Here is a 230,686-nt window from a genome sequence, read left to right on the forward strand (position 1 = left end):
GACACCACGAGGCCGCCGGTCAGCGACTCGGCCACCGCGACCGTCTCCCCGCGGGCGGTGAGTGTCCGGACGACCCGCTCTGCGAGTACCTCGACGGAGGACGACCGGACCGGGTCGGGGCCGGTGGGCGTCACGCTGCGCTGCGGTTGTGCTTCCATGCCTGCCACAGGTAGTCCGCGCCGCTGAGCACCGTCGCCAGGAGCGCCGCGGTCATCAGGATGCCGTTCACCCAGTGCGCCAGGTCACCGACGACGTTCCACCACGGGAAGAGCGCGAGCGTGATCGCGACGGCCTGCAGCACGGTCTTGATCTTGCCGCCGCGGCTCGCCGGGATCACCCGGTCGGACAGCACGGCGAAGCGGAACACCGTGATGCCGATCTCCCGCGCCATGATCAACACGGTGACGATCCACGGCAGCTCGCCCAGGATCGACAGCGCGACGAGGGCACCGCCGATCAGGACCTTGTCGGCGATCGGGTCGACGAGCTTGCCGAAGTCGGTGACCAGGTTCTGCCGCCGGGCGATGATCCCGTCGGCGCTGTCCGTCACGATCGCGACGACGAACACGACCGCTGCCCAGACGCGCAGCGAGGTGTCCTGGCCGCCGTCGGCGAGCAGCATCACGAAGAACAGCGGCGCCATGAGGATGCGCACCACGGTGATGACGTTCGCGACGTTGGCGGTCGATGCCGGGCCCTCGCCCTTGCGCAGCAGCCGTCCGCGCCACGGGAACCGTGCCCCGTGTGTGGTCTCCGAGCTGGTCATGTCGCTCACTCCCTGCCCGTCAGTCCCCACGCGTCCTCGTCCGGTCCGTCGTCCTCGACCTCAGGGTACCCGCGGGTCATGTCCGCCACCGGGTCGGCACCGTACCGGTCGTCGTCCTGGCCGCCGGTGCCGGGCGCCGTGGGCACGGCAGGAGCACCGGACCCGACCGCGGTCGGAGCTGAGCCGGTCCCGTCGACGGGAGCAGTGCCTCCTGGCCGGGGCGGGGACACGGCGTCCGTCGGCGGTTCCTCGCCACGGAGCTTCGCGAGCACCCCGGGGAGCTGGTCGGGCGTGACCAGCACGTCGCGCGCCTTGGAGCCCTCGGACGGACCGACGATGTCCCGCGACTCCATGAGGTCCATCAGGCGACCCGCCTTGGCGAACCCGACGCGGAGCTTGCGCTGCAGCATCGACGTCGAGCCGAACTGCGTCGAGACGACCTGTTCGACGGCGGCGAGCAGCAGCTCGAGGTCGTCGCCGATGTCGGCGTCGATCTCCTTGCGCTCGACCACCGCCTGGACGTCCTGGCGGTACTCGGGGCGGGCCTGCCGGGTGACGTGCGCGACGACCTCGGCGACCTCGCTCTCCTGCACCCACGCGCCCTGCACCCGGACGGCCTTCGACGATCCCATCGGCAGGAAGAGCCCGTCACCCTGGCCGATGAGCTTGTCCGCGCCCGGCTGGTCGAGGATGACCCGCGAGTCCGTGACGCTCGTCACCGCGAAGGCGACGCGCGACGGGACGTTGGCCTTGATGAGCCCGGTGATGACGTCGACCGAAGGACGCTGCGTGGCGAGCACGAGGTGGATGCCGGCGGCACGGGCGAGCTGGGTGATGCGGACGATCGACTCCTCGACGTCGCGCGGGGCGACGAGCATCAGGTCCGCGAGCTCGTCGACGACGACGAGCAGGTACGGGTACGGCTTGAGCTTCCGCTCGCTGCCGGCGGGCAGGACGATCTCGTCGTTCTGGACCGCCTTGTTGAAGTCGTCGACGTGCCGGAAGCCGAACGACGCCAGGTCGTCGTACCGCATGTCCATCTCCTTCACGACCCACTGCAGCGCTTCGGCGGCCTTCTTGGGGTTCGTGATGATGGGCGTGATGAGGTGCGGGACCCCGGCGTAGATCGACAGCTCGACGCGCTTGGGGTCGACGAGGACCATGCGGACCTCGGACGGCTTCGCGCGCATGAGCAGCGAGGTGATCATCGAGTTGATGAACACCGACTTGCCGGAGCCCGTGGAGCCCGCGACGAGCAGGTGCGGCATCTTCGCCAGGTTGGCGACGACGAAGCCGCCCTCGACGTCCTTGCCGACACCGATGGTCATCGGGTGCTTCGACTTGGTGGCCGCACCGGAGCGCAGGACGTCGCCGAGGGAGACGATCTCGCGGTCCGTGTTCGGGATCTCGACGCCGATCGCGCTCTTGCCGGGGATCGGCGACAGGATGCGGACCTCGTTCGACGCGACGGCGTACGACAGGTTCTTCGACAACGCCGTGACGCGCTCGACCTTGACGCCCGGGCCGAGCTCGATCTCGTACCGCGTCACGGTCGGTCCGCGGGAGAAGCCGGTGACCTTCGCGTCCACCTTGAACTCGGTGAGCACGCCGGTGATGGCCGCGACGATGTCGTCGTTCGCCTGGCTGCGGGCGACCGACGGCGTGCCGGCGCTGAGGGTGGTCGCCGCGGGCAGCCGGTAGGGGGCCGAGGGGTCCTCGTCCGCGGCGGTGGCGGCGGGCAGGCCGTCACCGGCGGACCCGGACGCGGCCTCGGGCTCGGGCTCGGGCGCCGTCGGCGAGACGACCGGCGACACCCCGGCGTCGGGACGAGCGACGGCCGCGGGCTGCTCCGGCACCGGAGCGCCGAAGTCGCGGAGTGCCTGCTCGGCCACTGCGAGGTCCTGCTCGACCTGCTGCTCGCCGTGCACGTCCTCGTGCTCGACGGAGTCGTTGAGGTTGACCGAGGCCGGTACGGCGGGTGTGTGGTCCACGAGCCCGGCGGCTGCACCGGCGTTCGGGCTCGCCGCGGGAGCGCCCGGGGCCGCCTGGGTCGCCGACGCAGGCAGCACCGGGCTGTCGTACGCCGGATCTTCTTCCCGTCCGGACTTGTTCCGCCGCCACCACGGGACGGTGCTCGCGGCCGCGTCGCCGTCGTCCGCGCGCTGCTCGTCCTCGAAGCCGAGGTCCTCGAAGAGCGGGAAGTCGGTCTGGTCCTTCGTGCGACGCTTCGACGTGCGCGCCCGCGGTGCGGCCGGCGCGGCGGCGGCCTCGGTGGCGACGTCGTCCTCGGCCGCCGGGGCCGGTGCTCCGAACAGGTACGCGTAGAGCTCGTGCAGGCGACGACCGGTCCTGTTCGGCGGGGTCTTCGTGATGATGAAGAGCGACAGCACGAGCAGCACCACCGCGACCGGTACCGCGACCCACACCGTGGCGACCGCGACCAGCCAGCTGATCACGACCCAGCCGAGGACACCGCCCGCGGCGGCCAGGGCGACCATGCCGTCGGACGCGCTCGGCTGTCCGCCGAACACGTGGCAGAGCGATGCGATGGACACGAGCATCAGGCCGAGGCCGATGCCGATCCGGGTGTTGTCGTGCACCGACGCGGGGTGTCGGAAGAGCCAGCCGGCGAACACGATCATGATGACGGGCAGCGCGACCGCCAGCCGCCCGAACAGGCCGCCGAACGTGTAGGCGTCGAGCGTGACCGACAGCGGGTTCGTGGGGTTGAGCCACTCGACGACCCCGCCCGCGAGCGCGAGGACGAAGAGCAGGAACGGGAAGCCGTCGCGGCGTTCGTCCTTGGCGAGGGTCTCCTTGCCGAGCAGGCGGAACAGCGCGCCGACACCGTGCGCCATCGCGAGCCAGGTGGTCACGACCGGGTTCTGCTCGCGGAACACCGGCGTGGGCGCGGCCTGCGGCAGCTTCTTCGTCGTGGCCTGCGTGCGCGACGTGCCGCGCGACCCGCTCCCGCGGGACGACGTGGACGCGCGCGAGCGCGTGGTCGACTTGGTGCCTCCGGCCATGCGACGGAGCCTAATCCCCGCTCGGGACATTCCGTGGATGCCCCGCCGCGCTCCGTCGGCCGACCGGCGCCGACCGGCCCCGGACGTGACGACGGCCGGGAGGCACGGCGAGCGTTCCCGGGGAACGCTCGCCGTGCCTCCCGGCCGGTTGCCGTGCTGGTGCCTACGCCTCGATGACCACCGGGACGATCATCGGACGACGACGGTGCTTGGTGTTGACCCAACGGCCGACGGTCCGGCGGACGACCTGGCTGAAGGCGTGCGCGTCGCGCGTGCCGTTCGCCGCGGCCTCGGCGATCGCCTTGGCGATCTGCGGGCGCACGTCGTCGAAGACGGAGTCGTCCTCGGCGAAACCGCGCGACTGGATCTCCGGCCCGACGACGCACTGACCGGTCGTGAAGTCGACGGCGCAGAAGATCGAGATGAAGCCCTCCTCCGCCAGGACGCGGCGGTCCTTGAGGTCGGCGTCGGTGATCTCACCGACGGTCGAGCCGTCGACGTAGACGTACCCGATGTCGAGCTGTCCGGCGACGCTCGCGACGCCGTCCTTGAGGTCGACGACGATGCCGTCCTGCCCGAGGATGACGTTGCGCGGCGGGACACCCGTCTGGATCGCCAGGTCGGCGTTCGCGTACAGGTGACGGTGCTCGCCGTGCACGGGCAGCACGTTCCGCGGACGCAGGATGTTGTAGCAGTACAGGAGCTCGCCGGCGGACGCGTGCCCGGAGACGTGCACCTTCGCGTTGCCCTTGTGCACGACCTTGGCGCCGAGCTTCGTCAGGCCGTCGATCACGCGGTAGACGGCGTTCTCGTTGCCCGGGATCAGGCTCGAGGCGAGGATGACGGTGTCACCCTCGCCGATCTCGATCTGGTGCTCGAGGTTCGCCATGCGCGCCAGGACGGCCATCGGCTCGCCCTGCGAGCCGGTCGACATGTAGACGATCTGGTCGTCGGGGACGTTCTTCGCCTTCTTGGTGTCGATGAGCACGTCGTCCGGCACCCGCAGGTAGCCGAGCTCGGCGGCGATGTTCATGTTGCGGATCATCGACCGGCCCATGAACGCGACCTTGCGGTTCGTCGCAGCGGCGGCGTCGAGGACCTGCTGCACACGGTGCACGTGCGAGGAGAAGCTCGCGACGACGACCTTCTTGCGGGCACGCGAGATGACGTTCTCGAGCACCGGTCCGATGTCGCGCTCGGGGGCGGTGAAGCCCGGCACGTCGGCGTTCGTCGAGTCCGGCAGGAACAGGTCGACGCCCTGCTCGCCCAGGCGGGCGAAGGCACGGAGGTCGGTGATCCGGTCGTCCAGCGGCAGCTGGTCCATCTTGAAGTCACCCGTGTGCAGCACGCGGCCGGCCGGGGTCGTGATCGCGACGGCGAGGGCGTCCGGGATCGAGTGGTTCACGGCCACGAACTCGAGGTGGAACGGGCCGAGCTGCTCGGTCTGGTCCTCCTGCACGACGAGCGTGTAGGGCTTGATCCGGTGCTCCTTGAGCTTCGCCTCGACGAGCGCGAGGGTCAGCGTGGAGCCGATCAGGGGGATGTCGGCCTTGAGCTTGAGCAGGTACGGCACGGCACCGATGTGGTCCTCGTGGCCGTGGGTGAGCACGACGCCGAGGACGTCGTCGAGGCGGTCCCGGATCGGCCCGAAGTCGGGGAGGATGAGGTCGACGCCCGGCTGGTGCTCCTCGGGGAAGAGCACGCCGGCGTCGACGATGAGCAGCTTGCCGTCGAACTCGTAGACGGTCATGTTGCGACCGATCTCGCCGAGGCCCCCGACGGGGATGACGCGGAGGGTGCCGGGTTCGAGCGGCTGCGGTGTGGAGATCTGGGTGGGCATTCGGTCCTGACTGTCGTGCGACGCGCTCCGGCGCCGCGGTCTTCCTAACGTGTGGTGCCTGGCACCTTCGGCAGTGCGCCGCCGGCCGCCGCGTTGCGGTCCGGGCGGAAGTTCGAGAAGTCGGCGCCGGGGATGTCCCGGACCGCTTCGAGGGAGGTCTCGATGGCGTAGGCCTCGGTGTCCTCGGGGCCGACGAGCGGCAGCCGGACGCGCGGGCTGCCGATGCGGCCGAGCCCGTGCAGCACGTACTTCGCGGCGACCGTGCCGGGAACGTGGGTCATGATCGCACGGACGAGCGGCTCGACGCGCTTGTGCTCGGCGGTGGCGGCCGCCAGGTCGCCGCGGTTCACGGCGTCGACGATCGTGCGGTACGGCGTGCTCGTGATGTTCGCGGTGACGCCGATCAGGCCCGTCGCGCCGATCGACAGGTGCGGGAGCACGTTCGTGTCGTCGCCCGAGAAGTACATGAGGTCGGTGTTGTTGAGCACCCGGGAGACCTCGGCGAAGTCGCCCTTGGCGTCCTTCACCGCGAGGATGTTCGGGTGGTGCGACGCCCGCACGATGGTCTCGTACGTGATCGGGATGCCCGTGCGGCCCGGGATGTCGTACAGGATCACCGGCAGGTCGGTGGCGTCGGCGATCATCCGGAAGTGCGTGAGCACACCCGCCTGGGTCGGCTTGTTGTAGTACGGCGTGACGATCATCACACCGTCGGCGCCGGCCTTCTCGCTCTGCTTGTAGAGGTGGATCGCGTGCGCGGTCTCGTTCGAGCCGCCGCCCGTGATGATCTTCGCGCGACCGGCGGCGACGGACTTGCCGACCTCGACCAGGCGGAGCTTCTCAGGGTCGGTCAGGGTGCTCGTCTCGCCGGTGGTGCCGGTGACGACGATGCCGTCGGCGCCGGCGGTGATGCAGTCGTCGATGTGCTGCTCGACGCCGGGCCAGTCGACCTCGCCGTCGGCCGTGAACGGCGTCACGAGGGCGACGAGGACCTGACCGAAGGGATTCTCACGCGGGGACACGCGCACCAGCGTACCGGGGATGCGCGCGAGGACCGCCGTCCGCTCGGACGGTGCGCGGCTCGCGGACGGCGCGCGGCTGTCCGCGCTGCTCCGGCCGGGAGGCACGGCGCACCCCCGTCACGCCGGTCCCGCCCGGCGACGCCTCCGCACGGGAACCAGGTTCCGGACACAGCACCGCGAAGAAGCGCGGTGTCGTGTCCGGAACCTGGTTCCAGCGGGACGGAAGGACGCTCGGCAGGCGGCGCGGGTGCCGCGGGCGCGCTACGCGCGACGGCGCCACTCCAGGAAGCGGTAGCGGGTGCCGTCGACGCGGGACTCCTGCCACGGGCCCTCGTCGGCGAGCTCCCACGCCTCGTCGAGCGCCGGCGCACGGGTGTCGCCCGGCACCTCGAGGTCGACGATCGTCTCCGAGACCCGGTCCGCGAAGGGCAGCGCGTCGGCGTAGACCGCTCCCCCGCCGATCACCCACACGGATTCGTCGGTGTCGAGGGCGGTCGCCAGGTCGTGCACCACCTCGGCACCCTCGGCCGACCACGAGGCGTCCCGCGTCAGCACGACGTTCCGCCGTCCGGGCAGCGGCCGGAACCGCGGCGGCAGCGAGTCCCAGGTGCGCCGGCCCATCACGACGACGCCGTCGCCGGTGACCTGTCGGAAGTGCGCGAGGTCCTCCGGCACGTGCCACGGGATGCCCCCGTCGGCGCCGATGACCCCGGCCGCCGTGCGGGCCCAGACCATGCCGACGCCACGGACGGGCTCGGTCCAGCCCATCAGACGGCGACCGCGGCCTTGATGGCGGGGTGGTGCTCGTACCCGACGACGGCGAGGTCCTCGTACACGTAGTCGTCGATCGAGTCGCGCGGGGCGATCTCCAGCGTCGGGTACGGGTACGCCGTGCGGGACAGCTGCTCGCGGACCTGCTCGACGTGGTTGTCGTAGACGTGGCAGTCGCCGCCGGTCCACACGAAGTCGCCGACCTCGAGTCCGGTCTGCGCGGCGATCATGTGGGTGAGCAGCGCGTACGAGGCGATGTTGAACGGCACGCCGAGGAACATGTCCGCGCTCCGCTGGTACAGCTGGCACGACAGCTTGCCGTCGACGACGTAGAACTGGAAGAACGCGTGGCACGGGGCGAGCGCCATCTCCGGCACGTCGGCGACGTTCCACGCCGAGACGATCAGACGACGCGAGTCCGGGTTCGTGCGGATCTGCTCGATGACCTGCGCGATCTGGTCGACGTGCTCGCCGGACGGGGTCGGCCACGAGCGCCACTGCACGCCGTACACCGGGCCGAGGTCGCCGTCCTCGTCCGCCCACTCGTTCCAGATGCGGACGCCGTGCTCCTGCAGCCAGCGGGCGTTGCCGTCGCCGCGGAGGAACCAGAGCAGCTCGTACGCCACCGACTTGAAGTGCACGCGCTTGGTCGTGACGAGCGGGAAGCCCTGCGACAGGTCGTAGCGGAGCTGCGCGCCGAAGATGCTGCGCGTACCGGTGCCGGTGCGGTCGCTCTTCGGCGTGCCCTCCTCGAGCACCCGGCGCAGCAGGTCCTCGTAGGGAGTGGGCACTGCCGGGGTGGGGACGGTGGGGTCGGGCTGCACGGTCTCGCTCACACGGAGAGCCTACGTCCGCGGAGCGACCCCGCCACGCGGCGGAGCCCGAAGCTCGCTGAGTACCGTGGCCCCCATGTCGACCCAGCCGCTCTCGATCCTCGTCGCCGGTGCGTCCGGCTTCATCGGGACCCCCCTCGTCCGTGCCCTGCGCGAGGCCGGGCACCACGTCACCACCCTCACCCGCAGTGAACCCCGCACCGCGAGCGCGTTCCGCTGGTCCCCCGGCACCCGCCCGCTCGACCCGGCGGTGCTCGACGGTGCCGACGTCGTGGTCAACCTCGCCGGGGCGAACATCGGCAAGCTGCCGTGGACCGAGTCGTACAAGCAGCAGATCCTCGACTCGCGGGTCCAGGCGACGGACACCCTCGTCGAGGCGATGCACCGCGCCGCGAAGCCGCCGGCACTCTTCCTGTCCGGGTCGGCCTCGGGCGTGTACGGCGACCGCCCCGTGGACGTCCTCGACGACGACGCCGACGCCGGTCGTGGCTTCCTCGCCGACGTCTGCACGAAGTGGGAGGCCGCCGCGACCGCCGCCCCCGAGGGCGTCCGCGTCGTCCTGCTCCGCACCGGCATCGTCGTCGGCCAGGGCGGCGGCGCGCTCGCGCCCCTCGTGCCGCTCACGAAGGCGGGCCTCGGTGGCAAGCTCGGCACCGGCGGGCAGTTCTGGCCGTGGATCGCGCTCGAGGACGAGGTGGGCGCGATCGTGCACCTCGCCACCAGCCCGGACGCGGCCGACGTGCGCGGTCCGGTGAACCTGGCCGGCCCGGAGGCCGCGGTGTCGAACCGCGTCACCCGCCGCGTCGCCGAGGACCTGCACCGCCCCTACCTGTTCAGCGTCCCGGCGTTCGCCCTGCGCACGCTGCTCCGCGAGGCCGCCGACGAGATGCTGCTCTCCAGCCAGCGCATGGTGCCTCGGAAGCTCACCGGGTCCGGCTACCGGTTCCGGTACACGACCGCCGAGGACGCGGTCGACGCCGCCTTCTGACCCGGCGGCCAGAGCCGACGACCTGAGCCGGCGACCTGACCCGAGGACCCGACCCGACCACTCGACGGACGGGAGGCCCGTGGCGACACCTCCACGGGCCTCCCGTCCGTCAGCGGGTCGCCGCAGCCTTCGCCAGCGCGGTCCGCATCGCCGCTCGCGCCCGCTTGCGGTCGCCGGCGGCGTCGTAGACGACGCCGAGCCGGTACCAGCCGCGCCAGTCCTCCGGGTCGGCCTCGACGGCGTCCCGGTACCGCGGGAACAGCTCGTCGGCCGCCTCGCGGGTCGGTCGACCAGACGGGCGGACCGGGACGACCTCGTCGGGGGTCGCGCCCTCCTGTTCGAGCCGCGCACCGAGCCGGGTGATGCGCACGCCGAAGCGGACCTCGAGCACGAGCAGCAGCGCACCGATCGCGGCGACGACGAACAGCGCGATCCCGATCCCGATGCCGATCGGCTGACCGGTCTGCACGAACGCGACCGCACGCTGCCCGACCAGGCCGATGTAGAGCGCGAGCAGCAGGGTCATCAGTGCCGCGCCCCAGAACGGGGAGCGGAGGGAGCGCCAGGTCGAGGTCACGGCTGGCCGATGCCGAGGACGCTGCCGAGGCCGACGGTCAGGCCGCGGGCGTCGACCGCGGCGGACAGCGCGGCCCGGATGCCGGCGACGTAGGCCACGTCGTCGTTCGTGTCGTGCCGGATCGTGACGGTCTCGCCGGGACCGCTGAGCAGCACGTCCTGCACGGCCTTGACGCCCGGCAGCCGGAGCGAGTGGATCGGCACGCTCGCGACCTGCTGCCCACGGGCGCGCTGGTCGACGTGCGGGGCGTCCACGGGGCCGACCTCGCGCCGGGCGTCGGCGATGAGCTCGGCGGTCCGGACGGCCGTGCCCGACGGGCTGTCGATCTTGCCCGCGTGGTGGGTCTCGACGATCTCGACGGACGGGAACCACGGCGCGGCGATCGTGGCGAGGTGCGTCGCGAGCACCGAGCCGACGGAGAAGTTCGGGACGACGAGGGCGCCCTGGTCCGGTCGTGCCTCGAGTCCGGCGCGGAGCGTCGCGAGACGGTCGAGCGACCAGCCCGAGGTCCCCACCAGGACGTTCGCGCCGCTGGCCAGGGCGTGCTCGACGATCGCGGGGCTGAGAGCGGGGACGGTGACGTCGACCACGACGGCCGCTCCCCCGAACACCGACGGCGGTGCCTCGTGCACGGCGTCCCGCGAGGACAGCGACGCGACGAGCTCGAAGCCGTCGAGCGACTCCACGACGGAGGCCACGAGGCCCCCGAGACGACCGGTGGCGCCGACGACGGCGACGGGAGTGACCATGGGTCCATCCTAGGATCGACGCATGCCGCTCCAGGTCAGGTCCGTGCCCGCCGATGCGCCCGAGGTCGACGCCCTGCTCGACGCCTACCTCGACGAGCGCGAGGCGACGTTCCCGAGCGCGCAGGGCTCCTACTCGCGGAAGCGCACCCCGGCCGTCCAGTTCACGGGGCCGGACGGCGTCTTCGTCGTGGCGTACGAGACGGACGGCGACGCAGCCGTCCCGGTCGGGTGCGGCGGGCTGCGGCGGGTCCGAGCCGCGCAGGCCGACGGCGACGACGACGTGTGGTTCGAGGTGAAGCACGTCTACGTCTCCCCCGACGGCCGCGGACGGGGCGTGGCGACCGCGGTCATGGACGCGCTCGAACGGGCCGCGCAGGACCTCGGTGCGACGAGCGTCGTCCTCGACACGAACGACTCGCTCGTCGCGGCGGGGGCGATGTACCGGAGCCGCGGCTACCAGCGCGTCGCGGCGTTCAACGACAACCCGAACGCGACCGCCTGGTACCGCCTGCCGGTCCGCTGACCGAGGTCGCGCCTCCCGGTCGTCACCGTCCCGGGACCGTCGGCCGGTCGCTAGACGGGCTGGTCGACCGGCAGCCCAGTGCGGAGCTCCACCGGCAGGTGGGCCAGGTCGTTGAGGGTGACCACCTCGGCCGGCTTGGCCGACCGGATGCGGATGATCGTCAGTGCGGTGTGCGCCACGTTCGTGCCCATCCAGCGCCACTCCGGGGCCTGGAAGGCCTCGCGCACGAACCAGCCGATCACGGCGTTGTGCGTGATGAGCAGGTCGTGGCGGTCCTCGCGCGCGGGCGTGAACCACTCGGCGACGGCGTCGCCCATCTGGGCCTGACCCGCGACGATCTCCTCCTCGGTCACACCGCCGTACCAGCCCTGGTAGGCGTGCGGCATGTCCGGCGTCGGCCCGGACGGGATGCAGTCGAAGAGCAGCGTCGAGGGTTCCGGCTGGATCGACGGCAGGCGCTGCGCGAGGTACGCGGCGGTCTCGCTCGCGGCGTCGAGCGGCGAGTGGTACACGCCGTCGAAGGGCACCCCGCCGAGACGGTCGGCGACGAGCACCGCCTGGCGCTTGCCGCGCTCGGACAGCTTGCCGTCGCGGAGGCCGTGCTCGGCGTCCTGGTGCTCACCGTGCCGGACGAGGTACAGGTAGTGCGACACGTCCGTCACCCCTCGACGCCGAGGGCCGCTGCGAGCTCGTCCTGCTGCACGGCACCGACCACCGAGGTGATGGTGGGACGGGTGAGCAGGTCGCGCGCCAGGTCGAGCACGTCGCCGGCGGTGACCCGGTCGACCCGCTGCAACGCGGTACCGAGGTCGGTGAACTCCCCGGTGCCGAGCTCGGAGCGGCCGAGGCGGGTCATCCGGGCGTCGGAGTCCTCGAGCGAGAGCGTCAGGGCACCCTCGATCTGCCCCTTGGCGCGGCGGAGCTCGTCCTCCGTGATGCCGTCGTCGACCATGCGCGCGAACTCGGCGTCGATGATCTCGACGACGCCCGCGACGTTGTCCGGGGCGCAGCCCGCGTAGACGCCGAACGCGCCGTTGTCGAGGTACGCCGGCGCGAAGGACGACACGGCGTAGGCGAGGCCGCGGCGCTCGCGGACCTCCTGGAAGAGGCGGGAGCTCATGCCGCCGCCCAGGACGGCGTTCAGCACGCTGAGGACGGGACGGCGGTCGTCGCGCAGGTCGAGACCCTGCGAGCCGCGGAGCATGCTGACCTGCTCGGTCGGACGGTGCGCGACCGCCAGGCGCGGGACGGCCGGGTCCGCCACCGTCTGCGGCGTGCGTCGGGCGAGCGGCGAGGCCTTCGGCGCGTCGCGGAAGACCCACTCGACGAGCTCGCGGAAGCGGTCGTGGTCCACCGCACCCGCGGCGGTGACGACGATGCCGTTCGGTGCGTAGTGCTCGCGGTAGTGGTCGAGGACCTGGTCGCGCCCGACCGCGCGGATGCTCTCCGGGGTGCCCCCGATCGGACGGCCGAGGGGGTGCCCGTCGAAGGCGGCGGCGAAGAAGGCCTCGCCCGCGACGTCCGCAGGGTCGTCGGCGGCCATGGCGAGTTCCTCGAGGATCACGCCGCGCTCGACGGCGAAGGCGTCCTCGTCGAGCACCGAGCCGGTGACCATGTCTCCGATCACCTCGACCGCCATCGGGACGTCGGTGTCCCGGACACGGGCGTAGTAGCAGGTGTACTCCTTGGCGGTCGCGGCGTTGTGCTCACCGCCCACGGAGTCGAACGCGATGGCGATGTCGAGCGCACTGCGCCGTGCGGTGCCCTTGAACAAGAGGTGCTCGAGGAAGTGCGTGGACCCGAACTGTCCCTCGCGCTCGTCGCGGGAGCCGACACCGACCCAGAAGCCGAGGCTCGTCGAGCTCGCCCCCGGGACCGACTCGGTCAGGACGCGGACACCGGACGGCAGCACGGATCGACGGACGAAGGCGCCACCGGACGTCAGGAACGACGTGTCCTGGGCCTCGAGCGGCAACGGCACTGGCTGGTTCATCGCAGCAGAGCCTACTGACCCGTCGGGGCCGCTCATCCAGTTTCCACAGGCTCGCGGCGCGTGCCCCGAAGTGGGGTACGGCAGAGGAGGATAGAAAGACTCGTCTGTCTGTCCTCCCTGTGGTACAGTCGTCACATCGGGTCGGAAGCCCCCCTAGATTCCGACCCGGTGGCTCGGGACATCAGTCCTGCGCGGCGGAGTCCCCCCACTCCCCCGTGGAGCCGATGAGTCCGAGGAGCAGCGCTGTGACGGTCGATTCCCCCCAACCGACCGTCCAGCGTCTCCCCGGCCCGAGCACGAACCTCGCGTCGCCGGACGGGTCGAGCGTCCCCCCGACTCCCCGCTCCGGCGGCGCGAAGGTCCGCATCCTCGAGACCGCGTCGAGGCTCTTCTACGAGGAGGGCATCCGCGGCGTGGGGGTCGACCGCCTGATCTCCGAGGCGAGCGTCACGAAGGCGACGTTCTACAAGCACTACGGGTCGAAGGACAACCTGATCCTGGCGTACATCCGCGCGCAGGACGAGCGGGTGCAGCAGGCCTTCGGGCGCATCGTGTCCGAGGCCCCCACGCCGACCGACGCCGTCCGCGCCTGGGTCGCCGCCGTCTCCGACGACGTCGGACGACCGGACTTCCGCGGCTGCGCCTTCCTGAACGCGGCAGCCGAGTACCACGACCCCCGTGACCCGGTCCGCCAGGTCGTCGCGGCGCACCGTGACTGGTACACCGAGCAGCTCTTCGCGCTGCTGCAGCGTGCCGGACACCCGATGCCGGGCGACGGCGCCGACGAACTGATGCTCGCACGCGACGGCGTCATGGCCGGTGCGTACGCCGGCGACGCGATCGCGGCGACCGCAGCGCTCGGGCGGGTCGTCGAGCGCGTCATCACGCGCTGACCGCGACGGACGGGAGGCACGTGGCGGCGCCGCCACGTGCCTCCCGTCCGTCGCACCCGCACACCAGGGCGCGGGTGTTGGCTGGTCGCATGGCCAACGACCCCAACTGGAACCTCCCCGAGGTCCCCACGTTCACCCTGACGAGCCCCGACTTCACCGACGGCGACCGTCTGCCCGACTGGGCACGCGGCTCCGACGTGGGTGGCGAGGACCGCTCCCCCGCACTCGAGTGGTCCGGAGCACCCGAGGGCACGCAGAGCTACGTCCTCACCGTGTACGACCCCGACGCCCCGACCGGCTCGGGCTTCTGGCACTGGAGCCTGACCGACGTCCCGGCCTCGACCACCTCGCTGCCGCAGGGTGCCGGCACCGACGACGCACTGCTGCCCGCCGAGGCACTGCGCCGCCGCAACGAGTACGGCACGGACACGTTCCTCGGTGCCGCACCGCCTGCCGGTCACGGCCCGCACCGCTACGTCTTCACCGTCAGCGCCCTCGACGTGCCGGTGCTCGAGGCGCCCGCCGACGCGACGCCGGCCGTCGTCGGCTTCCTGCTCCGCGAGCACCTGCTCGGCCGCGCGCAGCTGACCGGCACGCAGGAGACTCCCGCCTCCTGAGGCGCTGGCGACGCGCCGCCGAGACTCGGCGTCAGCGACGGTTCTCGTCCTGTTCTGCACGAGGTCCGTCGCACAGACCGAGTCTCGCGGACCGCGGCCGCCGTGCCACGCGAACGGCAACGGCCGCCGCTCCGACTGGAGCGGCGGCCGTTGCGGTGACAGCAGCGCGAGGCGCCGGGGATCAACCCTCGGCGTTGTCCTCAGTGTGCTTCTCGTGACCCTCGCGGCCCTCGGTGTCGACCTCGTCCGCGACGACCGGCGCGAGCGAGAGCTTGCCGCGGTCGTCCACCTTGGTGACCTCGACCAGGATCTTCTGGCCGACGCCCAGGACGTCCTCGACGTTCTCGACGCGCTTGCCACCGGCGAGCTTGCGGACCTCGGAGACGTGGAGCAGACCGTCGCGGCCCGGGAGCAGCGACACGAAGGCACCGAACGTCGCGATCTTGACGACCGTGCCGAGGAACTGGTCCCCGATCTCCGGGTTCGTCGGGTTCGCGATCGCGTTGACCTGGGCGCGGGCGGCCTCGGCCGACGGGCCGTCGACGGCGCCGATGTAGACCGTGCCGTCGTCCTCGATCGAGATGTCGGCGCCGGTCTCGTCCTGGATGCCGTTGATCGTCTTGCCCTTCGGGCCGATCAGCTCGCCGATCTTGTCGACGGGGATCTGCACCGAGATGACGCGCGGAGCGGTGTCCGCCATCTCGTCGGGGGCGTCGATCGCCTCGGTCAGCACGCCCAGGATGGCCGAGCGGGCCTCCTTGGCCTGCTTCAGCGCGGCGTCGAGGACCGACGACGGGATGCCGTCGAGCTTGGTGTCGAGCTGGATCGCGGTGACGAACTCCGAGGTACCGGCGACCTTGAAGTCCATGTCGCCGAGGGCGTCCTCGGCACCGAGGATGTCGGTCAGCGCCGCGTAGCGGGTCTGCCCGTCGACGGTGTCGGAGACGAGGCCCATCGCGATGCCCGCGACCGGGGCGCGCAGCGGCACACCGGCGTTGAGGAGCGACAGGGTCGAGGCGCAGACGGAGCCCATAGACGTCGAGCCGTTGGAGCCGAGGGCCTCGGACACCTGACGGATCGCGTAGGGGAACTCCTCGCGCGACGGCAGCACCGGCACGAGGGCACGCTCGGCGAGGAAGCCGTGGCCGATCTCGCGACGCTTCGGCGAACCGACGCGGCCGGTCTCACCCGTCGAGTACGGCGGGAAGTTGTAGTGGTGCAGGTAGCGCTTCTTCGTGACGGGCGACAGCGAGTCGATCTGCTGCTCCATCTTGAGCATGTTCAGCGTGGTGACGCCGAGGATCTGCGTCTCGCCGCGCTGGAAGATCGCCGAACCGTGGACGCGCGGGATCACGGCGACCTCGGCGTCGAGCGGACGGATGTCGGCGAGGCCGCGACCGTCCATGCGGACCTGCTCGGTCAGGATGCGGCCGCGGACGACCTTCTTCGTGACCGACTTGTAGGCCGCGCTGACCTGGCCGTTGGCGGACTCGGGGAGCTCCCCGGCCTCGACCTTGGCGGCGACGGCCTCCTTCACGCGGGCCTTGAGGGCGTCGTCCTTGTCCTGACGCTCGAGCTTGCCGGCGATCTGGTAGACGTCCTTGAGCTCGTCGAGGGCGATCGCCTCGACGGCCGAGTAGACCTCGGGCGCGTAGGGCGGGAAGACCGGGTAGTCCTGGATCTCCTTGGCCGACTGCGCGGCCATCTTCGCCTGCGCCTCGACGAGGACCTTGAGGAACGGCTTCGCCGCCTCGAGGCCCTGCGCGACGATCGCCTCGTCGGGCTTGGTCGCGCCGCCCTGGATGAGGCCCCAGGCGTGCTCGGTCGCCTCGGCCTCGACCATCATGATCGCGACGTCCTCGTTGCCCTGGTCGTCGGTGACGACGCGGCCGGCGACGGTGAGGTCGAAGACCGCTTCCTCGAGCTGCGAGGCCTTCGGGAACGCGACCCACTGGTCACCGATCAGCGCGAGACGCACACCGGCGATCGGGCCGGAGAACGGCAGACCGGAGATCTGCGTCGACGCGGACGCCGCGTTGATCGCGAGCGCGTCGTAGAACTCGTCCGGCGCGATGCTCAGGACGGTGATGACGATCTGGACCTCGTTGCGCAGGCCGTCGACGAACGACGGACGCAGCGGCCGGTCGATGAGGCGGCAGACGAGGATCGCCTCGGTGCTCGGACGGCCCTCACGACGGAAGAACGAGCCGGGGATCTTGCCGGCGGCGTACGAGCGCTCCTCGACGTCGACCGTCAGCGGGAAGAAGTCGAAGCCCTCGCGCGGGTGCTTGCCGGCGCTGGTGGCCGAGAGGAGCATGGTCTCCTCGTCGAGGTACGCGGCGACCGCGCCCTGGGCCTGCTGGGCGAGGCGGCCGGTCTCGAACCGGACGACGCGCTTGCCGAACTTGCCGTTGTCGATGACGGCTTCGGCGAACTTGATCTCGGGACCCTCCAAAAGGGTGCCTCCTTGACGTGTTCGGCAGACCTGGGCGACGGCACCCGTGGTGCGTGCACGCCGAGGGGTCGGGGCGCATGTCTGGCCAGCAGTAGAAGCACTCGGGACTCCGAACGGCCCGCGAGCCACCACCGATGACCAGCTCCGTGCCCGGTCTGCGCAGTGTTGTGTGCCAGCCCCGCGAGTCTGACAGCGGGGCGTGACGCCCGGAGAACGGTCCCCGGACGATGAGGACTTTACCAGTCCTCAGGCACCCGGCGGGTGTTGCTCCTGGCGAACGGGCGTGTCCCCGGTAGCCTGCCGCCATGCGCACCAGCCCTTCCCGGCACGTGCTCGTCGCGGCCGCCGTGGTCGTGGGCGCGCTCGTCGCACCGGTCACCACCGCCCTGCCCGCGAGCGCTGCGACCACGCAGTACCCGACGTGGCAGGACGTGCAGCAGGCGAAGGGCAACGAGCAGGCCGCCGCCGCCGAGGTGACGAAGGTGCAGGCGGCGCTGCAGTCGGTGCAGGCCGACGCCGCCGCGAAGTCGCAACGCGCACTCGACGCCTCCGCAGCAGCCGACCGGGCCGAGGCGGACCTCGCTGCGGCGACGCAGACCGCATCGACCCTCCGCACCCAGGCGGACGACGCCGAACGCACCGCCGCCCAGGCGCAGGACCGGGCCGGGCAGCTCGCCGCGACCCTGTACCGCGACGGCAGCCGAAACGCCATGACGACGCGGATCGCCACGGCGGACGACCCGGACCAACTGCTCTACCAGCTCGGCGCGGTCGACCAGCTCTCGAGCACGTGGGAGGGCGTGCTCGAGGACGCCTCGGTCGCCGGCCGGACCGCGGAGTCGCTGCACGACCAGGCCGAACGCGCGGAGTTCGAGCGGAGCACCCTCGCCGACGCCGCCGAGGACCGCTCCGCGTCGGCGCGCACCGCGTCCGACGCCGCCGCACGGGCGGTCGCGGACACGCAGCAGCACAGCGACGAGCTCTACGCACAGCTGGCGGCGCTGAAGGACACCACCGCCACGACCGAGCAGCAGTACGAGCTCGGCGTGCAGGTCGCCGCGCAGCAGGCCGCCCAGCAGCGGGCGCGCGAGCGAGCGGCAGCAGCGCAGCAGCAGGCGGCGGCCGCCGCCACACCGTCGTCTCCGGCGCCGGCAGCGACGAGCGGCGGCTCCGGGACGTCCTACCCGAGCACGGGCGGTGTGACCGTCGACCCGGCCGGCGCGAAGGCGTACGCCCGAAGCGCCATCGGCGCCTACGGCTGGGGCGGCGACCAGTTCTCGTGCCTGGTGTCCCTCTGGACCCAGGAGTCCGGCTGGCGGGCGAACGCCCTCAACGCCTCGAGCGGCGCGTACGGCATCCCGCAGTCACTGCCCGCGGACAAGATGGCGGTCGCCGGCGCGGACTGGCGGACGAACGCGGCGACGCAGATCGACTGGGGGCTCGCCTACATCCACGACGCCTACGGCTCCCCCTGCGCGGCGTGGAACCACGAGATGAGCGTCAACCCGCACTGGTACTGAGCGCCGCCCGGGCGCCCTGGTCAGTGGCCGAGGCCGCCGAGCAGGGACGCGAAGTCGGTCGGCGCGGCGAGCGTCTCCTGCTGCGGGGTCCGCCGGGAGGCGCGGATCGCCCAGGCCAGGTCGACCCCGGCCCGTCGGATGCGGGCGTCGAGCGCGGCGGCGTCCGCCTCGCTCCCCCAGTCGTCGGTCGCGGCGAACACGCCGGTCGGCACCACCGCTGCGCGGAGGTAGGCGAACACCGGGCGCAGTGCGTGGTCGATCGCCAGTGAGTGCCGGGCGGTCCCCCCGGTCGCGGCGAGGAGCACCGGGACGTCGGTCATCGCGTCCTTGTCGAGGACGTCGAGGAACGACTTCGCGAGGCCGCTGACCCCCGCGGTGAACACCGGCGTGACGAAGACGAGCGCGTCCGCCTCGAGCACGGTGCGCTGCGCGGCGGCGAGGCCGGATGCGGCGAACCCGGTGAGCATCGCGTCGATGATCTCGTGCGCGATCGGACGCAGCTCGACGTGGCGGACGTCCACCGTGCCTCCCGGCTGGTCGGCCGAGACGGCGGCGACCGCGGAGGCGGCGAGCCGGTCTGCGAGCAGGCGGGTGGAGCTGGGCTCGGAGAGCCCGGCGGTGACGACGGCGATGGTGGTCATGGTGGTTCCCGACTTTCGATGCGTTTGCATGAACACCCTACCGAACCGTGCCGTCTGCGCAACCATTCCCGGTCCCCGTCCTCCGCGGTCCGGAACGAGGAACGCCCCGGTCCTCACGAGGAGGACCGGGGCGTTCGGTCACGCAGTGTCTGCGAGTCGACTGGCGCCGCGCTACCTATCGACGCAGGCCGAGGCGCTCGATGAGCGCACGGTAGCGGTTGATGTCGACGTCGGAGAGGTACCCGAGGAGACGGCGACGCTGACCGACCATGAGCAGCAGACCACGACGCGAGTGGTGGTCGTGCTTGTGCTCCTTGAGGTGCTCGTTCAGGTCGTTGATGCGACGCGTCAGAACGGCGACCTGGACCTCGGGGGATCCGGTGTCGCCCGGGTGGGTCGCGTACTCTTCGATGATCTCCTGCTTGACCTTCGCGTCAAGTGCCATGGATGATCCCCTTCCTGTCCGTTGCGCGGTGCCCGTACCTGATGCACGAGCGCTCTTGATCCGCGGCCGTTCGACGGCAACCGGACGAGACTACCAGAGATCAGACGGCGCGGGCACGCAGGCGCTGCCGTCGCGGCACCGGGAGCAGGCTCCGGACGAGCCCGACGAGCGTGGCGCCGAGCAGTCCGCCGAGGCCGTTCGACAGCACGTCCCGAGGGTCGGCGACGCGGTAGGGCAGGAAGCGGGCCTGCGCGAGCTCGATCCCGACCGACAGCACGACCGCGACCACCGCTCCCGCCAGCCACCAGCGGCGTGGCAACCAGAGCGCCGCGATCATCCCGACGGGCACGAACATCCCGATGTTCGCGAGGAACTCGACCCGGTCGTAGGTGAACCAGGCACCGCGCGGGAGCTGCTGCAGCCAGGCGATGGCGTGCAGCACGAGCTCGTCCTGCGCGTGCGTGAAGACCCGCGGCGTCAACGTCATCCGCCAGATCACCCAGGCGTAGCCGGCGGTGAGGGCGAGCAGCAGGAGCTTCCGGAACATCCGGTCAGTATCGCTGCCGGGTCCTGGCAGGCGGCCGCACCCCCCCTGGGCGGACGCCGGGCCACCCTGGCGGGACGCCGTGCACTGCTGCCAGCATGGACGCATGCCGGAGCAGGGGACGCGCGGCCGCACCAGGGGCAGCGGACGACGACAGTGGGCGGTGCTCGCCGTGGGTGGCGTCGTCGCGGTGGCGGTGGTCGCGCTGGTGCTCGCCACGGTGGCCGGACCCGACGGCCCTCCGGACGGCGGCGGGCGTGGTGGTGCGGGTACGGACCGACCGCTCGCTGCTCGCGAGTCGGCCGCGTCGGCGTTCCCGGGCGGCCTCGCCCACCAGCCCGAGCAGGACGACCAGGCGGCGCGCCGCGCAGCGGACGCCAGGGCGGACGGCGACCGCACCACCGCCGAACGGCTCGACGTGATCGCGGACCAGCCGGTGGCGACCTGGCTGGCTGACCCCTCCGAGTCCGCCACCCGCCAGGTCGTCCGGCGGGTCGTCCGGAGCGCCGAGCAGCAGCACCGCACGCCGGTGTTCGTCCTGTACGCGATCCCGGACCGCGACTGCGGCAGCTACTCCGCGGGCGGTACCGCCGAGGACGCCTACCTGCCGTGGGTCCGGTCGGCCGTGCGCGCGATGGCGGGCTCGCACGCGGTCGTGCTCGTCGAACCGGACTCGATCGCGCAGATCCACGTGTGCGAACGCCTCGGGCAGGACCGGCTGCGACTGCTCGACCGCGCGGTGGACGAGCTCTCCGGGCACGGACTGACGGTGTACCTCGACGGCGGCAACGAGGACCGGGTCCCCGTCGCCACGATGGCGCGCTGGCTGCGGCAGGCCGGGGTGGACCGGACGCAGGGCTTCGCGACGAACGTCTCGAACTTCTACCGGGTCGACTCCGAGCGTGCCTACGCGGATCGGCTGGCGGACGCCATCGGCGGCGACCCGCACTTCGTGATCGACGTCTCGCGGAACGGGCAGGGCTGGCGCGGGACCTGGTGCAACCCCGAGGGTGCGGGACTCGGACAGGCGCCGCACGTCACCGCGGGGTCCTCCCGGCTCGACGCCCTGCTCTGGGTGAAGACCCCCGGGCTCAGCGACGGCACGTGCAACGGCGGCCCTGCGGCCGGTCAGTGGTGGGAGTCGTACGCGCTGGCGCTCGTGGAGCACCGCCGGCAGGACTGACCCCGAGGCGGCCCGTCGTCGGTCGTCGGTGGTTCCATGGCGCCATGACCGCCACCCGTCGCCACTCCGTCGTCCCGCCGTACCTGCTGCGCGCCGTCGCCGCCGCGTCCGAGCACCCCCGAGCGGCCTCGGCGGCACGCACCGCCCTCGCCGAGATGGAGGTCGTCGCCGCTCCGAAGCACGAGCACCGCGTCCGGCCGCAGGGCATCAGCGGCACGGTCGACCGGTCGCCGCAGCGCACGATCTCGGACGCGCGCGGCACGACGACCCTGCCCGGTACGGTGGTCCGGCGGGAGGGCGACGCGGACTCGGGCGACGCCGCGGTGGACGAGGCGTACGCCGGTCTCGGCGCGACGCACGCGTTCTGGCTCGACGTGTTCGGTCGGGTGTCCATCGACGGTGCCGGGCTCCCCCTCGACGCCACGGTGCACTACGGCCAGGACTACGACAACGCGTACTGGGACGGCCAGCGGATGGTGTTCGGCGACGGGGACGACGAGGTGTTCCGGCGCTTCACGATCGCGCTCGACGTGATCGGCCACGAGCTCGCGCACGGCGTCACGCAGTACACGGCCGACCTGACCTACCAGGGGCAGTCGGGTGCGCTGAACGAGTCCGTGAGCGACGTGTTCGGCTCGCTCGTCGCGCAGTACGCCGCCGGGCAGACCGCCGACCAGGCGACGTGGCTCATCGGCGAGGGACTCTTCACCGACGCCGTGCACGGTGTGGCGCTCCGGTCGATGCGGGCGCCGGGGACCGCGTACGACGACCCGGTGCTCGGGAAGGACCCGCAGCCGGCGACCATGGCCGACTACGTCGAGACCACCGAGGACTCCGGCGGCGTGCACCTGAACTCGGGCATCCCGAACCACGCCTTCTTCCTCGCTGCGACGGCGATCGGCGGGTCCGCGTGGCAGGGAGCCGGAGCCGTCTGGTGGGACGCCCTGACCTCGCCGGAGACGTCCGCGGACATCGACTTCGCCGGTTTCGCGCGCGTCACCGTCGACGCCGCCGCGGCGCGCTTCGGGCAGGGCTCGACGGAGCACACCGCGGTCGCCGACGCCTGGCGGACCGTCGGCGTGCTCACCGGACCGTGACGGCGTACAACCGGAGCATGCACATCGTCGTCCGCCGCAGTGGTGGGTTCGCCGGTTTCGCACGCGGCTGGCGGATCGACACCGACTCGTGCGACGACCCGGGCGCCTGGGACGACCTGGTCGGCGCGCTCCCGCGCGAGGCGCCCGTCCGACACCGGCAGACCGTGCCGGACGACTTCACCTGGACCGTGACGGTCGCTCGCACCACCGTCGAGATCCCCGGCAGTCAGCTCGACGGCCCGTGGGCCGCGCTCGTCCGGCGGGTGCGCGACGAGGGCGATCCGGTCACCTGAGCGCGGTGCACCGGACTGCGGATCCGCCGGCCGGGAGGCGCGGGACGGGGCCGCCACGCGCCTCCCGGCCGCCACGCGCCTCCCGGCCGCTCCGTGCCTCCCCGCGGACGCGAGCCGCGTCCGTCAGCCGGCGACGTCGACGACGACGAGCCGCCGCGTCGGGCGGGTCATCGCGACGTACACGGCGGCCGCGGCCCGCGCCGCGTCGGCACCGACCCGGTCCGGGTCGACGAGCAGCACACCATCGAACTCGAGCCCCTTCGCGTCCGCCCCCGTCAGGACCGTCACCGACCCCGGCCGCGGCGAGCCGAGCCCACGGACGTCGGCGTCGGTCCGCGCCAGGCGCTCGCGCACCGCGGCGACGTCGGCCTCCGGCACGATGACCCCGATGGTGCCGGAGCCGATCCGCCCGCGTTCGGCCTCGACGCGCTCGGCGACCGTGTCGAGGAGCGCCGCGCGGGGTACCGCCACGCGGTCGACGGGGTCGCCGTCCCGGACGGCTTCGGTCCGGGTGACCGCCAGTCCGGCGGCGTCGGCGAACGCACCAGCGGCCTGCACGATGGACCGCGGGGTGCGGTAGTTGACCGTCAGCTCCTCGATCCGGTGGTCGAGCGGCACCACGGGCGCACGTCCGCGACGACGGCGTGCGAGCGCACCGACCACGTCGTCCCACGTGCGGGCGGCGGCCGGCGAGGAGCCCTGCGCCATGTCCCCGACGATCGTGAACGACCGCAGCGGGTTCCGGCGGGCCAGGACCCGCCACTGCATCGGCGAGAGCTCCTGGGCCTCGTCGACGACGATGTGCCCGTAGGTCCACTCGCGGTCCTCGGCGGCACGCTCTGCGGTGGTGCGGGGATCGCCGCCCTCGGCGAAGGACCCGGCGACCTGCTCCGCGGTGACGATGCCCTCGACGCCCATGTTCTCGATCGCCTGGCGGGCGTTCTCGATGTCGCGGTTCCGGCTGGCCTTGGCGGCGCGCTTGGCGGCACCGCCGGTCGGGTCGAACGGACCGAGGAGCTCGGCGGCCTCGTCCAGGAGCGGGACGTCCTCGATCGTGAAGCCAGCGCCGCGCGGACGCTGCAGGAGTGCCCGGCGAGCCGGGGTCCAGTCGGGGGTCAGCGAGGCCAGCCAGTTCGGCCGGGCGTACAGGTCCTCGAGGAACTTCTCCGGCGGGAGCGGCAGCCAGGCGGTGTTGAGCAGGACCCGGGCGTCGTACGAGCTGCGGATGTCCTCGCGCAGGACCTTCTCGTCGGCCTCGTCCACCGTGGTCCCGCGGGCCCGGAGCTGGTCGGCGAGCAGCCGCGTCATCGCGTCGAGGGCGATCTTGTTGAAGGTCACCCGGGCGACGTTGTGGGGCTTCCCGCGGTCCTGCGCCCGCTTGAGGGCGTCGGCGACGAGCTGCGGCGGCACCGTGAGCCGCTCCCCCTCGACGTCGAGCACGACCGACTCGGTGGGGACGACCTGGCGGGACCGGACGGCGCGGCGCAGCAGCGGTGCCATCTGCGCCGAGCCCTTCACCGCGGCGACGTCCCCGTGGTCGTGCGTCGTCGCGTGCACGCCCGGGTAGAGCGACCCGAGCGAGGCCATCACCACGCCGGTCTCGCCGAGCGACGGCAGCACCTGCTCGATGTACGTCAGGAACGCCGGCGACGGACCGACCATGAGCACCCCGGAGCCCCGGAGCCGGTCGCGGTGGGTGTAGAGCAGGTACGCGGCACGGTGCAGGGCCACGGCGGTCTTGCCCGTGCCGGGGCCGCCCTGCACGATGAGGACGCCCTCGAGCGGTGAGCGGATGATGCGGTCCTGCTCGCCCTGGATCGTCGCGACGATGTCCGTCATCCGACCGGTGCGCTCGGCGGTGACGGCCGCGAGCAGCGCACCCTCGCCCTGCAGGTGCGTGCGCTCGTCGTCGTACAGCGTCGCGTCGAAGACCTCGTCCTCGACGTTCACGACCGTGCGGCCCTCGAGCGTCAGGTGCCGACGGGCGCGCATCCCCATCGGGTGCGCCGCGGTCGCCTGGTAGAAGGCGCTCGCACCCGGGACGCGCCAGTCGAGCAGGAGCGGACGGTGCTCGTCGTCCCGCAGGCCGACGCGCCCGATGTAGCGGAACGTGTCGTCCGGTGCGTCGGGCTCGGCGACCTCGAGCCGGCCGAAGACCAGGCGGTCACCGACGCGGTCGAGCGTGGCGATCGTGTCCTCGTAGAGCCGCGCGTAGGCGTCGCGCTCGCTGCGGCTCTGGTGGTTGCCGCCGACCGTCTGGCGGCGGGTCTCGGCCAGACGCTGCTCGGCCTCGGCCGTCAGTTCGTCGAGACGGGTGAAGAGACCGTCGACGTAGCTACGTTCGCGGTCGGTCTCGGTCGGTTCGGACACACGCCACCCTTCGGGAAACAGGGGTGTCCAGTGTAGTCCTGCCGGGCGACCACGAGGGGCGTCGTGACGCCGGACGGACGGGAGGCGCGTGGCGGGCCCGCCACGCGCCTCCCGTCGGTCCTACATCTCCTCGTGCGTGTCCGGGTCGCCGTCCCAGAGGCGACCGCGCTCGAGCCCGGAGATCGCGCGGACCTCGTCGTCGGACAGTTCGAAGCCGAACACGTCGAGGTTCTCGCGCTGCCGCTGCGGGTCGCCGGACTTCGGCACCGGTACGGCACCGAGCTGGACGTGCCAGCGGAGCACGACCTGGCCAGGCGTCACGCCGTGTGCGGCCGCCGCGTCGAGCACGGGCTGCTCGGTGAGCAGCTCGGACTGCTTCGCGAGCGGGCTCCAGCTCTCGGTGACGATGCCGTACTCGGCGTGCACCTTGCGGAGCTCGGCCTGCGGGAAGTACGGGTGCAGCTCCACCTGGTTCACGGCCGGGGCGACACCGGTGGCGTCGATGATGGCCTTCAAGTGCTCCGGCGTGAAGTTCGAGACGCCGATCGAGCGGACCTTGCCGCTGTCGCGGAGGTCGACGAACGCCTTCCAGGTGTCGACGAACTTCCCGACCGACGGGTTCGGCCAGTGGATGAGGTACAGGTCGACGCGGTCCAGCCCGAGGTTGCCGAGCGTCTCGTCGATCGAGCGGTGCGCCTCGTCGTAGCCGTGGTGCCGGCCGGGGAGCTTCGAGGTGACGACGAGGTCCTCGCGGTCCACCTCGGCCTCGCGGACGGCACGGCCGACGGCGTCCTCGTTGCCGTAGTTCAGCGCCGTGTCGAGCAGCCGGTAGCCGCTCGAGATCGCCGCGCCGACCGCCGCGGTGCCCTCGTCGCCGTTCAGCCCGTACGTGCCGAGGCCGAGCTCCGGGAAGCGGTGGCCGTCGTTCAGCTCGATGGTGGGCGCGCCGACCTGCATCAGCGGACCCCGAGCAGGTCGATGATGAAGATCAGGGTCTTGCCGGACAGGAAGTGGCCGCCGCCGGCCGGGCCGTAGGCGAGCTCCGGCGGGACGGTCAGCTTGCGGCGACCGCCGACCTTCATGCCGGGGATGCCCTCCTGCCAGCCGCGGACGAGCGCCGCGAGCGGGAAGTCGATCGGCTCGCCGCGGTTCCACGAGCTGTCGAACTCCTCGCCGGACTCGTACTCGACGCCGGCGTAGTGCACCTTGACGGTCGAGCCGGGCTGTGCGACGTCGCCGTCACCCTCGACGATGTCGGTGATCACGAGCTCGGTGGGGGCCGGGCCCTCGGGAGCGTCGAACTCGGGCTTGCTGTTGAGGTCAGTCATGCTCGTCAGTCAACCAGGTGGGGTGCAGGGGCATCCCCGGCGGCGCGGACGTCTCGCTCCCCGCGAACGGGACCGGTCCGTCACGCGCGCTGCGCCGAACGGGCGAGATCGGTCACGCGGGCTGCGCCGAACGGGCGAGATCGGTCACGCTCGGCGGAGGAACGCGACAGGTTCCGCCCGCTCGCGACTCCGGAGCCCGCAGATCCCGCCCGCTCGCGACTCGGCAGCGCGCAGATCCCGCCCGCTCGCGACTCCGGAACCTGCAGATCCCGCCCGCTCGTGCTCGGCAACCCGCAGAATGGTTCCACCGTGACACGACCTGACACCGCCCCCCGCCGCCGCCTGCTCGCCGACCTCACCCCGCTCCGCCGCTCCCCCGCGTTCGCACGCCTCTGGGCCGGCACGGCGATCGCCGGCATCGGCACGCAGATGACCACCGTCGCGGTCGGCCTCGAGGTGTACGAGATCACCCGCTCGACCTTCGCGGTCGCGCTCGTGGGTGTCATCGCCCTCGTCCCGATGATCGTCGCGGGGCTCTACGGCGGGATGCTCGCCGACGCGTTCGACCGGCGGCTCGTGGCCCTCGTCTCGGCGATGGTCGCCTGGGTCGCGGTCGCGCTCATCGCCACGCACGCCTGGCTCGGACTGCAGAGCGTGGCGCTCCTCTACGTCCTGGCGACGGTCAACGCCGTGGCCGCGACCGTGAGCAACGCCTCGCGATCGGCGATCGTCCCCCGCCTCGTCGGGACCGACCTGCTCCCCGCGGCGAGCGCCCTCGGCGGCATCGCGTCCGGGTTCCAGGTGACCGTGGGCCCGGCGATCGCCGGTGTCCTGATCGCGAGCGTCGGGTTCGCGCCGACCTACACGATCGACGTCGTGCTCTTCACCTTCGCGTTCCTCGGCGTCTTCACCCTGCCCCGGATGGCGGCGGACCGCGACGCCCTGCGCCCCGGACTGAGCTCGCTGATCGAGGGCGCGCGCTTCCTGAAGCGGTCCCGCAACATCACGATGACGTTCGTGCTCGACATCGTCGCGATGACGTTCGGGCAGCCCCGGGTGCTCTTCCCCGCGATCGGCGCGCTCGTCATCGGCGGCGGTTCGATCACGGTCGGCACCCTGACCGCCGCCTACGCCATCGGTGCCCTGCTCTCGAGCGTGTTCTCCGGTCCGCTCGGGCACGTGCGCCGCCAGGGCGAGGCCGTCGGCTGGGCGATCGCCGCGTACGGCGGGGCGATCGCGGCGTTCGGTGTCGTCATCGCGGTCGCGCACCTGCTCGGCGGTCGGTCCGGCGAGGCGTTCGGCGTCGAGATCCTGCCGGCGCTCGGGCTCGCCGCGCTGTTCCTGGCCGCGGCGGGCGGTGCGGACAACGTCAGCTCGGTGTTCCGGAACACGATCCTGCAGGCGGCCTCGCCGGACGGCATGCGCGGTCGACTCCAGGGCATCTTCATCGTGGTCGTGACCGGCGGCCCGCGCCTCGGGGACCTGTACGCCGGTCTCGTCGTCGCGGCCGGCATCGCGTACCCGCCGATCATCGGCGGCGTGCTCATCATCGGGCTGGTGGCGCTGCTGCTCCGGCTGGTGCCGTCGTTCCGCCGCTACGACGCGCTCGACCCGCACGCGAACTGAGGCCCGTGCGCCGGGCCTGTGGCCGGGCCATCGAACCCGAGACTCGCGCCACGCGACGTTCCTCGCCGGCAACCCACCGAGAACGGTCGCGGACGCCGAGTCTCGCGCCAGGTGGGACGCGACCGGTGGCGGACGGGAGGCGCGTGGCGGCGGCACACCGCGCCTCCAGGCCGTCACGGGGTCGGGTACCGTACATCGCATGCCCGACAGCGCCTCGCGCGACCTGCAGCGGACCGGCGTCCGCGCGGTCGTCCGGCGCACGTACCACTCGGTGATCCGCCACCGCGTCGTCGACGCCGCGGCCTCGCTGACGTTCTTCGCCCTGCTGACGGTGTTCCCCGCGGCGCTCGCGGTGGTGTCGGCCCTGTCCGTCGTCGACCGGCAGGGCGACAGCCTGACCGACATCATCCAGGTGCTCGGCTTCATCGTCCGGCCGGAGACCGCACAGCACCTCGAGGGGCCGCTCCGACAGCTGCTGACGCTCGACAACCCGTGGGTCGGGTTCACGATCGGGCTCGTCCTGACGCTGTGGTCGCTCTCCGGCTACGCGACCGCGTTCGGTCGTGCGATGAACACCGCGTACGAGGTCGAGGAGGGTCGCCGGATCTGGAAGTTCCGCAGCATGATGCTCCTCGTCACGCTGCTCGTGATGGTGGGCGGGGCGATCGCGATCGTCATCCTGCTCGGCACACCGACGATCTCGGCGGCGATCGTCCGGCAGCTGGGGTGGGCGCTGTGGATCGACGACCTGTGGAACGTGGCGAAGTGGCCCGTGCTCGCCGTCGTCCTCGTGGTGATGGTCGCGGTGCTGTACTACGCGACCCCCAACGTGAAGACCCCGCAGCTGCGGTGGGTGTCCGCCGGTGCCGCGTTCGCCATCGTGACCTGGGCGCTGGCGACGGTGGGGTTCTCGGTCTACGTCGAGACGGTCGGCAGCGGCGGGAACCGGGCGTACGGCTGGCTCGGCGGCGCGATCCTGCTGCTCGTGTACCTGTACATCTCGAACTTCGTGCTCGTGGTCGGCGGGGAGCTCGACTCCGAGGTGATCCGGATGCGGCAGCTGCTCGCGGGCATCGAGGCGGACGAGTCGATCCGGCTGCCGCTCCGCGACGTCACGCGGAACTTCACGCTCGCGCGGTGGCGTGACCAGGACATCGCGGCGGCGCACCGGGTGCGGATCGCCGCCCAGCAGCGCGCCGAGGACGAGGAGTCCTCGCCGACGGAGGAGCACCTGCGGGCGATGTCCCGCCAGGTGCGGGTCGGCGAGCCCCCGCTGCCGTAGCGCGCTCGGCGTCGCACCACGGTTCCGACGTCGAACCAGGCGTCGGCCCTGGTTCGATGTCGGACTCCTGGTTCCATCCGCCGCCGAACCCGCTCCGCCCCGGCGTCGCGTCAGCGCTCGCGCCCGACCCGCTCGGCCTCGGCGTCGAGCATGGCCTCGGTGACGACCGGGATCGCCCCCGTCGCGAGCTCGATGCCCGACAGACGCGCCGGCGACAGCACACGCTGCACCTGGTCCTCGTCCATCAGCCCGGCAGCGGTGACGAGCGTCGCGATCGGCGTCGAGGTCGTCAAGGCCGTGTGCGCGATCGACGCAGCGGCCGCGTACCCGATGTACGGCGTCAAGGCGGTCACGACGCCGACGTTGGTGTCGACCTGCGCGGCGAGCTTCGCCTCGTTCGCCTCGATCCCCGTCACGCAGTTCACCCGGAGCGTGGCGCACCCGCTCGCCATCCACTGCAGCGACTGCAGGATCGAGTGCGTGATGATCGGCTCGAACGCGTTGAGCTGCAGCTGCCCGCCCTCGGCCGCCATCGTCACCGTCGTGTCGGCGCCCGCGACGGCGAACGCGATCTGGTTGACGACCTCGGGGATCACCGGGTTGACCTTGCCGGGCATGATCGACGAGCCGGCCTGGCGTGCGGGCAGCGTGATCTCGCCGAGTCCCGCCTGCGGCCCCGAGGCGAGGAGGCGCAGGTCGTTGCAGATCTTCGAGAGCTTCGCGGCGCTGCGCTTCACCGTGCCGGACAGCGTCATGAAGGCGCCGGCGTCGCTCGTCGCCTCGATCAGGTCGGGCGCGGTGACGATGTCGAGCCCGCTCGCGACCTGGAGCTGCCGACGCACCTCGTCGCGGTACTGCGGGTCGGCCGTGATGCCCGTGCCGATCGCCGTGGCGCCGAGGTTCGTCTCCGCGAGCAGCGGCGAGACGGTGCGGAGGAGCAGGACGTCCTCCTGGATGGTGTGCGCGAACCCGGTGAACTCCTGCCCGAGGGTCATCGGCACGGCGTCCTGCAGCTGCGTGCGGCCGATCTTCAGCACGTCCTGGAACGCACGGCCCCGCTCGGCGAAGGCGTCCGACAGCCGCTCGAGCTCACCGGTGAGCCGCCGGACGCCCAGGATCATCGCCAGCTTGATGCTCGTCGGGTAGGTGTCGTTCGTCGACTGGCTGCGGTTCACGTGGTCGATCGGGTGGAGGAACGCGTAGTCACCCTTCTCGCGCCCGAGGAGCTCGAGGGCCCGGTTCGCGAGCACCTCGTTCGTGTTCATGTTCGTCGAGGTCCCCGCCCCGCCCTGCACGATGTCGACGACGAACTGGTCACGCAGGGCCCCGTCGCGGACCTCCTGCGCCGCCTGGTCGATGGCGTCCGCACGTTCGGCATCGAGCACCCCGATGGCCTTGTTCGCCCGGGCGGCGGCCTGCTTCACGGTCGCGAGCGCCTCGATGAGGTCCGGGTACACCGCGATCGGCACCGACGTGATCGGGAAGTTCTCGAGCGCCCGCAGGGTGTTGATGCCCCAGTAGGCGTCGATCGGGACCTCGCGGGATCCCAGGGAGTCGGTCTCGGTGCGCGTTCGTGGTGCTTCGTTGCCGGTCACCCGTCCGAGGCTAGCCCGTCCGGTCGGTCGGGTCCGGCAACCGGGCGCGCGTGGTGGCCTGCTCTCCCGCGCGTCGGAGACCCTTCCGCGCGTAGGAGACCGTTCCGCGCGTAGGAGACCGTTCCTTCCGACCTGCCTCGCGCGGATCAGCATCCCAGGTCGGATGCGATGGGTCGGAACGTGCGGGGTGACGGACGGGAGGCACGGTGCCAGCTGACACCGTGCCTCCCGTCCGTCGTGTGGTCGGCGACCGTCAGTGGAACTGCGGGACGATCAGGTAGATGCCGTAGAGCACGGCCAGGCCGGAGACGGCGAAGCAGGCGACGGCCAGCGCGCGGAACGCGCGGACCCCGGGCTGCACCGTGCCGGGCTGGGGGAAGCCGGCCGTGGCGGGGCCGACGGTGCCGTCGTCCTTCACGGTGTACTTGCCGGCGCGGGTGTCGGCGGCGCTCCAGAGGCGCAGACCGACCGAGTAGACGAGGACCACGAAGCACGCGGAGACGACCGCGACGATCGCGACCGTCAGGAATGCGAACCAGTCGATGCCCATCAGCGGCGTCCTCCGTTCCGTCCGGCCATGCGGCGCAGGGTGCGCTCGCGGCTCAGCTCCGCGCGGCGCTCGGCCACCTGCGCGGCACGCTTCTTGCGCTGCAGGTCACGGAGCTCCTTGCGGGTGTAGACCGCGTTGGCGGCCACGTCGACCTCGATGGCCGCGGCCTGCTCGTGCGGCTTGCGGAGCGACCACAGGTAGAGCCCGAGGATCACGGCCGCGCCGACGACCGCGTCGACGACGAGTCCGCCGACGCCGAGCCGGGCGATGCCGGAGGCGATCGCGCCCACGGCCGCCGCGGCCGGCAGGGTGATGAACCAGGCGATGACGATCTTGCCCGCGGTCGACCACTGGATCTTCGAGCCGCGTCGGCCGAGACCAGCACCGATGATCGAGCCCGACGACACCTGCGTGGTCGAGAGCGCGAAGCCGAGGTGGCTCGACGCCAGGATGGTCGCGGCGGTGGAGGCCTCGGCCGCGAAGCCCTGCGTCGCGCGGATCTCGGTGATGCCCGAGCCCAGCGTCCGGATGATGCGCCAGCCGCCGGTGTACGTGCCGAGGGCGATCGCGAGCGCACAGGCGACGACGACCCAGAACTGCACGCCCTGGTCGGCGGACTGCGCGCCCGACGCGATGAGCGTCAGCGTGATCACGCCCATCGTCTTCTGCGCGTCGTTCGTGCCGTGCGCGAGCGACACCATCGAGCTCGTGAACACCTGGCCGATCCGGAAGCCGCCGCGCTCGTTCGGGAACACCGGACGGCGGGTGACGCGGTACGCGATCCGGGTCGCCAGGAGCGACACCAGCGCGGCGATCACCGGCGACAGGAACGCCGGGATGATCACGACGGTCAGCAGCGCCGCGTAGTTCACGGACCCGAACCCGGCACCGACGATCGCGGCGCCGATGAGCCCGCCGAACAGCGCGTGCGAGGACGACGACGGCAGGCCGCGGAGCCACGTGATCATGTTCCACACGACCGCGCCGATGAGGCCCGCGAAGATCATCTCCGGGGTGATCGCCACGCCGCCGGGGCCCTCGTTGATCAGCCCGTGCGAGATCGACGTCGCCACGGCGGTGCTGAGGAACGCACCGACGAGGTTGAGCACCGCGGCGACCGTGACGGCCACCTTCGGCTTCATGGCACCCGTGGCGATCGGGGTCGCCATCGCGTTGGCGGTGTCATGGAATCCGTTTGTGAAGTCGAAGAAGAGGGCCAACGCGATGACCAGGACGACTATGAGTGTGATGTCCACCGCGGGCAAGTGTCCCAGGCCCGACCGCTGAGCACAAACCCTGTCGTTCACCCGCCGTTCACCACGCCTGCGCAGTCGTTCAGGTTCGGAACCATCCGGATGGGAGGATTGCTCCCATGGACACCGCGGAACTCCTCATCCTGTTGATCGGTTCACTCGCGGTGACCGGGTTCGCACGGGCGAAGGGACTCCCCGCTCCGCTGCTCGTGACCGCAGTGGCCCTCGCGGCGTCGTTCCTGCCCGGTCTGCCGGAGATGGAGATCGACTCCGAGGTGATCCTCACGGTGATCCTCCCGCCGCTGCTGTACTCGGCGGCGCTCGACGTGTCGTGGCAGAGCTTCCGGCAGTCCATCAAGCAGATCCGACGACTCGGCATCTTCCTCGTCATCGTGACCGCCCTCGCGGTGGCGGTCGCGGCCTACGTGCTCATCCCGGACATGGACTGGCCGGCGGCCATCCTGCTCGGCGCCGTCGTCGCGCCGCCGGACGCCGTGTCGGCCGCGGCGATCGGCCGGAAGCTCGGACTCCCCCGCCGGGTGATGACGGTGCTGTCCGGCGAGAGCCTCATCAACGATGCGGCGTCGCTGACCCTCGTGCGGGTCTTCACGCTCATCGCAGCGGGCACCTCGCTGACGATCTGGCAGGACCTCGGCATCTTCGGGCTCGCGATCGGTGTCGGCCTGGCGGTCGGCATCGTGCTCGGCGTCGCGGTGCACTGGATCCGGATGCGCATCAACGACCCGGTCGTCGAGACGATCATGAGCATCCTGTTGCCGTTCGTCGCCTACATCGTCGCCGAGGACCTCTCCGGCTCCGGGGTCATCGCGGTGGTCACTGCCGGCCTGTACATCGGCTACAACTCGCCGAAGGAGGGCTACGCGACGCGGCTGCAGGAGCGTCCGCTGTGGACGAGCATCGACGTGATCCTCGAGGGGTTCGTCTTCGCCCTGATCGGCCTGCAGCTGAAGACAGTCGTGCAGGACCTGGTGGAGAGCGACCGCAGCCTGACGCAGACGCTCACCGCGGCGGCCGTCGTGCTGGTCGTCGTGATCCTGGTCCGGCCGCTCTTCGTGTTCGAGTCCTACGTGCGGAACCGCATCAACGGCCGGTGGCTGCGGCCGCTGCGCGTGCGGCTGTCCCGTGGGCACCCGTCCCTGCGCTGGCTGCGCGGCTCCGCCGAGCCGAAGCTCAACTGGCGGGAACTCACCGTCATCTCCTGGACCGGCATGCGCGGGGTGGTGACCCTCGCCGCGGCGGTGTCGGTCGTCGGCAACTCGGTCCAGATCAAGGCGCAGGACACCATCTTCGTGATCGCCTTCGTGGTGACGGTCGGCACGCTCCTGCTGCAGGGCCTGACCCTGCCCTTCGTGATCCGTGCGCTCAGGGTGCAGGACCCGGCCGAGGGCGAGGAGGACGTCCGCAGCGAGATGCGCCTCAACCAGCGGACCATCGAGGCCGCGATCGCGCTGCTCGAGCGGCGGCGGCCGGCGTGGGCCGAGCAGTACGGCGCGGAGGCATCGGACAGCGTCGTGAACCGGCTGAAGGCTCGACTCGAGCGGCAGGCCGAGACCTTCCGCCGCGACGCCGAGGAGGAAGAGGTCGAGGACCGGAACGCTCCCCTCCGGCTCCGCGGGGCGCAGATCCAGGACATCCGGCGCGAACTGCTCGACCGGCGGCGCGAGATCGTGCTCGAGGAACGCGAGAAGGGCAACCTCGACGAGGAGGTCATGCGCCGCGTGCTCGTGACGCTCGACGCCGAGGAGCTCGCGATGGACTCGGCCCAGGCGTCCCGCAGCCGGAGCTGAGCTGCCGGCGTCCGCAGCCGTCGTCCGGAGCCGTCGTCCGGAGGAGGCGTCGCGCTGCCCCCGCCCGCAGCGGGAGCTCCGCTGCTCTCGGCGCGCGGTGAGCGCGCGCGGCGTACCGTGATGCTCCGACCAGCAGAAGGAGCAGAGCGCCGAGTGAGCGAGCCGCGGAACGACGTCCCCAGGAACAGCGACCTCCCCGATCGCGACGGAGCGCCGCGGTCGTCTATGCCGAAGCCCCGCCAGACGCGACCCTCGACGCGCGGCGGCTCGCGACCCCGTCGTGGTGCTCCCGTGGCCGGCAGCCGCGGCGGCGGGCACCGGGCGGCACGCGTCCGCCAGGCACCCGTGCCGGAACCGCAGAAGATCAGCCGCTACCGCCGCTGGTACGGCACGCTCCACCCGTCCCTGCAGCTCATCGGCCTGCAGCTCTGGATGCCGCTGTTCTTCATCGTCGGCTTCTGCCTCTGCTACGTCTTCGCGTTCCACGCCCCGCACCCGCACGACGTCCCCGTCGCCCTGGTCGGCAGCGACCCGACGCTCGTCGCCGCCGTCGACAAGGCCCTGCCCGGCGAGTACGTCTTCCACACCTACGACTCGCTCGCCCGCGCGAAGCAGGACGTGCTCGCCGGCACGATGGCCGTCGCGTACGACCCGTCCGCCGACGAGGTCTTCAAGGCCAGCGCCCACCAGTTCCAGGTCGCGTCGCTCGTCCCCGCCACGCTGAGCTCCGTGCTCACCGGGATCGGCGTCGCCGCCCCGACCGTCACCGAGCTCGCACCGCTGCCCGCGTACGACGAGTACGGCACCGTCGCGATGTACGTCATGCTCGCGTGGTGCATCGGCGGCTACATGGTCGCGATGTTCATCGGCATCATGGGCGGCCCGCTGCGGCACCGGACCCGCATGACCGTGATCGTGGTCGGCGGCCTCGTGATCTCCCTCATCACGAACACACTGGCCGGCCCCGTCGTCGGTGCGATCCGGGGGCACTGGATCGAACTCGTCCTCATCGCGTGGGGGTGGATCGTCGCGATCGGTCTCGCGGTCAACGGGCTGAGCTACTTCGTCGGCCGCTTCATCGCCGCTCCCGCCATGATCTGCTTCGTCTTCCTGTCGATGCCGTCCTCCGGCGGGGCGTACCCGAAGTGGTTCATGCCGGAGCCCTTCGCGTGGCTCAACCACGTCGTGGTCGGCTCGAGCATGGTCGACATGATCAAGCACGAGGTCTACGGCATCGGCCCCGGGTTCGGCCGCGGCCTGATCACCATGGGCTGCTACGCCGCGGCCGGGCTCGTGCTCATGTTCTTCGGCAAGCAGTGGTGGGAACGCCGTCGGATCTCCGCGATCGTGAACAACCGCACGACGATGTTCCAGGACGCCCAGAACGCGAACCGCGAGTTCCTGGGCAGGCAGCGGGACGCCGAGCTCGAGCGCCACGGCCTGACCTCGACCGAGACCGGCACGCTGAGCGTGCTGCGCGACGACGACTGGGAGGACGACCGCGTCTCCGGCGACGTCTTCACCGGCGGCCGCGACGGCCTCGAGCAGGAGACCACCCCGACCGGACGCATCCCCGTGGTGCGGCAGGCGGACCGGTCCGGTCCGGGTCGACCGGGAGGCCCGTCCAACGGTCCGCGCACCCGTCCCGTCCCACGCGTGGACGCATCGGGTCGACGCCCGGCCCCGGCGGGATCGCGCACGACGCGCCCCGGTGCGCCCGAGGGGCGCGAGCGCGAGCACGGCCGGCACGCCGAGCGTTGACGCGCGCGTATCCTGTTCCGCATGCAACCGCGCACCGCCTGGCACCGCGTCCTCGTCACCGCCGTCGTCGCGTTCCTCGTGCTCGCGGCCGCGCTCTACGCCGCGAGCGTGTTCCTCGCGCCCGCCGACGGCCGGAACACCGCCGGCCTGTTCGTCGGCTGGGCGATGTTCGCCGTGCTCGGCGCCATCGCCGCGGGCATCGTCGACTTCTTCGTCCGCCCGCTCGGTGGTCGCAGCGGTGACGCGGACGTCCTGGCCGCGGCCGAGGAGGCACGCACCGGCAGCACCCGGGTGCAGCAGGGCCGCGCCGGCGCCCGCTAGACGCCCGCGCCGCTGAACCCCGAGACGGTCGCGTTGTCCTCCGCGAACGTGAAGCGAGCGTGGACGCTCCCGCCGGCCAGCACGCCCGGCAACCAGTAGCGAGCGTCGTCCCACATGGCGTCGTACGGAACCGTGTCGACCGGGATCCAGCGCGGCTCCAGCTCGTCGCTGCCGGACGGTTCGCCCTGCCACCGGCGGCAGACGAAGACGTCCGAGACCTGGGACCAGGACGGGCGGAACGGGAACCGGTAGTCCAACGTGCCGCGTGCCTCCAGGTCGTCCGTGTCGAGACGCAGGCCGACCTCCTCCGCCACCTCGCGCACCGCTGCCGCCACCGGCGGCTCCCCCGGCTCCCGCTTGCCGCCCGGACCGACCACCCGACCGGCACCGAGCCCGCGACGCTTCTCGCCGAGCAGCACCTCGGGGCCGTCGACGCCGTCCCGGAGCAGGTAGACGACCACGACCGGGGCGTGCTGGGACTTCGTCTCGTCGCGTGCGGTCACGGTCCCCAGTCTGGCGGACGTGTCCGGTGGACGCTCCACGCTGGCGTACGATCGCAGGCATGGCAGGCGTGCTGCGGGGGCACCATGGCTGAGCCCCGCAGGACCGGGCGCAGCCTCGAAGTGCTGCGCGCCGAGGCCGCCGAGGAGATCTCGATGATCGTCGAGCACCGGAGCCGCGCGGGCGAGGACCCGTGGGAGTTCATGCCGACGCTGCCGACCGTCGACGAGCAGGTCGTGCTCATCCTGCGCGCGGACGCCGTGGAGCTCGACGCGGCGATCGGGCAGCGGAGCGCGCACTGGGCCGGGCACCCGGCGTCCGGGCAGCGCACCGAGCTCGGCGAGGAGTACCACCGGCTCCGTCGCATCGCCCTGCAGCACCCCGAGCTGACGCCCGCGGTGTGGAAGCTCATGGGGTCGCTCCCCGGCCGCGACTGACGTCCGCCCGACCGGCGCTGGGGTTGGATGGACGCATGACCGACACCGTCCTCGCCGTCCTCAACCAGCCCTCGCGCGACGCAGCCCCGCACGACCCGGAGGCCGACGCCTTCACGTGGGCGACGCCGCTCGAGGAGCACCTGCAGGTGCAGGACCTCGGCGCGATCCGCGGCGACGGGGTGTTCGAGACCATCACGGTCGTCGACGGTCGGCCGCAGGCACTCGAGCCGCACCTGGCGCGGTTCGTCCGGTCGGCGGCGATGCTCGACCTCCCGGCGCCGGACCTCGACGCGTGGCGGCAGGCGATCGAGGCCGCGTGCGCCCGGCTCGACCCGGTGCACGAGGCCTTCGCGAAGACCGTCATGACCCGCGGCGTCGAGGGGTCGCATCGCCCGACCGGCTGGGTGTACGCCGCGCCGTCCGGCGACCAGACCCCCGCGCGCACCGAGGGCATCGCCGTCGTGACGCTCGACCGCGGCTACCGGCACGACGTCGAGCGGACCTCGCCGTGGCTGCTGCAGGGCGCGAAGACGCTGTCGTACGCGGTGAACATGGCGGCGCTCCGCGAGGCCGAGCGTCGCGGCGCCGACGACGCGCTCTTCGTCTCCTCGGACGGGTACGTGCTCGAGGGCACGCGCGCGAACCTCGTGGCGTCCGTGGACGGGCGCTTCGTGACGCCTCGGACCGACATCGGGATCCTGGCCGGGACGACGCAGGCCGACGTGTTCCGGTTCGCCGAGGGCGAGGGCGTCGCGACGTCGTACGAGCTGCTCACCCTGGCCGACCTCGAGGCCGCGGACGCCCTCTGGCTGCTGTCGAGCGTCCGACAGGCCGCGCCCATCCGCTCGGTGAACGGCGTCGCGCGGTCGATGGACCTGCCGATGACGGAGCGCATCAACGACTTCCTGCTCTCCCGCGACCAGTAGCCGGCCGGGAGGCCCGTGGCGGGGCCGCCACGGGCCTGCCGGCCGTCACCGGGTCACCAGCGCGGGGTGGTGACGCCCGTCCCGTCGACCCACTCGTAGACGGACGCGCCCTCGATCCAGACGCGCGTCGCGCGACTGGTCGCGGCGAGCGGGTCGCCGTCCCACAGGACCAGGTCGGCGTCGAACCCCGGCGCGATGCGACCGACCCGGTCGCCGAAGCCGAGGAAGTCCGCCGGGTTGGTCGTGAGGGCCTCGATCGCGGTCTGCCAGGGCAGGCCCTCCTTGACCGCGGCGGTGGCCTGGTCGACGAGCATCGCGATCGGCACGACCGGCGCGTCCGTCGTGATCGCCACGCGGACCCCGGCTGCGGCGAGCGCCACGACGTTCGGGATGCCACGGTCGCGGAGCTCCACCTTCGAACGGCTGGTGAAGAGCGGGCCGTAGATGACCGGCACGTCACGTTCGGCGAGCAGGTCCGCGAGCTTGTGCGCCTCGGTGCCGTGGTTCACGACGAGCCGGTAGCCGAACTCGTCCGCCAGGCGGAGTGCGGTCGCGAGGTCGTCGTGCCGGTGCACGTGCTGGTCCCAGGCGAGCTCGCCGTCGAGCACCCGGACGAGCGTCTCCTTCGTCAGGTCGCGGGTGAAGGGCTCCCCCTTCGCCGCCGCAGCGTCACGGGCGGCGCGGTGGTCCTGCGCGGCGACGAAGGCCTCGCGGATGACCTTCGCGACGCCGAGCCGCGTCGACGGCGTCCTCCCCTTCTCGCCGTACACCCGCTTCGGGTTCTCGCCGAGGGCACTCTTCACGCTCACGGCGTCGGAGATGAGCTGCTCGTCGATCGTCCGACCACCCCAGGTCTTGATCGCGACGGTCTGCCCACCGATCGGGTTGCCCGAGCCGGGCTTCACGACGATGCTCGTGATGCCGCCGGACAGTGCGTCGCGGAACCCCTCGTCGTCGATGTCCACGGCGTCGATCGCCCGGACCGCCGCCTGGTTCGGATCGGTCATCTCGTTCGTGTCGTTGCCGGCCCAGCCGTTCGCCTCCTCGTGGATGCCGACGTGGCCGTGCGACTCGACGAAGCCCGGGACGAGCCAGGCGCCGGCGGCGTCGACCACGGGCAGGTCCGGCGGCGGCGTGACGTCGGGGCCGACCGCGGTGATGCGGCCGTCCTCGACGACGACGGCACCGCCGTCGAAGGGTGCAGCGGTGACGGGGACGACGTGCGCCCCGGTGACGACGAAGGAGTTGCGCATGCCACCACGGTACGGCGGCCCGGTCACGCCGCTCGCGAGATACGGATTCCTGGCGTCGGCTCGCCGGATCGTCCTACCGTCTCGGCACCGACGACCCACGCAGGAGGCTCCGTGTCCCGACCCCGACCCCACTGGCCCGCACACGGCACGATCGTCCGCCCCTGGCGCAGCGCCGTCCGCGGTGACCGGAGCGTCCGCCGGACCACCACCGTCACGGCCTCGGTCCCGCCGCGGATCGCCGACGCGCACTGGGAGCCCGACCGGACGACCGCCGCCCTGCTCGACCGCAGCCTCGATGCGCTCACGGCCCTCGACGACGGCGACGGCGGTGCAGCTCCCCTGCACCGGCTGCTCACCCGGTCCGAGGCGGTCGCGACCTCGCGCATCGAGCACGAGGACGCCACCGCCGAGGACGTCGCACGCGCCCTGGTGGGCGTGCGGGCGAACACGAGCGCCACGGCGATGGTGCAGGCCGGCGACGCCCTCGACCGCCTGGTGCGCGCGGCCGGAGCCGGACGCCTCGACGAGACCGCGTTGCTCGACGCCCACCGTGGTCTGCTCCGGGGTGATCCGGTGGACGGTCCGTACGCCGGCCGCTACCGCACGGTGCAGAACTGGATCGGCGGCGGGAGCACACCGCGCGACGCCGACCACGTCCCGCCGCCGCCCGGACTCGTGCCCGCCCTGATGGCGGACCTCTTCGCCTTCCTCGAGCGCGACGACCTGCACCCGGTGGCCCAGGCAGCGATCGCACACGCGCAGTTCGAGTCGATCCACCCGTTCACGGACGGCAACGGCCGGACGGGGCGGGCGCTCGTCGCCGCGGTGCTGCGCGCTCGGGGCGCGTCGCGGCGTGCGAGCCCGCCGGTCTCGACCGTCCTGGTCGCCGAGCGAGCGCGGTACTTCACCCACCTGGCTCGGTACCGCGACGGCTTCGTCGACGAGTGGGTCCGCGACGTGGCGATCGCCGTGGGCACCGGCTCGGACGAGGCGCTCGTGACGGGCCTGCTGCTCGACGAGGTCGCACAGGACCGCGCGGCGACGGTCTGCGCCTCCGGTCCGCACGCGGTGCTCGGACGGGCACTCGAGCAGGACGCCGTCCTGACCGAGGAGCACGCCGAGGACCTCCTCCGCCGCGCGGTCTCGCAGGGCGTCCTCGGGGGCCCGGTCGAGCCGCTGCTCGAGACCACGATCGCCGACCTCTGCCGCGCCGGGGTCCTCCGGCCCGTGACCAGCCGTCGACGGCGTCGCGCGTGGATCGCCCCCGCGGTCGTGACCGAGCTCGACGCGTTCACCGAGCGCGTGCGGGCGGGCGTCGAGGCCCGGGCGCATAGGGTGGCGTGGTGAGCAGTGAGCACGCCCAGGCCACCCCGCCGACCGCCGCGAAGCGGCCCGTCACGCGGACCCACCACGGCATCGAGTTCGTCGACGACTACGAGTGGCTGCGGGACAAGGAGTCACCGGAGACCCTCGCCCACCTCGAGGCCGAGAACGCGTGGACCGAGGCGCGGACGGCGCACCTCGCCGGACTCCGCGACCGCATCTTCGCCGAGGTGAAGAACCGCGTGCAGGAGACCGACCTCTCCGTACCGGTGCGGATGGGCGACTGGTGGTACTTCACGCGCACGGCCGAGGGCAGCCAGTACGGCGTGCACTGCCGCGCGCCGATCAGCGGCCCGGACGACTGGACGCCGCCCGCGGTCGACGAGGGCGCTGCGGCACTGCCCGGGGAGCAGGTCGTCCTCGACGGCAACGCCCTGGCCGAGGGACACGACTTCTTCTCGCTCGGCAGCTACGACATCAGCGACGACGGCACGCGCCTGCTGTACGGCGTCGACGTCGAGGGCGACGAGCGCTACACCCTGCACGTGCGGGACCTCACGACCGGCACGGACCTCGGTGACGAGATCCCGGACACCGGCTCCGGCGCCACCTTCGACCCGTCCGGGCAGTACGTGTTCTACCCGACGGTGGACGAGTCCTGGCGTCCGGACCGCATCTGGCGGCACGCCGTCGGCAGCGCCACGGGCGACGACGTCGTCGTGTTCGAGGAGCCCGACGACCGCTACTGGGTCGGCGTCGGGGTGACGCGCTCGTCGCAGTACATCGTCATCGAGCTCGGGTCGAAGATCACGTCCGAGGCGCTGGTGCTCGACGCGGCCGACCCGACCGGCGAGTTCCGTGTCGTGTGGCCGCGGCGCGACGGTGTCGAGTACGAGATCGAGCACGCGATCGTCGGCGGGAGCGACCGCTTCCTCGTGCTGCACAACGACGGCGCCGAGAACTTCGAACTCGTCGACGTGCCCGCCGACGACCCCACCTCGGAGCACGACCGACGTGTCGTCGTCGCGCACCACCCCGAGCGTCGCATCGAGTCCGTGGACGCCTTCGCCGGGCACCTCGCGCTCGAGTACCGGGCCGAGGCACTCCCCCGCGTCGCGGTCATCCCGATCGAGGGCGACGGGTACGGCGACGCGCACGAGGTCCCCTTCGACGAAGCCCTCTTCGCAGCTGGGCTCGGCGGCAACCCCGAGTGGGAGCAGCCGACCCTGCGCATCGGGTACACGTCGTTCGTCACCCCGTCCGAGGTGAGCGACCTCGACCTGGCGACCGGCGAGGTCACGGTGCTCAAGCGCCAACCGGTCCTCGGCGGCTACGACCCGGCCGACTACGTGCAGGAACGCGACTGGGCGACGGCCCCGGACGGCACGAAGGTGCCGATCTCGCTCGTCTGGCGTCGCGACGCGGTCGACGCCGACGTCCCGGCGCCGCTGCACCTGTACGGCTACGGGTCGTACGAGCACTCGATCGACCCGGGCTTCAGCGTCATGCGCCTGTCGATGCTCGACCGCGGGGTCGTCTTCGCGGTCGCCCACGTGCGGGGCGGTGGCGAGATGGGCCGCCACTGGTACGAGGACGGCAAGACGCTGACGAAGAAGAACACCTTCACCGATTTCGTCGCGGTCGCGGAGCACCTGATCGCGAGCGGCCGGACGAGCGCCGACCGCCTGGTGGCCGAGGGCGGCAGCGCCGGTGGTCTGCTCATGGGCGCCGTCGCCAACCTGGCGCCCGAGCGGTTCGCCGGCATCCTGGCCGCCGTCCCGTTCGTCGATGCGCTGACCAGCATCCTCGACCCCGACCTGCCCCTCACGGTGATCGAGTGGGACGAGTGGGGCGACCCGCTGCACGACGCCGAGGTCTACCGGTACATGAGCGAGTACTCGCCGTACGAGAACGTGCGCGACGACGTGCAGTACCCGCAGATCCTCGCCGTGACGTCGATCAACGACACGCGCGTGCTCTACGTCGAGCCGGCGAAGTGGACCGCGAAGCTGCGGGAGGTCCGCGCTCCGGTGCTGCTGAAGACCGAGATGGCCGCGGGACACGGCGGTGTGAGCGGCCGGTACGACTCCTGGCGTGAGCGTGCCTTCGAGCTCGCGTGGCTGCTCGACGTGCTCGGGCTGGCCGACGTGAACCCGGCGGCCGCCACGGCGGAGCCGATCGCCGCCGGCTGAGCGAGGAGCGGCCAGCGGGCTGCTCGCTGCCGCGCCGGCCGCTACCGCGCCGGCCGCTGCCGATCGTCCCGCGGGAGCGACAGGACTCCGCCGAGGTTCGGTGGAGTCCTGTCGCTCCCGCGGAACACTTGCGCGCAGCTGGGCCACGCGCCCGCGGGGCTCACACGCGGTTGAGCGCGTGTACCGCCTGGTCGTACGAGTCCTCGGCGAGTCGCACCCGGTCCCCCGCGAGCACGCCGTACCCGAACGTCCCCTCGCCACCTCGTTCGGCGATGCCGGAGTGCACCCGCAGCACGTCGAGGGCGTGCAGGGAGCGCACCCGCTCGGTGAGCACGTCCGCGGCGTCGCCGATGCGCTTCCACAACGCGTGCGGGAAGGCGTCGTCGCCCAGCACGTCCATCGCGGCACGGGCACGGGTCGCCGCACGCCAGGCCTCCTCGGTCGCGGCGCGGTCGGCGGCCTCGCGGTCGACGAGCCCGACGCTCTCGTCGTCGTCCCCGACGGCGTTGCGGACGAGCTCGCGGACGCGCGGCTTCTCGACGGCCGAGACGTCCTGCGCCACGTGCTTCGGGGAGCGCAGCACCCACGCCGTCGGAGCCGGCCGTTCGACGGCGTCGTCGAGGGCGTCGAGGAGCTCGAGGTACGGCTCGGAGTCCAGGAATGCCGTGACCTCGCCGACCGCGACGGCGCGGCGCTCGCGGGTCGCGGCGAGGACACGCTCGCGGGTCATGGCGTCGACGAGCAGGTCCTGCGCCGGCGTCGACGCGTACGGCAGCCGTTCCACCAGGTAGTCGGCCAGTGCGGCACGTGCCGTGACGGCGGCCAGGGCGTCCGCGGCCTCGGCGGCGCGGTCGGCTGCCGGTGTGGCGGGGAAGGCCGGACGGTAGGAGCCCAGCACCGCTGCGATGTCGAGGGCGGTCCGCGCGGTGGCCCGGAGGTCGACGTCGCCGCCGGTCCGCAGCTCGGCGTCCGCCGCCAGGAGCGCGGCCCGGAGCTTGCGCAGGCGCTTGGTCAGCGCGCGTGCCGCGGTGTGCTTCTCGGGCTTCTCGGCCGTCCGGAGCCGCGCGGCGGGGGCGCCCTCGAGTCCCCGGGCGAGCTTCGAGGTGACCGCCGCGGGGTGGGCGCCGATGTCGGCGAACCGACCGTCGAGCGCGGCGAAGAGCTCGTGCGCCACCTGCTCGTCGACACCTTCGACCGTCTCGACCTCGACCTCGCGCCAGGTGCGCGGGGTCGCGGGCGCCTGGTCGTCGAGCCGCCGGGCGACCACGCGGTCGTCGGCGAGTTCGGCGACCTGGTCGTCGTCCTCGTCGAGCAGCCGGGTGACCGCCCGCGTGGTGGTGATGCGGACGACCGGGCGCAGGCCGCGGCCCCGGCGCTCGGTGAAGAGCGCGCCGAGGACCTCGTCGGGCACGGTGTCGGCGTCGTCGGTCAGGGGGAAGTGCTGCTCGTGCCGGACGGTGTCCGAGGCGGCGCGCTTGATGTGCCACCCGGCGTCCGGCCCGCCCGTGCGCCGTCGGACGGTCACCCGCGACGCGACGAGGTCGTACCGCTCGGTGTCCCAGTAGGTGGCGTCGAGCTCGAACTGCTCCTGGTGCTCCGTCCGGGCGATGCTGCCGACCCCGATGAGGTCCGGCAGGGCGTCGCCCTCGGGCATGTCGTACGTACGCTCGATCTCGAGGTGGGTGTCCGTCACGCGCTCCTGTCTACCAGGGGTCACCGGGGTTCCCCGAACCGACGGGGTTAGCCTGGTGCCCATGAGCGAGACAGTCACCCGCGACGCGTTCGTGCCCGAGGCCGGCGGCGTCACGATGTTCACGACGACCTGGTGCGGCTACTGCGCCCGGCTGAAGAACCAGATGACGAAGGCCGGCGTGCCCTTCCGCGAGGTCGACATCGAACGGACCCCGGGCACGGCCGAGCTCGTCGCCGAGGTCAACGGCGGCAACCAGACCGTGCCGACGCTCGTCTTCCCGGACGGCAGCACCGCGACGAACCCGTCCCTGGCCGAGGTGCAGTCACGCATCTGACGCCCGCGCTCGGCGCTCAGCCCCCGAGCGCCTCCGTCAGCAGCGCCACCATCGCGTCGAGCTGGATGTCGCCCGAGTCGTCGATCTCCTCGTCGGAGCCGTCGAGCGCGCGGGCGGCCAGGGACGCCTTCGAGTCGATGAGCTCGGCGATCTTGGTGTCGATCGTCTGCGCGGCGATGATGCGCCACGCGGTGACGGGTTCTTCCTGCCCGATCCGGTGCACGCGGTCGATCGCCTGCGTCTGCTCGGCCGAGGTCCACGACAGCTCGGCGAGCACGACGTTCGAGGCCACCTGCAGGTTCAGGCCGACGCCCGCAGCGGTGAGCGAGCAGACGATCACGGCCACGTCGGGGTCGTTCACGAACGCGTCGATCTCGGCGGTGCGCTGCGCGGGCGTCTGGTCGCCGCGGACGGTCGCGGTCTTCAGGTGCCGACGCGCGAAGACCTCCTCCGCCTGGTCCATCACGTCGAGGTGCTTCGCGAAGAACACGACCTTGCCGACGTTGGAGGCGAGCTGCGCCGCGTAGTCCGCTGCCAGCTGTGCCTTGGCCCGACCGATGCGCCGCACCATCGAGAACACGTTCTCGCCGGTCGACGAGGCGTCCTGGTCCTCGAGCTCCCACCGCGCGACCTGGCGGACGAGCCTGTGGTCGATGCCGACGACCGGGTCCTGCCCGGTGCGGGCGTCGAGTGCCTGGTGGTACCGCCGGACGAGCTTCGCGGTGAGCTCGCGCTCGGCGTCGCGGATGGAGCGGCCCTCTTCCCCGTCGAGCTCGACCGGGATGTCGGCGATGCGTCGGGCGGGGATGTCCGCGGCGACGTCGACCTTGCGGCGTCGCACGATGCCCTGGTCGATGACGGCCTTGCGCGCCTCGACGAAGAAGCCGGGGTCGGCGGGGGTGAGCCCGATGTCCTCGAGCTCGTTCATGAGCTTCGCGCGGGGCTTCTTGTCGTCGATCCAGCCGAGGAACTCCCAGATGGTGCGGAAGTCCTCGACCGAGTTGATCAGCGGGGTACCGGTCAGCGCCATGAACAGCGGCGAGGACACCCTCGAGCGGATCTGCTCGGCGAGCTGCAGCACGAACCGGGAGCGCTGCGACTCCTTGTTCTTGATGAAGTGCGCCTCGTCGACGACCATGCCCTTGAACCCGAACGACCCGAGCCACCCGGCGTGCCGGTCGAGGATCTCGTAGTTCACGATGACGATGTCGGCGAAGCCGTCCAGGTCGTCCCCGTCGCCGTGGATGACGGTGGCGGTCCGGTTCGGCACCCAGCGCTCGGCCTCGCGCGCCCAGTTCGTCTTGACGACGTTCGGCACGACGACCAGCAGCGGGAAGGCGTTCGCGGCGTCGGCGGCGAGCAGCGACTGCGCGGTCTTGCCCAGGCCGGGCTCGTCGGCGAGCAGGAAGGTGCGGTGCCCGTGCGACGCGGCGGCGACGAGCTCCGCCTGGTGCTTCATCAGCGTGGTGCCGGACCGCGAGTGCAGCGACGTCGGATCGGGCAGCGGCATCGACGCCGCTCCCCCGCCCGCGCCGTACTCGAACGACTTGAACAGCGGACCGAAGAGCTCCCAGTTCGCCAGACGGCGCGGGTGCGCGACGGGCTGGTCGGCGAGGGCGAAGTCCGGCGGCAGGAACGGGTTCGCGAGCTGCCGCTGCACGACCGCCTGCGGGACGACCGCGCGCACGGGTGACTCGACCACCGGCGAGGGCTCCGCCGCGATGACGAGTTCCTCGGGCTGCAGTTCCATGCCGCCGGCGATCATCATGTCGCGCTTGACCGTCCGCGTCGCCTCGCTCACCGAGGCCTCCTCGGTCAGCAGCTGGATCACGCTGGTGTCCCGCGCCGCGGTCTTCGCCAGGATGGTGGCGACGCCGTCGAGACGCTTCAGCTGCTCGGCCCGCTGCGCGTCGGTGAGCTCCGGGTCGGCCTTGACCCGCGCACGCTCCTCGCGCATCAGCAGGGCCACCGCCTGGAACTTCGACCGGTTGGAGGCCTTGAGTGGTCCGCGCTGCGCCGCCGCCTCGACCTCGCGCACCGCGCGGGCGAGCACCGGGATGACGCCGTCGTTGTCCAGCGGACGGGTGCGGCGCGACGCGGTCCGCGTCCCGCCGGCTGCTCGCCGGGTGCCTGATCGAGCCAACGCTCCTCCTTCTTGCGCCCGTTCCGCACGGGCGGGCCGCCGTCGTGGCGGGAAGTCCTCGACCGGCGTCTGGCGCGACCCCGGTCCACGGGCCACCCTGGCCCGCTCGTGCGCCGGTCCCGTCGAGGGACGTCCGGTGGACTCCCGCGGCCCGTGCGGCCGGCACACTCGGGTGCTCGGCACGACGATCCGCGCCGGGACCCGGCGCCGTCGCACGCACGTGGTGCCCGTCGGACGCCCACGGATCCGGTCCCCACGTCGGTTCGGTGACCGACAGCCGCGTCCGGAAACGACGCGGCACGCGACGACACGGTGCGTGCTGCTCACAGTTTACTCCCGCACCCCCGACGGAGGCGACTCGACGGGACCCGCGCGCGTCGTGCCTCCCGTCCGGTCGGCGGATGGCCGGGACGGACGTCGGCCGGGAGGCGCGGCTCCCCTCCACCCGCTCGTCCACGCCCGGCGGACGGCCGGGTCAGACCTGCGGTGCGGACCGCGGACGGAGCACGCCGTCCGAGGGCACGGTCGGCGTCGGCTCGGCGAGCGCGGCGCGCGTCGCCGCCAGCAGCTGCCGGGCGGTCCGGATCCCGTTCTCCGAGCCGGTCGTGGCCTGTCCGCCCGCGTGGGCGAGGAGCTGCGCACCGATGGCCGGACCGATGCGGTCGGCCTCACCGGGGTTCCGCGCGACCCAGTCGCGGGCGACGGCGTCGGCGAGCCGCTCGGCAGCGGCCCCGCGCTCGGCGTCCCCGCGCGACCGGTGCCACAGCCCGGTGACGACCAGGTGGGCGACGACCGCACCGACGTCGCGGACCGGGAACCCCCAGCCGGCGGTGTCGATGTCGAGCAGGCCGGAGATGCGCCACGGCTCGTCCTCGTCGACGAAGACCTGCTCGAGGTGCAGGTCACCGTGCACCACCTGCTTCGTGGCGGCGCCCCACCCGACGGACCGTCGGCCGATGGCGTCGTAGAGCTCGTCGACCTCGGCGGCGTCCTGCGGCAGCGCGGCCACGAGCGTGCGGCGGTGCCAGTCCGCGTGGTCCATCGCGTCGGCCCGTGCCTGCTGCGTCATCGGGACCGTCGCGATGCGACCGGTCAGGGCGGCGAGCGACGCGACGAAGCGCGGGTCGTCGGCGATCTCGGTGATCCGGCTGCCCGCGGGCACGCCCCGGATGCGCTCGAGGACGAGCAGTCCGTCGCCCCGGCTCGACAGCACCCGCGGGACCGGCAGTCCGGCGGCCACGAACTGCTCGTGGGTCTCGACGATCGGCGCGACGCGGTGCGGGCGGACGATCTTCAGGAAGAGCACGCGCTCCGGGGCGTCGACGCGGACGACCGCCCGTTTGCCCGGGCGGTAGGCGGCGACCGAGAGCACCGGGTCGGTGACCGGCATGCCGACGCCCGCGAGGAGTTCGGCGACGGCGTCGCGGTACGTCACCTGCGGCAGCACCGGCAGCCCGGGGTCGTTCGGGTACGCCCAGACCGAGACCGGCTCACCGGTGGCCGGGTCGGTGACGATCGCACTGTTCTGGTCGTGGGCGCCACCGGTGTCGACGTAGGTCAGGACGGTGGCGCGCTGTCCGGTCCGGTCGACGGTGTCGACCTCGTACCCGTACAGGTAGCCGTTGCCCGACGGCTCGACCGAGTGGGCGCGTGCGGCCACGACGGACGTCCCGGAGCCGGCGAAGGCCTGCGGGATGACGCGCTCGTGGTTGGGCCACACGGGACCAGTCAACCGTGCCGCGGCGGATTCGTCGCCATCGTGCACGGCTCGGCGTGCGGCTGGTGGCTACCGTGGTCGTCGTGAACCCGGTCGCACGTCTCCGCAGTTCCAGCCGTACGCCGTTCCTGCAGGTCGTGAAGACGGCGGTGGCGGTGGTCGCCGCGGTGCTGCTCTGCCGGGTCCTCATCGACGGACCGTTCCCGACCTTCGCCGCGATCGCCGCGCTCCTCGTCGTGCAGCCGAGCATCAACCAGTCGTTCGTGAAGGGCCTCGAGCGCAGCGCCGGCGTGGTGCTCGGCGTCGTGCTCGCGACCGCGTTCCACCTGCTGCTCGGCGACTCGGTGTGGGTCGTGCTCGTCGTCATCGTCCTGGCGATCCTGCTGAGCTGGGCGCTCCGGCTGACCCCGACGTCCGCCACCCAGGTCGGTATCAGCGGCATGCTCGTGCTCACCGCCGGGGTCGTCACGCCGAACTACTCGGCCGACCGGATCCTCGAGACGGTGGTCGGCGCGGTCGTGGCGCTGGCGGTGAACGCCGTGATCGTCCCGCCGGTCCTGCTCGAGCCGGCACACCTCGCGGTCGCCCGACTGGCCCGCGACACCGCGGCAGCGTTCGAGCGGATCGCGATCGGCCTCACCGAGGGCTGGGACGCCGGCCGGTGGGACGAGGCCCTGCGGCAGGCGCGGGCACTCCGGCAGCAGCACGCCCGCGCCGAGGCCTCGCTCACCGCTGCGGGCGAGTCGCTCACGATGAACCCCCGCGGTGGCCGGCACCGGACGATCCTGCAGCGCGACACGGCGATCGCCGAGCACCTGCGCGTGCTGGTCACCCGTGTCACGGGGATGACCCGGGCGATCCGGGACAACACCGCGCCGGACCTCCGGTCGGACCCGGTGGTGGGGAGCATCGCGACCGAGGTCGCCCGGATCGGTGCGGACGTCCGGGCGCTGAGCGCGCGGGTCGAGGCGACGCGGCTGCACCACGTGGAGCGGGACGGCTTCACCGGCACCGGCGGCGAGGACACGGCGGCCACGGACCACGCGTTGACGGCACCGCTCGAGGTCGTCCGGCCGAACTCGCGGCACTGGGTGCTGATCGGCGCCCTGCTCGAGGACATCCGCCGCGTGCGCGAGGAGTTGCTCGGCGAGGACGACTGATCGCGGGGTCGCGGCGCGGGGCGCGGCGCGGGTCGCGGCTCTGGCCCTGGCGACGCTCACGGCGCCGGGCGCGGCTCAGGCCCTGGCGTCGCTCACGGCGCCGACGGGTACTGCAGTCGCCCCGCGACGTGCGGACGCCGGGTCGCGCTCCGTCGGCTCGGCCGCTGCAGCCGCCTCGAACGCGGTGAGCACGAGCCGGTCCCACAGCGCCGGCGCCGACTCGTGGTCGACGGCCCGGCGCTCCTCGAAGCGCCGGATGGTGGCCACCGCCCGGTCTGCGCCTGCCTCGTACGCCGCACGGCTCGCGACGTCCGGCACGGCGCTGAGCAGCTCCGCGACGACCCGCTCGCGCCGGTCGGCCTCGAGCTCGCCGAGCACGCCGATGCCGTCCCGTGCCGCGTCGAGCTCCGCCTGCAACCGGACGATCGCCGGGTGGTCGCTGTCGTCCGGACGGTACGGACGGTTCTCCTGATCCTGCATGGTGCCCCCTCGGGACACTGCGTCGGGTACGCCGTGTCCGGTGCGGAGCCTAGCAACGCGGCGCTCTCCGGGCCGATACCCCCCTCTGCGGGACAGGACGTTCTGCCCTCGTCCGGGTGACGGACCCGTCGCACCGCACGCACGGCGGTCGAGCCGGGGTCACTGTGACGAGATTCAGCGACTTCCCACCGGGAATGGCCCACCGATGCCCGTTCCCTGCCACGATGGGGGCCGAGGAGGTCGATCATGCGCCTGTTGGTGGTCGAGGACGACGACGAGATGCGCGCGCTCATGGAGCGTGGTCTCGCGGCAGAGGGGTACCGCGTCACGGCGGTCGAGAACGGTGTCGAGGCGCTCATCGCCCTCGGCGAGCAGGCCTTCGACCTGGCGGTCGTCGACGTCATGATGCCGGGCATGTCCGGCTTCGAGCTCGCCCGCCGGATCCGCGAGCGCGAGGACCCCGTCCGCATCCTGCTCGTCACCGCACGCGACGCCGTCGACGACCGGGTCTTCGGGCTCGACGCCGGTGCGGACGACTACCTCACGAAGCCCTTCGCCTTCGCCGAGCTGACCGCACGCCTCCGTGCGCTCGGTCGCCGCGAGTCGGCTGCCGGCCAGCGGGTCATCGAGGTCGGCGACGTCGCCATCGACTCCGAGGCCCGACGCGTCGCGATCAAGGGCCAGCGCGTCGCCGTCAGCCCGACCGAGTTCGCCCTGCTCCGGCTGCTCGCCCGTTCCGTGGGCACGGTCGTCGACCGTCCGAAGATCCTCGAGGAGGTCTGGGACGGCTCGCAGCACGTCGACCCGAACGTCGTCGAGCAGTACATCTCCTACCTGCGCAAGAAGCTGACCTCGCACGAGGCGACGGTCGCCATCGCGACGGTCCGGGGCCGCGGCTACCGGCTCGACCTGCTCGGGGCGTGACCGGGACGGCACCCACGACCGGGACGGTCCGCGGCGGACGCGGCCTGCCCCGGCCCCTCCGGGTGCTCTCGCTCCGCGCGCGCATCACCATCGGCTCGACGGCCATCGCCGCGGTCGTGATCCTGCTGCTCGTGCTCGTCATGCGCTTCCAGGTCGTCAGCGTGGTCGCGAGCGCCACCAGGACCCTGCTCGACGCCGACGTCGACCCGTACGTCGCGACGCTCGAGGTCGACAGCGACCCCGACCTGTCCGCGCCGGGGAACGCGCAGCTCGTCGCCGTCGTCGCACCCTCCGGCCAGATCCGGCTGTCCACCATGCCACCGCGTGTCGAACGGGCGCTCGGCAGCCTGGCGTCCACCGAGGCGGGCACGTCGCTCATCACCGTCTCCGGGTCGGAGTACCGCGTCGTCATCGAGCACCCGGTCAACGCCGCCGGACGCTGGACCGTCGTCGCGGCGCGCAACTCGCAGGCGGAGACGATCGTCGTCGACGACCTGACCACGACCCTGTCGCTCACCGGTCTCGCGATCCTCATCGCGTTCGGCATCGCGTCCTGGGCCCTCGCGACGGCCGCCCTCCGCCCGGTGAACCGGATGCGTCGCGAGGCCGAACGGCTCTCGGTCGCTCCCGAGCGCGCCGAGCTGCCGGTCGGCCCGGCACAGGACGAGTTGGCCTCGCTCGCCACCACGTTGAACGCGTTCCTCGCCCGCACCCGCCAAGTGACCGAGCGCGAGCGCCAGATGGTCTCCGACGCCAGCCACGAACTCCGCACCCCCCTCGCGATCCTCACCACCCAGCTCGACCTGGCGTCCCTCGACGGTGACGACGCGGCGGCGCTCGCGGCGCACATCGACCGCGCCAAGCGGAGCGTCGCCCGGCTCTCGCGGCTCGCGAACGACCTGCTCACGCTGTCCCGCATCGAGGACGCCGAGGAGCGCGAGCAGGACGGCACGCACCCGACCACCACCTGGAGCGACCTGGGCGACGAGGTCATGGCCGCCGTCGACCGTGTGCGGCTCATCGCGTCGGCGAAGGACATCACGGTGGACTTCGACCTCGAGCGGAGCACGGACGCGTCCGAGGCGTCGGAGCCGCGCTTCCGCCTCGACACCGGCGGCATGGCACAGCTCGTCACGAACACCGCGAGCAACGCGGTCGCGGCACTCCCCCGCGGCGGCGGCGTCTTCGTGTCGTGGCGGGTCGAGGGCGACGAGGGCGTCCTGCAGGTCACGGACGACGGCCCCGGTGTCCCCGAGTCGTTCATCCCCGTCGCGTTCGACCGCTTCACCCGCCCGGACGAGGCCCGGACCTCACGCCGCGACCCGGACCCGGCGACGGGCGGGGTCCCGGTGCCGGGCGGCTCCGGCCTCGGGCTCGCGATCGTGCGCGCGATCGCGGAACGGTCGGGAGGCACGGCTGCCCTCCGCAACGTCCGCTCGGGTGGTCTCGAGGTCACCGTGCGCATCCCCGCGGTGCGCGAGCAGACCGGGACGTGACCCGTCCTGACCCGTCCCTGCCGGGCACGGCCGGTCGCGGCCGGTCCCGGCCCGTCACGCTCGGTCACTGGAAGTCCCGCGACCGGGTCCGTACCGCCAACGGCAGGTGCTCGATGCGGTCCGCCACCAGGTTCACCACGCCGTCCGGCGACCGCTCCAGGATCCCCCGCACCACCACGGCCGGCGACTCCCGCGCCACCCGTCGGTACCGGCCCCACACGCCCACGCTGCAGATGACGTTCACGAGCCCGGTCTCGTCCTCGACGTTCAGGAACGTGATGCCCGACGCCGTCGCCGGTCGCTGCCGGTGCGTCACGACGCCGCCCACCTCGACCCGCCGTCCGGTCTCCGCCGTCGCGGTGTCCTGCACGCTGAGCACCCCGCGGGCCCGCAGTCGCGGTCGGACGTGGTGCACCGGGTGGTCGTCCGTCGACATGCCCGTCGACCACATGTCCGCGATCAGGACGTCGCCGCTCGTCATCTGCCCGAACAGCGGCGGCTGCACCGTGACCTGCGTGTCGGGCAGCTGGTCGGGGCGTTCCGCCGCGGCCTGTGCCGCCGACCACATGCCGCTGCGCCGGTCGATGCCGAGCCCGGCGAAGGCGTCCGCCGCGGCCAGGGCCTCGAGCTGCGCCGTCGTCAGCCGGACCCGGCGGGCCAGGTCGGACATGTCGGTGAAGGGTCCGTTCGCCTCGCGCTCCGCGACGATCGCCTCGGCGCTCCGCCGACCGAGCGAGGCGACCTCGACCAGCCCCAGGCGGACGGCGAAGGCACCGTCGCGGCGGTGGTCAGCGGTGTCGTCGGGCGACGAGCCGTCGAACGGCAACACGGGGGGCTGTTCCTCGGCCAGGCAGGCGTCGGCTCCCGTCGGACCGGTCTCGCCGTCGGACAGCGGCTCCAGCGTCGCGTCGACCGCCGACCGCAGGACGTCCGGACGCAGCACCCGCACCCCGTGCCGTCGGGCGTCGGCGACCAGGGTCTGCGGCGAGTAGAACCCCATCGGCTGCGCCCGGAGCAGGGCTGCCAGGAACGCCCCCGGGTAGTGCAGCCGCATCCAGGCGCTCGCGTAGACGATGAGCGCGAAGCTGATCGAGTGGCTCTCCGCGAACCCGAAGTTCGCGAACGCCTGGATCTTGGCGTAGATCGCGTCGGCGTCCGCGCCGTGGATGTCGTTCGCCGCCATCCCCGCGTAGAGCTTCTCGCGCAGCCGCTCGATCTTCTCGAGGCCGCGCTTGGAGCCCATCGCCCGCCGGAGCAGGTCCGCGTCGTCCCCGGAGCACCCGCCGACGGCGATCGCCATCTGCATGAGCTGCTCCTGGAACAGCGGCACCCCGAGCGTCCGTTCGAGCACGGGTTCGAGCGACGGGTGGATGTACGTGATCGGTTCCTCGCCCGTCCGACGTCGGATGTACGGGTGCACGGCACCGCCCTGGATCGGGCCCGGGCGGACGAGCGCGACCTCGATCACCAGGTCGTAGAACCGCCGGGGCAACAGCCGCGGGAGCGTGCCCATCTGTGCGCGGGACTCAACCTGGAACACCCCGATCGTGTCCGCGCGGCAGAGCTGGTCGTAGACGCCCTGTTCCTCCTTCGGGATCGAGTGCATGTCCCAACGCTCCCCGCAGTGCTCGTCGGCCAGGTCGAACGAGTACTGCAGCGCCGCGAGCATCCCGAGCCCGAGCATGTCGAACTTCACGAGCCCCATGAAGGCGCAGTCGTCCTTGTCCCACTGCAGCACGGTCCGGCCGTCCATGCGGGCGTGCTCGATGGGCACGACCTCGCCCACGGGCCGGTCGGTGAGCACCATGCCCCCGGAGTGGATGCCGAGGTGCCGCGGGAAGCCGAGCACCTGCTGCGCCATGTCGACCACGGTGTCCGGGATGTCGTGGTCCTGGCTCTCGGTGACCGACCCCCACCGCTCGACCTGCTTCGACCAGGCGTCCTGCTGCCCGGGGCTGTGCCCGAGGGCCTTCGCCATGTCCCGCACGGCCCCCTTCGGCCGGTAGGTGATGACGTTCGCCACCTGCGCCGCGTTGAACCGTCCGTACTTCTCGTAGACGTACTGGATCACCTCTTCGCGACGGTCCGAGTCGAAGTCGACGTCGATGTCGGGTTCCTCGTCGCGCATCGCCGACAGGAACCGCTCGAAGGGCAGCCCGTACCGGATCGAGTCGACCGCTGTGATCTCGAGCAGGTAGCAGACCGCCGAGTTCGCCGCCGAGCCGCGCCCCTGGCACAGGATGCCCCGCTGCCGGGCGTACTGCACCATGTCCCGCACGATCAGGAAGTACCCCGGGAAGTCCTTGTCCGCGATGACGGAGAGCTCCCGCTCGATCCGCTCGCGCTTCTGCGGGTCGACCCCGTCGGCGCTGCCCGGGTAGAACCGCCGGGCGCCCCGCCAGGTGAGCTCCCGCAGCCACGACATCGTCGTGTGCCCCTCGGGGACCTCGACGTCGGGCAGCCCGGGCTTGGCGGTCCGGAGGCGGAAGCCGAGCTCGTCCGCCAGCGCCACGCTCGTCTCGACCGCCCCCGGCCACCGCACGAAGCGCCTGGCCATCTCGGCGCCCGACCGCAGGTGGGCGGTCGGGGCCGCCGGCAGCCAGCCGTCGATCTCGTCGAGGCTGCGCCGGGCCCGCACGGCCGCCAGCGCGGTCGCGACGGGGAAGCGGTCCGGGGTCGCGTAGTGCACGTTCCCGGTCGCCACGACGGGCAGGGCGTGCCGTGCCGCGAGCATCGCGAGGACGTCGTTCCTGGCGGTGTCGAGCGGTTCGCCGTGGTCGGTCAGCTCGACGACCACACCGGCCGTGCCGAACCGGTCGAGCAGCGCCCGCAGGGCCTCGTCCGCCGCCGACTCCCCGCCGCGCTCGAGGGCCTGGCGCACGGTGCCCTTCCGGCAGCCGGTGAGGACCCGCCAGTGCCCGTCGGCCTGCGCCGCGAGCTCGTCGAGGTCGTACTGCGGCCGCCCCTTCTCGGCGCCCGAGGCCAGGTTCGCCCGCGTGACGGCGGCCGCGAGCCGGTGGTAGCCGTCCTGCCCGTCGGCGAGGAGCAGCAGGTGCGTGCCCTCCGGGTCGGGGACGCCGTTCTGCGGCTCGGTCAGCCCGAGGGACAGCTCGGTGCCGTACACGGTCGTCACGGTCGGGTACGCCTCGGCCACCTCGGCCATCCGGGCAGCGCCGTAGAACCCGTCGTGGTCGGTCAGCGCCAGGCCGTGCAGGTGCAGCCGTGCGGCCTCCTCGACCAGGTGCTCCGGACCGCTGGCGCCGTCGAGGAAGCTGAAGGTCGAGTGCGCGTGCAGCTCGGCGTAGGGCACGACGGGGACGTCGTCGTCGGCCGCGGGCGTCGGTGGGACGTACCGGGACCGCTTGCGCGACCAGGCCGGGCTGTCCCCGCCGTCGCCGGCGTGCGCGCTGTCCGGTCGTTTGTCCGACAGGGCGCGCTCGAACTGCGACCACGGGATCGGCGGGTTGCTGTAGCCCATCAGGTCTCCTTCACGTCGCGACCGCCTCGGCCCACCACCGGTGGTCGGCGAGCACCAGGTACCAGGCGCGGCCGTCGTCGTCGACGAGCTGCAGTCGGTGCAGGCGTCGTCCGCCGGCCTCCCACCAGCGCACCACGAGCGGCCACGGCCCCGCCCACGCGGTCACGGGCGCGAACCGGCCGCCCCGCTCGCCCTCGGCGCGGAACCGCTCCGGCACCCCGGTCAGGGCACCGCGCTCGTCGACGTCGACGGTGTCGCCGCCCACCGACACGACGTCCACCGGACGGGGCCGCTCGAGCACGGTCGCCGGCGGCGGACCCGGCAGCCTGCCCGGCCACGGTCGGTCGCGCACGGTCGCCAGCGCCCGCTCGCCACCGGCGGGGGTGTCGCCCCACGGCACGAGCACGACCCGCTCTGCCAGCGTCCGACCGCCACCGATCCGCGGGGTGACCACGCCCTCGTGCCCCACGAGCCCCTGCACCCGGGCGAGGGCGTGGTGCACCCGCTCGTCGGGCCCGGTCCCCCAGAGCCCGCGCTCGTGGTTCGACGCGTCGTCGACCGCGACGGGCTCGAGCACCACCTGGACCACGGGTGCCTCGAGCCCGGAGGGGTCGACGCCGCCGGCGAGCTGCCAGCGCACGCGGTCGACCACGTCGGCCGCGTCGAACCAGCGCGGGTGCACCCAGGTCCGCTCGAGCAGCAGGTCGCGCTCGTCGACGATGCCCACCCGGATCGTGGTCGCGACGAGCCCGGCGGCGCGCAGTCGGGCGGCGAAGTCGTCGGCCGACCGGCGGAAGGCGAACGCGACCTGGTCGGCACGGTCGAGCGGCGGCTCGAAGGACGCCTCGACCCGGAGCTCCGGCGGGACCGCCCGCGCGGCGACCTCGCGCGGGTCGCGGCCGCCCGCCAGCCGGTGCAGGAACGCACCGGCGACCCCGAACCGGTCGCGCACCTGTTCGTCGCCGAGCGCGGCGAAGTCGCCGAGCGTGGCGATGCCGAGCCGCCCGAGCACCATCGCCAGGTCGGGGTCGCCGAGCACCCCGAGCGGCAGGTCCGCCAGGAACGCGGCCGATCCGCCGACCGGCACGATGCGCACCCGCTCCCCCGGCCGCACCGGGCGCGCCCGCGCTGCCTGCTCCGCCGCGAACGGGGTGTCCGCCACCCCGGCACGGACGCCGGGGGCACCGTGGTCGGCGGCGATGCCGGCCAGCGTCGCGGCCGCCGCCCGCTCGCCGCCGTAGTACCGCGCCGGCCCACGGGAGCGCAGGGCGATCGTGCCGGGACGCAGGACCTCGACCCCGGGGACCGCGCCCTCGATCGCACGGATGACCGGCTCGAACGCCCGGTGGTCGAGCGCGTCGTCGTAGGGCTCGACCACGAGCTCCGGGCAGCGGGCCTGGGCCTCGCGCACGCGGAGGCCACGGACCACACCCTGCTGCCGGGCACTGGCCGAGCTGGCGAACACCAGCCCCTTGGCCACCAGTGCGAAGGGGTGCTCGGGCGGTGACCCCGCTGCCCGGGCAGCCGCGATCACCGGCCAGTCCGGGCACCAGAGCACGATCGTGCGGGTGGGCGGCGGTTCCGGCAGGGCACCACCGCGCGCCAGCGCATCGGCACGGACGACTCCGGCACCCGGCACCCCCGCCCCGGCGGTGCCCCGGATCGCGCCGCGCGGCGAGGCGGCACGTGCTCGTCCCCGCGGGCTCACGACGCCACCGCGACCGGACGCAGCACGCGGGACGTCCCGGCGTCGTCCGCCGGTGCGACACCGGGGACGACCGGGGTGGTACCGGGTGCACCGGTGACGCCCGTGTCGGTCCCGCCCGCACGGGTGACGAGGGGCGCAGCGGGTCGCACCGCACCGTCCGCCGCCGGCAGCAGCAGGTCCGCGCTGACGCCCCGCCCCGCCCCCGCACGGCCGGACGCCGTCACCGTGGCCCGGCGCTCCGCCAGGTACCCGTGCCCCTCGCCGATGCCGGTCCACACCGAGCCGCTCACCCGCAGCGTCACGTCGGCGCCCGGCCACGACCCGAGTGCGACGAGTGCTCCACCACGCTGCCGCAACCGCGCGGACAGCCGGGAGACGTCACCGGGCACGACCCGACCGAGCGGCCGCGTCAGGACGATCTGCGCCACGTCGGCGAGGGCTGCGGTCACGGTGAGCCACTGGTCGCCCGGGTCGGGCACGAGCACGAGCCGCTCGAGGTCGATGCCCATCGCCGCAGCCGCCTCGACCCCGAAGGACGGCACCCCGACCACGGCGCACCACGCACCCTCGGCCGAGGCCGCCTGCAGCATGGTCATGGCGAGCAGCACGGACTCCTGCACGGCGTAGGACCCGCCGGCCCGGATCGCACCGCCGGGCAGCAGCGGCTGCAGGGCGTCGGCGGTGGGGAGCCCCTGGACGTCGACGCGGGGCGCTTCCATCTCGGACACCCGGGAGCGCAGCGCCGTGATGCGTTCGAGCGCCGCCCGGGCATCCCCCAGGTGGTCGACGCGCCGGGTCGGACGGGTCGCCCCCGACCGACCGCCGGAGCGGCCAAACTCGTCGGTACGAGCAGGCCCGTCGGGACGAGCAGGCCCGTCGAGCCGAGCAGGCCCGTCGGGCCCGGTCGCCCCCTCGGGCCCGGGCGACAGGAGTGCCGCCGCCGTCTGCATGCCCTCATATTCGAACATGTGTTCGATGATGTCAACCGGGTCCGACATCGGTGGACAACCGGATCGAACACGCGTTCGACACGCCCGGCGGCTCACACGACGACCGGGAACCCGCCCCGTCCCGGTCACCAGCCGGCGGTGACCCCCAGCGCCCCGAACACCGACCGCGTCTTCGTCTCGACCTCGTCCGCCTCGTCCGACGCGACCGAGGACCACGTCACCGCGCCACCGGCCCCGAACGTCCGCGAGCGTTCCACCCCTCGGTCGTCGAGCACCGTCACCAGTGTGCGGATGGCCACCGACAGGTCGACCGAACCGTCCGCCGAGAAGTACCCGACGACCCCCGAGTACACGCCACGGGGCGCCCCCTCGAGCCGGTCGGCGATCGCCATCGCGCTGATCTTCGGCGCCCCGGTCATCGACCCCGGCGGGAACGCTGCGCGCACGACCGCCGCTCGGGACGCCCCGGCCGGCAGCACGGCGGACACCGTCGACACGAGTTGGTGCACGGTCGCGTAGGTCTCGACGTCGCAGAGCCGCTCGACGTGCACCGACCCGGGCACCGCCGTGCGCAGCAGGTCGTTCCGCAGCAGGTCGACGATCATGACGTTCTCCGCGCGGTCCTTCGTGCTCGCCGCGAGCGCCGACCGGGCGACGGCGTCCCGTGCCGGGTCCGCGTCGCGCGGCCGCGTGCCCTTGATCGGCTCCGCGACCACCGTGCCGTCGGCGTCCACCCGCAGGAACCGCTCCGGCGACCGACTGGCGATCCGCAGCGGGCCGAGCCGCAGCCAGGCGCCGAACGGGACGGGGTCCGCACGGCGCAGGCGCAGGTACTCGACCAGGTGCGGATCGGTGGCGGGCGCGAGCAGGGCCTCCCGTCCGGACGCGCCGACCGCGAAGGCGGTCGTGAGGCACACCTGGAACGCGTTCCCGTCTCGGATCTCGGCGCGGCACGCCTCGACCGCGCCCTCGTACGCGGCGCGGGACACGCGACCGACGGCGACGGCCGGGAGGCCCGTGGCACCGTCCGGCACGTCGACCGGCGGCCCTCCCGTGTGCGGCCCGTCGAGCCACGCGCGGTTCGCGGCACTGGCCGCCGGTTCGTCGTCGGTCACCAGGGTGAGCGCCCAGGCGCGGCCGTCGGCGTGCACCAGGACCGCGCGGTCCGCGAAGCGCAGGTCCGCGTCCGCGTGCGCAGCGGTACGGTCCGGACCGCCGGACTCCCGGCCGAGCTCGTGGCCGAGGAACCCGACCCAGCCGAGCGCGAACCCGCAGCCCGGCACCGGGGTGTCGAGCGCCGGTGTCCGCGAGAGCAGGTCGTCGAGCACGGCGAACGCCGGGCGGTCCTCGGAGCGCGACGTCCCGAACCACCGCCGGGCCGCGGGCGGGACCTCGAGCTCCGCGCGTCGGTCCTCGTGCCGGAACCGGGTCGCGAACGGTCCGTCCGTGTGCGCGAGGAGCGACCACCGGGCGCGTCCGCGAGCAGCCTCCGGCGCGCCCTCGGGCAGCCCGGAGTCGAGCCAGACGACGTCGGACCCGGTGGCTGCCGCCAGCGCGCCGAGGTCGGGCGTGACGTCGAGCCGTCGCGTGAGGACCCGCGCTCGGGTCAGACCGCGGCGATCGTCCACGAGGCGGCGTGCGCGGCACCGGGGGCGAGCACGACGAGGCCGACCTCCTCGCCCGCGTTGAAGGCGTCCGGTGCACAGGTCATCGGCTCGACCGCGAGGCCGACACGGTGGTACTCCGGCACGACGTGGTCGGCGGTGTGCACCTGCGCCCAGCCGCACTCCGGCCCGAAGGACACCCGCACGCCGTGCCCGTCCGCCGCGGTGAGCTCGATCGTGGCCAGTCCCTCGGCGTCGCGGTCGAACCCGGTGAACGCGTGGTCGATGAACCGGTCGCCGATCGGGGTCGCCGTTCGGAGGTCGAACTCGTCGTGCACGGGGGCCAGGCCGGTCGGCACGAGGCGGTCCTCGGTGACCTCGAGCACCTCGGCTGCGGGCAGGGTCAGCGTCCAGTCGTCGACACGGCCCTCGCCGGCGACGAGGTACGGGTGCGGACCGGTCCCCCACGGTGCGGCATCCGCACCCGTGTTCGTCCCGGTGACGGTCGTGTGCAGACCGTCGGCGTCCACGCGGTACTCGACGAGCACCTCGACGCGGTACGGGTACCCCTCCTGCGCGGGCACCGTCGTGGCGAGCACCGCACGGTCGGGCTCGTGGGCGACGACCCGGAAGTCCGTCCAGGCGACGAGACCGTGCAGTGCGTGGTGCCGCTTCGGCTCGGTCAGCGCGAGCTCGTGGTCCTGCCCGCCGAACGCGTACCGGCCGTCGACGACCCGGTTCGGCCAGGGCGCCAGCACGGCCCCGCGGAAGGCCGGACGGACCTCGTCGGCGGAGAACGGGACGACCAGGTCGCGTCCCCCGGCGCGGAGGGTCCGGAGCGATGCCCCGACCGAGGCGACCTCGGCGGTGTACCCGCCTGCGGTGATCGTCAGGGCGGATCCGGACAGCGGGGCTCCGGCCAGGGGCGCGTCGTTGCTCATGCGCAACAGCGTAGTGGGACGGGGAAGCCCGGACGGCCCCGGTTCCGGATGGGTCGCGCCGCCTGGCAGGGTCGGACCCGTCGGGGCCGGACCTGTCCGGCCCGGACCTGCGGAACGACGAAGCACCTGCGGAACGACGAAGCCCCGCCGGATGTCCGGCGGGGCTTCGTCTATTGGGTGGATCTGAGGGGACTCGAACCCCTGACCCCCTGCATGCCATGCAGGTGCGCTACCAGCTGCGCCACAGACCCATGTTCACTTCTTCGGTGTGTTCTCCGTTCCCGGAGGCACCATGGAAGCGTACACCACGCGGACGCCCGGTGACGAAATCGACTCCGTCACCCGGGCGAGTCGCGTCTACGCCGTGTGGTCGACGGGGAGCTCGAGCGGGATCGTCGGGCAGTCCGACCAGAGGCGCTCGAGCGAGTAGTACTGGCGGTCTTCCTCGTGGAAGACGTGCACGACGATGTCACCGAAGTCGATGAGGACCCAGCGGCCCTCCGTCCGGCCCTCGCGCCGGAGCGGCTTGGCCCCGGCTGCGATCAGGCGTTCCTCGACCTCGTCCGCGATGGCGAGCACGTTGCGCTCGTTCCGACCGGTCGCGAGCAGGAACACGTCGGTGAGCTGCAGCGGCCCGGTCACGTCGAGGGCGACGAGGTCTTCGGCCTGCTTCGCGTCGGCCGCCTGGGCGGCGATCTGTACGAGTTCCACTGCGCGTGAGGAGGCGGTCACGGAGTCCTTCCGGTCGTCGGCACCGCACGCTGCGGGTCCGTGTGATGGGTCTTGATCATAGGCCACCCCGCCGACAGCGGCCAGGCCGGTGGGCCGGGACGGACGACGGGGCGGTCGGGTGCGAGGAGTCCGGCGGGCGCTCAGCCGCCGAAGTGGGTGGTGAGCAGGGCGACGATGATGACCCCTGCGGCGGCCAGGCCGACGGCCCCGACGGTGACGCCGAGGATCACCGGCGTCCGGGACTCCTTCGGCTTCGCGGCGGCGAGCACGACCTGACGCGTGGACGTGTGGCTCGAGATCGCACGGCTCGCACGGACGGGGCTGGCGTCGGTCTCCGGCTGCTCGTCGTGCTGCTCGAGCAGCCGGTCGACCTCGGCCCCGTCGATCGGTCGGTGCGACCCGGTGGACGACAGCGAGGCCGGCAGGTCGATCGAGCCGGTGAGGATCACCTCGCCGGTGGCGTTCAGGGCGCCGGTCGGGTCGGCCAGCGCGGAGTTCGGCAGCACGATCGAGTTGGTGTCCTGCACGGCGACGCGGCGGGTGCCCGTCACGTCGTGCACCTCGGCGTCGTCGGCGTCACGCGCCTGCTGGGTCCAGTGGCCCGCCGGGGGCTCGAAGGCCGTCGTGACGGGCTTCGGCTCGGGACTCCGACGGAAGGCCGCCGGGACGCGCGGTGCACCGGCATCCGCGTCGTCGCCCCGACCGGCACCGTCGTCGGACCGACGAGCGGTCGCGGGCGTCGGGAGCTGGATCGGGACCTCGTTCGTGTCGTCGTCGAGCGACAACGGGAACACGACGGGGGTCGACGCCGTCGGCGCCGGGGCGGATGCCCGGGCAGCGTCCTCGGACTCGTTCGTCTCGGTGTCGTCGGTCTCCGGCGGGGCCCAGGTCGTCCGGTGGCGCCGGGGCTCCTCGGCGTGCGCGGCGGCCTCGCTCAGGGGCTCGACCGCGTCCGGGGAGCCGTCCGCCTCGGTCGCCTGCGCCACGGCCGCCGGGTCGAGCAGTTCGGTCTCGGCGGACGGCTCGTCGGCCGGTGCCTCGCGCTCCGGGGCCTGCCCTGCCGCACCGGTCCGGTCGTCGCGGTCGCCCGACGCCTCGGACGCGTCGACGACCGGGGTCGGAGCGAGCGGGAACTGCGCGGAACGAACCGGGTCCTGCGCCGACGTCGGACGCTCGGCCGAGGCCGGGACCGGACGGTCGCCGGCCGGGCGCGGCTGTACCGGTCGTCCCTGGGCCGAACGTCCCTGGGCCGGACGCGCCTGGTCCGGCGACCACGCGGCGGTCGGTGCCGAACGCGGACGCTCGGCGTCCTGGTCGAGGTGGTCGACCGAGCCGATGACGTCCTGCACGGTGCGGTCCGACGACTGCGGGGTCGGCGCCTGCAGCGGAACGGGCTGCACGGCCTGTCCCTCGGCCTCGCGCATCAGGCGGAGCTGGCGGCGGGTGAGGCCACCGGTCCCCGGCACGATCTCGGTCGCCGAGGCCGGAGCCGGTGCGAGGGGGAAGACCGGCCCGGGCTGCTGCTCCGGCTCGGAGCCGCCGGAGGTCGGACGGACGGCCGACCGCGCGGGGCCGCTCGGCGAAGGCGCAACGTGCGAGCCCGGCCGACGACGGGGCTCGGACTGGTCGGAGGGTGCGGCGACGGTCGGCGGCGGGGTGACGGGCTGCCCGCCGGCTGCGGCGGCACGCTCCCGCTCGCGCGCCTCACGCCGCGAGAGTGGCGGCTGCGCGTCGGACGAACTCATGCAACGCTCCGATACAGGTGGTGCTTGGAGATGTACTGGACGACCCCGTCCGGCACGAGGTACCACACGGGGTGACCGCGCCTGACCCGGTCGCGGCAATCGGTCGAGGATATCGCCAGTGCGGGGACTTCGAGCAAGCTCACGTCTCGCTCGGGGAGTCCGGTGATGCTCAGGTCGTGGCCCGGACGGGTGACCGCGACGAAGTGCGCCAGGTCCCAGAGGCCATCGTGATCCTTCCAGTCGAGGATCTGCTGAACGGCGTCCGCGCCCGAGATGAAGACGAGCTGCGCATCCGGTCGCTGGTCGCGCAGGTCGCGCAACGTGTCCACCGTGTAGGTGGGCCCGGGACGGTCGATGTCCACCCGACTGACCGTGAACATCGGGTTCGACGCGGTGGCGACCACCGTCATCAGGTACCGGTGTTCGGCGTCGGTGACGTCCGACTTCATGTACGGCTGACCGGTGGGGACGAAGACGACCTCGTCCAGGTCGAACGCACGGGCGACCTCCGACGCCGCCACGAGGTGCCCGTGGTGGATCGGGTCGAACGTGCCGCCCATCACGCCGATGCGTGGGCGCCCCGTGCTCTCGAGCATCGAGCGGCGGGTCAGAGCTTGGTGTGACCGAACTCGTCGACACCCGTCTCGTGGTGGCGGGTGGCCTCGAACTTGTGCGAGTGACGGTACGCGACGTCGCGGAAGCTCCACGTCACGAACCCGAGGAAGGTGAAGAACAGCGCGCCGCACATCGGGAAGACGAACGCGGGCACACCCGAGGCGTGCTCAGCGGCTTCAGCGAGGAAGGTCATCGGTCCGGTGCTCCGTTCGATCGGGTGGGAAGTCGCCGCCCAGTCTAGCCGCGGATCTGTCCGTGCCCGCGCACGATCCACTTGGTACTGGTCAGTTCGGGGAGCCCCATCGGCCCACGCGCGTGCAGTTTCTGCGTCGAGATGCCGACCTCGGCCCCGAAGCCGAACTCGCCGCCGTCGGTGAACCGGGTCGACGCGTTCGCCATGACGACCGCCGAGTCGACCTCCGCCAGGAACCGCTCGGCCGTGTCGACGTCGTCCGTCACGATGGACTCGGTGTGGTGCGTCGACCACCGCGCGATGTGCGCCATCGCCGCGTCGACGTCCGGGACCACCCGGATCGACAGGTCGAGGTCCATCGACTCCGTCGCCCAGTCCGCCTCGGTCGCGCGGAGCACGCCGGGCACGATCGTCCGCGTGGCGTCGTCCCCGCGCAGGGTAACCCCGGCCGCGCGGAGGCGGTCGGCCAGGACCGGCAGCAGCCGCTCGGCCGCCCGTTCGTGCACGAGCAGGGTCTCGAGGGCGTTGCAGACGCTCGGCCGCTGCACCTTGCTGTTCAGCACGATGTCGACCGAGCGTTCCAGGGGCGCCGACGCGTCGAGGAACACGTGCACGACGCCCGCGCCCGTCTCGATCACGGGTACCTGCGACTCCGTCACGACGGTCTGGATCAACGACGCGCTGCCCCGCGGCACGAGCACGTCGACGAGTCCACGCGCGCGCATCAGGTCGGTCGCGCCCTGGCGACCGAACTCGTCGATCGTCTGCACGAGGTCCGCAGGCAGCCCCACCGAGGCCACCGCCCCGCGGATCCGCTCGACGAGCTCGGCGTTCGTGCGCTGCGCCGCCGAACCGCCGCGGAGCACGACGGCGTTCCCGCTCTTCAACGCGAGCGCGGCGATGTCGACGGTGACGTTCGGGCGTGCCTCGTAGATGGCACCGACCACTCCGAACGGCACGCGGACCTGGGTGAGCTGGAGTCCGTTGGGCAGCCGCGACCCACGAACGAGGTCGCCGACCGGGTCCGGCAGGCCGACGACGTGCTCGACCGCGGCCGCGAGGGCGTCGATCCGTGCGGCGTCGAGTCGCAGACGGTCGAGCAGACCCGAGGACAGTCCACCGTCCTCGCCCGCGACGAGGTCTTCGTGGTTCGCCGCGACGATCGTGTCCGTCCCCGCGCGCAGGGCGGCCGCGACCGCTCGGAGCGCCTGGTCCTTGACCGCGGTCGTGGCCGTGGCGAGCGCGGTGGAGGCAGCACGCGACGCGACCAGCTTGTCGGTGAGCGAGGGGGCGGTGACCGTCGACGACATGGTCCGATACTAGGTCGGCTGCCCGGCGCATGACGCTGACCGCGTCACACCTGTGGACGCGGTCTGGGAGGTGCGCTCGTGTGCAGGAGTCCGCACACGTCCGCCCGGTGTCCGACTCCGGTCCGGGCGGAGGGGATGTGTCCTGCGCATCCTGATGAGCCGCCGTGGGACGCCACCGTCGGCTCGAGACGCCCCGGTTCCACCGAGACGGGCCCGGTTGCGGCGCCGGCGTCTCGACCGCACGCTCGCGTCTCGAGCGCACGCCGGCGTCTCCGAAACACGCCGGCGTCTCGACCGCACGCCGGCGTCTCGAGCGCACGCGGCAGGCCCGACCGCCCACGTCCGCAAGCCGGCGCCAGGGGCCGGCACCGTGCCTGCCGGACGGTGTCCGCGTCGACCGCTGGCCGGCCTGCCGGACCGACGCCGCGCCTCCAGGCCGACAGCAGGCCCGTCGGCAAGCCCGTCAACCCCGGGGCGCCGCCTGGAACCAGGTACCGACGTGCTCGCCGGCCAGCGCCCGGTCGACGAGTGCGGTACCGGTCACGAGGACCGACGTCCCCGCCTCGGCCGCGAGCCGGGCAGCGGCGACCTTCGTCCCCGCTCCCCCGGTACCGACACCGGCCGAGCCGACCGTCCCGAAGGTGACACCGGCGAGCTCGTCGCCGAACGGGACCTCGTCGATCGGTTCCGCGTCCGGGTGCTCCGGCGGCCGCGTGTAGAGCGACTCGACGTCGGACAGCAGCACGAGCGCATCGGCGCCGAGGAGCCGTGCGACGAGCGCCGCGAGCCGGTCGTTGTCGCCGAAGCGGATCTCGTGGGTCGCGACCGTGTCGTTCTCGTTCACGATGGGGAGCACGCGCAGCGCGAGCAGCCGGTCGACGGCGCGCTGGGCGTTCACCCGGTGCGTCGGGTTCTGCATGTCGCCCGCGGTGAGCAGGACCTGGGCCGCGACGATGCCGTGCCGGTCGAGCTCCTTCTGGTACCGGAACATGAGGACGTTCTGCCCGGTCGCCGCGGCTGCCTGCTGGGTCGCCAGGTCCTCGGGGCGTCCCTCGAGCCCGAGGAACGGGAAGCCGGTCGCGATGGCGCCGGAGGACACCAGGACGACCTCGGTCCCACGCGCGTGCGCGGCGGCCAGGGCGTCGACGAGCGCGGCGATCTGTCCGGTGTTCTCACCGCTGACCGACGACGACCCGACCTTCACGACGAGCCGACGCGCACGCGGCACGTCCTGCCGCCGCCTTACGGGGCCGAGGTCGGTGCGCGGGTGCGTGTCGGTCATGCGTCGATCAGTCCTCGTCGTCGCGGTCGTCGTCGGCCCACAGACCGGACACGCGCTCCTGTTCGAGCTCGGCGCGCGCGGCGGCCTTGGCGTCCATGCGCTCGAAGTACTCCTCGCGACGCTCGTTGCGGGTGGGGCGCGACGATCCACCGACACGGGCGTCCGTGCCGCGGGCGCTCGTGATGAGCTCGGCGGTCGAGGTCAGCGTGGGCTCCCAGTCGAAGACCATGCCGCCGTCGCCACCGATGACCACGGTGGACCCGGCCACGGCTCCGGCCTTGAACAGACCGTCCTCGACGCCGAGCTTCGCCAGCCGGTCGGCCAGGTAGCCGATGGCTTCCTCGTTGGTGAAGTCGGTCTGCACGACCCAGCGCTCCGGCTTCGCGCCGCGGACCCGGTAGAAGCGGTGCTCCTCGCCGCCCTCGGCGCGCACGGTGAAGGGCTTCTCGTCGACGGCCTTCGGGCGGAGCACGATGCGCTCCTGCTCGGGTGCGGCCGGACGGTCTGCCCGGGCCTGCTCGACGACCTCGGCCAGGGCGAACGTCAGCTCCCGGAGACCCTTGCGCGACGCGGTCGAGATCGGGAAGACGCGGTAGCCGCGATCCTCGAGCTCGGCGGTGACGAACTCGGCGAGCTCGGCGGCCTCGGGCACGTCGACCTTGTTCAGCGCGACGAGCTGCGGGCGCTCGAGCAGCGGGGTCTGCCCCTCCGGCACCGGGTAGCGCTCGAGCTCGCCGAGGATGACGTCGAGGTCGCTGATCGGGTCACGGCCGGGGTCGAGCGTGGCGCAGTCGATGACGTGCAGGAGCGCCTCGCAGCGCTCGACGTGACGGAGGAACTCGAGGCCGAGGCCCTTTCCCTCCGACGCGCCCTCGATCAGACCGGGCACGTCGGCGACGGTGAAGCGGACCTCGCCCGACTCGACGACGCCGAGGTTCGGCGTCAGGGTGGTGAACGGGTAGTCCGCGATCTTCGGCTTCGCGGCGGAGATCGCGGCGATGAGCGAGGACTTGCCGGCGCTCGGGAACCCGACCAGGGCGACGTCGGCGATCGTCTTCAGCTCGAGGCTGACGTCGCCGGCCCAGCCCGGGGTGCCGAGGAGCGCGAAGCCGGGGGCCTTGCGCTTCGTGGTCGCGAGGGCCGCGTTGCCGAGACCGCCCTGGCCACCTGGCGCGACGACGACCCGCATGCCGGGCTCGGTCATGTCCGCCAGGACCTCGCCGTCCTCGTCGTGCACCACGGTGCCGATCGGGACGGGCAGTTCGAGCGTCTCGCCGCTCACACCGCTGCGCATGTCGCCCATGCCGGGCTGGCCGTTGCGCGACGAGCGGTGGGGCGATCGGTGGTACCCGAGCAGGGTCGTCACCTGCGGGTCGGCGACCAGGACGATGTCGCCCCCGTCGCCACCGTTGCCGCCGTCGGGACCGGCGAGGGGCTTGAACTTCTCACGGCGGACCGACACGCAGCCGTTGCCGCCGTTCCCCGCGGTGAGGTGCAGGGTCACGCGGTCGACGAAGGTCGCCATGGTTCCACTCCTGGTTCTGACTCGGGCGCACGGACGGTACCGCGGCGCACGAGGTCGTGCACGAAAGAACGGGAGGGGCGGGCACGTGGCCCGCCCCTCCCGCAGAGTCTGTCGTCGCTGGTGTTACGCGTTGACGATGTTGACGACCTTGCGGCCGCCCTTGGTGCCGAACTCGACCGAACCGGCCGAGAGGGCGAACAGCGTGTCGTCGCCACCGCGGCCGACGTTGGCGCCCGGGTGGAAGTGGGTGCCACGCTGGCGGAGGATGATCTCGCCGGCGTTGACGACCTCGCCACCGAAGCGCTTCACGCCGAGGCGCTGTGCGTTCGAGTCACGACCGTTGCGAGTGGAGCTCGCACCCTTCTTGTGTGCCATCTTCTACTCCCGCCTTACGCGATCGAGGTGATCTTGACGCGGGTGAGCTCAGCGCGGAAGCCCTGGCGCTTCTTGTACCCGGTCTTGTTCTTGAACTTCTGGATGACGACCTTGGGGCCGCGGAGGTCCTCGAGCACCTGGGCGGTGACGGTCACGTTCGCGAGCTCGGAAGCCGCAGAGGTGATCGTGTCACCGTCCACGAGGAGCACCGGGGCGAGGTCGATGTTGCCCTTGTCGTCGGCCTTGGCACGGTCGATCGTGAGGATCGTGCCGACCTCGACCTTCTCCTGACGGCCGCCGGCGCGCACTACTGCGTAAACCACGTGGAATTCCTTACGTACTCTGCTTGAGGGAAGTCTCGGGTGCCCACTTCTGCACGAGCGGCTCCCGGAGGCCGGGCCCGATCGGCGACGCAGGCAGAACGGCCCGCTGACACCAGGGATCGAGAATACTCGATGCCCCCGGGTCCGGTCAAACGGCGACACACGTACGATGTCTCGCGTGACCGTGTTGATCGACCCGCCGACGTGGCCCGCCCACGACACCGTCTGGTCGCACCTCGTCAGTGATGCATCCTACGACGAGCTCCACGCGTTCGCCGAACGGGCCGGCATCCCCCGCCGCGCGTTCGACCACGACCACTACGACGTGCCACGCTCCCGCTACGACGACCTCATCGCTGCGGGCGCGACGGCGGTCACCGGCCGCGAGCTGGTGCTCCGGCTCATCGCCAGCGGCCTGCGGGTGCCGCAGCGCGACAAGCGGGGGACGGGTCGGCGCGCGCACTGACGCTCGCTCGGGTCGCGGGTCGCGCGGCCGGGGTGCCCGCACCGCGTGCGCTGCGGCGCTCACCGTGGGCGGCTGGCAGACCGCGTGCGCGTGACCGTCGACGGCCGTCCGGGAGGCGCGACCCACCGCCGTCACGCCCCGCACCTCCGGTGCGTTGCCTGCCGGGAGGCACACCCCGCCGCTGCCCCGGCGGGTCGCGCCGGCACACGGCCGACCGGACCAGCCGGGTCCGTCGCGCGTGCTCGGCACGCTCAGCGCGTTCCGCCCGGCGGGCTGCGCAGCTGCCGCGCCGCGCACCTGCCGGGCCGCCCGGCAGGCGGGCTGGCGGGCCGCCCGGTCGGCGGGCAGGAGCGCCCGGGCGCCGTCCGCGGGACGGCGAGCACGCCGCGCCACGGAGATCCGTGGTGCGACGTGCTCGCCGCTGTACCGCGGCCGCTCGGACCACGCGGCCGCCGCTCACTGGTCGGCGGTCGCTGGTCGGCGGTCACTGGTCGACCGGACGGGAGGGATCGGGACGGCGCACCGGCCACCGCGACGTCAGCGCGTCGGCGGCGCCCACCGGTCGTCGGGGCGCTGCGCGGGCTGCTCGCCGGCCACCGGACGCGCGCCGAACGGCTGGCCGTACGGCTGCTGCTGGCCGTACGGCTGCTGCTGCTGCGCACCGTACTGCTGCGGAGCGGGCTGCACCGTCGACGGCGGGACCGCATCAGCGGGACGGACCGTCCCAGGCCGTCCGGCGCTTCCCTGCGCCGCGCGCCCGCCACGCGGACGCCCGAGCCACAGCCACGCAGCCGTCGAGGTCGCGAGGAGCATGAGGGTGAACGGGATCCCGTTCTGCAGGGGCCCGGTGAGCACGTCGATCACGAGTCGCGCCCCCGATCCGGTGCTGACCGCCGCGTAGGACCCCGTGAAGACCCCGACGAGCGCCAGGGCGACCGTTCCCGCGGCACCGGCGAGTACGGCACGCAGGAGCACTGTCGGCAGGGGGCTGCGTCGCGCGATCGGCGTGAGGAACGCCAGGGCCAGGAACGCCCCCGCGTAGAACGGGAACGGCGCGGCGAACACGCCGGACACGAAGCTGCCGAGCAGGCTCGCACCCGTTCCGTACGTCGCGAAGGGGTGCACCACGAGGGACGTCCCGAGCAGCCCGAGGACGCCGGAGACCACCTCGACGAGCACGATCGACACGACGGCGATCAGGGCACCGGTGGTGTTGGCCACGGACGTTCCCGGCGCGAACGCCCGACGCGGGTCCGGCGTTCGTGAGGCACGTGCGCGGAGCCGCCCCTGGTCGCCGGAGGGCCGCTGCGGCTGGCCGTACGGCTGCTGCGGCTGGCCGTACGGCTGCTGCTGCTGGCCGTACGGCTGCTGCCCGAACTGCGGCTGCTGGCCGGACCACGCCTGCCCACCGGGCTGCCCGGCCGCGGGCGGTGCGGGCTGCGACCAGCCCGCACCGTAGTACCCGCGGTCCTGCTGCCGACCGTGCGGGTCGCCCCCGTCGGTCACGTCAGTTCCCCACGATCACGGAGCCGTCGTCCTGCCCGTCGCCGTCCGACGACGCCGGTGCACTGATGCTCGGCGACGACACCCGGCGCGATCGCGAGCGGCCCTGCCCCGGCTGCTTCGGCTCCGGCAGCGCCTGCAGCACGGAGTCGAGCAGCGACTCGGCGTCGTCGCGGGACGGTCGCGGCTCGCGCTTGGTCACGGCCACCGGGATGTCCAGGATCGCGACGGTGTTCTCGGTCGGGGTGACGGGAGCGCTCGAGCTCACGCGGCGACGGGTCGGCGCGGTCTTCGCGGGAGCCGGGTCCTGCGCGGGCGCCTCGGGAGCGGTCCCCTGCGACGGAGCCGCCCCGGATGCGGAGGCCACGCCACGACCGTCGCGGTCCGGCACGGCGCCGTCGGAAGCGCGCTCGACGGCACGCTCCTCGGTTCCGCGCTCGGCCCCGCGCTCGTCGGGCCCACGCTCGTCGGCCCCGCGCTGCTCGGGTGCGGCGCTGCCGGCACCACGACCACCACGGCGGCGACGGCGCTTGGAGCCGGACGGCTGTTCGCCGTCACGGTCTCCGCCGCCGGTGGCACTCTCCGACCCGCGCTCGGGCGCGGAGACCGGGGAGGCGCTCGACGCGGGTCCGTCGGCAGCCGAGGACACCCCGGCCTCGGCCTCGGGCGTCGCGGCACCGCCGCGCGGCGACGCCACACCGGTCACCGGCGCGCCGGACAACGCCTCGTCGTGCGGCAGCGTCGAGGCCGCGATGCGGGACAGCGCGTTCTTGACGTCCTCGGTGATCTGGTGGGCCTGCGACGACTGACCGGCCGATCCGTTGCCGGAGCCGCCGTTGCCGGCGTGCCCGGTGCCTCCCTGGCCGTTGCCGTTGCCGCCGGTGGAGCCGCTGCCACCGCGGCCCTTGCGCCGCGACTTCGAGGGGCCGGGGTCCGCGTTGTTGTCGTTGACCTTGGCGTTGACCTCGTCGAGCGACTCGCGCAGGCCGACCCCGATCTTCTTGCGGGTCATCTGCACGAGCCCGAGCGAGGTCACCTCGGCCACCTGGTGCTTCGTGCGGTCGCGGCTCAGGCACTCGACGAGTCGACGGAGCACCAGGTCGCGGTTCGACTCGAGCACCATGTCGATGAAGTCGATCACGATGATGCCGCCGATGTCGCGCAGGCGGAGCTGCCGGACGATCTCCTCGGCCGCCTCGAGGTTGTTCTTGGTGACGGTCTCCTCGAGGTTGCCGCCGGAGCCGACGAACTTGCCCGTGTTGACGTCGACGACCGTCATGGCCTCGGTGCGGTCGATCACGAGCGACCCACCCGAGGGCAGCCAGACCTTGCGGTCCAGAGCCTTCTCGATCTGCTCGTTGAGGCGGTACTCCTCGAACGAGTCCGGGCCGTCGTAGATCTCGACGCGGTCCTTGAGGTCGGGCGCGACGGCGTCGAGGTAGTCCTCGATCGTCCCGCGGGCCGCGTCGCCGTCGATGATGAGCTTCGTGAAGTCCTCGTTGAAGACGTCACGGACGATCTTGACGAGCAGGTCCGGCTCCGAGTGCAGCATCACCGGGGCGTGCCCGTTCTGCACCTTCTTCTGGATCGCCTCCCACTGGCTGGTGAGGCGCTGCACGTCGCGGGTGAGCTGCTCCTCGGTCGCACCCTCCGCCGCGGTGCGGACGATGACGCCCGCGTGTTCCGGCAGGACCTCCTTGAGGATCTTCTTCAGGCGCGCGCGCTCGGTGTCGGGCAGCTTGCGCGAGATGCCGTTCATCGAGCCGTTCGGCACGTAGACGAGGTAGCGGCCCGGCAGGGAGACCTGCGAGGTCAGGCGCGCACCCTTGTGCCCGACCGGGTCCTTCGTGACCTGCACGAGGACCTTGTCGCCGGGCTTGAGCGCGGCCTCGATGCGACGGCCGTGGTTGCCGGTGTCGACCGAGTTCCAGTCGACCTCGCCGGCGTACAGCACGGCGTTGCGGCCGCGACCGATGTCGACGAACGCCGCCTCCATCGAGGGCAGCACGTTCTGCACCTTGCCGAGGTAGACGTTCCCGATGAGCGAGACGTTGTGCGACTTGGTGACGTAGTGCTCGGCGAGGACGTTGTCCTCGAGCACGCCGATCTCGATCTTCGACGAGCTCGACCGCACGATCATCTGGCGGTCGACGCTCTCGCGGCGGGCGAGGAACTCGTCCTCGGTGATCACCGTGCGACGGCGACCGGCGTCACGGCCGTCGCGACGACGCTGCTTCTTCGCCTCGAGTCGGGTCGACCCCTTGATGCGCTGCGGCTCGGTGATGAGCTCCGGCTCACGGCGACGCGGCTCCTGGTGGTCGCGGGGCTCGCGGACGCCGCGCTCCTGGCGGTCCGCGCTGCTCCCCCGGCGGCGCGAGCGACGGCGGCTGCCGCCCTGCTCGTCGTCCTCGTCGTCGTCCTCGTCGCGCGCGGCGCGCACCGGCAGGTCCGGCAGGACCGGCGCGTGGAAGATCAGGCTGAGGGTGCTGGTCGCCTTCGGCACGAAGGGCTCGTCCGCCTCGGGCGCGGAAACGGGCTCCGGCCGGGAGGCACCGCTCGCGTCGTCCGCGTCCGTCACCACCGCGGCAGCGGGCTCGGACACGGTGGTCACCTCGTCCGCGTCGGCCGACGCGGACGCGCCGGCTGCCTCGGCAGCGACGTCGTCCGTCGGTGTCGTGACGCCCGCCTCCTCGACGACGGGCAGGCTGCCCGTGACCGTCGACACGTCCTGGGGCTCCGCAGCGGCGGCCGGGACCTGCTCGACCGCGACCTCGACGGCGCCGTCCGCCGGCGCGGTCTCCTGCTCGACGGTCTCGTCAGCCGCGGTCTCGCCAGCCGCAGCGCTCTCCGCGTCCGGTGCGTCACCGGTCAGCGCGACCGTCTCGACACCCGAGGTGTCGGTGTCGACGTCACCACGGGCCTCCTGGCCGGTGGACCGGGCGCGACGGCTGCCGAACAGGCGGCCTCGGCGCTTCGGTGCGACTTCTTCGTTGTTCGGGTTGTCGGTGTTCTGCTCCACCATGGATCTGGTGCACTCCTCGGCCCCACTCGCGTCCTGTCGGACGGCGGGAATTCTGTGGTTGTCACGGGTGGCGTCCACGCCCCCGCGTTCGTTCTCGTGACCGTGTGACCCTGCGTGCGGTCCGGTGTCGTTCCGCGTCGGGCACCCGGCCCGACCGGCTCGGCACCGGAGGTGACGCGAGTCCCGGTCACGGCACGCTCTCACCGCGCCTGATCGTCCGGGCTGCGCCCGGAAAGCTCTCTCGCCGCACGGATCGGCCGCGCGACTGCTGTCATTGTCGCACGAGGTGCCAGGAAAGGTCCGGAACGGTCGTGCGATGATGACGCCGTGAGCACGAGCGCAACCACGCCCCGCCGCCCGGTCGCGATGGCGGTCTTCCTCATCGTCACCGGAGCAGTCGGCCTCTTCGCCGCGTTCAACCTGGTGCTGGACGAGTTCGCGAAGTACGAGAACCCCTCGAAGGCGCTCAGCTGCGACGTCAGCCCGTTCGTGAACTGCTCGCAGGTGATGACGAGCTGGCAGGGCTCCCTGTTCGGCTTCCCGAACCCGCTGCTCGGCGTGATGGGCTTCGTCGCCCCGATCGCCGTCGGTGTGATGCTCCTCGCGGGCATGCGCAACGGGCACCGATGGTTCTGGGTGCTGTTCAACGCCGGGGTGTTCCTGGCGTGGGTGTTCGTCACCTGGCTGTTCACGCAGACGGTCTGGGTGATCGGCTACCTCTGCCCGTGGTGCCTGCTGGTGTGGAGCGTGACGATCCCGATGTTCTGGATCTTCACGACGTGGAACGCGGCGCAGGGACGCTTCGGTGCCGGACTCCAGCGGCTCGGGCGCACGCTGCTGCCCTACTCGTGGGCGTTCGTGCTGGCGAACTACGCCGTGATCGTGGTCTGCATCCTCATCGTGTTCCCGCGGGTCCTCTCGACGCTGCCGTTCTGACGCTCCCCCTCCCCCGGCCGTCCTGACGTCGGCGGGCCGCTGCTGGGCGCACGCCCCGGTCGTCCTGACGCCACCGGGCCTCTGTGATGCATCTGTCCTGATCCCGCGAGCGGGCCAGATCTGTCACGCTCGACGTTCTCCCGCGACGGATCGTGCCCTGGCCCGGACCGCCGACGGCGTGTCCTGCCCACCCGGGAGGGCCCGCCGGATCGGTCCCGATCGGCACAGCACGCTCGGCGCGTCTCGACGGGCGGGTCCGAGGGCTGCGGCGCTCGGCGTGCGGCATGCAGGCGTTTCGTCCCATAACAGCTGCGATCGGATGACGATCCGCTCGTAGGAGGACGGAACGAACGACCTCCAACGCGCGGAACGACCTCCAACGCGCGGAACGACCTCCAACGCGCGGAACGACCTCCAACGCGCGGAACGGTCTCCCACGCGCGGAACGGTCTCCCACGCTCGACGGCCGCGCCCGCCGCACCCCCGGACAGCACGCAGCCCCGCGCTCCCGGGGAGGGAACGCGGGGCCGAGTGCCGCGGGGCCGACTACTTCGCGGCCGCCTCGATGGTCGGGACGACGTCGGTGAGGGTGCTCACACGCTGCCCGTTGACCAGGATCGTCGGCGTGCCGAAGCCCTGGGGACCGGCGACCGCGGGGTCCGAGGTCACCTGGTTCGTGATCTTCGTCACCCAGCCCTTGTAGGTCTCGTTCGACAGGCACTCGGACACGTCGGAGCCGGTCGCTCCCCCGGCCTTCACCAGGTCGGCGATCTCGGCGTTGGTCAGGCCCTTCGTGCCCTCTTCCGGCTGCTTCTCGAAGAACTGCGTCTGCACGTCGAGGAACTTGTCCGGCGCGTAGTTCGCGACGCACATCGCGGCGTTGGCGGCACGGCTGGCGTAGCGCGAGCCGAGGTAGCTGCGGTCGAGGATCGACACCGGGTGGATCTCGAGCGTCGCCTGCCCGTTCTTCACGAAGTCGGTGATCTGGTCGGCGTAGGCGCCCTCGAACTGCTTGCAGACCGGGCAGGCCCAGTCGACGTACTCGACGACCTTGACCTTGCCGTCGCTGTCCGCCGTGGCGACCGGCGACGGGGTGCCGTCCGCCGAGACCGCTCCGGTCGTGACGGGCGTGATCTTCCCGTCGCCGCCGGTGAACTGGATGCCCCCGGTCACCATGTTCTTCGGGCCGGCGGCCGAGGTGGTACCGCCGCTGTTCACGTTCACCACGACGATCGCGATGATCGCCGCGACGGCCACGATGCCCAGGCCGATGCCGCCCTGCAGGAACCACTTGTTGCGGCGCTTGCGGCGCTTCTCGGCGTCGGCCCGCTGGCGGGCGACCTCACGGGCGTGCTGGCGACGCTCGTTCTTGGAGGGACGGTCGTTGTTCGTCATCGCGTCTGTGCTCCGCTTCCGTCGATCAGGCGAACCAGAGCGCGAGCTCGCGGGCGGCCGACTCCGGCGAGTCCGAGCCGTGCACGAGGTTCTGCTGCACCTTCAGGCCCCAGTCGCGGCCGAGGTCACCGCGGATGGTGCCGGGCGCTGCCGAGGTCGGGTCGGTGGTGCCGGCGAGCGAGCGGAAGCCCGCGATGACACCGTTGCCGGCGACGCGCACGGCGACGACCGGGCCGGACTGCATGAACTCGACGAGGGGCTCGAAGAAGGGCTTGCCCTGGTGCTCCTCGTAGTGCTGGTCGAGCAGCTCGCGCGACGCCGTCACCATCTTCAGGTCGACGATCTCGTAGCCCTTGGTCTCGATGCGACGGAGGACCTCTCCGGTGAGCTGGCGGGCGACGCCGTCGGGCTTGACGAGGACGAGGGTCTCTTCGAGGTCGGACACGCAGTTCTCCTGTGGTTCGGTGGTGGTCAGTCCTCGGCCTGGGCGGCCCGGAACGCGGCGTTCTGCCGGTCGAGCTGACCGCCCTTGACGAAGCAGAACACCCACAGCGCCAGGAACACCGCGCCGACCGCGAACATGAACGGTTCAATGAACCCGGTGGCGAGGATGGCCGCCTGCAGCAGCCACCCGAACCATACACCGGCCGGCTTGCCCGTCAGGCGTGAGGCAGCTGCGAGGACGATGATCGCCAGGATGCCCCCGCCGAACGCCGCGAGGGGCGGCAGCGTGCCCTTCCCGTAGACGACGAGCATCGGGAAGAAGAACATCACGGCCTCGAGCCCGAGGGTGATCGAGAGCAGGCTCTCGCGGGCTCCGCGCTGCGGGCGCGGCTTCCGCACGCGCGGCTGTCGGCCCGGCCGGGAGGCCCGTGGTGCGTCCGTCACGCTGCCCCGCCTTCCGCGTGGACCAGGTCCATGACCTTCCCCACCATCACGATGGACCCGGCGACGAGCACGAGGGCGTCCTCGGCGTCCGCCTCGTCCGCCAGGTCGCGGGCCTCCTGCAGTGCCTGCTCGAGCGCGGGCTCGACGACGACGCGGTCCTCGCCGACCTCGGCGACGACGATCCGAGCGAACGCGTCGGCGTCGAGCGCCCGGTCCCCCGGGGGCTGCGTGACGACGAAGGTCTGCACGGTGTCCTTCAGCGCCCGGACGAACCCGCGGGCGTCCTTGTCGCCGAGGATCCCGACCACGCCGACGACGTGCTCGGACGGGAACGCGACCGGCAGCGCCTCGGCCAGGGCCCGTGCCCCGTGCGGGTTGTGCGCCGCGTCGACCACGACGGTCGGCTCCTGCGCGATCGGCTGCAGTCGCCCGGGGCTGGTCGCGCTGGCGAGCCCCTCGGACAGGACGTCCTCGTCGAGGGCCTGGGACCCGCGCCCGAGGAACGACTCGACCGCGGCGATCGCGACGGCGGCGTTGTGTGCCTGGTGCTGCCCGAAGAGCGGCACGAACAGGTCGTCGTAGCGTCCGGCGATCCCCTGCACGGAGACGAGCTGCCCGCCGACCGCGGGGGTGTCGGACACGACGGAGAATCCCTGCGAGCTCGGCCTGCCCGCCGCTTCGCGACGGTCGGGCACCGGCTCGGAGGGGCCCACGGTGCCCTCGACCGCGAGCGTCGACTCGGTGAGCTCCGCGGCGCGCTCGAGCTCGGCGAGCGCCTCGGGCGTCTGCGCGCTCGACACGACCGCCGAGGACGGCTTGATGATGCCCGACTTCGTGCGGGCGATCTCGGCCACCGTGCTGCCGAGTTGCTTGGCGTGGTCGATCGCGATCGGGGTGAACACCGCGACCTGGCTCTGCACGACGTTGGTGGAGTCCCACTCGCCGCCCATGCCGACCTCGATGACGGCGACGTCCACCGGCGCCTCGGCGAAGCACGCCAGCGCGAGGACGGTGAGCGCCTCGAAGAAGGTCAGCGGCTGCTCGCCCCTCGCGGTGAGCTCCTGGTCCGTCATCTCGAGGATCGGGCTGACGTCGTCCCAGTTCTCCACGAAGCGGTCCGCCGCGATCGGCTCACCGTCGATCACGATGCGCTCCCGGATGGACACCAGGTGCGGGCTCGTCATCAGGCCGGTCCGGAGCCCGTGGGCGCGGACGATGCTCTCCGTCATGCGCGCCGTCGAGGTCTTGCCGTTCGTCCCGGTGACGTGGATGACCGGGTAGGCCAGGTGCGGGTCGCCGAGGAGCTCGACCGCGCGGCGCGTGGCGGTCAGCCGGCGCTCGGGTGCCTGCTCGCCGATGCGTGCGTACAGTGCCGCCTCGACCCGGCGGACCTCGTCGTCGTCCCCGCCGTAGGGCAGGGCCTCGGTCGGGGCCTGGTCGCCGGACGGTCCGACCGGGATGCGGACCCCGGCCGTGTCGTCGAGCGGACCGAGGTCCTCGATGCCGTCGTGGTCGTCGTACTGCTCGCTGTCGCTCATGCGCGTGCCACCTCCACGGACACCTTCGCACCGTCGCCGACGTCCGAGCCCTCGCCGGGAGCGAACGTCGTCGTGGTCACCTCGACGCTCGTCGCCAGGGTCTCCCCCGCGATGAGCTGCTCGTGCGTGCGGACGGCCGCCTCGGCGCCGTCCGACACCCGGAGCGTCAGCGCGATGCGGTCGCTGACGTCGAGGTCGGCGTCACGACGGGCCTGCTGCACGGCTCGGACGACGTCGCGCGCCAGACCCTCGGCCTCGAGCTCGGGGGTCGTCACGGTGTCGAGCACCGCGAAGCCGCCGCCGTCGAGGAACGCCACCGCGACGGACTCGTCGGCCACGGTGAGGTCGAGCGTGTACTCGCCCTCGACGAGGTCCACGCCGCCGACGGTCACACCGGACTCGGTCGCGACCCAGTCGCCCTTCTTGGCGGCGGGGATCACCTGCTGCACCTGCTTGCCGATGCGGGGACCGGCCGCGCGGGCGTTGACCGTGAGCTTCCGCTCGATGCCGTAGCGGCCGAGCGAGGACTCCTCCTGCTGCTCGAGCACGACCCGCTTGACGTTCAGTTCGTCGCGGAGGATGTCCGCGAACGGCTCGATCGCCGACGGGTCGGGCACGACGAGGGTCAGCGTGGCGAGCGGCAGGCGGACACGACGGCCGGTGGCCTTGCGGAGCGCGAGCCCCTTCGACGCGACGTCCCGCACGCGGTCCATCGCGGCGACCAGGGCGTCGTCCTCGGGGAACTCGGCGGCGTCCGGGAAGTCCTCGAGGTGCACGCTGCGCCCGCCGGTCAAGCCCTTCCAGACCTCCTCGGTGACGAGCGGCGCGAGCGGTGCGGCGACGCGGGTGAGCGTCTCGAGCACGGTGTACAGCGTGTCGAACGCTGCGCGGGCCTCCGGCGAGGACTCCGCGCCGAGCCAGAACTTGTCGCGCGACCGACGGACGTACCAGTTCGTCAGCACGTCGGCGAAGTCGCGGACGGCCTGCGCCGCGAGCGGGGTGTCGAGGGCGTCGAGGTGCTGCTGCACGTCCGCCACGAGCACGCGGGTCTTCGCGAGCAGGTAGCGGTCGAGCACGTCGGTGCTCGCCGTGCTGCGGGACGCCTGGTAGCCGGTGTCGCCAGATGCGTTCGCGTAGAGGGTGAAGAAGTAGTACGTCGACCAGAGCGGCAGCAGGAACTCGCGCACGCCCTGGCGGATCCCCTCCTCGGTGACGACGAGGTTGCCGCCGCGGATCACCGACGACGACATGAGGAACCAGCGCATCGCGTCGGCGCCGTCGCGGTCGAACACCTCGGAGACGTCCGGGTAGTTGCGGAGCGACTTCGACATCTTCTGGCCGTCGGAGCCGAGCACGATGCCGTGGCTGATGACGTTCCGGAAGGCCGGGCGGTCGAACAGCGCGGTGGAGAGCGCGTGCATGACGTAGAACCAGCCGCGGGTCTGCCCGATGTACTCGACGATGAAGTCGGCCGGGCTGTGCTCCTCGAACCACTCGCGGTTCTCGAACGGGTAGTGCACCTGGGCGTAGGGCATCGACCCGGAGTCGAACCAGACGTCGAACACGTCCGAGATGCGGCGCATGGTCGACTGCCCCGTGGGGTCGTCCGGGTTCGGCCGGGTCAGCTCGTCGATGAACGGGCGGTGCAGGTCGACCTCGCCGTCGGCGTTCACCGGCAGGCGGCCGAAGTCACGCTCGAGCTCCTCGAGCGAGCCGTAGACGTCCTGGCGCGGGTAGGCCGGGTCGTCGGACACCCACACCGGGATCGGCGTGCCGAAGTAGCGGTTGCGGGACACCGACCAGTCGATGGCGTTCCCGACCCACTTGCCGAACTGGCCGTCCTTGACGTTGTCCGGCACCCAGTTGATGTCCTGGTTGAGCTCACCCATCCGGTCGCGGAACTCGGTGACGCGGACGAACCACGACGAGACCGCCTTGTAGATGAGCGGCTTGCGGCAGCGCCAGCAGTGCGGGTAGCTGTGCTCGTACGACGCCTGGCGGAGCAGTCGGCCCTGCTCGCGCACGGCCCTGGTGAGCGGCTTGTTCGCATCCGACCAGAGCATGCCGGCGACCTCGCCGAACTGCGGGGTGAACACGCCGCCCTCGTCGAGGGAGAGCACGACGGGGATGCCCGCGGCCGCGCAGACCTCCTGGTCGTCGGCACCGTAGGCCGGGGCCTGGTGCACGATGCCGGTGCCCTCACCCGTCTCGACGTACTCCGCCACGAGGATCCGCCACGCGTGCTCGTAGCCCTCGACCTCCGCCAGGAAGTCGAACAGCCGCTCGTACTCGACGCCGTCGAGCTCGGCGCCGACGACCGTGCGGAGCACGGCGGCGGTGGCGTCGTCCGCGCTCTCGTAGCCGAGGTCCTTCGCGTGGGCGGCCACGGTGTCGGACGCGAGCAGGTAGGTGGCGGAACCGGCGGCGCCACCGTCAGCCGCGCCTCCCGGCCCGGCCGGCACGACCGCGTAGGCGATCTCGGGACCGACCGCGAGCGCGGCGTTCGTCGGCAGGGTCCAGGGGGTCGTCGTCCAGGCGAGCGCGCGGACACCCGTCAGGTCGAGCGACGCAGCGCGCGATCCCTGCAGCGGGAAGGCGACCGTGACCGACTGGTCCTGACGCGTCTTGTAGACGTCGTCGTCCATGCGGAGCTCGTGGTTCGACAGCGGCGTCTGGTCGTTCCAGCAGTACGGCAGGACCCGGAAGCCCTCGTACGCCAGACCCTTGTCCCAGAGCTGCTTCCACGCCCACAGGACGCTCTCCATGAAGGTGACGTCGAGCGTCTTGTAGTCGTCCTCGAAGTCGACCCAGCGCGCCTGGCGGGTGACGTAGGCCTGCCACTCGTCGGTGTACTGCAGCACGCTCTTCTTGGCGGCGGCGTTGAAGACGTCGACGCCCATGTCGTCGATCTCGTGCTTCTCGGTGATGCCGAGCTGACGCATGGCCTCGAGCTCGGCGGGCAGGCCGTGCGTGTCCCAGCCGAACCGGCGGTGCACCTGCTTGCCCCGCATGGTCTGGTAGCGCGGGAAGACGTCCTTGGCGTACCCGGTCAGCAGGTGACCGTAGTGCGGCAGACCGTTGGCGAAGGGCGGGCCGTCGTAGAAGGTCCACTCGGGGCAGCCCTCGCGCTGGTCGATCGACGCCTGGAAGGTGTCGTCGCCCTTCCAGAAGGCGAGAATCCCCTGCTCGACGGCGGGGAAGGACGGGGACGGCGTAACGCCGTCGGCATCGGAGTTGAGCGGGTAGCGCACCTGGGGGCTCCTGTGGGTCGGTTCGTCTCCACGAGGACGGAGCGTGCTCCGCGGTACCACCTCGCTTGCCGATCGCTGCTCGCGCTGCGACCGACCGCTCGTTCGCCGGATGAGGGTGCGGTCCGGTCCGCCCGGGTCTACTGACGGCGGTGGGGCTGCCGCGTTCTTCCGGAGGCTCGCCGGTGATGGCCGGGTCGACGCCTGATGGGACGAGTCTACAAGAGTCGGAGCATGCTGGAGCGATGCCCTCGTCCGAGAAGCAGGACCGTCCGGAGTCCCTGCTCACCGTCGTCATCGCGTTCGCCGCCAACCTGCTCGTCGCCGTCGCCAAGACCGTCGCGTCCCTGATCTCGGGGTCGGCGTCGATGACCGCGGAGGCCGCACACTCGTGGGCCGACACGGGCAACGAGATCTTCCTGCTCGTCGCCGAACGCCGCGGTGCGAAGCAGCGGGACCGGAAGCACCCGCTGGGCTACGGCCGCGAGACCTACATCTGGTCGATGTTCGCCGCGTTCGGGCTCTTCACCGCGGGCGCCGTCGTGTCGATCTGGCACGGCATCACCGAGCTCGGCGAGACCGGTCCCGCCGAGGACGTCGTGCTCAACTACGTCGTGCTCGGCATCGCGTTCGTGCTCGAGGGCACGAGCTTCCTGCAGGCCTACCGCCAGGCGCACGGAGCCGCCACGAAGCGCCGCGTCCCGGTGCTCCGGCACGTGCTGCAGTCGTCGAACCCCACACTCCGGGCGGTCTTCGCCGAGGACGCCGCCGCGCTGATCGGGCTCGTGATCGCGTTCCTCGGCGTGCTCCTGCACCAGCTGACCGGCCTCGCCGTGTTCGACGCGATCGGGTCCATCGCGGTCGGCCTCCTGCTCGGGATCGTCGCGATCGTGCTCATCGAGCGCAACCGCCGGTTCCTGGTCGGCGAGGCGACGTCGCCCGAGCTCGAGGACGCCGTGCTGACCGAGCTGCTCCGTCGCGACGAGGTCGACCGCGTGACCTACCTGCACCTCGAGTTCGTCGGGCCGTCGCGGGTGTTCCTCGTGGCCGCCGTCGACCTCATCGGCAACGAGCTCGAGGACCACGTCGCGGTGCGACTCCGCCGGGTCGAGGCCTCGCTCGAGGAGAGCCAGTACATCGAGGAGGCCGTCCTCACGCTGAGCATCCCGGGCGACGCGTCGCTCGTCGCCCGTGGTGACGGCGAGGTGCCGGCGACCGTCCGAGACGGCACGGTCGAGGACGTCGCGGCCGGCGGTGCGGGCACCCTCCGGACGGAGTAGCGGCAGCGCGGACCCCGCTCAGCGCGCGTCGAGGCCTGCGGCCACGGGTGTCAGCGCCGCGCCGACGTACTCGACCAACGAGCGCCGGGCGACACCGTCGGCGACCCAGACGCCGAACGCCGCCGCCGCCGCACCGAGCATCGCCCCGGACACGGTCTGCGGCCAGAGCGACGTCGGGTGCTCCCCGGTCCGCGACCCCACGAACGCCGAGACCGCGCCGTGCTGCGCCATCACCCGGGCCGCCACACTGGCGACGAGCTCGGTGCCGATGTCCATCACCTCGGCCTGCGCGATCGCCCACGGCACCCGCTCCGGGTCGTGCGCCCGAGCGGCAGCGACCAGGGCCTCCTCGACGGCGCGGACCGGCGAGGACTCCGTCGACGCGGCGAGGAACGCCGGCAGGTCGGCGACCGCGGCGTCGAGCTCCAGCCAGAGCACGTCGGACTTCGCCCCGAAGTAGTTGAAGAACGTCGCCCGGCTGACCCCGGCCCGTGCGGCGATCTGGTCGACGGTCGTGCGCGCGTAGCCCTGCTCGAGGAACAGCTCGGCGGCGGCGTCGGCGAGGACCTCGGCGCTCGATCGACGGGGGCGGCCTCCGCGGCGCATCGTCTCGTCCATCCGCTCAGTAAACCGCTAGACTCGTTCAGCCATGATCTTGGACCGAGTACAGAAAACAGGCGCCCGCGCCCTCCTCACCGCCGCGGGTGCCACCGCGGTCCTGCTGGCCCTGACCGCCTGCACCGGCGGCGGCACCGCCACGGACGCGCGCACGCCCGTCAACGGCGGCACGCTCACCTACGCCTCCGGCGACGCCGAGCCGACCTGCCTCGACCCGCACGTCGGCGGCAACTACCCGCAGGCCCTGCTGTCGACGCAGTACATCGAGATGCTCACCGGCCTCGACCGGAACGGGCAACCGAGACCGGCGCTCGCCACGAAGTGGACGACGAGCGACGACGGCACGACGCTGACGCTCGACCTGCGCACGGACGTGCGGTTCTCCGACGGCACCCCGTTCGACGCGGACGCCGTGGTGGCGAACATCGAGCACGTGCAGGACCCGACGACGGCGTCGAGCACGGGGTACCTCGCCCTGCAGTCGATCACGAAGGCCACGGCGACCGACGACCACACGGTCACGCTGACGCTGAGCCGTCCGGACAGCGCACTGCTCGAGTCGTTCTCGCAGCCCTGGGTCGGCATGGAGTCGCCGAAGGCCCTGCAGCGCCCGCAGGCGACGAACTGCGCCTCGCCCGTCGGTACCGGCCCGTTCACCGTCACCGAGTGGCAGCGGGGCGACCGCATCACGCTGGCGAAGAACGAGTCGTACACGCCGCTCTCCGGCTCGACGGGACCCCGCCTCGACGGCATCACGTGGCGCTTCCTGCCCGACTCCACCTCGCGCTACGCGGCGTTGCAGGCCGGTCAGGTCGACGTCATCGACAACGCCCAGCCCGACCAGCTGAAGAGCGCGTCGTCGAACGGCGCGATCCGCGACCTCGACGCCCCGCGGCCGGGTGCCTCGAACCGCCTCGAGCTGAACTCCGGGCACGGGGTCTTCCGCGACGAGGCCGTCCGCAAGGCGTTCATCGCCGGCGCCGAGATCGACCCGGGGCTGCAGAGCCTGTTCCTCGGCACCGCGAAGCGCTCGTACTCGGTGCTCTCGAGCATCGAGCCGGACGGGTACTCCGACCCCGCGCTCTTCGAGTACTCCCCGTCGACGGCGAAGCGGCTGCTCGACGAGGCCGGCTGGAAGGTCGGCAGCGACGGGGTCCGCGAGAAGGACGGCCAGCGGCTCACGGTCACCTTCCCGGTGTCGACGAACCAGTCGGTGCCCGCGGAGCGCAGCCTGTTCCAGCAGGTCCAGGCCTCCGAGAAGGCCGTCGGGTTCGACGTCCGGCTCGAGGAGCTCGACCTGTCGAGCTGGTACGCCGCGCTCGCCGCGAACGAGTACGACGTCGTGAGCGCGCCGTACACGAAGGTCGGCCCGGACGTCCTCCGCATCCTCTACGACAGCGCGAGCATCGAGCCCGCCCCCTCCGGCTACTTCGCGAACCTCGCGCAGCTGGACGACCCGACGGTCGACGAGTTGGTCGAGCGCGCGGCGCGCACGTCCGACGCCGACGAGCGCCGTGACCTGTACCGGCAGGCGCAGCAGCGGATCCTGGCCAGCGGCACCGTCCTGCCGCTGTACGACCAGCAGAACCACTTCCTGTACCGCTCGTCGGTCCACGGCATCGAGACCACGTCGGTCTCCACCCCGTGGTTCGGCACCGCGTGGGTCGCGCGCTGACGGGCGACCCGGCCGGGAGGCCCGCTCCACCCCCGCCACGGATCGGCACCCGTCGCGGGTGGTCGGGCTGGGCCCTGTGGGGACTCCGGCGGCTCGCCGGCGGCGTCGGGGTGCTGTGGGCGGTCGCCACGATCGTCTTCGTCGCGATCCGGCTGATCCCCGGGGACCCGGCGCTGGCGATCCTCGGCGGCCCCGGGTCGCAGGCCTCGGCCGAGGCCGTCGAGTCGGTCCGTCGCGAGTACGGGCTCGACCAGCCGGTGCTCGCGCAGTACGCGGTGTTCCTCGGCCGCCTGTCGACCGGGCACCTCGGCGACTCGTACGCGTTCCGCACGCCGGTGTCCGAGCTCCTCGCGCAGCAGGTCCCGGTGACGCTGACGCTCGCCGTCGCCGGGCTCGTCGTCGCCTGGGTCCTGGCGATCGGCGCCGCGTGGTGGTCGACGCAGCGGGGTCGGATCGCCGCGGCGCTCACGGGAGCGATCACCGTCACCGCGAGCGTCGTGCCGCACTTCTGGCTCGGCAGCGTGCTCATCGTGGTCTTCGCGAGTGCGCTCGGGTGGGTGCCGGCGGTGTCGGACGGCAGCCTGGGCGGCTGGGTCCTGCCCGTGCTCACGGTCGCCGTGCCGGTCGCCGGGTACCTCGCCGAGACGGTCCGCGACGGCGTGGTCGACGCCCAGCGCTCCGCGTTCGCCCTGGCGGCGCGCGGTCGTGGCGAGTCCCGGGTCGGGCTGTTCGGGCGGCACCTGCTCCGGCACGCCGCGCTCCCCGGCATCGCCCTGTCCGCCTGGGCCTTCGGGTCGCTGGTGTCCGGCGCCGTGGTCGTCGAGTCGGTCTTCGCGCTGCCCGGGATCGGCCGCGCCCTGGTCACCGCGGTCACCCAGCGGGACATGCCGCTCGTGGCCGGGATCGCGCTGGTGTCCGCCGCCGCCTACGTCGTCGTGCTCGCGGTCGCGGACCTCGTCGAGCAGGCGGTGGACCCGCGCACCCGCGACCGACGTCGGAGCGGACGTGTGCGGACCGGACCGGCGCAGCGGGGGCGCGCGCACGTGCGGACGCAGCACGGGGCGGACGCGCGGTGAGCGGGGTGCTGGACCCGGTCCTCCAGGCCGGTGCGCCCGAGGGACGGACCCGACGGTCCGAGCGGTTCCGTGGGGGGACGCTCGGCCCGGCGGGCACGGCCGCGGCGGTCGTCGTCGCGGTGGCGGTCGTGGCTGCGGTGTGGCCGGCGCTGCTCGGCGGCGGCGACCCCCTCGCGGTGCACCCGACCGACGCGCTGACGCCGCCCGGAGCGGCGCACCCGTTCGGGACCGACGAGTCTGGGCGCGACGTGCTCGCGCGCGTGGTCGCAGGGACGCGGGCCTCGCTGCTGGTCGGGGTGGCAGCGACGCTCGTCGGCGGGGCCACCGGGGTCCTGCTCGGCACGCTCGCCGGGCTCGGCGGACGGCTCGTGGACGCAGTCGTCGGTCGGGTGACCGAGGTGGCCTTCGCGCTGCCGCTGCTGCTCGTCGCACTCGTCGTCATCGCGGTCACCGGCCCCGGACCGGTGCCGGCGACGCTGGCGGTGGGGTTCGCGACCGCGCCCGGGTACGCCCGGATCGTCCGCGGCCTGGTCCGGAGCGCGCGGTCGTCGCAGGTCGTCGAGACCGCCGTGCTGCAGGGCCGCTCCCCCGGTCGGATCCTGGTCCGCCACGTGCTGCCCGCGGCACTCTGGCCCGTCGTCGCGGTCGCCACGCTCGGGGTCGGTCAGGCGATCGTGTGGGCGTCCGCGCTCAGCTACCTGGGCGTCGGGACCCCGCCGCCCGCACCGGAGTGGGGCGCGATGCTCGCGGACGGCCGGACCTACCTGCTGACCGCGCCGTGGATGAGCACCTTCCCCGGTCTCGCGATCGTCGTGCTGGCGACCGCCGTGACGGTGCTCGGCCGCGCCCTGCGTCGGACGGGGGCCGCACGGTGACGCGCGCGGACGGGGCGTCCGGCGACGTCCCGACGCCGCCCGGGCCCGTGCTCGCCACGGGGACCCGCGTGCTCGACGTCCGGGGGCTCTCGGTGTCGATCGACGGCACGTCGGTGGTGCACGACGTGGACCTGCACGTCGACGCCGGCGAGTGCGTCGCCCTCGTCGGGGCGTCCGGCTCCGGCAAGACCGTGACCGCCCGGGCGGTGCTCGGGCTCTCCGCTGCCGGGGCAGACGTCGCCGCCGACCGGCTCGACCTCGTCGGAGCGGACGTGCGCGGCCTTCCCGAGCGTCGCTGGCGTCGACTCCGCGGACGGTCCGTCGGCTACGTCGGCCAGGAGGCCCTCGGCGCCCTCGACCCGTTGCGCCCGGTCGGCCGCGAGGTCGCCGATGCCCTGCGCCTGCACACCGACCTGCGAGCAGCCGAACGGGTCGACGCCGTCCGCGCGGCCCTGTCCGGCGTGGGACTCGACCCGGCGATGGCGACCGACGGCCGACGGTCCGGCACGCTCTCCGGCGGGATGCGGCAGCGGGCGCTCATCGCGGCGGCGACCGTGGCCTCGCCCGCCCTCGTGGTCGCGGACGAGCCGACCACCGCGCTCGACGCGGCCGTGGCCGTCACCGTGATGGAGCAGCTCCGGGCGGTGCAGGAGCGCGGTGCCGGGCTCCTCGTCATCACGCACGACCTCGGGCTCGTGACCGGCTGGGCCGACCGCGTGCTGGTCGTCGACGCCGGCACGGTCGTCGAGCACGGACCGGTCGCCGACGTCCTCGGCGCGCCCGAGCACCCCGTCACGCAGGCGCTCGTGCGCGCGGCTCGAGCGGGCGACGTGCGGCCCGTCGCTCCCGCTGCGCTGCCGACCACGGCAGACCGGGAGCCGGTGCTGCACGGGGTCGGGCTGTCCCGGTCGTTCGACGGCACACCCGCGGTGGACGACGTCTCGATCGCCGTCCACCCCGGCCGGGTCGTCGGCGTGATCGGCGCCTCCGGGTCCGGCAAGACCACGGTGGCGCGCATGTTGCTCGGGCTCGAGGCGCCCGACGACGGGACCGTCACGCTCGACGGGCAGCCGTGGGTCCCGTCGCCCGAACGCGAGCGCCGGGGCAGACGGCACCGGGTGGCGGCCGTCGTGCAGGACCCCGCCGCGACGTTCGACGAACGGTGGACGGTCGACCGCGTGCTCGCCGACGCCCTGACCGACGGCCGGGAACGTCGGGCGCAGGGTGGGCTGGCCGACGCGGTCCACGCCGCACTCCGGCAGGTCGGACTCGACCCCGCGCTGCGGTCACGCGCGCCCCGCACGCTCTCCGGCGGGCAGCGGCAGCGGCTGGCGATCGCACGGGCGCTGGCCACCTCGCCCGAGGTGGTCGTGCTCGACGAGCCCGTGACGGCACTCGACGCGACCGTGCAGGACGCGGTGCTCACGCTGCTCGAACGGCTGCGCGACGAGACCGGCGTGGCGATGGTGTTCGTCTCGCACGACCTGCGCGCCGTCCGGCGGATGGCCGACGACGTGCTCGTCGTCGACCGGGGCCGTGTGGTCGAGCAGGGCCCGGCGGAGCAGGTGCTCGGCGCGCCGGAGCACCCCGCGACCGCGCGCCTGGTCGGCGCTGCCGCCCGGCTCGCCCGCGGCGCCTGACCGCGGGTTGCGCGCTCCGCTCCGGGCTCCGGGTTGTTCCGCGAAAGCGACAGTGTTCGGCCGAACGACGGCGGAACACTGTCGCTCTCGCGGAACAGACGAGAGGCACGGTGCGCGTCCGTGACGGACGTGCACCGTGCCTCCCCGCCGGCCGTGGTGGCTACGAGCCGGCGGGCTCCCTGTCGGAACCAGGCGTCGGGGCGTCGCCCGAGACGATCGGGATCTCGCTCGTCGAGAAGTCCTTCGCCCAGTCGGACTGGGCGAGCTCCGAGGTCGGGTCGTTGTAGTCCTCGATGACGCCGGCGACCTCGTCCTCGTGGGCGACCGTCGGGCCCGAGCCCATCAGCGGGGTCGCAGCGGTCTCCTTGGTGAAGAACACGGCGACGAGGCCGATCACGGCGGCGAGCATCAGGTAGAAGGCGGGGATGTCCTCGGCCCACGACAGGCCGGCGTCCTTCGCACCGGCGATGAGCGCCTGCGTCGCGAGCGGGGTGGTGCCACCGAACAGCGAGACCGACACGTTGAACGCGATCGCCAGGGCGCCGTAGCGGATGATCGTCGGGAACAGCGCCGGGAGGGTCGACGGCATGGTCGAGGTGAACGTCACGAGCACGAGGCCGAGGATCAGCAGGCCGAAGAAGACGCCCGCGCCGCTGCCGGTCTGGACGAGCTTGAGCGCCGGCCAGGACAGCACGATGAACCCGATGCAGCCCGCGGCGAGGACCGGTCGACGGCCGAACTTGTCGGACAGGCGACCGCCGAAGGTGATGACGACCATCATGAGGATCATCACGATGACGATGAGGATCAGGCCGAACGTGGCGTTCTGCCCGAGGTTCGTCTCGAGGTAGGTCGGCATGTACGACAGCAGCATGTAGTCGGTCACGTTGAACACGAGGACCAGGCCGATGCAGATGAGGAGCGAGCGCCAGTTCTCGGCGAACAGCTTGAGGAACGGGGTCTTCTGCGACTCGCGCTCGGCGGCCTGCTCCTGCTGCTTCTGGAACGCCGGGGTCTCCTCGAGCTTCAGGCGGAGGTAGAGCCCGATGAGGCCGAGCGGACCGGCGATCATGAACGGGATGCGCCAGCCCCAGCTGAGCAGGGTGTCCTCGGGCATCGCGTACTGCAGGATCGTGACGATCGAGGCACCGAGCACGTAGCCGGCGAGCGTGCCGAACTCGAGCCACGAGCCCATGAACCCGCGGCGCTTGTCCGGCGAGTACTCGGCGATGAAGGTCGCGGCGCCGCCGTACTCACCACCGGTCGAGAAGCCCTGCACGAAGCGGGCGACGAGGAGCAGCACCGGCGCCCAGAAGCCGATCGTCGCGTACGACGGGATCAGGCCGATCATGAGCGTGCCGGCGGCCATCAGGATCATCGTCAGCGCGAGGACCTTCTGTCGGCCGATCTTGTCGCCGATCGGACCGAAGACGGCGCCGCCGATCGGACGGACGATGAACGCGGCCGCGAAGAACCCGAAGGTCGCGACGAGGTTCGAGGTCGGGTCGCCCGCCGGCAGGAACACCTTCGAGATGGTGACCGTCAGGTAGGCGAAGATGCCGAAGTCGAACCACTCCATCGCGTTGCCGAGGGCCGCCGCGGCGACGGCACGCTTGAGCAGCGACTCCTCGACGACGGTGACGTCGTCCTCGGTCAGCTTGCGGCGCGCGCGCTTGGCCTGGGCCTTGGTGCGCAACGGCCGATCGCCGTGCTGGTGTGCTTCGTTCGGTGCCACGTTCGTTCCTCCGGTAGTGCTGTGTCTTGCCTTCGGGCATCCGGCGGAGAGCGACTGTGCAGTCCCTGCGAACACCGCGTCCGCCGGACAAACTCCGACAGCCTACCAGATGGAGCGCTCCCACGCGGTGGGCCGCTACGATGAGCCCACCGCGTACAGTACGCGCGACACTCAGGCACCTCACCACGGACTCGGTGCCGCACACATCGATCGAAAGGCCCCGCCATGACGAAGCCCATGCCCGACAAGCCCACGGTGGACGGCCTCGAGGACGTCTGGGGTCCGGTCTGGGAGCAGGACGGCACGTACCGCTTCGACCGCGACAGCGCCACGAAGGACGCGGTGTACTCGATCGACACCCCGCCGCCGACCGCCTCCGGCTCGCTGCACATCGGCCACGTGTTCTCGTACACGCACACCGATCTCAAGGCCCGGTACGAGCGCATGCGCGGCAAGCACGTCTTCTACCCGATGGGCTGGGACGACAACGGCCTGCCGACCGAGCGCCGTGTGCAGAACTACTACGGGGTCCGCTGCGACCCGCAGCTCCCCTACGACCCGGCCTTCGTCCCGCCGTTCGAGGGCGGCGACGGCAAGTCGAGCAAGGCCGGCGACCAGCTGCCGATCTCGCGCCGCAACTTCATCGAGCTGTGCGAGCGCCTCACCGTGCAGGACGAGCAGCAGTTCGAGCACCTCTTCCGCACGCTCGGCCTGTCGGTGGACTGGACGCAGTCGTACCGCACCATCGACGACACCTCGCGGGCGAGCGCGCAGCGTGCGTTCCTCCGCAACCTCGAGCGCGGTGAGGCGTACCAGGCCGACGCCCCGACGCTGTGGGACGTCACCTTCCGCACCGCCGTGGCCCAGGCCGAGCTCGAGGACAAGGAGATGCCGGGCGCGTACCACGGGCTGGCGTTCCACCGCACCGACGGCGGTGACGACGTCGTGATCCAGACCACCCGCCCCGAGCTGCTGCCGGCCTGCGTCGCCCTCGTCGCCCACCCGGACGACGAGCGCTTCCAGGACCTGTTCGGGAAGACCGTCCGCTCCCCCCTGTTCGACGTCGAGGTCCCGGTGCTCGCGCACCACCTGGCGCAGCAGGACAAGGGCGCCGGCATCGCCATGGTCTGCACCTTCGGCGACACCACCGACGTGGTCTGGTGGCGCGAGCTGCAGCTGCCGAACCGCGCGATCATCGGCTTCGACGGGCGCGTGCGCTCGGACGAGCCCGCGTGGATCGAGTCGGCCCGCGGCAGGGAGCTCTACGCCGAGATGGCCGGCAAGACCGTGTTCTCGGCGAAGAAGGTCCTCGTGGACGCCCTCAGCGAGTCCGGCGAGCTGGTCGGCGACGTGAAGACGATCAACCACCCGGTGAAGTTCTTCGAGAAGGGCGACAAGCCGCTCGAGATCGTCTCGACCCGCCAGTGGTACATCGTCAACGGTGCACGCGACGAGCGGCTCAAGGAGACCCTGCGGCAGCGCGGCGAGGAGATCGCCTTCCACCCGGACTTCATGCGCGTCCGCTACGACAACTGGGTCGGCGGGCTCTCCGGCGACTGGCTCATCTCGCGCCAGCGCTTCTTCGGTGTGCCGATCCCGGTCTGGTACCCGCTCGACGCCGACGGCAACCCGGTCTTCGACCAGCCGATCGTCCCGACCGAGGCCCAGCTGCCCGTCGACCCGGCGTCCGAGCCGGCCCCCGGCTACACGGAGGACCAGCGCGGCGTCGCCGGCGGTTTCCAGGGCGAGCTCGACGTGATGGACACGTGGGCGACCTCGTCGCTCACGCCGCAGCTCGCCGGCAAGTGGGAGACCGACCCGGCGCTGTACGACCTGGTGTTCCCGTACGACGTCCGGCCGCAGGCGCAGGACATCATCCGCACGTGGCTCTTCACGACGGCGCTGCGCAGCCAGCTCGAGGCCGACGTCGCGCCGTGGAAGCACGCGAGCATCTCGGGCTTCATCGTCGACCCCGACCGCAAGAAGATGTCGAAGTCGAAGGGCAACGTCGTCACCCCGCTGTCGATCCTCGAGCAGCACGGCGCCGACGCGGTCCGCTACTGGGCGGCCTCGTCGAAGCTCGGCACCGACGCGGCCTTCGACCCGCAGAACCCGAAGCAGATCAAGGTCGGCCGTCGTCTGGCGATCAAGGTGCTCAACGCGGCGAAGTTCGTCTACGGCTTCGAGCTGCCGAGCGGCGCGACGAGCGTCACCGAGCCCCTCGACGTCGACGTGCTGGCCGAGCTCGGCTCCGTGATCGAGCAGGCGACCGCGGCCTTCGACGGCTTCGACCACGCCCGTGCACTCGAGGTCACCGAGCGCTTCTTCTGGACCTTCTGCGACGACTACCTCGAGCTCGTCAAGGAGCGCGCGTACGGCACCGCTCCGGACGCGACGCACGAGACCCAGGCGAGCGCGGTCCTGGCGCTGCGTGCCGCGATCGACGCGCTGCTCCGTCTGCTGGCACCGTTCCTCCCGTTCGCGACCGAGGAGGTCTGGGCCTGGACCCACGACACCAGCGTGCACACGGCGGCGTGGCCGACGGTCGCGGAACTGCCGACGCAGGCCGAGCCGACCGGGCTGCTCGCGGCCGTCGGCCAGGCGCTGATCGGGATCCGCGGCGCGAAGACCGCCGCCAAGGCGTCACAGAAGACGCCGGTCACGCGGGCCGTCGTCGCGGCCCCGGCCGACCAGCGCGCGCTCATCGAGCGCGCGGCGGTCGACCTGGCCGCCGTCGGCCGCGTCGAGAACCTGTCGTTCACGGACGGCGAGGAACTCGCGGTGACCGAGATCGAGCTCGCCGAGCAGCAGGCGTAGCGTCGGTTCCTGCGGGCCGGTCGCGTCGCCGACGCGGCTGGCCCGCACACGGACTGGAGGCATGGATGCAGTTGGGCACACGCTGGAACGTGGGTGGGCAGCCGCCCGAGCGACTCCCCGACGCGGTGGTCGTCGCCGTCCGCGGCGTCGAGGAGGAGCTGGCGACCGAGTCGGTCGACGCGTCGACCTGGCGCTGGACGCTGACGTACCTCGAGGGCAAGCCGATCGTCGAGCTCGACGACGGCACGTCAGTCCACCTCGACCCCGCCGGCCGAGCGCAGGTGACGAACCCGGACGACGCGCCGGAAGAGGACTGACGAGTCCCTGCGCGACCGGGCCCCGGCCCACGGAACGGCGTGGACCGGGGCCCGGTCGCGCGCGGCAGGCCTCCCGAGGCACTGCCGCATCGCCGGGGGATCAGGGCCCGGCGAGCACGAGCCGGTGAGAACGACCGTTCTCTCCGACTGCGGCCTAGACTAGAGAACGTTGGTTCCCGCCGCAAGCCGGAGCCGGCGGACACACAGCGGACAAGGGGACGCATGGCCACCACGAACAGCACCGTGGACCCGGAGGTCCGGTCGCGGATCGTCGACGCCGCGGACGCACTGTTCTACGCCCGCGGGTTCCAGTCGGTGGGCATGGACGAGATCCGGACGACCGCCGGCGTCTCGCTGAAGAAGCTGTACGCGGTGTTCCCCGGCAAGGAGCAGCTCGTCGCGGCGGTGCTCGGCGGCCGGCACGCGTACTGGGAGCGCGGCATCGAGCAGGCCGTCGCCGCCGCCGATTCGCCTCGCGATCGGTTGCTCGCGATGTACGACTTCCTGGAGCAGTGGTTCGGCGACGACACCTTCCGCGGGTGCGGCTTCATCAACGCGTTCGGTGAGCTCGGTGCCACGTCACCCGCGGTGGCCGAGATCGCGCGCGAGCACAAGGACTCGTTCCAGCGCTACGTCGCCGACCTCGCCGGCGCAGCGGTGCCGGACACGGACACGGCCGAGGAGCTCGCCGCACAGCTCGCCCTGCTCGCAGAGGGAGCGCAGACGACCGCGGCGATCGCCGGAGACGTTGCGCCGGCCCGCCACGCGCGGCGCGCGGCGGAGACGCTCATCGACGCGGCGATGCGCGAGGCCACCCGTCGGGAGCGCTGACCGGACCACCCGGCGGACGGGAGGCTCGTGGCCGTACCCGCCACGAGCCTCCCGTTCGGTGTCCGGCCCGGTCCGTAGGGTGGGGCCATGGACACCCCGTTCGACCAGCCGAGCACCCTCCCCTACGCCCTGCCGCCGTTCGACGACGTCCGGCTCGAGCACTTCCGCCCCGCCTTCGATGCCGGCATCGCCGAGCAGCGCGCCGAGGTCGAGGCCATCGCCACCGATCCCGGCGCACCGTCCTTCGAGAACACCCTGGTGGCGCTCGAACGCTCCGGGCAGCTGCTGACCCGGGTCTCGCACGTCTTCTTCACGCTGTCCTCGGCCGACTCGACGCCGGAGCTGCACGACCTCGAGGCCGAGGTGTCGCCGCTCCTCGCCGCCCACCGTGACGCGATCACCCTCGATGCGCGCCTGTACGCGCGGGTGGACGCGGTCCGTTCCTCGCTCGGTGAGCGGACGGACCTGACCGACGAGGACCGGCGGCTCGTCGAGCGCGTCCACACCGAGATGACCCTCGCAGGAGCCGGCCTCGACGACACCGGCAAGGAGCGCCTGACCGCGATCAACCAGGAGCTGTCGACGCGCACCACGACCTTCGAGCGGAACCTGCTCGAGGACACGAACGACCTCGCCGTGCACGTCACCGACGAGGCTGAGCTCGCCGGCCTCGACGACGGCGCGAAGTCCGCCGCCGCGGCAGCTGCGCAGGACCGTGGGCTCGACGGCTGGCTCGTGACGCTGCCGCTCTACACCGGCCATCCGTGGCTGGCCGCACTGCACGACCGCGGGCTCCGCGAGCGGATCATGCGCGCGTCACTGTCGCGCGGTCGCCGCGGCAACGCGCACGACAACCGCGAGGTGCTCCTGCGCATCGTGCGCCTGCGGGCCGAGCGGGCGGAACTGCTCGGGTTCCCGAGCCACGCCGCGGTGGTCACCGCCGACGAGACCGCCGGGACACCGGAGGCGGTCGACGGGCTGCTCTCGTCGCTCGTCCCCGCCGCCGCAGCGAACGCCGAGGACGAGCGTGCCGTGCGCTCCCGCACCGTCGGCTTCGACGTCGAGGCCTGGGACTGGGCCTACGCCACCGAGGTCCTCCGCGGCGAACAGTTCGCCGCCGACAGCTCGGCACTGCGCCCCTACTTCGAGGCCGACCGTGTGCTGCACGACGGGGTGTTCCACGCCGCCGGCGCCCTGTACGGGCTGACCTTCACCGAGCGCCCGGACCTGCACGGCTACAACGCCGAGGTCCGCGTCTTCGAGGTGCGCGACGAGGACGGCGCCGAGGTCGGGCTGTACCTCCTCGACCTGTACACGCGGGACGGCAAGCGCGGCGGCGCGTGGATGAACCCCGTCGTCGAGCAGTCGCACCTGCTCGGCACGCTGCCCGTCGTCGTGAACAACCTCAACGTGGCCAAGCCCGCCGCCGGCTCGCCCACGCTGCTGATCCAGGACGAGGTCGAGACGCTCTTCCACGAGTTCGGGCACGCGCTGCACGGGCTCATCGCGCGGACGACGTACCCGCGGTTCTCGGGCACGAACGTCGAGCGTGACTTCGTCGAGTTCCCGTCGCAGGTGAACGAGATGTGGGTGACCTGGCCGTCGGTGCTCGCGAACTACGCGAAGCACCACGAGACCGGCGAGCCGCTGCCGCCGGAACTCGTGCTCGGGCTGAGTGACTCCGCCGGCTTCAACGAGGGCTTCTCGACGACGGAGTACCTCGCAGCGGCGCTGCTCGACCAGGCCTGGCACCGACTGTCGGCCGCCGAGGCCGCCGCGGTGACCGACGTCGAGGCGTTCGAGCGGGATGCCCTCGCAGCCGCCGGTGTGGACGTCGCAGCGGTCCCGCCGCGGTACTCGTCCACGTACTTCGCGCACACGTTCTCGGGCGGGTACGACGCGGGGTACTACGGGTACATCTGGTCCGAGGTGCTCGATGCCGACACGGTCGAGTGGTTCCGCGAGCACGGCGGGCTCTCCCGCGACGCCGGCCGTCGATTCGCGTCGCGCGTGCTCGGCGTGGGCGGCGCGCAGGACCCCCTCGAGGCCTACCGGGCGTTCCGCGGCCGCGATGCCGAGGTCGGGCCGCTGCTGCGGCGCCGCGGGCTCGAGTAGCGCGGCGGCGCGGCGCGGCGCCACGCAGCGCGACGCGGCGCGACGCGGCGCGATCGAACCAGGTTCCCGACATCGAACCAGCGGCTGAGGCTGGTTCGACGTCGGATTCGTGGTTCGATCACCCGCCCGCACGCCCGCACGCCCGCCCACTCCCCGCACACGAGGACGGCCCGACCCCCACGCGGGGACCGGGCCGTCGGCCGGCGAGCGTCGGACGCTACGCCGACTTCTCCACGCGCTTCGCGCTGGGCCGCGGGACGATCGTCGGCGCCGCGTTCTCGAGCACGGACTCACGGGTGATCACGACGCGCGCGACGTCGTCGTCCGAGGGGACGTCGAACATGACCGGGCCGAGGACCTCCTCGAGGATGGCCCGGAGCCCGCGGGCACCGGTCTGCCGCAGCACGGCGAGGTCGGCGATCGCCTCGAGCGCACCCCGGTCGAACTCGAGCTCGACACCGTCGATCGCGAACATCCGCTGGTACTGCTTCACGAGCGCGTTCTTCGGCTCGGTGAGGATCTGCATGAGCGCTGCCTGGTCGAGCTGCGACACGGTCGTCACGACCGGCAGGCGCCCGATGAACTCGGGGATGAGTCCGAACTTGTGCAGGTCCTCGGGCAGGACGTCGGCGAACAGGTCCTGCTGGTCGAGCGGGCTGTGCAGCGGAGCGCCGAACCCGATCCCGCGCTTGCCGACGCGCGACGACACGATGTCCTCGAGCCCGGCGAACGCACCGGCCACGATGAACAGCACGTTCGTCGTGTCGATCTGGATGAACTCCTGGTGCGGGTGCTTCCGACCGCCCTGCGGTGGGACCGAGGCCGTCGTGCCCTCGAGGATCTTGAGCAGTGCCTGCTGCACGCCCTCGCCCGAGACGTCGCGGGTGATCGACGGGTTCTCCGCCTTGCGCGCGATCTTGTCGACCTCGTCGATGTAGATGATGCCGGTCTCGGCACGCTTGACGTCGTAGTCGGCGGCCTGGATCAGCTTGAGCAGGATGTTCTCGACGTCCTCGCCCACGTAGCCGGCCTCGGTCAGTGCGGTGGCGTCGGCGACGGCGAACGGTACGTTGAGCCGCTTGGCCAGGGTCTGCGCCAGGTAGGTCTTGCCGCACCCGGTCGGCCCGATGAGCAGGATGTTCGACTTCGCGATCTCGACGTCGTCGCGGTCCTCGGCAGCGGTGATCTGCCCCTGCGCGCGGATGCGCTTGTAGTGGTTGTAGACGGCCACGGCCAGGGCACGCTTCGCCGGGTCCTGCCCGATCACGTACTCCTGCAGGAAGTCGAAGATCTCGCGGGGCTTGGGCAGTTCGAAGTCGCCGCTCGTGGTGTCCTCGCCCGCTTCGGCGAGGCGCTCCTCGATGATCTCGTTGCACAGCTCGACGCACTCGTCGCAGATGTACACCCCCGGTCCGGCAATGAGCTGCTGGACCTGCTTCTGGCTCTTGCCGCAGAAGGAGCACTTCAGCAGGTCAGCGCTCTCCCCGATGCGTGCCATGTCGGTGCCCTCCTTGGATGACCGGTCCGGTCGGCCGATGCAGGCTGGTGACCCGCCCGATGTGATCGACTCTAACCGCATCCGGTGACAGCCACCGCGACGCCGCCCGGCCTGTCCCCGCCCGTTCGCCCAGGGCGTGCACACCTGGTACCGTTGCCCCGTTCCTCTACAAGTTGTAGAGAACCGGAAGGACCCCATGACGAAGCGCCTCGCCCTCCTCGGCACCGGAACCCTCGGCGTCACCGCCGCGATCGTCCTCGGCACCGCGGCGGCCGCCAGCGCGCACGTCGAGGCCGACGCGACCTCGACTGCGGCGAACTCGTACACCACGGCGACCTTCTCGGTCCCGCACGGCTGCGACGGCTCCCCCACGACCAAGCTCGTCTTCCAGGTGCCCGAGTCCGTCATCGAGGTCACGCCGACCGTGAACCCGAACTGGACGATCACGAAGGCCACCGAGCCGTACACGGCCCCGTCGAGCAGCGCCGCGAGCGACGAGGAGTCCGAGGCCGGCGCCGAGCGCGTCACGAGCGTCACCTACACCGCGAAGACCCCGCTCCCCGCCGACGAGCGCGACACCTTCTCGCTGTCGTTCTCGCTGCCCGACGGCAAGCCCGGCGACCGCGTCTCCTTCCCGGTCGTGCAGACCTGCGAGCAGGGCTCGACCGACTGGGACCAGGTCCAGGAGAGCGGGAAGGCCGAGCCCGAGCACCCCGCGCCGTCGATCGTCCTGACCGCCGCCACCTCGGCGAGCGGTGACGACGACGACGCCACCACCGCGACCGCGAGCGACACCACGACCACCGCGGCGCAGCCCGACCTCGTCGGTCGGTTCCTCGGCCTCGGCGGCCTGGTGGTCGGAGCGGTCGGCCTGGTCGTCGCCGTCGCCGCCACCCGCCGCCGGGACGCAACGAAGTGACCCGGCACGCACGTCCCACGGGCAGCCGTCGGCCCGACGAGGCCCGCCGCTCGGCCTGGAGGCCCGTGGCTGCGACCGCCGCGACCCTCGCCGTCGCGGGCGGTGCGGTCCTCGGGCTCGCCGCCCCCGCCAGCGCGCACAACTACCTGGTGTCCTCGACCCCGGCGGTCGGTGGGACCCTGACCGAGCTGCCGGACCGCTTCGACATCACCACGAACGACCGGCTGCTGGCGATCGGCGGGTCGGACTCGGGGTTCGCCTTCCGGGTGATCGGCCCCGACGGGCGGTACCACGAGGACGGCTGCGTCTCCGTCGACGGTCCCTCGATGACCACGAAGGCGGCCCTCGGCGAGTCGGGGAAGTACGAGGTCGAGTGGCAGATCGTCTCCGCCGACGGCCACACCGTCTCCGACCGGTACGACTTCACGTGGAAGGCGCCGACGGGCTTCTCCCCCGACCGCGGGACGGCGGCGCCGGCGACCTGCGCGACCGGCGACGGCGGCGGCTCGGGATCCGGCGCGGGGTCAGGCGCGGGGTCCGGCGCACCCGACGCCGCGGCCGGTGACACCGGCGGCGACTCGAGCGCGACCGACGCCCTGTTCATCGGTGCCGGCGGCATCGTGCTCGCCGGCGTCGTCGTGGCGGTCCTGCTGCTGCTCCGACGCCGACCGGCCGAACCGGCGACCGACGACCACGACGAGGGCTGACGCTCCCGTCGGGAACCAGGTTCCGGACACCACACCACGCGGGAGCGCGGTGCCGTGTCCGGAACCTGGTTCCGCGAGCTCCGCGCGGACACGACGAAGGCCCCGCACCGATCGGTGCGGGGCCTTCGCGCGTGCAGCGCTACTTGACGAGCGCCGGCAGGTTCTTGCGGCTCGTGAGGACCTGGTCGATCAGGCCGTACTCCAGAGCTTCCTCGGCGGACATGATCTTGTCGCGCTCGATGTCGTTGTTGACCTGCTCCGGCGTGCGGTTCGAGTGCTTCGACAGCGTCTCCTCGAGCCAGGTGCGCATGCGGAGGATCTCCGCCGCCTGGATCTCGATGTCCGACGCCTGACCACCACCCTGCTGGGTCGCCGGCTGGTGGATGAGCACGCGGGCGTTCGGGAGCGCCAGACGCTTGCCGGGCGTACCGGCGGCGAGGAGCACCGACGCCGCCGAGGCAGCCTGACCGAGGCAGACCGTCTGGATCTGCGGACGGATGTACTGCATCGTGTCGTAGATCGCCGTCATCGCGGTGAACGAGCCACCGGGCGAGTTGATGTACATCACGATGTCGCGGTCCGGGTCCATCGACTCGAGCACGAGCAGCTGGGCCATGACGTCGTCGGCCGACGCGTCGTCGACCTGCACGCCGAGGAACACGATGCGGTCCTCGAAGAGCTTCGCGTACGGGTCCTGACGCTTGAAGCCGTAGGCCGTGCGCTCCTCGAAGCTGGGGAGGATGTAGCGATCGGACGGAGCCGGGACGTTCTGCGCGCCACCGAGCATGGGGAGGTGCATTCTCGTTTCCTTCTCTTCGGTGGTGGTCAGTTGGACTCGGGCTCGGCAGCCGCGGTCGGCGTTTCGCCGTCGCCCACGGTGCCGCCGCCGCCGACGACCTCGTTCGAGGACGCGCGGAGGTGGTCGACGAAGCCGTACTCGAGGGCTTCCTGCGCCGTGAACCAGTTGTCGCGGTCGTTGTCCTTGAGGATCTGCTCGATCGACTTGCCGGTCTGCTCGGCCGTGAGCTCCGCCATGCGCTGCTTCATGTCGAGGATGACCTTGGCCTGCGTCTGGATGTCGGCGGCGGTGCCGCCGAAGCCACCGGACGGCTGGTGCAGGAGCACGCGGGCGTTCGGGGTGATGTAGCGCTTGCCCGGCGTGCCCGACGAGAGCAGGAACTGCCCCATCGAGGCCGCGAGACCGATGCCCACGGTGACGATGTCGTTCGGCACGAACTGCATCGTGTCGTAGATCGCCATGCCCGCGGTGATCGAGCCACCGGGCGAGTTGATGTAGAGGTAGATGTCCTTCTCAGGGTCCTCGGCGGCGAGCATCAGCAGCTTCGCTGCGATCTCGTTCGAGTTCTCGTCGCGGACCTCAGAGCCGAGCCACACGATCCGGTCTCTCAGAAGGCGGTCAAAAACACTGGGGTTCAGTGTCGCTTCGGCCATGGAAAAGCTCCCGTTCAGTTGTCGCTTGATGTCGAACTTATCGGGTGCAACGCGGCAGTTCGCGCCTGTTCGCTGTGGGCGGTGCGTTGGCGCGGGAAGTGCGCAGACGACGAACGGGAGGCACGGTGCCAGCTGGCACCGTGCCTCCCGTCCGTCAGCGCGTCGCGTTACTTCGCGTCGGCCTCCGTGGCCTCGTCGGCGTCGGCCGACTCGTCGTCAGCCGACTCCTGCGCCACACCGGCGGTGAAGGCGGAGAGGTCGACGACATCGCCGTTGGTGTCCTTGACGGTCACCTTCGACAGGACGGTCGCGACGGCCTTGGAACGCGCGACCTCGCCGACCATGCCGGGGATCTGGCCGTTCTGGTCGATGACCTTGATGAACTCGGCCGGCTCCATGCCGTACTGCGCCGCCGCCTGGATGAGGTACTGCGTGAGTTCCTCCTGGGAGACCTGGATCTCCTCCTTCTCGGCGATGGCGTCGAGGAGCAGCTGCGAGCGGAAGGCCTTCTCGCTGGACTCGGAGACCTCCTTGCGGTGCTCGTCGTCCTCGAGGCGGTTCTCCTGCTCGAGGTGACGGTGCACCTCGTCCTCGATGAGCTGCTCCGAGATCGGGATGTCGACGTCCTCGATGAGCTTCTCGACGAGCTTGTCGCGAGCCGCGGCGCCCTGACCGAAGGTCTTGGACTTCGCGATCTGCTCCTTGAGGTCGCCCTTGAGCTCGTCGATCGTGTCGAACTGGCTGGCGATCTGCGCGAACTCGTCGTCGGCCTCGGGGAGCTCGCGCTCCTTGACGGCGGTGACGGTCACGGCGATCTGCGCGGTCTCGCCCTCGCGGTCGCCACCGACCAGCGTGGACTCGAACGTGGTCGACTCGCCCGCGGTGAGCGACTCGAGCGCCTCGTCGATGCCCTCGAGCAGGTCGCCCGAGCCGATCTCGTAGGAGACGCCGGTGGCCGAGTCGACCTCGTCGTCACCGATGGTGGCGGTCAGGTCGATCTGGGCGAAGTCGCCGGTCTTCGCCGGACGGTCGACCGTCACGAGCGTGCCGAAGCGGGTGCGCAGGTTCTGCAGCTCCTCCTCGACCTCGTCGTCGGAGACCTCGACGGCGTCGACCGTGAGCTCGTACTCGTCGTACGCGGGCAGGTCGAACTCGGGACGGACGTCCACCTCGAAGGTGAGGACGAGGTCGCCCGAGAAGTCCTTGACGTTGGGGAGCTCGGCGACGTCGGCCTCGGCACGGCCGAGGATGCGCAGCTCCTGCTCCTCCACCGCCTGGCGGTAGAAGGTGTCGATGGCGTCACCGACGGCGTGGTTCAGGACCTCGCCGCGGCCGACGCGCTGGTCGACGATCGCCGGCGGGACCTTGCCCTTGCGGAAGCCGGGGATGTTGATCTGCTCGGCGATGTGCTTGTAGGCGTGGTCGATGCTCGGCTTGAGATCGTCCGGCGTCACGTTCACGGTGAGCTTGACGCGGGTGTCGCTCACCTTGTCGACGGTGCTGGTGGCCAAGGGATGTACTCCTGTTGGTTGACGTTCGAGTGGACCTGGTCGGGGCGACAGGATTCGAACCTGCGACCTCCCGCTCCCAAAGCGGGCGCTCTACCAAGCTGAGCTACGCCCCGTGACTGGGCCAGGTGGCCGCGCACGCCCGAGGGCACGCACGACCGCAACGAGTCTAGCGGTCCCGCGGTGGCTGCTTCCCGGGAGGCGTGCCGGGTGTGGACGGTTCCTGCTCGGCGCTGCGTCGGAGACCCTGCCGCCACCGCACCCCGACGACGACCTGCACCCCGAGTGCGGCGACCATGAGCGCGACCCCGAGGACGATCCGCCAGACGTGCAGCAGGGCGTGCCAGGGCTGGGCCGGCGGGTCGCCGAAGGCCTCGGGACGGAGCGAGAACACCACGGCGGCGACCGCGAGGAGCACGAACGAGAGCACCCGGGAGCGCTTGATCCGCCGCGTGTCGGAGCCGTCCGGCTGCGGCAGCACGTTCGATGGCATGTCGGGGGCCGTTCGTCCGCTACGATGGTGGCGCTGCGGACTCGTGCCGCAGTGCGGGGATGTAGCTCAATGGTAGAGCCCCAGTCTTCCAAACTGGCCACGCGGGTTCGATTCCCGTCATCCCCTCCGTTCCCGTCGCCCCCTCTGTGCCCGTCGCCCGTCCGTGCCCGACGTTCTCGTCGTGTGCTCCGCCGCCAGCCGGCACTGCGCCGGTGCGCGGGTCCTCGCCGGCGGGAGGACCGTCGAACCGGTCGTGCCGTGACGATCCCGGTTCGCCGGAGCCGGGATCCGTGCACCGGGATCGTCACGAGCACGACGGCCCGTCCGAACCCGCCGACCCGGCCCGACCCGGCCCCGCCCGAGGCCCGCGCGACGACGCACCGCCGCGCACAGGAGCACGAGGTAGCCGCCGTCCTTCGGGAAGCGCGACGTCGTCCAGCATCGGAGGACTCAGGCGGTGGTCTTCGTCAGGCCGTGCTCCGTCTTCTCCCAGTAGTGCGGCCGGGTGATCAGCTGCCACAGCCCCTTGTACGCGGCGACCGAGTGCAGGATCCAGTAGAGCGGGTTGACGAGCGCCCAGCCCATCAGGTCGAACCGCCCGCGTTTGTACGGCCCCATCATCGTCAGGTAGATCATCGTGGCGTTGCCGAGCAGGAAGTCGAGCACGCAGAGCCACAGCACCGGCGCCGGGAACAGCGGCGCGGTCCAGTCCGCCGGCAGCACGAGCGTGGCGATCGTCACGAGGACGCCGGGCAGCATCCCGAGGAACGTCAGCGGCGTCCCCGCGATGAGCAGGGCGAAGGCGGCGGCCCGTCGCGGACCGATCTCCCGGACGAGCGCACGCGGCCGCCGGGCGTGCACGAGCGCCGTCTGCATGTAGCCCTTGATCCAGCGGGAGCGCTGCCGCACGAAGTTCGGGATCGAGGTGTTCGCCTCCTCCATCGTCGTGGAGTTGACGACGGCGACGCGGTACCCGACGGCGGACGCCCGGATGCCGAGGTCGGCGTCCTCGGTCACGTTGTACGGGTCCCACCCGCCGAGCTCGCGGAGCAGGTCGGTGCGGAAGTGGTTCGACGTGCCGCCGAGCGGGATCGGGAGCTGTCGGGCGTCGAGTCCGGCGAGCATGTAGTCGAACCAGTACGAGTACTCGAGCGTGAACATGCGCGTGAGTGCGTTCTCGTCGGCGTTGAAGTAGCTCAGCGCCGCCTGCACGCACACGGTGTCGTCGCCGGCGCGGTCGAAGGTCAGGAACACCTTCTTGAGCTGGTCGGGGTCCGGGCGGTCCTCGGCGTCGTAGATGACGACGTACTCCCCCTGCGCGATCGCCAGTCCGACGTTGCAGGCGCGGGGCTTCGTCTGCGGTGACCCCGGCGGCACGATGACGATGCGCATCCACTCCGGTGGTGCCGCGTCGATGACGGCCTCGCGGGTCTCGTGGTCCTCGGCCTCGACGAGCACCAGGACCTCGAGCCGGTCCTTCGGCCAGTCGAGCACCTCGAGGTTCCGGACGAGGTCGTGCACGATGTTCGCCTCGCGGAAGACCGGCACGAGCACGGTGTAGGTCGGCAGGGCGTCGTCGTCGAGCGCGGCGACGTCGTCCGCGGAGACCTGCTCCACGAGGTCGAAGCGGGCGCCGACCATCGACACCCAGAACTTGAAGAGGATCCCCGCCAGGAACCCCAGCGAGACCACCGCCGTCGCGGTCGCGACGGCGGTGCCCGGCGCGAGGACGAGGCACGCCGCGAACACGAGCAGGGCGATCCCGCCGCCGACCTGCTGCCCGCGCGACAGGACGGTCCGTGCGGACAGCGCGGGGTTCGTGCGGGCGAGGCCGTGGGCCGCGAGGTCGGCGACCTCCTCCTCGAGCTCGTACGCGACCCGTTGTCGCACGTCCGCCTCGGACGCGCTGCGGAGGACGACGGGCTCGCCGAACTCCTCGGTGAGCGCTGCACGGAGGACGTCGGGGTCCGACCGGCCGCTCGTCAGGACGAGGACGCCCTCGCGGATCCGGGCCGACGCGACCCAGCCCTCCTCGACGTGCCGCTGCACGGAGCACCGGTGCCGCGGTCGCCAGTCGGTCTCCTCGCCGCGGTGCCGACCGACGGGCACGACCACGGTCCGTGGGCCGGGCGCGGTCACCGGAGCACCACCGCGGTGACGGCGTGCATCCACTCGACGACGACCTGACGTTCGGAGGCAGCGGCCCACGCGAGCGGCACCTGCAGCACGGCGAGGACGACGACGAGGGTGCTGGTGACCCGGCCCTCGACCGGCGGCAGGATCGCGATCGCCACGCTGAGCATGGTGACGAAGACGTTGCCGGCCGTCGCGACCGGTACGAGCCCGATCGCGTACCCGCCCATCGTCCCGACGAAGAGCGCCGCGACGAGGGCGATCGCGCCGGGGCGCCGGACGAGCAGTGCGAGGGTCGCCCCGGCGACGAGCATCGCCACGAGGAGCAGGCCGTCCGCCGTGGCGAACAGGTGACGCAGGGCACCGAGTCGTTGCTCGGACACGTGGATCGTCCCGCGCAGCGCCGCGAACGGGTCGTGGAGCACCATCAGGTCGAGGACCGCGGTCGAGAGCGCGACCGCGAGGCTCGGGAACACGAGGACGAGCACGTTCGCCCGACGGATGCCCCGCTGGTCGTGGCGCGCCAGGTCGAGCAGCGGCGCGGCGAGCGCCGCGATGCCGACGTAGACGAAGCCCATCGGGTCGATCAGCGTGGACAGCATGAGCGCGAGGCCGGCGCGGAACCCCGCCTGCGTGTCCCCCCACGCGAAGAACCGGACCATGTCGACGACGGCCAGGGCGAAGAGGGCGATGCCGAGGAACGCCTGCAGGTCGTCGAGGGCGAGGAAGGCGTACAGCGGGTTGGCGCCGAGGGCGATCGTGAAGGCGACGACCTCGCGCATCCGCAGGCCGCGTCGCAGCATGTCCTGTGCGAGGAGCTGGAGCAGCACGCCGGCGACGATCCCACCGAGCACCGCGGCACCCTGCACGCCGAACGGCATGAACCGGAGCAGCACCCCGGAGAGCAGCGGCCAGAGCTGCCCGATCGCCTGCACGACACCTCCGTCGAGCGCGGCCGTCGCCCGGTCGAACGTGACCTGGTTCCCGGTGAGTCCGAGGGAGAGCGTCGGCGTGCCGCGCGCCGCGACCAGTGCGAGGACGACGTACGGCAGCGCGAAGGCGGCGCGGAGCACCCACCGGAGGGCGACGGGCGGCAGGGGCCGCAGCGTTGCGGGTGCCGGCACTGCACCGGTCGGTGCCGGGGGTGTGCGAGCGAGCGTGACGGTCATGCGGCTCCTCCGGGTGAAGCACGCAGGGGGTGTCCTGCACCGTCCATTCCACCCCGTGTCCACGGAGCGCGACAGCCCACGAACGGGGTACAGCCCGGTCCCCCTCGTGGCGGACCCGCCGTGCCCGGCGGTGCGTCAGCCCCGGTCGGCCGCGATGAGCTGCAGCTGCGTCAGCACCACGGGGGTGGCGGCCGCGAGCGTGAAGGTCCCGTCGGTGACCGCGCCGCCGTCGAACCGGAAGACGCGGGTCTGCCCGGTCCAGCTGAACGCCGCGTCGTGTTCCTCGACGGCGTGCACGACGGTGCCGTCCGCGTCGCGGAGCACCGTACGCCACGACACGGTGACCGGCTCGGCCACCGTGACGGCGACCAGGGACGTCCTCGTGGCGGTGACCGGCACGGAGACCGACTCCCCCGCGGCGAGCGCCACCCGGGTCAGCCCGGTGTCGTCGGTGAGCGGCGACGCCCCGACGGGCAGGACGTCGTCCGGGGTGTCCTGGAAGCCGTGCAGCTCCGACGCGGAGACCGGACGGGTGTCGGACGCCCACCCGGTGGCGGTCGCCGACAGCTCCACCACGATCGACGATGCCCCGACGACGACCGCGTGCGGGATGCTGATCGACGTCCACGGGTGGCCGTCGACCGTGACGGAGGCGATGAACCGCCCGTCGCCGGCGGTCTCGATGACGGTGGTCGCGCCTCCCGGCCGTCGCAGGACCGTCCGCCGGACCGACGGCGGGACGAGCACGTAGGTCCCGGTGGCCGGCGCCAGCGGGTAGAGCCCGATGCTGGCGAAGACGTACCAGGCGCTCATCTCGCCGTTGTCCTCGTCACCCGGGTACCCCTGCCCGAGGTCGGACCCGACGAAGAGCCGGTCGAGGCACTCGCGGACGATGCGGTGCGCGTCGTCGTGCCGTCCGGTGAACATGGGGAAGAACGGGATGTGGTGCGCCGGCTGGTTCGACATGCCGAGCATCCCCATCCGGACGTCGCGCGCCTCGGTCATCTCGTGGATCGCGAACCCGTACGACCCGGAGCGCTCGGTGCCGCCGGTCTCACGGCGCTCGGTGAAGCGGGTGAAGGCCGCGTCGAACGCGGCCCGCCCGCCGTGCAGGTCGACGATGCCGGCGCCGTCGTGCGGTGCGGTGAACATCGTTCCCCAGGCGTTGGTCTCGGTGTGGTCGCCGCCCCAGACGTCGGGGTCGAAGTCGTCCCCGGCCCGCCAGGCGCCGTCCGGCGTGCGGCCGATGAAGAACCCTCGCTCCCGGTCGAAGACGTTCCGGTACCGGAGCGAGCGGCGGGCGAACCACTCGTGCTCGGCCCGGTACCGTCGCTCGCCGTCCGGGTCGTCGGCGGCCGCGGCTCGGGCCGCCATCGCGTCGGCCAGGACGGCGACGCCCCAGTCGTTGATGGCCGCATCGAGGGTCCAGGACATCCCCTCGCCGGTCGCCGTGTCGACGTACCCGCGCAGGTCGCCCGGGAGGCTCCCCTTCCGTCCGACGCGCCGGTCCGGCGACGGGACGGTCGCGTTCCGCACCGCGGACCGGTACGCCTGCTCGACGTCGAACCCGTCGACGTCCTTCGCCACGAGGTCGGCGAACACGGTGTCGCTCGTGGTGCCGGTCATGACGTCCTCGGCCCCGGGGGCACTCCACCGCGGTGTCCAGCCGCCGTCGGTGAAGTGACCGACGACCCCCTCGGCGAGGTCGGCGGCGGTCTCGGGCGTGAGCAGGGCGAGCAGCGGCCAGGCGGTCCGGTAGGTGTCCCAGAACCCGTTCGTGGTGGTGAGCGGGCCGTCGACGACCTCGGGCCCGGGCTCGTCGCGGATCGGCTCGGACAGGACCTCCCCGTACGGCGACCGGTGCCGTGGTGCCCCGGTCAGCGCGGTCTCCCCCGCACGCGTCGGGTACAGGAAGGCCCGGTACAGCCCGGAGTAGAGCGAGACGAGCTGGTCCTCGGTGGCGCCCTCGACCTGCAGCGTGTCGAGTGCGGCGGTCCAGCGTTCCTCGGCGTGCCGACGCATCCGGTCGACGTCCCCCGCGACCTCGAGGTTCGCGATCGCGTCCTCGGTGGAGACGGTCGAGATCCCGAGCAGGACGTCGGCGTCCCCGCCGACCTCGATCCACCCGCGGAGCTCGCCGTCGACGAACGTCGTCCGGTCGGCGAGCGCGTTCCCGATCCGCACGTGCACGTGGTGCGGTGGTGTCTCGGCGCGGTCGTCGAGCAGGACGTCGACGACCGCCGTGCCGTCCTCGATGCGCACCGTGCACGAGCGGAGCACGCCGTGGTGGTCGAGCACGATGCTGCGGACCCCGGTGAACCGCCACCCCAGGGCGAACTCCCCCGCGGTCATCTCGGCGGTGACGCCGTCGTCGAGGGCGACCCGGTAGCGGTGCGGTCCGTCGAGCTCGTCGACACGGTCGAAGCCGAGCGCGCGGGCGGTCCGGTCGACGTCGGGGTCGGCGAGCGGCGACGGCATCACCTGGAAGACCCCGCGGTCGCCCATCCAGGGTGAGGGCAGGTGGCTCGTCGCGAACGCCTGGATCGCGGGTCGGTCGTCGCTCGGTCGGTTGTGCTCCTGGTAGGCGTACGGCCACCGGCTGTCGGAGGCGTCGGTCATCGGCAGGCCGAGGACGCCGCCGTGCGGGAGCCCGACGAGGGGCGCGGTGTTGCCGCGGGAGAACCGGCCGGACGAGTGCGTGCCGCGCGTGGTGCGGACGTGGTCGAGCGGTCGAGCGCCCTGCGACAGGTGACCGGTCGCGCGCCCCGCGGGTGCGATCCGGACGTCGTCGAGCCAGCCACGGACGGTCCGGCCGGTGTCGTCGTCGGGCGTGGGCCGGTCCGCCCGGCCGAGCCGCGCCTCCAGACGGTCCACCGTCCGGCCGGCGTGCGCCGACAGGTCGACGGTCCGCCGGTTCCACTGGTCGACCCACTGCTTGCGGGCGTCGTCCTGCGCCCGGGGCGTGACGGGGTCGCCGTACTGGTCGCGGGCGCCGCCCGCGCTGAGTCGGGTGCCGTCGGTGAAGACGACGTCGAGTGCGAACGCCGTGGCGGCCCAGAACCGGTCGAGGTCCGCGACCGTCGGCTCGATCCGCCCGTCGGGCAGCGACCGTTCCGGGAACCAGACCCAGGTCAGGACGTCGGTCGGACCGACCTCGTGCCCGTGGTACCCGTCGAGGACCTGCACGGTTCCGGTGCGGTCGGTCTGCTCGACCAGCGTCGCCCGGCGCGAGACGAACCCGACCCCGTTGCGCGCCGCGACGGCGGTCTCGGGGCCGGTCGGGCCGCCACGGCGTTCAGCACTCATCGGTCGGTCGTCCTCACTCGTGGATCGTGGTCTGGCCGTAGAGCACGTTCGTGAACCCGGAGACGTACGAGCTCACGTCGCCGTCGGGCAGGTTGTACGTCATGAAGACGCCGTACCCGTCGGCCTTGGAACGCTGCGCGAGCGACACCGCCGTCGACCGCGGGGTGTTCTGGATGTCGACCGCCGCCGCCGAGAGCCGGTCCTTGCCGAGCCCCGGGATCGAGGGCGCCGAGTACGTGCCGTAGTACGGGTTCCAGGCGTAGTCGAGCTGCGACCCGATCGTGCTGCTCGACGACGACAGGGCGTCGGACGCCGGGCCGATGTCGTAGAACGAGATGAGCTTGCCGGGCATGTCCGCGCGCAGGGCGCTGACGAGCCAGCCGATCGACTGCTGGTTCGGCTGCGGGGTGCCGTCCGTGCCGTAGTCGGAGTACTCGTCGTCGAGGTCGACCCCGTCGAGGCCGTACCGTGCGACGGTCGCGGAGACCTGCGCCGCGAAGTCCTCGGCGGCTGCCTGCGTCGGGAAGTTCGCGATGCCCGTGCCCTGGTGGTTGCCGAGGATCGACAGCGACACCTTGATGCCCTTCGCCTGGAGCGGGCGGATCTGCGTGGCGGCGTCGTCCAGCGTCCGCTGCACGTTCTCGTTGGCGTACAGCACCGCGTCACCGTCCGCGTCGCGGTTGATGTTCGCGGCGAAGATGATCGCCACGTCGAAGGCGTTCGCACCGTTCGCGAGCCGGTAGTGGCCGACGTTCGCGAGCTGGTCGTTGTTGACCTCGACGTAGGCGATGCTCGTCGGGCCGGACTTCGTCGCGGACGCGGTGGACGGTGCGGCGGATGCTGCCGCGGGGATCATCGGGGCTGCGAGCACCGCGGCGAGCGCCGCCAGGATGCCGATCTGCGTCTTCTTCTGCATGACACTCCTCATCGAGTGGTGGGCCGGACGGCTGCTGCCGCCCAGCACCGGACGGCTGCTGCCGTCCGGCTCCGGACGGCACGAGCCGTCCGGCTCCGCCGCCGGGACATCCGAGCGTCCCGACGGCGGGGTCTCAGCCGCGCGGGTAGCGGAAGGTCCGGACCTCGTACGCGTCCACCGGGAACGCGGCGACGCCGTCCGTGACCGCTGCGACACCCGGCAGTGCGTCGTCGGCATCCTCGAGCAGGGTCACCTCGGCCGGTTCGCCGAACGGCCCGTCGACGGCGATGCCGCCGGTCCCCCGTCGCCCGCTCGGCTCGTAGACGCGGACGATCAGGTCGCCCGAGCGGTCGTCGGCGAGCTTGACGCTCGACAGCAGGACGTCCCCCGACACCTGCACGAGCGGCTCGAACCCGTGGGCGCCCGTGACGCGCCGCGCCGGGGCGTTCATCACGATGCCGGCCGCGGTCGCACCGAGCTGGTCCGTCCCGACGACGATGCCGTACCGGTGCGTCTGCACGCCCTGGTCGGTCTCCGGGTCGGGGAACCGCGGCGCGCGGAGCAGCGAGAGCCGCACGGTCGTGGTGACGTGGCCGTCGACGGCGTCCCGGGTGGTGTCGAACCCGTGGATCGAGGAGTTCACGAGCGCGACACCGAACCCGGGCTCCTCCACCAGCACGTAGCGGTGCATCGACGTCTCGAACTTCGCGGCCTCCCACGAGGTGTTCGTGTGCGTGACGCGCTTCTGTGCGCCGAACTGCGTCTCGGCGATCGTGTGCTCGGCGCGGACGTCGAGCGGGAACGCCACCTTGAGGAACTTCTCGGTCTCGTGCCAGTCGGTCGTCTGGTCGAACTCGAGGGTGCGGGAACCGGGCGCGAGCACGATCTCCTGCGTGACGGAGGAGTCACCGAACGAACGCGACACGACGACGCGAGCAACTCCGGCGGCGTCAACCGATGCGTCGAGCGAGTCGACGGCGACCAGGTCCTCGACCCGGTTCCGGTAGTACCGGTCGACGTCCCACGCGTCCCACATGTTCGGGAAGTCCCGGTGCAGCTGCAGCAGGTTGGCGGCCCGGCCGGGGGCGATCGCGTCGCGCCCGGTGGTCAGGTCGACGGCGCTCGTGACGAGGCCCTGCGCGGTGACGACGACCCGCACCAGGTCGTTGGTGAGCACGTACCTGCCGTCCTGCTGGACCAGCGAGACCGGCTCCGCGGTGGGCACGTCGGTCGCCGGGAGCGCGCCCTGCGCGGGAGCACCGGCCTGGAGGACCGGGGCCGGGTTGACGACGACGGTCTCCGTCCCGGGGCCGGCGAGCGCCGACAGCGCGTCCTCGATGATCGCGGTCAGGGCTGCGGCGGTCTCCGCGTACTTCGCGACCGCCTCGCGGTGCACCCAGGCGATCGAGGTACCGGGGAGGATGTCGTGGAACTGCTGCAGCAGGACCTGCTGCCAGAGCGCGTCGAGCTCGTCGTACGGGTACACGAACCCGGTGCGCGCCGCGGCGGTCGCGGCCCAGAGCTCGGCCTCGATGAGCAGCTGCTCGCACCGGCGGTTGCCCTGCTTCGTCTGGTGCTGGCTGGTGAGCGTGGCGCGGTGCAGCTCGAGGTACAGCTCCCCCACCCAGACCGGCGGGTTCGACAGCTCCGACTTCGCCCGGTCGAAGAACGCGTCCGGGTGCTCCCACCGGACCTTCGCGCTGCCTTCGAGGTCCGCGAGCCGAGCGGCCGTGCCGGTCATCTCGCGCGTGGTGCCACCACCGCCGTCGCCCCAGCCGACCGGAGCGATCGACCCGGTGGCGAGGCGGTTCTCCCGGAACTGCCGGGAGGCCTTCGCCACCTCTTCTCCGGAGAGCCGGGAGTTGTACGTGTCCATCGACGGGAAGTGCGAGAACACCCGCGACCCGTCGATGCCCTCCCAGAGGAAGGTGTGGTGCGGGAACTTGTTCACCTGGTTCCACGAGATCTTCTGGGTGAAGAACCACTCGAAGCCCGCGCGGCGCATGAGCTGCGGCAGTGCCGGCGAGTAGCCGAAGCTGTCCGGCAGCCAGACGCCCTTCGGCCGGATGCCGAACTCCCGCTCGAAGAAGCGCTGCCCCTGCGAGAACTGCCGCACGAGGCTCTCACCCGTCGGCATCACCGTGTCCGACTCGACCCACATGCCGCCGAGCGGCAGGAAGCGACCCGCCTCGACCGCGGCACGCACCCGGGCGTAGACCTCGGGCCGGTGCTCCTTGATCCAGGCGTACTGCTGCGCGCTCGACATGCCGTAGAGGAAGTCGTCGGTCTGGTCGATGAGCTCGGTCATCGTCGAGGTCGTCCTGGCGACCTTCCGGATCGTCTCGCGGACGGGCCACAACCAGGCGGAGTCGATGTGGGCGTGGCCGATCGCCGAGATCGTGTGCGCCGAGGCGTCGGCGGGCGCCGCGAGCACGTCGGCGAGCGCAGCGCGGGCGTCCCCTGCCGTCTCGGCGACGTGCTGCAGGTCGAGCCGGTCGAGAGCGTCGTCGAGCGCCTGCAGGATCCGCATCCGCCGCGGGCCGTCCGCGAGCTGCGCCTGCAGTTCGAGGAGCACCTCGAGGTCGAGCGACAGCTCGTGCACCTCGGACGCGAACACCGCGAGGTCCATGCGGCGACTCGTGTACAGCCGCTTCGACGACGAGGTCTGCACGTCGCCCTCCTGCGTCGGCAGGAAGGGGTGGTAGTCGAGGAGCACCGGGTTCGACGCGGCCTCGACGAACAGCTCGACGGTCTCGCCGCCCTCGGCCCGCTCCGTGACGAGGACCCACTGGTTCCGCGGGTTGATCGACTTCACCGGCGTGCCGTCGGCCAGGTACACGAGCCCCTCGCACTGGAACCCGGGCATGTTCTTGTCGAAGCCGAGGTCGATCACCGCCTCCACGCGTTGCCCGGCGTACTCCTGCGGGACCGTGCCGGACAGCCGGAACCACGTCGTGCCCCAGGCAGCTCCCCACGCCGTCCCCACCTCGTACGGCGTGAAGTCGAGCTGCAGACCGGCGGCGGGCGGGACCGGCTCCCCGGGCAGCTCGTGCCAGGCGGCCGTGAGCGGCACCGCGGTCGCGTGCACCGCGGGCAGGATCCGCTCGTCGAGGACCCGTCGGGCGCGTCCGGTGGTGAGGGGGATGTCGTCGTGCATGGGGTCCTTCCAGGTGGACGGATCGGGGCGTGGTCGGGCGGGCGCGGTCGGCCGGGGTCGGGCCGGGGTCAGGGCATGGTCGCGGGGTGCGCGACCGAGAGCGCGGTGCCGGCGAGGTCGTCGGGCACCTCCACGGTGCTCCTGATGCCCCGGGCCACGGTGTGCGCGGTGTCGGACAGGCGGGAGCGCAGGACGACCTGGGGACCGCGGCCGTCCGCCGAGGACTCGGCGCAGGCGAGCCACGCGGTGGCGAACCGGCCACCGGGGGCACAGTCGGCACGGACGCCGTACCGGGGTGCGCCGTCGGGCAGTACGTCGTCCAGCACGACCGCGGTGGACGGCGGTGCCGCGGGTGCGGGCAGACCGGACCGGGCGAGGGCGGCGAACGCCTCCCCCGCGGGCTTCAGCCGACCGTCGTTGGTGAACAGCCCGAGGTCGTACTCGAGCTCGGGGAAGTCCGCGAGCGACCGGGCGACGTCGTGCGAGCACCACCAGGTCACCCCGAGGACGTCCTGCGCCCCGGCGACGTGCCGGATCGTCTGCTCGGTGAACGCCGCGGCGTCGGCCGGGTCGACGACGTTCGTCGGGGCGCCGACCTCCTGCAGCCAGTTCGGCCGCCCGGGCTCGCGGTTCCACGCCGCCGCGAGCTGGAGCAGGTACTCGCCGTGCCGCACCGAGCCGGCGCCGAGCGCGCCGTGCAGCGCCGCGGACCCGTTGAACACCCACGAGTGCGTCACCGTCGCGTCGCCGTGGTCCGCCGCGTGCTCCGGGCCGAAGGGCTGCGCGTCGTCGTACCAGGCCGCGTCGTACTGCGCGACGGTGACCAGCGGGGCGGAGCCGCGCCGTGCCTCCCGGCCGGACGTTTCCCGCGCTCCGGACAGGCCCCGCCGGGCGGCGGCGACCATCGCTGCGGCCCACGCGTGCCCTTGCTCCGCCGTGGTGTCGTGCGGAGCGGGGTGCGGTGCGTGCGCGAACTGGTTGACCTCGTTGCCGATCGAGATGCCGAGCAGGTTGGGCTTGTCGGCGACCGCCGCTGCGAGCGCCTCGACGTAGGCCGCCGTCGACGCGACCACCTCCGGGTCGGTGAACATGTTCCGCCGGTGCCAGCTGTCGAGCCACGACGGCACGAAGTCGAAGCTCGACAGGTGCCCCTGCAGCGCGTCGACGTTGACGTCGAGGCCGAACGACCCGGCGATGTCGACGACGGTCGCGACGTCGTCGAGCGCGGCCCGCCGGATGAGCGTCCGGTTCGGCTGGACGACCGGCCACAGCGGGAAGACCCGGATGTGGTCGGCCCCGAGCGACGCGATCTGCTCCATGTCCCGCGCGGTGTCCGACGGCGAGAAGTCGAGCCACGAGTGGAACCAGCCGACCGACGGGGTGTGGTTGACCCCGAAGCGCATCAGCCCTTCACCCCGCCCTCTTCGACGCCCTTGAAGAAGAACCGCTGCAGGACGGCGAAGATCACGGCGATCGGGATGAACGCGATCATCGTGCCGGCCGCGATCATCCGCTGGTCCGTGGCGAACGTGCCCTGCAGGTACTGCAGACCGACGGTCAGCGTGAGGTTCTCCGGCGACTGCAGGACGATGAGCGGCCAGAGGAAGTCGTCCCACGCGCCGATGAACGAGAAGATCGCGATCACCGCGATGGTCCCCTGCACGGCGGGAAGGGAGATGTACCGGAGGCGCTGCATCGCGTTCGCGCCGTCGACGACCGCCGCCTGGTCGATCTCCTCGGGGATCTGCCGGAAGGCGTTGAACATGAGCAGCACGTTCAGCGCGGCGATCATGCCCGGCAGCGCGACGCCGACCAGGTTGTCGGCGAACCCGAGGTCCTTGACCGTGACGAACTGGCTGATGATCGTCGCCTCGCCCGGCAGTACCAGGGTGGCCAGGAAGAGGCCGAGCACGAGCTTCCGGAAGCGCCACTGCAGACGGGCGAGGGCGAACCCGGCGAGGGTGGCGAACACGATGTTGCCGAACACGTCGATCGCGGCGACGAGCAGCGAGTTGCCGATGTACCGCCACACCGGGATCGCTGCTGCGACCTTCAGGTAGTTCTCGATGGTCGGCTCGCTCGGGATGAACGACGGGTTCGCGGTGTAGATGTCCTCACCCGCACCCTTGAGCGAGGTGGACAGCTGCCAGAGGAACGGGCCGATCGTGATGAAGAGGACCAGCACGAGCAGGACGTACCGGACGACCTTCTCGCGCGTGGACATCACGCCCCACACCCGACGGCGGCGGCGTCCGCTTCGTCCGTCCGGCCGGGAGGCCCGTCCAGCGGAGGTCGCGCCGGTCACGTCCGGTGCGGGTGCGGCGACGCCGGCGGCGCCCCCGATCACGGGTTCCGTGGTGCTGGTCGTGTTCGTCACTTGTCCGCCTTGCTGTTCATGCGCGCCAGGGCGAGCATCGGCACCAGCGTCACCACGAAGAGCAGCAGGCTGAGCGCGGACGCGTAGCCGAGGTTGCCGGTGAAGCCGCGGGCGTACTGCTGGATGAGCATGACGAGCGAGTTGTCCTGCCCGCCCGGGCCGCCGGTGCCGTTGGTGAGGATGTAGAGCTCGCTGAACACGCGGAGCGCGCTGACGCACACCAGGATGCCGACGAGTGTCATGGTGCCGCGGACACCGGGCATCGTCACGGACCAGAAGCGGCGGACCGCCCCGGCACCGTCGAGCGCGGCGGCCTCGTGCAGGTCCTTGCCGACGTTCCCGAGCGCCGCGAGGAAGATGATCATGTAGTAGCCGAGGCCCTTCCAGACCGTCAGGCTGATCGCGCTGATGAGCAGCAGCCACCGGTCGGTGAGGAACGGGATGCCCGCGCCACCGAGCGCCTTCACGATCTCGTTCACCACGCCGCGGTCGTCGAGGATCCACGTCCAGATGAGCCCCACCACGACGGCCGAGGCGATCACGGGCGTGTAGTACGCCGTGCGGAAGAACGCGATCCCGGGGATCTTCTGCTGCACGAGCACCGCGATGAGCAGCGGCAGGACGGTGAGCAGCGGCAGGCAGATCGCCATGTAGATGACGCTGTTGAGCAACGCCTCCCACACCTGCGGGTCGGCGAGCAGGGTCTGGAAGTTGCGGACGCCGACCCACTGGCTCACGCCCCCGAGCGGGCTGGCGTTCGTGAACGACAACCGGACGGTGTTGATCGACGGCCAGAGGCTGAACGCGAGGAGCCAGACGAGTGCCGGCAGGACGAGCAGCCAGGGCGTGAACCAGCGGTTGGCGCGCATCAGCCGTTGGCCAGGAGCGAGTTCATCTTGTCCTGCGCGGTCTGCAGGGCCTTCTCCGGCGAGACCTGCCCCTTCATGGCGAGGGCGATCTGCTGGTCGAGGAAGTCCGTCATCGCGGAGTTCGCCTCGACCGGGTTGAGGACCTTCGCCTCCTTGAGGGCCTCGTTCGCGAGCACGCGGGCCTTGCCGTTCACGGTGCCGTCGTCCTTCGAGAAGTACGGGTCGGACTGCGACGAGACGGTCGACGGGAAGATGTTCACCTGATGGGCGAACGCCTCCTGGTTCTTCGCGTTCGTCATGTACTGCGCGAACGCCTCGGCGGTGGCGAGGTGCTTCGACTTGCTGGACACCGACAGGCCCTGCACGTACAGCGGCGGGGTGTCGAGCGCCGGGCTGACGGTGACGTTGCCCTCGAGCGACGGATTGCTCTTCTCCATGTCGGCGAGCGCGGTCGCACCACCGGTGGTCCAGGCGACCTTGCCCTGCGTGAAGAGCGTCGAGTTGCCGAGGTAGTCGCTGTTGAGGACGTTCGACGGCATGTAGCCGTCCTGGTAGGCGGTCTTGTAGCGGTCGATCAGGTCGGCGGCCTTCGACGAGTCCGCGAACGTGAACTTCGTACCGTCCCCGTTGACCACCTGCACGCCGGCGAGGGTGAAGTCGCCGAGGCCGGGCTTCCGGCTCATCAGGTAGTCGTCCGGGCAGTTCTCGTGCATGGTCTTCGCCTGCGTGAACAGCTCGTCGGTGGTCTTCGGCGGGTCGTTCGCGTCGAGCCCGCACTTCGCGAACATGTCGCTGTTCCAGTAGTCGACGTCGGTGTTGAGGTACCAGGGGTAGCCGTAGGTGCCGTCGAGCCCCTTGTACCGGTACGAGTCGAGCGCGCCGGCGACGTACGTCTTCGCGAGCCCGCTGTCGTCCTTCGACACGTCCTGCAGGAACCCGCGCTTCGCGAGCGGCAGGGCGATGTCCGGGGGCAGGTTGATCACGTCGGGCAGCGAGTTCGACGACGCCTGGCTGAGCACCTTGTCCGCGTAGCCGTCGCCCGGCTGGTCCTGCAGCTTCACCTTCGCGCCCGGGTGCTCCTTCTCGAAGCCGTCGATGACGCCCTGCAGGTAGTCCGTGTAGGTCGGCGTGAGCGCCCAGGTCTGCAGGGTGATGGTGCCCTCGACCTTGCCGCTCCCCCCGCCGGTCGCGCCGCTGCTGCCGCTCGAGCAGCCGGTCAGGACGAGGGCGGTGGCCGCCGCGGTCGCGAGCAGCGCTGCCGCGCGGCCCCTCGTCGGTCGTGGTGTGGTCCTCATGGCGTTGTGACTCCTTCGTCATCCTGCTCAAGCGGTTCAGCTGTCGTGTGCTGCAACCGCGTTGGGTGCCACTGTGCGGGACTAAAGCGTTATAGTCAACCCCGTGCAACCGAAGCGTCGGACGACGATCGCCGACATCGCCGCCCGTGCCGGCGTGTCCATCAGCGCGGTGTCGTTCGCGCTCAACGACCGACCGGGCGTCTCCCCGGAGACCCGTCGGCGGGTGCAGGAGATCGCGCGCGAGCTCGACTGGCAGCCGCACACCGCGGCACGCGCCCTCGGCGGCGCCCGGGCAGGCTCGATCGGGTTCGTGCTGAACCGACCGGCGCGCACCCTGGGGACGGAGTCGTTCTTCGGCGACCTGATCTCCGGCATCCAGCTCGGCCTCGCGGGCACGCACGTCGGTATGACCCTCCTCGTGGCGCGCGACGCGGACGAGGAACTGCAGACCTACCGGGACTGGTGGCGCGGACACCGGGTCGACGGTGTCGTCGTGATCGACCCGCGCCGGCACGACGACCGGCTGGCCCTGCTCGCCGAGCTCGGGATGCCGGCCGTCGTCGTCGGGTCCCACCCGTCACCGGAGGGAGCGGCGCCGAGCGTGTGGATCGACGACTCCGACGCCACGGAGACCGTCCTGCGCTACCTGCACGCACTCGGTCACCGGCGGCTCGCCCACGTGGCCGGGCCACCCGAGTTCGAGCACACGGCGATGCGCACCGCCCGCGTCCGCGCCTTCACCGAGGCCGAGGGGCTCGAGCAGCCGATCACCGTCCCGACGGACTACTCCGCCGACGCCGGTGCCCGCGCGACACGGACGCTCCTGTCGGGGTCCGACCGCCCGACCGCGATCGTGTACGACAACGACGTGCTGGCCGTCGCGGGCCTCGGCGTCACGAGCGAGATGGGCGTCGCGGTCCCCCGGGCGGTGTCCCTCGTGTCGTTCGACGACTCGGCGATGATCCGCCTCGTGCGGCCCGCGATCACGTCCCTGACGCGCGACACCGTCGAGCTGGGGCAGCGTGCGGCCGTGCTCCTGCGCGAGCAGATCGACGCCGGCGCGGTGCTCCCCTCACGCCCCGGACCCGCACTGACGCTCAGCGTGCGCGACTCGACCGGCCGGGCACCGACACGCCCGCCCCGGGGCCGCTCCACGCACTGACCGCGCGGACGACTTGACGACGGTTCGAACACACGTTCGAATACCCGTGTGGGACGGCGTCGCGAGAACCGGTGGCAGCCCCCGGAACACCCGGAGGTCGAACGCCCGCGCGCCTACTCCCTGTCGGAGGACGCCCGCGGGCCCGACGTCTGCCATGCCGTCACGCCCGCCCCGGTGTGGGCCTGGGTCCAGTTCCCGACCTTCCACATCCGCGTGAAGGGCTTCGCGAAGAGCTGGACCCGTGACGCCGTGCTCGTCGAGTGGGCGCAGTTCGGGCAGCAGGCCGACGCCTGGGTCTGGCGGTCCGCCGTGAAGCACCGCACACTGCGGGCCGACCACGCGGAACGGCATCCGGGGAACGCACCGCATTGACTTCCACCCCGATCCCGAGGATCGTTCCTCACACGCCGGTTCGACGAACTACTCGATCATCGAGAAGTTCGTCTGCCACGATCCGAAGGCACGATCCGATGGAAGGAGGCACGATGAAGAAGAACGAGGTGCCGTCCTGGGTCGCGCACGTGCTCACCCCGCCGGAGGTCATCGCGGCCTACGTCGAGCGTCGGGTCAACGACCCGGCCCTGCTGTCGGGTGTGCAGGCCGAACCCACGTACGCAGACTTCCTGCGCGCCGAGTAGGCGGTCGGCCGGGAGGCACGGCGGACGTCCCCGACGTCAGGGAACCTGCCCCGCGCCTCCCGTCCGTCCCGCGTCCGGTCGCACGCGACCACGCCGCGCCGACAGGGTGACCCCGATGCTCGCGACGCTCACGCACGCGAGGGCGACGACCTCCTGGGCCGCCAGCGCCTCGTGCAGCACCACCAGGCCCGCGAGGGCCGCGATCGCCGGCCCCAGGCTCTGCAGCACCCCGAACACCCGCGTCGGCATCCGGCGCAGGGCGAGCATCTCGAGGGCGTACGGCAGGACGGTCGACAGCAGGGCCACGCCCGCGAACACGAGCAGCAGCGACGGGTCCCCCGCCACACCCGCGACGGCCGGACGCAGCCCGGTCGGCAGGGACACGAGCATCGCGACGACCATCGACACCGCGAGCCCGTCGACGCCGGGGATCGCCGCACCGACGCGACGGTTCATCACGATGTAGCCCGCCCAGCACGCGGCGGCGGCGATCGCCGCGAGGACGCCACCGACCGCGGTGACCGCAGCCGGACCGACGCCGAGCAGGACGACCCCGGCGAGCGCGAGGGCCGCCCAGGTCACGTCGCGCCAGCGGCGGGTGTGCGCGAGCGACAGGGCGAGCGGCCCGAGGAACTCGATGGTCACCGCGACGCCGATCGGGATGCTCGCGAAGGCCACGTAGATGAACACGTTCATCCCGCCGAGCGCCAGGCCGAGCAGCACCGCTGCCGTCCACTGCGCACGGGTCCAGTGCCGGACGCGCGGGCGGACGACGAGCACGAGCACGAGCGCGCCGATGACGAGCCGGAGCGCGGCCGCGCCGACGGACCCGACCTCGTCGAAGCGGGTCTTCGCGAGCGCGGCGCCGATCTGCACCGAGAGCATCGCGGTGAGCGCCAGGAGCGGCGCGGGGACCCGGGTCACGGTGCGGTCGCCATGCTTCGGGTCACCCGAGGTACGCGAGCACGGCGAGGACGCGGCGGTGGTCCTCGCCGGTGTCCTCGAGGGCGAGCTTGCCGAAGATGCTCGACACGTGCTTCTCGACCGCACCGGTGCCGATCACGAGGGCGCGGGCGATCGCGGCGTTCGTGCGGCCCTCGGCCATCAGCCCGAGGACCTCGCGCTCGCGGGGCGTCAGGGCGGCGAGCGGGTCCCGGCGACGGCCCATCAGCTGCGTGACGACCTCGGGGTCGAGCACGGTGCCGCCGGCGGCGATGCGGCGGACGGCGTCGTCGATCTCCTCGAGCCGGGTCACGCGGTCCTTGAGCAGGTAGCCGATGCCCGTCGCCCCGGCGGCCAGGACGTCCTCGGCGTAGGTGGCCTCGACGTACTGCGACAGCAGCAGGACACCGGTGCGGGGTGCCACGCGGCGGGTCTCGACGGCGGCGCGGACCCCTTCGTCGGTGAAGGTCGGCGGCATCCGGACGTCCATCACGACGACGTCGGGGGCGTCGTGCGGCAGCGTGGTGAGGAACGAGTCGGCGTCGGCGTACTGACCGACGACGTCGATGCCGGCCTCGTCGAGCACCCGGGCGAGCCCCTCGCGCAGGAGCACGGCGTCGTCGACGACGACGGCCCGGATGCGTGCTGCACCCGGGCCGTCGCTCATGCCGACCAGCCTAGTGGGAGCGGTCGCGCCGGCCGCGGCGCCCGACTGCTCCCGGACCGTCACCCGCGGGCGACGGGGACCCCGTTCAGGGCGCCGAGCGGGATCCGGGCTGTGGCCTCGGTCGGGCCACCCTCGGGGCTGTTCACGACGAGCTCGCCGTCCAGGGCGCGCATCCGACCCATCAGCCCCTCGATGCCGTGGCCCTCCTGTGGTCGGGCGCCGCCGCGGCCGTCGTCGGTGACGCTCACCGTCAGGTACCAGAGGCCCGAGGCGTCGACGATCAGGCCGAGGTACACACCGGCCGTCGTGGCGCCGGCGTGCTTCGTGGTGTTCGTCAGGAGCTCGCTCACCGTGAAGTACACGTTGCGCTGGATCTCCGTCGCGAGCTCGAGTCCCTCGGGCAGGCGGACGTCGAGTCCGACGGGGATCGGGGTGCGGGTGACCAGGGCCTCGAGCGCGGCGACCAGACCGCGGTCGAGCAGGATCGGCGGTGCGAAGCCCCGGGACAGGGCGCGGAGCTCGTCGAGGGCGTCCTGGGCGTGCTCGGTCGCCTCGCCGATCAGCTGCTTCGCCTTCTCCGGGTCGCGGTCGAACGCGCGCTCGGCGGCTGCGAGGTCCATCCGCAGCCGGACGAGTCGCTGCTGGGGGCCGTCGTGCAGGTCGCGCTCGATCTGTCGGAGCGCCTGACCCTCGGCGGTCACGGCACCGGCGCGCGAGGCCTGCAGCCCGGCGACGCGCTGCTCGAGCTGCTCGGCACGGAAGCCGCCGAGCAGGCCGAGGTCGATCCAGTAGTGCGCGAGCACGGCTCCGCGTGCCCAGAGGGGCAGGAGCGCCACCGACGCGGCCATCGACAGCAGGCCGAGGAGTCCGATCGCGAGCAGTGCGCCGCTGTCGGAGCTGGGCAGGTACATGCCGCCCACGCCGAGGAAGCCCCACGCGACGGCGACCACGAACGGCCAGGCGAACCCGGCGAGGAGCACGACGCCGACGCCCACGGTCACCAGGGACGCGAGCGGGTACACGACCGCCGCGTGCAGCAGGTACAGCCAGTAGTGCGGGTTGGCCACCGCGGACCCGGTGCGCGTCCACCAGTTCTGCTGCCACCGCGGTGTCCAGTCGACCGGGCGGATCGGCCGCGGGTCGGCCCAGCCGATGCGGAGCTTCTCGAACTGGCCGAGCCACCGTGCCACGAACAGCGCGATGAAGAACATCAGGAGCACGAACGGGTTGAACAGGTCCCGCAGGCCGCGTCCGAACAGCGCCGCGGGGAACGCCGCGTAGAGCGTGCAGAGGAGCACGGCCGTCAGCGCCATGTACCCGAAGTCGCGCGGCAGGCGGCGCCAGGCCTCGCGGTAGAACCGACCAGCGGTCATGCCGGATCCGGTGCCGCCCCCACCCGTCGGAGCACCTGCCGCGGGCGTGGCGCTCCAGCCCGACGACGCGGTCGACGGACCGGAGGCGGGCGTTCGGGGCTGCTCGGGCATCGGCTTCGTGGCTCCCTGGGGCACGGCTCCGTCGAGCGGGACGGTCTGTGCGCGATCTGCGGCGAGGTCGTCCAGCGGGACGGTCTGTGCGCGATCTGCGGCGAGGTCGTCCAGCGGGACGGTCTGGGCCTGGTCGAGGCGGTCGGTGTCGGTCATGGGTCCAGCCTCTCGGAGGCCGTCCTCGCGCCCCATCCTGCCGTCTCCCGGATCGGGGGTGGGGTTGTCCCCACCCCCGATCGCCATCCACAGGTCACCCGGTGCCGCCCCGACGGCGAGCTCGGAGGTGACACGGTGGCGTCGTGGATGCGCTCGCCTGCCTGCTCGACACGGTCGGACTCGATGTCCGGGACGGCCGCGCGATCGTCTCCGCGACGCCGGACTGGACCCTCGACCTCGGGACCAGCGACGGGTACGTGTGGGTCGCGTCGCGGGAGACGACCGTGTGGGTGTGGTCGGGGCCCGACCACGAGGTGGTCCGCGCGGGCAGTGCCCTGCTCGTGCGCGCCGCGGCCCCGATCACGATCGGCACGAACCCGGACCGCCACGAGCCACCCGACGGCTCGCCGACCGATCCGTTCGACGCGACGGGCGTCCATCTCGGTACCGCACGCTTCGGCCCCCTCGCTGCAGGAGCCCTCCACCTGCCGGACACCCTGCGGACCCGTCCCCGCGACGCGCTGTCGGACGACGTGCTCCGCGCCCTCGGGCACCTCGACTCCCTGACCGCCGCCCCTCGAGCGTCCGCGCACCGCGACGCACTGGCGCGCACCATCGTGCTGACGGTGCTGCGCGACGAGCAGCCGCCGTTCCTCGCGGACGGCAGCATCGCGCAGTGCGCCGATGCGTTGTTCACGGCCGAGCGGAGTCGAACGACCGGCGACGTCGTGTCGGCGACGATGCGGTGCTCGCGTCGCACGGCCGAGCGTCGGTTCCGCGAGAGCACGGGCCGGACGCCGGACGAGCTCCGACGCTGGTACCGCTCGCTGCAGGTCAGGCAGGCGCTCCTCAACGGCGCGGACGAGCACGAGGTCGCGCGCCGTTTCGCGTTCGCCAGCGTCGGGTCGCTCCGCCGAGCACTCGCTCGCGCACGCCCGCCGATCACGGCGGACGCGCACGATCCCCTCGCGTCGTGACGATCCCGGTGCTCGCGAGCCGACAGTCGTGCACCGAGATCGTCACGGCGGGCACCGGACCCGACGGACGAACCCGGACATGCGTGCCACGGCGGATCCGGTGCTGCACGGTCGCACCGACGATCGCCCGACCGCGCCCGACAACCCGGAGCACCGCGACGGATCCGCTGCCACGCGGTCCCGCCATCGATCGCCCGACCGCGCCCGACCGCGCCCGACCGCCCTGGACTCCGCACCGGCTCGGTGCCGCACGGTCGCGCCATCGATCGTTGCACCGCGCGCAGCCGTCCGGAACGGCACGGCGGCGGACCAGCACGACCACTCCGTGCCGTGACGATCCTGGTGCCCGGACATCGGGATTCGTGCACCGCGATCGTCACGGCGCGGATCGAGATCCGCCTTGGCCGCCGCGCTGGGACGGTGTCTCCGGAGTTCCCGCCGGTGTCGGGAGAGCGGGAGACCGCGAGACCGATGGGAGGAGTACGACCAGCGACGGTCAGCGGTCAGCGGTCAGCGGTCAGCGGTCAGCGGTCAGCGGTCAGCGGTCGACGGTCGACGGCCAGCAGTCGACAACGACGAGTGATGGGCGTACGGTGTTTCACATGCAGAGTCGCGCTCAGGAACCTCTCGTCGTCGGCGGCGCGGTGCTCGCAGCCCTGCTCCCTGCACTCGCCGGAGCAGTCCACGCACTCCCGGTCGTCCCGGGCGACGTCTCCCCGCGGACCCTCGTGGTCGGTGCCGTGGTGTCGGGGATCGCCGCGCTGGTGGTGCTGGTGCTGAGCACGCGGCGGCGCGACCCCGTGCGGTCGGCCGTCGCCCTGTCGGCGCTCGCCCTCGCGGTGTCGTGGTTCGTCTCCGGGGTGTTCGTCGTCGTGCTCGTGGCAGTCGCCCAGGCTGCGCTGCTCGCCGCGGGCGTCCTGGCTCGTCGAGCGCACCGCACCGGACCGGCGCGATCGGGACAGGGAACGCTCGGGCTGCTCCTGGGCGTACTCGCCGCGCTGTGGTTCGTCGCCCTGCTGGCCACGTCCAGCGTGCCGCTCGGAACGGACTCGCAGGTCGTGCTCCTCACCTGGTTCGCTGCACCGAACGTGTTCCAGGCGGCCGCCTACCTCGTCGCGGTCGTCCTGGTCGCCGGACCGGTCTGGACGGGGATCGGCCGGGGCGTCCGGTCCCTCCGCGAGTCGGCCGAGGTGCGCTGAGACGGGATCGCGCCGCGCGACCACGCCCGCTGCCGTGCCGTCCCGGTCAGACCAGGGCGGCGGCGACCTCCGGCGACTCCTCGGGCACCGACCACGGACGGTGCGTCATGCCGCTGTCACCGCGGAACGAGACCGCCCGACCGGAGTCGTCGCGCGTGTAGACGATCCGCTCGTCCACCGAGCCGAAGCGGTTCCCCGCGGCCATCACGAGCGTGTCCTCGTCGACGACCCGGAGGCGCACCGGCGACTCGGTCGGCACCGGCTGCGTCGGGTCGATCGCGAGCAGCCGGTCCCCGACCCGAGCGACATCGGTGATGCCCTCGAAGGTCGTGAAGCGCCCTGTGTACCGGCTGGCGTCGACACCCTCGGGCAGCTCGGGACCGGGAGCCTGCTCGTCGGCCGCGGCATCGAGCAGGTGCACGATGCCCGTTGCGATCATGCCCGCGGGACCGGTCGCGCTGCTCGTCAGGACGGACACGACGAGCGACGACGCCGGGTCGAACACCGTCTGGGTGATCTGGCCGGGGAACCCGCCGGAGTGGCCGCGCACCTCGCGTCCGCCGATCCGGTCGACGATGAAGCCCGCACCGTAGCCACGTGCTGCCGGGTCGGTGTCCAGCGCGCTCCAGGCCTTCCGCTGCGCCAGCCGCTTCGCGTGGTCGGACAGCAGCGAGCCCTGGCCGGGCACGTGCGCCGAGAAGTACCGGACGAGGTCGGACGCGGTGCCGTGGAACCCCGTCGCGGCGGCGAGCGCCCCCGTCGTGACGTGCGGGACGCGTTGGCGGGTGCGGGCGGTGTGCAGGCCGGTGTACCCGACGACGAACTCGTCCTCGCGGGAAGGGTCGAACTCCGGCCCGGTCCCCGTCAGGCCGAGCGGCTCGACGATCGCGCTCCGGACGTGCTCGGCGTAGGTCGTGCCGGTGACCGCCTCGATCACGAGCCCGAGCAGGCCGTAGCCGAGGTTCGAGTAGTTGAAGGCCGACCCGACGGGCACCTTCGCGCCACCCTCGACCACGAGTGCGACGAGCTGATCGGCGTCCGGGAACGGGTGGTCGAGCGCCCAGTGGTCGCCGTCGGCACCGTCGCGGACGACTCCGGCCCCCATCTCCATCAGCTCGCGGACCGTCGCGTCGGCGATCGGCGAGCCGGCCTCGACCAGTGCGGGGACGAACGACCCGACGGTGTCGTCGAGCCGCAGCGCCCCGGCGTCGGCGAGCTGCAGCAGCGCGGTCGCGGTGAACGTCTTCGAGTGCGACGCGATCCGGAACAGGTCGTCGGTCGTCAGGCGGCGGCCGGCCTCGACGTCGGCGTACCCCCAGGCCTCGGAGAACAGCACCTCGTCGTCGAAGCCGATCGCGACCTGCACGCCCGGGAGCCGGAGCTGCCACACCTTGTAGTCGATCCACTCACGGACGTAGGGCAGGACGGACTCGTACGCGGCGCGCTTCTCCATGCCGACCAGCCTGGCATGTGCCACGCTCGTCGCATGCGCCACACACCCCACTTCCTGATGACCGACGTCGACGAGGTCCGGCGCCTCATCGACGGGCACCCGTGGGCCACGATCGTGTCGCACACCGCCTCCGGGCTCGTCGCCTCGCACTACCCGTTCCTGCTCGAGGCACCCGCGCCGGGCGACGATCCCGACGCGATCGTCCTCGTGTCGCACGTCGGCCGGCCGGACGAGGTCGCGCACGAGCTTGGGCAGCACGAGGTCCTCGTGGTGTTCCAGGGCCCGCACGGGTACGTCTCCCCCGCCTGGTACCCGCCGGAGCAGTTCGTCCCGACCTGGAACCACGTGACGGCGCACTGCTGGGGCACGCCGGAGATCCTGTCCGACGACGAGAACTTCCGCGTGCTCGGCGAACTGGTCGACCACTTCGAGCAGGTCATGCCGGAGCCCGTGTCCCTCGAGGTCGACGAGGACACGGCCCGGCGCATGGCGAAGGGCACCGTCGGCATCCGCATCCGGGTCGCCCGGTTCGACGCCCGCGCCAAGCTCTCGCAGAACAAGGCCCCCGAGGTGGTCGAGCGGATCGTCGCGGGGCTCCGCGGCGACGGCCCCTACGCGTCGCCGGCGCTTGCCGACGCCGTCGAGCGCGCGCAGGTGGACCGCGCGGGCAGCCGGGAGGCATCGTGACCGACCTCCTGCTCCGCACCGTCCGCCGGGTGGGCACCTCCGGCGCTCCGTGCGACGTCCGCATCGTCGACGGCCGCATCGAGGCGGTCGCCCCCGCCGGCACCCTCGACCCGCCATCGAGCGCCGACGCCGACGTGGTCGAGACCGACGGCGCGTGGCTCGGCCCCGGGCTCGTCGACCACCACGTGCACTTCGACCAGTGGGCCCTCGTCCGCCGACGCGTCGACGTCTCGGCCTGCGCGTCGGCGGAGGCGACGGCCGATGCGCTCGCCGCGGTGGCGCGCACCGGGGTGGCGGACCTGGTGCTCGTCGGGCACGGCTACCGCGACGGCACCTGGCCACGCCCTGCGCGTCGTGGGCTGCTCGACGGAGCCGCACCGGGCCTCCCGGTCGTCGTCATCAGCGCCGACCTGCACGCCGTCTGGTGCAACGCCCTCGCGCTCGCCCACTGCGCGGCGCTCCTCGGACGACCGCTCGACGCCGGCGACGACGGGGTGCTGCGCGAGCAGGACGCCTTCGACGTGACCGCGGTGCTGTCCCGGGTGCCCGACGACGTGCTCGACGGCTGGGTGGCCGAGGCGGTCGACGCGGCGGCGGCCCGCGGCGTGACTCGCGTCGTCGACCTCGAGATGGTCTTCGGCCTCGACCGCTGGACCCGGCGCGTGCACGCGGGGACGGACGACCTGCGGGTCGACTCCGGCGTGTACCCGGGCGAGCTCGACGCGGCGATCGCGCGGGGCCTCCGCTCCGGCGACGTCGTGGACGGCACCCGCGGGCTCGTCCGGATGGGTCCGTTCAAGGTGATCACCGACGGCTCGCTCGGCACCCGGACGGCCGCGATGGCGTCCGGCGAGGGTGTGCTGGCGTACCCGTTCGCGGACCTCGTGGCGATGGTCCGGCGCGCGGTCGACGCCGGGTTCGTCCCCGCGGTGCACGCGATCGGCGACCGGGCGAACACCCTGGCGCTCGACGTGTTCGAGGCCGTCGGCGCCCGGGGCAGCATCGAGCACGCGCAGCTGCTCCACGGCACCGACGTCGACCGGTTCGCGCGGCTCGGCGTCGCGGCGTCGGTGCAGCCCGAGCACGCGATGGACGACCGGGACATCGCCGACCGGTACTGGGCTGACGTGACCGACCGTGCGTTCCCGTTCGCGTCGCTGCACCGGGCGGGCGCCGAGCTCCGGCTCGGGTCGGACGCTCCCGTGGCACCGCTCGACCCGTGGGTGTCGATGGCGGCGGCGGTCGGGCGGGACCGCGACGGCCGCGCGCCGTGGCACCCCGCGGAACGGTTGTCCGCGCTGACCGCGTGGCGCGGATCGACCGAGGGCGGCCGGGTCGGGGTGTCCGTCGGGGACGTCGCCGACCTGGTGCTGCTCGCCGCGGACCCGCTGGCGGTCGCCGACTCGGCGGCGCTGCGGCACGCCGAGGTGCTGGCGACGGCGATCGCGGGGCGGTTCACCCACCGGGACCTGTAGCCGACGCCCCTACTTCTGGTCCCCGGTCTACTTCTGGTCTGTCGGGCACCAGTAGAGCTTGCGCCCGGCCATGTCCGCCATCCGGATCTCGGTCCCGCACACCCGGCAGGGTTCCCCCTGGCGGTGGTACACCCAGTGCCGGTCCTTCCGCGAGCGGAGCGCCTTGGCGTGGTCCGCCTCGGACAGGTCGTCCATCGTGAGCATGAGGCCGTCCCGGACCCCCGCGTGCAGGAGCTTCGACCAGTCCTGCCACAGCGCCTTCGCCTGCTTCACCGTCAGCTTCTTGCCGGGCTTGTACGGGTCGATGCGCTGCCGGAACAGCAGCTCGGCGCGGTAGATGTTGCCGATGCCGGCCACGACGGACTGGTCCATGAGCAGCTGACCGATCGCGACGTTGCGCTTCCGCACGTTGTCGACGAAGGTCTTCTCGGCCTCCGGGCCGTCGTCGTTGATCGGGTCCGGCCCCAGCTTGTCGAGCGCACGCTGCACGCCCGCCGGGTCCTCGACGACGCAGGCGGTCGGTCCGCGGAGGTCGGCCACCGTGTCCTCGGTGAGGATGCGGACGCGCACCTGGCCGACCGGGTCCGGCGGGAAGGACTCGATCGGGTCCTCGGACTTCTCCTGCTCGGCCATCCGGTACCGGGCGAGCCGCGGGGCGCCGATCGACGACAGGGACTCCTCGCCGTCGCCGTCCTCGGACAGCGCCTCGGCGGAGGAGATCACGCCCGCGAAGTCCCACGCACCGTAGAGCCCGAGGTGGACGCGCAGGAACAGGTCGTCCTCGAACTCCAGGAACATCTGCTTCGCCACGGCCCGCGCAGCGACCATGCGCTTGCCGTCGAGCTGCGCGGCTCCGTCGGCGAACCGTCCCTGCGGGCTGGACACCTCGCACCGCTTGCCGACGAAGTGCCGGGAGAACTGGTTCGCGATGCGGTGGACGGAGTGACCCTCTGGCATCGGTCCTGTCTACCCGGCCTACTCGTCGATCTGCCGACCGACGATGTGCCCCGTCGTCTCGTACTCGGCCAGCTGCGCGATGCGGCGGGCGTGGCGCTCCTCGCCCGAGAACGGCTCGGCGACGAACAGGTCGACGAAGTGGATCGCCTCGTCCTCGGTGTGCTGGCGCGCGCCGATCGAGATCACGTTCGCGTCGTTGTGCTGTCGGGCGAGCAGCGCCGTGGACTCGTTCCAGACCAGCGCGGCGCGGATGCCCTCGACCTTGTTCGCGGCGATCTGCTCACCGTTGCCGGAGCCGCCGAAGACGACACCGAGCGCCTCGACGCCCGCGCGCTGGTCCTGCACGACGGCGTGCGCCGCGTTGATGCAGAACGAGGGGTAGTCGTCCAGCGCGTCGTACTCGGTCGGACCGTGGTCGACGACCTCGTGCCCCGCGTCGGTCAGGTGCTGGGCGAGGGTCTTGGTGAACTCGAGGCCGGCGTGGTCCGTTCCGAGGTGGATGCGCATGACTTCGATCCTATTCCCGGCCTCGCGCGGCCCGGACCACCACCACGACGTACCGCACGGGCTCCGAGCCCGGGTTCCGGTAGACGACGTCGGCCGGTTCGCCGAGCTCGATGCGGTCGCCGGCACTCAGTCGCGTCGGCTCGTCGCCGACGACGACCTCGAGAGCACCGTCGACCACCCAGATGCAGTGCCGCAGGAACGCGTAGGCGGACGCCGGGTAGGCGACCTCCTCACCGGCCGGGAGGCGCACCTCGGTGACGTCCGCGGGGAAGTCGGCACTCGAGACCGGACGCCGACGGTACCCGGTCTCGGGATCGGTCCAGGAGTCGGCGGTCGCGCCGCGTTGGACACCGCGCGCCTCGTCGGGATCGGTCGCCCGGGGCACCTCGTGGTCGAGTGCCTCGTCGAGGAGCTGCGAGATCGTCAGGCCGAAGGCGCCGGACAGTCGCCCGAGGATGGTCGCCGTCGGGCTCGACACCCCGCGCTCGACGCGGTTGATCATCGCTCGGGAGACGCCCGACTCCTCGGCGAGCTCGGTCAGGCTCCACTTCCGTTCGGTCCGCAGACGCTGCAGCCGCTCCCCCAGGCGGCGCTGGTCGGCGTCGTCCGGGTGCTCGGCACCGGGTTCCGCCGCCGGCTCGACGTCGTCTACGATCTGAGACATGGCGACAGCATATGCGACGGAGGAGGCGTCTCCGGTCGTGGTCCGAGACTGCGAGCCGCGCGACCTCGACGTCGTCCACGCCCTGCACGTCGACGCCGTGCTGCACTCGACGGCGATCTGGCAGGAGGAGCCGCACCCGCGGGAGTACTTCGACGGGTGGCTCGCCGAGCGTCGTGCAGCCGGGTTGCCCGTGCTGGTCGCCGAGGTCGGCGGGGTCGTCGCGGGCTACGTCACCTACAGTGCGTTCCGGCCACACCAGGGGTACCGCCACACGGTCGAGCACAGCGTCTACGTCGTGCCGGCGTTCCGCGGCCGGGGCATCGCGACCGTGCTGATGGACGCCCTCGTCGCACATGCCCGGGCGGCGGACGTACACGTCGTGATGGCCGGCATCTGCTCGTCGAACACGGGCTCGATCGCCCTGCACGAGCGGCTCGGGTTCGTCACCGTCGGGGTGGTGCCCGAGGTCGGCCGGAAGTTCGACCGGTGGCTGGACCTGACGCTCATGCAGTTGCGCGTCACCTGACACACACGATCCGGACGGGTCACTCGTCGCCGGGGAGCGGAACCTCGATCGGCGGTGGAGACGGGCGGAACGCCGGGGCCGTGTCGCCGTGCGCAACGGCACGATGGGTGGCGAACCAGTCCCACGCGACCGCTTCCTCGGCTTCCGCACGGCTCTCCGCGAGGCAGTCGTTGCACCGCGCGTGCCACCCCTCGTCGTCCTGCCAGCGGTGCGGGTGTCCCTTCGGGACCCAGTTCGGCGACCACGTGACGTCGAAGGCGTAGACGATCTCGGCGGCGACGCCCCACGCCACCTTGCGCAGTGCAGCGTCCTCGATGCCCTGCTCCCACGACAGCCAGCCGTTCCGGAGTTCCTCGAAGACGTTGTCGGCCAGGAGCGCGTGGTGCCGGTTGTCCCACGCCTCGCCCGACGAGCGCACCACGACCGCCGGCGCACCCGCGGTCTCCGTCGGCTCAGTTTCGCTCGCTCGGCCGGTCTGGCCCGCCTCGGCGCCGTGAGTCCGGGCGTACCGCTCGCCCTCGGTCGTGTTCATCAACCACACCGAGTCGGCGAGGTCGTCGTCGGACTCGCCGGCCTCTGGCGCGCTGACGTACCGACCGCGGACGGTCGCGACCCGGTCTGCGAGGCTCCGCTCGGGTTCGACGAACGCGAGCTCCGGACCGCTCCGGACGAACATCCCGCTCGTCAGCAGCCCCCGGCGGATGCCGATCTCGACGGAGCGCAGCGCCATCGCCCGCGCTCGGGGACCGTCGAGTCCGTGGTCGATCCGCGTCATGCGGTGCAGCGCGCGGAGGTCGGTCGCGCACCCGTTCCGGTTGAACTCCGTGAGGGCCAGCAGGAGCAGTTCCTCGGGAGTCCGCGGCGCTGGCTCGGTGCTCGGCGGCAGGCCCGGGTCGCGCCGAACGCTGCGTCGCTGCACCCGGGGATCCTCGGCGTCGACGTGCGGGACGACGTCGATGTACTGCTCGTGACCGGGCAGCGGCTCGCGGAGCGCTGCGATCGAGCCGTCGGGCATCGCCCGCACCTCCACGGTCGGGAACGCCACGTACTGCAGGTCTGCGTCAGACAACGACCTTGTCCCCGTCCGGCTCGATGACGTTCCCGTCGGCGTCCCAGATCCCCTCGAAGTAGTGGTCCACGTGCGCATCAGGATCGAGGCCCGCTGCCTCCCGGCGACTCCGCTCGGCCTCGTAGAGATCCATCCCTCGAGGAGTGTCGGTCGCGAAGACGTTCCAGAGCGTGCCGGTTGCGCCGTACCGTGCGCCAGCACGCTCGAGACGATCGCCCACCGGGCCGTCCCAGTTCGACCACCGTCCCCGCCCCTCCTCATCAGGTTCGAGAGACCCGAGCCCCATGATGTCCTGCTCGACCGAAGCCCGGATCCAGCCGAGCACGCGAGAGCGCGTGGTCGCGTCGTCCTCGCCGGTGCGGTGCGCAACGGTCGTGTGCCATTCGGAGAGGTCTGTACCCAGTCCGTCCGCGACGTCCGCGAGGAGTTGGTAAGTCAGTTCGTTCATCAAGCGTCCCTCGATGGGTCGTGTGAATCCGATCCTCCCGGGAGACGGATCTCGATCTTGTCCCGCGAGCTCGCACGGACATCAACGATCGGGTCGCCGGATCTGCTGTCTGAGCGGGTTCCCGGGTCGGCGTCAGACAACGATCTCGTCACCAAGTGGCTCGATGACGGTTCCGTCGGCGTCCCAGACGTTCCGAAGCCGTGGGACCACGTCCCGACCGGCGGACAGACGCCGGGCACGTTCCCGCGCGTACAGCTCCGAGCCGTGCTCCGTCCTCATCAGGTAGCAATCCCAGAACTGCACCTCGTCAGGCTCGACATCAACGGTGTAGATCGCGGCGACGCGTTCGACCAGGGAATCGGGATCACCGGGCCATGGCCGCCAGACGGCTCTGTCAGAGTCGCCGTACTCGAAGTTTCCGACCGACACCAGATCGCCTTCGAGGAGCTGCTGGAGCCGTCGGAGGAGCCACGAGCGGGTGTCCTCGAGAGGGCGGTGACGACCCTTCTCCACGTTGCCGGACCACGCCCACAAGTCGTCTCCCGTCCCGTCTTCCACACTGGCGAGGCAGTAGTAGGTGAACTCGTTCATCGTCAGTCCTCCGGGAAAGCGTCATCGGGTAGATCGTGCGGACCAGGTCGATCGATCCGCTCTGGCAGGTGCACCTTCACGTTCTCCCACTCCGACGATTTGGGGTTGTGCACCTCGACCACTGGTCCCCCGGTTCCGCTGTCACGCCGGTACTGCACCCTCGTGCCATCCGGAAGGACCACCTGGATGCGATCTCGAGCGGCCCCGGTGACAAGCTTTCCGCCACGACTCAGGTCACGCCACGCCGCCACGACTTCTTCGGGCGTGTCCACCTCTCGGTGCGGCTCGGTCTTTCCCGGCCGACCGATCGAGCGGATGTGCTCGTTCGCCTCCGCCCCGGTCATCGGCCCGATGACGTCGGTCATGATGCCAGCGCCGCCGGCGACCTCGCGCGGCTTGCCGGTGAGTGGATCGTGTGTCCAGGCCCAGGCGTCCCGGTCGGCCTGCGCCATCCGCTGCCGCATCGCGTCCGCGGGAGTCTGCTTCGCGGTGTCGCCGCTCAGTCCGAAGAGGATCCCGAGGAGCCCGAGCGCGGATGCTCCGGCGGCCGCGCTCCCTGCTCCGGCTGCTGTTCCCCCGGCTGCCCCGAGCCAGGGCCAGGGGAACTGGAACGGCGTCGAGGGGAACCCCGGGAGCGGCATCGGCGCCACGAGGCTCGCGGTGCGGACGTCGGTCTCGTCGATGGCGAGTCCGTCCGTCGAGTCTCCACCGTCGATCCGCCGGATGCGCGACGCCAGGTCCCGCTGCCACTCGCGCCACTGCTCGTTCCACGCCTCTGCCGCCGATCGGAGCGCGGTGTCCTCGGCGGCGAGGCCGGGGACCTCCCGCCACGGCGTCGCCGCCGCCGGCGGGTCGGCGAGCGCCGCGTCGTGCTGTGCGACGGCATGCCTGATCCCGTCCGTGAAGGACGCGATCCGTTCCGCCAGCGCGGCCCGCCGAGAGCTGAGGTCGGCGAACTCGAACGAGGCCGCGTCGAGCAGGCGATGCAAGGCCGTGACACTGTCGGCCAGGCCGTCGGCTGCGTCGCTCGACCGGCGGGTCATCGCGGGCATCGCCTCGCTCACACCGGGCATCGCGAAGGCGGACGGCATGGCCGCCCAGGACCGCCCGCCGTCCGCGGCAGCGGTCCGGACGCGCTCTGCAGCAGCGCTCGCCGCACCGGCCGCGGCCACGACCGCGCCCATGTCGAGCCGGATCTCGTCGAGGAGCCCCGTGGTCACCGGTGCACTCACCGGACGGCGCCCCGCTCGGCCCGGACGGCCATCTCCGTGTCTGCTTCGTCCACCGCGGCCAGGGCGACCCGGCCGACCGCACTCACCGCTGCGAGGTGCGCGCCGATCCGCGGTGCGGTGGCCGACCGCGCAGCGGCGAAGGACGCGACGGCCGAGGCGATGACGTCCGAACCGCTCGCTGCCGAGGTGACGGTGTCGAGCGCCTCGGTCAAGGCCGCTGCCCGTTCGGCGACGTCGGACGCCGCGTCGCGGACGTCCGCGACCGTCCGTTCGGTCATCCCCCGGTCGACCCGGTACTGCTCCCCCACCGAGACCCCCGTGCTCGTGATGTTTCAGCGTTCGGTCAGCACCGTAGCAGACAGGAGGTCCGGGGCGGCGCCGCACCGTGCCTCCCGTCCGCCCGCTGGTCGCGCCCGCGACGCGGGCCGGTCTACGCGACCGTGTCGAAGATCGGGCCGACCGTCCGCGAACGCTTGAGTTCGAAGAAGCCGGGGTACTTCGCCACCGCGACGACGCCGTCCCACAGGTCGAGCGCCTCCTGGCCCTTCGGCGCCGGGGAGATGACGGGGCCGAAGAAGGCGGTGCCCTCGACGGCGATGACCGGGGTGCCGACGTCCTGACCGACCCGGTCGACGCCGTCCTGGTGGCTCGCGCGGACGGCCTGGTCGACCTCGTCGGTCCACGCGTACTCGAGCAGGTCCTCGTCGAGGTCGAGCTCGCGGAGCACGGCGGGGACGACCTGGTCGGGGTCGGACTCCTGGCGGTGGTGGACGTGCTCGCCGAGCGCGTCGTACAGCGGCTTGACGATGTCCTGGCCGTGGCGGAGCAGCGCGGCGCTCACGATGCGCGGGTAGAGCTGCCCCTTGTGGATGCGCTCCCGGTACTCCTCGGGGATGTCCTGGTCCTCGTTCAGGACGAACAGGCTCATCACCCGCCAGGTCACGTCGATCGGGCGCTGCTGCTCGACCTCGCCGACCCAGCGGCTGGTCATCCAGGCCCACGGGCAGTTCGGGTCGAACCAGAACTCCACAGCGGTGCGGGCGGTCTCGGTGTTGTCCACAGTCGTCTCGGTCACGCTGCGAGCGTACGCGCGCTCGCTAGGCTGATCCCATCGTCCCGACGGCGCACGACGCCTGCCGGGAACCCCTCACCGCGGACCTCGATCGTCCGCGCCGCAAGCGAAGTTGGAGCGTCCGTGCCCGGAGAGAACCTCACCAGAACCGAAGCCCAGGAACGTGCCGCGATCGTCGACGTGCAGACGTACGACGTCGAGCTGGACCTGACCCGCGGGGCCGAGACCTTCGGCAGCACCACGCGCGTCCGGTTCACCGCGACGGCCGGTGCCTCGACCTTCATCGACGCGATCACGAAGACCGTGCACTCGATCACGCTGAACGGCACCGCGCTCGACGTCGCGGCCGTGAACGACGGCGTCCGGATCCAGCTCGACGACCTGCAGGAGCAGAACGAGCTCGTGGTCGTCGCCGACGCGATGTACACGAACACGGGCGAGGGCCTGCACCGCTTCGTCGACCCGGTCGACGACGAGGTCTACCTGTACTCCCAGTTCGAGGTCCCGGACTCACGGCGCATGTTCGCGGTGTTCGAGCAGCCCGACCTCAAGGCCGAGTTCACCTTCACCGTCACGGCGCCGGCCCGCTGGCAGGTCGTCTCGAACTCCCCGACGCCCGAGCCGCACGTCGACGGCGAGGTGGCGACCTGGTCGTTCACCCCGACCGCGAAGATCTCGAGCTACATCACCGCGCTCGTCGCCGGCCCGTACGAGGTCGTCCGCGACGAGCTCACGAGCCGCGACGGCCGGACCATCCCGCTCGGCGTGTTCGCGCGCCGCTCGCTCGCCGAGTACCTCGACCCCGAGTACGTGTTCGAGACGACGAAGAAGGGCTTCGCCTACTACGAGGAGAAGTTCGACGTCCCGTACCCGTTCGAGAAGTACGACCAGCTCTTCGTGCCGGAGTTCAACGCCGGCGCGATGGAGAACGCCGGCTGCGTGACGTTCACCGAGACCTACGTGTTCCGGTCCAAGGTCACCGATGCCATCAAGGAGCGCCGGGTCGTCACGATCCTGCACGAGCTCGCGCACATGTGGTTCGGTGACCTCGTCACCATGAAGTGGTGGAACGACCTGTGGCTGAACGAGTCGTTCGCCGAGTGGGCGTCGACCATCGCCACGGCCGAGGCCACCGAGTGGACCGAGGCCTGGACCACGTTCCAGGCGATGGAGAAGTCCTGGGCCTACCGCCAGGACCAGCTCCCCTCGACGCACCCGATCGTCGCGACGATCAACGACCTCGAGGACGTGCAGGTCAACTTCGACGGCATCACGTACGCCAAGGGCGGCTCCGTCCTGAAGCAGCTCGTCGCGTGGGTCGGCATCGACGCGTTCTTCGCGGGCGTCTCGCAGTACTTCAAGAAGCACCACCACTCGAACACCGAGCTCCGTGACCTGCTCGTCGAGCTCGAGGCGACGAGCGGTCGCGACCTGTCCGAGTGGTCGGGGCTGTGGCTCGAGACCGCCGGCGTGAACACGCTGCGCCCCGAGATCGAGGTCGACGAGTCCGGTGTGATCACCTCGTTCGCCGTGTTGCAGGAGGCTCCCGCCGACCACCCGACGCTCCGCCCGCACCGCCTGGCGATCGGCGTCTACGGGTTCGCCACGGACGAGTCGGCGCCGTTCGGTGCCGACACCGCGTCGGCCGGCGGCAAGCTCGAGCGCATGCACCGCGTCGAGATCGACGTCGACGGCGCCCGCACCGAGGTCCCCGAGCTCGTCGGCGTGCACCGCGGCGACCTCGTGCTCCTCAACGACGACGACCTGGCGTACGCCAAGATCCGTCTCGACGAGCAATCCCGCCGCACCGCGATCGAGCACCTCGCCTCGATCGCGAACCCGCTGGCCCGCTCGATCGTCTGGGGTGCGATGTGGGACGCCACGCGCGACGCCGAGTCGCCCGCGAGCGACTACGTCCGCCTGGTGCTCGGCAACATCGCGACCGAGACCGAGTCGACGACCATCCGCACGACGCTGTCGCAGCTGCTCCTGACCACGCGCAGCTACGTCGCGCCGGCGAAGGTCGACGCCACGGTCCGCACCGTCGGCGACACCCTCTGGCAGCTGGCGTCCTCGGCCGAGGCCGGGTCCGACGCCCAGTTCCAGTTCGTGAAGTTCTTCGCGCAGATCGCGTCGACGCCGGAGCACGTGGCGACGCTGCAGGGTCTGCGCGACGGTTCCGTCACGCTGCAGGGCCTGGAGATCGACACCGACCTGCGCTGGGAGCTGCTCGAGGGCCTCGTGCTCGCGGGTGCCGCCGGTGACGCCGAGGTCGACGCCGAGCTCGCGGCCGACAAGACGGCCTCGGGTGAGCAGGCCGCCGCTCGGGCGCGCGCGACGATCCCGACCGCCGATGGCAAGCTCGCGGCGTTCTCGTCGCTCGTCGACTCGTCCGAGGCGCCGAACGCGATCGTCCGTCAGACGACCGTCGGGTTCCAGCACACCAACAGCCCGGTCGTGCTCGAAGGGCTCGTGTCGAAGTACTTCGACGTGCTGACCCGCATCTGGGCCGAGCGGAGCTACCACATCGCCGACACGATCGTCAGCGGTCTCTACCCGGCGCCGCTCGCGTCGGTCGAGCTCCGCGACGCCGCGAACGCGTGGCTCGAGGCGCACCCGGAGACCCCGGCGCTCCGCCGCATCGTCACCGAGAACCTCGCGGGCACCGAGCGTGCGCTGCGAGTCCAGGCGGCCGACGCCTGACACCGGTCGGACGACCACGCAGGGGCGGGGCCTCGGTGATCCTCAAGGGTCACCGAGGCCCCGCCCTCTAGCATCGTTCGGATCATGAACTCGGCAGCGAACACGACCGACGACGTCTCGAAGTGGGCGTCGAACGCCTTCACCCAGTTCGTCGACACCTGGCAGATCCCGATCACGATCGTCATCACGATCATCGCCGCGATCCTCGTGCGGCTGATCCTGCGTCGCGTGATCAAGGGGATCGTCGACCAGGTGGTGAACGGCGCGAAGCGTCGTCAGAACGTCGACGACACCCAGGCACTCATCGCGTCACCGGTGCAGACCGCCCGCGTGGTGCAACGGACGCGGACGCTCGGCAGCGTGCTCGAGAACCTGGCGACCGTGGTCGTCGTGGTCATCGCGCTGATCGTCATCGTCACCGCGGTCTGGAAGGGCGCAGCCGTCGGCATCGTGGGCGGCGCCTCCCTGATCGCCGCCGGGCTGGCGGTGGGCGCGCAGAGCATCGTGAAGGACCTGCTCTCCGGCATCTTCATGATCCTCGAGGACCAGGCCGGTGTCGGCGACGTCGTCGACACCGGGCCGGCCACTGGCGTCGTCGAGAACGTCGGTCTGCGCGTCATGCAGATCCGCGACGTGAACGGCATCCTCTGGTTCGTGCCGAACGGGCAGATCCTGCGCGTCGGCAACCTGTCCCAGGGCTGGTCGCGCGTCCTCGTCGACATCACCGTGCCCTACGACACGGACATCGACGCCGTGCAGGACGCCCTGCTCCGTGCCGCCGTCACGATGTCGCAGGAGCCGCGCTGGCGTCAGCGGATCGTCGAGAAGCCGGAGATCTGGGGCCTGCAGTCCATCACCGACACCGGGATGGTGTTCCGTCTGGTGGTGAAGACGCGGGCGTCGGAGCTCGACGTCGTCGGGCGCGAGATGCGGGTGCGGCTGAAGCGCGCCGTCGATGAGCTCGGGGTCACGCTGCCCGCGATGGCGATGATCATGCCCGAGGGGTGGGAGAACGCCACGTCGATCAACGGGCTCCGCTCGGTCCGGACCCAGCCGACCCCCGCACCGACGAAGTCCCGCGGCGGGAAGCGTGCGAACCTGTTCGGACGGGCGATCCGCACGGACGAGCCGGGGCGCGACGAGGACCGCGGGCAGCAGCCCGGGAAGGACCACCAGTGAGCGATCTCACCCCTCCGGCACACGGCGGTGTGCCCGCGCAGCCGATCACGCTCCGGGTCGGTGTCGGCGGCGCCGCTGCCACCGGGTCGCTGTACGACCGGATCGGCGGCGCACCGACCTTCGATCGGCTCGTCCGACGCTTCTACGAGGGTGTGCAGCAGGACGAGGTCATCTGGCCGATGTACCCGGCGGACGACCTCGAGGGTGCGATCTGGCGGCTGTCGGCGTTCCTGCAGCAGTACTGGGGCGGCCCCGCCACCTACAGCGAGGAGCGTGGGCACCCCCGCTTGCGCATGCGCCACAACCCGTTCCGCATCACGTCCGAGGCCCGGGAGCGTTGGCTGCACCACATGCACGAGGCGGTCGAGTCACTCGACCTGGCGCCGCTCGACGAGGCCGAACTCTGGGCGTACCTCGACCGGGCGGCGCACGCGATGACGAACACGTTCGACTGACCGGTCCACGGCGGCCGGGCCACGGACGGGAGGCGCGTGGCGGGGCCGCCACGGGCCTCCCGTCCGCCCGGAGCGGGACTACCGGACGGAGGACCCGTCCGCCAGCTCCTCGACCAGGGACGGCCGCGTCGGTGCCCAACCGAAGGCGGCGCGCGCATGCGCTCCGGAGGCCTCCTGGTGCAGCAGCAGGGCGTCGGCGAAGGTGCGGCCGAGCCGCTCGCGACTGTCCTCCACACTCTCCGCGACGACGGACGACCCGTGGGCGCCCGCCTCGGCGATCTCGCGGACCGTGGGGTTGTCACCCGTCGCAGCGACGACGTAGCCGTCCTGCTCGCCGCGCTGCAGGGCGAGGACGTACAACTCGGCCAGGTCGTCGACGTGCACCGTCGTCCACCGCTGCGATCCGTCCCCGACCAGCCGGACCTCGTGTTCGCCGTCCCCGACGAACATCATCGGGATGCCCGCGCCGCGGCCGTACACGATGCCCGGAGCAACGATGGTGGTCCGGGCCGCACTCGCGCGGACCCGCGCCTCGATCGGGGCGCGCCACGCCGTGAGCTCAGGCGGGGAGACGGGCGACTGCTCCGAGATGTCGGTCGAGTCTCCGAACGTGAAGATGCCGCCGGTGTGCACGAACGGCTTCGAGGTGTCGGAGAAGGCCTGTGTCACCGTCGCCGTGAAGTCCGGGTCGACGGACTCGGCCGAGGCGGTGTGCACCACGGCATCGCTCTCGTGAGCCAGACGTCGGACGAGGTCCGTGTCGGTCAGGTCGCCGACGATCGCGTCTCCCCCGGCGTCGCGCACCGCCGCGCCCTTCTGATCGGAACGGACGACCGCCGTGACCCGGTGCCCGTGGGCGACGAGTGCGCGGAGGACTGAGGACCCGATGTACCCGGATGCGCCGGTGAGGAAGACGTTCATGATGCAACCCAACCACGCCGATGACGGAGCCGGGTGGGCATCCCCGGAGCCTGTGGACGACCGCGCTGACCTGGCCCGCTGTGCAGGGACGAACCCGTGCCGGGGCTACCGGTCGAGGTTCCAGCTGCGCCGCTTCACCAGGATGTGCCCACGCGACGACGTCAACCGGCTCCACGGACCCGTCTCGAACAGCCGCACCGGGTCGTGCCCGAGGAACCCGAGGCTCTCCCCCGCGAAGCCGGCAGCGGCCGGGACGTGCTCGATCCCGGGGACGGGTCGGCCCCACACCTCGGCGCGGATGCGACGGACGATGGCCTCACCGGCGTTCGACGGGACGGCGTCCGCGACCTCGGCGATGCCGTCCCGTGCGGCGCGGCGGAGCAGCTCCGGGGAGACGTCCGGCAGCGGGACCCAGCCACCGCGGGGCGGCGAGATCGCGGCCCACGTCACGGTGTTGACCTCGTGCGGGAGCTCGACCTCGATCGGGGTCGGCCGCGTCGGATCGGCTCCGTCGGCTCCGGCCGCGTCGTGCTCCTCGGCCAGCACGCGCAGTCGCTCCTGCAGCGAGGCGAGCGGCACGACCGCGTCGATCGTCGTCGGCACGGTGAGCGAGAAGGTGCGCAGACCGAGCACCGTCGGGAGTTCGTCGAGCAGTCCGATCGGGTACAGGATCGCCGTGTAGACCGCCAGGACGCCCGAGTCGGCGATGAGCCGCACGGAGCCGTCCTCGATCCGGGCAGCGCGTCCGAGGTAGGTGCGGAGGTCGCCGAGCGAGGCGGCGTCGGGAAGCGTGAACGTGGTGCCCATGTCGACACCGATCCTACCGGTGGCGGGTTCGTAGACTGCGGGGGTGAACGGCGAACCCGACTTCCTCAGCACCCTCCGCCTGCAGGACACCGGCGCGAGCACGGGCGAGACGATCCTCACCGGCGCGAGCCACTGGTCCCCCGGCGGACGGGTCTTCGGCGGGCAGGTGCTCGCGCAGTGCATCGTCGCCGCGCAGCACACCATCGCGGACCGCGTGATCCACTCGATGCACGGGTACTTCCTCCGACCGGGCGACATCGACGTGCCGATCACGTTCGCCGTCGAACGCATCCACGACGGACGGTCCTTCGCCACGCGGCGCGTCCAGGCCTACCAACGCGGTGTCCCGATCTTCTCGATGATCGCGTCCTTCCAGCGGCCGGACGACGGGCTCGAGCACCAGGACCCGTTCCCCGTCGACACCCCGGATCCGGAGTCGCTGCCCTCGGCCGCGTCGATCCTGTCGCGGATCGACCACCCTGTGGCGCAGGCCTGGGCCGAGCGCTCGATCGACCTGCGGCACGTGGAGGGTCCGGTGTTCGTCGACGTGCAGGGGGAACGGGTCCCGCACCAGGCCGTGTGGTTCCGCGTCGACGGCGACCTGCCGGAGGACGCGGCACTCCACCGCGCCGTGCTCGGGTACGCGAGCGACCTGTCGATCCTCGAGCCGATCATGCGTCGGCACGGTGTCGCGTGGGGGACGCCGGGCGTGAAGAGCGCGAGCCTCGACCACGCGATGTGGTGGCACCGCGACGGTCGCGCGGACGACTGGGTGCTCTACACGCAGGAGTCGCCGAGCGCGCAGGGCGGCCGAGGGCTCGCGTTCGGCCGGATGTTCTCCCGCGACGGCCGTCTGCTGGCGTCGGTGGCGCAGGAGGGCATGATGCGCGTCCCGCGCTGACGCTCCGCGCTACGGGCGGGAGAACTGCACCGCGGGTTCGACGAACGGCGCGCAGGCGGCTCGCTCGGCCTCGGAGAGGCGCCGGGGACGGTTCGTCACCGCGTCGACCATCACCAGGGCGGTCGTGGCGCGGGTGTACAGCACCAGCGGCTCGACCCCAACCGGCGACCAGATCTCGTAGGACACGTCGATGCTCGCGCCTCCGATCCGCCCGATCCACATCTGCACGTCGAGCGGTCGCCGGAGGTACGGGATCGATGCGAGGTACTCGAGACGCTGCGCGGCGATCACCGTCATCGTGCCCGAGCCGGGGCGGCCGTCGATGATCGGGTCCGACAGGTCGTCCTCGGGCGCGACGTCGGCGGGGTCGTGCCCCCAGAACCCCGCGATGCGCGCCTCCTCCAGGAGACGCAGCATCGCGGAGTTGTTGACGTGGCCGTACGCGTCGATGTCGCTCCACCGGATGCGGACGGGGACGTGCAGCCTCGCCACGGGTCAGTCGCGCGTGAGCTTGCGGTACGTCGAGCGACCGGGCTTGTTCGCGTCCGGGCCGAGGCGCACGAGCTTGTTCTCCTCGTAGGCCTCGAAGTTGCCCTCGAACCAGTACCAGTTCGGGGTGCCGTCCTCGTTCAGGCCCTCCCACGCGAGGATGTGCGTCGCGATGCGGTCCAGGAACCAGCGGTCGTGGGTGATCACGACGGCGCAGCCCGGGAACTCGAGCAGGGCGTTCTCGAGGCTGCCGAGCGTCTCGACGTCGAGGTCGTTCGTCGGCTCGTCGAGGAGCAGCAGGTTGCCGCCCTGCTTGAGCGTGAGCGCGAGGTTCAGGCGGTTGCGCTCACCGCCGGAGAGCACGCTGGCCTTCTTCTGCTGGTCCGGGCCCTTGAAGCCGAACTGCGACACGTAGGCCCGGGACGGGATCTCGGTCTTGCCGACCTGGATGAAGTCCAGGCCGTCGGAGACGACCTCCCAGAGGTTCTTGTTCGGGTCGATGCCGCCGCGGCTCTGGTCGACGTAGGAGATGTCGACCGTCTCGCCGACCTTCAGCTGCCCGCCGTCGAGCGGCTCGAGGCCGACGATGGTCTTGAACAGCGTGGTCTTGCCGACGCCGTTCGGGCCGATGACGCCGACGATGCCGTTGCGCGGCAGGGTGAAGGACAGGCCGTCGATGATGACGCGCTCGCCGAACTGCTTGTGGAGCTTCTCGGCGTCGATCACCTGGGAGCCCAGACGCGGGCCGACCGGGATCACGATCTCCTCGAAGTCGAGCTTCCGCGTGCGCTCGGCCTCGGCAGCCATCTCCTCGTAGCGGGCCAGGCGCGCCTTCGACTTCGCCTGGCGCCCCTTCGAGTTGCTCCGGACCCACTCGAGCTCGCTCGACAGACGCTTCGCGAGCTTGGCGTCCTTCTTGCCCTGGACCTCGAGGCGCTCTCGCTTCTTCTCGAGGTAGGTCGAGTAGTTGCCCTCGTACGGGTAGAGACGGCCGCGGTCGACCTCGGCGATCCACTGCGCGACGTGGTCGAGGAAGTACCGGTCGTGGGTGACGGCGAGCACGGCGCCGGGGTACTTCGAAAGGTGCTGCTCGAGCCAGAGCACGGACTCGGCGTCGAGGTGGTTGGTGGGCTCGTCGAGGAGCAGCAGGTCGGGCTTCTCGAGGAGCAGCTTGCAGAGCGCGACGCGGCGCTTCTCACCGCCCGAGAGGTTGGCGATCTGCGCATCCGCCGGCGGGCACTGCAGTGCGTCCATGGCCTGCTCGAGCTGGGAGTCGAGGTCCCACGCGTCGGCAGCGTCGATCTCCTCCTGCAGGGTGCCCATCTCGGCCAGGAGCGCGTCGAAGTCGGCGTCCGGCTCGGCCATCTGCGCTGAGATCTCGTTGAAGCGGTCGAGCTTGCCCTTGATCGCGCCGACGCCCATCTGGACGTTCTCGAGCACGGTCTTGGACTCGTCGAGCTCGGGCTCCTGCATGAGGATGCCGACGGAGAAGCCGGGGGTCAGCTTCGCCTCGCCGTTGGACGGCTGGTCGAGACCCGCCATGATCTTCAGGATCGTCGACTTGCCCGCACCGTTCGGCCCGACGACGCCGATCTTGGCGCCGGGGAGGAACGACATCGTGACGTCGTCGAGGATCAGCTTGTCGCCGACCGTCTTGCGGGCGCGGACCATCTGGTAGATGTACTCAGCCATATCGGCGCAAGTCTACTGACCCCGGCGCGCCACCGCTCCCCCTGCGCCGCCACCGGACGGACTGGGTACCGGCGGTGCACGGCACGCTCGCCGATCCTCGCCGACGACCGGTCCTGCCGCGGTCCGCTCACGCGACGGCACGCGGTCCCTCGTCGGGGAAGGGCGCCCGCAGCGCGGTGGCGGCGGCGTCGTCCCCGTCGCCCGCTGCCGCGACGCGCGGATCCACGTCGCCGTCGCGCTCGACCCTGTCGAGCGACGGCGCCGATCCGTCGGCCGGGACGGGCACCGCGTGGTCGCCGGGCTCTCCGGGGACGCTCGCCAGGTGGTCGTCCTCCGGGACCGTGCCCGTGACCTCTCCCGTGTCCGGGTTCACCGTCGGCACCCCCGGCGGGACCCCGGGACCGGCGTTCGAGTCGCCGACGTGCCGCGGGACACGGATCCAGTTGCTGATGCCCCACGCGAGGTCGTGCCCGATGCCGTCGGCGTCGATCTCGACGGAGGTACCACCCCGTCCGTCGCGCTCCCACGCCCGGATCCGGACGCGCCCCGTCACGACGATCCGGTCACCCTTCTTCAGGGACTTGTGGACGTTCGCAGCGAGGGAGCGGAACGCGGTGACGGTGTACCAGTTGGTCGGGCCGTTGGTCCAGGACGAGGTGCTGCGCTCCCATCGTCGCGAGGGGGACGCCAGGCGCAGGCTCGAGATGGCGATGCCGGTGTCGGTGACGAGGTGGCGGGGTTCGGTCGCGACGATGCCGCAGACGGTGATCGTGTCGTTCATGACTCGATCGTGCGCGAGCCCCGGGACGCGGACGCGGCCCGGGGCTCGATCTGTGACCGACCATCTCGTCCAGGTGGGCTGTGGAGGAAGAGTCCCCCGAGCCTCCCGTCCGACCCGATCAGTGCGCGCGGAACTCGGGACGGTCCGCGAGGGGTCCGAGGGCCGCGTGGACCGCGCCCTTCGCGGACTCGAGCGACGGGTACGTCCCGCCCCTGCCACGCCGCCCGTAGAGCTCGACCTGGTACCCGTCCGGCGCGCGGTGGATGCTGCCGACCGCGCCCGCCGGACCGACGGCCACCCAGGTCCCGGTGTTGTCCATCATCGTTCGACCACCTCCTCGTGGCCCCGGCGCCCGCGTCTCAGGACGCCAGGATGTACTGACTGTAGGCCTTGCGGACCTTGTTCACCTTGGGCAGCGCGACCGCGAGGCAGTAGCCCTGTCCGGGGTTCTTCGCGAAGAAGTCCTGGTGGTACTCCTCCGCACGGAAGAACGTACCGAGCGGCTCGATCGTCGTCACGATGCCGCCGTCCCAGATGTCGGCTGCGCGCTGGACCGCCCGCTCGAACAGGGTCCGCTGCTCGTCGTCCGCCGGGAACATCGCCGAGCGGTACTGGGTGCCGACGTCCGCGCCCTGACGGTTCAGCTGCCGCGGGTCGTGGAGCGTGAAGAAGACGTCGAGCACGACGTCGGCCGGGATGACCGACTCGTCGAAGGTCACCGCGACCGCCTCGGCGTGACCGGTCGATCCGGTGCAGACGGCCTCGTACGTCGGATCGTCCGTCGCGCCGCCGGTGTACCCGGAGACCACGTCCTGCACGCCCTGCAGGGTCCGGTACACGGCGTCGAGGCACCAGAAGCATCCGCCAGCGAGCACGAAGGTCGTCATGTGCGACACGCTACCCTCCGTCGCTCCGGGCGCACGTCGGCGGGGTACGGCTCCTGCACAGGATCGGTCCCGTGTCGCCCGTCCCCGGACGGTCCATCACCCCCCTGCACTGTCGGTGGTCGGCCGTACCGTCGAACCAACGAGATCACGACAGACCAGCAGGAGGCACCCGTGCAGACGAGCACCGCACCAGCGTTCCGGATCCGTTCCACGCCGGTGGCACGCAGCCGTGGGGACCTCCGCGTGCTCGACGTGCGGGACGACCTCAGCCGGGTCACCCGCGCCAACGGCGAGATCGTCGGGTACGTCGACCGGGTGGACGTCGCCGGTGGCACGGCGTACCGTGCGCGTCGGTACGTCGCGACGGAGCGTCGGTTCGTCGAGCTGCCGAACGTCTGGTCCGCCGACGACGCCGTCGACTGCCTCCGCTGGGGCTGAGCCGCCGGGGACGGCCCACCGGAGACCGACCCGGCGAGGTCCGACTGGCCGACGTTCGACCCAGCGAGGTCCGACCCGCTGGCGTCCGACCCAGCGAGGTCCGACCCGCTGGCGTCCGACCCAGCGAGGTCCGACCCGCTGGCGTCCGACCCGGCGAGGTCTACCCGCCGACGTCCGACCCGGCGAGGTCCACCCGCCGGAGACGGACCGGTCGGAGACGGCCGGAGCGGCTCGCCGGACCGTCCGGCGGACACAGCTCGACGGAACGCCGATCGGCCTCCGCGGATCCGGGCCGAGCGCTGCGTAGGGTTCGCGCATGGACTGGTGGAACGACCTGACCGACTGGAGCGCATCCGACGAGGGCTGGCGCGTGCTGTCCGGCGCGATCATCCCCTTCGTCGCGATCGTCGTCGCCGGAGTGATCGCCGCGCTCATCGGGCGTGCGGCAGCGAAGCGCGTCGTCGCGCTCCACGATCGAGAGAGCCGCAACTCGGCGGTCGCGGGTGTGGTCAGCGCGGCGCGCAAGGCCTCGCGCTGGGGAGCGCTCGGACACGAGGAACGTGCCTACGCCGACCACCTCGCCGAGGACGCCGACGTCCGACTGCGCCTCCTGCCGGTGAGCGGTGCCCCGCTGGCCGCCGACTGGGTGCAGCACGAGCTCACCGACATCAAGCGGAACTCCTCCACCTTCACGTCGCAGGCGGACCAGTCCGTCGCCGAGCTCCGCGACCGCCTGCTCGAGTGGAACGCCCGCCCCGGTCGCGCCAAGAAACTGTTCAAGGCCGACCTCGAGCGGTGGAAGTTCGACTCGCCGGATCCGGACGCCGAACTCATCGCCCGCCAGCAGGACTGGAACGCCGGTCAGCAGCAGCGGTCGGCCGACACCGACGCCACCCCGTCACGCGCGACGCCGACCACGACCTCGCTCCGCCCGGCACCGCAGCAAAGCGGCGCTCCCGCCGGGGCCACGGCTCCTGCGAGCTCGGCGCCGGGAAGTCCGGCTCCGTGGTCGTCCGGCGCGACCACGGCCACGACGACCGATCAGGACGCCACCACCCCGATCGACGACGTGCGTGGTTCGTCCGACAACCGCACGCGGCCCTACGGCGATCGTGAGACCGTGCCGCTCGACGGCACGCCCGTGCGCCCGCAGCTGGGCTCGCCGATCGCGTCCGGACGCCCGGGCGCGGGCACGGCGCAGAACGCTCGGAACGACCTCGGCACCCGCGGCGTGGACACCTCCGATTCCGGCGAGGTCGACCCGACAGATCGTGACCACGGGGATCGCTCGGACGACCGGCCCTCTGCAGCGCCGAGCGTCGCGAGCCCGACCTCCGCCGACGCGCACGTGAACCGCGCCTCCGCTTCGGCGAGCGGGCTCGACCGTTCACCGGCGTCGAGCACGTCGTCAGGCGCACGAGCGGACGAGGACGAGGACGGGCACGAGGTTGCCTCGCCCTACACGCAGCCGATCAGCGCGAGCGAGCTCCGTCGGCGGGCATCCGACGACGACTGACCGTCCGACGCCACGACCACGAGAGGCCGCCATCCCGGGGGATGGCGGCCTCTCGTCGTGTGTGCCCCCGGCAGGAATCGAACCCGCGACACGGAGGGTAGAAACCACCTGCTCTATCCACTGAGCTACGGAGGCGAGCGGCGACGATTCTACCGCTGTCGGTCGACGGGCCGCTGCACCGGGCGGTCTGCACCGAGGACGCCCGGCGAGCAGCACGTCGCACATCCGGCACGAGCGGGCGGAACCGGCAGCACCCGACCGGCAGGGGCAGCAGGGAACGCCCGCCCGCGTCTCGCGAGCTCAGGCATGCGGACGCCGGCCCGACCCCGACCGGGCGAGTCCGCACGAGCGGGCGGAACCGGCAGCGCCCGACCGGCAGGGGCAGCAGGGAACGCCCGCTCGCGTCTCGCGAGCTCAGGCATGCGGACGCCGGCCCGACCCCGACCGGGCGAGCCGGCACGAGCGGGCGGAACCGGCAGCGCCCGACCGGCAGGGGCAGCAGGGAACGCCCGCTCGCGGAGCGAGGTTCTCCCGCTCGCGCCCGGCCGGGCTGTGAGCAGAGAGCGCCCTTCCGCCCGCGAGCAGCCGCTCGGACAGCGCGACCGGTCGGAACAGGTCAGGTCGGGTCGGGTCGGGCCGGGTCGCAGAGCGTTCGACGTCCGTCTGCCTGTCGTTCGTCTCAGGGTCACCGCTCCTCCGTACGGTCCGGGACATGCACTCCCGCGGACCAGGACCAGGACCAGGGGCAGGACCAGACCCCGGCCGCGGCCCCGGCGCCGTCGTGGCCATCGTCCCGGCCCGCGCGGGGTCGAAGGGGATCCCGGGCAAGAACCTCCGCACCGTCGGCGGTCGCTCGCTGGTGCGCCGCGCGGTCGACACCGCCCGCGCGACCCCGACGATCGACGCCGTGGTGGTCTCGACCGACGGTGACGCCATCGCCGAGGCGGCCCGCGACGCCGGCGCACTCGTCGTCCGACGTCCGCCCGAGCTCGCCGGCGACGAGGCCTCCTCGGAGTCCGCGCTCCTGCACGCGATCGACGCCCTGACCGCGGACGGCCGGACACCCGAGGTCGTGGTGTTCCTGCAGGCGACCTCCCCGTTCATCGACCCCGCCGACCTCGACGACGCGGTCCGACGTGTGCAGAGCGGCGTCGCGGACGTGGTGTTCGCGGCCACTCCGTCGCACGCCTTCCTCTGGCGCACCGCTCCGGACGGCAGCGCGCGCGCCGTGAACCACGACGCCGCCACCCGACCGCGCCGCCAGGACCGCGAGCCGGAGTACCGCGAGACGGGCGCCTTCTACGCCTTCCGCGCTGCGGCCCTGCGCGCGCACGGTCACCGCTTCCACGGACGGGTGGAGCTCGCGGTCACCGACCCGCGGACGGCGATCGACGTCGACGACCTCCACGACCTCGAACTCGCCGACGCCCTCGCGGTCGAGCACGACGCGGCGCACATGCACGAGCACCAGCACGACGCGGCGCGCATGCACGAGCACCAGCACATGCACGAACACCAGCACGCGCACGCGCACGCGCACGACGCGGCGCACACGCACGAGCACCAGCGCGAGCACGAGCACGAGCCGACACCCACGCACGAACACCAGCGCACGCCCGCCCCCGCACCCGAACCCGCACCCGCACCGAACGGAGCACCATGACCGTCACCATCGGCACCTCGACCATCGGCGCCGGCAACCCCGCCTACCTGATCGGCGAGATCGGGCTCAACCACAACGGCGACGTCGACATAGCGAAGCGACTCATCGACGTCGCCGCCGACGCCGGCCTGCAGGCGGTCAAGTTCCAGAAGCGCACGCCGGAGATCGCCACGCCGGAGCACATGAAGGCCACCACGCGGAGCACCCCCTGGGGCGAGATGACCTACCTGGAGTACCGGTACCGCGTCGAGTTCAACCGCGAGCAGTACATCGAGATCGGCGACCACGCCACGCTCCGCGGCCTCGACTGGTTCGCCTCGCCGTGGGACGAGCCGAGCGTCGACTTCCTCGAGGACCTCAACGTCGTCGCGTACAAGATCGCCTCGGCGTCGGTCACCGACCTCGGCCTCCTGCGCGCCGTCGCGGCGACCGGCAAGCCGGTGATCCTGTCGACCGGGATGTCCACGCTGGAGCAGATCGACCGCGCGGTCGAGACCCTCGGAACAGCCCGGCTCGTCCTCATGCACGCCACGTCGACCTACCCGATGCCCGCAGAGGAGGCCAACCTCCGCATGATCGACACCCTCGCCCTGCGCTACGCCGGTGTGCCGGTCGGCTACTCGGGGCACGAGCCCGGTCTGCAGATCTCGCTCGCCGCGGTGGCCCTCGGCGCCTCGGCCGTCGAGCGGCACATCACCCTCGACCGCACCATGTGGGGGTCGGACCACGCGGCGTCCCTCGAGCCGCACGGACTGCAGACCCTGGCCCGCGACGCGCGCGTCATCGAGACCGCGCTGGGCGACGGGATCAAGCGGATCTTCCCCGGTGAGCAGGCTCCGATGGCGAAGCTCCGCCGCGTCGGCGCCTGACCCGTCGCGTGCACGAGCGGGCAGAACCGGCGGGGACCGCACCCACACGAGCGGGCAGGACCGGCGAGCGGGCGGAACCGGCGGAGGCCGCACCCACGCGAGCGGGCAGAACCGGCGAGCGGGCGGAACCAGCGGGGACCGCACCCACGCGAGCGGGCAGAACCGGCGAGCGGGCGGAACCGGCGGGGACCGCTCGACGCGGGTCGACGGTCGGACGGGAGGCGCGCCTCCCGTCCGACCCGCCGCCCCGCGCCCGTCGCGTGGTCGGCCTGGTCGACACCGACTCCTTCGCGAAGTGGGGTGCACACCTGCTCGCCACGGCTCCGGCGCACTGGCGCCTCGAACTCCTCGTCGTGGCGACCCCGCGGTCGGCGAGTCCCACGCAGCTGACGGCGGCCTTCCGCGGGCTCGATGCGCGACTGCAGCACCTGGCCGCACGGCCTCCCGAGCCGGTCCCGGTCGATGCGATCGTGCGACAGCTGCGCGACGACCCGCCGGATGCGGTCCTCGTGGCGTGCATCGGACCGGTCGCCGAACTCGTGATCGACCAGGTCCACCGGCGGGTCCGGCGCCGGCCGGTGCTGCTGACCGGCCTGCCGGGGATCTCGTTCCCGGCGAAGTGGAAGGGCGTGTTCTTCCGCGCACGGGCCGACCTCTTCGTGCTGCACAGCCACCGCGAGGTGCGTGCCTACCGCGACCTCGCCCGAGCGGGCGGAACCGACCCCCACTTCGCGCTCGCGACGCTCCCCTTCGCCCGCTCGGCGGTCGGTGGCGCAGTCGACGGGCGCACGGACGGCGTGCGTGACGCGGTGGTGTTCGCCGCGCAGCCGAGCGTCCCCGCCGACGAACTCGATCGGCGCCGGATCGTCGGCTGGCTCGTGGAGACGGCGCTGCGGCACCCGGAGTGGCGCGTGGTCGTGAAGGTCCGGGCGGCGTCGGGCGAGCACCAGACCCACCGCGAGCAGTACCCCTACCCGGTGCTGCTCCCCGCCGACGCTCCGCCGAACCTCGTGGTCGCGAGCGGGCCGATGGCGCAGCACCTCGACCGCGCGGTCGCCCTGGTCACGGTGAGCTCGACCGCCGTGCTCGAGGCGGTGGCCCGCGGCGTGCCGGCGCTCACCCTGACGGACTTCGGCGTCTCGAGGACGCTCATCAACGAGGTCTTCGTGGACAGCGGCCTCGAGGGCGACGCGACCGACCTGGTGGCGGGGCGCTTCGGCACCGTCCGACCCGAGTGGCGGCACGACAACCACTTCCACCCGCCCACCGACGACGACTGGGTCGACCGGGCGGAGTCGCTCATGCGCGCCCGGGACGACGGGACGCTCGTGGACCGACCGGCCGCTCGGCGGAGCCGGGGCGGGGCGCTCCGTCGGGCCTGGGAGCGGAAGAACGCCCTCGGGTCGGACGATCGTTCGGTGCTCGGCGTGGTCGCGCTCGGGCTCGGGACCCCGGTGCGGGCGGCGAAGCGCGTGCTCCGACGGCTCCGCGGACTGGTCCAACCGACACCGGTGTCGACGGCGGTCGTCGGGCCGCCGCGGTCGCAGCGCGACCGAGTGCCGGCCGAGCCGTCGCGGTCGCAGCGCGACCGAGTCCCGGCCGGGCCGCCGCCGCGGGGGTGAGGCACCCGGACCGCCCCGCACCACGGACGTGTCCGGTGCGCCGGTAGGCACCCGCCTGCCTGAGGCGAGCACCGTGGCGGACGCACGCCGCGCCGCCCGGCCGGCGAGGGCAGCAGCGCGACGGGCGGGGCGGAGGGGGCCGCGCCTCCAGTCCGGGTCAGAGCGCCTTCGCGACCGCCACCAGCAGCTGGTCCCGCGAGGGGACGCCCGGCGAACGGAAGACCTCGGCTCCGTCGTCGCGCCGCACGATGATCGTGGGGGTCGAGCGGATGCCGAGGTCCTCTGCGGTGTCGGAGTGGGCCGCGACGTCGCGTTCCGTGACCCGGAGCCCGGGGACGAGCGCCGCCGCCTCACCGGTCACGCGGCGGGCGGCTGCGCACGGGGCGCAGAAGGCGGAGGTCCAGAGGTCGAGCTGCACGGGACGGTGCAACGCGCGCGGCCGGGGGTCTACTCCCGGTCGAACTCGCCGCTGCGGTCGCCGCGGTCCTGCAGGTCGTCGACCGGGTCGGAGTCCGCGGCGTCGTACTCGTACTCGACGGAGGTCTGGTCGAGCACCTGCCGGGTCTTCGTGGCCTTGTAGGTGAAGGCCGTCTGCAGGCCCTCGACGTCCGCGTACACCGTGACCTCGTCGTCGACCGCGTCGCTCGTGGCGGTACGGGTGTCGGTCGTGCCGTCGAAGGGACCGCCGTGGAAGATCGCGGTGTACTCGTCGCCCTCGTGGATGGTGATGTCGCTCATGCGTCCCTTGTACCAGGGGCGCCCTGTTGACGGATGCATAGCACCGCTATATAGTTCAGCTATGGAACCAACACGGGCGCAGGCGCTGGAGACGCTCGTCGTCTCCGTCAACCGCCTGGTCCGCGCTGCGGCGCGGGCCTCCGGAGACGCGACCTCGGCCGCGGTCTGGCGCACGCTCGGCATCCTCGAGACCGAACAGCCGCTCCGCCTCGGTGAACTCGCCGCCGCGTCGCGTGTGGCCCAGCCCACCATGACCCGGATCGTCTCCGGGATGCTCGCCGACGGACTGCTCACGCGTACCGTCGACCCCGACGACTCCCGCGGCCAGCTCATCGAGCTCACCGACACCGGGCGCGAGCGGCTCCTCACCTGGCGCGCGACCATCGCCGACTCGGTCGGGGCGGTCTTCGCCGACCTCGACGACGACGACTGGGACGTCCTGCGTGACGCCGCCGCGATCATCGCCTCGCGCACCAGCACGAACCCCACCAGAACGGAGATCCCCGCGTGAACGCCCACGCACCCGCTGCGTCCGGCAGCATCCTCAAGCAGTCGTCCGCCGTCTGGGCGATCGCGTTCGCCTGCGTCGTCGCCTTCATGGGCATCGGCCTCGTCGACCCGATCCTCCCCGCCATCGCCACCTCGTTGCAGGCAACGGCAGCGCAGACCGAGCTGCTCTTCACGAGCTACCTCGCCGTCACCGGCGTCGCGATGTTCTTCACCAGTTGGGTGTCGAGCCGCATCGGCGCGAAGAACACGCTGCTCATCGGCCTCGCGCTCATCGTCGTGTTCTCCGTGCTCGCGGCGACCTCGGGCAGCGTCTGGAACATCATCGGCTTCCGCGCCGGGTGGGGCCTGGGCAACGCGCTCTTCATCTCCACCGCACTCGCGACCATCGTCGGGGCGGCATCGGGCGGCACGGCCTCGGCGATCATCCTGTACGAGGCAGCGCTCGGTCTGGGCATCGCCGTGGGACCGCTCGTGGGCGGGCTGCTCGGATCGGTGAGCTGGCGCGGGCCGTTCTTCGGCGTCACGACGCTCATGGCCGTCGCGTTCATCGCCGTCGTCACGCTGCTCAAGTCCTCGGGGCTCGAGAAGCCGACGCCGACGAAGCTCTCGGCACCCTTCCGGGCGCTCGGACGGCCGGCACTCGCTGCCCTCGCCGTGACCGCGCTCTTCTACAACATCGGCTTCTTCGTGCTGCTGGCCTACACGCCGTTCCCGCTCGGCTTCGGCGCGCTCGGCATCGGCTTCACGTTCTTCGGCTGGGGTGTCGGCCTCGCCGTCACCTCGGTGTGGGTGGCCCCGATGCTCACCGCACGGCTACGCCGCACGACCGTCCTGAAGATCGCGCTGCCGCTGCTCGCCCTCGACCTGTTCGCCGCGGCGGTCGTCGTGACCTCGCAGGTCGGGCTGATCATCTGCGTGATCATCGGTGGGCTCGTGCTCGGCGTCCTGAACACGGTGCTCACCGAGTGCGTGATGGAGGCGACCGACCTCCCCCGCTCGGTCGCGTCGAGCGCCTACTCGGCGGTCCGCTTCATCGGTGGTGCGATCGCTCCGCCAGTGGCGACGCTGCTGGCGGACGAGTTCGCCCCTTCGGCGGCGTACGTCTTCGCCGGGGTGTCCGTCGCGATCGCGTTCGTGGTCGTGGTGCTGACCACGAAGGTGCTGCGGCGGGTCGATGACGGCGCGGAGCCGGAGCGCGTCGAGGCCGAGGCGATCTCTGCGGGCGAGATGGTCTGAGCGCTCCCCGCTCGCGCCGGGCGGGAACTGCGAACGGACTCCGGTCCGGTCGTGGTTCCCGCCCGTTCGTCGTGTGCGGCGGGGCGGAGCGGCGTCCGTCCGGCGGGGTGGGCGGTGGCGGACCTGAAGCTGGTGCTGGTGCTGGTTCGGGATTGGGCTGGGCTGGGGCTGGGGCTGGTGCTGGGGCTGGGGCTGGGGCTGAGTCGGTACGAGGAGCGCCGGTCGGGCGCGTGCCGGCGATCGGGCGGAATCCCCGGGACGGCACGGGGCGGCACGGGACGGCACGCCTCGGCGAACGGGCGGGATCGGCAGGGCCGGGCGGCGCGCGCGACCGGTTCCGCCCGCTCGACCGACCCGAGGGCGTCGTTGGCCGACCGCCGGACCATGGGCGAGCCTCCAGTCCGAGTGGCGCACCAACGCCGGGGTCGGCGCTGGGGCGCGAGACGCCCACGTCGGTGAGCGGGCGGATCCGGCACTCGGGACTCCCTGTCCGAACCCGTTCCGCCCACTCGCAGGGCCCGGACCGACCAGCTTGGCCCGGCGGCCCGGATCACGCCCGGCGGACGAGCCCCGTCACGAACGGGCGGAACCGGGCACCTCTGCGGCGCACGCCTGCAGGTTCCGCCCGCTCACGGCACGCGCTCGTTCCGCCCGCTTGCAGGACCCGGCCCGACCGGCCCGGAGGCACGGATCACGCCCGGCGGACGAGCCCCGTCGCGAACGGGCGAATCCGGGCACCTCTGCGGCCCACGCCTGCAGGTTCCGCCCGCTCGCGGCGCGCGCTCGTTCCGCCCACTCACAGGGCCCGGACCGACCGGCCTGGCCCGGCCTGGCCCGGCCTGGAGGCACGGATCACGCTCGGTGGACGAGTCCCGTCGCGAACGGGCGGAACCGGGCACCTCTGCGGCGCACGCTTGCCGGTTCCGCCCGCTCACGACACGCGCTCGTTCCGCCCGCTCGCAGGGCCTGGATTGGCCCGGCTTGGCCCGGCCTGGAGGCACGGATCACGCCCGGCGGACGAGCCCCGTCGCGAACGGGTGGATCCGGATCCCCTGTGCGGCGCACGCTTGCAGGTTCCGCCCGCTCACGGCGCGCGCTCGTTCCGCCCGCTTGCAGGACCCGGCCCGACCGGCCCGGAGGCACGGATCACGCCCGGCGGACGAGTCCGGTCGCGAAGGGGCGGAACCGGTCCCCCTGTGCGGAGCACGCCTGCGGGTTCCGCCCGCTCACGGGCGCCGGGTGAGCAGCCCTACCGTCCCACCCCGCCCCTCCACAGCCGCGCACCGAGGGTCGGGAGCGTCACAGGCGCGGAATAGGATCGGGGGCATGGCAACTGCGAACGACCGCCTCGTCTGGATCGACTGCGAGATGACGGGCCTCGACCTCGGGGTCGACGAGCTCGTCGAGGTGGCCGTCGTCATCACTGACTTCGACCTCGTCCCCGTGCACCAGGGCTTCGACATCGTGATCAAGCCGGACCAGTCCGCGCTCGACAACATGAACGAGTTCGTGACGAACATGCACACGACGTCGGGCCTGCTCGAGGAGATCCCGCACGGCGTCTCCCTCGCGGACGCCGAGTTCCAAGTGCTCGAGTACATCCTCCAGCACGTCCCGGCCGAGGGCAGCGCTCCGCTGGCGGGCAACACGATCGGGACGGACCGCGCCTTCCTGTCGAAGTACATGCCCCGCGTCGACGGGCACCTGCACTACCGCAGCGTGGACGTGTCGAGCATCAAGGAACTCTGCCGTCGCTGGTTCCCGCGCGTGTACTTCAACGCACCGGAGAAGCACGGCGGTCACCGCGCCCTCGCGGACATCCTCGAGTCGATCCGCGAGCTCGAGTACTACCGCCGCGCGGGCTTCGTCGCCGAGCCCGGCCCGACCACCGAGGACGTCCGCGCCGTCGCAGCCGAGGTCGTCGAGCGCTGGGAGCCCCGACTCGCACAGCCGACCGCAGAGTAGGTACGGGCACGACCACCCGGCAGTGATGAGTCGGCGCGTCAGCACGGAGGTGACGGCGACACGCCTGGTCAGAGGAGCCTCCGGCATGTACTACTATTGAGTGGTCGCGCCGGTCCGCCAGCGTGTACGTGGTGGGTATAGCTCAGTTGGTAGAGCGCCTGGTTGTGGTCTAGGAGGTCGCGGGTTCGAGACCCGTTACTCACCCCAGTTCGTGAAGGCCCCGTCCGAGAGGACGGGGCCTTCGTCGTTCTCCGATACCGATGTGTCACGATCGACCTCGTGATGGAGATGTCCGCCGATGCGTTCGAGCAGCTCGTGACCGACGAGCTCGACCTGCTGCCCGACGAGATGGTCGACGGGCTCGACAACGTGGTGTTCGTCGTCGAGGACGAACCGGAGGACGGCTCCGACCTGTTCGGCATCTACGAGGGGGTCGCCGCGACCGAGCGCGGGCAGTACGGGTTCGGCGAGCTGCCGGACCGGATCGTGGTGTTCCGGAAGCAGCACCTGGAGGAGTGCGACACCGTCGAGGAGCTCCGCGACGAGGTGCACACCACGCTCGTCCACGAGATCGGGCACTTCTACGGCATCGACGACGCCCGGCTGCACGAACTCGGCTGGGCGTAGCGCAGGGGTCGACCGAGTCTCGCGCTGAGCGACGCTTCGCGGGCGAACGAGCGCCAGAACCGTCGCTGAGCGCGAGACGTGCGGCAGCGCCAGACTCGCGGCAGCGCCGGACTCGCGGCAGCGCCAGACTCGCGGCAGCGCGAGGCTCGGTGGGCAAGCAGCACGCAGCACGCAGCACGCAGCACGCAGCACCCGCGTCCGCCCCGCCCCGCCGTCAGAACCGCGTCGGTCCCACCTCGTGGTACCGCTCCCACGCATCGACCGGCCCCCGCCCGTGCAGCACGTACTCCCCCACGAGCCGCTCCTTGTACACGGCCGGGTTGTGCGACGCCACGACCCGGGCGTTCCGCCAGTGCCGGTCGAGCCCTCGGGTCCGGTCCGCCGCCGAGGCCCCGCCGACCTCGAACAACTCCGTGGCCGCCCGCAGCACCCGCGGCCCGACCTCGACCTGCGCCTGGTACACGGCGTTCTCCGCCCGGTCGAGCAGCGCGTGGTCGACGCCGACCCCCGGCACGTTCGTCGCCAGGACCCCGTCGAGCAGCCCGGCCGCCGCCACGACGAGCGACCGAGCCGTGAACGCCCCGGCCGACAGGCGCCCGAGCACGGCGAGCACCTGCGGGTCGTCCCCCGGCACCGCCGCGTTCGCGTGGATGTACGTCCGCGTCCGCGGCCGGACGAACGCCACCGCATCGTCGACGACGGCCTGCCCGATCCCCGCGAGGACCGCCAGCAGGTACAGCTGGTAGAAGGCCTGGATGTGCGACAGCGGAGCGTCCCGGTACGCCGAGATCACGGACTCGTCGACCGCGACGCCGTCGAAGACCGTCGTCCCCGAGGCGGTGAGCCGCTGCCCGAACCCGTTCCAGTCGTCGATCCCGGTGACGCCGGGCGCGTTCGTGGGCACCGCGAAGGTCACCCGCTCGCCGTCGCGGTCCGCCGCCAGGCAGATCCAGTCGGCGTAGAGGGTGCCGGTCGAGTAGAACTTCCGCCCGTCGAGCCGCCACGTCCCGTCGGCGTCGGGCGCGACGGTCGTCGAGATGTCGGCGAGCGTGGTTCCGGTCCGCTCCGAGGTCGCGTTGCCCACGACCGCCCCGTCGACGATCCGCTGCAGCCACTCGTCACGACCGGGCGAATCCGGACGCAGGAGCACGAGTTCGGTGTACCCGAAGTGCCCGCGCCACAGATGCGCGATGTTCGAGTCCGCCGCCGCGAGGTCCGCCACCAGGTGCGCCAGCTCCACGAGCGTCACCCCGGACCCGCCGCGGTCCTCGGGCACGCGGAGTCGACCGAAGCCCGCTTCCGCCAGCGCCCGCACCTCGGCGTGCGGCAGCTCCCGCTCCCCCGGCGTCCCGGACGCCAGCTCGCGCCCGACGGCCCCCTCGCGGATGCGGTCGAAGACCGGGGCGAAGTGGTCCCGCAACGTCGCGAGCCGGTCGGTCTGGAGGCGCGGAGCAGCCCCGCCGGTCGTCGTCGCGTCGGTCACGCGCTCACCTCCACGGCGTCACGTGCGTCCTCGCCGCCCGTCACGCCGGTCCCGCTGGCCCCGCCCGAGAACGCGCCACGCCAGCGCCGGGCCGGGTGCGATCCCGGCAGCTGCGCGTGACCGAACAGCTTCTCGCGGAGCGTGCCCTCCCGGTACTCGGACTGCATGAGCCCACGCTCCTGCAGGGTCGGCGCGATGTGGTCGACGAACTCCTCGTACGAGCCGGGCAGCGTCCAGTTGATGACGTTCACCCCGTCGACCCCGACGCGCTGCCACGCGGCGAGCTCGTCGGCGATCTGCTCGGGCGTCCCGACGACGCGGGCACGGAGCTTGGCGGACAGCCGGGCCAGGTCGGCGATGGTCGGCTCGCGGTCGCCGGCGGCCTCGCGGAGCCACTGCAGGTGCGACTGGCCGGCGTGGGTCCGGACCTCGGACAGCGGCGTCGCGGGGTCGAGCGGCTCGCCGGTGTCGGGGTCGAAGCCGAGGTTCGAGTGCACGAGGAAGCCGTCGGCCGCGAGGTACTCGTCGATCTCCGCCTCCTTGGCCTTCGCCTCGGCCTCGGTGGCCCCCGTGACGAAGGTCAGGCCGAGGAAGAACGCGATGTCCTCGCGGCGTCGACCGGCTGCGGCGGCGAGGTCGCGGGTCTCGCGGATGAGCTGCTCGGTGGCGTCGCGGTTCGACGTGAGGATGAACTGCGCCTCGGCGTTCCGCGCGGCGAAGGCCCGGCCGGCCGGCGAGGACCCCGCCTGGAACAACACCGGCGTGCGCTGCGGCGACGGGGCGCTGAGGTGCGGCCCCTGCACGTCGTACCGCTTCCCGTGGTGGTCGATGCGGTGCACCTTCTCCGGGTCGGCGTACCCGCGCACCGGGTCCTTGAGGACGGCGCCGTCGTCCCACGACCCCTCCCAGAGCTTCGCGCAGACCTCGAGGTACTCCTCGGCCCAGGCGTAGCGCTCGTCGTGCTCCTCGAGCCGGTCGGCACCGAAGTTCCGGGCCGCGCTGTCGAGGGCGCTCGTGACGACGTTCCAGCCGATGCGGCCGCGGGTGATGTGGTCGAGGGTCGAGACCTTGCGGGCGAAGTCGAAGGGGTGCGCCTGGATGACGCTCGAGGTGAACGCGAGGCCGAGGTGCTCCGTGGACACGGCGAGCGCGGAGAGCAGCACGGACGGGTCGTTCGAGGGGATCTGCAGGCCCTCGCGGAGGTTGGTCGCGTAGTCGCCACGGGCGGGGCCGTACGTCCCGACTACGTCCGCGAAGAACATCGCGTCGAACTTCCCGCGTTCGAGCGTCTTCGCGAGGTCGGTCCACAGCGTCACGTCGTCGAAGTCGGCCTGGCGCGCGTCCGGGTGTCGCCAGAGGCCGTGCTGGATGTGCGACGTCGTGTTCATGACGAAGGCCGCGAAGCGCAGCGGACGGGTCGGTGCATCGCTCATGCCCCCATGCTCCCCGGGGAGGCCGCTCCGACGGTCATGACGTGACCTCGCGTTACGGGCGGTGTTCCGTCGCGGCCGGGCGGCGACCATGCTCCTGGGTCATGCCGACCCAGACGACCGCAGCCGCGCCTCCCGTCCGTCCCACCGATCCGTCGACGAACGCGACCCGACGTCGCGTCGCCCTCGCGTCGTTCGTCGGGACGACCGTCGAGTACTACGACTTCTACCTGTACGCGACGGCCTCGGCGCTCGTCTTCGCCCCCACCTTCTTCCCGTCCGTGACGCCCGCCGTGGGCGTGATCGCGTCGTTCGCGACCTACGGCGTCGGGTTCGTCGCACGGCCGCTCGGCGGCATCGTCGCCGGGCACCTGGGTGACCGGATCGGGCGGAAGAAGCTGCTCGTCGCGTCGCTCGTGCTCATGGGGATCGCGTCGACCCTCATCGGGGTGATCCCCTCTGCGGCGACGATCGGCGTCGGGGCGGTCGTCGCGCTCGTGGTCCTGCGGCTGCTGCAGGGTGTCGCCGCGGGTGCCGAGTGGGGCGGGTCGGCGCTGCTGTCGGTCGAGCACGCGCCGGTGCGGCACCGAGGGCTGTTCGGCGCGTTCACGCAGATGGGGTCGGCGGGCGGGATGCTCCTGGCGACCGGGGTGTTCACGCTCGTCCGGACGGTGCTCGGCAACGAGGCGTTCCTGGCGTGGGGCTGGCGACTGCCGTTCCTGTTCTCGGCGGTGATCGTCGCGGTCGGACTCGTCATCCGGCTCGGTGTCCAGGACGCCCCGGTGTTCCAGGAGCTGCGCGCGTCCGGTGGTGTCGAGCGCTTCCCGGTGTGGCAGGCGGTCCGCCGACACGGGCGGTCGATCCTGGTGACCGCCGGGCTGCGACTCGTGCAGCCGGCGCTGTACTCGATCCTGACGACCTACTCGCTGACCTACCTCGGCGCGAAGCGCGGCGAGGAGGGCTCGGCGGCGGGCCTGCAGACGGTGCTCGTGATCTCGGCGGTGTCGCTCGTGTCGACGCCGTTCTGGGGGTGGCTGTCGGACCGGATCGGGCGCCGGCCGCTCGCGATCGGGTCGGCGGTCGGGATCGCGGTGCTGATCTGGCCGTTCTTCGCGTTCCTCGACGCGGGGCCGCTCGTGCTGCTGCCCCTCGTGGCACTGATCGGCATGAGCGTGTTCCACGACAGCATCTACGGGCCGCAGGCGGCGTGGTTCGCGGAGCAGTTCCCGACGGGCCGGCGCTACTCGGGGATGAGCCTCGGGTACCAGATCGGGTCGATCTTCTCGGTGGGGCTGACGCCGTTGCTCGCGGCGGTGTTCGTCGAGGTGGGCGGGGGCTCGCCGTGGATCCTGTGCACGTACCTCGGGGTGTACGCGGTGCTCTCGGTGGTGGCAGCGGTGTTCGCGGAGGACCCGGTGCGCGACGCGCGGCGGGGCTCGCCCGGTGCCGGTGCCGAAGTCGGGAGCCGAGTCTCGGGCTGAGCGACCGTGCTTACGCTCCCGGCCGCGAGGAGTGTCGGTGAGCCCGAGTCTCGCCGGCAGCGGCGCGGGCGCGCGGGCGGGCGGGCGGGCGCGGGCGGGCGCGCGCGGGCGCGGACGCGCGGCTAGGTCCGCACGACCACGTCGGCGAGCGCACGCGGTTCCTCGGCGGCGATGAACGCCCGCTCCTGCGCCGCCCAGCGCTCCCACTCGCGGGCGAACACCTCGCCGTCGCGGCCGATCGCCCGGTCGCGTCGGACCTCGTCGTCGGCCTCGAGCCACACCCGGAGCGTCGCGAGCGGTGCGGACGCCCGGGAGACCGCGCCGCACCCCTCGACCACCAGCGGCGCGTCCGGCTCGATCGACACCCACGAGGTGGGCTCGGACCGCTCCCAGTCCCACCGCCGGTACCCCGACGGCGGCCCGAGCACGTCCGACACCACCGCGTCGGAGGCCGCCCGCAGCCCGTCCCACCCGGGGTAGACGTCGTCGAGGTGCACGACTCCGGCGCCGAGCCGTGCCGCGAGGGCATCACCGAGCGTGGTCTTGCCGGTCCCCGAGCGTCCGTCGACCAGGACGACGAGCCGACCTCCGGTGGCGGCAGCAGCCCCGGCGGCGGCAGCGGCGAGCCCCTCGACGAGCGCCGCGTCGGGTGCCGAGGGCCCGGTGGGGCCGGTGGTCACGAGTCCGCCGGGTCCCGAGCCGAGCGCCGCCGCCCCGGTGGTCACGACGGGTGCGGGCCGCCCGTCCTCAGGCACGCCAGCTCCTGAGAGCCACGGCGACGGCGATCGACACGACCCCGATGCCCACCAGAACGGCGAGCACCGCCCACTCCGGTCCCGCGAACCGTGCAGGCCGCGCCCACGTCCGCGGACCGGGAGCGCCGAACCCGCGCGACTCCATCGCCACCGCCAGGGTCGTCGCCCGTCGGAGCGCGAGCACGAGCAGGGCGAACGCCATCGACGCCCCGCGCCGCAGACGTCCGTGGTCGGCGAGCCCCCGCGCTCGTCGCGCCATCGCGAGCTGACGCCAGTCCTCGCCGAGCAGGGTCGTCATCCGGACCGCGGCCAGGGCCCCGAGCACGAACCGCGCCGGCAGCCGCAGCAGCTGTGCGAGCCCGTCCGCCAGATCGGTCGGGTCGACCCCCACGAAGAGCAGGACCGCCGGCAGCCCGACCGCGAGCACGCGCAGCGCCGTCGCCAACGCGAGCGTCAGTGACCCGTCGGTGACGTGCGCGAAGCCGAGGTCGAACCACTCCCGCCCGGAGGGCCGTCCGTACAGCGCGATGCTCAGCGCCGTCAGGGGCACGGCGACGAGCACCGGCGACGCCCGCAGCAGCAGGGTCCGCGGTGGGATCCGGAGCACCGGCAGGAGCAGCAGCTCCAGCGCGAGCGCGACCGTCGCGGACACGACGTCGAGGCTCGTCACGAGGCACACACCGAGCGCGAGCACGCCGAGCATCGCCGCCACGGGTTGGATGCCGGCGATCCCGCGTCGGGTCCGGCCGGGAGGCGCGGCTCGGCCGCCCCCGTCGGCCTGCGTGGTCGCGGTGGTCACCGGGGCACCTCCGTGGTCGGTCGGGTCAGGTCGGCACCGTCCGCCGTGTCGGCCCGAGCGTCCGCCGACGACTCGTCGCCGCCACCGCTCGTCCCGGGTTCGGCCCGAGCGTCCGCCGACGACTCGTCGCCGCCACTCGTCGTCGACGCGGGGTGCGCGCCGTCTGCGGCGAGCACGACCTCGTCCGCGTCGAGCGCGCGGACGAGGTCACGGTCGTGGGTCACCACGACGAGCGCCGTCCCCGCGTCCGCCGTCGCCCCGAGCAGGTCGACCACGGCCTGCCAGGTCGCGCGGTCCTGCCCCGAGGTCGGCTCGTCCAGCACGACCACCGGCGGCCTCGAGGCGACGACGGCGCCGATCGCGAGCCGCCGCTGCTCGCCACCGGACAGCGTGAACGGGTTGGCGTCGGCGAGGTGCCGCAACCCGAACCGGTCGAGGAGGTCCTCCACCCGTTCGTCCGCGTCCGGCAGGCCGAGCGCGCGCGGACCGGCGGCGAGCTCCTCGCGGACGCTCCGTGCGACGAACTGGTGTCCGGGGTCCTGGAACACCGTGCCGATCCGGGACGCGAGCTGTCGACTCGTCCAGCGGTGCGGCTCGGCACCGGCGTCCCCGGCCAGCGCCGGCGTCGCCCGGAGTGTGCCGCCCGCGGGTCGCAGGAGTCCCGCGAGGGTGAGGCCGAGCGTCGACTTGCCGACGCCGTTCGGTCCGGTGACCGCGAGGACCCGGCCGCGCCGCACCCCGAGGTGGATGTCGCTGCCGACGCGGGTGCCGCCCGTGCGTCGGAGGATGCTCCCGCGCGCGGTCGCGAGTCCCAGTGCCTCGAGCAGCACCGCTCCCCCGTCGAACGGGCGGAACGTGCCATCGTCGAGCGGTGCACCCGGTGCGGTTCCGCCCGCCCGCGACGGACGGAGGTCCGCGCGCGACGGATGGACGTCCGATCGAGACGGAGCGCCGGCCCCTCGCGACGTGCCACCACCCCCTGGCGTCGCACCTCCGTCGCGCGACGGACCGCCGCCCGCTCGGGACGAGCCCCGGGCCGGTCCGGCGCCCGGCACCCAGACGCCGGCCGCGGTCAGGGCAGCCCCGTGCTCGGCGAGCACCGTCGCCGGAGCACCGTCCGCCACGACACCGCCGCCCGGCGCGAGCAGCACGAGGCGGTCGACCAGGTCGAGCCAGGTTCCGATCCGGTGCTCGACCACGAGCATGGTCGCGCCGGTCGCATCGAGCAGTGCCCGGACGGCGCTGTGGACCTGCGCCACCCCCTCGGGATCGAGGTTGGCGCAGGGCTCGTCGAGCACGAGCACGCCCGGACGCATCGCGAGCACCCCCGCGAGCGCCAGACGCTGCCGCTGCCCGCCGGAGAGTCGGCTCGTGGACCGGTCGAGCGGCAGGTCGAGTCCGACGACCCCGAGCGCGTGCCTGACCCGTTCCCAGGTCTCGGCTCGGGGCACCCCGGTGTTCTCGCACCCGAACGCGACGTCGTCGCCGATCCGCGACATCACCGTGTGGGCCTCCGGGTCCTGCATGACGAGGCCGACGCGCCCGCGGACCGCGCGGGGGTCGGCGTCGTCGACCAGGACCGAGCCCTGCACGGCGGCCGCGGTGTCGTCGTCGGGGTCGGGCTCGTCGGCCAGGACCGCCGCCACCGCGCGGAGTACCGTCGACTTGCCGGCGCCCGAGGGACCGACGACCGCGACCCGCTCGCCCGGCTCGACGACGAGGTCCAGGCCACGGACCGCCCAGGCGTCCCGCCCGGCGTACCGCCAACCCCAGTCACGGAAGGCGACGCGCGCCGCCCCCGAGGACGACACGGTCGTCACCGGGCGGCGCGGGACCCGCGCTCGGCCTGCTCGGCGGCAGGCGTCGTGGTGTCGGTGGCCACCGCGTCCGCCGAGGTCGTCCGCGAGTCCTGCGACCGTCGGGCGTGCTCACGCCCCGCTGCGAACGAGGAGAGCACCCCGGTCGCGGCGAGCGCCCGCACGAGCAGCCACGAGCCGAGTCCGGCGATCACGGCGCCGGACACCACGGCGGACACGACGTAGACGGTCTTGAAGGCCGCGTCGAGCCCCGGGTACCAGAGCACCGTGTCGTTGATGCCGAGGGCGAGGCCGGCGGCGGCACCGGCGAGCACGACGACCGGCAGGCGGTACGCCCGGTACAGGAACAGTGCGAGCACGAGCTCGGCACCGAGGCCCTGCACCAGACCGGCCTCGAGCGTCAGCCACCCCCACTGGGTGCCGAGCAGCGCCTCGACACTGGCGGCGACCATCTCGGCGTAGAGCGCGGCGCCGGGCTTCCGGACGACGATCGCGACGACCGGTCCGGCGAGCAGCCAGACCCCGCCGAAGAGCGCCTGGGTGCCCGGCAGGACCAGACCGGCGACGGCGCTGATCGGCTCGTAGCCGAACTCCCAGAGCTTGAAGACGACACCGATCGCGACGGCGAGGACGCTGGCGACGACGATGTCGACGACCCGCCAGCGCAGCGAGCGCTTCGGAGCGGTGGACGGTACTGCGGACTGCGTGGTTGCAGGCATGGTTGCTGACTCCTCCCTGCGCCGGCATGACCCGGATCAGGTTCGACGGTCGGAGCGCCGTTCGCTCCCTCTCAGCCCGGCGGTCCCGGACTCCCGTGTGTGTGGCAGCAGTCTAGACGCGGTCACGTCCCGTGACGCGCCCACGTGACGGACGGGAGGCCCGTGGCGGCGTCGCCACGAGCCTCCCGTCCGGTGGGTCACTTCTTCAGGGCGCGGATCACCTTGCTCAGGGCCTTGCCGGTCACCCAGATGGTGGGGATGCTCACCGCGAGCAGCGAGACGAGGTTGGGCTCGAACTGCAGGTCCTGCCCCGGGCGGCGCACGTAGGCGCCGACGGGAATCGATGCGCCGCCACCGCCGCCACCGCCGTTCTCGTCGTCGCCGCCGGCGCCGAAGCCGAACCAGCCGATCGACACCGGGATCAGGGTCTGGTCGCCGACCTCGACCGGCTCCCCGTAGTTCGTCGAGACGCCCACCGGGCGCACCTTGTCTGCGATCTGACTCACGATGTTGGCCATGCGCGCGAGGCTACTCGGCGGTTCCTCCACAGGCCGGGGTCGGGCCCGCGGTGTCCACGGCTGTGGCTTGTCTGCGGACGCCGGAGGCTGGCGCCGATATGTTGACGAAACCCAGACCTGGAGGACCGTTTGCACACCTGGCCCGGCAACCCGTACCCCCTCGGGGCGACCTACGACGGCAGCGGCACGAACTTCGCCCTGTTCAGCGAGGTCGCCGACCGTGTGGAACTGTGCCTCTTCGACGACGCGGGGAACGAGGAGTGCGTCGACCTGGTCGAGGTGGACGCCCACGTCTGGCACGCGTACCTGCCCAACGTCGCCCCTGGGCAGGAGTACGGCTTCCGCGTGCACGCCCCGTACGACCCGGCCAACGGGCTGCGCGGCAACCCGAACAAGCTGCTGCTCGACCCGTACGCCAAGGCGACGAGCGGCGACATCGACTGGGACCAGGCGCTGTTCTCGTACACGTTCGGCGACCCGGACTCGACCGACGACCAGGACTCGGCGTCCCACATGATGAAGGGCGTCGTCATCAACCCGTTCTTCGACTGGCAGGGCGACCGGGCTCCCCGGATCCCGTACGGCGAGACGGTGATCTACGAGGCGCACGTCAAGGGCCTCACCGAGACGCACCCCGACGTGCCCGAGGAGCAGCGCGGTACCTACGCCGGCGTCGCCCACCCGGCCGTGATCGAGCACCTCAAGCGGCTCGGGATCACGACGCTCGAGCTCATGCCCGTGCACCAGTTCGTCAACGACTCGACGCTGCAGGAGAAGGGGCTGTCGAACTACTGGGGCTACAACACCATCGGGTTCTTCGCCCCGCACTCGCACTACTCGTCCTCCGGCGACCGCGGGCAGCAGGTGCAGGAGTTCAAGGCGATGGTCCGCGAACTCCACCGCGCGGGCATCGAGGTGGTCCTCGACGTCGTCTACAACCACACGGCAGAGGGCAACCACCTCGGCCCCACCCTGTCGTTCCGCGGCATCGACAACGCCGCCTACTACCGCCTGGTCGAGGACGACAAGCGGTACTACATGGACACGACCGGCACGGGCAACTCGCTCAACGTCGGCCACCCGCACTCGCTGCAGCTCATCATGGACTCCCTGCGCTACTGGGTCACCGAGATGCACGTCGACGGGTTCCGCTTCGACCTCGCCGCAGCGCTCGCCCGCGAGTTCTACGAGGTCGACCGACTCGCGGCCTTCTTCGAACTGGTGCAGCAGGACCCGATCGTGTCGCAGGTGAAGCTCATCGCCGAGCCGTGGGACGTCGGCCCCGGCGGGTACCAGGTCGGCAACTTCCCGCCGCAGTGGTCGGAGTGGAACGGCAAGTACCGCGACACGGTGCGCGACTTCTGGCGGGGCGAGCCCTCGACCCTCGGTGAGTTCGCCTCACGCATCTCCGGGTCGGCGGACCTGTACGAGCACGACGGCCGGACGCCCAAGGCCAGCATCAACTTCATCACCGCGCACGACGGCTTCACGCTGTACGACCTCGTCGCCTACAACGAGAAGCACAACGAGGCCAACGGCGAGGACAACAACGACGGCGAGAGCCACAACCGGTCGTGGAACTCCGGGGTCGAGGGACCGACGGACGACCCGGACGTCGCGGCGCTCCGGCTCCAGCGTCGGCGGAACTTCCTCGCCACGCTGCTGCTCAGCCAGGGTGTACCGATGATCGCCCACGGCGACGAGCTCGGCCGGACGCAGCACGGCAACAACAACGTGTACGCGCAGGACTCCGCGATCAGCTGGATCGACTGGGAGCACGCCGACGACGAACTCGTGCAGTTCACCGCCGACGTCGTGAAGCTGCGGCACGACCACCCGACCTTCCGCCGCACCCGCTACTTCAACGGCCGCCCGGTGCGCCGGGGCGAGGGCGAACCGCTGCCCGACGTCGTGTGGCTGACCCCCTCCGGCGACGCGATGGACCCGGAGGACTGGGACTCCGGCTTCGGCAAGAGCGTCGGCATGTACCTGAACGGCGAGGGCATCCGCGGGCGCGACCGCTGGGGCGAGCGCGTCACCGACGTGGCGTTCCTGACCTACTACAACGCCCACGACGACGTCGTGACGTTCACGCTGCCGCCCGAGGAGTACTCCCCCGGGTGGACCGTGCGGATCGACACGGCCGAACCCGGGGCGCGCGAGACCGTGCTCGACGCGGGGACCCCGCTCGACGTCCCGGCGCGGTCGATGATCGTGCTCCGCGCGGAGCCCGACCACGAGGTCACCACCACCGAGGTCGAGTCGGTCGAGGGCGGGCGGCAGTCCACCCCGACCAACCCTGCGGCATCGACCGCCGCGTCCGCGACCGATCCCGGGTCCGACGCGGCCCAGTCCTCCCCGTCCGCACGCGCCGCGGGCCCAGACTCCCCCGACACCGACTCGCCCGACACCGAACCCGAACCCACAGGAGCCACCGCGTGAGCGCTCGCCGCGTCCCCACGTCCACCTACCGGCTGCAGGTCACCGCCGACTTCGACCTCGCTACCGCCCAGGGCGTGGTCGACCACATCCGCACCCTCGGTGCGGACTGGGTCTACCTCTCCCCCGTGCTGCAGGCCGAACCCGGGTCCCAGCACGGTTACGACGTCGTCGACCACTCGCACGTCGACACCGAGCGTGGCGGCGACGCCGCGCTCCGGGCGCTCGCCGAGGCCGCGCACGCCGCCGGGCTGGGCGTGCTCGTCGACATCGTGCCGAACCACGTCGGCGTCGCCACCCCCGAGGCGAACCCCTGGTGGTGGTCGCTGCTCGAGTCCGGCCAGGGCTCCCCCGTCGTCTGGGCCTTCGACGTCGACTGGCAGGCCGGCGACGGTCGCATCCGCATCCCGGTGCTCGACGACCGGCTGCTCGACGCGGTCGAGCTCCGGGACGATCGGCTGTACGTCGGTGAGACCGCCTACCCGACCGCCGAGGGCACCGTGCACGACGGCGACGACGTCGAGACCGTGCACGCCCGCCAGCACTACGAGTTCGTGCACTGGAAGCGTGCCGACCACGACCTCAACTACCGCCGGTTCTTCGCCGTGAACACCCTCGCCGCCATCCGGGTCGAGGAGCCCGAGGTGTTCGCGTCCTCGCACGCCACGATCGGCGGATGGTTCCGCGACGGGCTCGTGGACGGCCTGCGCATCGACCACCCGGACGGCCTGTACGACCCCGCCGGGTACCTGCAGGACCTGCACGAGCTGACCGGCGGTGCGTACACGCTCGTCGAGAAGATCCTCGAACCGGGCGAGCAGCTCCCGTCGTCGTGGCCCGTCGACGGCACCACCGGCTACGACGCCCTCGCGGTGGTCGACCGGGTGTTCGTCGACCCCGCCGGCGAACAGCCGCTCACAGCCGCCTCCGGTGCCGAGCCGACCGACTGGCAGCAGCTCACGCACGACACCCGACGTGGGATCGCGGACGGCATCCTCGGCAGCGAGGTCCGTCGGCTCGCCCGGCTCCTCGCCCCGGTGGCGCCCGATGTGCCCGAGGACCGGATCGTCGACGCGGTCGCCGAGATCGTCGCCTCGTTCGAGGTCTACCGGACGTACCTGCCCGAGGGCGTCCACCACCTCATCGACGCCCTCGAGCGCGCAGCCGAGGCCCGTCCGGACCTCGACGACGTGATCGACCGCATCGCCCCGGCGCTCGTCGACCCGGGTCACGCGGCGGCCGTCCGGCTGCAGCAGACGTCGGGCATGGTGATGGCGAAGGGCGTCGAGGACACCGCGTTCTACCGCACGTCGCGCCTCACCACCCTGAGCGAGGTCGGCGCGGACCCGAGCCTGTTCGCCGTGTCCGTCGATGACTTCCACCAGGCACAGCGCGACCGCCAGGGCAGCTGGCCGCACACCATGACCACGCTCACCACGCACGACACCAAGCGCAGCGAGGACACCCGCGCCCGCATCACGGTGCTGGCCGAGCTGGGCTCCGAGTGGACCGCTGCACTCGAGCGCCTGCAGTCGCTCGCGCCGCTCGACGACGCCGTGTTCGCCGACCTGCTCTGGCAGGCGATCGTCGGTGCGCGGCCCGCCAGCCGCGAGCGCCTGCACGCCTACGCCGAGAAGGCCTCACGCGAAGCCGGCGACAGCACGACGTGGACCGAGCCGGACGAGGCGTTCGAGCGCCAGATGCACGCCCTGGTCGACGCGTCGTTCGACGACCCCGAGGTCGTGGCGGTGCTCGACGAGCTCGACCGGGTGGTGGACGCCGCCGGCTGGTCGAACGGTCTCGCGCAGAAGCTCGTGCAGCTCACGATGCCCGGCGTGCCGGACGTCTACCAGGGCACCGAGGGCTGGGACCGTTCGCTCGTCGACCCGGACAACCGTCGACCGGTCGACTACACGGAACTCCGACACGTGCTCGCCGGGCTCGACGGCCCCGAGGACGACGGCCCGGAGCACCTGCCGGCCATCGGGCTCGACGGTGCCGTGAAGACCCTCGTGGTCAGCCGCGCCCTGCGCCTGCGCCGTGACCACCCCGAGCTGTTCACCCGCTACCTGGGGCTCGAGGCCTCGGGGAGCGCAGCCGACCACGTGCTGGCGTTCGACCGCGGCGGTGCCGTGACCGTCGCGACCCGCCTGCCGGTCGGGCTCGAACGGGTCGGGGGCTGGGGCGACACCCTGGTGCACCCGGTGCCGCTCGACCGCGTCGACCTGCTCACCGGTCGTCGCTTCCCGGCATCCCGCGGCATCGCGCTCGCGGAACTGCTCGCCGACCTGCCGGTCGCGCTGCTCGTCCCCGCCGACCTCACCGACACCACGACGGCGGACGGTGCGGCAGCCGCCGCCTCGTCCACGTCGTCGACCACGCCCGCGCCCGCAGGGTCCGACGGCGCCGCCGTCTCCGACCAGCAGGCCGAGATCGAGATCCTGGAGGGTCACGCATGACCGTTCCCGCCCGCTACGCCGTCTGGGCGCCGAACCCCGAGCGCGTCCGCCTGGTCGTCGACGACGTCGAGTACGCGCTGACCCGCGGTGACGACGACTGGTGGAGCACCGACGAGATCGCCCCGGTGGTCGGTGCACGCTACGGCTTCCGCATCGACGACGACGATGACGTCCGGCCGGACCCCCGCAGCCGCTACCAGCCGGACGGCGTGCACGGCACGTCCGAGGTCGTCGACCCCGAGCGCTTCGCGTGGACCGACGAGGCGTGGACCGGTCGTCCCGCGCGCGGGGCCGTCATCTACGAGATGCACGTCGGCACGTACACCCCCGAGGGCACGCTCGACGCCGCCGCCGCCAAGCTCGACCACCTCGTCGAACTCGGCGTGGAGTTCGTCGAGCTCCTGCCGGTCAACGCCGTCAACGGCGAGTGGAACTGGGGCTACGACGGGGTCGGCTGGTTCGCGGTGCACCACCCGTACGGCGGTCCGGACGCCTACGACCGCTTCGTCGACACCGCCCACGCGCTGGGCCTCGGGGTCATCCAGGACGTCGTCTACAACCACCTCGGTCCGAGCGGGAACTACCTGCCGCTGTACGGTCCGTACCTGCTGCAGGGGCTCGGCAACACGTGGGGCGACTCGGTGAACGTCGAGCACCCCGAGGTCCGCCGCTACGTGCTCGACAACGTCCGCATGTGGTTCCGCGACCACCACGTCGACGGGCTCCGGCTCGATGCCGTGCACGCGATCCGGGACACCACCCGCCCGCACGTGCTGCAGGTCATGGCGTCGGAGACCGAGGCCTACAGCGAGTTCGTGGGCCGCCCGCTCTCGCTCATCGCCGAGTCCGACCTCAACGACCCGGTCATGTTCCGTCCGCAGGAGGCCTCGGGCTACGGCCTCACCGGTCAGTGGTCGGACGACTTCCACCACGCCGTCCACGTGGCCGTCACCGGTGAGACGAACGGCTACTACGCCGACTTCGAACCGCTGTCGGCGCTGGCGAAGGTCCTGGAGCACGGGTTCTTCCACGACGGCACGTGGTCGTCGTTCCGGGGCAAGCGACACGGACGACCGATCGACCGCGGCACCTCGCCCGCGACGGCGCTCGTCGTCGCGAACCAGAACCACGACCAGATCGGCAACCGCGCGGCGGGCGACCGCCTCGCCGCGACGCTCGACGACGAGTCGCTCGTCATCGCCGCGGCACTGACGCTGCTCGGCCCCTTCACCCCGATGCTGTTCATGGGCGAGGAGTTCGCGGCGACCACGCCGTGGCAGTTCTTCACCTCACACCCGGAGAAGGCGCTGGGCGAGATCACCGCGAAGGGTCGCATCGCCGAGTTCGCGGAGCACGGGTGGGACGAATCGGTCGTGCCCGACCCGCAGGACCCGACCACGTTCACGAACTCGAAGCTCGACTGGGCGGACGTCACCTCCGACCGGGGTGCGCGCATCCTCCGGGCCTACCGCGTGCTCGTCGCGCTGCGCCGGACCGAACAGGCGTTCGTCGACCACCGTTACGAGGCGAACGCCGTCCGCTTCGACGGGGACGACCGGTGGCTGGTGCTCACCCGCGGCCTGCTCGGACCCGACGCGACGCCGGTGCACGTCGTGGTGAACTTCGCCGACGACGCGGCCGAGGTGCCCGTGCCCGACTCCACCGGGGAGGAGCTCTACCGCTTCGGCGAGGCCACCGTCGAGGCGGGCGTCGTGCAGTTCTCGTCGCGGGGCGTGGTCGTCCTGCGCTGACGCCCGCTCCGCGACGGCCGTCCTCGACCCGTCCGCGAACGCTACAGTCCCCCGTGGAACCTCCACGGGGGACTGTCGCGTTCGCCGATCAGACCGGGCGAAGACCGGGCACGGACCGGGCACGCAGATCGTGCGTGTGGCTACGTCCGGACAGCGCGACCGGGCACGGAGCAGCCGGCTCAGGCCGACTGGTCCGCCACGGCGTGCGCGTTCTTGCGGACCGAGGGCAGGCGGCGGTGGTTCTTGACGACCGACCGGACCTCGCGCAGACGTCGGTCGATGCCCCACTTCGTCACCAGGGTGAGGCTCTCGCGGACGATGTTGCCGCTCATCTTCGAGACGCCGAACTCACGCTCGGTGAAGGTGATGGGCGTCTCGACGACGCGGAGGCCGGCCTCGAGGGCACGCCAGCACAGGTCGACCTGGAAGCAGTAGCCCTTCGACGCGACCCCGGCCAGGTCGATGCGCTCGAACGCCGTCGACGTGAAGACCCGGAAGCCGCCGGTCGCGTCGCGGACCGCGATGCCGAGGGCCATCCGCGTGTAGAGGTTCCCGCCGCGCGAGAGCAGCTCGCGGTACCACGGCCAGTTCTCGACCTCGCCGCCCTTGATCCAGCGTGACCCGAGGACGAGGTCGTTCGAGTCGGCGAGCTCGAGCATCCACGGCAGGTACTCCGGGTGGTGCGAGCCGTCGGCGTCCATCTCCACGAGCTTGTCGTAGCCGTGCTCGAGCCCCCACGCGAAGCCCGCGAGGTAGGCACCGCCGAGACCGTCCTTCACCGTGCGGTGCATCACGTGCACACGGTCGGTCTCGCGCGCGATCTCGTCCGCGATGTCACCGGTGCCGTCCGGGGAGTTGTCGTCCACGACGAGGACGTGGACGCTGTCGTCGGTGGCAGCCAGGGTGCGTGCGACGATCGGGCGGACGTTCTCCGCCTCGTCGTAGGTCGGGATGATGACCAGGGACGTGCTCATGGTGCTCCTTGCGCTTCGCATCGAAGGGTATCGGGTCGCTCCTGCGTCAGTCCGACGAGAGGTCTGCGAACACGATCAGATTGTCTGTGTAGTGGCCGGTGGCGGTGTCGAACGTGCCGTCGCAGGTGATCAGCCGGAGCTGCGGGGTGGGCGCGCTGCCGTAGACGTCGCTCGTGGGGAACGCCGACTTCGCCGCGCGCTCCGACCGCTCGACCGTGAAGGTGCGGGTCGTGCCGTCCGACATGGCCACGTGGATCTGGTCCCCGGCCACGAGTTCGTCGAGGCGGAAGAACACGGCGGCACTCGTCGGACTGTCGACGTGCCCGGCGATCACGGCGGGGCCGACCTGACCCGGCACGATGCCGTCGGCGAACCACCCGGCGCTGTCCCAGTCCTTCGGCGGGTCGAGCTCACCGGCTGCCCCGCGTCCGAGGTCCTCGAGCCCCGAGGAGACCCCGATCGCCGGGATCTCCACCCGAACGGGCGTCGCGGACGAGCGAGCCGCCGGAGCAGCCGGGTCCTGGAAGCCCGACGTGTCCCCGGCGCCGGAGCCGTTCGCGGCCGCACCGGGATCGGTCGACGCGGACGCGCTGCTGCCCGCTGCCGGTCGTGCGGCGGTGCCGCCGTTCCCCGTGGTCGCGACGGCCACCCCGGCGATGCCGCCGCCGACCAGCACCGCGGCGAGCACCCCGCCGACGACCGCACCGCGGCGGCCGGACCACCAGCGGGTCGGCCCCGTCGCGGCGCGACGCCCGGTCACGAGGCACCTCCCGCCTCGGTCGCGCAGCCACCGAGGACGTCCGACGTGAGCATGGTCGCGCCGAGCGCCGCCCACGCATCGCCGTAGTAGGTCGGCGTGGTCGCCGCCGTCCGGTCCATCCGGCGCAGGTCGGCGGCAGCAGCCGAGGACGATCCCGCGGCGTGCTCCGCGGCTGCCCGGGCCGCGTAGGCCAGCCCGCTCGTGTCCCCGGTCACGGCCGTCCCGCCGAGGTCGAGCTGCGCCGCGAGTTGCGTGCTCCGCTCGAGCGTGGGCGCGACGGAGCCGGCGAGGGCACGGTCGTCCGCGGAGCAGGCCTCGGCGTAGCGCAGCGGCAGACGCATGGCCTCCCACCCGTAGACGACGCTCCCCTGGTCGCCCGTCGCCGGCATCGGGTCGACCGAGCCGTCCGCGTGCACCTGCGACCAGTCGCTCGGCAGGTCGCTCTCGTCGAGCACGGCAGCCGTCGCAGCCGACGAGCCCCGCTCGAGCTCGGTCCACCGCGGGTCACCGGTGGCCCGCTCGAGGATCCGGAACGCCGCTGGCGACGCGTACGAGGCGTTGTACCGGTACGGCTCGCTGTCCGCCCACGGTCCGGGCAGCAGGATCGTGCCGAGGTCGGTCGTCGCGGTCTCGTGCTCGAGGATCGCCGACGCCACGGCCTTCCCGGCCCTCGTGTACCGCTCGTCGCCCCAGCGCTCCCCCGCGAGCACGAGGGCCCGGGCCGCGTCGAGGTCGGCGTCGCTCGCGGACTGCTCGTCGGCGACGCCGTCCTCGGGGGTCCACCGCCACGCGAGGAGGTCGTCGTCGGTCACCAGGTGCCGCTCCGTCCACGACCAGATCTCCCCGAAGGTCTCCCGGTCGTCGTTGGCGTACGCGATGAGCAGGCCGTACGCCTGCCCTTCGCTGACGGTGTCGCCGCCCTGGTCGGTGCGGACGACACGGCCGTCCCGGACGTAGTCGTCGAGGAACTCCGTGCGGAGCTGCGCCGCGCTGCGGTCGACGTCGGGTGCCGGCGACGAGGTCGCGCTCGACGTCGCCCCGGCCTGCGGCACGGTGTCGCTCCACGGGCGGACGGCGACGAGGGCGACGCCCACGGCGACGACGACCGCCGCCGCGGCGGTGATGGGGATCCAGGTCCTGCGGGTCATGCCGGCACCTCTTCCGGGGTGGTCGGGGACGGTCGGACGGGAGGCGCGGTGCACGCGGGCGGACCGGCTGCGGTGATCCGCGCCTCCAGGCCGGACCGACGGGTCACGCGATCCGTCGGCGGCCCGTCGGTCAGTGGAACAGCGAACGGACCGCCGCGACGACCGCGTGCGTGAACTCGGTGAACGGACGGTCGGCGGCCGCGCCGCCGCCACCGGTCTGCACGCCGCCGGACGGGGTCGCTGCCGTGGCGGCCGCGTCGGTGACGGGCACGACGGTCAGGTCGCCCTTGCTGTCGTCGAGGACGAAGAGCGTGGAGACGGTGTTGCCGGCGAGGTCGACCTCGGCGGTCCCGCGCTGGCCGCTGCCGGAGACGTCGAGGTCCCACTTGCCGGCACCGACCGTCGCGTACTGCGTCGCGGTGCCGAAGGCGGCGTCCTCGGCGATGGCGGTGCCGTCGGTGGTGCTGACGTCGACCTCCTTCGCGGTGGTCGCTGCCTGCACGAGCCGGAGCTTCGCCTTGCCGTCGCCGGGCTGCTGCAGGTCGTCGGTGAACGCCGTGGTCTTGAGGTCGGCGTTCTTGCCGTAGGCGACGACCGTGTTCGCGTTGCCCTCCTGCACCTGGACGTCGGTCGAGATCACCGGGGTGGAGTCGGGGGCGTCGGCGGCGCGCATCGACAGGACGTAGGTGCCGACCGGGAGTTCCTGGTAGGGGCTGACCTGGCCGTAGGTGACGTCGTCGAGCTCGAAGACCGTCTTGCCGCCCGACAGGCTCGTGAGCTCGACGTCGACGCCCTTGGTGTCCGGGGAGAGGTGGCCGACGCGGAGCCAGCCCTCGTCGGTGCCGGTCGCGGCCGAGGCGGTCTGCGGTACGGCGAGGCCGACGGTGGCGGCGACGACGGCCGCAGCGATCCCGGCGACGACGAGCGGACGGCGGGCGGTGGTGCGTGCGGTGGTGCCGGTGGTGGTGCGTGCGGCGGTGCCGGTGGTGGTGCGTGCGTGCATCGTGGTGCTCCTTCGGTTCGGGAGGTGCTGCGTGGTGCTGGCGGGTGCTGGTCGGCGTCGGCGGCGGTTGCACGAGCGGGCGGTTCCTGCTCGGGCTCGGGACCCGCGCTGCCGGTTCCGCCCGCTCGGCCCCGGACGAGGGACGGGAGCGCGGGGCGGTTGCGCGAGCGGGCGGTTCCTGCTCGGACCCGGGACCCGCGCTGCCGGTTCCGCCCCCTCGGCCCCGGACGAGGGACGGGAGCGCGGGGCGGTGGCGCGAGCGGGCGGTTCCTGCTCGGGCTCGGGACCCGCGCTGCCGGTTCCGCCCGCTCGCACGGGGTCCGGGTCAGGTCGCGCTGGTCGGCGTCGTCGTGGGGTCGGACGGGGCGTAGGTCACGACGACACGATCGCCGTCGCGCTCCACGTCGGTCGGGCGGATCCCGTCGCTCATGGCGTCGAACGTGGCGACGGCACGAGCAGCATCTGCCCGGTCGGCGGCCTGCACGATGAGTCGACGGAAGGGCTGGCCGTCCTCACCCGTGAGCGGGCGGAATCGTTCGACCGTCACGGACCGGTCCGCGAGCACCTGACCGAGGGCGAGCATCGCGCGCGAGTCGACCTGCCCGGCGCGGAACTGCGACTTCGTGCCCTCGTCGGCCCGCAGCGCAGGGTTCTGCGCAAGCTCGGTGCCCATCGCCTTCCGCCCGTTCGCCGATGCGGTGATGGCCTCGTCGGCAGCGGCGAGTCCCTCGGCGTGGATGCGCCGGACGTCGACCTGCTGGTCGCCGGTGCCGAACGTGGCCACGCTCGTCGAGTTCCGGATGGCCTGCGTCACGTCCTGCGAGGAGTTCCCGCCGGTGCGCATCGAGTCCGTCGTGACGACGTAGTCCGAGTCCTTCCACCCGTTCGGCGACTGACGCTGCACGGCGGCGTCGGTGTCGAGCTTGTAGTACCAGATCACGTTGTTCCTGGCGAAGCCGTCGCGCACGAGGTCGACCCACATGGCGTCGTCCACGAGCAGCCGCGAGGACTTCGGGACGTTGTCGCCCACCCACTGCTCGGCCTGCTGCATCGGCAGGTCGAGGTTGCTCGACAGGAACCCGCGGAGCTGTGCGCCCCACAGCGGGACGGCGACCACGAGTGCTGCGGCGGTGACGACGGCCCACGTCGCACCGAGGCTCCGACGGGCGACGCCGCGGACGCGGGTCCGTGCGTTGCTGCGCGTCCGGCCGGCCATGGCGAGGACCGCCCGCTCGGCGGTGTACGCGACGAGCAGCGCCGCGAAGGGCACGAGCATGATCACGTACGGCACGGGCAGGTACCCGTTCGGGCGGAACATCATCGCGAGCAGGAACACGAGCATCGCGGCGATCGGGCGGACCCGGCGCAGGAAGAGCCCGACGACCGCGGCGACCGAGCCGAGCACGATGAACACGGGGTCGAGCGCCCACCACTGGGCGGCGGCCTGGTTCGCCAGGCTGCCGGCGTCGAACACCGAGCCGGAGGCGGTGCGCGACCCGAGCTGGTACGTGATGCCCTCGAGCAGACTGACGCGGCCCGCGCCGGGCAGGAGCTCGCCCTTCACGGCGGCGAGCAGCAGGTACCCGCCACCGATCACGACGAGCACGGCCCCGGCGACGCTGAGCGTGTAGCGCCGGGTGCTCCGGTCGGCGCGACGGACCGCGATCCAGATCAGGAACGGCAGCGCCAGCAGGTAGGTCTCCTTGGAGAGCACCGCGATGCCGAGGCAGGCGGCGGCACCGGCGAACCCGGCGAGCTGCTGCCGACGGCTGAGCACGAGGACGAACGCGGCGAGGAGCCACGGCGTCGCGACGTTGTCGATGTAGACCGTGCGGTGGTACTGCAGGGCCAGCGGCGAGAGGGCGAAGACGAGCCCCGCCACCGCTGCCGTCGCGCGACCTGCGCCCAGTCGGCGCGCGAGCACGAAGAGCAGCAGGCTCGAGACCGCGGCGAAGAAGACCATCGCCTCACGGGCGGCCTCGACGGCGAACGGGTAGCGCGTGAACGCGCCGGTCAGTGCCGTGTACGCCGCGATCTGGATCCAGCCCAGCGGCGGGTGGTCGTACCAGTACGTGTAGTGGGTGATCTCGCCGAGGTTGGTGATCGCCCACGCCTGAGCGGTGTAGGTCCCCTCGTCGTCGATGCGCTGCGGCGTGCCGGACATGTTCCAGAGCTGCACCGTGACGGTGACGGCGAGCACGGGGAGCAGCCAGGCGAGGCTCGCCGCGTGGACCCGGAACCAACCGCGGACCCCGGAGAGCGACCCGGCGCCCCGGACGGGGATGCCGGTGGTGTGGGTGAGGCTGGCGGTCATCGGGCACCTCCCGCGGACGAGCCGGCGAGCTCACGCTCGGACGACGACGACGACGAAGCAGCAGCCGAACCGGTCAGCTCGGATGCGAACCCGACGACCTCGGACTGCCCGCCACCGGTGCGGTGCTGTCCGGTGTGCTCGGTCTTCTCCCACCCGTTCTGCCCCTTCACGTGGCGGACGACGGCACGGACGGCCGCTGCGGCGAGGAACACCTGGTACGGCACGAGGCCGAGGACGAGCTTCACGTAGTCGCGGATGCGGACCTTCTCCTTGTAGATGCGGCCGAACTCGTTGAGCCCGACGACCTCGACGGCGAGCAGCATGAGCGTCGGCGCCACCGGGATGAACGAGATGAGCGCGACCGGGGTCGGCACCTTGACGAAGAGGATCATCAGGACACTGAGCGGGATGAGCAGCCCGGTCGCGGCCTGGATGAAGGGCATCGTCAGCATGTAGCGGGCGAAGAAGCGCTGACGGAAGGACGGCAGCTTCTTCCACTCCCCCTTGCCGAGGACCTGCAGGAACCCCTGGTTCCACCGGGTCCGCTGCTTGAGCAGGGACGCGAAGGTGGGCGGGGTCTCCTCGCGAGTGACGGCCTCGGGGCTGTAGGCCACGACGACCTTCGCCCCGTCGGCGGAGAGCCGGACGCCGAGCTCGCAGTCCTCGGCGAGGCAGTGCGCGTCCCAGCCGTTCGACCACTCGAGCCGCTCGCGGGTCACGAACACGGTGTTGCCGCCGAGCGGGATGAACTTCGAGCCGGCGTGGAAGTGGAGGCGCGAGCGGAACCAGAAGTAGTACTCGAGCACGTTGCGCAGCGACCACCAGCTCGACTTGAAGTTCATCAGCTGCACGCCGCCCTGCACGACGTCGGCGCCGGTCTCCTGGAACCGCGAGTCGACGAGCGACAGGAGCTTCGGGTAGACCTCGTCCTCGGCGTCGAACACCCCGACGACGTCACCGGTGGCGTACTGCAGCGCGAGGTTCATCGCCTTCGGCTTGTTCTTCGGTGCGGTGTCGTCGACGACCACTCGGATCAGCTCCGGGTGCCGGGCGGCGGCGGCGCGCACCACGGCGTCGGTCTCCGGGTCGTCCTCGCCGACGATCGCGATGATCTCGAAGTCGGGGTGGTCCTGCTTCGCGAGCATGTCGAGCGTCTCGCCCATCACGTCCTGCTCGTGCCGACCGGGCACGAGCAGCGTGAAGCGGTGCGCCGCGGGACGCGGCGTCTGGCTGAAGCTCGTCGACTTGAGCGCGTCGCGCGACCGCCAGGCGTGCAGCATCCACCACAGCGTGGTGAGCGCGATCACCGTGAGCAGCACGGAGACGGCGATGAGCGCGGAGTACCCGATCCACTCACCCAGCGACCAGGCGACCTGCGGGGCCTGCCCCGAGCCTCCCGTCGGGACGTCCGTGGTCCCGCGGTTCGGGAGGTTCCCGGCGGGCCCGGTCCCCTCGTTCGGCTGCAGCAGCGGCCCGGCGGCCGTCAGCAGCGTGGCGGTGATGGTCATGCGGCGTGCTCCTTCGCGTGAGCGTCGGTGGAACGGAAGACGAGGGCCTTGTACGCGACGAACCGGAAGACGGTGCCGAGGACGAGGCCCACCCCGTTGCCGGCGACGTTGTCGGCGAGGGTCGAGGTGAAGCCGAGGACGTAGTGCGAGACGAACAGGCAGGCCGCGGCGATGCCGAGGCCGACGACGTTCGTGACGGCGAAGAGGAGCCCCTCGCGGAGGGTCTCCTTCCGGCCGACCTGCCGCTGCGAGCGGAACGTGATGGAGCGGTTCGCCAACCAGGCGACCGCGGTGGCGACGACGGCGGAGACGATCTTCGCGGCGATCGGACCGTCGGGCAGGACGGTAGCGCGCAGCAGGTTGTAGACGCCGAGGTCGATGAGGAAGCAGACGGCGCCGATGGTGCCGAACGAGGCGAGCTGCGTCGCCGTGGCGCGCAGGCCGGAGGCGACCGTCGGTCGGGTCACGGTCGCCGCAGGGCCGGCGGGCGCCGCTGGGTGGGCAGCGCGTGCAGCGGGGACTGCAACGGGGGTCGGCACCGACCCGGTGCCGGGTGGCACCAGAACGGGGGTGTCGGTTCGGGTCATGCCCCCTCTTCGGGGGCACGCAACGGGGTGGTTTGGGTGGGGTACAAGGTCTGCCAGGACCCTGCCAGTTCCGCGACACCTGCTGTTCATCCGTGAACATCTGTCAGCGTTTCGGCTGATCAGGGCTGAGGTGCACAGTCCGTCTGGACGGTCGCCGATGACGGGTGACGACTGGACGACGGACGGGAGGCACGGTGCCAGCTGGCACCGTGCCTCCCGTCCGTCGGTCGGTCGCGCGTTACGCGGGGCGCTTCTCCGGGCTGACCGTCTTGCTCGCGTCGCGTTCCGGGATGTCGCCGAGCGCGTCGTCGATCGCGGCCAGCGCGTCGGCGTCGAGGGTGACGCCCGCTGCCTTGACGTTGTCCGTGACCTGCTCGGGGCGGGACGCACCGACGATCGCGGAGGCGACGTTCGGGTTCTGCAGCGTCCACGCGATGGCGAGCTGGGCGAGCGTCAGGCCGGCCTGGTCGGCGACCGGCTGCAGGCGCTGCACGGCCTCGAGGACCTCGTCGCGCATGAACCGCTTGATCATGTCCGCGCCGCCCTTCTCGTCGGTGGCGCGGGAGCCTTCGGGGGCCGGCTGGCCCGGCTTGTACTTGCCCGTCAGCACGCCCTGTGCGATCGGCGACCAGACGATCTGGCTGAGGCCGAGCTGCTTCGACGCGGGGACGACCTCGCCCTCGATGACGCGCCACAGCATCGAGTACTGCGGCTGGTTCGAGATGAGCTGGAAGCCGAGCTCCTTCGCCAGTGCCGCACCGGCGCGGATCTGCTCGGCGTTCCACTCGCTGACGCCGATGTAGAGCGCCTTGCCCTGGCGGACGACGTCCGCGAAGGCCTGCATGGTCTCCTCGAGCGGGGTCTCGTGGTCGTAGCGGTGCGCCTGGTAGAGGTCGACGTAGTCGGTCTGGAGGCGCTCGAGCGAGCCGTCGATCGACTCCATGATGTGCTTGCGGGAGAGGCCGACGTCGTTGTGCCCCTTCGGCCCGGTCGGCCAGTACACCTTCGTGAAGATCTCGAGCGACTGGCGGCGCTCGGCCTTGAGCGCCTCGCCGAGGACCGTCTCCGCCGCGGTGTTGGCGTAGGTGTCGGCGGTGTCGAACGTGGTGATGCCCGCGTCGAGCGCTGCCCGCACGCACTGGGTGGCGACGTCGTTCTCGACCTGCGAGCCGTGCGTCAGCCAGTTGCCGTAGGTGATCTCGGAGATCTTGAGTCCGGAGTTGCCCAGGTACCTGAATTCCATGGTCCTGACGCTAGTGGAGCGAGCGCTCTCGTGAGGGGGTGTGGGAGTACCTGTGGACAGCGAGCGGGCGGAAGGCGCCGGACGGGCCGCGAGTCCATGGCCGGTTCCGCCCGCTCGCCCGGACCCGCCTCACTCGGCCGGTTCCCCGTCGCTCGGCCGGACTTCCGTCGCTCGGCCGTGGGGTGCTGCGTGTCGTCACCACCCCGTTCGTGAGTGGGCGGATTCGGGGCCACGCGCCTCCCGACCCCGTCCGGATCCGCCCGTTCGCGCGAGAGAGCGGAACGGTCACCACCAGCTGCCCACGCCGGCCCGGACCTGCCCGTTCGTGAGTGGGCGGATTCGGGGCCACTCGCCGCCCGGCCCCGTCCGGATCTACCCGTTCGCGTGAGTGAGCGGAACGGTCACCACCAGCTGCTCACCCCTGCCTGGACCCGCCCGTTCGTGAGTGGGCAGATTCGGGGCCACGCGCCGCCCGGCACCGTCCGATCCTGCCCGCTCGCGCGAACGGGCAGCACCACCCGATTCCTGCACAGCGAGCCGCGCGCCGCGCCTGTCCACACTCGAGCAGCTCGCGCCCCGACCGACAGGAGAACGCTGCCACGCTCGCTGCATGCCCATCGCCGATCGCTTCCCACCAGCCCTCCGCGGACGGCCGTTCCGCGTCCGCGAGGCACTGCGCCGCGGCGTCCCGGCCAGCCGGCTCCGCTCGAGACGGCTCAGCCACCCCTTCCACGGCACACGCTGCTGGACCCCTCCCGCCTCCCACGCGGAACGTGCTCGAGCAGTCGCCCCGCGGCTCCGGCACGATCAGGCCTTCAGCCACACCACGGCCGCGCAGCTCCTCGGCATCCCGCTCCCTCGCAGGCTCGAGGCCGACCAGCGCATCCACGTGACGACCATCGGGAAGGACCAGGCGATCCGCGTACGCGGGACCGTCGGGCATCGCACGCGAGCACACCTGGCGAGCATGGTGCGGTCAGGGACGACGCGGATCGTGGACCCGGCGACCACCTTCGTCATGCTGGCGGCGTTCCTCACCGTCGACGAACTCGTCGTCGCCGGCGACGCCCTGGTCGGCTGGTTGAACTGGTGCACCGTCGACGAGCTCGCAACCGTCGTCGATCGACACCGTGGCGGGAGGCACATCCGCAAGGCGCGCGCTGCTCTCATCGAGGTGCGACCGGGCTCACGGAGCCCCGGAGAGACACGCCTCCGACTGGCCCTGCTCCGGCGTGGACTCCCCGAGCCGACACTGAACCACGACGTGGTCGCCGCCGGAAGGTGGATCGCGTGCGTCGACCTCGCGTACCCGGATGCTCGGGTGGCGATCGAGTACGAGAGCGACCTGCATCGGTCCGACCCGCGAACGTTCCGCAAGGACCTGACACGAGGCGAGCACCTGAAGGACGTCGACTGGTGGCTGGTGCGTGCGACCGCGGAGGACGTCGGCCCGATGGCCGACGCATTCGCGCAGCGCATCCGGAAGCTGCTGACGACCGGCACGGCCGGGAGGCACGACACGCGTTCACGACATCTCCTGGCGTCGATCTCGTGAACATTGGTTGACGCTTCAACCAATCAGGTGCAGAATGGGCTACAGTTCATTTCGATGCAGGCGCATGCAGTTGCTCGCCTGCTCGGGGACCGCAGACCAACGCTCTCGTAAGGAGTCACCATGACGCTCACCGCCTCCGCCATCCCGGGCTACCAGACCGGTACCTGGAAGATCGACCCGACCCACTCCGAGGTCACCTTCTCGGTCCGCCACCTCGCGATCAGCAAGGTCAAGGGCTCGTTCGAGCGCTTCGACGCGACGCTCGTCACCGCCGACAACCCCCTCGACTCGACGCTCGAGGCATCGATCGACGTCGCGAGCATCAACACCAACCAGGCACAGCGCGACCAGCACCTCGCCACCGGTGACTTCTTCCTCACCGAGGAGCACCCGCAGATGGTCTTCAAGTCGACCGGCATCCGCGAGGACGGCGACGACATGCTCATCGACGGCACGCTGACCCTTCGCGGTGTCACCAAGGACGTCACCCTGAAGACCGAGTTCGGTGGCGTGACCACCGACGGCTACGGCCAGGTGAAGCTCGGTGCCGAGGCGACCACGAAGATCGATCGCACCGAGTTCGGCGTGAACTGGAACGCGGCGCTCGAGGCGGGCGGCTTCACGCTCGGCAACGACGTCACGATCAACCTCGACGTGCAGTTCGTCCTCCAGGCGGCCTGACCTCCGAGTCCCTGACCCACGGTCGCCCTCCCACCCCGAGCGGGAACGACCGCGGACACCGAACGAAGTACCTGCAGTACCCGGCGAACGGCCCGGCTCCTCCCCCACGGAGCCGGGCCGTTCGGCGTTCCCGTGTGCGTCCGTGCGGGGCGCAGAAAGTGACGTCAGCCGACTGGTCAGTCGTCCAACCGGGCGCAACCACGAACGGGCCTCTTCCGCGCACACTGTGCCTGCTCCGCGCTGGTTCCGCCAGCCCGAGCGCGAACGAACCTCCTCGTGCGACTCGCCCCCACCTCGTCCTCTCCCGGTCCGAGGCACCGACCACGGCACCGACCACGAGCGGGCCTTCCCTGTGGATGACACCGCCGCTGACGACTTCTCCTGCCCGATCGCCAGCGACTTCCACCTCGACTCGATGAGCTTTCGTCCCGGGGCGCGAGCGCCCGCGCGTGCTGATCCCGAGCGGGCGTACCTTGTCACCTGTCACAGCACGGGAATCGCCCACTCGTCAGTCCCGTTGCACCCCGCACCCCGCACCACGCACCGACCGAAGAGGAGCACCACATGGCCACCGACTGGATCCGGCTGCAGTCGCTCGCCGTCGCCGAGTTCGGCCGCCGCGTTGCTGCCGTGAGCGACTGGGATGCATCGACGCCCGACTCCGAGTGGACCACGCGCGATCTGGTGACACACGTCATCGACGAGCAGCGCTGGATCCCGAAACTCCTGACGGGATGCGACTACGCCCAGGCCGAAGCCGACCTCGAACCGATCGGCGACGACCTGGCGAGCGAGTGGGCGAAGTTCGCAACCGCGGCGTCCAGCGCGTGGCAGAACGCGCCCGCTGACACCCCCGTGCACCTCAGCACTGACGTCGTCCGCGCCGACGAGTACCTCACCGAGCAGACGAGTGACATCACGATCCACACGTGGGACCTCGCACGTGCCACCGGTACGGACGAAGCACTGCCCGACGAACTCGTCCGTGCGGTCTGGGAGTACTTCGAGCCGCAGGTCCACGACCTCGCGGCGACCGGGCTCTACGCCGCGCCCGTCCAGGTCGACGACGACGCGCCACTGCAGGTCCGCCTGCTCGCGGTCACAGGTCGCGATGCCAGGGTGAACGTCTGACGTTCGACGCCTCCGTCCGATGCCAGCGGGCGGATCCGGAGCCGGACACCGCGGAGACGAACAGGTTCCGCCCGCCCGACGACCCGGAGGGCGGAAACGCCGCCGGACCGACCGTCGACCAGCAGGAACCGCCCGCCCGACGGACCGGAGGGCGGAAACGCCGCAGGACCGACCGTCGACCAGCAGGAACCGCCCGCCGGACGCCCGGCGGGCAGGAACGATGAGGGAGCCATCACGGACACGACAGCAAACGCCCGCCCGACCAGCACGGACGCAGCAGAGAACGCCCGCTCGGCCCATGCCGACGCCGACAGTGACGCCACGGCCGCGCCCGCGGTGGGCACCACCCGCCTCGGGCACACCGGCCTCGAGATCAGCCGGATCGTCCTCGGCATGATGTCCTACGGCAAGCCGGACCAGGGCGCCCACCCGTGGAGCGTCGACATCGACGACGCCCGCCCGTTCGTCCGCCGCGCCTACGAGGCTGGCATCACCGCGTTCGACACCGCCAACGTCTACTCCGCGGGCTCGAGCGAGGAGATCACCGGCCAGCTCCTCAAGGAGATCGCCCCGCGCGAGGAGGTCCAGGTCTTCACGAAGGTCTTCAACCGCATGCGGCCCGGACCCAACGGCGCGGGGCTCTCGCGCGCCGCGATCATGCACGAGATCGACGCGTCACTCACCCGGCTCGGCACGGACTACGTCGACCTGTACCAGATCCACCGGTTCGACCCGCACACGCCGATCGAGGAGACCATGGAGGCCCTGCACGACGTCGTCAAGGCCGGCAAGGCCCGGTACATCGGCGCGAGCAGCATGTGGACGTGGCAGTTCGCGCAGATGCAGCACGTCGCCGCGCTGCACGGCTGGACGCCGTTCGTCAGCATGCAGGACCAGTACAACCTCCTCGAACGCGAGGAGGAGCGCGAGATGCACCCGTTCGCGCAGGCGACCGGCGTCGGCGTGATCCCGTGGAGCCCGCTCGCCCGCGGCAAGGTCACCCGCCCCTGGGACGCGCAGGGCTCGGGCAGCCGCTCGGACACCGACGAGTTCGGCAAGACGCTCTACCGCCAGGACGAGGACGCGAACCGCGCGATCGTCGACGCGGTCCAGCAGGTCGCCGAGGGCCGCGGCGCGAGCATGGCCCAGGTCGCCCTGGCATGGGTGGCAGGCAAGCCCGCGGTCACCGCGCCGATCATCGGCGCGACGAAGGAGCACCACATCGACGACGCGGTCGCCGCGGCCGCGATGGAGCTCACCGACGACGAGGTGTCGCGACTCGAGTCCGCCTACACGCCCCGGGTGCCGTCCGGTTTCTGACGCGACCGGGCGACGGACGGGAGGCGCGGTGCCGGCTGGCACCGCGCCTCCCGTCCGTCCTGGGCACATCACGGACACGGGCGCACGTCGCGCACGTCCCGCACGCCGCGCACGTCGAGCACGTCGCGCACGTCCCGCACGCCGCGCACGTCGCGCACGTCGCGCAGGTCCCGCACCTCGGTCGTCCACCGCAGACGGTCCGCCCACCGGTCGACCGCCCCTCCGGTCGAGCACCGCGGCCGGGATCCGGTCAGGCGGTGGCGTCCTGCCGCGACTCCTGCTCCAACCGGGCGATCCGCACGAGGGCCGCGCGCTCGGTGCCCGGGGTCGTCCCGAGCACCGCACCGATCCCGTCGAGCACGACCCCCGCGACCTGGCGGACCGGCAGCTGCACCGGACCGACCCCCGGTGTCCGCAGCCCGAGCATCGACCGGTGCCGCGGGTCGAGCGACGCGACCGCCCCGTCGAAGAGCGCACGGTAGCCCGGTCGGAGGAGCCTGGCGAGCGGCGGATCCTTGATGAACCGGACCACGTCGTGGGTCCGGGCGTCGGCCTTGAGCTCCCCGCGGTCGAGGTACCCGTTCATCTGCGCGCGGAGCTCGGCGTCCGACTCCGGAGCGTCGTCGACCCCCATGAGACGTCCCGCGATCGCCCACTCGCGGACGTAGGCGTCGGCTCCGCCGGGGATCGGCTTGCCCCAGACCTGGGCGCTCCGCAGGAAGGCGTCGGTGAACGCGAGGTGCACCCACCGCGCCAGGTCGGGGTCGTTCGCGGCGTACGGCTTCGTCACGCCGTGCCCGTCGACGTACTCGCCCACGACGCGCTCGTGCAGCTTGCGGACCCACCGGCTGGCGTGCGTGGCCTGCTGCGTGTCACCGTGCGACACCGTGTAGATCCACCGGATCGTGCCGGCGAGGCGACCGAACGGGTCCTCGCGGTAGCGGGAGTGGTCGGCGACACCGGCGAGTGCTCCGGGGTGGAGTGCCTGCACGAGCAGCGCCCGGACGCCGGCCAGCACGGTGTGGTTGCCGCCGTGCACGGCCCAGGTCGCGGAGCCCGGACCGAAGAAGCCCGCGTCGGAACCCTGTTCGAGCTCGTCGATCCAGGCGGGACGCTCGGTCGCGCCGTTGGTGAAGGTGTCGTTGAGGCGGGAGCGGAACGCGTCGGACACGGAAGCCATGCACCCATCGTCCGTCGTGCCCCTGACAGTGGGCCCTGACAGTGGGCCCTGACGGTGGGCCCTGACGATCGGCCCTGACAGTCGGCCCTGACAACGAGCACGGCTCCGCCGGTAGGTTGGCCGAGTGAGCATCGACACGCCTCGTCCCTGGCTTGCCTCGTACGCCCCGGGGGTCCCGCACGACATCGACGAGCCCACGGGCTCGCTCTCCGACATCGTGGAGCAGTCCGCGGACCGCTTCCCGGGGAAGGTGGCGCTCGAGTTCTTCGGCAGGACGACGTCGTACGCCGACCTGCAGGAGCAGATCCTCCGCGCCGCGAACGGTCTGCGGAAGCTCGGCGTCGGCGCCGGTGACCGCGTGGCGATCGTGCTGCCGAACTGCCCGCAGCACGTCGTCGCCTTCTACGCGGTGCTCCGGCTCGGCGCGATCGTCGTCGAGCACAATCCGCTCTACACGGCGCGTGAGCTCCGCCACCAGTTCGAGGACCACGGCGCGAAGGTCGCGATCGCCTGGGACAAGTCGGTCGCCACCCTGCAGGATTTCCCCGCGGACCTGCGCCTCGACGCGATCGTGTCCGTCGACCTGACCCGCGCGATGCCCCGGGCGACCCGCCTCGCCCTGGCGCTGCCGGTCGCGAAGGCACGGGAGTCCCGCGCGAAGCTGACCACGAGCGTCCGCGGCACGACGAAGTGGGACGACCTGGTCTCCACTCGGAAGCTGTCGAAGCGCCATCCGCGCCCGACCACCAGCGACGTCGCGCTCATCCAGTACACGTCCGGCACGACCGGGGTGCCGAAGGGCGCCGTGCTCAGCCACCGGAACCTGCTCGCCAACGCTGCGCAGGCCCGCGCGTGGGTACCGACGATCCGCCGTGGGGACAACACCGTCTACGCGGTGCTGCCGATGTTCCATGCCTACGGCCTGACGCTGTGCCTGACCTTCGCGATGAGCATGGCCTCGCGGCTCGTGCTCTTCCCGGCCTTCGACCCGGCACTCGTCCTCAAGGCGATGAAGAAGCACCCGCCGACGTTCCTGCCGGCCGTGCCGCCGATCTACACCCGACTGCAGCACGCGGCGGACTCCGCGAAGGTGTCCCTGCAGGGCATCGAGATCGGCATCTCCGGCGCGATGCCGCTGTCGCAGGACGTCGTCGAGCCGTGGGAGGCCCGGACCGGCGGCTACCTGGTCGAGGGCTACGGCCTGTCCGAGTGCTCCCCCGTGCTCATGGCCAACCCGGTCTCACCGGAGCGACGCCTCGGCGCGATCGGCCTGCCGCTGTCGTCCACCGAGGCCCGCGTGGTCGACCCGGACGACCAGACCAAGGTGCTCGGCACGGGCGAAGCCGGCGAACTGCAGGTCAAGGGCCCGCAGGTGTTCCGCGGCTACTGGGGCAAGGCCGAGGCCACCGACGAGGTGTTCACGCCCGACGGTTGGTTCCGTACCGGTGACGTCGTCTCGATCGACGCCGACGGCTTCGTCAGCATCGTCGACCGGCTCAAGGAACTCATCATCACCGGCGGCTTCAACGTCTCACCGTCCGAGGTCGAGGACGCCCTGCTCAAGCACCCCAGCGTCCGCGAGGTCGCCGTCGTCGGCATCACGCAGGGCGGCAACGAGCAGGTCGTCGCCGCGGTCGTGCCGAAGGACCCGGGGACCTTCGACGCCGAGGCCCTCCGCGCGTGGTCGCGGGACCAGCTCGCCGCCTACAAGGTGCCGCGGCGCATCGTCGTGGTCGAGGACCTGCCGCGCTCGATGATCGGCAAGGTGCTCCGGCGCAAGGTGCGGGACCAGATCACGGCGAAGTAGCGACCGCGGCAGCGGCTCACGACGGAGCAGGGCCGCAGTACCAGCTCACGACCGAGCAGCGTCGCGGCGCCGGCTCACGACGGATCAGGGCCGCGGCGCCGTCTCACGACCGGCCAGGGCCGCGGCCCCGTCGCGGGAGCGCGAGCAGCCCGAGGCCGACGACGACGAGCGCGATGCCGGACCACCCTGCAGCGCCGAGGTGTTCCCCGACCACGAGCACGGCGAGCACCGCGGCGACCACGGGCTCGAACAACGACAGCAGCGTCGCGACCGAGGCGCTCACCCGCCGCAGTCCGACAGCGTAGAGCGAGTGTCCGAGCACCGTCGGCACCAGCGCGAGCCAGACGAACACGGGCCAGTTCGCCCCGACGGTCAGGGCGTCCCTGCCGGCGACCAGCGCGAGCACGACGAGTGGGAGCGCTGCCAGCCCGAACACGGCACCGACCACACCGCGCCCGGCTGCTGCTCCGCTCGTGGTGCCGGACACGGAACCCGACAGCGGCACCGTCAGCGGAACCGACAGCGGCGTCGACACCGGCTCCGGCACGGGCCGGGACGCCGCGTGCATGCCCCGCGCGACCGCCCAGGAGTACGTCGCGTACGTGAGCCCGGCCAGGAGGGCCGCCCCCAGACCGAGCGGCAGCGACCCGCTGCCCGGTGCCTCGGACCGCGCGAGCGTGACGACCACCATGCCGACCACGCTGACCAGCGTCGCGACGACCCATCGACCCGTGACGCGCCTCCCGTCCGCCACCCACTCCACGAGCCCGGCGAACACCGGCGACGACCCGATGGCCACCGTCGTGCCGAGCGCGACCCCCGCGTCCGCGAGCGCCGCGTAGAACGCGACCGCGTACACGACGAGCGAGACCGCTCCGAGCAGCACCCACCGCCGGGCACCGGGACCGACGACGGCTCGCACGGCGGCGCGTCCACTCGTCGCGGCGAGCACGAGCCCGCCGAGACCGAACGTCACCGCACCGAACACGAACGCCGGCACCCCGGGCGCGAAGTGCGTTGCGGTCCCCGTCGTCCCCCACACGGCGGCGGCGACGAGGACCGCCACCGCCCCACCGACCGGCGAGGAGGCGCGGTCCTCGACCGCCCCGCGCGTCACGACACGTGGACGGTCGGCCGCCGGTGCACGTCCGGCTCGGCCTCTCGAAGGACCTCACGCGTCACCGGGGCGACGTCGCCGACACCGGTGAAGACGAACCGCAGGGCGTTCTGGATCGGACTGCCCTCGTTCCACTCGAAGTAGATGCTCGGCACGACGCCGGCGATGTCCCGCACGGCGAGCAGCGTCGACGCGATGGTGTTCGGCACGTTGCCCGACCGGACGCGCAGCACGCGGTGCCCCTGCACGACGTGCCCCTCGACGACCAGGTCCTCCTCGAAGTCGGAGGAGTCGGCGGGCAGCACCTCGAGGAACATCGTCGGCACCCGAGCGGGGATGCCGGAGTCACGGCGTTCCTCACGCCCCTTGGACCGGTACGCCTCGGCCGTGCCGGCGCCGGGCTCGTTCGCGATGATGCAGACCGAGCTGAACTGGTCGGCGTCGGCCTCGATGAACTGCCGGGCGACGGCGTCCAGCTCGATCGACGACGCGCGGAGCTCGAACGACCGCCGCACGCGGGAGACCAGCGAGACGACCACGATCGCGACGATGAACACCGCGGCGATCCGGACGCCGTCCGGCCGCTCGATGACGTTCGCGACGGTCGTGTAGACGAACACGACGGTGATGACCCCGAAGGCCACCACCCGCTTCCGCTGCTGCTTCCGACGCGCGGACAGCGTCACGGCGAGGGCGGCGCTCGTGATGAGCACGAGGACACCCGTGGCGTACGCCCCGCCCTGCGCGTCGACGTTCGCCTCGAACAGGATCGTGATGGCGAAGGCGATGAGCGTGAAGATGATCACGAGCGGCCGCGTGGCACGGGCCCACTGCGGCGCCATCCCGTAGCGGGGCAGGAACCGGGGCACCAGGTTGAGGAGGCCCGCCATCGCACTCGCACCCGCGAACCACAGGATCGCGACCGTCGAGAAGTCGTACACCGAGCCGAAGACGTTGCCGAGGTACTCGTGCGCCAGGAACGCCAGGGCTCGGCCGTTCGCCTGCCCGCCGGGCTGGAACTCACGCTGCGGGATGAGGAACGTCGTCGCGATCGACGAGGTGATGAGGAACGAGCTCATGATGATCGCCGCCGTGGTGAGCAGACGACGGGTCCCGCGGATGCGGCCCTCGGGGCGTGCGCTGGTGTCGTCGGCGGCGTCCCCGCGGACCTGCGGCATCACTGCGACGCCCGTCTCGAAGCCGGACAGGCCGAGCGCGAGCTTCGGGAACACCACGAGTGCGATGCCGATCATCACGAGGGGGTTGCTGTGCTGGGTGGTGAGGCCGGTCCACCAGTCGTCGACCACGACGGGACGTTCGAACACGTGCCAGAGCGCGACCGCCACGACGACGGCGTTGAGCGTCAGGTAGACGGCGACGAGCCCGACCGCGATGCCGATGGCCTCCTTGAAGCCGCGGAGGAACACGATGCCGAGCAGCAGGAGCAGCGCGAGCGTCAGGGGCACCGGGATCTCGGTGAACCAGTGCGGCGTGAACGGGTTCTCGGCGATGTGCGCGGTGGCGTCGGCCGCCGAGAGCGTCATCGTGATCATGAAGTCGGTCACGGCGAACCCGAGCAGCACGAGCACGAAGAGCTTGCCGGCCCACCAGGGCAGGAGCTTCTCGAGCATCATGATCGAGCCGGCACCCTTGAAGCTGTCCTGCGCGACCCGACGGTAGACGGGCAGGGCGCCGAACAGGGTCACGAGCACGAGCACGATCGTCGCGATCGGTGACAGCAGCCCCGCGGCGAGCGCCGCGATGGCGGGCTGGTAGCCGAGCGTCGAGAAGTAGTCGACGCCGGTCAGGCACATCACGCGCCACCACGAGTGGGTCTTCTCGACCTCGACCTGGTGGGGGCCCTGGTGCGAGGCACCCTGATCGGCTCCGTGCAGCATCCAGCGGCGCAGTCGCACGCTGCGGTCGGAGGGTCGCCCACTGGCGCCGCCCTGGGCGGCACGCTCGGCTTCGGTCGCGGTCACGAGAGTCGATGGTAAGCGGTCCCGGCGACGCTCGGGGACGCCGCGGCCCGGTCTGTGGGAAGCGGCTCAGCCCGCACTGATCCGTGTGTACTTCCGCACCGCCAGCGGCACGAACACGACGAGCATCACCGCGATGCCGACGAGCACGGTCGCGACCGGGTGCTGCATCGTCCACACGTCGGGCACGGGCGCGCTGCCGGCGTTGCCGAACAGCTCCCGCGCGGCCTGCACGAGCGAGGACACCGGGTTCCACTCCGCGAACACGCGCAGCACCAGCGGCATGGTCTCGCTCGGCACGAACGCGTTCGAGATGAAGGTCAGCGGGAACAGCACCATGAAGGAGGCGTTGTTGATGACCTCCGGCGTCCGGACGCTCATCCCGAGCAGCGCCATCACCCAGCTGAACGCGTAGCTGAACAGCAGCAGGAGCCCGACCCCGGCGAGGAACTCGTGTGGTGCGGACCCGACCCGCCACCCGACCGCGAGCCCGGTGAGCATCATGATCACCATCGAGATCGCGTTGAGCACGAGGTCCGAGTTCGTCCGCCCGACCAGCACCGCCGACGCCGACATCGGCAGGGTCCGGAAGCGGTCGATCAGGCCCTCCTTCAGGTCCTGGGCCATCGCGGACCCCGAGAACGTCGCCCCGAAGACGACCGTCTGCGCGAAGATCCCCGCCATCAGGAACTGCGTGTAGTCGGTCCCCCGCACCTGGATGGCGCCCCCGTAGACCTGACTGAAGAGCAGCACGAACATGATCGGCTGCAGCACCGCGAACACGAGCATGTCCGGCGACCGCTTGATCTTCGTCAGGTTCCGCTTCGTGACGGTCCAGCCGTCCTCGAACCAGATCGCGACGGGCGACGTCACGACGACCGGCAACTGCTGCCGGGGCGTGCCCACGGCGGTCACCGGACACGCTCCGGAGCGCTGTCGGTCGCGTCGCCGGCCGCCGGTACGGGGTCACCACGACCCGACCTGGAGGCCCTGCCCGCGCCCGCCCCGCCGCCGCCGTCCGGCGCGCTCTCGTCGGCAGCCGTGGCAGCGTGCCCGGTGAGGCGCAGGAAGACGTCGTCGAGCGTCGGCCGGCGCATGCCGGCGTCGTGCAGCCGGATCCCCGCCTCCCCCAGGTCGGCGAGCACCCGCTGGAGCGCCTGCGGTCCCGCGTCGACCGCGATGCCGGAGGTCCGCCCGTCGGCGGAGGTCTCCACGTCCCCGACGCCGTACCGGCGCAGGGCGGTGACCACGGCCTCCCGGTCGTCCCCGTCGACCAGGGTGACGACGACCCGGTGCCCGCCCACCTGTGCCTTGAGCTGGTCGGCGGTGCCCTCGGCGATCACCCGGCCGTCGTCGATCACGGCGATGTCGTCGGCGAGCTGGTCGGCCTCTTCCAGGTACTGGGTCGTGAGCAGCACGGTGGCGCCGTCGCCGACCAGGCCCTCGATGAGCCCCCACAGCGCGAGACGGCTCCGGGGGTCGAGGCCGGTGGTCGGCTCGTCGAGGAACAGCACCCGCGGGTTCGTGACGAGTGCGCCGGCCAGGTCGATCCGGCGGCGCATCCCGCCCGAGAAGCCCTTCACCGGGCGGTCCCCGGCCTCGGACAGGTCGAACACCTCGATGAGCTCGCGTGCACGCTGCCGCGCCGCCCGCCGGCCGAGGTGGTACAGCCGACCGATCATCTCGAGGTTCTCGGCCCCGGTCAGGTTCTCGTCGACCGCGGCGTACTGCCCGGACACCCCGATGGAGCGCCGGGTCGCCTGCGGGTCGGCGACCACGTCGACGCCGTCGATCGTCGCCCGCCCGGCGTCCGGGGTGACGAGCGTCGTGAGCACCTTGACGGTGGTGGTCTTGCCGGCGCCGTTCGGCCCGAGCAGCGCCGTGACGGTGCCCTCGGGGACGGACAGGTCGAGCCCGGCCAGCGCGTGCACCGGGCCCGAGCGCGATCGGTAGGTCTTGGTCAGCCCGGAGGCCTCGATGATGGCCATGTCGCTCCCTCGTCGGCCACGTCGGTGTGGTGTGGGGTCGGCGGGAGCGACGACGTCACTCAGACGTCGAAGTCACCGCCGAAGTCGCCGAAGCCGCCGCCGCCGAAGTCACCGCCGCCGTCGTCCCAGCCCGCGTTCTCGTACCCGCCGCCGTCGGACGCGCCCGCATCGGACGCCCCGCCGTCACCGGAGTCGGCACCAGTGTCCTCCGAACCGCCGTCCCCCGCAGCATCGGTACCGCCGTCGAACGATCCGGCGTCGGGCAGGAATGCACTCATGATCGCCGAACCGATGACGTACCCGGCGACCGTGCCGAGGATCGACGCGCCGATCATCCGGCCGAACGAGGGACCGCCGCGCTGCCCCATCGCCCCGGCGCCGCCGTTCATCCCGCCGAGCGAGCGCTCCATGAAGCCGGGCTGGCGGATCTCGGAGCGGGTCGCCGCCTGGGCCAGGGACCGCGGGTCGTCCCCACGGGGAGCCTCGCCGTCGGGCGCGCTGCGGGTGAACTCCTCGTAGACCATCCGGCGCTGCTCGGGCGTCAGGGTCGCGAAGGCCTCGGCGTGGACCTCCTCGATGCGCTCCGGCGGTGCCGTGCGGAGCAGGTAGCGGTAGCGCTCGACGGCGCGCTCGTCCTCGGTCGAGGCCGCCTGCTGACCGCCCGGCTGCTGGCCACCGGGCTGGCCCGGACCCCACTGCGGGGTGCCGTACTGCTGACCGCCGAACTGCTGACCTGGCTGCGCCCCGTACTGTTGACCGCCGTACTGTTGACCGCCGTCCTGCTGGACCGGCGGCACCTGGTACGACTGCTGCCCGTACCGGTAGCCCTGCTGGGCCGGCTGCTGCGGCGGCTGCGGCGGCTGCGGCTGACCCCACCCGCCCTGCTGGTCGCGGTCACGGTCGGGACGGCCGAGCAGTCGGTCGAGGAATCCCATGTCGTTGCTCCTTCGGTGCGGTCCGCCCCGGTCGGGAGGGTCCGTCGGAGCCACACTAGGCAGCGCCGACGACCGCTGACTGTACGACCGCACAGAACCAGCCGAGAGCGGTGTCCGTGCACGGTGTCAGCGCCGCACGGCAGCGCCAGCGGTCAGCGAGCGCCGAGCGCCGAGGACCAGATCGTGAAGAGCTCGTCGGCCGCGCCCGGGTGCGCGACGAGGACTGGCTCCCCGGCCCGGGGGAAGCCGTCGACGGGTCCGTCGAGCGTGAGCACCACTCCCCCGGCCTCGTGCACCAGCAACACCGCCGCGCCGTGGTCCACGGGGTCGAACGACGGCACGCACCCGCCCACCCCGCGACCGGCGGCGACCTGCGCGAGCGTCAGCGTGCTGGAACCCATCACGCGCACGGCGCAGGAGCGCTCTGCCAGCGCGACCACGAGCCTCCCGAGTCCGTCCCACGCGCCGAGGCCGCCGAACTCGGCCCCCACGACGGCCCCGGCGAGCGGCCGCGGCGCGTCGTCGAGCCGGAGCGGTGTGTCACGGAGCACCGCACCGCGACCGCGCCGCGCTTCGAGCACCTCGCCCCGCCACGGGTCGGCCACGACCCCGACGAGGGGCTGCCCGGCGCGGGTCAGGCAGAGCGACATCGCCGTCCAGGGCACCCCGTTGACCAGGTTCGTCGTCCCGTCGACCGGGTCGAGCCACCAGTGGTGTCGGTCGCCGGGCGCCGTGCCGTACTCCTCGCCCGTGAACCCGTGCGTGGGGAAGGCCGCGCGGACGCGGGACCGGACGAGTCGCTCGACCGCACGGTCGACGTCGGTGACGGGGTCGCCGTCGCCGTGCTTCGTCGCGACCTGCCCGATCGGGTGCTCGCGGGTGAACGCGATGACCTCGTGCGCGATGCGGTGAGCGAGCGCCTGGGCGCGCGTGCCCACCTCGTCCTCGGTCGGTCCGCGCTCGGACAGCGCCCAGCCGTCCCGCTCCCCTCCGGCCAGCACGGCGCGGACGGAGGCGACGTCCTCCGTGGCCACGAGGTCCGCACCCGTGCGCGCCGCCCAGCGGACCGGTTCCGGCTCGTCGACGGTCCGCACCGCCACCGCGAGACCGAGGTCGTGCGCCGCCGCGACCGTGTCCGGTGTCAGGAACACGTCGTCGAGCACCAGCGTCGACGGGCGGAGGCCGCTCACGTCCGCGGCCGTGGGGACGTCGAGCGACTCCCACGGCAGCCACACGTCGGTGGTCGGCAGCGCTGCCCGGACCGCGGCGAGCGCCGGTGACGTCCCCGTCCACGCCACCGCGGTGTCCCAGGCCGACGCGGCGACGGTGCGGGTCGCGACGAGGGCGTCCGCGGGGTCGACGACGTGGAGCAGCACGGCGGCCCGGCAGCCGTCGAGCCGTTCGAGCACGGCGTCGAGGCGCGGGATGCGGTCGAGCCCGTTGCCGAGCCGGGCGACCTCGCACCACGAGACCTCGGCGACGCGGCGCGGGTCGCCCCAGAGCCGGCCGAGGGTCTCGTCGTGCAGCAGGACCGCGACGCCGTCGGCGGTCCGGCGGACGTCGACCTCGACGACGTCGGCACCGAGGGCCTCGGCGACGGCGATGGAGGGCAGGGTGTCCTCGCGCCGGACCCGGGGCGCGCCACGACGGGCCACGAGTCGCGGGAGGGTCCTCGCTGCACGGACGTCGTGGTCGGGGCCGACGGTGGCGTGGTCGAGGGTCGTCATCCCGGCATGTTCCCCGCAGCGGGTGGCGGGTGGGTGACCGGCGGATGAACGGGAGCGGCGGTGCGCTCGTGCGGCGGTGCGCTCGTGCTGCGGTACGTGTGTGTCGCCCGTGCGCTCGTGCGGCGGCGCGGGTGCCTCGCGGCGGCCGGTCGTTCGGGCCCGTGCCGTCGCCGGGCGCACGTCCGGTCAGGCGCGCCCGCGACCCCGGCGACCGACACGGAGGACGAGCCCGGCGACGAGACGCCACCCCGGCAGGAAGACCGCCAGGACGATCGTCGCCACGATGACGAACGACAGCGGCAGCGGGTCGCCCGCGACGTCGCCCTGCCCGGTCAGCACCCGGAGCAGCATCCCGATCGCGACCGTGGCCACCCAGACGACCACGCCCGTCGGCCACACGCGCAGGGGGCGACGCCACCCGAGGACGACCAGCCAGCCGACGAGCCACCCGGCCAGGAACGGGTAGGCCGTGGTCCAGGTGCCGGCGAACGACGTGGCCTCGGCGTGCGAGGACCGCCCGACGAGCGCGAACACGACGATGAGGACGATGTCGACGACGGCTGCGATCCAGCCCCGGGTACGAGTCACCCACCCATTCTCGCGCGGTCGCGCCCCCACGGGTGACACGCCGACACGCATGGGACCGCCGTCAGAAGAGCCCGGCGCGACCGGGTTCCCCCGGTCCGTCGAACCCGCGGAACATGTCGGACACCAGCGCCGCGATCTGCGGTTCCACCAGCCGCTCGACGGCCTCGGCGATGCGCGGACGGTGCTCGACGAGGGCCAGGCACACCGCCGTCCCGGTCGCCCGCGCACACTCGTCGGACAGGGCGATCTCGTGCCGCAGTGCCGCCTTCGCCTCGTCGGAGAGCGGCTCGCGCGGGGTCTGCTCGCCCGCGCCCGTGCCGGTCATCTCGTCGAGGGTGAAGAGGAACGGCTCCCCCGGCGACGGCTCCGGGTCCACGTCGAGGCCCTGGAACTCCGGCGAGAGGCCCTCGGTCGGCTGGTAGCCCGCGTGCCGCTTCCGGGCGGCGGCCCGTTCGAGCTCGCGCTGGAGCAGCGGGAGGTTCTTCGCGGTGTACTCGTCGACGGCGTCCTCCACGATGGTCGAGATCCGACCGATCAGCGCGTGCTGGACCGCGTGCGGTACGTCCGGACCGAACCCCGCAGCGGAGGCGATCGGCGACCCGGTGCACTTCCGGCAGATCCGCGTCCGAGGCCGGGCGGTCCCGATCTGCCACCGCGGCAGCCACCGCAACCACACGTCGACCGCGCCCCGCACGCGACCGTCGATGCCGTCCATCCCTCAACAGTAGGCCGCGCGGCGCGCATCCTCCCGGAGCACGCCCGGGCGGGCGGAAACGCAAGCGAACCTCGCGCCGGAGGCGCCGGTTCCGCCCGCCCAGCTCCGCACGCCCGGCATCCACCCACCGCACACCGCGAGCGGGCGGAAACGGAGGTGCGACCCGGACCGGAGGCGCAGCTTCCGCCCGCCCACCCGCCCACGCCCGGAACGCACTCGCCAACGCCCCGCGAGCGGGCGGAAACGGGGATGCGACCCGAACCGGAGGCGCGACTTCCGCCCGCTCAGCGACGCACGCCCGGAACGCACTCGCCAACGCCCCGCGAGCGGGCGGAAACGGGGATGCGACCCGGACTGGAGGCGCGACTTCCGCCCGCTCACCGGCGCACGCCCGGAACGCACTCGCCAACGGCCGCGAGCGGGCGGAACCGGGAACGCCACCCGGACCGGAGGCGCGACTTCCGCCCGCTCACCGGGGCACGCCCGGCGCACGCCCGGCATCCACCCGCCGCACCCCACGAGCGGGCGGAAACGGGGGCGGGCCCCGGACCGGAGGCGCAGCTTCCGCCCGCTCACCCGACCACGCCCGGCATCCACCCGCCGCACACCGCGAGCGGGCGGAACCGGGAACGCCACCCGGACTGGAGGCACAGCTTCGGCCCGCCCACCGGCGCACGTCCGGCATCCACCCGCCAACGCCCGCGAGCGGGCGGAAACGGAGGTGCGACCCGAACCGGAGGCGCAACTTCCGCCCGCTCACCGGCGCACGCCCGGCATCCACCCGCCGCACACCGCGAGCGGGCCGCGACCGTCGGCGGGGCAGCCGGACGTCAGGCCTTCGGCTCGGTCACGAAGTCGATGAGCTCCTCGACGCGCCCGAGCAGCTGCGGCTCCAGGTCGGCGAAGGTCCGGACCTGCCCGAGGATCCGCTGCCAGGCGCGGGCGATGTCGGCCTGCTCCTCGGCGGGCCACCCGAGGTGCTGGCAGATGCCCTTCTTCCACTCGATCGACCGCGGGATCGTCGGCCACGCCTGCAGCCCGAGCCGCGACGGCTTCACCGACTGCCAGACGTCCACGAACGGGTGCCCGACGACGAGCACGTGCGCGCCCCACTTCCCGCGCATCACGGCGTCGGCGAAGCGGGACTCCTTCGACCCCGGCACGAGGTGGTCGACCAGGACCCCGACGCGGCGGTCCCTGGTCGGGCGGAACTCCTCGAGGACGTCCGCCAGGTTGTCGACACCGGAGAGCTCCTCGACGACCACACCCTCGACGCGCAGGTCCGCTCCCCAGACCTTCTCCACGAGTTCCGCGTCGTGCTTGCCCTCGACCATGATCCGGGAGGGCAGCGCCACGCGTGCCCGTTGCTGCTCGACGGCGAACGAGCCGGACGCGGTGCGGAGGCGACCACCGTCGGAGGCGTGCCGGACCGCCGGAGCCGCACCGGGCCTCCCGGCCGTCCCCACGGACCGCGTGGGCGGTGCCGCCGCTGCGGACCGGCCCACCGGAGCCTGCGGACGACCGAGGGTGACGAGCTCGCCCTCGAGCAGGAACTGCCCGGTGAAGGGGAAGGCGCGGGTTCGACCCTTCCAGTCCTCCAGGGTGACGTTGCCCGCCTCGAGCCCGACGACGGCGCCCGCCCAGCCGGAGTCCGGGTCCTCGAGCACCATGTCGCGTTCGAGCGGCACCTGCCGCACCTTCCTGACGCCCTTCGAGCGCCAGTCGCCCGAGAGCACGTCACTGCCGTAGCGGTCGTCGTCCACCCGGGAAGCGTAGTGTCGACGGGTCCCGCAACGGCGCCGGCACCCTGGCGCGTCACGGTACGCGCCGCGTCCACCCCCACGATCGGAAGGCCACACCGTGCGCGCAACCGTCATCCACGCCCCTCGCGACATCCGCGTCGAGGAGCGCGACACCCCCGTCCTCATCGAGCCCACCGACGCCGTCGTCAAGGTGACGGCCTCCTGCGTCTGCGGGTCCGACCTCTGGCCCTACCGCGGCGTCCGCGGGACCGAGCAGGCACACACCATCGGGCACGAGTTCGTCGGCGTCGTCGAGTCCGTCGGCGCGGAGGTCACCGACCTCGCCGCGGGCGACTTCGTCATCGCGCCGTTCACCACCAACGACGGCACCTGCCAGGCGTGCGCCCACGGCATGACGAGCGGCTGCGAGCACAGCTCGATCTTCGGCGGCACGACCGACGCGTACGGCCACCCCATCGGTGGTGCACAGTCCGAGTACGTGCGCGTGCCCGACGCCGCGGCGACCCTCGTGAAGGTCCCCGGCCCGGTGGACGACGACCTCGTGCCGTCGCTCCTCACGCTGTCCGACGTGTTCTCGACCGGGCACCACGCTGCGGTGTCGGCCGAGGTCGGCCCCGGCAAGACCGTCGTGGTCGTCGGGGACGGCGCGGTCGGGCTGTCCGCGGTGCTCGCAGCGTCGCGTCTGGGCGCCGAGCGCATCATCGCGATGAGCCGGCACGCCGACCGTCAGGCGCTGGCGCGGGAGTTCGGCGCGACCGACATCGTCGAGACCCGCGGTGACGAGGGCATCGCCGCCGTGCGCGAGCTGCTCGGCGGGGAGCTCGCCGACTGCGCCCTCGAGGCCGTCGGCACCGCTGAGAGCATGGACCAGGCGCTGCGGGTCGTCCGCCCCGGCGGCAACGTCGGCTACGTCGGTGTCCCCGCGGGGGACCCGGAGCTGCCGATGCCGTTCCTGTTCGCGAAGAACATCACCGTGGGCGGCGGCATGGCCCCGGCACGCGCGTACATCGAGGAGCTGCTCCCCGACGTGCTGTCGCGGACGATCGAGCCCGGCAGGGTGTTCGACCTCGAGCTGCCCCTCGACCAGGCGGCCGAGGCGTACGCGGCGATGGACGAGCGGCGCGCGATCAAGGTGCTGCTGCGCCCGTAGCGCCGCAACGGCGCCGGGTCCGGGTCGGCGGCACACGCTGCCCACCCGGACCCGACGAATCCCGTCAGGCGTCCCGCACCGCGAGCACCCGGTGCGGTGCCGCCCGTTCGGCGGTCCATCCCGTCGGCAGCGCCTCCTGCAGCTCGGGCACCGTGAACGACCGGCGGATCGAGCGGAGCCCGTCCACCCGGACGAACGTGCCGGCGGACACCAGCGGCGACGCCAGCGCGTACGCCCGGTACGCCTGCCGGGACCGCCGGATGTCGGAGTGCAGGCTCCGCCCGGTGGCCAGCCGCTCGGAGTCGGCGAGGAACCCGGCCCTGGCGTCGTCGTCCAGGTGGTGCAGCACGTGGTTCGAGACGACGACGTCGAACCGCTCCCCCGCCGCGACGAGGTCCGCGCTCGACGCCTGGCGGAAGGTCACCCCCCGGGAGGTCGACCGGCGAGCCGCGGTGATCGCGCGCTCGTCGGGGTCGACCCCGACGACCTCGAGCGAGAAGCCGTCACTCCCCGCCCACCGGACGAGCGAACGCGCGAGGTCCCCACCGCCGCACCCGAGGTCGAGCACGCGGGCGCGACCGCTCGGCGGGAGCGCCGGGACGACGTGCGTGCGCCACACCGCCCGCCATCCGCTGACCAGTGCGTTCACCACGGCGAACCGTCGGAAGGTCCGATCGAGCACGCGCGGATCGCACCCCGGGTCGTCCATCAGCTCCTGCAACTCGGTGTCCCGCTGCCGCAGGTCGACGGCGCGGAGTCCGGGCTCGCGGCGGTCGTCCGCGCCGCGCACGGACCAGGTGCGGTCGTTCACGCCTCGACCGCCGTGAGCCTCGCGCTCTCGACCGTCAGCCCGGGTCCGAAGGCGACGGCCGCGACCGGGGAGCCCGGCGCGAGCCCCTGCTCGACCGCGTCCCGGAGCACGAACAGCACCGTCGCGCTCGACATGTTGCCGTGGTCCCGGAGCACGGCGCGACTGGAGGCGACGGCGCCGTCGGGCAGCGCGAGGGCGTCCTGGGCGCGGTCGAGGATCGCCCGTCCGCCGGGGTGCACCGCCCACACGGGCAGGTCGGCGAACGTCTCGCCCTCACCGAGCAACGCGGTGACGGCAGCGGGCACGTGCACACCCACGAGCTTCGGGACCGCGGTCGAGAGCACCATCTCGAAGCCCTCGTCGCCGATGTTCCAGGCCATCTCCGACGCCCCCTCGGGCACCGTCGCGGTGGCGAAGCGCTCGATCCGCAGGCCCGGTCCGCCCGAGGTCACGACCGCCGCGGCGGCACCGTCCCCGAAGACGCTGTTCGCGACGATCTGGTCCGGGTCGTCCGACGCGCGGACGTGGAGCGTGCAGAGCTCGGCGCAGACGACCAGCACGACGGCGTCGGGGTCCGCCTCGGCGAAGGCCGCCGCGATCCGGAGTGCCGGGAACGCCGCGCAGCACCCCATGAAGCCGATGTGGTGGCGGAAGACCCCCGCCGGCAGCCCGAGCTGGTCGACGACGTCGATGTCGGGCCCGGGCTGCGTGAACCCCGTGCACGAGACCGTGACCAGGTGGCTGATGCGCTCCGGTGCGATCGCGGCACGCTCGACGGCATCCCGAGCGGCCGCGACGAAGAGCGCCGGGGCGAGGTCGCGGTAGCGGTCGTTGCGGGTGCCGGTGGACGGCGACACGAGCGCGCCGGCGTCCTGACGGAACAGTCCGCCGGGCCGCGCGGCGTCGAGCTCCTCGATGACGGTGTGCCGGTGCTCGACGGCGGATGCGTCGAAGGCTGCCGGGACGATCCGCGCGCCCAACCGACCGAGGTCCGGCTGTCCGGCGAACAGGTCACGCACCGCACCCTGGTCGAGGGTGGTGTCGGGGACGGCGGTCCCGATGGCGCGGATCGTTGCGGTCACTCCTCATCCTGTCACCGGGTTGCTGACGCGTCCCCAGGATCGCGCACCGGCCGGACGACGGACGGGAGGCACGTGGCGGCCCCGCCACCCCCTCTCGCAGGCCCGGTCGGCGCGCCCCGCGCAACGCTCCGCATCGCGGCCGAGCGGGGCGCGCCCGTCCGTCGTCGTGGTCGCGCTACGACTGCTGCGCGCGCTCCAGCACCAGCTCGCGGACGCGCGCGGCGTCGGCCTGGCCCTGCATGGCCTTCATGACCGCACCGATGATCGCGCCGGCGGCCTGGACCTTGCCGTCACGGATCTTCGCGAGGACGTCCGGCTGGGCCGCGAGTGCCTGGTCGACCGCGGCGGTGAGCGCGGAGTCGTCCGACACGACCTTCAGCCCACGGGCCTCGACGACCTGCGTCGGCGAGCCCTCGCCCGCGATGACGCCCTCGAGCACCTGGCGCGCCAGGCGGTCGGTCAGGTCACCGGACTCGACGAGCGCGATCGTCTCGGCGACGTGCTGCGGCGAGACGAGGTCACCGGGGGTGGTGTCCTGCGCGTTCGCGACGCGGCTGATCTCACCGGTCCACCACTTGCGGGCGGCCTGTGGCGACGCACCCGCGGCCACGGTCGCCTCGACCTCGTCGAGCAGTCCGCCGTTGACGACGTCCTGGAACTCGAGGTCGCTGAAGCCCCACTCGCCCTTCAGACGACGGCGACGGGCGACGGGCGCCTCGGGCAGGGACGCCCGGAGCTCCTCGACCACGGCCGGGTCCGGCACGACCGGCAGCAGGTCGGGCTCCGGGAAGTAGCGGTAGTCGTCCGCGTCCGACTTCGGACGTCCGGCCGAGGTGCGGCCGGTGTCCTCGTGCCAGTGGCGTGTCTCCTGCGTGATCGTGCCGCCCGCGGCGAGGATCGCGGCCTGCCGCTGGATCTCGTAGCGGATGGCGCGCTCGACCGCGCGGAACGAGTTGACGTTCTTCGTCTCGGTCCGGGTGCCGAGCTCCTCCTGCCCCCAGGGACGCAGCGAGATGTTCGCGTCGCAGCGCAGGTTGCCGCGCTCCATCCGGGCTTCGGAGACGCCCAGCGCGCGGACGAGGTCACGGATGACCTGCACGTACGCGGCCCCGAGCTCCGGAGCGCGGTCCTTCGCGCCGAAGATCGGCTTCGTGACGATCTCGACCAGCGGGACTCCGGCGCGGTTGTAGTCGACGAGCGAGTACTCCGCGCCCTGGATGCGCCCGGTGGCACCGCCGACGTGCGTCAGCTTGCCGGCGTCCTCCTCCATGTGGGCGCGCTCGATCGGCACCCGGAAGATCGTCCCGTCGGCCAGTTCGACCTCGACCTCGCCCTCGAACGCGATCGGCTCGTCGTACTGCGAGATCTGGTAGTTCTTCGGGTTGTCCGGGTAGTAGTAGTTCTTCCGGGCGAACCGCGAGGACTCGGCGATCGAGCAGCCGAGCGCGAGCCCGAGCTGGATCGAGTAGCGCACGGCCTGCTCGTTCACGACCGGCAGCGACCCGGGCAGGCCGAGGTCGACCGGGGTCACGTTCGTGTTGGGCTCGCCACCGAAGAAGTTCGGGGCGTCCGAGAACATCTTGGTCTTCGTCGCGAGCTCGACGTGGACCTCGAAGCCGAGCACCGGCTCGAAGCGCTCGAGCGCCTCGTCGAAGTCCATCAGCGCGTCCTTCTGCGCCATCAGATCACACCTTCCTGCGCAGCGGACTGCTGAGACTGGTCGAGGTCCGGGATGCTGTCGATGAGCGGGCGACCCCACTGCTGCTCGAGCAGGCGCTCGAGCGCGGCGCCGTACCGGTACAGACGGGCGTCCTCGCGCTGCGGGGCCATGAGCTGCACGCCGGTGGGCAGGGAGTCCTCGGGCGCGAGGCCGTTCGGGATGCTCATGCCGGGGACACCGGCGAGGTTCGCCGGGATCGTCGTGAGGTCGTTGAGGTACATCGACAGCGGGTCGTCGAGGCGCTCCCCGAGCGGGAACGCCGTCGTCGGCGCCGACGGGCTGATGAGCAGGTCGACCTGGTCGAACGCGGCCGCGAAGTCGCGCTGCACCAACGTGCGGACCTTCTGCGCGGAGCCGTAGTACGCGTCGTAGTACCCGGCGCTGAGCGCGTACGTGCCGAGGATGATGCGGCGCTTCACCTCGGGGCCGAACCCGGCCTCGCGCGTGGCGGCCATGACGTCCTCGACCGTGGCGCCGCCCTCGGGCGTGACGCGCAGGCCGAAGCGCACCGAGTCGAACTTCGCGAGGTTCGACGAGGCCTCTGCCGGCAGGATCAGGTAGTACGCGCTGATGGCGTAGGCGAACGACGGTGCGTCGATCTCGACGACCTCGGCCCCCGCCTGCTCGAGGATCGCCACCGTCTCCTGGAAGCGCTGCGTGACGCCGGCCTGGAAGCCCTCGCCCCCCGCGAGCTCCTTGACGATGCCGACCTTCAGCCCGCGGAGCGTGTCGGCCTGCAGGCCCTCGCGCGCGGCGGCGGCCATCGACGGCCAGGCGTCCGGGATCGAGGTCGAGTCCTTCGGGTCGTGTCCGCCGATGACGTCGTGCAGGAGCGCGGCGTCGAGGACGGTACGGGACACGGGGCCGATCTGGTCGAGCGACGACGCGAGCGCGATCGCGCCGTACCGGCTGACCCCGCCGTAGGTCGGCTTCACGCCGACCGTGCCGGTGACCGCACCGGGCTGGCGGATCGAGCCACCGGTGTCGGACCCGAGGGCGAAGGGTGCCTCGTGCGCGGCGACCGCGGCAGCCGAACCACCGCCGGACCCGCCGGGGATCCGGTCGAGGTCCCACGGGTTGCGGGTCGGACCGTAGGCCGAGAACTCGGTTGTCGAGCCCATCGCGAACTCGTCCATGTTGGTCTTGCCGAGCGGCACCAGGCCGGCGGCGCGGAGCCTGGCGACCGGGGTGGCGTCGTAGGGCGGTCGCCAGCCCTCGAGGATCTTCGACCCCGAGGTCGTCGGCATGTCCTGCGTGCACAGGACGTCCTTGATCGCGATCGGGACGCCGGCGAGCGCGCCGAGGTCGTCGCCCGCGGCACGGCGCGAGTCGATCGACTTCGCCGCCGCCAGGGCGTTCTCGTTGACGTGCAGGAACGCGTGCACGTCGCCGTCGACCGCTGCGATCCGGTCGAGGTGGGCCTGGGTGGCCTCGACGCTCGAGACGTCACGCGCGACGAGGGCGTCGGCGAGGGCGGCCGCGCTGAGGCGGGTCAGGTCGTCGGTCACTGCTCTTCTCCCAGGATGGCCGTCACGCGGAACCGTTCGCCGTCGGAGTCGGGCGCACCGGAGAGCGCCTGCTCCTGGGTCAGCGTCTGCCCCACCACGTCGGGTCGGGTGACGTTGCCGAGCGGCACCGGGTGGCTCGTCGCCGGGACGTCGTCGGTCGCGACCTCGGCGACCTTGGCGACGCTCTCGACGATGTGCGACAGCTCCCCGGTCAGCTTCTCGATCTCGTCGGGCGTGAGTGCGATACGTGCGAGGTTCGCCAGGTGGGCGACCTGCTCGCTCGTGATGTCAGGCATGGTGCTCCGTCGATCGGTTCGTGGAATGCGCACCAGTCTATTGGCCGCGTCCGGCGGCAGTGCCACGGTGACCGGGGCTGTGGAGAACCGGTCTGGAGGCCCGGTGCCGGTCGGGCGGACCGGCACCGGGCCTCCAGACCGTCACGTGGGGGCCGTCGTCACCTAGCCGTGCGACGGCGGCTGCTGGGTCGTCCCGCCCGTCGACGTCCCCTGGGCGCCCCCCGTCCCGGTCGACGTGGCGCCGGTTCCCGTGCCCGGTTGCGACCCGGACCCGGCGCCGCCGCCCTGGGCGGGCGTGCCCGCCGTCGTGCCCGTGCCGGCAGACCCCCGAGCTGCCTGTCCCTGGGCCGGCTGTCCCTGGCCCGGCTGCCCCTGGGCGCTCGCCCCCGGCGCCGACTGGTCCCCGCCGGTCGCCGCGTCCGACGCCGAACCGTCTGCCGACCGCGCCGCGGAGCCGATCATCGCCGGGTCGGGTTCGGGCAGTGCTCCCCCGCCGTACCGCTGGTCGAGCCAGGACATCATCGACCGACCCACGCCGAACTTCGCGCTGTACCCGGTGGTGCCGTGCGGGAACGAGACGTCCGCCAGGCCGACCAGTCCGGTGACGTTGCCGATCCACGTTGCGTTCGTGTACTTCGTGCTCGACGTGACGAGCCAGTTCTGCGTGTCGGCGTCGGTCGTGCCCGTCTTGGCGAACTTCGGGGTGGCGTCACCCGGGTTCGCCGAGGCCGCGGTGCCGTTCCCGGTCAGGACGCCCTGCAGCGCGTAGTCGACCGTTCCCGCGACCTCGGCGGAGACGCCCCGGGTGCAGCTCGAGGGGCTCGGCGTGATCGTGGTGCCGTCGGCCTCGCGCACCGAGTCGATGACGGTCGGCGTGCACACGACGCCGCCGTTCGCGAAACCCGCGTAGGCCTCGGCCAGGTCGATCGGCGACAGCGGGTTGGTGCCGAGCACGGACGCCGGGTTCGACGCCGGAGCCGAGCCGTCCGCCTGGTGGATGCCCATCGCCTGCGCGAGGTCCTTGATCTTGCAGAGGTCGAGCTGCTTCGCCATCGCGCCGAACGCGGTGTTGATCGACTCCGAGGTCGCCGCCTGGACGCTCATGCTCGCCGGGACGGCCTCGGCGTTCGCGACGGACCACGGCTTCCCGCCGAGGGCCTCGCACGAGTTCGTGAACTCGGACTGCGGGAACAGGTGCTCACCCGTCGGCACCGACTCGGACAGTGTGTGGCCCGACGCCAGCCACTCCGCCAGGGTGAACACCTTGTAGGTGGAGCCGGTCTGGAACCCCCCGGAGTTGCCGTACGCGGTGTCCGCGTTGTAGTCGATCGCGGTCGCACCGGGACCGGCGCTGTCGCTCTGCGTGTACGTGGTGTTCTGCACCATGGAGAGCACCCGACCCGTCCCCGGCTCGACGGTGACGTTCGTGCCGCCCAGGTCCACCCCCTCCATCGTCGACGGCACGTAGGACGACAGCGCGGACTGCGCCTGGGCCTGCAGGTCGAGGTCGAGCGACGTGTGGATCTCGAGGCCCTTCGTGTCGAGGGTCTCGATGCGCTCCGCCGCGGTCTTCCCGAACGCCGGGTCCTGCAGCACCTGGTTGCGGACGTAGTCGCAGAAGTAGCCGGCGTCGTACGCACTCGCCGCCGCGGAGCACCCGTTCGCGGTGTCGGTGACGTGCGGGGTGATCGGGGTGGCCTTCGCCTGGTCGAGCTGCGCCTTCGAGATGTCGTGGTGCACGTACATCCGCTGCAGGACGTAGTCCCGTCGGGTCTTCGTCGCGGCGTAGCCGTTCGCCGCGCCGTTGTCCTTGTCGTCCGGCTCGTCGATGCGCAGGTTGGCGGGGTTGTTCAGGATCGCGACGAGGGTCGCCGACTGCGGGAGCGACAGGTCCTTCGCGTGCACGCCGAAGTAGTACTCGGCCCCCGCCTCGGCGCCGTAGACGCGGCCGCCGAGCCCGACGAGGTTCAGGTAGCCGGTGAGGATCTGGTCCTTCGTGTACTTCTTGTCGACCGCGATCGCGTAGCGCATCTCCTGCAGCTTGCGCTGCGGCGTCACCCCCGCGGCGTCCTGGTAGCACGCCGCGACCTTCGCCTTCGTGGCGGCCGCGTCCGCGCCGGTGAGCTGCTCGCACTGCTGCACGAGGACGTTCTTCACGTACTGCTGCGTGATGCTCGAACCGCCCTGCACGTCACCGCCGACGACGGTCGCCGCGACGCCGCGGACGGTCCCGAGGACGTCGATGCCGCCCTCGTCCTCGAAGCGGGGGTCCTCGGTGTCGATCGCGGCGCGCTTGAGCGAGTCGGCCATCGCGCTCGACGCGACGTCGGTGCGGTTCTCCGCGTAGAACGAGGCGATCTTGACCTGCTGCCCGTCCTTCGTCGCGTAGACCGACGAGACCTGCTGCGGGGTCTGGATGTCGAGGTAGCTCGGCAGGTCCTCGAAGAACGACACCGCCCCGGAGGCGCCCTCGCCCGCGACGGCGACGGCAGGGGTCACCGCGACCGCCACCAGCAGACCCGCGAGCCCGGACATGGCGACGAAGGTCGTGAGGGCACCGGTCCACCGCATCGCACGCATGGCGGCACGGTACGGGGCGGGACTGGGGTCGTTCTGCCGTGGAACGGTCGGGGGCTGCGGCGGCGCTCAGGAACGTCCACAGGGACGAGGACGAGGACAGAGACGAGCGCGGTGTCGGAGCCGGCTGGGTCGACCCGTGCCGGACCCGTCCGCGCCGGACCCCGGCCGGATCAGTCGCGGGGGTGCAGGTCCTGAGGACGCAGGAGGTACATGTCGGGTAGGGACTGCCCACCGCCGTCGCCGCCCTGGCCGCGTCGCGCCTGGTGCCGGACGAGGTCTCCGCGCCCGATGCCGATGAGGGCGACGTCGTGCAGCGAGGCGGTGCCGGGCTTCAGGTAGTCGTTGTGGCCGACGGGTCGGCGGAACACGCCCGCGTCCGTCCCGACCGTGTCCGCCGACAGGTCGAGGAGCGTCGACCCGAACCCCGGGGACCCCGGGTCGGTCCCGAAGTACCCCGAGCCGGCGATCGGGTCGCTGTGCGCGTCGCCGACGTAGACCTGACCGGCCCGGACCGCGAGGTCCGCGGCGGACTGCACATCGCTGCCCGGTGAGCCGAGCACCGTGAGGGAGTCCGCCTGCATGTGCCCGGACGACAGGGCCATCAGGGCCGTCGTCGACCCGTAGGAGTGCGCGACGACGTTCAACCGGGGTCGGTCGGCACCGCGGACGGCGTCGAGGCCGTCGACGACGCGTTCGAGCCGGTCGGCCCCGGTGCGCGCGAGTCCGAGCGACAGGATGTTGGACATGTCCGGCGTGCGGTAGCCCATCCACGCGAGCACCGCCGTCCCCTCCGTCGAGGCGTCCGCTGCGACTCGACCGGTCCGCGTCGCGGCGAGCGCCGACACCGCGGTCTGCTCGTCGTACAGGTCGCTCGCGGTGTCCGTGAAGTCGTGCATCTGCCCGTTCACGGTGAAGAACATCCCCGGGACGACCACCGTGACGTCCCGGGCGCTCGACAGATCCCCGACGGCGATCGCTGCGCGCCCGCTGCCCCGGGTGTCGAGGACGACCAGGTGCCGGGGACCCCCGCCGGGCTCCTGGCGCAGGGCGTCCCGGACCTGCTCGAGCAGCGCGGTGCGGGCGGCGGTCCGACCCGCGCCGTCGGTCAGCTCGTCGTCGAGGGTGCTCCGGTTGGCTCGGTCACGGACGTCGTACGGCACCCCGTCCAGGTTGCCCACGACCGCCGGCGCGAACGTGACCAGACGCTCCTGCGCCGCGACACCCAGCGCTTCCCACCACCGTGCGACCGAGACGGCCGTCGGTGGTCGGTCCTGGGCGGTCGCGAGCACCCGCTCGTCGGAGTCGGCGCGCACCAGCTCGTCCGGGCCGGACGTGCCGAGCGCGTCGAGGAACGCTGCGCCCCGCGCCGCTGCCAGCGGATCGAGGTCGGCGGTGTCGGCGCCGACCGGAGCCGACGGGACCTCGCGCAGGACGACCCGCGCGGCCGTGTGCGCGCCCTGTGGTTCCGGACCGGGCACGGCGGGGGCCTCGACCACTCCCATCGAGTGCATCGAGGCGGTGAGTAGCAGGGCCGCGGCGATGAGCAGCAATCAGGTCTCCCCGGGAAGGCCGTGTCGTCGACCCCCTCAGGCGACGATTGATGCCCTTTCGAGTGTAAGGAGAATGTGCTCGCGAGGGGATGCGTCCTGCAACTTGTCCCTCGAACTGGGTGCGTCCTGCGGCTGCTCACCTGCGGTCGGCGGCGCGTCGCTCACGGCGAGCCGCGGCCCGCCGTGCTGCTCGCCCGCGCGCTCAGTCCGCGTCCGACGACTCCGCTCCGGCCGTCTCGTCCGTTCCCAGTGCCCCGGGCCCCTCGGTCACGAGCAGACGGAACTGCTCGGCGTCGATGATCCGCACCCCGAGCTGCTCGGCCTTGGTGAGCTTCGACCCCGCACCGGGCCCCGCTGCGACGAAGTCCGTCTTCTTGCTGACGCTCGACGCGGCCTTGCCGCCGGCGGCGATGATCGCCTCCTGCGCCCCCTCGCGGGTGTAGCCCTCGAGCGAGCCGGTCGCCACGACCGTGACCCCGCTGAGGACTCCCCCTTCGACGGCGGCACCGGGACCCGGGTGGTCCGGTGTGGTGAACTGCACGCCGGCCGCGGTCCAGCGGTCGATGATCTCGCGGTGCCAGTCGACGGCGAACCAGTCGAGCAGTGCGTCGGCGATGATCCCGCCCACGCCGTCGACGGCCGCGAGCTCCTCGCGCGAGGCGTTCCGGATCCGGTCGAGCGACCCGAAGTGGTTCGCGAGCGCCCGGGCGGCGACCGGCCCGACGTGGCGGATGCTCAGCCCGACCATGATGCGCCAGAGGGGCTTCGTCTTCGCGGCCTCGATGTTCGCGAGCATCTCGAACGCGTTCTTCGACGGGTAGCGGCTCGGCTCCCCGGTGTACTCGGCGCCGCGCGCGTCGGGGTCGAACGGCGGGTCGGTCTTCTTGCGGGCGCGGCTGAACGGCGTGACGCGCTTCGGAGTGCCGTCGTCGTCGGACTTCTCCATGCCCGTCTCGGCGTCCCGCACGATCACCTCGATGGGGACGATGTCCTCCATCGTGAGGTCGAACAGGCCGGCCTCGGTGACGAGCGGAGGCTGCTCCGGGTGCAACGGCTGGGTCAGCGCCGCGGCGGCGACCTCGCCCAGGCCCTCGATGTCGAGCGAGCCGCGCGAGGCGATGTGCTCGACCCGACCGCGGACCTGCGCGGGGCAGCTCCGGGCGTTCGGACAGCGGAGGTCCTTGTCGCCCTCCTTCGCCGGGGCGAGGGGCGTGCCGCACTCGGGGCACGCGGCGGGCATCACGAACTCGCGCTCGGTTCCGTCGCGCAGCTCGACGACCGGACCGAGCACCTCGGGGATCACGTCGCCGGCCTTCCGGAGCACGACGGTGTCGCCGATCAGGACGCCCTTCGCCTTGACGACGTCCTGGTTGTGCAGGGTGGCCTGGCGCACGACGGAGCCTGCCACCTCGGCTGGCTGCATCACGGCGAACGGCGTCGCGCGACCGGTCCGGCCGACGCTCACGACGATGTCGAGGAGCTCCGTGTGGACCTCTTCCGGCGGGTACTTGTACGCGATCGCCCAGCGCGGTGCCCGCGAGGTCGACCCGAGCTCCTCGTGCAGGGCGAGGTCGTCGACCTTCACCACGACGCCGTCGATCTGGTGCTCGACCGACGCGCGACGCTCCCCCGTGGACCGGACGAACCCGAGCACCTCGTCCACGGTGTCGAAGACCCGGTAGTGCGAACTCGTCGGGAGGCCCCAGGTCTGCAGGAGCTCGTACACCTCGGACTGCGCGTGCACCTCGGTGTCGCGCTCGAGCTCGCGGACCGGCCAGGCGCCGATGCCGTGCACGAGCATGCGGAGGCGTCGCAGGCGGTCGACCATGAGCGCGCGCTTCGCCTCGGACTTGCCCTCCTCCTTCTGGCGGAGCGACCCGGCGGCGGCGTTCCGCGGGTTCGCGAACACCCGCTCCCCCGCCTCGCGCTGCCGGGCGTTCAGCTCGTCGAACTGCGCGACCGGGAAGAAGATCTCGCCACGGACCTCGACGATCGCGGGGTGCCCCTCGCCGGAGAGGCGGTCCGGGATGGTCCCCATCGTCCGCACGTTGCCGGTGACGTCCTCGCCCACGACGCCGTCACCGCGGGTCGCCGCCGAGACGAGCCGTCCGTGCTCGTACCGCAGGTTGATCGCGAGCCCGTCGATCTTCAGCTCGGTCAGGAACCGCACGTGCTCGGAGCCGGCGTCGCGCTGGACCTTGTCGGCCCACTCGGTCAGCTCCGCGGGGCTGAAGACGTTGTCCAGGCTGAGCATCCGCTCGGCGTGCTCGACCGGCGCGAACTGCACGGTCTGGGCCTGGCCGCCGACGGTCTGCGTCGGGCTGTCCGCGGTGAGCAGGTCCGGGAAGCGCTGCTCGATCGCGTCGAGACGGCGGACGAGCGCGTCGTAGTCACCGTCGGACACCGTGGAGCCGTTGCCCTCGTAGTACTGGTCGCGCAGCTCGTTGACGCGCATCCGGAGGCGGTCGACCTCCCGCTGGGCCTGCGCGGCGTCGAGGTCGGCCGGGGCCAGCGTCTCGAACGTCGAGTCGGCCGAGTCGGGGGTCGTGTCGCTCATGCCTCAGTTCTACCGTGCACCGCCGACCCCGGGCGCAGCGGACTGCACGGCCCACGACCCAGCGCACGCAACACCCCGGGCGCAGCGGGCACCAGCTGCACGCCCCGCGCGCACTCGACTCAGACGGCCGCGGGCACCGCCGACACCGTCCGGTCGATGGTGCACTGCCCGAGCACCCGGGTGCCGACGTAGACCACCGCCGTCTGGCCGGGAGCGACCCCCGACAGCGGCTCGTCGACGTCGATCACGAGCTCGCCGTCGGCCACCCGCGCCGTCGCCGGCACCGGGTCGGCGTGTGCCCGGATCTGCACGTCGCACGCGAAGGGCTCGGACGGGTCGACCGGCGCCGTACCCGCCCAGGTGAAGCGGGACCCGGCCATCGACCGGACGTCGAGGGCCTCCTTCGGTCCGACGACCACGGTGTTGTCCTTCGGCCGGATCTCGAGCACGAAGCGCGGCTTGCCGTCCGGTGCCGGGCGTCCGAGGTGCAGCCCGCGCCGCTGACCGACCGTGTAGCCGGTCGCGCCCTCGTGCTCGCCGACGACGGTGCCGTCGCGCTCCACGACCGATCCCGGCTCGGCACCGACGCGGTCCGCCAGCCACCCGCGGGTGTCCCCGTCCGGGATGAAGCAGATGTCGTACGAGTCGGGCTTCTGCGCCACCGTGAGCCCGCGCGCCGCGGCCTCGGCCCGGACCTCGTCCTTCGACGGGGTCGCACCGAGCGGGAACATCGCGTGTTCGAGCTGCTCGGCCGTCAGCACGCCGAGCACGTACGACTGGTCCTTCGCCCACGCCGCCGACCGGTGCAGCTCACGTGCACCGTCGGCCCCGGTCACGATCGAGGCGTAGTGCCCCGTGCAGACGGCGTCGAACCCGAGGGCGAGCGCCTTCTCGAGCAGCGCCGCGAACTTGATCCGCTCGTTGCACCGCATGCACGGGTTCGGGGTCCGACCGGCCTGGTACTCCGCGACGAAGTCGTCGACGACGTCCTCCTTGAACCGCGCCGAGAAGTCCCACACGTAGTACGGGATCCCGAGCGCCGAGGCCGCCCGCTGCGCGTCCATCGAGTCCTCGATCGTGCAGCAGCCGCGGCTACCGGTCCGCAGCGTGCCGGGCATCCGGCTCAGGGCCAGGTGCACGCCGACCACGTCGTGCCCGGCGTCCACGGCCCGCGCCGAGGCCACCGCCGAGTCGACCCCACCGCTCATCGCCGCAAGTACACGCATGCATCCAGGGTAAGCGCATCCCCCGACCGGCTCAGGCGTACCGTTGCTCGACGATGACCAGCACCACGAACGACGCCTTCGACCGCCGCGGCGTCCTGCTCTCCGGCTTCCTGCCCGCGGCGCTCTTCGCGATCGGCGAGGGGGCGATCATCCCGATCATCCCGATCGCCGCGGACTCCCTCGGTGCGAGCCTGGCGTTCGCGGGCTTCGTCGCGGCGCTCATCCTGGTCGGCGAGCTCATCGGCGACGTGCCCTCCGGCGTCGTGGTCGGACGGATCGGCGAGCGCAACGCGATGATCGGCGCCGCGGTGGTGTCGGTCGTCGGCCTGCTCGTCTGCGTCGTGTCGCCGAACGCCTGGGTGCTCGCGGTCGGGGTGTTCCTGGTCGGTGTCTCGACTGCCGTCTTCGCGCTCGCCCGGCACGCGTACATGACGACTGCGATCCCCCTGCGGATCCGGGCGCGCGCGCTGTCGAGCCTGGGCGGGGTGTTCCGCTTCGGCTACTTCGTCGGCCCGTTCGTCTCCGCCGGCGTGGTCCACCTGACCGGCACGACGCAGAGCGCCTTCTGGATCCACGTGGTCTGCTGCCTGGCGGCTGCGGTGGTGCTCCTCGTCCTGCGCGACCCCGCGACGGGCGCGCGCGGTCTGCGGTTGCCGAGCCGGGCCTCCAGACCGGACGCACCGAACGCGACCGACACGACGGCCGCACCGGACGCGACCGACGGCACACACGCGACCGACTCGCGCACCGCCCCCGCACCGCACCCCGACGAGCCGCCGACCGACACCGGGGCGCAGTTCGTCGAGCGCGAGGCACACGGCCTCTTCCGCACCATCCGCGAGAACCGGGCCGTCCTCGCCCGGCTCGGCAGCGGCGCGGCGCTCATCGGCGCACTCCGCGCCGGACGCCAGGTGATCCTGCCGCTCTGGGCGGTCAGCGTCGGCCTCGACGACGCCTCGGCGGCGCTCGTGATCGGCATCGCCGGCGCCGTCGACTTCGCGCTCTTCTACACGAGCGGGCAGATCATGGACCGCTGGGGCCGCCTCGCGAGTGCCCTGCCGTGCATGCTCGGTCTGGCGGTGTCCTACTTCCTGCTCGCCTGGAGCGGGCACCTCGACGCCCGGGTCGGCTGGTTCGTCGCCATCGCGATCGGCATGTCGCTCGCGAACGGGGTCGGCAGCGGCATCCTCATGACGCTCGGCGCGGACCTCGCGCCCCGCGGGAACCCGGCGCCGTTCCTCGGCGCCTGGCGCTTCACCGGCGACTTCGGGTCCGCGGCGGCGCCGCTGCTGATCTCCGGGGTCACCGCGGTCGCGTCGCTCGCGTTGGCGAGCGGGGTGATGGGCGTGCTCGGGCTGGTCGGTGCGGGGGTGCTGCTGCGGTACGTGCCGCGGTACCTGCCCCGTCGGTTGCGCTGACGCCGTCGGTCCCGTCGGTCCCGTCGGTACGGCCGGGAGGCGCGGCTCACGCCCGCCCCGCACGTCGCGCTCGGTAGACTGCCGCTGCTCGCGGGAGTGGTGGAATCGGTAGACACGCAGGATTTAGGTTCCTGTGCCCCAGGCGTGAGGGTTCGAGTCCCTCCTTCCGCACGGTCGCCCCCGACGCAGGGTCGTCCCCGATGCACGGTCCAACCCGACGCACGGTCGTCCCCGACGCAGGGTCGTCCCCGAATGCTGGGGGAAGTCACACCGCAGGGGGATGGGCCGACGCGCCCCGGGCGGTACCCTCGTCACGCGGGAGTCCCCCGTGACTCCGCCCGTCCACGACCGGAAGAACCATGCACTCCGTCGCACTCGCCCTGATCCCGTGGCTCGACCCGCAGTACATCCTCGACCACTTCGGGGCCATCGCCGTGCTCGTGGTCTGCGCCATCGTCTTCGCCGAGACCGGCCTGCTGATCGGCTTCATCTTCCCCGGCGACAGCCTGCTCGTCATCACCGGCCTGTTCGCCTTCGACCGCGGGGGCCAGATCGGAGGGATCCCGATCTGGGTGGCCGCGCTGATGATCGGCGCCGCGGCGTTCCTGGGCGGTGAGCTCGGGTACTACATCGGCAAGAAGGCCGGCCCCCCGATCTTCGAGCGCAAGGAGAGCGGACTGTTCTCGAAGGAGAACGTCGACCGGACGAACGCGTTCTTCCACCGCTTCGGCCCGCTCGCGGTCATCCTCGCGCGGTTCGTCCCCGTCGTCCGCACCTTCCTGCCGATCGCGGCCGGTGTCGGGCGGATGAACTACAAGAAGTACTCGCTCTACAACGCGATCGGCGCGGTCGTCTGGGGCGTCGGCGTGACCTTCCTCGGGTTCTTCCTCGGGTACATCCCGCCGATCGCCTACATCGTGCGGAACTACATCGACGTGATCCTCATCCTCGCGGTGCTCGTCACGGTCGTGCCCGCGGGGCTGCACTACTGGCGGACCGCTCGCAAGGCGAAGCACGCCGCCGAGGCCGAGCAGGCAGCGGCGCAGCGTCCGGCCGACGGCGCCGCCTGGCCCACCGAGCAGTAGGCAGCACGACGGGAAGCACCCCGTGCCACGGAGTTCCGTGGCACGGGGTGCTTCCCGTTGTGGCGTCGTCCGACCCCTGCGGTCGTCCGCGTGCCGTCGCCAGCCCACTGCGGTCGTCCGACCCCTGCGGTCGTCAGACGCCGAAGTACTCCCGCACGATCGGCGCGATCCCCCGGAACGCCTTCGACCGGTGCGACAGCGCGTTCTTCTCGTCGCGGGTGAGCTGCGCCGCGGAGCGGTCGGCGTCGTCGGGCTGGAACACCGGGTCGTACCCGTGGCCGCCGTCCCCCACCGGCTCCGTCAGGACCTCACCGTTCCAGACCGCCTCGAACACGTGCTCGGTGCCGTCCGGCGTGACGAAGGCCGCCGCGCAGACGAAGGCGGCGGTCCGCTCGACGACCCCGTCGAGGTTCGTCAGGAGCAGCGCGATGTTGTCCGCGTCCACGCGGGTGCCGGCGTACCGGGCGGAGTGGATGCCGGGCGCGCCACCGAGGGCGTCGACCGCGATCCCGGAGTCGTCGGCGAGCGCCGGCAGCCCCGTGTGCACGACGGCCGCGCGCGCCTTGATGAGCGCGTTCGCCGCGTAGGTGTCGCCGTCCTCGACGGGCTCCGGGCCGTCGTACCCGACGAGCTCGACGCCCTGTCCGAGCGCCTCGCCGAGGATCCCCTGCAGCTCGACGACCTTGCCCTGGTTGTGCGTCGCCAGGACGACGGTGTGCCCGGTCACGCCAGGCCCAGCACGTCGCGCTGGATCGCTGCGAGCGACCGGTTGCCCGCGAGACCGAGGTCGAGCAGCGTGTCCAGTTCGTCCCGGTCGAACGGGGCGTGCTCCGCGGTGCCCTGCACCTCGATGAACTTGCCCGAGCCGGTCGTGACGATGTTCATGTCGGTGTCCGCCGCCGAGTCCTCGGTGTAGGCGAGGTCGAGCATCGGCTCCCCCTTGACGATGCCGACCGAGATGGCCTGCACGCTGTCGGTGAGCGGCGTGGCCTTCTTCGCGATGAAGCCCTTGTCGCGGCCCCACTCGATCGCGTCGGCCATCGCCACGTAGGCGCCGGTGATCGACGCGGTGCGGGTCCCGCCGTCGGCCTGCAGCACGTCGCAGTCGAGGACGAGGGTGTTCTCGCCGAGGCCCTTCATGTCGACGACGGCGCGCAGGGAGCGGCCGATCAGCCGGGAGATCTCGTGGGTGCGTCCGCCGACCTTGCCCTTGATCGACTCGCGCTGCATGCGCTCGTTCGTCGACCGCGGCAGCATCGAGTACTCGGCGGTCACCCAACCGGTGCCCTTGCCGGCCATCCAGCGCGGGACGCCGTTCGTGAAGGACGCCGTGCACAGCACCTTCGTGTTGCCGAACGAGATGAGCGCGCTGCCCTCGGCCTGCGTGCTCCACCCCCGCTCGATGCTGACCGGACGGTGGTCGGAGGCGCTGCGGCCGTCGATGCGGGTGCTCATGGGGTCCTTTCGGTTCGGGGCAGTGTGATCGCCCCGGTCTGGAGGTGTCCGACGCTCGAGACCTCGGGACCGAGGAAGCGCCGGGCGAGCCGGATGAAGCCGTTCTTGTCGTCGCCGGTGGCCTCGAACGCGTAGGTCGGCGGCTCCGGGGTGGTCCGTTCGAGCCCGTGCTCGACGAGTCGGCGGTAGACGTCGTTCGCGGTCTCCTCGGCGCTCGACACGAGCGTGACGTCCGGTCCCATCACGTACTGGATCGCCGCGGACATCAGCGGGTAGTGGGTGCACCCGAGCACGAGCGTGTCGACGTCGGCCGCGCGGATCGGAGCGAGGTACTGGGCGGCGACCTCGCGGAGTGCCGACGACGAGGTGTCCCCCGCCTCGACGAACTCGACGAAGCGCGGGCACGCGGCGAGGGCCAGGGTGACGTCGGCGGCCACGGCGAAGGCGTCCTCGTACGCCCGCGAGGCGATGGTCCCCACGGTGCCGATCACCCCGATGCGCCCGGTGCGGGTCTGCTTGACGGCGGCGCGGGCGGCCGGCTGGATCACCTCGACGACCGGGATGCCGTACGCCTGCTCGTAGCGTTCGCGGGCGTCGCGGAGCACGGCGGAGGACGCGGTGTTGCACGCGATGACGAGCGCCTTCACACCCTGGTCGACGAGGTCGTCCATCACCTCGAGCGCGTACCGCCGGACGTCGGCGATCGGCTTCGGACCGTAGGGCGAGTGCACGGTGTCCCCAACGTACCGGATGCTCTCGCGCGGCAGCTGGTCGATGATGGCCCGCGCGACCGTCAGCCCACCGACCCCGCTGTCGAAGACTCCGATCGGTGCATCCGTCACCCCACCAGCGTACCGAGCCGCTCCCGCTCCGCCCGCCCGCTCCGCTCCGCGCCTACGCACCCCGAGCTCCGCGGCGTCGCGCGCGGGCTCCCCGACGCGCGAGCGGGCGGAACCTGCACCGACGCACCGGACACCCCACCGCTTCCGCCCGCTCGCGCCCGCGCTCCCGCGCTCCCGCGCTCCCGCGCTCCCGCGCTCCCGCGCTCCCGCGCTCCCGCGCTCCCGCGCTCCCGCGCTCCCGCGCTCCCGCGAGCGGGCGGAACCTGCGGCCCCGCCGCGGCCACACCCACCGAGTCCGCCCGTTCGGGCCGCCGCCGCTCCGCGAACGGGCGGAAGCCGCGCGCTCGCGACGACCGTCGTGTCGGTTCCGCCCGCTCGTCGGCCCGACCACGCGGCTGCGGGAGGCGCGTGGCAGTCCGGCACCGTGCCTCCCGGTCGGGCCGCCGCGCGCGCGCAGACGAGCGCGACGCGCTGAGCGGGCGGAACACGCGGGACGAGCAGCGGAAGGAATCCGGTTCCATCCGCTCACGACCAGCCTGGAGGCACTCCCCGCGTCCGCCCCGCGCGGCAGTCGTCCGGACGGTCACCTGCTCCGCGAGCGGGCCGGATGCGCAGCATGCACCGTCGAGGCGCACGTCTTCCGCCCGTTCGCGACCCGCCGGGAGCCCCCCCCCCCCCCGCACGACGCACACGGCACCGCGCGCCGCCGTCGAGCCGCTCCCACTCCACCCGCCCGCTCCGCCCGTCCGCACCCGGACCTCACTAGTGTCGGAGGCGTGACCAGCGCGCTCCTCACGGACCAGTACGAACTCACCATGGTGGATGCCGCCCTCAAGGACGGCACCGCCGATCGACGCTGCGTGTTCGAGGTGTTCGCCCGCCGCCTGCCCGACGGCCGTCGCTACGGCGTCGCCGCGGGCCTGGGGCGCTTCCTCACCGCGTTGACGGAGTTCCGGTTCGGCGACGAGGAGATCGGCTTCCTCCGCGACCGCGGCGTCATCGACGAGGGCACGGCCCGCTGGCTCGCCGACTACCGCTTCACGGGCGACGTCCGCGCCTACCGCGAGGGCGAGGTGTTCTTCCCGAACTCCCCCGTGCTCCAGGTCGAGGGCACCTTCGCCGAGTCGGTCGTCCTCGAGACCCTCGCGCTGAGCATCTTCAACGCCGACTCCGCGATCGCCGGTGCCGCCGCCCGCATGGTGTCCGCCGCCGACGGTCGACCGCTCGCCGAGATGGGCTCGCGCCGCACCGGTGAGTGGAACGCGGTCGCCGCCGCCCGAGCCGCGTACATCGCGGGCTTCGGCGCGACGAGCAACCTCGAGGCCGGCCGCACCTGGGGCATCCCGACGATGGGCACCGCCGCGCACGCGTTCACGCTCCTGCACGACTCCGAGGAAGCCGCGTTCCGCTCCCAGCTCGATGCCCTCGGCGACGGCACCACGCTGCTCGTCGACACGTACGACATCGAGGCGGCGGTGGAGACCGCCGTGCGACTGACGAACGGCCGACTCGGCGCGGTCCGCATCGACAGCGGCGACCTCCCGAGCGTCGTCGCCGCGGTCCGGGCACAGCTCGACCGGCTCGGAGCACCCGCCACGAAGATCACCGTGACGAACGACCTCGACGAGTACACGATCGCCGCCCTGCGCGCCGCACCGGTCGATTCGTACGGCGTCGGCACGAGCGTCGTCTCCGGCTCGGGCCACCCGGCGGCGGGCATGGTGTTCAAGCTCGTCGCGCACCAGACCCCGGCGGGTGACGAGTGGGTCCCCGTCGCCAAGAAGTCCGCGGACAAGGTGTCGACCGGCGGCCGCAAGGAGGCCGGTCGACGCCTCCGCAACGGCATCGCCACCGCCGAGGTCGTCCTGACCTCCGGACGTGTCGGCCCCGACGAGCGCGCGCTCCTCGTGCCGGTCGTGACGCACGGTGAGGTCGACCCGACGTTCCTCGGGGTCGCCGGCGTCGAGGCGGCTCGGGCGCACCACAAGCGCGCCAAGGCGGAGCTCCCGGTGGACGCGTCCCGCATCGGACGCGGCGACCCGGCGATCCCGACCCTGGTGATCTAGCGGCCTACTCGGCCTGCATCTTCTCGTAGATGGCCTTGCAGTCCGGGCACACCGGGAACTTCTCCGGGTCGCGCCCGGGCACCCACTTCTTGCCGCACAGCGCCTTGACCGGCTTGCCGGACAGCGCGGACTGCAGGATCTTGTCCTTCTTCACGTAGTGCGAGAACCGCTCGTGGTCGCCGGGCTCGATCGCCTCTTCCTCGAGGAGCTTCTCGAGCTCGCGGTCCATCACGTCGAGGCCGCCGCCGGGTTCCGTCATGCTCATGCGTCCAGGGTACGACGATGCGGCCGAGGCCGCGACGGACGGCAGGCACGGGCGGCCCCGCCACACGGCCACCCGCACCGCGCGCGGACGGGAGGCGCGGGGCGGTCGCGCCACGCGCCTCCCGTCCGACGACGCATCCGGACCGGAGCCGATTCGACCGCCCGGCCACGTGCCTCCCGTCCGGCGGGCGGTCAGTTGCGCTGCGCCGCAGCGAGCAGGTCCGGACCGCGCCGGTCGAAGAGCCGACCGCCGACGGCCACGCCGACCACGAGCACGACGACGCCCACGGCGACGCCGACGACGAGCGTCGCGGTCGCCCAGGGCTTCGGACCGTCGACGGCGGCGAGGACCGCGAGCCACACCGCGGGTACGAGCGATGCCAGGATGCCGACGATCATCGTCGTCTGCGCGACCGCAGCCGTCGTGCCGGCGGCCTGCGGCTGCTGGAACGGGTGGTCGCCCGGGCGGACCGTCGGGTACGGCAGCAGGACGGAGACGATGCTCGACAGTCCGAGACCGGCCAGCAGGGCGCCGACCGCGATGCCGGTCAGCACCGGGAAGGCGACGGGGTCGCCGAAGAGCGTGGCGGAGACGGCGGCACCGGCCACCACGAGCGGCAGTCCCACGACGAGCAACGGCACGAGACGGCCGAGTCGGTCGCTCCACCCGGGAGCGCCCGACGCGACGTGCAACCAGACCGCGGTGTTGTCGTAGGAGACGTCGTTGTGCGGCAGGAACCCGGCGATGAGCGCCATGAGCGGCAGCGGGACGAGCGCGGTCCAGTGCCACGGCACGCCGGCGACCCCGAGCGGGAGCACGACGATCGGCACGAACAGGATGACGAGGTAGGACATCCGGTACCGCGGGTCGCGGCCCCAGTAGGTCAGTGCGCGGGCGGCGACCGCGCCCACCGGGGTGGAACCGAGCCCGGCGAACCAGCCCAGCCCGCGGTAGCGCCGGGAACCGGTACGGCCGTCGGCTGCCTCGAGCGCCCGACCGACGAGCGCCCACCACGCCAGTGCGAGCAGTGCGACGGTGACCAGGGCGACCAGGAGCTTCAGGACCCCCTCACCGACGCGGCCGCTGGCGACGTCCGCCGGGACCGCCCAGGCAGCACCCCACGGCGTCCACCCGGCGATGTCGGCGACCCGCTGCAGCTCGGCGCTGGCCGGGTCGAGCCAGTCGCTGCGGAGCAGCAGCGACGCCACCGGGAGCCCGAGGACGACGATGACCAGGGCGGCGAGCCAGCCGGCGTCGCGCGACCGGTGCGGACCGACGAAGGTCGCACCGACGGCGCTGCCGACGCGGAGCAGCAGGGCGCAGGTCAGGGTGCCGAGCAGTGCGGCGACGACGGCGAGCACCGCGGTGCCCCCGGTGCGCGACCAGGCACCGACCTGACCGACCGCGACGATCGCGACCGCGAGCACCGGGATCCCGACGAGCCCGGCGACCCCGAGCCCGACGGCGAGCCGACGACGGTCGATGCCGTACACGGCGAACCGTCGCGGATCGAACTGGTCGGTCCGGCCCACGACGAGCGGGACGAGGGTGAGCGCGAGGGAGACGAAGGTGCCGACGGGGACCGCGACGGAGCGGGCGACCTCGGCGGGCGCCGACCGGAGCGCGAGGAGCTCCCCGGCGACCACGACCGCGGCGACCAGGCCGAGCAGGGACGCCAGCACGACGAGGACCGATCGTCGGGCTCCCCCGCGGACCTCGCCCGCGAGCAGGTCGACCCTCAGTCGGAGAAGCTGTGCAACCATTCCATGCTCTCTGCCACGACGCGGCCGCCCGCGAGTTCGACGAACTTGTCCTCGAGGCTCTTGCGCCCGCGGACCTGCGCCATGGTGCCCGAGGCCAGGACCTTGCCGCCGACGATGATCGCGACCGAGTCGCAGGTGCGCTGGACGAGCTCCATGGAGTGGCTGGAGAGCACCACGGTCCCGCCGCCGCGCGTGTAGCGCCGCAGGATGTCCGTGATGGTCGCCGCGCTCACCGGGTCGACCGACTCGAAGGGCTCGTCGAGCACGAGCACGCGCGGCGAGTGGATCAGGGTCGCGGCGAGCGCGATCTTCTTCGCCATGCCGACGGAGTAGTCGGCGACCTGGCGTCCGAGCGCCTCGCCCAGACCGAACGCGTCGGCCAGGTCGGCACTGCGCTTCCGGGCGGTCGCGCCGTCGAGCCCGCGGAGGGTGGCCGAGTAGTGCAGCAGCTGCGCGCCGGTGAGCCGGTCGAAGAGCCGGAGGCGGTCGGGCAGTACGCCGAGGGCACGCTTCGCCGCGGTCGGGTCCGACCAGACGTCGTGGTCGAGGACGGTCACGGTGCCCGCGTCGGGACGGAGGAGACCGGTCACCATCGAGAGCGTGGTGGTCTTGCCGGCGCCGTTGGGGCCGACGACCCCGAAGATCGAGCCCTGGCGGATCTCGAGGTCGACCTCGTCGGCGGCGAGGGTCTGTCCGTACCGCTTGACCAGGCCGCTCGCGCGGAGCACGACGGGCTGCTGCGCCTGCGCGGTCTGCGTCGCGGCAGCGGTGGCGGTCGGCTGGCGACCGGGGGTGCGCTTCTTCTTCGTCGTCGGGGTCTTCCCGGCGGACGTCGTGCTCGTGTCCGGGGTGGTGGTCGGCCCCCGGTCGTCGGCGGCCACGGTCGGACCGCCGGGGGTGGCACCGCCGGTGGCTCCTGCCGAGACGGCGCCGCCGGGCGTTGCCGGAGCCGCCGACGCGGGCGTCCCGGGGCCTCCGGGACGGGTGGCGCGACCCTTGCCCTTGTTCTTGCGGGGCGTGCGGTCCGTCGGAGCGGTCGTCGCCGCGGCGTTCACGTCCGCGCTCGTCGCGGCGTTCACGTCCGCGCTCGTCGCCCCAGCCGGACCGTCGGAGCGCTCGCCCTGGTCGACCGCGACGGCGGTCGTGCTCGCGTCGTCGGTCATCTGGTCATCATCGGAGGCGTCGTGCGCATCCCCGTCCCCCGTGTCGTCGTCGGCCGCGTCACCGGGCGGTTCGTCCGCCTCGGCCAGCCAGGCGGCGTCGGACGTCGCGTACACGTCGTCGTCATCAGCTGCAGCCACCGCCCCACCGTACCAACGCGCCGGACGCCGCCGACCCCGACCGTCGGCGCGTCCGCCCGGGCTCCGGTACCGAACCGGTCACAGGGTCACGAATTGACCACGAAGCGCGCACGGGTGTACCCCGGAGCGGACTCGTTCCGTATCATTCACCAGGGCACGACGGAGTGTTCACCACATGGAAACCTGCTCGGACGGGCTCCGCCGTGGCCGCTCGTCCCCCTCGCGAAGGTGCAGGATGCGCACGCTCACGGCGAACTCCGAACCGGTGCGAGCACACTCGACGAGGCCCGCCCGTGCCCCACGCGGCGCGCGGGCGGACACCAGAAGGGACCAGCATGACCACGCAGATCGTCATCCTCGCAGCGGGGATGGGCAGCCGGCTCGGCCGCAGCCTGCCGAAGCCGCTCACCGAACTCAGCGACGGCCGCACCATCATGCAGCAGCAGTTCGACAACATCCGGGCGGCGTTCGGCTCGAGCGCGCGCGTCACGATCGTCGTCGGCTACAAGTCGGAGTACATCGTCGAGGCGTTCCCCGAGGCGAACTTCGTCTACAACGAGTCGTACGACTCCACGAACACGTCGAAGAGCCTGCTGCGCGCGCTCAAGGCCACCGGCAAGAGCGGTGTCCTCTGGATGAACGGTGACGTCGTCTTCGACCCGCGTGCCCTCGTCCGCGCCGCCGACATGATGGACCAGGACCGCTCCTTCGTCAGCGTCAACACCGAGAAGGTGTCCGACGAAGAGGTCAAGTACACCGTCGACGCCCAGGGCTGCATCAAGGAGCTCTCGAAGCGGGTCGTGGGTGGGCTCGGCGAGGCCGTCGGCATCAACTACGTCTCCTCGCGTGACAAGCAGGCGCTCATCCGCCAGCTCGGCCGCGTCGACGACCAGGAGTACTTCGAGGGCGGCATCGAGGCTGCCATCGCCGAGGACGGGCTACGCTGGTCGCCGATCGACATCTCCGACCTGTACGCGGTCGAGATCGACTTCGCCGAGGACCTCGAGCGCGCGAACGACCTGTTCGCCTGAACCACCGTCAGGACCCCCTCGGCGGATCCGCCCGGAGGGAAGCCGTGACCACAGCGAGTGCGCCGACCGCGCCCGCGACGACCGCATCGACGGCGCCGCGGAGCGCCGGTCGGCGCTACCGTCAGGCGCTCTGGCTGCTGACCGTGCGCGACCTCCGTGTCCGGTACTCGACGTCCGCGCTCGGGTACCTGTGGTCGATCCTCGACCCGCTGGTGATGTCGGCGATCTACTGGTTCGTCTTCACCCAGGTGTTCCACCGTGGGTCGGTCGGTGAGGAACCGTACATCGTCTTCCTGCTGTCGGCGCTGCTGCCGTGGATGTGGTTCACCGGCGCCGTGTCGGACTCCACGCGGGCCTTCACCAAGGAAGCGAAGCTGATCCGGTCGACGACGATCCCACGGAGCATCTGGGTCGCCCGGGTGAACGCGTCGAAGGGCATCGAGTTCCTGCTGAGCCTGCCGGTGCTCGCGGTGTTCGCGATCGCCACCGGTGCGCACCTGCACTGGGAACTCGCGCTCTACCCCCTGGCCATCGTGCTGCAGGCGGCGCTGGTCTACGGACTCGGCCTGATCGTCGCCCCGCTGGTGGTGTTCTTCCGTGACCTGGAACGCGCCGTGAAGCTCGTGCTGCGCTTCCTCTTCTACGCATCGCCGATCATCTACGGCACGCAGGCGCTCCCGGAGCGGCTGCACGACATCGCCGCGCTGAACCCGCTCAGCGGCATCTTCGGCATCTACCGCTCCGCGTTCTTCCCCGGTCAGCTCGACTGGAGAGAGGTCGGCGTGTCGGTCCTCGTCACCGCCGTGGTGCTCGGGGTCGGACTGGTCGTGTTCCGCCGGAGCGAGCACCGTGTCCTGAAGGAGCTGTGATGACCGCCACCGACTCCACCGCGCCGTCGACGACCGTGGCCCCCGTGATCTCGGTCCGGGACGCCGGCATCCGCTTCAAGCGCAACCGCCGGGCGAGCCGGAGCTTCAAGGACCTGTTCGCCGGCAGCAACCGGCGGAAGCGCGCAGACGAGTTCTGGGCGCTCCGCAACGTGTCCTTCGACGTGCGCCCGGGCGAGGCGATCGGCGTCGTCGGGCGCAACGGCCAGGGCAAGTCCACCCTGCTGAAGCTCGTCGCGCAGGTCATGCTGCCGGACGAGGGTCGCGTCCGCGTGGACGCCGGGGTCGCGCCGCTCATCGAGATCACCGGCGGCTTCGTCGGTGACCTCACGGTCCGTGACAACGTGTACCTGACGGCCGGCCTGCACGGGATGTCCCGGTCGGAGATCCGCGACGCGTTCGACGAGATCATCGACTTCGCCGAGATCGGGGACTTCGTCGACACCCCCTACAAGCACCTGTCGAGCGGCATGAAGGTGCGCATCGCCTTCGCCGTGATCTCCCGGTTGGACGAACCCGTCATCCTGGTCGACGAGGTGCTGGCGGTGGGCGACAAGAGCTTCCGCGAGAAGTGCTACAAGCGCATCGAGGAACTGCTGGCCGGTGGCCGGACGCTGTTCTTCGTCTCGCACAGCGACAAGGACCTGCGCCGGTTCTGCGACCGAGGGCTCTACCTCGACAAGGGGCGGCTGCAGCTCGACGACACGATC

197 protein-coding genes, 6 tRNA genes, 1 pseudogene and 1 riboswitch (2 of these 205 only partly in view) are annotated in these 230,686 nt (G+C 72.2%); of the genes and pseudogenes, 74 read left to right on the forward strand and 130 right to left on the reverse strand.

The genetic code is table 11. The annotated features are described in order from the left end of the window. The 7 genes from QUG98_RS00300 to QUG98_RS00330 form a co-directional block, all read right to left on the reverse strand. Nucleotides 1-158: the start of a CinA family protein gene (locus tag QUG98_RS00300; protein WP_289468678.1), read on the reverse strand. Its footprint begins 397 nt before the window's first position; the window shows 158 of its 555 coding nt (coding positions 1-158); it begins with the start codon at nt 156-158; the stop codon falls past the left edge of the window. Beyond that, nucleotides 131-766, reverse strand: coding sequence for a CDP-diacylglycerol--glycerol-3-phosphate 3-phosphatidyltransferase (pgsA, locus tag QUG98_RS00305; RefSeq protein ID WP_289468679.1), 636 nt, complete (start codon nt 764-766; stop codon nt 131-133). Before pgsA ends, QUG98_RS00300 begins: the two co-directional genes overlap by 28 nt. Before the next feature lie 5 nt (nt 767-771). Then, entirely contained in the window at nt 772-3,792 is a 3,021-nt protein-coding gene (locus QUG98_RS00310; protein ID WP_289468680.1) for an FtsK/SpoIIIE family DNA translocase, read from the reverse strand. A 163-nt stretch (nt 3,793-3,955) separates the two neighbouring features. Further along, nucleotides 3,956-5,632 (reverse strand): ribonuclease J, encoded by a 1,677-nt coding sequence (locus QUG98_RS00315; protein WP_058730182.1) that lies wholly within the window; start codon nt 5,630-5,632, stop codon nt 3,956-3,958. Nucleotides 5,633-5,676: 44 nt separating this feature from the next. Further along, nucleotides 5,677-6,654: a 4-hydroxy-tetrahydrodipicolinate synthase gene (gene dapA, locus QUG98_RS00320; RefSeq protein WP_289468681.1), complete on the reverse strand. Its 978-nt coding sequence runs from the start codon at nt 6,652-6,654 to the stop codon at nt 5,677-5,679. 261 nt (nt 6,655-6,915) lie between these two features. Further along, on the reverse strand, nt 6,916-7,422 hold the full coding sequence (locus QUG98_RS00325) for a dihydrofolate reductase (RefSeq protein WP_289468682.1): 507 nt from the start codon (nt 7,420-7,422) through the stop codon (nt 6,916-6,918). After that, nucleotides 7,422-8,261, reverse strand: a complete 840-nt coding sequence (locus QUG98_RS00330) for a thymidylate synthase (RefSeq protein ID WP_289468683.1) — start codon at nt 8,259-8,261, stop codon at nt 7,422-7,424. Before QUG98_RS00330 ends, QUG98_RS00325 begins: the two co-directional genes overlap by 1 nt. Before the next feature lie 73 nt (nt 8,262-8,334). On the opposite strand from QUG98_RS00330, the gene QUG98_RS00335 reads away from it, so the two are divergent. Further along, nucleotides 8,335-9,246: a TIGR01777 family oxidoreductase gene (locus QUG98_RS00335; RefSeq protein ID WP_289468684.1), complete on the forward strand. Its 912-nt coding sequence runs from the start codon at nt 8,335-8,337 to the stop codon at nt 9,244-9,246. A 109-nt stretch (nt 9,247-9,355) separates the two neighbouring features. Here QUG98_RS00335 and QUG98_RS00340 read toward each other — a convergent pair whose 3' ends face one another. Both QUG98_RS00340 and QUG98_RS00345 read right to left on the reverse strand, forming a co-directional pair. Continuing rightward, complete coding sequence (locus QUG98_RS00340) at nt 9,356-9,823, reverse strand: tetratricopeptide repeat protein (protein WP_353067816.1); 468 nt, start codon at nt 9,821-9,823, stop codon at nt 9,356-9,358. Next, the gene (locus QUG98_RS00345) at nt 9,820-10,572 is read right to left on the reverse strand and encodes a 4-hydroxy-tetrahydrodipicolinate reductase (RefSeq protein WP_289468685.1); all 753 of its coding nucleotides are present in this window, start codon (nt 10,570-10,572) and stop codon (nt 9,820-9,822) included. The genes QUG98_RS00340 and QUG98_RS00345 overlap by 4 nt, the downstream gene beginning before the upstream one ends. 22 nt (nt 10,573-10,594) lie before the next feature. On the opposite strand from QUG98_RS00345, the gene QUG98_RS00350 reads away from it, so the two are divergent. Continuing rightward, on the forward strand, nt 10,595-11,095 hold the full coding sequence (locus QUG98_RS00350; protein ID WP_289468686.1) for a GNAT family N-acetyltransferase: 501 nt from the start codon (nt 10,595-10,597) through the stop codon (nt 11,093-11,095). Between the two features lie 50 nt (nt 11,096-11,145). On the opposite strand, the gene QUG98_RS00355 is transcribed toward QUG98_RS00350, so the two are convergent. Both QUG98_RS00355 and QUG98_RS00360 read right to left on the reverse strand, forming a co-directional pair. Next, entirely contained in the window at nt 11,146-11,748 is a 603-nt protein-coding gene (locus QUG98_RS00355) for a histidine phosphatase family protein (protein WP_289468687.1), read from the reverse strand. A gap of 5 nt (nt 11,749-11,753) precedes the next feature. Further along, on the reverse strand, nt 11,754-13,088 hold the full coding sequence (locus QUG98_RS00360) for a M16 family metallopeptidase (RefSeq protein WP_289468688.1): 1,335 nt from the start codon (nt 13,086-13,088) through the stop codon (nt 11,754-11,756). 245 nt (nt 13,089-13,333) lie between these two features. Here QUG98_RS00360 and QUG98_RS00365 point away from each other — a divergent pair, with 245 nt between their 5' ends. Both QUG98_RS00365 and QUG98_RS00370 read left to right on the forward strand, forming a co-directional pair. Then, nucleotides 13,334-13,981, forward strand: a complete 648-nt coding sequence (locus QUG98_RS00365; RefSeq protein WP_289468689.1) for a TetR/AcrR family transcriptional regulator — start codon at nt 13,334-13,336, stop codon at nt 13,979-13,981. 89 nt (nt 13,982-14,070) lie between these two features. Further along, nucleotides 14,071-14,598 carry a YbhB/YbcL family Raf kinase inhibitor-like protein gene (locus tag QUG98_RS00370; protein ID WP_289468690.1) on the forward strand — a complete coding sequence of 176 codons (528 nt, stop codon included), beginning with the start codon at nt 14,071-14,073 and terminating at the stop codon, nt 14,596-14,598. A 181-nt stretch (nt 14,599-14,779) separates the two neighbouring features. On the opposite strand, the gene QUG98_RS00375 is transcribed toward QUG98_RS00370, so the two are convergent. Then, nucleotides 14,780-17,053: a polyribonucleotide nucleotidyltransferase gene (locus QUG98_RS00375; protein WP_058750092.1), complete on the reverse strand. Its 2,274-nt coding sequence runs from the start codon at nt 17,051-17,053 to the stop codon at nt 14,780-14,782. Between the two features lie 305 nt (nt 17,054-17,358). Between QUG98_RS00375 and QUG98_RS00380 the strand changes: the two genes are divergently transcribed. Continuing rightward, a complete protein-coding gene (locus QUG98_RS00380) occupies nt 17,359-18,573 on the forward strand; it encodes a coiled-coil domain-containing protein (protein ID WP_289468691.1) in 1,215 nt (404 codons plus the stop codon). A gap of 20 nt (nt 18,574-18,593) precedes the next feature. On the opposite strand, the gene QUG98_RS00385 is transcribed toward QUG98_RS00380, so the two are convergent. The 3 genes from QUG98_RS00385 to QUG98_RS00395 form a co-directional block, all read right to left on the reverse strand. Then, nucleotides 18,594-19,214 (reverse strand): CE1759 family FMN reductase, encoded by a 621-nt coding sequence (locus tag QUG98_RS00385; protein ID WP_289468692.1) that lies wholly within the window; start codon nt 19,212-19,214, stop codon nt 18,594-18,596. A 175-nt stretch (nt 19,215-19,389) separates the two neighbouring features. After that, entirely contained in the window at nt 19,390-19,659 is a 270-nt protein-coding gene (gene rpsO, locus QUG98_RS00390) for a 30S ribosomal protein S15 (RefSeq protein ID WP_022902140.1), read from the reverse strand. A gap of 100 nt (nt 19,660-19,759) precedes the next feature. Next, on the reverse strand, nt 19,760-20,206 hold the full coding sequence (locus QUG98_RS00395) for a VanZ family protein (RefSeq protein WP_289468693.1): 447 nt from the start codon (nt 20,204-20,206) through the stop codon (nt 19,760-19,762). Nucleotides 20,207-20,309: 103 nt separating this feature from the next. On the opposite strand from QUG98_RS00395, the gene QUG98_RS00400 reads away from it, so the two are divergent. The 3 genes from QUG98_RS00400 to QUG98_RS00410 are packed head-to-tail and all read left to right on the forward strand — an operon-like array spanning nt 20,310 to nt 22,776. Further along, a complete protein-coding gene (locus QUG98_RS00400; protein ID WP_289468694.1) occupies nt 20,310-21,386 on the forward strand; it encodes a glycoside hydrolase family 6 protein in 1,077 nt (358 codons plus the stop codon). A gap of 44 nt (nt 21,387-21,430) precedes the next feature. Continuing rightward, nucleotides 21,431-22,483 carry a M4 family metallopeptidase gene (locus QUG98_RS00405; RefSeq protein ID WP_289468695.1) on the forward strand — a complete coding sequence of 351 codons (1,053 nt, stop codon included), beginning with the start codon at nt 21,431-21,433 and terminating at the stop codon, nt 22,481-22,483. Between the two features lie 17 nt (nt 22,484-22,500). Next, nucleotides 22,501-22,776 (forward strand): protealysin inhibitor emfourin, encoded by a 276-nt coding sequence (locus tag QUG98_RS00410; RefSeq protein ID WP_289468696.1) that lies wholly within the window; start codon nt 22,501-22,503, stop codon nt 22,774-22,776. 123 nt (nt 22,777-22,899) lie between these two features. Here QUG98_RS00410 and QUG98_RS00415 read toward each other — a convergent pair whose 3' ends face one another. The 3 genes from QUG98_RS00415 to QUG98_RS00425 form a co-directional block, all read right to left on the reverse strand. After that, nucleotides 22,900-25,146 (reverse strand): HelD family protein, encoded by a 2,247-nt coding sequence (locus tag QUG98_RS00415; protein WP_289468697.1) that lies wholly within the window; start codon nt 25,144-25,146, stop codon nt 22,900-22,902. A gap of 120 nt (nt 25,147-25,266) precedes the next feature. Further along, nucleotides 25,267-26,103 carry an aldo/keto reductase gene (locus QUG98_RS00420; RefSeq protein WP_289468698.1) on the reverse strand — a complete coding sequence of 279 codons (837 nt, stop codon included), beginning with the start codon at nt 26,101-26,103 and terminating at the stop codon, nt 25,267-25,269. Beyond that, a complete protein-coding gene (locus QUG98_RS00425) occupies nt 26,103-26,474 on the reverse strand; it encodes an FKBP-type peptidyl-prolyl cis-trans isomerase (RefSeq protein ID WP_058728797.1) in 372 nt (123 codons plus the stop codon). The genes QUG98_RS00420 and QUG98_RS00425 overlap by 1 nt, the downstream gene beginning before the upstream one ends. Before the next feature lie 309 nt (nt 26,475-26,783). Here QUG98_RS00425 and QUG98_RS00430 point away from each other — a divergent pair, with 309 nt between their 5' ends. Continuing rightward, nucleotides 26,784-28,100, forward strand: a complete 1,317-nt coding sequence (locus QUG98_RS00430; RefSeq protein ID WP_289468699.1) for an MFS transporter — start codon at nt 26,784-26,786, stop codon at nt 28,098-28,100. Between the two features lie 199 nt (nt 28,101-28,299). After that, nucleotides 28,300-29,382: a YihY/virulence factor BrkB family protein gene (locus QUG98_RS00435; RefSeq protein ID WP_289468700.1), complete on the forward strand. Its 1,083-nt coding sequence runs from the start codon at nt 28,300-28,302 to the stop codon at nt 29,380-29,382. 110 nt (nt 29,383-29,492) lie between these two features. On the opposite strand, the gene QUG98_RS00440 is transcribed toward QUG98_RS00435, so the two are convergent. The 3 genes from QUG98_RS00440 to QUG98_RS00450 form a co-directional block, all read right to left on the reverse strand. Further along, on the reverse strand, nt 29,493-30,977 hold the full coding sequence (locus QUG98_RS00440) for an aspartate ammonia-lyase (protein WP_289468701.1): 1,485 nt from the start codon (nt 30,975-30,977) through the stop codon (nt 29,493-29,495). Nucleotides 30,978-31,230: 253 nt separating this feature from the next. Beyond that, nucleotides 31,231-31,527 carry a hypothetical protein gene (locus QUG98_RS00445; protein WP_289468702.1) on the reverse strand — a complete coding sequence of 99 codons (297 nt, stop codon included), beginning with the start codon at nt 31,525-31,527 and terminating at the stop codon, nt 31,231-31,233. Further along, entirely contained in the window at nt 31,527-32,783 is a 1,257-nt protein-coding gene (locus QUG98_RS00450) for an inorganic phosphate transporter (RefSeq protein ID WP_058728793.1), read from the reverse strand. The genes QUG98_RS00445 and QUG98_RS00450 overlap by 1 nt, the downstream gene beginning before the upstream one ends. A 116-nt stretch (nt 32,784-32,899) precedes the next feature. On the opposite strand from QUG98_RS00450, the gene QUG98_RS00455 reads away from it, so the two are divergent. The 3 genes from QUG98_RS00455 to QUG98_RS00465 all read left to right on the forward strand — a co-directional run bounded on the left by QUG98_RS00455 (nt 32,900) and on the right by QUG98_RS00465 (nt 36,670). Next, entirely contained in the window at nt 32,900-34,588 is a 1,689-nt protein-coding gene (locus QUG98_RS00455; protein WP_289468703.1) for a cation:proton antiporter, read from the forward strand. A 291-nt stretch (nt 34,589-34,879) separates the two neighbouring features. After that, nucleotides 34,880-36,349 carry an ABC transporter permease gene (locus QUG98_RS00460; protein ID WP_289468704.1) on the forward strand — a complete coding sequence of 490 codons (1,470 nt, stop codon included), beginning with the start codon at nt 34,880-34,882 and terminating at the stop codon, nt 36,347-36,349. 21 nt (nt 36,350-36,370) lie between these two features. Further along, the gene (locus QUG98_RS00465) at nt 36,371-36,670 is read left to right on the forward strand and encodes a hypothetical protein (protein WP_289468705.1); all 300 of its coding nucleotides are present in this window, start codon (nt 36,371-36,373) and stop codon (nt 36,668-36,670) included. Here QUG98_RS00465 and QUG98_RS00470 read toward each other — a convergent pair. After that, nucleotides 36,667-37,173, reverse strand: coding sequence for an 8-oxo-dGTP diphosphatase (locus QUG98_RS00470; RefSeq protein WP_058728789.1), 507 nt, complete (start codon nt 37,171-37,173; stop codon nt 36,667-36,669). The genes QUG98_RS00465 and QUG98_RS00470 overlap by 4 nt on opposite strands. Nucleotides 37,174-37,257: 84 nt before the next feature. Here QUG98_RS00470 and QUG98_RS00475 point away from each other — a divergent pair, with 84 nt between their 5' ends. Beyond that, the gene (locus tag QUG98_RS00475; protein WP_058728788.1) at nt 37,258-37,608 is read left to right on the forward strand and encodes a hypothetical protein; all 351 of its coding nucleotides are present in this window, start codon (nt 37,258-37,260) and stop codon (nt 37,606-37,608) included. Nucleotides 37,609-37,643: 35 nt separating this feature from the next. Next, nucleotides 37,644-38,534: an aminodeoxychorismate lyase gene (locus QUG98_RS00480; protein WP_289468706.1), complete on the forward strand. Its 891-nt coding sequence runs from the start codon at nt 37,644-37,646 to the stop codon at nt 38,532-38,534. Between the two features lie 53 nt (nt 38,535-38,587). Here QUG98_RS00480 and QUG98_RS00485 read toward each other — a convergent pair whose 3' ends face one another. Next, the gene (locus QUG98_RS00485) at nt 38,588-39,787 is read right to left on the reverse strand and encodes an amidohydrolase (RefSeq protein ID WP_289468707.1); all 1,200 of its coding nucleotides are present in this window, start codon (nt 39,785-39,787) and stop codon (nt 38,588-38,590) included. Between the two features lie 111 nt (nt 39,788-39,898). Here QUG98_RS00485 and QUG98_RS00490 point away from each other — a divergent pair, with 111 nt between their 5' ends. Together QUG98_RS00490 and QUG98_RS00495 are read left to right on the forward strand one after the other, a co-directional pair. Next, nucleotides 39,899-41,134, forward strand: a complete 1,236-nt coding sequence (locus tag QUG98_RS00490) for a Fic family protein (protein WP_289468708.1) — start codon at nt 39,899-39,901, stop codon at nt 41,132-41,134. Continuing rightward, nucleotides 41,131-43,302: a S9 family peptidase gene (locus QUG98_RS00495; protein WP_289468709.1), complete on the forward strand. Its 2,172-nt coding sequence runs from the start codon at nt 41,131-41,133 to the stop codon at nt 43,300-43,302. The genes QUG98_RS00490 and QUG98_RS00495 overlap by 4 nt, the downstream gene beginning before the upstream one ends. Before the next feature lie 160 nt (nt 43,303-43,462). Here QUG98_RS00495 and QUG98_RS00500 read toward each other — a convergent pair whose 3' ends face one another. Beyond that, nucleotides 43,463-44,995 (reverse strand): CYTH domain-containing protein, encoded by a 1,533-nt coding sequence (locus QUG98_RS00500; RefSeq protein WP_289468710.1) that lies wholly within the window; start codon nt 44,993-44,995, stop codon nt 43,463-43,465. Nucleotides 44,996-45,056: 61 nt separating this feature from the next. Here QUG98_RS00500 and QUG98_RS00505 point away from each other — a divergent pair, with 61 nt between their 5' ends. Then, nucleotides 45,057-45,329, forward strand: a complete 273-nt coding sequence (locus tag QUG98_RS00505) for a mycoredoxin (RefSeq protein WP_289468711.1) — start codon at nt 45,057-45,059, stop codon at nt 45,327-45,329. Nucleotides 45,330-45,345: 16 nt separating this feature from the next. Here QUG98_RS00505 and QUG98_RS00510 read toward each other — a convergent pair whose 3' ends face one another. Both QUG98_RS00510 and QUG98_RS00515 read right to left on the reverse strand, forming a co-directional pair. Next, nucleotides 45,346-47,472: a DEAD/DEAH box helicase gene (locus QUG98_RS00510; RefSeq protein WP_289468712.1), complete on the reverse strand. Its 2,127-nt coding sequence runs from the start codon at nt 47,470-47,472 to the stop codon at nt 45,346-45,348. Nucleotides 47,473-47,947: 475 nt separating this feature from the next. Then, on the reverse strand, nt 47,948-49,192 hold the full coding sequence (locus QUG98_RS00515) for a phosphotransferase enzyme family protein (protein ID WP_289468713.1): 1,245 nt from the start codon (nt 49,190-49,192) through the stop codon (nt 47,948-47,950). An 80-nt stretch (nt 49,193-49,272) separates the two neighbouring features. Between QUG98_RS00515 and QUG98_RS00520 the strand changes: the two genes are divergently transcribed. Continuing rightward, entirely contained in the window at nt 49,273-50,349 is a 1,077-nt protein-coding gene (locus QUG98_RS00520) for an FUSC family protein (RefSeq protein WP_289468714.1), read from the forward strand. A 75-nt stretch (nt 50,350-50,424) separates the two neighbouring features. On the opposite strand, the gene QUG98_RS00525 is transcribed toward QUG98_RS00520, so the two are convergent. Beyond that, the gene (locus QUG98_RS00525) at nt 50,425-50,829 is read right to left on the reverse strand and encodes a hypothetical protein (protein WP_289468715.1); all 405 of its coding nucleotides are present in this window, start codon (nt 50,827-50,829) and stop codon (nt 50,425-50,427) included. 246 nt (nt 50,830-51,075) lie between these two features. On the opposite strand from QUG98_RS00525, the gene QUG98_RS00530 reads away from it, so the two are divergent. Further along, a complete protein-coding gene (locus QUG98_RS00530) occupies nt 51,076-51,753 on the forward strand; it encodes a response regulator transcription factor (protein WP_058728778.1) in 678 nt (225 codons plus the stop codon). Continuing rightward, nucleotides 51,750-53,249 (forward strand): sensor histidine kinase, encoded by a 1,500-nt coding sequence (locus QUG98_RS00535; protein WP_289468716.1) that lies wholly within the window; start codon nt 51,750-51,752, stop codon nt 53,247-53,249. Before QUG98_RS00530 ends, QUG98_RS00535 begins: the two co-directional genes overlap by 4 nt. A gap of 64 nt (nt 53,250-53,313) precedes the next feature. Here the strand turns inward: QUG98_RS00535 and QUG98_RS00540 are convergent, their stop codons facing one another. The 15 genes from QUG98_RS00540 to rplU form a co-directional block, all read right to left on the reverse strand. Then, nucleotides 53,314-56,727, reverse strand: coding sequence for an error-prone DNA polymerase (locus tag QUG98_RS00540; protein WP_289468717.1), 3,414 nt, complete (start codon nt 56,725-56,727; stop codon nt 53,314-53,316). A 10-nt stretch (nt 56,728-56,737) separates the two neighbouring features. Further along, nucleotides 56,738-58,435 carry a DNA polymerase Y family protein gene (locus QUG98_RS00545; protein ID WP_434533402.1) on the reverse strand — a complete coding sequence of 566 codons (1,698 nt, stop codon included), beginning with the start codon at nt 58,433-58,435 and terminating at the stop codon, nt 56,738-56,740. Then, complete coding sequence (gene imuA' / locus QUG98_RS00550) at nt 58,432-59,403, reverse strand: DnaE2-dependent mutagenesis accessory factor ImuA' (RefSeq protein ID WP_289468718.1); 972 nt, start codon at nt 59,401-59,403, stop codon at nt 58,432-58,434. The genes QUG98_RS00545 and imuA' overlap by 4 nt, the downstream gene beginning before the upstream one ends. Nucleotides 59,404-59,510: 107 nt before the next feature. After that, entirely contained in the window at nt 59,511-61,013 is a 1,503-nt protein-coding gene (locus tag QUG98_RS00555; RefSeq protein WP_289468719.1) for an anthranilate synthase component I family protein, read from the reverse strand. Beyond that, on the reverse strand, nt 60,992-61,930 hold the full coding sequence (locus QUG98_RS00560) for an aldose 1-epimerase family protein (protein WP_289468720.1): 939 nt from the start codon (nt 61,928-61,930) through the stop codon (nt 60,992-60,994). The genes QUG98_RS00555 and QUG98_RS00560 overlap by 22 nt, the downstream gene beginning before the upstream one ends. 178 nt (nt 61,931-62,108) lie before the next feature. Next, nucleotides 62,109-62,181 (reverse strand) — tRNA-Ala (locus QUG98_RS00565). A gap of 106 nt (nt 62,182-62,287) precedes the next feature. After that, on the reverse strand, nt 62,288-62,662 hold the full coding sequence (gene rsfS / locus QUG98_RS00570; protein WP_058728436.1) for a ribosome silencing factor: 375 nt from the start codon (nt 62,660-62,662) through the stop codon (nt 62,288-62,290). A 140-nt stretch (nt 62,663-62,802) separates the two neighbouring features. Further along, nucleotides 62,803-64,407 carry a hypothetical protein gene (locus QUG98_RS00575; RefSeq protein WP_289468721.1) on the reverse strand — a complete coding sequence of 535 codons (1,605 nt, stop codon included), beginning with the start codon at nt 64,405-64,407 and terminating at the stop codon, nt 62,803-62,805. Beyond that, nucleotides 64,404-65,003 carry a nicotinate-nucleotide adenylyltransferase gene (gene nadD, locus QUG98_RS00580; RefSeq protein WP_082687387.1) on the reverse strand — a complete coding sequence of 200 codons (600 nt, stop codon included), beginning with the start codon at nt 65,001-65,003 and terminating at the stop codon, nt 64,404-64,406. Before nadD ends, QUG98_RS00575 begins: the two co-directional genes overlap by 4 nt. A gap of 11 nt (nt 65,004-65,014) precedes the next feature. Next, complete coding sequence (locus QUG98_RS00585; protein ID WP_058728434.1) at nt 65,015-65,215, reverse strand: hypothetical protein; 201 nt, start codon at nt 65,213-65,215, stop codon at nt 65,015-65,017. A 44-nt stretch (nt 65,216-65,259) separates the two neighbouring features. Then, nucleotides 65,260-66,525 (reverse strand): glutamate-5-semialdehyde dehydrogenase, encoded by a 1,266-nt coding sequence (locus QUG98_RS00590; protein WP_289468722.1) that lies wholly within the window; start codon nt 66,523-66,525, stop codon nt 65,260-65,262. Between the two features lie 463 nt (nt 66,526-66,988). Further along, nucleotides 66,989-67,807, reverse strand: a complete 819-nt coding sequence (proB, locus tag QUG98_RS00595; protein ID WP_289468723.1) for a glutamate 5-kinase — start codon at nt 67,805-67,807, stop codon at nt 66,989-66,991. A gap of 7 nt (nt 67,808-67,814) precedes the next feature. Then, on the reverse strand, nt 67,815-69,332 hold the full coding sequence (gene obgE / locus QUG98_RS00600) for a GTPase ObgE (protein WP_289468724.1): 1,518 nt from the start codon (nt 69,330-69,332) through the stop codon (nt 67,815-67,817). Between the two features lie 123 nt (nt 69,333-69,455). After that, on the reverse strand, nt 69,456-69,707 hold the full coding sequence (rpmA, locus tag QUG98_RS00605; protein ID WP_022905368.1) for a 50S ribosomal protein L27: 252 nt from the start codon (nt 69,705-69,707) through the stop codon (nt 69,456-69,458). Nucleotides 69,708-69,721: 14 nt separating this feature from the next. Continuing rightward, entirely contained in the window at nt 69,722-70,030 is a 309-nt protein-coding gene (rplU, locus tag QUG98_RS00610; protein WP_058728431.1) for a 50S ribosomal protein L21, read from the reverse strand. Nucleotides 70,031-70,208: 178 nt separating this feature from the next. On the opposite strand from rplU, the gene QUG98_RS00615 reads away from it, so the two are divergent. After that, nucleotides 70,209-70,496 carry a DUF4031 domain-containing protein gene (locus QUG98_RS00615; RefSeq protein WP_289468725.1) on the forward strand — a complete coding sequence of 96 codons (288 nt, stop codon included), beginning with the start codon at nt 70,209-70,211 and terminating at the stop codon, nt 70,494-70,496. Nucleotides 70,497-71,033: 537 nt separating this feature from the next. Here the strand turns inward: QUG98_RS00615 and QUG98_RS00620 are convergent. Both QUG98_RS00620 and QUG98_RS00625 read right to left on the reverse strand, forming a co-directional pair. After that, nucleotides 71,034-72,002, reverse strand: a complete 969-nt coding sequence (locus QUG98_RS00620; RefSeq protein WP_289468726.1) for a hypothetical protein — start codon at nt 72,000-72,002, stop codon at nt 71,034-71,036. 1 nt (nt 72,003) lies between these two features. Continuing rightward, nucleotides 72,004-75,021, reverse strand: a complete 3,018-nt coding sequence (locus QUG98_RS00625) for an Rne/Rng family ribonuclease (RefSeq protein ID WP_289468727.1) — start codon at nt 75,019-75,021, stop codon at nt 72,004-72,006. Nucleotides 75,022-75,348: 327 nt separating this feature from the next. Here QUG98_RS00625 and QUG98_RS00630 point away from each other — a divergent pair, with 327 nt between their 5' ends. Continuing rightward, complete coding sequence (locus QUG98_RS00630) at nt 75,349-75,957, forward strand: vitamin K epoxide reductase family protein (protein ID WP_289468728.1); 609 nt, start codon at nt 75,349-75,351, stop codon at nt 75,955-75,957. 546 nt (nt 75,958-76,503) lie between these two features. On the opposite strand, the gene QUG98_RS00635 is transcribed toward QUG98_RS00630, so the two are convergent. Genes QUG98_RS00635 through ileS form a run of 5 tightly spaced genes read right to left on the reverse strand, consistent with a single transcriptional unit; the run spans nt 76,504 to nt 83,029 of the window. Continuing rightward, nucleotides 76,504-77,352, reverse strand: coding sequence for a DsbA family protein (locus tag QUG98_RS00635; RefSeq protein WP_289468729.1), 849 nt, complete (start codon nt 77,350-77,352; stop codon nt 76,504-76,506). 25 nt (nt 77,353-77,377) lie between these two features. Beyond that, complete coding sequence (gene ndk, locus QUG98_RS00640; RefSeq protein WP_058728426.1) at nt 77,378-77,797, reverse strand: nucleoside-diphosphate kinase; 420 nt, start codon at nt 77,795-77,797, stop codon at nt 77,378-77,380. 26 nt (nt 77,798-77,823) lie between these two features. Beyond that, nucleotides 77,824-78,240, reverse strand: a complete 417-nt coding sequence (locus tag QUG98_RS00645) for a DUF4233 domain-containing protein (RefSeq protein WP_058728425.1) — start codon at nt 78,238-78,240, stop codon at nt 77,824-77,826. Beyond that, complete coding sequence (locus QUG98_RS00650) at nt 78,237-79,778, reverse strand: bifunctional folylpolyglutamate synthase/dihydrofolate synthase (RefSeq protein WP_289468730.1); 1,542 nt, start codon at nt 79,776-79,778, stop codon at nt 78,237-78,239. Before QUG98_RS00650 ends, QUG98_RS00645 begins: the two co-directional genes overlap by 4 nt. After that, nucleotides 79,775-83,029 (reverse strand): isoleucine--tRNA ligase, encoded by a 3,255-nt coding sequence (gene ileS / locus QUG98_RS00655; RefSeq protein ID WP_289468731.1) that lies wholly within the window; start codon nt 83,027-83,029, stop codon nt 79,775-79,777. The genes QUG98_RS00650 and ileS overlap by 4 nt, the downstream gene beginning before the upstream one ends. A 242-nt stretch (nt 83,030-83,271) precedes the next feature. Between ileS and QUG98_RS00660 the strand changes: the two genes are divergently transcribed. Next, nucleotides 83,272-84,306: a cation diffusion facilitator family transporter gene (locus QUG98_RS00660; protein ID WP_289468732.1), complete on the forward strand. Its 1,035-nt coding sequence runs from the start codon at nt 83,272-83,274 to the stop codon at nt 84,304-84,306. A gap of 18 nt (nt 84,307-84,324) precedes the next feature. Here the strand turns inward: QUG98_RS00660 and QUG98_RS00665 are convergent, their stop codons facing one another. Continuing rightward, complete coding sequence (locus tag QUG98_RS00665) at nt 84,325-84,924, reverse strand: TetR/AcrR family transcriptional regulator (protein ID WP_289468733.1); 600 nt, start codon at nt 84,922-84,924, stop codon at nt 84,325-84,327. Nucleotides 84,925-84,955: 31 nt separating this feature from the next. Here QUG98_RS00665 and QUG98_RS00670 point away from each other — a divergent pair, with 31 nt between their 5' ends. Genes QUG98_RS00670 through QUG98_RS00685 form a run of 4 tightly spaced genes read left to right on the forward strand, consistent with a single transcriptional unit; the run spans nt 84,956 to nt 90,190 of the window. Further along, nucleotides 84,956-86,599 (forward strand): ABC transporter substrate-binding protein, encoded by a 1,644-nt coding sequence (locus QUG98_RS00670; protein WP_289468734.1) that lies wholly within the window; start codon nt 84,956-84,958, stop codon nt 86,597-86,599. Continuing rightward, a complete protein-coding gene (locus QUG98_RS00675) occupies nt 86,584-87,675 on the forward strand; it encodes an ABC transporter permease (protein ID WP_289468735.1) in 1,092 nt (363 codons plus the stop codon). Before QUG98_RS00670 ends, QUG98_RS00675 begins: the two co-directional genes overlap by 16 nt. Further along, complete coding sequence (locus tag QUG98_RS00680; RefSeq protein WP_289468736.1) at nt 87,672-88,550, forward strand: ABC transporter permease; 879 nt, start codon at nt 87,672-87,674, stop codon at nt 88,548-88,550. The genes QUG98_RS00675 and QUG98_RS00680 overlap by 4 nt, the downstream gene beginning before the upstream one ends. Further along, entirely contained in the window at nt 88,547-90,190 is a 1,644-nt protein-coding gene (locus QUG98_RS00685) for an ATP-binding cassette domain-containing protein (RefSeq protein ID WP_289468737.1), read from the forward strand. Before QUG98_RS00680 ends, QUG98_RS00685 begins: the two co-directional genes overlap by 4 nt. A gap of 160 nt (nt 90,191-90,350) precedes the next feature. Here QUG98_RS00685 and proP read toward each other — a convergent pair whose 3' ends face one another. Beyond that, on the reverse strand, nt 90,351-91,925 hold the full coding sequence (gene proP, locus QUG98_RS00690) for a glycine betaine/L-proline transporter ProP (protein WP_289468738.1): 1,575 nt from the start codon (nt 91,923-91,925) through the stop codon (nt 90,351-90,353). Between the two features lie 225 nt (nt 91,926-92,150). On the opposite strand from proP, the gene valS reads away from it, so the two are divergent. The 4 genes from valS (at nt 92,151) to QUG98_RS00710 (ending at nt 98,005) form a co-directional block, all read left to right on the forward strand. Next, nucleotides 92,151-94,742 carry a valine--tRNA ligase gene (gene valS, locus QUG98_RS00695; protein ID WP_289468739.1) on the forward strand — a complete coding sequence of 864 codons (2,592 nt, stop codon included), beginning with the start codon at nt 92,151-92,153 and terminating at the stop codon, nt 94,740-94,742. Between the two features lie 65 nt (nt 94,743-94,807). After that, nucleotides 94,808-95,059 carry a hypothetical protein gene (locus QUG98_RS00700; RefSeq protein WP_289468740.1) on the forward strand — a complete coding sequence of 84 codons (252 nt, stop codon included), beginning with the start codon at nt 94,808-94,810 and terminating at the stop codon, nt 95,057-95,059. A 222-nt stretch (nt 95,060-95,281) separates the two neighbouring features. After that, nucleotides 95,282-95,890: a TetR/AcrR family transcriptional regulator gene (locus QUG98_RS00705; protein ID WP_289468741.1), complete on the forward strand. Its 609-nt coding sequence runs from the start codon at nt 95,282-95,284 to the stop codon at nt 95,888-95,890. Nucleotides 95,891-95,977: 87 nt separating this feature from the next. Then, entirely contained in the window at nt 95,978-98,005 is a 2,028-nt protein-coding gene (locus tag QUG98_RS00710; protein WP_289468742.1) for a M3 family metallopeptidase, read from the forward strand. 217 nt (nt 98,006-98,222) lie between these two features. On the opposite strand, the gene clpX is transcribed toward QUG98_RS00710, so the two are convergent. Then, the gene (gene clpX, locus QUG98_RS00715) at nt 98,223-99,503 is read right to left on the reverse strand and encodes an ATP-dependent Clp protease ATP-binding subunit ClpX (protein WP_289468743.1); all 1,281 of its coding nucleotides are present in this window, start codon (nt 99,501-99,503) and stop codon (nt 98,223-98,225) included. 196 nt (nt 99,504-99,699) lie between these two features. Here clpX and QUG98_RS00720 point away from each other — a divergent pair, with 196 nt between their 5' ends. Continuing rightward, the gene (locus tag QUG98_RS00720; RefSeq protein ID WP_289468744.1) at nt 99,700-100,422 is read left to right on the forward strand and encodes a YcnI family copper-binding membrane protein; all 723 of its coding nucleotides are present in this window, start codon (nt 99,700-99,702) and stop codon (nt 100,420-100,422) included. Nucleotides 100,423-100,487: 65 nt separating this feature from the next. Beyond that, complete coding sequence (locus QUG98_RS00725; RefSeq protein ID WP_289468745.1) at nt 100,488-101,129, forward strand: copper resistance CopC family protein; 642 nt, start codon at nt 100,488-100,490, stop codon at nt 101,127-101,129. A gap of 139 nt (nt 101,130-101,268) precedes the next feature. Here the strand turns inward: QUG98_RS00725 and QUG98_RS00730 are convergent, their stop codons facing one another. The 5 genes from QUG98_RS00730 to QUG98_RS00750 all read right to left on the reverse strand — a co-directional run bounded on the left by QUG98_RS00730 (nt 101,269) and on the right by QUG98_RS00750 (nt 104,582). Further along, complete coding sequence (locus QUG98_RS00730) at nt 101,269-101,928, reverse strand: ATP-dependent Clp protease proteolytic subunit (protein WP_058728413.1); 660 nt, start codon at nt 101,926-101,928, stop codon at nt 101,269-101,271. 26 nt (nt 101,929-101,954) lie between these two features. Then, nucleotides 101,955-102,581, reverse strand: a complete 627-nt coding sequence (locus QUG98_RS00735) for an ATP-dependent Clp protease proteolytic subunit (RefSeq protein ID WP_058748854.1) — start codon at nt 102,579-102,581, stop codon at nt 101,955-101,957. Between the two features lie 167 nt (nt 102,582-102,748). Further along, nucleotides 102,749-104,092 carry a trigger factor gene (gene tig, locus QUG98_RS00740; RefSeq protein ID WP_289468746.1) on the reverse strand — a complete coding sequence of 448 codons (1,344 nt, stop codon included), beginning with the start codon at nt 104,090-104,092 and terminating at the stop codon, nt 102,749-102,751. A 36-nt stretch (nt 104,093-104,128) separates the two neighbouring features. Then, nucleotides 104,129-104,205: transfer RNA gene (locus QUG98_RS00745), tRNA-Pro, on the reverse strand. A 53-nt stretch (nt 104,206-104,258) separates the two neighbouring features. After that, on the reverse strand, nt 104,259-104,582 hold the full coding sequence (locus QUG98_RS00750) for a hypothetical protein (protein ID WP_289468747.1): 324 nt from the start codon (nt 104,580-104,582) through the stop codon (nt 104,259-104,261). Nucleotides 104,583-104,637: 55 nt separating this feature from the next. Between QUG98_RS00750 and QUG98_RS00755 the strand changes: the two genes are divergently transcribed. Next, nucleotides 104,638-104,708 (forward strand) — tRNA-Gly (locus QUG98_RS00755). Between the two features lie 324 nt (nt 104,709-105,032). Here QUG98_RS00755 and QUG98_RS00760 read toward each other — a convergent pair. The 9 genes from QUG98_RS00760 to QUG98_RS00800 form a co-directional block, all read right to left on the reverse strand. Beyond that, a complete protein-coding gene (locus QUG98_RS00760; protein WP_289468748.1) occupies nt 105,033-106,631 on the reverse strand; it encodes a glycosyltransferase in 1,599 nt (532 codons plus the stop codon). A gap of 86 nt (nt 106,632-106,717) precedes the next feature. Beyond that, complete coding sequence (locus QUG98_RS00765; RefSeq protein ID WP_289468749.1) at nt 106,718-107,884, reverse strand: hypothetical protein; 1,167 nt, start codon at nt 107,882-107,884, stop codon at nt 106,718-106,720. Between the two features lie 135 nt (nt 107,885-108,019). Beyond that, nucleotides 108,020-111,190 (reverse strand): GH92 family glycosyl hydrolase, encoded by a 3,171-nt coding sequence (locus QUG98_RS00770; protein WP_289468750.1) that lies wholly within the window; start codon nt 111,188-111,190, stop codon nt 108,020-108,022. A gap of 13 nt (nt 111,191-111,203) precedes the next feature. Then, the gene (locus QUG98_RS00775) at nt 111,204-112,106 is read right to left on the reverse strand and encodes an endo-beta-N-acetylglucosaminidase H (protein WP_289468751.1); all 903 of its coding nucleotides are present in this window, start codon (nt 112,104-112,106) and stop codon (nt 111,204-111,206) included. Between the two features lie 133 nt (nt 112,107-112,239). Further along, entirely contained in the window at nt 112,240-115,263 is a 3,024-nt protein-coding gene (locus QUG98_RS00780; protein WP_289468752.1) for an alpha-mannosidase, read from the reverse strand. Nucleotides 115,264-115,331: 68 nt separating this feature from the next. Then, on the reverse strand, nt 115,332-116,666 hold the full coding sequence (locus QUG98_RS00785; RefSeq protein ID WP_289468753.1) for a glycoside hydrolase 5 family protein: 1,335 nt from the start codon (nt 116,664-116,666) through the stop codon (nt 115,332-115,334). Next, entirely contained in the window at nt 116,666-117,640 is a 975-nt protein-coding gene (locus tag QUG98_RS00790) for a carbohydrate ABC transporter permease (protein ID WP_289468754.1), read from the reverse strand. The genes QUG98_RS00785 and QUG98_RS00790 overlap by 1 nt, the downstream gene beginning before the upstream one ends. Further along, nucleotides 117,637-118,509 carry a carbohydrate ABC transporter permease gene (locus QUG98_RS00795; RefSeq protein ID WP_289468755.1) on the reverse strand — a complete coding sequence of 291 codons (873 nt, stop codon included), beginning with the start codon at nt 118,507-118,509 and terminating at the stop codon, nt 117,637-117,639. The genes QUG98_RS00790 and QUG98_RS00795 overlap by 4 nt, the downstream gene beginning before the upstream one ends. Continuing rightward, a complete protein-coding gene (locus QUG98_RS00800) occupies nt 118,509-119,804 on the reverse strand; it encodes an ABC transporter substrate-binding protein (RefSeq protein ID WP_289468756.1) in 1,296 nt (431 codons plus the stop codon). Before QUG98_RS00800 ends, QUG98_RS00795 begins: the two co-directional genes overlap by 1 nt. 103 nt (nt 119,805-119,907) lie before the next feature. Between QUG98_RS00800 and QUG98_RS00805 the strand changes: the two genes are divergently transcribed. The 3 genes from QUG98_RS00805 (at nt 119,908) to QUG98_RS00815 (ending at nt 121,604) form a co-directional block, all read left to right on the forward strand. Beyond that, nucleotides 119,908-120,966 (forward strand): LacI family DNA-binding transcriptional regulator, encoded by a 1,059-nt coding sequence (locus QUG98_RS00805; RefSeq protein WP_289468757.1) that lies wholly within the window; start codon nt 119,908-119,910, stop codon nt 120,964-120,966. 48 nt (nt 120,967-121,014) lie between these two features. Further along, nucleotides 121,015-121,338: a hypothetical protein gene (locus tag QUG98_RS00810; RefSeq protein ID WP_289468758.1), complete on the forward strand. Its 324-nt coding sequence runs from the start codon at nt 121,015-121,017 to the stop codon at nt 121,336-121,338. A 113-nt stretch (nt 121,339-121,451) separates the two neighbouring features. Next, nucleotides 121,452-121,604: a hypothetical protein gene (locus QUG98_RS00815; RefSeq protein WP_161968383.1), complete on the forward strand. Its 153-nt coding sequence runs from the start codon at nt 121,452-121,454 to the stop codon at nt 121,602-121,604. Between the two features lie 36 nt (nt 121,605-121,640). Here QUG98_RS00815 and QUG98_RS00820 read toward each other — a convergent pair whose 3' ends face one another. Genes QUG98_RS00820 through QUG98_RS00830 form a run of 3 tightly spaced genes read right to left on the reverse strand, consistent with a single transcriptional unit; the run spans nt 121,641 to nt 124,853 of the window. Then, entirely contained in the window at nt 121,641-122,528 is an 888-nt protein-coding gene (locus tag QUG98_RS00820) for an EamA family transporter (protein WP_289468759.1), read from the reverse strand. A 22-nt stretch (nt 122,529-122,550) separates the two neighbouring features. Next, the gene (locus tag QUG98_RS00825; RefSeq protein ID WP_289468760.1) at nt 122,551-123,213 is read right to left on the reverse strand and encodes a response regulator transcription factor; all 663 of its coding nucleotides are present in this window, start codon (nt 123,211-123,213) and stop codon (nt 122,551-122,553) included. 59 nt (nt 123,214-123,272) lie between these two features. Then, nucleotides 123,273-124,853 (reverse strand): sensor histidine kinase, encoded by a 1,581-nt coding sequence (locus tag QUG98_RS00830; RefSeq protein WP_289468761.1) that lies wholly within the window; start codon nt 124,851-124,853, stop codon nt 123,273-123,275. 143 nt (nt 124,854-124,996) lie between these two features. On the opposite strand from QUG98_RS00830, the gene QUG98_RS00835 reads away from it, so the two are divergent. Further along, nucleotides 124,997-125,830 carry an AraC family transcriptional regulator gene (locus tag QUG98_RS00835; RefSeq protein WP_289468762.1) on the forward strand — a complete coding sequence of 278 codons (834 nt, stop codon included), beginning with the start codon at nt 124,997-124,999 and terminating at the stop codon, nt 125,828-125,830. 602 nt (nt 125,831-126,432) lie between these two features. After that, complete coding sequence (locus tag QUG98_RS00840) at nt 126,433-127,029, forward strand: hypothetical protein (protein ID WP_289468763.1); 597 nt, start codon at nt 126,433-126,435, stop codon at nt 127,027-127,029. Between the two features lie 46 nt (nt 127,030-127,075). On the opposite strand, the gene QUG98_RS00845 is transcribed toward QUG98_RS00840, so the two are convergent. Further along, nucleotides 127,076-128,482 carry a serine hydrolase domain-containing protein gene (locus QUG98_RS00845; RefSeq protein ID WP_289468764.1) on the reverse strand — a complete coding sequence of 469 codons (1,407 nt, stop codon included), beginning with the start codon at nt 128,480-128,482 and terminating at the stop codon, nt 127,076-127,078. 33 nt (nt 128,483-128,515) lie between these two features. Between QUG98_RS00845 and QUG98_RS00850 the strand changes: the two genes are divergently transcribed. Together QUG98_RS00850 and QUG98_RS00855 are read left to right on the forward strand one after the other, a co-directional pair. After that, complete coding sequence (locus tag QUG98_RS00850) at nt 128,516-129,169, forward strand: FMN-binding negative transcriptional regulator (protein WP_289468765.1); 654 nt, start codon at nt 128,516-128,518, stop codon at nt 129,167-129,169. After that, a complete protein-coding gene (locus QUG98_RS00855; RefSeq protein ID WP_289468766.1) occupies nt 129,166-130,644 on the forward strand; it encodes an amidohydrolase in 1,479 nt (492 codons plus the stop codon). Before QUG98_RS00850 ends, QUG98_RS00855 begins: the two co-directional genes overlap by 4 nt. A 27-nt stretch (nt 130,645-130,671) precedes the next feature. On the opposite strand, the gene QUG98_RS00860 is transcribed toward QUG98_RS00855, so the two are convergent. Genes QUG98_RS00860 through QUG98_RS00870 form a run of 3 tightly spaced genes read right to left on the reverse strand, consistent with a single transcriptional unit; the run spans nt 130,672 to nt 132,772 of the window. After that, nucleotides 130,672-131,601 carry an Fpg/Nei family DNA glycosylase gene (locus QUG98_RS00860; protein WP_289468767.1) on the reverse strand — a complete coding sequence of 310 codons (930 nt, stop codon included), beginning with the start codon at nt 131,599-131,601 and terminating at the stop codon, nt 130,672-130,674. A gap of 18 nt (nt 131,602-131,619) precedes the next feature. Beyond that, nucleotides 131,620-132,108, reverse strand: coding sequence for a ribose-5-phosphate isomerase (locus QUG98_RS00865; RefSeq protein WP_289468768.1), 489 nt, complete (start codon nt 132,106-132,108; stop codon nt 131,620-131,622). Nucleotides 132,109-132,118: 10 nt separating this feature from the next. After that, nucleotides 132,119-132,772, reverse strand: a complete 654-nt coding sequence (locus QUG98_RS00870) for a helix-turn-helix domain-containing protein (protein WP_289468769.1) — start codon at nt 132,770-132,772, stop codon at nt 132,119-132,121. Here QUG98_RS00870 and QUG98_RS00875 point away from each other — a divergent pair. Then, nucleotides 132,771-133,298: a GNAT family N-acetyltransferase gene (locus QUG98_RS00875; RefSeq protein ID WP_289468770.1), complete on the forward strand. Its 528-nt coding sequence runs from the start codon at nt 132,771-132,773 to the stop codon at nt 133,296-133,298. The two genes, QUG98_RS00870 and QUG98_RS00875, sit on opposite strands and share 2 nt — an antisense overlap. A gap of 19 nt (nt 133,299-133,317) precedes the next feature. Here QUG98_RS00875 and QUG98_RS00880 read toward each other — a convergent pair whose 3' ends face one another. The 6 genes from QUG98_RS00880 to QUG98_RS00905 all read right to left on the reverse strand — a co-directional run bounded on the left by QUG98_RS00880 (nt 133,318) and on the right by QUG98_RS00905 (nt 137,713). Then, nucleotides 133,318-134,367: a hypothetical protein gene (locus QUG98_RS00880; RefSeq protein ID WP_289468771.1), complete on the reverse strand. Its 1,050-nt coding sequence runs from the start codon at nt 134,365-134,367 to the stop codon at nt 133,318-133,320. Continuing rightward, nucleotides 134,360-134,815 carry a hypothetical protein gene (locus tag QUG98_RS00885; protein WP_289468772.1) on the reverse strand — a complete coding sequence of 152 codons (456 nt, stop codon included), beginning with the start codon at nt 134,813-134,815 and terminating at the stop codon, nt 134,360-134,362. Before QUG98_RS00885 ends, QUG98_RS00880 begins: the two co-directional genes overlap by 8 nt. Before the next feature lie 132 nt (nt 134,816-134,947). Next, nucleotides 134,948-135,406 carry a hypothetical protein gene (locus tag QUG98_RS00890; RefSeq protein ID WP_289468773.1) on the reverse strand — a complete coding sequence of 153 codons (459 nt, stop codon included), beginning with the start codon at nt 135,404-135,406 and terminating at the stop codon, nt 134,948-134,950. Between the two features lie 2 nt (nt 135,407-135,408). Then, nucleotides 135,409-136,626: a hypothetical protein gene (locus QUG98_RS00895; protein ID WP_289468774.1), complete on the reverse strand. Its 1,218-nt coding sequence runs from the start codon at nt 136,624-136,626 to the stop codon at nt 135,409-135,411. A gap of 8 nt (nt 136,627-136,634) precedes the next feature. Further along, the gene (locus QUG98_RS00900; RefSeq protein ID WP_289468775.1) at nt 136,635-136,916 is read right to left on the reverse strand and encodes a hypothetical protein; all 282 of its coding nucleotides are present in this window, start codon (nt 136,914-136,916) and stop codon (nt 136,635-136,637) included. A gap of 152 nt (nt 136,917-137,068) precedes the next feature. After that, nucleotides 137,069-137,713, reverse strand: a complete 645-nt coding sequence (locus QUG98_RS00905; RefSeq protein WP_353067817.1) for a mycothiol-dependent nitroreductase Rv2466c family protein — start codon at nt 137,711-137,713, stop codon at nt 137,069-137,071. Between the two features lie 120 nt (nt 137,714-137,833). Between QUG98_RS00905 and pepN the strand changes: the two genes are divergently transcribed. From pepN to QUG98_RS00920, 3 genes are all read left to right on the forward strand, one after another. Then, complete coding sequence (gene pepN, locus QUG98_RS00910) at nt 137,834-140,413, forward strand: aminopeptidase N (protein ID WP_289468776.1); 2,580 nt, start codon at nt 137,834-137,836, stop codon at nt 140,411-140,413. An 84-nt stretch (nt 140,414-140,497) separates the two neighbouring features. Next, on the forward strand, nt 140,498-141,592 hold the full coding sequence (locus tag QUG98_RS00915; RefSeq protein WP_289468777.1) for a mechanosensitive ion channel family protein: 1,095 nt from the start codon (nt 140,498-140,500) through the stop codon (nt 141,590-141,592). Between the two features lie 44 nt (nt 141,593-141,636). Continuing rightward, complete coding sequence (locus QUG98_RS00920; protein WP_289469178.1) at nt 141,637-142,047, forward strand: globin; 411 nt, start codon at nt 141,637-141,639, stop codon at nt 142,045-142,047. Between the two features lie 78 nt (nt 142,048-142,125). Here QUG98_RS00920 and QUG98_RS00925 read toward each other — a convergent pair whose 3' ends face one another. Both QUG98_RS00925 and QUG98_RS00930 read right to left on the reverse strand, forming a co-directional pair. Continuing rightward, the gene (locus QUG98_RS00925) at nt 142,126-142,968 is read right to left on the reverse strand and encodes an NAD-dependent epimerase/dehydratase family protein (protein WP_289468778.1); all 843 of its coding nucleotides are present in this window, start codon (nt 142,966-142,968) and stop codon (nt 142,126-142,128) included. A 105-nt stretch (nt 142,969-143,073) separates the two neighbouring features. Beyond that, the gene (locus QUG98_RS00930; RefSeq protein WP_289468779.1) at nt 143,074-143,775 is read right to left on the reverse strand and encodes a DUF8185 domain-containing protein; all 702 of its coding nucleotides are present in this window, start codon (nt 143,773-143,775) and stop codon (nt 143,074-143,076) included. 43 nt (nt 143,776-143,818) lie between these two features. Between QUG98_RS00930 and QUG98_RS00935 the strand changes: the two genes are divergently transcribed. Next, the gene (locus tag QUG98_RS00935; protein WP_289468780.1) at nt 143,819-144,676 is read left to right on the forward strand and encodes an acyl-CoA thioesterase; all 858 of its coding nucleotides are present in this window, start codon (nt 143,819-143,821) and stop codon (nt 144,674-144,676) included. A gap of 9 nt (nt 144,677-144,685) precedes the next feature. Here QUG98_RS00935 and QUG98_RS00940 read toward each other — a convergent pair whose 3' ends face one another. The 5 genes from QUG98_RS00940 to msrA form a co-directional block, all read right to left on the reverse strand. Beyond that, nucleotides 144,686-145,168, reverse strand: coding sequence for an acyl-CoA thioesterase (locus QUG98_RS00940; protein ID WP_289468781.1), 483 nt, complete (start codon nt 145,166-145,168; stop codon nt 144,686-144,688). A 3-nt stretch (nt 145,169-145,171) separates the two neighbouring features. Then, on the reverse strand, nt 145,172-146,857 hold the full coding sequence (gene ettA / locus QUG98_RS00945; RefSeq protein WP_289468782.1) for an energy-dependent translational throttle protein EttA: 1,686 nt from the start codon (nt 146,855-146,857) through the stop codon (nt 145,172-145,174). A 127-nt stretch (nt 146,858-146,984) separates the two neighbouring features. Then, nucleotides 146,985-147,638 (reverse strand): single-stranded DNA-binding protein, encoded by a 654-nt coding sequence (locus QUG98_RS00950; protein ID WP_289468783.1) that lies wholly within the window; start codon nt 147,636-147,638, stop codon nt 146,985-146,987. A gap of 118 nt (nt 147,639-147,756) precedes the next feature. Next, nucleotides 147,757-147,960 (reverse strand): methyltransferase, encoded by a 204-nt coding sequence (locus QUG98_RS00955; protein WP_289468784.1) that lies wholly within the window; start codon nt 147,958-147,960, stop codon nt 147,757-147,759. A 37-nt stretch (nt 147,961-147,997) separates the two neighbouring features. After that, on the reverse strand, nt 147,998-148,525 hold the full coding sequence (msrA, locus tag QUG98_RS00960) for a peptide-methionine (S)-S-oxide reductase MsrA (protein WP_289468785.1): 528 nt from the start codon (nt 148,523-148,525) through the stop codon (nt 147,998-148,000). Nucleotides 148,526-148,696: 171 nt separating this feature from the next. Between msrA and QUG98_RS00965 the strand changes: the two genes are divergently transcribed. Beyond that, nucleotides 148,697-148,963: a hypothetical protein gene (locus QUG98_RS00965; RefSeq protein WP_058727618.1), complete on the forward strand. Its 267-nt coding sequence runs from the start codon at nt 148,697-148,699 to the stop codon at nt 148,961-148,963. Between the two features lie 77 nt (nt 148,964-149,040). Here the strand turns inward: QUG98_RS00965 and QUG98_RS16560 are convergent. Beyond that, a pseudogene (locus QUG98_RS16560) lies at nt 149,041-149,316 on the reverse strand (pentapeptide repeat-containing protein); the annotation flags it as partial. On the opposite strand from QUG98_RS16560, the gene QUG98_RS00970 reads away from it, so the two are divergent. Beyond that, entirely contained in the window at nt 149,280-150,479 is a 1,200-nt protein-coding gene (locus QUG98_RS00970; RefSeq protein ID WP_289468786.1) for a hypothetical protein, read from the forward strand. The pseudogene QUG98_RS16560 and the gene QUG98_RS00970 overlap by 37 nt on opposite strands. A 62-nt stretch (nt 150,480-150,541) precedes the next feature. On the opposite strand, the gene QUG98_RS00975 is transcribed toward QUG98_RS00970, so the two are convergent. Next, nucleotides 150,542-150,614, reverse strand: a tRNA-Arg gene (locus QUG98_RS00975). A gap of 646 nt (nt 150,615-151,260) precedes the next feature. On the opposite strand from QUG98_RS00975, the gene QUG98_RS00980 reads away from it, so the two are divergent. The 3 genes from QUG98_RS00980 to QUG98_RS00990 all read left to right on the forward strand — a co-directional run bounded on the left by QUG98_RS00980 (nt 151,261) and on the right by QUG98_RS00990 (nt 154,633). Next, complete coding sequence (locus QUG98_RS00980; RefSeq protein WP_289468787.1) at nt 151,261-152,142, forward strand: acylneuraminate cytidylyltransferase family protein; 882 nt, start codon at nt 151,261-151,263, stop codon at nt 152,140-152,142. Further along, nucleotides 152,139-153,011, forward strand: coding sequence for an N-acetylneuraminate synthase family protein (locus QUG98_RS00985; RefSeq protein ID WP_289468788.1), 873 nt, complete (start codon nt 152,139-152,141; stop codon nt 153,009-153,011). The genes QUG98_RS00980 and QUG98_RS00985 overlap by 4 nt, the downstream gene beginning before the upstream one ends. 260 nt (nt 153,012-153,271) lie before the next feature. Next, entirely contained in the window at nt 153,272-154,633 is a 1,362-nt protein-coding gene (locus QUG98_RS00990) for a DUF6716 putative glycosyltransferase (protein ID WP_289468789.1), read from the forward strand. Nucleotides 154,634-154,790: 157 nt separating this feature from the next. Here the strand turns inward: QUG98_RS00990 and QUG98_RS00995 are convergent, their stop codons facing one another. Continuing rightward, nucleotides 154,791-155,051, reverse strand: coding sequence for a thioredoxin family protein (locus QUG98_RS00995; protein ID WP_289468790.1), 261 nt, complete (start codon nt 155,049-155,051; stop codon nt 154,791-154,793). 29 nt (nt 155,052-155,080) lie between these two features. Next, nucleotides 155,081-155,371, reverse strand: coding sequence for an oligoribonuclease (locus tag QUG98_RS01000; RefSeq protein ID WP_126892530.1), 291 nt, complete (start codon nt 155,369-155,371; stop codon nt 155,081-155,083). A 61-nt stretch (nt 155,372-155,432) separates the two neighbouring features. Between QUG98_RS01000 and QUG98_RS01005 the strand changes: the two genes are divergently transcribed. The 5 genes from QUG98_RS01005 (at nt 155,433) to QUG98_RS01025 (ending at nt 159,709) form a co-directional block, all read left to right on the forward strand. Then, nucleotides 155,433-155,882, forward strand: coding sequence for a MarR family winged helix-turn-helix transcriptional regulator (locus tag QUG98_RS01005; RefSeq protein ID WP_289468791.1), 450 nt, complete (start codon nt 155,433-155,435; stop codon nt 155,880-155,882). After that, nucleotides 155,879-157,117, forward strand: a complete 1,239-nt coding sequence (locus QUG98_RS01010) for an MFS transporter (protein WP_289468792.1) — start codon at nt 155,879-155,881, stop codon at nt 157,115-157,117. Before QUG98_RS01005 ends, QUG98_RS01010 begins: the two co-directional genes overlap by 4 nt. 1,326 nt (nt 157,118-158,443) lie before the next feature. Then, nucleotides 158,444-159,082, forward strand: a complete 639-nt coding sequence (gene orn / locus QUG98_RS01015) for an oligoribonuclease (RefSeq protein WP_289468793.1) — start codon at nt 158,444-158,446, stop codon at nt 159,080-159,082. A 131-nt stretch (nt 159,083-159,213) separates the two neighbouring features. Next, nucleotides 159,214-159,289 (forward strand) — tRNA-His (locus tag QUG98_RS01020). A gap of 75 nt (nt 159,290-159,364) precedes the next feature. Further along, complete coding sequence (locus QUG98_RS01025; RefSeq protein WP_289469179.1) at nt 159,365-159,709, forward strand: metallopeptidase family protein; 345 nt, start codon at nt 159,365-159,367, stop codon at nt 159,707-159,709. A gap of 214 nt (nt 159,710-159,923) precedes the next feature. Here QUG98_RS01025 and QUG98_RS01030 read toward each other — a convergent pair whose 3' ends face one another. Together QUG98_RS01030 and QUG98_RS01035 are read right to left on the reverse strand one after the other, a co-directional pair. Then, a complete protein-coding gene (locus tag QUG98_RS01030; protein WP_289468794.1) occupies nt 159,924-161,192 on the reverse strand; it encodes an acyl-CoA dehydrogenase family protein in 1,269 nt (422 codons plus the stop codon). Continuing rightward, nucleotides 161,189-162,625, reverse strand: a complete 1,437-nt coding sequence (locus QUG98_RS01035) for an LLM class flavin-dependent oxidoreductase (RefSeq protein WP_289468795.1) — start codon at nt 162,623-162,625, stop codon at nt 161,189-161,191. The genes QUG98_RS01030 and QUG98_RS01035 overlap by 4 nt, the downstream gene beginning before the upstream one ends. 101 nt (nt 162,626-162,726) lie before the next feature. Here QUG98_RS01035 and QUG98_RS01040 point away from each other — a divergent pair, with 101 nt between their 5' ends. Continuing rightward, nucleotides 162,727-164,103 carry an MFS transporter gene (locus QUG98_RS01040; protein WP_289468796.1) on the forward strand — a complete coding sequence of 459 codons (1,377 nt, stop codon included), beginning with the start codon at nt 162,727-162,729 and terminating at the stop codon, nt 164,101-164,103. 122 nt (nt 164,104-164,225) lie between these two features. On the opposite strand, the gene QUG98_RS01045 is transcribed toward QUG98_RS01040, so the two are convergent. From QUG98_RS01045 to QUG98_RS01065, 5 genes are all read right to left on the reverse strand, one after another. Further along, on the reverse strand, nt 164,226-164,858 hold the full coding sequence (locus QUG98_RS01045; protein ID WP_289468797.1) for a nucleoside/nucleotide kinase family protein: 633 nt from the start codon (nt 164,856-164,858) through the stop codon (nt 164,226-164,228). Beyond that, nucleotides 164,851-165,657 (reverse strand): energy-coupling factor transporter transmembrane component T family protein, encoded by an 807-nt coding sequence (locus QUG98_RS01050; RefSeq protein WP_289468798.1) that lies wholly within the window; start codon nt 165,655-165,657, stop codon nt 164,851-164,853. The genes QUG98_RS01045 and QUG98_RS01050 overlap by 8 nt, the downstream gene beginning before the upstream one ends. Beyond that, on the reverse strand, nt 165,654-167,477 hold the full coding sequence (locus tag QUG98_RS01055) for an ABC transporter ATP-binding protein (protein ID WP_289468799.1): 1,824 nt from the start codon (nt 167,475-167,477) through the stop codon (nt 165,654-165,656). Before QUG98_RS01055 ends, QUG98_RS01050 begins: the two co-directional genes overlap by 4 nt. Next, entirely contained in the window at nt 167,474-168,193 is a 720-nt protein-coding gene (locus QUG98_RS01060) for an ECF transporter S component (protein WP_289468800.1), read from the reverse strand. Before QUG98_RS01060 ends, QUG98_RS01055 begins: the two co-directional genes overlap by 4 nt. Further along, nucleotides 168,189-168,300, reverse strand: a riboswitch (TPP riboswitch). It overlaps the preceding gene by 5 nt. Nucleotides 168,301-168,390: 90 nt before the next feature. Then, nucleotides 168,391-168,711 (reverse strand): spore germination protein GerW family protein, encoded by a 321-nt coding sequence (locus QUG98_RS01065; protein WP_289468801.1) that lies wholly within the window; start codon nt 168,709-168,711, stop codon nt 168,391-168,393. A gap of 129 nt (nt 168,712-168,840) precedes the next feature. On the opposite strand from QUG98_RS01065, the gene glgX reads away from it, so the two are divergent. The 3 genes from glgX to treZ are packed head-to-tail and all read left to right on the forward strand — an operon-like array spanning nt 168,841 to nt 175,360. Then, nucleotides 168,841-171,153: a glycogen debranching protein GlgX gene (gene glgX, locus QUG98_RS01070; protein ID WP_289468802.1), complete on the forward strand. Its 2,313-nt coding sequence runs from the start codon at nt 168,841-168,843 to the stop codon at nt 171,151-171,153. Continuing rightward, nucleotides 171,150-173,609: a malto-oligosyltrehalose synthase gene (gene treY, locus QUG98_RS01075; protein ID WP_289468803.1), complete on the forward strand. Its 2,460-nt coding sequence runs from the start codon at nt 171,150-171,152 to the stop codon at nt 173,607-173,609. The genes glgX and treY overlap by 4 nt, the downstream gene beginning before the upstream one ends. Further along, a complete protein-coding gene (treZ, locus tag QUG98_RS01080; RefSeq protein WP_289468804.1) occupies nt 173,606-175,360 on the forward strand; it encodes a malto-oligosyltrehalose trehalohydrolase in 1,755 nt (584 codons plus the stop codon). Before treY ends, treZ begins: the two co-directional genes overlap by 4 nt. A gap of 179 nt (nt 175,361-175,539) precedes the next feature. Here treZ and QUG98_RS01085 read toward each other — a convergent pair whose 3' ends face one another. The 8 genes from QUG98_RS01085 to QUG98_RS01120 all read right to left on the reverse strand — a co-directional run bounded on the left by QUG98_RS01085 (nt 175,540) and on the right by QUG98_RS01120 (nt 184,897). Continuing rightward, nucleotides 175,540-176,334, reverse strand: a complete 795-nt coding sequence (locus QUG98_RS01085; protein ID WP_289468805.1) for a polyprenol monophosphomannose synthase — start codon at nt 176,332-176,334, stop codon at nt 175,540-175,542. A 46-nt stretch (nt 176,335-176,380) separates the two neighbouring features. After that, nucleotides 176,381-177,094, reverse strand: a complete 714-nt coding sequence (locus QUG98_RS01090; RefSeq protein ID WP_289468806.1) for a class F sortase — start codon at nt 177,092-177,094, stop codon at nt 176,381-176,383. Next, nucleotides 177,091-178,242, reverse strand: coding sequence for a family 8 glycosyl hydrolase (locus QUG98_RS01095; protein WP_289468807.1), 1,152 nt, complete (start codon nt 178,240-178,242; stop codon nt 177,091-177,093). Before QUG98_RS01095 ends, QUG98_RS01090 begins: the two co-directional genes overlap by 4 nt. Before the next feature lie 130 nt (nt 178,243-178,372). Continuing rightward, nucleotides 178,373-179,245 (reverse strand): DUF4397 domain-containing protein, encoded by an 873-nt coding sequence (locus QUG98_RS01100; protein ID WP_289468808.1) that lies wholly within the window; start codon nt 179,243-179,245, stop codon nt 178,373-178,375. Between the two features lie 325 nt (nt 179,246-179,570). Continuing rightward, on the reverse strand, nt 179,571-181,559 hold the full coding sequence (locus tag QUG98_RS01105) for an ArnT family glycosyltransferase (RefSeq protein WP_289468809.1): 1,989 nt from the start codon (nt 181,557-181,559) through the stop codon (nt 179,571-179,573). Continuing rightward, a complete protein-coding gene (locus QUG98_RS01110; RefSeq protein ID WP_289468810.1) occupies nt 181,556-183,067 on the reverse strand; it encodes a glycosyltransferase in 1,512 nt (503 codons plus the stop codon). The genes QUG98_RS01105 and QUG98_RS01110 overlap by 4 nt, the downstream gene beginning before the upstream one ends. Then, nucleotides 183,064-183,654, reverse strand: a complete 591-nt coding sequence (locus QUG98_RS01115; RefSeq protein ID WP_289468811.1) for a GtrA family protein — start codon at nt 183,652-183,654, stop codon at nt 183,064-183,066. The genes QUG98_RS01110 and QUG98_RS01115 overlap by 4 nt, the downstream gene beginning before the upstream one ends. Nucleotides 183,655-183,892: 238 nt before the next feature. Continuing rightward, the gene (locus tag QUG98_RS01120; RefSeq protein ID WP_058750614.1) at nt 183,893-184,897 is read right to left on the reverse strand and encodes an aldo/keto reductase family protein; all 1,005 of its coding nucleotides are present in this window, start codon (nt 184,895-184,897) and stop codon (nt 183,893-183,895) included. 610 nt (nt 184,898-185,507) lie between these two features. Between QUG98_RS01120 and QUG98_RS01125 the strand changes: the two genes are divergently transcribed. The 4 genes from QUG98_RS01125 (at nt 185,508) to QUG98_RS01140 (ending at nt 189,584) form a co-directional block, all read left to right on the forward strand. Continuing rightward, on the forward strand, nt 185,508-186,452 hold the full coding sequence (locus tag QUG98_RS01125; RefSeq protein WP_289468812.1) for a hypothetical protein: 945 nt from the start codon (nt 185,508-185,510) through the stop codon (nt 186,450-186,452). A gap of 120 nt (nt 186,453-186,572) precedes the next feature. Next, nucleotides 186,573-187,133 (forward strand): YceI family protein, encoded by a 561-nt coding sequence (locus QUG98_RS01130; protein ID WP_058727641.1) that lies wholly within the window; start codon nt 186,573-186,575, stop codon nt 187,131-187,133. A gap of 564 nt (nt 187,134-187,697) precedes the next feature. Beyond that, nucleotides 187,698-188,264: a TIGR03086 family metal-binding protein gene (locus QUG98_RS01135; protein WP_289468813.1), complete on the forward strand. Its 567-nt coding sequence runs from the start codon at nt 187,698-187,700 to the stop codon at nt 188,262-188,264. A 336-nt stretch (nt 188,265-188,600) separates the two neighbouring features. Next, nucleotides 188,601-189,584, forward strand: coding sequence for an aldo/keto reductase (locus tag QUG98_RS01140; RefSeq protein ID WP_289468814.1), 984 nt, complete (start codon nt 188,601-188,603; stop codon nt 189,582-189,584). 250 nt (nt 189,585-189,834) lie between these two features. Here QUG98_RS01140 and QUG98_RS01145 read toward each other — a convergent pair whose 3' ends face one another. Continuing rightward, nucleotides 189,835-190,764: an oxygenase MpaB family protein gene (locus tag QUG98_RS01145; protein ID WP_289468815.1), complete on the reverse strand. Its 930-nt coding sequence runs from the start codon at nt 190,762-190,764 to the stop codon at nt 189,835-189,837. Between the two features lie 124 nt (nt 190,765-190,888). Here QUG98_RS01145 and QUG98_RS01150 point away from each other — a divergent pair, with 124 nt between their 5' ends. Next, nucleotides 190,889-192,571, forward strand: a complete 1,683-nt coding sequence (locus tag QUG98_RS01150) for a long-chain-fatty-acid--CoA ligase (RefSeq protein WP_289468816.1) — start codon at nt 190,889-190,891, stop codon at nt 192,569-192,571. Between the two features lie 103 nt (nt 192,572-192,674). Here the strand turns inward: QUG98_RS01150 and QUG98_RS01155 are convergent, their stop codons facing one another. The 9 genes from QUG98_RS01155 to QUG98_RS01195 all read right to left on the reverse strand — a co-directional run bounded on the left by QUG98_RS01155 (nt 192,675) and on the right by QUG98_RS01195 (nt 203,383). Beyond that, nucleotides 192,675-193,688 (reverse strand): EamA family transporter, encoded by a 1,014-nt coding sequence (locus QUG98_RS01155; protein WP_289468817.1) that lies wholly within the window; start codon nt 193,686-193,688, stop codon nt 192,675-192,677. Beyond that, a complete protein-coding gene (locus QUG98_RS01160; RefSeq protein WP_434533403.1) occupies nt 193,685-195,670 on the reverse strand; it encodes an APC family permease in 1,986 nt (661 codons plus the stop codon). The genes QUG98_RS01155 and QUG98_RS01160 overlap by 4 nt, the downstream gene beginning before the upstream one ends. 66 nt (nt 195,671-195,736) lie before the next feature. Next, nucleotides 195,737-196,582, reverse strand: coding sequence for an ABC transporter permease (locus QUG98_RS01165; protein WP_434533404.1), 846 nt, complete (start codon nt 196,580-196,582; stop codon nt 195,737-195,739). After that, nucleotides 196,579-197,655 (reverse strand): ATP-binding cassette domain-containing protein, encoded by a 1,077-nt coding sequence (locus tag QUG98_RS01170; protein WP_289468818.1) that lies wholly within the window; start codon nt 197,653-197,655, stop codon nt 196,579-196,581. The genes QUG98_RS01165 and QUG98_RS01170 overlap by 4 nt, the downstream gene beginning before the upstream one ends. Nucleotides 197,656-197,714: 59 nt before the next feature. Beyond that, nucleotides 197,715-198,590, reverse strand: coding sequence for a hypothetical protein (locus tag QUG98_RS01175; protein WP_289468819.1), 876 nt, complete (start codon nt 198,588-198,590; stop codon nt 197,715-197,717). A gap of 152 nt (nt 198,591-198,742) precedes the next feature. After that, on the reverse strand, nt 198,743-200,317 hold the full coding sequence (locus QUG98_RS01180) for an inositol monophosphatase family protein (RefSeq protein ID WP_289468820.1): 1,575 nt from the start codon (nt 200,315-200,317) through the stop codon (nt 198,743-198,745). 186 nt (nt 200,318-200,503) lie between these two features. Continuing rightward, nucleotides 200,504-200,905, reverse strand: a complete 402-nt coding sequence (locus QUG98_RS01185) for a DUF3054 domain-containing protein (RefSeq protein ID WP_289468821.1) — start codon at nt 200,903-200,905, stop codon at nt 200,504-200,506. 61 nt (nt 200,906-200,966) lie between these two features. Further along, nucleotides 200,967-201,620: a spermidine/putrescine ABC transporter substrate-binding protein gene (locus tag QUG98_RS01190; RefSeq protein ID WP_289468822.1), complete on the reverse strand. Its 654-nt coding sequence runs from the start codon at nt 201,618-201,620 to the stop codon at nt 200,967-200,969. A gap of 830 nt (nt 201,621-202,450) precedes the next feature. Then, a complete protein-coding gene (locus tag QUG98_RS01195) occupies nt 202,451-203,383 on the reverse strand; it encodes a DUF3097 domain-containing protein (RefSeq protein ID WP_289468823.1) in 933 nt (310 codons plus the stop codon). A gap of 97 nt (nt 203,384-203,480) precedes the next feature. On the opposite strand from QUG98_RS01195, the gene QUG98_RS01200 reads away from it, so the two are divergent. After that, nucleotides 203,481-204,533: a zinc-dependent alcohol dehydrogenase family protein gene (locus QUG98_RS01200; protein WP_289468824.1), complete on the forward strand. Its 1,053-nt coding sequence runs from the start codon at nt 203,481-203,483 to the stop codon at nt 204,531-204,533. A gap of 64 nt (nt 204,534-204,597) precedes the next feature. On the opposite strand, the gene QUG98_RS01205 is transcribed toward QUG98_RS01200, so the two are convergent. The 9 genes from QUG98_RS01205 to mnmA all read right to left on the reverse strand — a co-directional run bounded on the left by QUG98_RS01205 (nt 204,598) and on the right by mnmA (nt 217,863). Then, nucleotides 204,598-205,344, reverse strand: coding sequence for a methyltransferase domain-containing protein (locus tag QUG98_RS01205; protein ID WP_289468825.1), 747 nt, complete (start codon nt 205,342-205,344; stop codon nt 204,598-204,600). Beyond that, nucleotides 205,341-206,426, reverse strand: a complete 1,086-nt coding sequence (locus QUG98_RS01210) for a type III polyketide synthase (RefSeq protein ID WP_289468826.1) — start codon at nt 206,424-206,426, stop codon at nt 205,341-205,343. The genes QUG98_RS01205 and QUG98_RS01210 overlap by 4 nt, the downstream gene beginning before the upstream one ends. A 175-nt stretch (nt 206,427-206,601) precedes the next feature. Then, the gene (gene gatB / locus QUG98_RS01215; protein WP_289468827.1) at nt 206,602-208,107 is read right to left on the reverse strand and encodes an Asp-tRNA(Asn)/Glu-tRNA(Gln) amidotransferase subunit GatB; all 1,506 of its coding nucleotides are present in this window, start codon (nt 208,105-208,107) and stop codon (nt 206,602-206,604) included. After that, nucleotides 208,107-209,654: an Asp-tRNA(Asn)/Glu-tRNA(Gln) amidotransferase subunit GatA gene (gatA, locus tag QUG98_RS01220; protein WP_289468828.1), complete on the reverse strand. Its 1,548-nt coding sequence runs from the start codon at nt 209,652-209,654 to the stop codon at nt 208,107-208,109. The genes gatB and gatA overlap by 1 nt, the downstream gene beginning before the upstream one ends. Beyond that, nucleotides 209,651-209,950 (reverse strand): Asp-tRNA(Asn)/Glu-tRNA(Gln) amidotransferase subunit GatC, encoded by a 300-nt coding sequence (gatC, locus tag QUG98_RS01225; RefSeq protein WP_058728900.1) that lies wholly within the window; start codon nt 209,948-209,950, stop codon nt 209,651-209,653. Before gatC ends, gatA begins: the two co-directional genes overlap by 4 nt. A gap of 162 nt (nt 209,951-210,112) precedes the next feature. After that, nucleotides 210,113-212,530 (reverse strand): transglycosylase domain-containing protein, encoded by a 2,418-nt coding sequence (locus QUG98_RS01230; RefSeq protein ID WP_289468829.1) that lies wholly within the window; start codon nt 212,528-212,530, stop codon nt 210,113-210,115. Nucleotides 212,531-212,700: 170 nt separating this feature from the next. Next, a complete protein-coding gene (locus tag QUG98_RS01235) occupies nt 212,701-214,080 on the reverse strand; it encodes an alpha/beta hydrolase (RefSeq protein ID WP_289468830.1) in 1,380 nt (459 codons plus the stop codon). A 202-nt stretch (nt 214,081-214,282) separates the two neighbouring features. Continuing rightward, entirely contained in the window at nt 214,283-216,637 is a 2,355-nt protein-coding gene (gene ligA, locus QUG98_RS01240) for an NAD-dependent DNA ligase LigA (protein ID WP_289468831.1), read from the reverse strand. A gap of 119 nt (nt 216,638-216,756) precedes the next feature. Continuing rightward, nucleotides 216,757-217,863 (reverse strand): tRNA 2-thiouridine(34) synthase MnmA, encoded by a 1,107-nt coding sequence (gene mnmA, locus QUG98_RS01245; protein ID WP_289468832.1) that lies wholly within the window; start codon nt 217,861-217,863, stop codon nt 216,757-216,759. 53 nt (nt 217,864-217,916) lie between these two features. On the opposite strand from mnmA, the gene QUG98_RS01250 reads away from it, so the two are divergent. The 3 genes from QUG98_RS01250 to QUG98_RS01260 all read left to right on the forward strand — a co-directional run bounded on the left by QUG98_RS01250 (nt 217,917) and on the right by QUG98_RS01260 (nt 220,366). Further along, on the forward strand, nt 217,917-219,281 hold the full coding sequence (locus QUG98_RS01250) for an MFS transporter (protein ID WP_289468833.1): 1,365 nt from the start codon (nt 217,917-217,919) through the stop codon (nt 219,279-219,281). Between the two features lie 90 nt (nt 219,282-219,371). Next, a tRNA-Leu gene (locus tag QUG98_RS01255) sits at nt 219,372-219,452 on the forward strand. 188 nt (nt 219,453-219,640) lie between these two features. Further along, nucleotides 219,641-220,366, forward strand: a complete 726-nt coding sequence (locus tag QUG98_RS01260; RefSeq protein WP_289468834.1) for a DedA family protein — start codon at nt 219,641-219,643, stop codon at nt 220,364-220,366. Between the two features lie 133 nt (nt 220,367-220,499). Here QUG98_RS01260 and rdgB read toward each other — a convergent pair whose 3' ends face one another. From rdgB to murI, 3 genes are read right to left on the reverse strand one after another with little or no spacing between them, the layout of a single operon-like run. Continuing rightward, a complete protein-coding gene (gene rdgB, locus QUG98_RS01265) occupies nt 220,500-221,093 on the reverse strand; it encodes an RdgB/HAM1 family non-canonical purine NTP pyrophosphatase (protein WP_289468835.1) in 594 nt (197 codons plus the stop codon). After that, nucleotides 221,090-221,821, reverse strand: coding sequence for a ribonuclease PH (gene rph / locus QUG98_RS01270; RefSeq protein ID WP_289468836.1), 732 nt, complete (start codon nt 221,819-221,821; stop codon nt 221,090-221,092). The genes rdgB and rph overlap by 4 nt, the downstream gene beginning before the upstream one ends. Continuing rightward, entirely contained in the window at nt 221,818-222,663 is an 846-nt protein-coding gene (gene murI / locus QUG98_RS01275; RefSeq protein WP_289468837.1) for a glutamate racemase, read from the reverse strand. The genes rph and murI overlap by 4 nt, the downstream gene beginning before the upstream one ends. An 815-nt stretch (nt 222,664-223,478) precedes the next feature. On the opposite strand from murI, the gene QUG98_RS01280 reads away from it, so the two are divergent. Beyond that, nucleotides 223,479-224,729 (forward strand): nicotinate phosphoribosyltransferase, encoded by a 1,251-nt coding sequence (locus QUG98_RS01280; protein ID WP_434533409.1) that lies wholly within the window; start codon nt 223,479-223,481, stop codon nt 224,727-224,729. Nucleotides 224,730-224,733: 4 nt separating this feature from the next. On the opposite strand, the gene QUG98_RS01285 is transcribed toward QUG98_RS01280, so the two are convergent. The 3 genes from QUG98_RS01285 to QUG98_RS01295 form a co-directional block, all read right to left on the reverse strand. Then, nucleotides 224,734-224,994 (reverse strand): DUF3039 domain-containing protein, encoded by a 261-nt coding sequence (locus QUG98_RS01285; RefSeq protein WP_144710794.1) that lies wholly within the window; start codon nt 224,992-224,994, stop codon nt 224,734-224,736. Nucleotides 224,995-225,185: 191 nt separating this feature from the next. Further along, the gene (locus QUG98_RS01290) at nt 225,186-226,757 is read right to left on the reverse strand and encodes an ABC transporter permease (RefSeq protein WP_289468839.1); all 1,572 of its coding nucleotides are present in this window, start codon (nt 226,755-226,757) and stop codon (nt 225,186-225,188) included. Continuing rightward, nucleotides 226,733-228,058: an ABC transporter ATP-binding protein gene (locus QUG98_RS01295; protein WP_289468840.1), complete on the reverse strand. Its 1,326-nt coding sequence runs from the start codon at nt 228,056-228,058 to the stop codon at nt 226,733-226,735. The genes QUG98_RS01290 and QUG98_RS01295 overlap by 25 nt, the downstream gene beginning before the upstream one ends. A gap of 335 nt (nt 228,059-228,393) precedes the next feature. Here QUG98_RS01295 and QUG98_RS01300 point away from each other — a divergent pair, with 335 nt between their 5' ends. The 3 genes in view from QUG98_RS01300 to QUG98_RS01310 are tightly spaced (at most 44 nt apart) and all read left to right on the forward strand, a layout consistent with a single transcriptional unit that may run on beyond the window. Next, a complete protein-coding gene (locus QUG98_RS01300; RefSeq protein ID WP_058728890.1) occupies nt 228,394-229,089 on the forward strand; it encodes a phosphocholine cytidylyltransferase family protein in 696 nt (231 codons plus the stop codon). Nucleotides 229,090-229,133: 44 nt separating this feature from the next. Next, entirely contained in the window at nt 229,134-229,958 is an 825-nt protein-coding gene (locus QUG98_RS01305) for an ABC transporter permease (protein ID WP_289468841.1), read from the forward strand. Beyond that, nucleotides 229,958-230,686: the 5' portion of an ABC transporter ATP-binding protein gene (locus tag QUG98_RS01310; RefSeq protein WP_202596876.1), read on the forward strand. Its footprint extends 42 nt past the window's final position; only the first 729 of its 771 coding nucleotides appear in the window; its start codon is at nt 229,958-229,960; its stop codon lies off the right edge, out of view. The genes QUG98_RS01305 and QUG98_RS01310 overlap by 1 nt, the downstream gene beginning before the upstream one ends.

Source organism: Curtobacterium subtropicum (assembly GCF_030362975.1).
Classification (GTDB): Bacteria; Actinomycetota; Actinomycetes; order Actinomycetales; family Microbacteriaceae; genus Curtobacterium; species Curtobacterium subtropicum.

Coding starts and splice junctions, on each gene's coding strand:
- QUG98_RS00475 (WP_058728788.1), top strand. CDS start 37,258: ATGGCTGAGCCCCGCAGGACCGGGCGCAGCCTCGAAGTGCTGCGCGCC.
- QUG98_RS00660 (WP_289468732.1), top strand. CDS start 83,272: ATGCCCTCGTCCGAGAAGCAGGACCGTCCGGAGTCCCTGCTCACCGTC.
- QUG98_RS00955 (WP_289468784.1), bottom strand. CDS start 147,960: ATGATGGACAACACCGGGACCTGGGTGGCCGTCGGTCCGGCGGGCGCG.
- QUG98_RS00425 (WP_058728797.1), bottom strand. CDS start 26,474: ATGACTGACCTCAACAGCAAGCCCGAGTTCGACGCTCCCGAGGGCCCG.
- QUG98_RS00840 (WP_289468763.1), top strand. CDS start 126,433: ATGCAGAGTCGCGCTCAGGAACCTCTCGTCGTCGGCGGCGCGGTGCTC.
- QUG98_RS01260 (WP_289468834.1), top strand. CDS start 219,641: ATGCACTCCGTCGCACTCGCCCTGATCCCGTGGCTCGACCCGCAGTAC.
- gatC (WP_058728900.1), bottom strand. CDS start 209,950: ATGCCTGACATCACGAGCGAGCAGGTCGCCCACCTGGCGAACCTCGCA.
- treZ (WP_289468804.1), top strand. CDS start 173,606: ATGACCGTTCCCGCCCGCTACGCCGTCTGGGCGCCGAACCCCGAGCGC.
- QUG98_RS00925 (WP_289468778.1), bottom strand. CDS start 142,968: ATGAACGTCTTCCTCACCGGCGCATCCGGGTACATCGGGTCCTCAGTC.
- QUG98_RS00950 (WP_289468783.1), bottom strand. CDS start 147,638: ATGAACGACACGATCACCGTCTGCGGCATCGTCGCGACCGAACCCCGC.
- QUG98_RS00710 (WP_289468742.1), top strand. CDS start 95,978: ATGGACACCCCGTTCGACCAGCCGAGCACCCTCCCCTACGCCCTGCCG.
- QUG98_RS01060 (WP_289468800.1), bottom strand. CDS start 168,193: ATGCCTGCAACCACGCAGTCCGCAGTACCGTCCACCGCTCCGAAGCGC.
- QUG98_RS00505 (WP_289468711.1), top strand. CDS start 45,057: ATGAGCGAGACAGTCACCCGCGACGCGTTCGTGCCCGAGGCCGGCGGC.
- QUG98_RS00670 (WP_289468734.1), top strand. CDS start 84,956: ATGATCTTGGACCGAGTACAGAAAACAGGCGCCCGCGCCCTCCTCACC.
- QUG98_RS00625 (WP_289468727.1), bottom strand. CDS start 75,021: ATGGTGGAGCAGAACACCGACAACCCGAACAACGAAGAAGTCGCACCG.
- QUG98_RS00825 (WP_289468760.1), bottom strand. CDS start 123,213: ATGAGCGACGGCCCGGGTGCAGCACGCATCCGGGCCGTCGTCGTCGAC.
- QUG98_RS00700 (WP_289468740.1), top strand. CDS start 94,808: ATGCAGTTGGGCACACGCTGGAACGTGGGTGGGCAGCCGCCCGAGCGA.
- mnmA (WP_289468832.1), bottom strand. CDS start 217,863: ATGCGTGTACTTGCGGCGATGAGCGGTGGGGTCGACTCGGCGGTGGCC.
- orn (WP_289468793.1), top strand. CDS start 158,444: ATGGCAACTGCGAACGACCGCCTCGTCTGGATCGACTGCGAGATGACG.
- QUG98_RS01000 (WP_126892530.1), bottom strand. CDS start 155,371: ATGAGCGACATCACCATCCACGAGGGCGACGAGTACACCGCGATCTTC.
- QUG98_RS00815 (WP_161968383.1), top strand. CDS start 121,452: ATGAAGAAGAACGAGGTGCCGTCCTGGGTCGCGCACGTGCTCACCCCG.
- QUG98_RS00850 (WP_289468765.1), top strand. CDS start 128,516: ATGCGCCACACACCCCACTTCCTGATGACCGACGTCGACGAGGTCCGG.
- QUG98_RS00860 (WP_289468767.1), bottom strand. CDS start 131,601: ATGCCAGAGGGTCACTCCGTCCACCGCATCGCGAACCAGTTCTCCCGG.
- QUG98_RS00705 (WP_289468741.1), top strand. CDS start 95,282: ATGGCCACCACGAACAGCACCGTGGACCCGGAGGTCCGGTCGCGGATC.
- QUG98_RS00730 (WP_058728413.1), bottom strand. CDS start 101,928: ATGCACCTCCCCATGCTCGGTGGCGCGCAGAACGTCCCGGCTCCGTCC.
- QUG98_RS01100 (WP_289468808.1), bottom strand. CDS start 179,245: ATGCACGCACGCACCACCACCGGCACCGCCGCACGCACCACCACCGGC.
- QUG98_RS00540 (WP_289468717.1), bottom strand. CDS start 56,727: ATGGGCTACAGCAACCCGCCGATCCCGTGGTCGCAGTTCGAGCGCGCC.
- QUG98_RS01285 (WP_144710794.1), bottom strand. CDS start 224,994: ATGAGCATGACGGAACCCGGCGGCGGCCTCGACGTGATGGACCGCGAG.
- QUG98_RS01230 (WP_289468829.1), bottom strand. CDS start 212,530: ATGCGTGCGATGCGGTGGACCGGTGCCCTCACGACCTTCGTCGCCATG.
- QUG98_RS00930 (WP_289468779.1), bottom strand. CDS start 143,775: ATGGGCACCACGTTCACGCTTCCCGACGCCGCCTCGCTCGGCGACCTC.
- QUG98_RS00465 (WP_289468705.1), top strand. CDS start 36,371: ATGCAACCGCGCACCGCCTGGCACCGCGTCCTCGTCACCGCCGTCGTC.
- QUG98_RS00590 (WP_289468722.1), bottom strand. CDS start 66,525: ATGTCGTCGACGGTCACCGCCCCCTCGCTCACCGACAAGCTGGTCGCG.
- QUG98_RS01250 (WP_289468833.1), top strand. CDS start 217,917: ATGACCAGCACCACGAACGACGCCTTCGACCGCCGCGGCGTCCTGCTC.
- gatB (WP_289468827.1), bottom strand. CDS start 208,107: ATGGCGCAGAAGGACGCGCTGATGGACTTCGACGAGGCGCTCGAGCGC.
- QUG98_RS01040 (WP_289468796.1), top strand. CDS start 162,727: ATGCCGACCCAGACGACCGCAGCCGCGCCTCCCGTCCGTCCCACCGAT.
- QUG98_RS01290 (WP_289468839.1), bottom strand. CDS start 226,757: ATGGTTGCACAGCTTCTCCGACTGAGGGTCGACCTGCTCGCGGGCGAG.
- ettA (WP_289468782.1), bottom strand. CDS start 146,857: ATGGCTGAGTACATCTACCAGATGGTCCGCGCCCGCAAGACGGTCGGC.
- obgE (WP_289468724.1), bottom strand. CDS start 69,332: ATGGCGACCTTCGTCGACCGCGTGACCCTGCACCTCACCGCGGGGAAC.
- rpsO (WP_022902140.1), bottom strand. CDS start 19,659: ATGGCACTTGACGCGAAGGTCAAGCAGGAGATCATCGAAGAGTACGCG.
- QUG98_RS00435 (WP_289468700.1), top strand. CDS start 28,300: ATGCCCGACAGCGCCTCGCGCGACCTGCAGCGGACCGGCGTCCGCGCG.
- imuA' (WP_289468718.1), bottom strand. CDS start 59,403: ATGTTCGAATATGAGGGCATGCAGACGGCGGCGGCACTCCTGTCGCCC.
- QUG98_RS00385 (WP_289468692.1), bottom strand. CDS start 19,214: ATGACCACCATCGCCGTCGTCACCGCCGGGCTCTCCGAGCCCAGCTCC.
- QUG98_RS01190 (WP_289468822.1), bottom strand. CDS start 201,620: ATGGACGGCATCGACGGTCGCGTGCGGGGCGCGGTCGACGTGTGGTTG.
- QUG98_RS00350 (WP_289468686.1), top strand. CDS start 10,595: ATGCCGCTCCAGGTCAGGTCCGTGCCCGCCGATGCGCCCGAGGTCGAC.
- QUG98_RS00885 (WP_289468772.1), bottom strand. CDS start 134,815: ATGAACGAACTGACTTACCAACTCCTCGCGGACGTCGCGGACGGACTG.
- QUG98_RS00785 (WP_289468753.1), bottom strand. CDS start 116,666: ATGCGCTTCGGGGTCAACCACACCCCGTCGGTCGGCTGGTTCCACTCG.
- QUG98_RS01130 (WP_058727641.1), top strand. CDS start 186,573: ATGACGCTCACCGCCTCCGCCATCCCGGGCTACCAGACCGGTACCTGG.
- clpX (WP_289468743.1), bottom strand. CDS start 99,503: ATGGCACGCATCGGGGAGAGCGCTGACCTGCTGAAGTGCTCCTTCTGC.
- QUG98_RS00525 (WP_289468715.1), bottom strand. CDS start 50,829: ATGCAGGATCAGGAGAACCGTCCGTACCGTCCGGACGACAGCGACCAC.
- QUG98_RS01035 (WP_289468795.1), bottom strand. CDS start 162,625: ATGAGCGATGCACCGACCCGTCCGCTGCGCTTCGCGGCCTTCGTCATG.
- QUG98_RS01145 (WP_289468815.1), bottom strand. CDS start 190,764: ATGGCTTCCGTGTCCGACGCGTTCCGCTCCCGCCTCAACGACACCTTC.
- QUG98_RS00970 (WP_289468786.1), top strand. CDS start 149,280: ATGGACTGGTGGAACGACCTGACCGACTGGAGCGCATCCGACGAGGGC.
- QUG98_RS00795 (WP_289468755.1), bottom strand. CDS start 118,509: ATGCGCGCCAACCGCTGGTTCACGCCCTGGCTGCTCGTCCTGCCGGCA.
- QUG98_RS01180 (WP_289468820.1), bottom strand. CDS start 200,317: ATGACGACCCTCGACCACGCCACCGTCGGCCCCGACCACGACGTCCGT.
- QUG98_RS00315 (WP_058730182.1), bottom strand. CDS start 5,632: ATGCCCACCCAGATCTCCACACCGCAGCCGCTCGAACCCGGCACCCTC.
- QUG98_RS00560 (WP_289468720.1), bottom strand. CDS start 61,930: ATGAGCAACGACGCGCCCCTGGCCGGAGCCCCGCTGTCCGGATCCGCC.
- QUG98_RS00585 (WP_058728434.1), bottom strand. CDS start 65,215: ATGACCTTCCTCGCTGAAGCCGCTGAGCACGCCTCGGGTGTGCCCGCG.
- QUG98_RS00915 (WP_289468777.1), top strand. CDS start 140,498: ATGAACTCGGCAGCGAACACGACCGACGACGTCTCGAAGTGGGCGTCG.
- QUG98_RS00380 (WP_289468691.1), top strand. CDS start 17,359: ATGCGCACCAGCCCTTCCCGGCACGTGCTCGTCGCGGCCGCCGTGGTC.
- QUG98_RS00635 (WP_289468729.1), bottom strand. CDS start 77,352: ATGACGAACAACGACCGTCCCTCCAAGAACGAGCGTCGCCAGCACGCC.
- ligA (WP_289468831.1), bottom strand. CDS start 216,637: ATGAGCGACACGACCCCCGACTCGGCCGACTCGACGTTCGAGACGCTG.
- QUG98_RS01065 (WP_289468801.1), bottom strand. CDS start 168,711: ATGGCCAACATCGTGAGTCAGATCGCAGACAAGGTGCGCCCGGTGGGC.
- msrA (WP_289468785.1), bottom strand. CDS start 148,525: ATGACGACCTTCGTGCTCGCTGGCGGATGCTTCTGGTGCCTCGACGCC.
- QUG98_RS01005 (WP_289468791.1), top strand. CDS start 155,433: ATGGAACCAACACGGGCGCAGGCGCTGGAGACGCTCGTCGTCTCCGTC.
- nadD (WP_082687387.1), bottom strand. CDS start 65,003: ATGCTCGAGAGCACGGGGCGCCCACGCATCGGCGTGATGGGCGGCACG.
- QUG98_RS00830 (WP_289468761.1), bottom strand. CDS start 124,853: ATGACCGACACCGACCGCCTCGACCAGGCCCAGACCGTCCCGCTGGAC.
- QUG98_RS01110 (WP_289468810.1), bottom strand. CDS start 183,067: ATGACCATCACCGCCACGCTGCTGACGGCCGCCGGGCCGCTGCTGCAG.
- QUG98_RS01105 (WP_289468809.1), bottom strand. CDS start 181,559: ATGACCGCCAGCCTCACCCACACCACCGGCATCCCCGTCCGGGGCGCC.
- QUG98_RS00870 (WP_289468769.1), bottom strand. CDS start 132,772: ATGTCTCAGATCGTAGACGACGTCGAGCCGGCGGCGGAACCCGGTGCC.
- QUG98_RS00310 (WP_289468680.1), bottom strand. CDS start 3,792: ATGGCCGGAGGCACCAAGTCGACCACGCGCTCGCGCGCGTCCACGTCG.
- QUG98_RS00420 (WP_289468698.1), bottom strand. CDS start 26,103: ATGCAGGTCGGCGCGCCCACCATCGAGCTGAACGACGGCCACCGCTTC.
- QUG98_RS00845 (WP_289468764.1), bottom strand. CDS start 128,482: ATGGAGAAGCGCGCCGCGTACGAGTCCGTCCTGCCCTACGTCCGTGAG.
- QUG98_RS00735 (WP_058748854.1), bottom strand. CDS start 102,581: ATGGCCGAAGCGACACTGAACCCCAGTGTTTTTGACCGCCTTCTGAGA.
- QUG98_RS00405 (WP_289468695.1), top strand. CDS start 21,431: ATGACCGCCACCCGTCGCCACTCCGTCGTCCCGCCGTACCTGCTGCGC.
- QUG98_RS01280 (WP_434533409.1), top strand. CDS start 223,479: ATGGTGGATGCCGCCCTCAAGGACGGCACCGCCGATCGACGCTGCGTG.
- QUG98_RS00775 (WP_289468751.1), bottom strand. CDS start 112,106: ATGCAGAAGAAGACGCAGATCGGCATCCTGGCGGCGCTCGCCGCGGTG.
- QUG98_RS01115 (WP_289468811.1), bottom strand. CDS start 183,654: ATGACCCGAACCGACACCCCCGTTCTGGTGCCACCCGGCACCGGGTCG.
- QUG98_RS00360 (WP_289468688.1), bottom strand. CDS start 13,088: ATGAACCAGCCAGTGCCGTTGCCGCTCGAGGCCCAGGACACGTCGTTC.
- QUG98_RS00410 (WP_289468696.1), top strand. CDS start 22,501: ATGCACATCGTCGTCCGCCGCAGTGGTGGGTTCGCCGGTTTCGCACGC.
- QUG98_RS01300 (WP_058728890.1), top strand. CDS start 228,394: ATGACCACGCAGATCGTCATCCTCGCAGCGGGGATGGGCAGCCGGCTC.
- proB (WP_289468723.1), bottom strand. CDS start 67,807: ATGACCGACACGCACCCGCGCACCGACCTCGGCCCCGTAAGGCGGCGG.
- rpmA (WP_022905368.1), bottom strand. CDS start 69,707: ATGGCACACAAGAAGGGTGCGAGCTCCACTCGCAACGGTCGTGACTCG.
- QUG98_RS00765 (WP_289468749.1), bottom strand. CDS start 107,884: ATGACCGTCACGCTCGCTCGCACACCCCCGGCACCGACCGGTGCAGTG.
- QUG98_RS00720 (WP_289468744.1), top strand. CDS start 99,700: ATGACGAAGCGCCTCGCCCTCCTCGGCACCGGAACCCTCGGCGTCACC.
- QUG98_RS00345 (WP_289468685.1), bottom strand. CDS start 10,572: ATGGTCACTCCCGTCGCCGTCGTCGGCGCCACCGGTCGTCTCGGGGGC.
- pgsA (WP_289468679.1), bottom strand. CDS start 766: ATGACCAGCTCGGAGACCACACACGGGGCACGGTTCCCGTGGCGCGGA.
- QUG98_RS00445 (WP_289468702.1), bottom strand. CDS start 31,527: ATGGGCATCGACTGGTTCGCATTCCTGACGGTCGCGATCGTCGCGGTC.
- QUG98_RS00770 (WP_289468750.1), bottom strand. CDS start 111,190: ATGAGTGCTGAACGCCGTGGCGGCCCGACCGGCCCCGAGACCGCCGTC.
- QUG98_RS00485 (WP_289468707.1), bottom strand. CDS start 39,787: ATGCGCAACTCCTTCGTCGTCACCGGGGCGCACGTCGTCCCCGTCACC.
- QUG98_RS00455 (WP_289468703.1), top strand. CDS start 32,900: ATGGACACCGCGGAACTCCTCATCCTGTTGATCGGTTCACTCGCGGTG.
- QUG98_RS01120 (WP_058750614.1), bottom strand. CDS start 184,897: ATGGAATTCAGGTACCTGGGCAACTCCGGACTCAAGATCTCCGAGATC.
- QUG98_RS00890 (WP_289468773.1), bottom strand. CDS start 135,406: ATGAACGAGTTCACCTACTACTGCCTCGCCAGTGTGGAAGACGGGACG.
- QUG98_RS00750 (WP_289468747.1), bottom strand. CDS start 104,582: ATGCCATCGAACGTGCTGCCGCAGCCGGACGGCTCCGACACGCGGCGG.
- QUG98_RS00575 (WP_289468721.1), bottom strand. CDS start 64,407: ATGAGTTCGTCCGACGCGCAGCCGCCACTCTCGCGGCGTGAGGCGCGC.
- QUG98_RS00900 (WP_289468775.1), bottom strand. CDS start 136,916: ATGACCGAACGGACGGTCGCGGACGTCCGCGACGCGGCGTCCGACGTC.
- QUG98_RS01170 (WP_289468818.1), bottom strand. CDS start 197,655: ATGGCCATCATCGAGGCCTCCGGGCTGACCAAGACCTACCGATCGCGC.
- QUG98_RS00865 (WP_289468768.1), bottom strand. CDS start 132,108: ATGCGCATCCACCTCGGAACGGACCACGCCGGCCTCGAGTTCACCAAG.
- QUG98_RS01175 (WP_289468819.1), bottom strand. CDS start 198,590: ATGGGATTCCTCGACCGACTGCTCGGCCGTCCCGACCGTGACCGCGAC.
- QUG98_RS00400 (WP_289468694.1), top strand. CDS start 20,310: ATGCCGGAGCAGGGGACGCGCGGCCGCACCAGGGGCAGCGGACGACGA.
- QUG98_RS01125 (WP_289468812.1), top strand. CDS start 185,508: ATGCCCATCGCCGATCGCTTCCCACCAGCCCTCCGCGGACGGCCGTTC.
- QUG98_RS00875 (WP_289468770.1), top strand. CDS start 132,771: ATGGCGACAGCATATGCGACGGAGGAGGCGTCTCCGGTCGTGGTCCGA.
- QUG98_RS00370 (WP_289468690.1), top strand. CDS start 14,071: ATGGCCAACGACCCCAACTGGAACCTCCCCGAGGTCCCCACGTTCACC.
- QUG98_RS00780 (WP_289468752.1), bottom strand. CDS start 115,263: ATGCACGACGACATCCCCCTCACCACCGGACGCGCCCGACGGGTCCTC.
- QUG98_RS00480 (WP_289468706.1), top strand. CDS start 37,644: ATGACCGACACCGTCCTCGCCGTCCTCAACCAGCCCTCGCGCGACGCA.
- QUG98_RS01095 (WP_289468807.1), bottom strand. CDS start 178,242: ATGACCCGCAGGACCTGGATCCCCATCACCGCCGCGGCGGCGGTCGTC.
- QUG98_RS00395 (WP_289468693.1), bottom strand. CDS start 20,206: ATGTTCCGGAAGCTCCTGCTGCTCGCCCTCACCGCCGGCTACGCCTGG.
- QUG98_RS00530 (WP_058728778.1), top strand. CDS start 51,076: ATGCGCCTGTTGGTGGTCGAGGACGACGACGAGATGCGCGCGCTCATG.
- rph (WP_289468836.1), bottom strand. CDS start 221,821: ATGAGCACCCGCATCGACGGCCGCAGCGCCTCCGACCACCGTCCGGTC.
- QUG98_RS01025 (WP_289469179.1), top strand. CDS start 159,365: ATGGAGATGTCCGCCGATGCGTTCGAGCAGCTCGTGACCGACGAGCTC.
- QUG98_RS01085 (WP_289468805.1), bottom strand. CDS start 176,334: ATGAGCACGTCCCTGGTCATCATCCCGACCTACGACGAGGCGGAGAAC.
- QUG98_RS00335 (WP_289468684.1), top strand. CDS start 8,335: ATGTCGACCCAGCCGCTCTCGATCCTCGTCGCCGGTGCGTCCGGCTTC.
- valS (WP_289468739.1), top strand. CDS start 92,151: ATGACGAAGCCCATGCCCGACAAGCCCACGGTGGACGGCCTCGAGGAC.
- QUG98_RS00985 (WP_289468788.1), top strand. CDS start 152,139: ATGACCGTCACCATCGGCACCTCGACCATCGGCGCCGGCAACCCCGCC.
- QUG98_RS00800 (WP_289468756.1), bottom strand. CDS start 119,804: ATGAGGACCACACCACGACCGACGAGGGGCCGCGCGGCAGCGCTGCTC.
- QUG98_RS00650 (WP_289468730.1), bottom strand. CDS start 79,778: ATGAGCGACAGCGAGCAGTACGACGACCACGACGGCATCGAGGACCTC.
- QUG98_RS00325 (WP_289468682.1), bottom strand. CDS start 7,422: ATGGGCTGGACCGAGCCCGTCCGTGGCGTCGGCATGGTCTGGGCCCGC.
- QUG98_RS00665 (WP_289468733.1), bottom strand. CDS start 84,924: ATGGACGAGACGATGCGCCGCGGAGGCCGCCCCCGTCGATCGAGCGCC.
- QUG98_RS01135 (WP_289468813.1), top strand. CDS start 187,698: ATGGCCACCGACTGGATCCGGCTGCAGTCGCTCGCCGTCGCCGAGTTC.